The sequence below is a fragment of the Bordetella tumulicola genome (genome assembly GCF_054779135.1).
The window spans coordinates 1-230686 of sequence record NZ_BAAGYU010000007.1 but is presented as its reverse complement, the minus strand read 5'-3'; the positions used below and the strand labels follow the sequence as shown (position 1 = coordinate 230686).

211 protein-coding genes, 5 tRNA genes and 5 pseudogenes (1 of these 221 cut by a window edge) are annotated in these 230686 nt (G+C 59.1%); 112 read left to right on the top strand and 109 right to left on the bottom strand.

The genetic code is table 11. The features are described from left to right. Nucleotides 1-197 carry the start of an alpha/beta fold hydrolase gene (locus ACYVDM_RS09495; RefSeq protein WP_415786464.1) on the bottom strand. The gene continues 628 nt to the left of window position 1, outside the view, so the window shows 197 of its 825 coding nt (coding positions 1-197); it begins with the start codon at nt 195-197; its stop codon lies off the left edge, out of view. After that, entirely contained in the window at nt 194-1162 is a 969-nt protein-coding gene (locus tag ACYVDM_RS09490) for a Bug family tripartite tricarboxylate transporter substrate binding protein (protein WP_415786466.1), read from the bottom strand. The genes ACYVDM_RS09495 and ACYVDM_RS09490 overlap by 4 nt, the downstream gene beginning before the upstream one ends. Nucleotides 1163-1312: 150 nt before the next feature. Between ACYVDM_RS09490 and ACYVDM_RS09485 the strand changes: the two genes are divergently transcribed. Both ACYVDM_RS09485 and ACYVDM_RS09480 read left to right on the top strand, forming a co-directional pair. Further along, nucleotides 1313-2029, top strand: coding sequence for a GntR family transcriptional regulator (locus tag ACYVDM_RS09485; RefSeq protein ID WP_415786468.1), 717 nt, complete (start codon nt 1313-1315; stop codon nt 2027-2029). 73 nt (nt 2030-2102) lie between these two features. After that, nucleotides 2103-3338, top strand: coding sequence for a PrpF domain-containing protein (locus ACYVDM_RS09480; RefSeq protein WP_415786470.1), 1236 nt, complete (start codon nt 2103-2105; stop codon nt 3336-3338). 15 nt (nt 3339-3353) lie between these two features. On the opposite strand, the gene ypfH is transcribed toward ACYVDM_RS09480, so the two are convergent. Beyond that, nucleotides 3354-4058, bottom strand: a complete 705-nt coding sequence (gene ypfH, locus ACYVDM_RS09475; protein ID WP_415786472.1) for an esterase — start codon at nt 4056-4058, stop codon at nt 3354-3356. A gap of 100 nt (nt 4059-4158) precedes the next feature. Here ypfH and imuA point away from each other — a divergent pair, with 100 nt between their 5' ends. From imuA to ACYVDM_RS09460, 3 genes are read left to right on the top strand one after another with little or no spacing between them, the layout of a single operon-like run. Then, complete coding sequence (imuA, locus tag ACYVDM_RS09470; RefSeq protein ID WP_415786474.1) at nt 4159-4866, top strand: translesion DNA synthesis-associated protein ImuA; 708 nt, start codon at nt 4159-4161, stop codon at nt 4864-4866. Continuing rightward, complete coding sequence (locus tag ACYVDM_RS09465) at nt 4796-6280, top strand: Y-family DNA polymerase (RefSeq protein WP_415786476.1); 1485 nt, start codon at nt 4796-4798, stop codon at nt 6278-6280. The genes imuA and ACYVDM_RS09465 overlap by 71 nt, the downstream gene beginning before the upstream one ends. Next, nucleotides 6273-9464 carry an error-prone DNA polymerase gene (locus ACYVDM_RS09460; RefSeq protein ID WP_415786478.1) on the top strand — a complete coding sequence of 1064 codons (3192 nt, stop codon included), beginning with the start codon at nt 6273-6275 and terminating at the stop codon, nt 9462-9464. Before ACYVDM_RS09465 ends, ACYVDM_RS09460 begins: the two co-directional genes overlap by 8 nt. A 49-nt stretch (nt 9465-9513) precedes the next feature. On the opposite strand, the gene ACYVDM_RS09455 is transcribed toward ACYVDM_RS09460, so the two are convergent. The 3 genes from ACYVDM_RS09455 to hmpA form a co-directional block, all read right to left on the bottom strand. Then, nucleotides 9514-10761: a D-amino acid dehydrogenase gene (locus ACYVDM_RS09455; RefSeq protein ID WP_415786480.1), complete on the bottom strand. Its 1248-nt coding sequence runs from the start codon at nt 10759-10761 to the stop codon at nt 9514-9516. Nucleotides 10762-10896: 135 nt separating this feature from the next. After that, nucleotides 10897-11334: an Rrf2 family transcriptional regulator gene (locus ACYVDM_RS09450; RefSeq protein WP_460475377.1), complete on the bottom strand. Its 438-nt coding sequence runs from the start codon at nt 11332-11334 to the stop codon at nt 10897-10899. A 19-nt stretch (nt 11335-11353) separates the two neighbouring features. After that, complete coding sequence (gene hmpA / locus ACYVDM_RS09445; protein ID WP_415786484.1) at nt 11354-12574, bottom strand: NO-inducible flavohemoprotein; 1221 nt, start codon at nt 12572-12574, stop codon at nt 11354-11356. A gap of 542 nt (nt 12575-13116) precedes the next feature. Here hmpA and ACYVDM_RS09440 point away from each other — a divergent pair. Next, nucleotides 13117-13581, top strand: a complete 465-nt coding sequence (locus ACYVDM_RS09440; protein WP_415786486.1) for a GatB/YqeY domain-containing protein — start codon at nt 13117-13119, stop codon at nt 13579-13581. On the opposite strand, the gene dinB is transcribed toward ACYVDM_RS09440, so the two are convergent. Next, on the bottom strand, nt 13571-14671 hold the full coding sequence (gene dinB, locus ACYVDM_RS09435) for a DNA polymerase IV (protein WP_415786488.1): 1101 nt from the start codon (nt 14669-14671) through the stop codon (nt 13571-13573). The genes ACYVDM_RS09440 and dinB overlap by 11 nt on opposite strands. A 94-nt stretch (nt 14672-14765) precedes the next feature. Between dinB and ACYVDM_RS09430 the strand changes: the two genes are divergently transcribed. Further along, nucleotides 14766-15179: a PaaI family thioesterase gene (locus tag ACYVDM_RS09430; protein ID WP_415786490.1), complete on the top strand. Its 414-nt coding sequence runs from the start codon at nt 14766-14768 to the stop codon at nt 15177-15179. Between the two features lies 1 nt (nt 15180). On the opposite strand, the gene ACYVDM_RS09425 is transcribed toward ACYVDM_RS09430, so the two are convergent. After that, nucleotides 15181-15609, bottom strand: a complete 429-nt coding sequence (locus ACYVDM_RS09425; protein ID WP_415786492.1) for a BPTD_2524 family lipoprotein — start codon at nt 15607-15609, stop codon at nt 15181-15183. A 132-nt stretch (nt 15610-15741) separates the two neighbouring features. On the opposite strand from ACYVDM_RS09425, the gene ACYVDM_RS09420 reads away from it, so the two are divergent. From ACYVDM_RS09420 to ACYVDM_RS09405, 4 genes are all read left to right on the top strand, one after another. Then, the gene (locus ACYVDM_RS09420) at nt 15742-17658 is read left to right on the top strand and encodes an alpha/beta hydrolase family protein (RefSeq protein ID WP_415787069.1); all 1917 of its coding nucleotides are present in this window, start codon (nt 15742-15744) and stop codon (nt 17656-17658) included. Between the two features lie 159 nt (nt 17659-17817). Further along, on the top strand, nt 17818-20460 hold the full coding sequence (locus ACYVDM_RS09415) for a penicillin-binding protein 1A (RefSeq protein WP_415786494.1): 2643 nt from the start codon (nt 17818-17820) through the stop codon (nt 20458-20460). Nucleotides 20461-20524: 64 nt separating this feature from the next. After that, a complete protein-coding gene (locus tag ACYVDM_RS09410; protein ID WP_415786496.1) occupies nt 20525-21697 on the top strand; it encodes a PepSY-associated TM helix domain-containing protein in 1173 nt (390 codons plus the stop codon). Further along, on the top strand, nt 21694-21897 hold the full coding sequence (locus tag ACYVDM_RS09405) for a hypothetical protein (protein WP_415786498.1): 204 nt from the start codon (nt 21694-21696) through the stop codon (nt 21895-21897). The genes ACYVDM_RS09410 and ACYVDM_RS09405 overlap by 4 nt, the downstream gene beginning before the upstream one ends. A gap of 33 nt (nt 21898-21930) precedes the next feature. Here ACYVDM_RS09405 and ACYVDM_RS09400 read toward each other — a convergent pair whose 3' ends face one another. The 4 genes from ACYVDM_RS09400 to ACYVDM_RS09385 all read right to left on the bottom strand — a co-directional run bounded on the left by ACYVDM_RS09400 (nt 21931) and on the right by ACYVDM_RS09385 (nt 24331). Continuing rightward, nucleotides 21931-22146 (bottom strand): hypothetical protein, encoded by a 216-nt coding sequence (locus ACYVDM_RS09400; RefSeq protein WP_415786500.1) that lies wholly within the window; start codon nt 22144-22146, stop codon nt 21931-21933. Between the two features lie 215 nt (nt 22147-22361). Then, entirely contained in the window at nt 22362-23468 is a 1107-nt protein-coding gene (locus ACYVDM_RS09395) for an AGE family epimerase/isomerase (RefSeq protein WP_415786502.1), read from the bottom strand. Between the two features lie 140 nt (nt 23469-23608). Then, entirely contained in the window at nt 23609-23821 is a 213-nt protein-coding gene (locus ACYVDM_RS09390; RefSeq protein WP_415786504.1) for a hypothetical protein, read from the bottom strand. Nucleotides 23822-24106: 285 nt separating this feature from the next. After that, nucleotides 24107-24331, bottom strand: a complete 225-nt coding sequence (locus tag ACYVDM_RS09385; RefSeq protein ID WP_415786506.1) for a hypothetical protein — start codon at nt 24329-24331, stop codon at nt 24107-24109. Between the two features lie 757 nt (nt 24332-25088). Between ACYVDM_RS09385 and ACYVDM_RS09380 the strand changes: the two genes are divergently transcribed. The 15 genes from ACYVDM_RS09380 to ACYVDM_RS09310 all read left to right on the top strand — a co-directional run bounded on the left by ACYVDM_RS09380 (nt 25089) and on the right by ACYVDM_RS09310 (nt 40979). Then, nucleotides 25089-26057 (top strand): thiamine pyrophosphate-dependent dehydrogenase E1 component subunit alpha, encoded by a 969-nt coding sequence (locus tag ACYVDM_RS09380; protein WP_415786508.1) that lies wholly within the window; start codon nt 25089-25091, stop codon nt 26055-26057. Between the two features lie 10 nt (nt 26058-26067). Then, a complete protein-coding gene (locus ACYVDM_RS09375) occupies nt 26068-27039 on the top strand; it encodes an alpha-ketoacid dehydrogenase subunit beta (protein WP_415786510.1) in 972 nt (323 codons plus the stop codon). Nucleotides 27040-27054: 15 nt separating this feature from the next. Beyond that, nucleotides 27055-27843: an enoyl-CoA hydratase/isomerase family protein gene (locus ACYVDM_RS09370; protein WP_415786512.1), complete on the top strand. Its 789-nt coding sequence runs from the start codon at nt 27055-27057 to the stop codon at nt 27841-27843. A gap of 20 nt (nt 27844-27863) precedes the next feature. Next, nucleotides 27864-29153 carry a dihydrolipoamide acetyltransferase family protein gene (locus ACYVDM_RS09365; RefSeq protein WP_415786515.1) on the top strand — a complete coding sequence of 430 codons (1290 nt, stop codon included), beginning with the start codon at nt 27864-27866 and terminating at the stop codon, nt 29151-29153. A gap of 19 nt (nt 29154-29172) precedes the next feature. Continuing rightward, nucleotides 29173-30534 (top strand): MmgE/PrpD family protein, encoded by a 1362-nt coding sequence (locus tag ACYVDM_RS09360; protein WP_415786517.1) that lies wholly within the window; start codon nt 29173-29175, stop codon nt 30532-30534. After that, on the top strand, nt 30531-31922 hold the full coding sequence (gene lpdA, locus ACYVDM_RS09355; RefSeq protein WP_415786519.1) for a dihydrolipoyl dehydrogenase: 1392 nt from the start codon (nt 30531-30533) through the stop codon (nt 31920-31922). The genes ACYVDM_RS09360 and lpdA overlap by 4 nt, the downstream gene beginning before the upstream one ends. A gap of 34 nt (nt 31923-31956) precedes the next feature. Further along, nucleotides 31957-33129 (top strand): acyl-CoA dehydrogenase family protein, encoded by a 1173-nt coding sequence (locus ACYVDM_RS09350; protein ID WP_415786521.1) that lies wholly within the window; start codon nt 31957-31959, stop codon nt 33127-33129. Nucleotides 33130-33156: 27 nt separating this feature from the next. Beyond that, nucleotides 33157-34659 carry an AMP-binding protein gene (locus ACYVDM_RS09345; protein WP_415786523.1) on the top strand — a complete coding sequence of 501 codons (1503 nt, stop codon included), beginning with the start codon at nt 33157-33159 and terminating at the stop codon, nt 34657-34659. 56 nt (nt 34660-34715) lie between these two features. After that, nucleotides 34716-35990 carry an ABC transporter substrate-binding protein gene (locus tag ACYVDM_RS09340; protein ID WP_415786525.1) on the top strand — a complete coding sequence of 425 codons (1275 nt, stop codon included), beginning with the start codon at nt 34716-34718 and terminating at the stop codon, nt 35988-35990. Between the two features lie 87 nt (nt 35991-36077). Beyond that, on the top strand, nt 36078-36983 hold the full coding sequence (locus ACYVDM_RS09335) for a branched-chain amino acid ABC transporter permease (RefSeq protein WP_415786527.1): 906 nt from the start codon (nt 36078-36080) through the stop codon (nt 36981-36983). After that, entirely contained in the window at nt 36980-37951 is a 972-nt protein-coding gene (locus ACYVDM_RS09330; RefSeq protein ID WP_415786529.1) for a branched-chain amino acid ABC transporter permease, read from the top strand. Before ACYVDM_RS09335 ends, ACYVDM_RS09330 begins: the two co-directional genes overlap by 4 nt. Continuing rightward, on the top strand, nt 37948-38742 hold the full coding sequence (locus ACYVDM_RS09325; RefSeq protein ID WP_415786531.1) for an SDR family NAD(P)-dependent oxidoreductase: 795 nt from the start codon (nt 37948-37950) through the stop codon (nt 38740-38742). The genes ACYVDM_RS09330 and ACYVDM_RS09325 overlap by 4 nt, the downstream gene beginning before the upstream one ends. Further along, the gene (locus tag ACYVDM_RS09320) at nt 38742-39494 is read left to right on the top strand and encodes an ABC transporter ATP-binding protein (RefSeq protein ID WP_415786533.1); all 753 of its coding nucleotides are present in this window, start codon (nt 38742-38744) and stop codon (nt 39492-39494) included. The genes ACYVDM_RS09325 and ACYVDM_RS09320 overlap by 1 nt, the downstream gene beginning before the upstream one ends. Then, nucleotides 39491-40201 carry an ABC transporter ATP-binding protein gene (locus tag ACYVDM_RS09315; RefSeq protein WP_415786535.1) on the top strand — a complete coding sequence of 237 codons (711 nt, stop codon included), beginning with the start codon at nt 39491-39493 and terminating at the stop codon, nt 40199-40201. Before ACYVDM_RS09320 ends, ACYVDM_RS09315 begins: the two co-directional genes overlap by 4 nt. 16 nt (nt 40202-40217) lie before the next feature. Beyond that, the gene (locus tag ACYVDM_RS09310; RefSeq protein ID WP_415786537.1) at nt 40218-40979 is read left to right on the top strand and encodes an SDR family NAD(P)-dependent oxidoreductase; all 762 of its coding nucleotides are present in this window, start codon (nt 40218-40220) and stop codon (nt 40977-40979) included. A 71-nt stretch (nt 40980-41050) separates the two neighbouring features. On the opposite strand, the gene ACYVDM_RS09305 is transcribed toward ACYVDM_RS09310, so the two are convergent. The 5 genes from ACYVDM_RS09305 to ACYVDM_RS09285 form a co-directional block, all read right to left on the bottom strand. Beyond that, nucleotides 41051-41722: an EthD domain-containing protein gene (locus ACYVDM_RS09305; protein ID WP_415786539.1), complete on the bottom strand. Its 672-nt coding sequence runs from the start codon at nt 41720-41722 to the stop codon at nt 41051-41053. Between the two features lie 27 nt (nt 41723-41749). Further along, nucleotides 41750-42901, bottom strand: coding sequence for an NADH:flavin oxidoreductase/NADH oxidase (locus ACYVDM_RS09300; protein ID WP_415786541.1), 1152 nt, complete (start codon nt 42899-42901; stop codon nt 41750-41752). A gap of 49 nt (nt 42902-42950) precedes the next feature. Further along, nucleotides 42951-43622, bottom strand: coding sequence for a TetR/AcrR family transcriptional regulator (locus ACYVDM_RS09295; RefSeq protein ID WP_415786543.1), 672 nt, complete (start codon nt 43620-43622; stop codon nt 42951-42953). A 63-nt stretch (nt 43623-43685) separates the two neighbouring features. Beyond that, nucleotides 43686-44495 carry an IclR family transcriptional regulator gene (locus tag ACYVDM_RS09290; protein ID WP_415786545.1) on the bottom strand — a complete coding sequence of 270 codons (810 nt, stop codon included), beginning with the start codon at nt 44493-44495 and terminating at the stop codon, nt 43686-43688. Further along, nucleotides 44488-46617 (bottom strand): acetate--CoA ligase family protein, encoded by a 2130-nt coding sequence (locus ACYVDM_RS09285; RefSeq protein ID WP_415787071.1) that lies wholly within the window; start codon nt 46615-46617, stop codon nt 44488-44490. Before ACYVDM_RS09285 ends, ACYVDM_RS09290 begins: the two co-directional genes overlap by 8 nt. Nucleotides 46618-46832: 215 nt before the next feature. Here ACYVDM_RS09285 and ACYVDM_RS09280 point away from each other — a divergent pair, with 215 nt between their 5' ends. The 6 genes from ACYVDM_RS09280 (at nt 46833) to ACYVDM_RS09255 (ending at nt 51415) form a co-directional block, all read left to right on the top strand. After that, nucleotides 46833-47981, top strand: coding sequence for an acyl-CoA dehydrogenase family protein (locus ACYVDM_RS09280; RefSeq protein ID WP_415786547.1), 1149 nt, complete (start codon nt 46833-46835; stop codon nt 47979-47981). Next, nucleotides 47978-49129 carry a thiolase family protein gene (locus ACYVDM_RS09275; protein ID WP_415786549.1) on the top strand — a complete coding sequence of 384 codons (1152 nt, stop codon included), beginning with the start codon at nt 47978-47980 and terminating at the stop codon, nt 49127-49129. Before ACYVDM_RS09280 ends, ACYVDM_RS09275 begins: the two co-directional genes overlap by 4 nt. A 1-nt stretch (nt 49130) precedes the next feature. Continuing rightward, nucleotides 49131-49553: a Zn-ribbon domain-containing OB-fold protein gene (locus tag ACYVDM_RS09270; RefSeq protein ID WP_415786551.1), complete on the top strand. Its 423-nt coding sequence runs from the start codon at nt 49131-49133 to the stop codon at nt 49551-49553. After that, nucleotides 49550-49972 (top strand): hypothetical protein, encoded by a 423-nt coding sequence (locus tag ACYVDM_RS09265; protein WP_415786553.1) that lies wholly within the window; start codon nt 49550-49552, stop codon nt 49970-49972. The genes ACYVDM_RS09270 and ACYVDM_RS09265 overlap by 4 nt, the downstream gene beginning before the upstream one ends. After that, nucleotides 49972-50355: a MaoC family dehydratase gene (locus ACYVDM_RS09260; RefSeq protein ID WP_415786555.1), complete on the top strand. Its 384-nt coding sequence runs from the start codon at nt 49972-49974 to the stop codon at nt 50353-50355. Before ACYVDM_RS09265 ends, ACYVDM_RS09260 begins: the two co-directional genes overlap by 1 nt. A gap of 85 nt (nt 50356-50440) precedes the next feature. After that, complete coding sequence (locus tag ACYVDM_RS09255) at nt 50441-51415, top strand: Bug family tripartite tricarboxylate transporter substrate binding protein (RefSeq protein WP_415786557.1); 975 nt, start codon at nt 50441-50443, stop codon at nt 51413-51415. A gap of 104 nt (nt 51416-51519) precedes the next feature. Here the strand turns inward: ACYVDM_RS09255 and ACYVDM_RS09250 are convergent, their stop codons facing one another. After that, nucleotides 51520-52464: a LysR family transcriptional regulator gene (locus tag ACYVDM_RS09250; RefSeq protein ID WP_415786559.1), complete on the bottom strand. Its 945-nt coding sequence runs from the start codon at nt 52462-52464 to the stop codon at nt 51520-51522. A gap of 173 nt (nt 52465-52637) precedes the next feature. Between ACYVDM_RS09250 and pxpB the strand changes: the two genes are divergently transcribed. The 3 genes from pxpB to ACYVDM_RS09235 are packed head-to-tail and all read left to right on the top strand — an operon-like array spanning nt 52638 to nt 55130. Then, a complete protein-coding gene (gene pxpB / locus ACYVDM_RS09245; RefSeq protein WP_415786561.1) occupies nt 52638-53348 on the top strand; it encodes a 5-oxoprolinase subunit PxpB in 711 nt (236 codons plus the stop codon). Beyond that, nucleotides 53345-54349 carry a 5-oxoprolinase subunit C family protein gene (locus ACYVDM_RS09240; RefSeq protein ID WP_415786563.1) on the top strand — a complete coding sequence of 335 codons (1005 nt, stop codon included), beginning with the start codon at nt 53345-53347 and terminating at the stop codon, nt 54347-54349. The genes pxpB and ACYVDM_RS09240 overlap by 4 nt, the downstream gene beginning before the upstream one ends. 10 nt (nt 54350-54359) lie before the next feature. After that, nucleotides 54360-55130 (top strand): LamB/YcsF family protein, encoded by a 771-nt coding sequence (locus ACYVDM_RS09235; protein WP_415786565.1) that lies wholly within the window; start codon nt 54360-54362, stop codon nt 55128-55130. Between the two features lies 1 nt (nt 55131). Here the strand turns inward: ACYVDM_RS09235 and ACYVDM_RS09230 are convergent, their stop codons facing one another. The 4 genes from ACYVDM_RS09230 to ACYVDM_RS09215 all read right to left on the bottom strand — a co-directional run bounded on the left by ACYVDM_RS09230 (nt 55132) and on the right by ACYVDM_RS09215 (nt 59985). Continuing rightward, entirely contained in the window at nt 55132-56595 is a 1464-nt protein-coding gene (locus ACYVDM_RS09230; RefSeq protein WP_415786567.1) for an N-acyl-D-amino-acid deacylase family protein, read from the bottom strand. A gap of 73 nt (nt 56596-56668) precedes the next feature. Continuing rightward, nucleotides 56669-58282: an ABC transporter substrate-binding protein gene (locus ACYVDM_RS09225; RefSeq protein WP_415786569.1), complete on the bottom strand. Its 1614-nt coding sequence runs from the start codon at nt 58280-58282 to the stop codon at nt 56669-56671. A 142-nt stretch (nt 58283-58424) separates the two neighbouring features. Continuing rightward, on the bottom strand, nt 58425-59066 hold the full coding sequence (locus ACYVDM_RS09220; protein WP_415786571.1) for a TetR/AcrR family transcriptional regulator: 642 nt from the start codon (nt 59064-59066) through the stop codon (nt 58425-58427). Further along, a complete protein-coding gene (locus ACYVDM_RS09215) occupies nt 59053-59985 on the bottom strand; it encodes a DUF6963 family protein (RefSeq protein ID WP_415786573.1) in 933 nt (310 codons plus the stop codon). The genes ACYVDM_RS09220 and ACYVDM_RS09215 overlap by 14 nt, the downstream gene beginning before the upstream one ends. Before the next feature lie 305 nt (nt 59986-60290). On the opposite strand from ACYVDM_RS09215, the gene ACYVDM_RS09210 reads away from it, so the two are divergent. The 5 genes from ACYVDM_RS09210 (at nt 60291) to ACYVDM_RS09190 (ending at nt 65887) form a co-directional block, all read left to right on the top strand. Then, a complete protein-coding gene (locus tag ACYVDM_RS09210; protein ID WP_415786575.1) occupies nt 60291-60851 on the top strand; it encodes a tripartite tricarboxylate transporter TctB family protein in 561 nt (186 codons plus the stop codon). 2 nt (nt 60852-60853) lie between these two features. After that, nucleotides 60854-62365 carry a tripartite tricarboxylate transporter permease gene (locus tag ACYVDM_RS09205; RefSeq protein ID WP_415786577.1) on the top strand — a complete coding sequence of 504 codons (1512 nt, stop codon included), beginning with the start codon at nt 60854-60856 and terminating at the stop codon, nt 62363-62365. After that, on the top strand, nt 62362-63384 hold the full coding sequence (locus ACYVDM_RS09200) for a tripartite tricarboxylate transporter substrate binding protein (RefSeq protein WP_415786579.1): 1023 nt from the start codon (nt 62362-62364) through the stop codon (nt 63382-63384). The genes ACYVDM_RS09205 and ACYVDM_RS09200 overlap by 4 nt, the downstream gene beginning before the upstream one ends. 61 nt (nt 63385-63445) lie before the next feature. After that, the gene (locus ACYVDM_RS09195) at nt 63446-65434 is read left to right on the top strand and encodes an oxidoreductase (protein ID WP_415786581.1); all 1989 of its coding nucleotides are present in this window, start codon (nt 63446-63448) and stop codon (nt 65432-65434) included. A gap of 27 nt (nt 65435-65461) precedes the next feature. After that, a complete protein-coding gene (locus tag ACYVDM_RS09190) occupies nt 65462-65887 on the top strand; it encodes a GlcG/HbpS family heme-binding protein (protein ID WP_415786583.1) in 426 nt (141 codons plus the stop codon). On the opposite strand, the gene ACYVDM_RS09185 is transcribed toward ACYVDM_RS09190, so the two are convergent. From ACYVDM_RS09185 to ACYVDM_RS09080, 22 genes and pseudogenes are all read right to left on the bottom strand, one after another. Beyond that, nucleotides 65888-67333, bottom strand: coding sequence for a GAD-like domain-containing protein (locus ACYVDM_RS09185; RefSeq protein ID WP_415786585.1), 1446 nt, complete (start codon nt 67331-67333; stop codon nt 65888-65890). A gap of 200 nt (nt 67334-67533) precedes the next feature. Next, the gene (locus ACYVDM_RS09180) at nt 67534-67923 is read right to left on the bottom strand and encodes a hypothetical protein (protein ID WP_415786588.1); all 390 of its coding nucleotides are present in this window, start codon (nt 67921-67923) and stop codon (nt 67534-67536) included. A 381-nt stretch (nt 67924-68304) separates the two neighbouring features. Next, complete coding sequence (locus tag ACYVDM_RS09175) at nt 68305-68943, bottom strand: hypothetical protein (RefSeq protein WP_415786590.1); 639 nt, start codon at nt 68941-68943, stop codon at nt 68305-68307. Nucleotides 68944-68954: 11 nt separating this feature from the next. Further along, a complete protein-coding gene (locus tag ACYVDM_RS09170) occupies nt 68955-69443 on the bottom strand; it encodes a CesT family type III secretion system chaperone (RefSeq protein WP_415786592.1) in 489 nt (162 codons plus the stop codon). 333 nt (nt 69444-69776) lie between these two features. Further along, complete coding sequence (locus tag ACYVDM_RS09165; protein ID WP_415786594.1) at nt 69777-70232, bottom strand: GNAT family N-acetyltransferase; 456 nt, start codon at nt 70230-70232, stop codon at nt 69777-69779. Nucleotides 70233-70395: 163 nt separating this feature from the next. Next, nucleotides 70396-71070 (bottom strand): hypothetical protein, encoded by a 675-nt coding sequence (locus ACYVDM_RS09160; RefSeq protein WP_415786596.1) that lies wholly within the window; start codon nt 71068-71070, stop codon nt 70396-70398. A gap of 11 nt (nt 71071-71081) precedes the next feature. Beyond that, on the bottom strand, nt 71082-71573 hold the full coding sequence (locus ACYVDM_RS09155) for a type III secretion system chaperone (protein ID WP_415786598.1): 492 nt from the start codon (nt 71571-71573) through the stop codon (nt 71082-71084). Nucleotides 71574-71738: 165 nt separating this feature from the next. Beyond that, nucleotides 71739-72332 (bottom strand): DUF4202 domain-containing protein, encoded by a 594-nt coding sequence (locus ACYVDM_RS09150; protein ID WP_415786600.1) that lies wholly within the window; start codon nt 72330-72332, stop codon nt 71739-71741. Nucleotides 72333-72423: 91 nt separating this feature from the next. Further along, the gene (locus ACYVDM_RS09145) at nt 72424-72693 is read right to left on the bottom strand and encodes a hypothetical protein (RefSeq protein ID WP_415786602.1); all 270 of its coding nucleotides are present in this window, start codon (nt 72691-72693) and stop codon (nt 72424-72426) included. Between the two features lie 602 nt (nt 72694-73295). Further along, complete coding sequence (locus ACYVDM_RS09140; protein WP_415786604.1) at nt 73296-73715, bottom strand: MaoC family dehydratase; 420 nt, start codon at nt 73713-73715, stop codon at nt 73296-73298. A 15-nt stretch (nt 73716-73730) separates the two neighbouring features. Then, nucleotides 73731-74186: a MaoC family dehydratase N-terminal domain-containing protein gene (locus tag ACYVDM_RS09135; protein ID WP_415786606.1), complete on the bottom strand. Its 456-nt coding sequence runs from the start codon at nt 74184-74186 to the stop codon at nt 73731-73733. Between the two features lie 104 nt (nt 74187-74290). Next, nucleotides 74291-75250: a tripartite tricarboxylate transporter substrate binding protein gene (locus tag ACYVDM_RS09130; protein WP_415786608.1), complete on the bottom strand. Its 960-nt coding sequence runs from the start codon at nt 75248-75250 to the stop codon at nt 74291-74293. Nucleotides 75251-75276: 26 nt separating this feature from the next. Further along, nucleotides 75277-76974 (bottom strand): AMP-binding protein, encoded by a 1698-nt coding sequence (locus tag ACYVDM_RS09125; RefSeq protein ID WP_415786610.1) that lies wholly within the window; start codon nt 76972-76974, stop codon nt 75277-75279. A gap of 92 nt (nt 76975-77066) precedes the next feature. Continuing rightward, entirely contained in the window at nt 77067-77900 is an 834-nt protein-coding gene (locus ACYVDM_RS09120; RefSeq protein ID WP_415786612.1) for an SDR family NAD(P)-dependent oxidoreductase, read from the bottom strand. Nucleotides 77901-77945: 45 nt separating this feature from the next. Next, a complete protein-coding gene (locus ACYVDM_RS09115; protein WP_415786614.1) occupies nt 77946-79133 on the bottom strand; it encodes a lipid-transfer protein in 1188 nt (395 codons plus the stop codon). Nucleotides 79134-79493: 360 nt separating this feature from the next. Further along, nucleotides 79494-80057: an IclR family transcriptional regulator domain-containing protein gene (locus ACYVDM_RS09110; RefSeq protein WP_415787093.1), complete on the bottom strand. Its 564-nt coding sequence runs from the start codon at nt 80055-80057 to the stop codon at nt 79494-79496. A gap of 48 nt (nt 80058-80105) precedes the next feature. Beyond that, nucleotides 80106-80330, bottom strand: a pseudogene (locus ACYVDM_RS09105) (helix-turn-helix domain-containing protein); the annotation flags it as partial. 146 nt (nt 80331-80476) lie between these two features. Then, nucleotides 80477-81478, bottom strand: coding sequence for a tripartite tricarboxylate transporter substrate binding protein (locus ACYVDM_RS09100; protein ID WP_415786616.1), 1002 nt, complete (start codon nt 81476-81478; stop codon nt 80477-80479). A gap of 61 nt (nt 81479-81539) precedes the next feature. After that, nucleotides 81540-82775, bottom strand: a complete 1236-nt coding sequence (locus ACYVDM_RS09095) for a CaiB/BaiF CoA transferase family protein (protein ID WP_415786618.1) — start codon at nt 82773-82775, stop codon at nt 81540-81542. A 91-nt stretch (nt 82776-82866) separates the two neighbouring features. Further along, complete coding sequence (locus ACYVDM_RS09090; protein WP_415786620.1) at nt 82867-83646, bottom strand: enoyl-CoA hydratase/isomerase family protein; 780 nt, start codon at nt 83644-83646, stop codon at nt 82867-82869. Between the two features lie 21 nt (nt 83647-83667). Then, nucleotides 83668-84711 (bottom strand): acyl-CoA dehydrogenase family protein, encoded by a 1044-nt coding sequence (locus ACYVDM_RS09085; protein ID WP_415786622.1) that lies wholly within the window; start codon nt 84709-84711, stop codon nt 83668-83670. After that, nucleotides 84708-85856, bottom strand: coding sequence for an acyl-CoA dehydrogenase family protein (locus ACYVDM_RS09080; RefSeq protein ID WP_415786624.1), 1149 nt, complete (start codon nt 85854-85856; stop codon nt 84708-84710). The genes ACYVDM_RS09085 and ACYVDM_RS09080 overlap by 4 nt, the downstream gene beginning before the upstream one ends. Before the next feature lie 429 nt (nt 85857-86285). Between ACYVDM_RS09080 and ACYVDM_RS09075 the strand changes: the two genes are divergently transcribed. Further along, nucleotides 86286-87458, top strand: a complete 1173-nt coding sequence (locus ACYVDM_RS09075; RefSeq protein ID WP_415786626.1) for a CaiB/BaiF CoA transferase family protein — start codon at nt 86286-86288, stop codon at nt 87456-87458. 36 nt (nt 87459-87494) lie between these two features. On the opposite strand, the gene ACYVDM_RS09070 is transcribed toward ACYVDM_RS09075, so the two are convergent. Continuing rightward, complete coding sequence (locus tag ACYVDM_RS09070; RefSeq protein WP_415786628.1) at nt 87495-87947, bottom strand: bleomycin resistance protein; 453 nt, start codon at nt 87945-87947, stop codon at nt 87495-87497. Nucleotides 87948-88157: 210 nt separating this feature from the next. Beyond that, nucleotides 88158-88363, bottom strand: a pseudogene (locus ACYVDM_RS09065) (integrase core domain-containing protein); the annotation flags it as partial. Nucleotides 88364-88564: 201 nt separating this feature from the next. Here ACYVDM_RS09065 and ACYVDM_RS09060 point away from each other — a divergent pair. After that, on the top strand, nt 88565-88993 hold the full coding sequence (locus ACYVDM_RS09060; RefSeq protein WP_415786630.1) for an ester cyclase: 429 nt from the start codon (nt 88565-88567) through the stop codon (nt 88991-88993). A gap of 1391 nt (nt 88994-90384) precedes the next feature. On the opposite strand, the gene ACYVDM_RS09055 is transcribed toward ACYVDM_RS09060, so the two are convergent. The 10 genes from ACYVDM_RS09055 to ACYVDM_RS09010 all read right to left on the bottom strand — a co-directional run bounded on the left by ACYVDM_RS09055 (nt 90385) and on the right by ACYVDM_RS09010 (nt 99563). After that, nucleotides 90385-90461, bottom strand: a tRNA-Pro gene (locus tag ACYVDM_RS09055). A gap of 78 nt (nt 90462-90539) precedes the next feature. Next, nucleotides 90540-90983 (bottom strand): MerR family transcriptional regulator, encoded by a 444-nt coding sequence (locus tag ACYVDM_RS09050; RefSeq protein WP_415786632.1) that lies wholly within the window; start codon nt 90981-90983, stop codon nt 90540-90542. 57 nt (nt 90984-91040) lie between these two features. Then, nucleotides 91041-91382, bottom strand: a complete 342-nt coding sequence (locus ACYVDM_RS09045; RefSeq protein ID WP_415786634.1) for an integration host factor subunit alpha — start codon at nt 91380-91382, stop codon at nt 91041-91043. A gap of 3 nt (nt 91383-91385) precedes the next feature. Then, nucleotides 91386-93803: a phenylalanine--tRNA ligase subunit beta gene (gene pheT / locus ACYVDM_RS09040; RefSeq protein ID WP_415786636.1), complete on the bottom strand. Its 2418-nt coding sequence runs from the start codon at nt 93801-93803 to the stop codon at nt 91386-91388. Between the two features lie 13 nt (nt 93804-93816). Then, nucleotides 93817-94839: a phenylalanine--tRNA ligase subunit alpha gene (gene pheS / locus ACYVDM_RS09035; RefSeq protein WP_415786638.1), complete on the bottom strand. Its 1023-nt coding sequence runs from the start codon at nt 94837-94839 to the stop codon at nt 93817-93819. Between the two features lie 149 nt (nt 94840-94988). After that, complete coding sequence (gene rplT / locus ACYVDM_RS09030) at nt 94989-95348, bottom strand: 50S ribosomal protein L20 (RefSeq protein ID WP_415786640.1); 360 nt, start codon at nt 95346-95348, stop codon at nt 94989-94991. Nucleotides 95349-95363: 15 nt separating this feature from the next. Beyond that, entirely contained in the window at nt 95364-95561 is a 198-nt protein-coding gene (gene rpmI, locus ACYVDM_RS09025) for a 50S ribosomal protein L35 (RefSeq protein WP_415786642.1), read from the bottom strand. A gap of 177 nt (nt 95562-95738) precedes the next feature. Continuing rightward, nucleotides 95739-97256: a YifB family Mg chelatase-like AAA ATPase gene (locus tag ACYVDM_RS09020; RefSeq protein WP_415786644.1), complete on the bottom strand. Its 1518-nt coding sequence runs from the start codon at nt 97254-97256 to the stop codon at nt 95739-95741. A gap of 154 nt (nt 97257-97410) precedes the next feature. Next, the gene (locus ACYVDM_RS09015) at nt 97411-98598 is read right to left on the bottom strand and encodes an acyl-CoA dehydrogenase family protein (RefSeq protein WP_415786646.1); all 1188 of its coding nucleotides are present in this window, start codon (nt 98596-98598) and stop codon (nt 97411-97413) included. An 8-nt stretch (nt 98599-98606) separates the two neighbouring features. Further along, entirely contained in the window at nt 98607-99563 is a 957-nt protein-coding gene (locus tag ACYVDM_RS09010; protein ID WP_415786648.1) for a tripartite tricarboxylate transporter substrate binding protein, read from the bottom strand. Nucleotides 99564-99764: 201 nt separating this feature from the next. Here ACYVDM_RS09010 and ACYVDM_RS09005 point away from each other — a divergent pair, with 201 nt between their 5' ends. Genes ACYVDM_RS09005 through ACYVDM_RS08990 form a run of 4 tightly spaced genes read left to right on the top strand, consistent with a single transcriptional unit; the run spans nt 99765 to nt 103968 of the window. Then, nucleotides 99765-100481 (top strand): SDR family oxidoreductase, encoded by a 717-nt coding sequence (locus tag ACYVDM_RS09005; RefSeq protein ID WP_415786650.1) that lies wholly within the window; start codon nt 99765-99767, stop codon nt 100479-100481. Nucleotides 100482-100523: 42 nt separating this feature from the next. Then, nucleotides 100524-101567, top strand: coding sequence for a cyclase family protein (locus ACYVDM_RS09000; protein ID WP_415786652.1), 1044 nt, complete (start codon nt 100524-100526; stop codon nt 101565-101567). Between the two features lie 14 nt (nt 101568-101581). Then, nucleotides 101582-103183 (top strand): AMP-binding protein, encoded by a 1602-nt coding sequence (locus ACYVDM_RS08995; RefSeq protein ID WP_415786654.1) that lies wholly within the window; start codon nt 101582-101584, stop codon nt 103181-103183. An 11-nt stretch (nt 103184-103194) separates the two neighbouring features. Then, on the top strand, nt 103195-103968 hold the full coding sequence (locus tag ACYVDM_RS08990) for a GntR family transcriptional regulator (protein ID WP_415786656.1): 774 nt from the start codon (nt 103195-103197) through the stop codon (nt 103966-103968). 41 nt (nt 103969-104009) lie between these two features. Here ACYVDM_RS08990 and ACYVDM_RS08985 read toward each other — a convergent pair whose 3' ends face one another. Next, nucleotides 104010-104267 carry an accessory factor UbiK family protein gene (locus tag ACYVDM_RS08985; protein WP_415786658.1) on the bottom strand — a complete coding sequence of 86 codons (258 nt, stop codon included), beginning with the start codon at nt 104265-104267 and terminating at the stop codon, nt 104010-104012. Nucleotides 104268-105007: 740 nt separating this feature from the next. On the opposite strand from ACYVDM_RS08985, the gene glnK reads away from it, so the two are divergent. Further along, nucleotides 105008-105346 carry a P-II family nitrogen regulator gene (glnK, locus tag ACYVDM_RS08980; RefSeq protein WP_012249555.1) on the top strand — a complete coding sequence of 113 codons (339 nt, stop codon included), beginning with the start codon at nt 105008-105010 and terminating at the stop codon, nt 105344-105346. Nucleotides 105347-105383: 37 nt separating this feature from the next. Continuing rightward, entirely contained in the window at nt 105384-106622 is a 1239-nt protein-coding gene (gene amt / locus ACYVDM_RS08975) for an ammonium transporter (RefSeq protein WP_415786660.1), read from the top strand. Nucleotides 106623-106721: 99 nt separating this feature from the next. Here amt and ACYVDM_RS08970 read toward each other — a convergent pair whose 3' ends face one another. Continuing rightward, complete coding sequence (locus ACYVDM_RS08970) at nt 106722-107372, bottom strand: TetR/AcrR family transcriptional regulator (RefSeq protein WP_415786662.1); 651 nt, start codon at nt 107370-107372, stop codon at nt 106722-106724. Between the two features lie 93 nt (nt 107373-107465). On the opposite strand from ACYVDM_RS08970, the gene ACYVDM_RS08965 reads away from it, so the two are divergent. Then, the gene (locus tag ACYVDM_RS08965; protein WP_415786664.1) at nt 107466-108776 is read left to right on the top strand and encodes an MFS transporter; all 1311 of its coding nucleotides are present in this window, start codon (nt 107466-107468) and stop codon (nt 108774-108776) included. A gap of 99 nt (nt 108777-108875) precedes the next feature. On the opposite strand, the gene ACYVDM_RS08960 is transcribed toward ACYVDM_RS08965, so the two are convergent. Further along, nucleotides 108876-109586: a GntR family transcriptional regulator gene (locus ACYVDM_RS08960; RefSeq protein WP_415786666.1), complete on the bottom strand. Its 711-nt coding sequence runs from the start codon at nt 109584-109586 to the stop codon at nt 108876-108878. 130 nt (nt 109587-109716) lie between these two features. Between ACYVDM_RS08960 and ACYVDM_RS08955 the strand changes: the two genes are divergently transcribed. From ACYVDM_RS08955 to ACYVDM_RS08945, 3 genes are read left to right on the top strand one after another with little or no spacing between them, the layout of a single operon-like run. Next, nucleotides 109717-110712: a Bug family tripartite tricarboxylate transporter substrate binding protein gene (locus tag ACYVDM_RS08955; RefSeq protein ID WP_415786668.1), complete on the top strand. Its 996-nt coding sequence runs from the start codon at nt 109717-109719 to the stop codon at nt 110710-110712. Nucleotides 110713-110765: 53 nt separating this feature from the next. After that, complete coding sequence (locus ACYVDM_RS08950; protein ID WP_415786670.1) at nt 110766-111575, top strand: enoyl-CoA hydratase/isomerase family protein; 810 nt, start codon at nt 110766-110768, stop codon at nt 111573-111575. A 20-nt stretch (nt 111576-111595) separates the two neighbouring features. Further along, the gene (locus ACYVDM_RS08945; RefSeq protein WP_415786672.1) at nt 111596-112858 is read left to right on the top strand and encodes a CaiB/BaiF CoA transferase family protein; all 1263 of its coding nucleotides are present in this window, start codon (nt 111596-111598) and stop codon (nt 112856-112858) included. Nucleotides 112859-112918: 60 nt separating this feature from the next. Here ACYVDM_RS08945 and ACYVDM_RS08940 read toward each other — a convergent pair whose 3' ends face one another. From ACYVDM_RS08940 to clpS, 13 genes are all read right to left on the bottom strand, one after another. Continuing rightward, on the bottom strand, nt 112919-113644 hold the full coding sequence (locus tag ACYVDM_RS08940) for an ABC transporter ATP-binding protein (RefSeq protein ID WP_415786675.1): 726 nt from the start codon (nt 113642-113644) through the stop codon (nt 112919-112921). Then, on the bottom strand, nt 113641-114447 hold the full coding sequence (locus ACYVDM_RS08935) for an ABC transporter ATP-binding protein (protein ID WP_415786677.1): 807 nt from the start codon (nt 114445-114447) through the stop codon (nt 113641-113643). The genes ACYVDM_RS08940 and ACYVDM_RS08935 overlap by 4 nt, the downstream gene beginning before the upstream one ends. Further along, on the bottom strand, nt 114444-115526 hold the full coding sequence (locus tag ACYVDM_RS08930) for an ABC transporter permease subunit (protein WP_415786680.1): 1083 nt from the start codon (nt 115524-115526) through the stop codon (nt 114444-114446). Before ACYVDM_RS08930 ends, ACYVDM_RS08935 begins: the two co-directional genes overlap by 4 nt. Continuing rightward, complete coding sequence (locus tag ACYVDM_RS08925) at nt 115523-116374, bottom strand: branched-chain amino acid ABC transporter permease (protein ID WP_460475412.1); 852 nt, start codon at nt 116372-116374, stop codon at nt 115523-115525. Before ACYVDM_RS08925 ends, ACYVDM_RS08930 begins: the two co-directional genes overlap by 4 nt. 194 nt (nt 116375-116568) lie before the next feature. Continuing rightward, nucleotides 116569-117714, bottom strand: coding sequence for a branched-chain amino acid ABC transporter substrate-binding protein (locus ACYVDM_RS08920; RefSeq protein ID WP_415786684.1), 1146 nt, complete (start codon nt 117712-117714; stop codon nt 116569-116571). 206 nt (nt 117715-117920) lie between these two features. Continuing rightward, the gene (gene putA / locus ACYVDM_RS08915) at nt 117921-121742 is read right to left on the bottom strand and encodes a trifunctional transcriptional regulator/proline dehydrogenase/L-glutamate gamma-semialdehyde dehydrogenase (RefSeq protein ID WP_415786686.1); all 3822 of its coding nucleotides are present in this window, start codon (nt 121740-121742) and stop codon (nt 117921-117923) included. Nucleotides 121743-121886: 144 nt separating this feature from the next. After that, nucleotides 121887-122534 (bottom strand): PqiC family protein, encoded by a 648-nt coding sequence (locus ACYVDM_RS08910; protein WP_415787073.1) that lies wholly within the window; start codon nt 122532-122534, stop codon nt 121887-121889. A 12-nt stretch (nt 122535-122546) separates the two neighbouring features. Then, a complete protein-coding gene (locus ACYVDM_RS08905) occupies nt 122547-124199 on the bottom strand; it encodes a PqiB family protein (RefSeq protein WP_460475367.1) in 1653 nt (550 codons plus the stop codon). Nucleotides 124200-124225: 26 nt separating this feature from the next. Continuing rightward, entirely contained in the window at nt 124226-125653 is a 1428-nt protein-coding gene (locus ACYVDM_RS08900; protein WP_415786688.1) for a paraquat-inducible protein A, read from the bottom strand. Nucleotides 125654-125655: 2 nt separating this feature from the next. Then, nucleotides 125656-127965: an ATP-dependent Clp protease ATP-binding subunit ClpA gene (gene clpA, locus ACYVDM_RS08895; protein ID WP_415786690.1), complete on the bottom strand. Its 2310-nt coding sequence runs from the start codon at nt 127963-127965 to the stop codon at nt 125656-125658. Between the two features lie 56 nt (nt 127966-128021). Next, entirely contained in the window at nt 128022-130292 is a 2271-nt protein-coding gene (pbpC, locus tag ACYVDM_RS08890; protein ID WP_415786692.1) for a penicillin-binding protein 1C, read from the bottom strand. Further along, on the bottom strand, nt 130250-135463 hold the full coding sequence (locus tag ACYVDM_RS08885; protein WP_415786694.1) for an alpha-2-macroglobulin family protein: 5214 nt from the start codon (nt 135461-135463) through the stop codon (nt 130250-130252). The genes pbpC and ACYVDM_RS08885 overlap by 43 nt, the downstream gene beginning before the upstream one ends. Nucleotides 135464-135630: 167 nt before the next feature. Beyond that, a complete protein-coding gene (gene clpS / locus ACYVDM_RS08880; protein ID WP_415786696.1) occupies nt 135631-135945 on the bottom strand; it encodes an ATP-dependent Clp protease adapter ClpS in 315 nt (104 codons plus the stop codon). A gap of 221 nt (nt 135946-136166) precedes the next feature. On the opposite strand from clpS, the gene ACYVDM_RS08875 reads away from it, so the two are divergent. Together ACYVDM_RS08875 and ACYVDM_RS08870 are read left to right on the top strand one after the other, a co-directional pair. Next, on the top strand, nt 136167-136412 hold the full coding sequence (locus ACYVDM_RS08875; protein ID WP_006220277.1) for a cold-shock protein: 246 nt from the start codon (nt 136167-136169) through the stop codon (nt 136410-136412). A gap of 261 nt (nt 136413-136673) precedes the next feature. Beyond that, nucleotides 136674-137087, top strand: coding sequence for a DUF192 domain-containing protein (locus tag ACYVDM_RS08870; protein WP_415786699.1), 414 nt, complete (start codon nt 136674-136676; stop codon nt 137085-137087). 103 nt (nt 137088-137190) lie between these two features. Here the strand turns inward: ACYVDM_RS08870 and pcaF are convergent, their stop codons facing one another. From pcaF to xseA, 4 genes are all read right to left on the bottom strand, one after another. Then, on the bottom strand, nt 137191-138396 hold the full coding sequence (pcaF, locus tag ACYVDM_RS08865) for a 3-oxoadipyl-CoA thiolase (RefSeq protein ID WP_415786702.1): 1206 nt from the start codon (nt 138394-138396) through the stop codon (nt 137191-137193). Nucleotides 138397-138514: 118 nt separating this feature from the next. Beyond that, nucleotides 138515-139915, bottom strand: a complete 1401-nt coding sequence (locus ACYVDM_RS08860; RefSeq protein WP_415786704.1) for a chloride channel protein — start codon at nt 139913-139915, stop codon at nt 138515-138517. A gap of 104 nt (nt 139916-140019) precedes the next feature. After that, nucleotides 140020-140598: a superoxide dismutase [Fe] gene (gene sodB / locus ACYVDM_RS08855; protein WP_415786706.1), complete on the bottom strand. Its 579-nt coding sequence runs from the start codon at nt 140596-140598 to the stop codon at nt 140020-140022. Between the two features lie 132 nt (nt 140599-140730). Then, complete coding sequence (gene xseA / locus ACYVDM_RS08850) at nt 140731-142086, bottom strand: exodeoxyribonuclease VII large subunit (RefSeq protein WP_415786708.1); 1356 nt, start codon at nt 142084-142086, stop codon at nt 140731-140733. 357 nt (nt 142087-142443) lie between these two features. Here xseA and ACYVDM_RS08845 point away from each other — a divergent pair, with 357 nt between their 5' ends. The 10 genes from ACYVDM_RS08845 to rpsT all read left to right on the top strand — a co-directional run bounded on the left by ACYVDM_RS08845 (nt 142444) and on the right by rpsT (nt 150291). Beyond that, nucleotides 142444-143064, top strand: a complete 621-nt coding sequence (locus ACYVDM_RS08845) for a MotA/TolQ/ExbB proton channel family protein (protein ID WP_415786710.1) — start codon at nt 142444-142446, stop codon at nt 143062-143064. After that, a complete protein-coding gene (locus ACYVDM_RS08840; protein WP_415786712.1) occupies nt 143061-143474 on the top strand; it encodes an ExbD/TolR family protein in 414 nt (137 codons plus the stop codon). The genes ACYVDM_RS08845 and ACYVDM_RS08840 overlap by 4 nt, the downstream gene beginning before the upstream one ends. Nucleotides 143475-143566: 92 nt before the next feature. Further along, the gene (lpxK, locus tag ACYVDM_RS08835; protein ID WP_415787075.1) at nt 143567-144607 is read left to right on the top strand and encodes a tetraacyldisaccharide 4'-kinase; all 1041 of its coding nucleotides are present in this window, start codon (nt 143567-143569) and stop codon (nt 144605-144607) included. Between the two features lie 62 nt (nt 144608-144669). Next, entirely contained in the window at nt 144670-144861 is a 192-nt protein-coding gene (locus ACYVDM_RS08830; RefSeq protein ID WP_415786714.1) for a Trm112 family protein, read from the top strand. Continuing rightward, nucleotides 144858-145625 carry a 3-deoxy-manno-octulosonate cytidylyltransferase gene (gene kdsB, locus ACYVDM_RS08825; protein WP_415786716.1) on the top strand — a complete coding sequence of 256 codons (768 nt, stop codon included), beginning with the start codon at nt 144858-144860 and terminating at the stop codon, nt 145623-145625. The genes ACYVDM_RS08830 and kdsB overlap by 4 nt, the downstream gene beginning before the upstream one ends. Nucleotides 145626-145721: 96 nt before the next feature. Then, entirely contained in the window at nt 145722-146378 is a 657-nt protein-coding gene (gene adk / locus ACYVDM_RS08820; protein WP_415786718.1) for an adenylate kinase, read from the top strand. A gap of 73 nt (nt 146379-146451) precedes the next feature. Beyond that, nucleotides 146452-147210 (top strand): 3-hydroxyacyl-CoA dehydrogenase, encoded by a 759-nt coding sequence (locus ACYVDM_RS08815; RefSeq protein WP_415786720.1) that lies wholly within the window; start codon nt 146452-146454, stop codon nt 147208-147210. Between the two features lie 54 nt (nt 147211-147264). Further along, nucleotides 147265-148824: a murein biosynthesis integral membrane protein MurJ gene (gene murJ, locus ACYVDM_RS08810; protein ID WP_415786722.1), complete on the top strand. Its 1560-nt coding sequence runs from the start codon at nt 147265-147267 to the stop codon at nt 148822-148824. A 149-nt stretch (nt 148825-148973) separates the two neighbouring features. Then, on the top strand, nt 148974-149942 hold the full coding sequence (locus ACYVDM_RS08805; protein WP_415786724.1) for a FecR domain-containing protein: 969 nt from the start codon (nt 148974-148976) through the stop codon (nt 149940-149942). Between the two features lie 85 nt (nt 149943-150027). Then, entirely contained in the window at nt 150028-150291 is a 264-nt protein-coding gene (rpsT, locus tag ACYVDM_RS08800; RefSeq protein ID WP_415786726.1) for a 30S ribosomal protein S20, read from the top strand. Between the two features lie 193 nt (nt 150292-150484). Here the strand turns inward: rpsT and garL are convergent, their stop codons facing one another. The 4 genes from garL to ACYVDM_RS08780 all read right to left on the bottom strand — a co-directional run bounded on the left by garL (nt 150485) and on the right by ACYVDM_RS08780 (nt 154382). Beyond that, on the bottom strand, nt 150485-151252 hold the full coding sequence (gene garL, locus ACYVDM_RS08795) for a 2-dehydro-3-deoxyglucarate aldolase (protein WP_415786728.1): 768 nt from the start codon (nt 151250-151252) through the stop codon (nt 150485-150487). Between the two features lie 71 nt (nt 151253-151323). Then, on the bottom strand, nt 151324-152433 hold the full coding sequence (locus ACYVDM_RS08790; RefSeq protein ID WP_415786730.1) for an Ldh family oxidoreductase: 1110 nt from the start codon (nt 152431-152433) through the stop codon (nt 151324-151326). A gap of 33 nt (nt 152434-152466) precedes the next feature. Next, entirely contained in the window at nt 152467-153231 is a 765-nt protein-coding gene (locus ACYVDM_RS08785; protein ID WP_415786732.1) for a FadR/GntR family transcriptional regulator, read from the bottom strand. 113 nt (nt 153232-153344) lie between these two features. Next, a complete protein-coding gene (locus ACYVDM_RS08780) occupies nt 153345-154382 on the bottom strand; it encodes an SMP-30/gluconolactonase/LRE family protein (protein ID WP_415787077.1) in 1038 nt (345 codons plus the stop codon). Nucleotides 154383-154709: 327 nt separating this feature from the next. Here ACYVDM_RS08780 and ACYVDM_RS08775 point away from each other — a divergent pair, with 327 nt between their 5' ends. The 3 genes from ACYVDM_RS08775 (at nt 154710) to ACYVDM_RS08765 (ending at nt 157885) form a co-directional block, all read left to right on the top strand. Next, on the top strand, nt 154710-155711 hold the full coding sequence (locus ACYVDM_RS08775; protein ID WP_415786734.1) for a Bug family tripartite tricarboxylate transporter substrate binding protein: 1002 nt from the start codon (nt 154710-154712) through the stop codon (nt 155709-155711). Nucleotides 155712-155785: 74 nt separating this feature from the next. Further along, nucleotides 155786-156757: a Bug family tripartite tricarboxylate transporter substrate binding protein gene (locus tag ACYVDM_RS08770; protein WP_415786736.1), complete on the top strand. Its 972-nt coding sequence runs from the start codon at nt 155786-155788 to the stop codon at nt 156755-156757. A 171-nt stretch (nt 156758-156928) separates the two neighbouring features. Next, nucleotides 156929-157885, top strand: a complete 957-nt coding sequence (locus tag ACYVDM_RS08765) for a 2-hydroxyacid dehydrogenase (RefSeq protein WP_415786738.1) — start codon at nt 156929-156931, stop codon at nt 157883-157885. A gap of 101 nt (nt 157886-157986) precedes the next feature. Here ACYVDM_RS08765 and ACYVDM_RS08760 read toward each other — a convergent pair whose 3' ends face one another. Next, nucleotides 157987-158277 carry a DUF3579 domain-containing protein gene (locus ACYVDM_RS08760; RefSeq protein WP_415786740.1) on the bottom strand — a complete coding sequence of 97 codons (291 nt, stop codon included), beginning with the start codon at nt 158275-158277 and terminating at the stop codon, nt 157987-157989. Nucleotides 158278-158390: 113 nt separating this feature from the next. Here ACYVDM_RS08760 and argF point away from each other — a divergent pair, with 113 nt between their 5' ends. Both argF and argG read left to right on the top strand, forming a co-directional pair. After that, nucleotides 158391-159332: an ornithine carbamoyltransferase gene (gene argF / locus ACYVDM_RS08755; RefSeq protein ID WP_415787079.1), complete on the top strand. Its 942-nt coding sequence runs from the start codon at nt 158391-158393 to the stop codon at nt 159330-159332. A 223-nt stretch (nt 159333-159555) separates the two neighbouring features. Then, entirely contained in the window at nt 159556-160896 is a 1341-nt protein-coding gene (gene argG, locus ACYVDM_RS08750; RefSeq protein WP_415786742.1) for an argininosuccinate synthase, read from the top strand. 441 nt (nt 160897-161337) lie between these two features. Here argG and ACYVDM_RS08745 read toward each other — a convergent pair whose 3' ends face one another. The 7 genes from ACYVDM_RS08745 to ACYVDM_RS08715 all read right to left on the bottom strand — a co-directional run bounded on the left by ACYVDM_RS08745 (nt 161338) and on the right by ACYVDM_RS08715 (nt 168207). Next, the gene (locus ACYVDM_RS08745) at nt 161338-163239 is read right to left on the bottom strand and encodes a potassium transporter Kup (protein ID WP_415786744.1); all 1902 of its coding nucleotides are present in this window, start codon (nt 163237-163239) and stop codon (nt 161338-161340) included. Beyond that, nucleotides 163236-164360, bottom strand: a complete 1125-nt coding sequence (locus ACYVDM_RS08740; protein ID WP_415787081.1) for an ATP-binding protein — start codon at nt 164358-164360, stop codon at nt 163236-163238. Before ACYVDM_RS08740 ends, ACYVDM_RS08745 begins: the two co-directional genes overlap by 4 nt. Before the next feature lie 50 nt (nt 164361-164410). Then, a complete protein-coding gene (locus ACYVDM_RS08735; RefSeq protein WP_415786746.1) occupies nt 164411-165082 on the bottom strand; it encodes a response regulator in 672 nt (223 codons plus the stop codon). Nucleotides 165083-165121: 39 nt separating this feature from the next. Continuing rightward, the gene (locus ACYVDM_RS08730; RefSeq protein ID WP_415786748.1) at nt 165122-165721 is read right to left on the bottom strand and encodes an ExbD/TolR family protein; all 600 of its coding nucleotides are present in this window, start codon (nt 165719-165721) and stop codon (nt 165122-165124) included. Beyond that, on the bottom strand, nt 165721-166719 hold the full coding sequence (locus tag ACYVDM_RS08725; protein WP_415786750.1) for a MotA/TolQ/ExbB proton channel family protein: 999 nt from the start codon (nt 166717-166719) through the stop codon (nt 165721-165723). The genes ACYVDM_RS08730 and ACYVDM_RS08725 overlap by 1 nt, the downstream gene beginning before the upstream one ends. A 1-nt stretch (nt 166720) precedes the next feature. Then, nucleotides 166721-167554, bottom strand: a complete 834-nt coding sequence (locus tag ACYVDM_RS08720) for an energy transducer TonB (RefSeq protein ID WP_415786753.1) — start codon at nt 167552-167554, stop codon at nt 166721-166723. 254 nt (nt 167555-167808) lie between these two features. Beyond that, nucleotides 167809-168207, bottom strand: a complete 399-nt coding sequence (locus ACYVDM_RS08715; RefSeq protein ID WP_415786755.1) for an Rdx family protein — start codon at nt 168205-168207, stop codon at nt 167809-167811. A gap of 214 nt (nt 168208-168421) precedes the next feature. Between ACYVDM_RS08715 and ACYVDM_RS08710 the strand changes: the two genes are divergently transcribed. The 7 genes from ACYVDM_RS08710 (at nt 168422) to ACYVDM_RS08680 (ending at nt 174514) form a co-directional block, all read left to right on the top strand. Continuing rightward, complete coding sequence (locus tag ACYVDM_RS08710) at nt 168422-169648, top strand: ATP-binding protein (protein ID WP_415786757.1); 1227 nt, start codon at nt 168422-168424, stop codon at nt 169646-169648. After that, nucleotides 169645-170196, top strand: a complete 552-nt coding sequence (locus ACYVDM_RS08705; RefSeq protein ID WP_415786759.1) for a response regulator transcription factor — start codon at nt 169645-169647, stop codon at nt 170194-170196. The genes ACYVDM_RS08710 and ACYVDM_RS08705 overlap by 4 nt, the downstream gene beginning before the upstream one ends. A gap of 232 nt (nt 170197-170428) precedes the next feature. After that, the gene (gene cyoA / locus ACYVDM_RS08700; RefSeq protein WP_415786761.1) at nt 170429-171337 is read left to right on the top strand and encodes a ubiquinol oxidase subunit II; all 909 of its coding nucleotides are present in this window, start codon (nt 170429-170431) and stop codon (nt 171335-171337) included. Further along, complete coding sequence (gene cyoB / locus ACYVDM_RS08695) at nt 171337-173313, top strand: cytochrome o ubiquinol oxidase subunit I (protein WP_415786764.1); 1977 nt, start codon at nt 171337-171339, stop codon at nt 173311-173313. Before cyoA ends, cyoB begins: the two co-directional genes overlap by 1 nt. A gap of 3 nt (nt 173314-173316) precedes the next feature. Continuing rightward, nucleotides 173317-173943, top strand: a complete 627-nt coding sequence (gene cyoC / locus ACYVDM_RS08690; RefSeq protein WP_415786766.1) for a cytochrome o ubiquinol oxidase subunit III — start codon at nt 173317-173319, stop codon at nt 173941-173943. Next, nucleotides 173943-174317, top strand: a complete 375-nt coding sequence (gene cyoD / locus ACYVDM_RS08685) for a cytochrome o ubiquinol oxidase subunit IV (protein ID WP_415786768.1) — start codon at nt 173943-173945, stop codon at nt 174315-174317. Before cyoC ends, cyoD begins: the two co-directional genes overlap by 1 nt. 121 nt (nt 174318-174438) lie before the next feature. Next, nucleotides 174439-174514: transfer RNA gene (locus ACYVDM_RS08680), tRNA-Val, on the top strand. A gap of 122 nt (nt 174515-174636) precedes the next feature. Here the strand turns inward: ACYVDM_RS08680 and ACYVDM_RS08675 are convergent. The 4 genes from ACYVDM_RS08675 to rnr all read right to left on the bottom strand — a co-directional run bounded on the left by ACYVDM_RS08675 (nt 174637) and on the right by rnr (nt 179967). Then, nucleotides 174637-174909: an HU family DNA-binding protein gene (locus ACYVDM_RS08675; protein ID WP_003812968.1), complete on the bottom strand. Its 273-nt coding sequence runs from the start codon at nt 174907-174909 to the stop codon at nt 174637-174639. Between the two features lie 406 nt (nt 174910-175315). Next, on the bottom strand, nt 175316-176557 hold the full coding sequence (locus ACYVDM_RS08670; RefSeq protein ID WP_415786771.1) for a cystathionine gamma-synthase family protein: 1242 nt from the start codon (nt 176555-176557) through the stop codon (nt 175316-175318). Nucleotides 176558-176618: 61 nt separating this feature from the next. Beyond that, on the bottom strand, nt 176619-177356 hold the full coding sequence (gene rlmB / locus ACYVDM_RS08665; protein WP_415786773.1) for a 23S rRNA (guanosine(2251)-2'-O)-methyltransferase RlmB: 738 nt from the start codon (nt 177354-177356) through the stop codon (nt 176619-176621). A 133-nt stretch (nt 177357-177489) separates the two neighbouring features. Beyond that, nucleotides 177490-179967: a ribonuclease R gene (gene rnr, locus ACYVDM_RS08660; RefSeq protein ID WP_415786775.1), complete on the bottom strand. Its 2478-nt coding sequence runs from the start codon at nt 179965-179967 to the stop codon at nt 177490-177492. Between the two features lie 196 nt (nt 179968-180163). On the opposite strand from rnr, the gene ACYVDM_RS08655 reads away from it, so the two are divergent. Continuing rightward, nucleotides 180164-180248: transfer RNA gene (locus ACYVDM_RS08655), tRNA-Leu, on the top strand. A 178-nt stretch (nt 180249-180426) separates the two neighbouring features. Here ACYVDM_RS08655 and ACYVDM_RS08650 read toward each other — a convergent pair. Beyond that, nucleotides 180427-181149 carry a tRNA-uridine aminocarboxypropyltransferase gene (locus ACYVDM_RS08650; protein ID WP_415786777.1) on the bottom strand — a complete coding sequence of 241 codons (723 nt, stop codon included), beginning with the start codon at nt 181147-181149 and terminating at the stop codon, nt 180427-180429. Between the two features lie 116 nt (nt 181150-181265). Between ACYVDM_RS08650 and ACYVDM_RS08645 the strand changes: the two genes are divergently transcribed. From ACYVDM_RS08645 to egtB, 3 genes are all read left to right on the top strand, one after another. Further along, nucleotides 181266-181350: transfer RNA gene (locus ACYVDM_RS08645), tRNA-Leu, on the top strand. A 209-nt stretch (nt 181351-181559) separates the two neighbouring features. After that, nucleotides 181560-182537, top strand: coding sequence for an L-histidine N(alpha)-methyltransferase (gene egtD / locus ACYVDM_RS08640; protein WP_415786779.1), 978 nt, complete (start codon nt 181560-181562; stop codon nt 182535-182537). A gap of 38 nt (nt 182538-182575) precedes the next feature. Next, nucleotides 182576-183889 carry an ergothioneine biosynthesis protein EgtB gene (gene egtB / locus ACYVDM_RS08635; protein WP_415786781.1) on the top strand — a complete coding sequence of 438 codons (1314 nt, stop codon included), beginning with the start codon at nt 182576-182578 and terminating at the stop codon, nt 183887-183889. A gap of 5 nt (nt 183890-183894) precedes the next feature. Here the strand turns inward: egtB and ACYVDM_RS08630 are convergent, their stop codons facing one another. Next, nucleotides 183895-184338 carry a GNAT family N-acetyltransferase gene (locus ACYVDM_RS08630; RefSeq protein WP_415786783.1) on the bottom strand — a complete coding sequence of 148 codons (444 nt, stop codon included), beginning with the start codon at nt 184336-184338 and terminating at the stop codon, nt 183895-183897. A 192-nt stretch (nt 184339-184530) separates the two neighbouring features. Here ACYVDM_RS08630 and ACYVDM_RS08625 point away from each other — a divergent pair, with 192 nt between their 5' ends. Beyond that, nucleotides 184531-185469 (top strand): AEC family transporter, encoded by a 939-nt coding sequence (locus ACYVDM_RS08625; RefSeq protein WP_415786785.1) that lies wholly within the window; start codon nt 184531-184533, stop codon nt 185467-185469. Here ACYVDM_RS08625 and ACYVDM_RS08620 read toward each other — a convergent pair. The 4 genes from ACYVDM_RS08620 to ACYVDM_RS08605 all read right to left on the bottom strand — a co-directional run bounded on the left by ACYVDM_RS08620 (nt 185460) and on the right by ACYVDM_RS08605 (nt 190738). Next, on the bottom strand, nt 185460-186338 hold the full coding sequence (locus ACYVDM_RS08620; protein ID WP_415786787.1) for an ABC transporter permease: 879 nt from the start codon (nt 186336-186338) through the stop codon (nt 185460-185462). The two genes, ACYVDM_RS08625 and ACYVDM_RS08620, sit on opposite strands and share 10 nt — an antisense overlap. 24 nt (nt 186339-186362) lie before the next feature. Beyond that, nucleotides 186363-187313 (bottom strand): ABC transporter permease, encoded by a 951-nt coding sequence (locus tag ACYVDM_RS08615; protein WP_415786789.1) that lies wholly within the window; start codon nt 187311-187313, stop codon nt 186363-186365. A 109-nt stretch (nt 187314-187422) separates the two neighbouring features. Next, nucleotides 187423-189084 carry a peptide ABC transporter substrate-binding protein gene (locus ACYVDM_RS08610; protein WP_415786791.1) on the bottom strand — a complete coding sequence of 554 codons (1662 nt, stop codon included), beginning with the start codon at nt 189082-189084 and terminating at the stop codon, nt 187423-187425. Between the two features lie 58 nt (nt 189085-189142). Beyond that, nucleotides 189143-190738 carry an ABC transporter ATP-binding protein gene (locus ACYVDM_RS08605; protein ID WP_415787083.1) on the bottom strand — a complete coding sequence of 532 codons (1596 nt, stop codon included), beginning with the start codon at nt 190736-190738 and terminating at the stop codon, nt 189143-189145. Between the two features lie 165 nt (nt 190739-190903). On the opposite strand from ACYVDM_RS08605, the gene ACYVDM_RS08600 reads away from it, so the two are divergent. From ACYVDM_RS08600 to ACYVDM_RS08465, 28 genes and pseudogenes are all read left to right on the top strand, one after another. Next, nucleotides 190904-191536: a cupin domain-containing protein gene (locus ACYVDM_RS08600; protein ID WP_415786793.1), complete on the top strand. Its 633-nt coding sequence runs from the start codon at nt 190904-190906 to the stop codon at nt 191534-191536. A 28-nt stretch (nt 191537-191564) separates the two neighbouring features. Next, nucleotides 191565-192872: an NAD(P)/FAD-dependent oxidoreductase gene (locus tag ACYVDM_RS08595; protein WP_415786795.1), complete on the top strand. Its 1308-nt coding sequence runs from the start codon at nt 191565-191567 to the stop codon at nt 192870-192872. Nucleotides 192873-192932: 60 nt separating this feature from the next. Then, complete coding sequence (locus ACYVDM_RS08590; protein WP_415786797.1) at nt 192933-193859, top strand: 2-hydroxyacid dehydrogenase; 927 nt, start codon at nt 192933-192935, stop codon at nt 193857-193859. 26 nt (nt 193860-193885) lie between these two features. After that, the gene (locus tag ACYVDM_RS08585; RefSeq protein ID WP_415786799.1) at nt 193886-195166 is read left to right on the top strand and encodes an arsenic transporter; all 1281 of its coding nucleotides are present in this window, start codon (nt 193886-193888) and stop codon (nt 195164-195166) included. A gap of 76 nt (nt 195167-195242) precedes the next feature. After that, nucleotides 195243-196970 (top strand): FMN-binding glutamate synthase family protein, encoded by a 1728-nt coding sequence (locus ACYVDM_RS08580; RefSeq protein WP_415786801.1) that lies wholly within the window; start codon nt 195243-195245, stop codon nt 196968-196970. A 126-nt stretch (nt 196971-197096) separates the two neighbouring features. Beyond that, nucleotides 197097-197173: transfer RNA gene (locus ACYVDM_RS08575), tRNA-Met, on the top strand. A 189-nt stretch (nt 197174-197362) separates the two neighbouring features. Beyond that, entirely contained in the window at nt 197363-197893 is a 531-nt protein-coding gene (locus ACYVDM_RS08570) for an alpha/beta hydrolase (protein ID WP_415786803.1), read from the top strand. Nucleotides 197894-198391: 498 nt separating this feature from the next. Beyond that, nucleotides 198392-198769, top strand: coding sequence for a hypothetical protein (locus ACYVDM_RS08565; RefSeq protein ID WP_415786805.1), 378 nt, complete (start codon nt 198392-198394; stop codon nt 198767-198769). A gap of 153 nt (nt 198770-198922) precedes the next feature. Next, the gene (gabT, locus tag ACYVDM_RS08560; protein WP_415786807.1) at nt 198923-200269 is read left to right on the top strand and encodes a 4-aminobutyrate--2-oxoglutarate transaminase; all 1347 of its coding nucleotides are present in this window, start codon (nt 198923-198925) and stop codon (nt 200267-200269) included. A 7-nt stretch (nt 200270-200276) separates the two neighbouring features. Beyond that, nucleotides 200277-201251 (top strand): aminopeptidase, encoded by a 975-nt coding sequence (locus ACYVDM_RS08555; RefSeq protein WP_415786809.1) that lies wholly within the window; start codon nt 200277-200279, stop codon nt 201249-201251. A 2-nt stretch (nt 201252-201253) separates the two neighbouring features. After that, on the top strand, nt 201254-202024 hold the full coding sequence (locus ACYVDM_RS08550) for an enoyl-CoA hydratase/isomerase family protein (RefSeq protein ID WP_415786811.1): 771 nt from the start codon (nt 201254-201256) through the stop codon (nt 202022-202024). An 18-nt stretch (nt 202025-202042) separates the two neighbouring features. After that, on the top strand, nt 202043-203242 hold the full coding sequence (locus tag ACYVDM_RS08545) for a CaiB/BaiF CoA transferase family protein (protein WP_415786813.1): 1200 nt from the start codon (nt 202043-202045) through the stop codon (nt 203240-203242). Nucleotides 203243-203301: 59 nt separating this feature from the next. Then, a complete protein-coding gene (locus ACYVDM_RS08540) occupies nt 203302-204546 on the top strand; it encodes an ABC transporter substrate-binding protein (protein WP_415786815.1) in 1245 nt (414 codons plus the stop codon). A gap of 19 nt (nt 204547-204565) precedes the next feature. Then, nucleotides 204566-205441: a branched-chain amino acid ABC transporter permease gene (locus ACYVDM_RS08535; protein WP_415786817.1), complete on the top strand. Its 876-nt coding sequence runs from the start codon at nt 204566-204568 to the stop codon at nt 205439-205441. A gap of 2 nt (nt 205442-205443) precedes the next feature. Beyond that, nucleotides 205444-206331 carry a branched-chain amino acid ABC transporter permease gene (locus tag ACYVDM_RS08530; protein WP_415787085.1) on the top strand — a complete coding sequence of 296 codons (888 nt, stop codon included), beginning with the start codon at nt 205444-205446 and terminating at the stop codon, nt 206329-206331. Further along, complete coding sequence (locus ACYVDM_RS08525; RefSeq protein WP_415786819.1) at nt 206328-207092, top strand: ABC transporter ATP-binding protein; 765 nt, start codon at nt 206328-206330, stop codon at nt 207090-207092. Before ACYVDM_RS08530 ends, ACYVDM_RS08525 begins: the two co-directional genes overlap by 4 nt. After that, nucleotides 207089-207826 (top strand): ABC transporter ATP-binding protein, encoded by a 738-nt coding sequence (locus ACYVDM_RS08520; RefSeq protein ID WP_415786821.1) that lies wholly within the window; start codon nt 207089-207091, stop codon nt 207824-207826. The genes ACYVDM_RS08525 and ACYVDM_RS08520 overlap by 4 nt, the downstream gene beginning before the upstream one ends. Next, complete coding sequence (locus ACYVDM_RS08515; protein WP_415786823.1) at nt 207823-209166, top strand: amidase; 1344 nt, start codon at nt 207823-207825, stop codon at nt 209164-209166. The genes ACYVDM_RS08520 and ACYVDM_RS08515 overlap by 4 nt, the downstream gene beginning before the upstream one ends. Nucleotides 209167-209252: 86 nt before the next feature. Then, nucleotides 209253-209933, top strand: a complete 681-nt coding sequence (locus tag ACYVDM_RS08510) for a GntR family transcriptional regulator (RefSeq protein ID WP_415786825.1) — start codon at nt 209253-209255, stop codon at nt 209931-209933. A 48-nt stretch (nt 209934-209981) separates the two neighbouring features. Then, a complete protein-coding gene (locus ACYVDM_RS08505; RefSeq protein ID WP_415787087.1) occupies nt 209982-210371 on the top strand; it encodes a YkvA family protein in 390 nt (129 codons plus the stop codon). Between the two features lie 413 nt (nt 210372-210784). Continuing rightward, a pseudogene (locus tag ACYVDM_RS08500) lies at nt 210785-210895 on the top strand (MGMT family protein); the annotation flags it as partial. Beyond that, nucleotides 210892-211617 (top strand): 2OG-Fe(II) oxygenase, encoded by a 726-nt coding sequence (locus ACYVDM_RS08495; protein WP_415786827.1) that lies wholly within the window; start codon nt 210892-210894, stop codon nt 211615-211617. The pseudogene ACYVDM_RS08500 and the gene ACYVDM_RS08495, both read left to right, overlap by 4 nt. 49 nt (nt 211618-211666) lie before the next feature. Beyond that, nucleotides 211667-211768 (top strand): annotated as a pseudogene (locus ACYVDM_RS08490) (alpha-ketoglutarate-dependent dioxygenase AlkB); the annotation flags it as partial. A 62-nt stretch (nt 211769-211830) separates the two neighbouring features. Continuing rightward, the gene (locus ACYVDM_RS08485; RefSeq protein ID WP_415786829.1) at nt 211831-212541 is read left to right on the top strand and encodes a 2OG-Fe(II) oxygenase; all 711 of its coding nucleotides are present in this window, start codon (nt 211831-211833) and stop codon (nt 212539-212541) included. A 122-nt stretch (nt 212542-212663) separates the two neighbouring features. After that, nucleotides 212664-213320, top strand: a complete 657-nt coding sequence (locus ACYVDM_RS08480) for a GntR family transcriptional regulator (protein WP_415786831.1) — start codon at nt 212664-212666, stop codon at nt 213318-213320. Continuing rightward, on the top strand, nt 213317-213823 hold the full coding sequence (locus ACYVDM_RS08475; protein ID WP_415786833.1) for an ureidoglycolate lyase: 507 nt from the start codon (nt 213317-213319) through the stop codon (nt 213821-213823). Before ACYVDM_RS08480 ends, ACYVDM_RS08475 begins: the two co-directional genes overlap by 4 nt. A 21-nt stretch (nt 213824-213844) precedes the next feature. Then, nucleotides 213845-214765, top strand: a complete 921-nt coding sequence (locus tag ACYVDM_RS08470; protein WP_415786835.1) for an allantoinase PuuE — start codon at nt 213845-213847, stop codon at nt 214763-214765. Between the two features lie 26 nt (nt 214766-214791). After that, on the top strand, nt 214792-215778 hold the full coding sequence (locus tag ACYVDM_RS08465) for a Bug family tripartite tricarboxylate transporter substrate binding protein (protein ID WP_415786837.1): 987 nt from the start codon (nt 214792-214794) through the stop codon (nt 215776-215778). 125 nt (nt 215779-215903) lie between these two features. On the opposite strand, the pseudogene ACYVDM_RS08460 reads toward ACYVDM_RS08465, so the two are convergent. Beyond that, nucleotides 215904-217092 (bottom strand): annotated as a pseudogene (locus ACYVDM_RS08460) (IS3 family transposase). Nucleotides 217093-217159: 67 nt separating this feature from the next. Further along, on the bottom strand, nt 217160-217615 hold the full coding sequence (locus ACYVDM_RS08455; RefSeq protein ID WP_415786839.1) for a copper resistance protein NlpE: 456 nt from the start codon (nt 217613-217615) through the stop codon (nt 217160-217162). 399 nt (nt 217616-218014) lie between these two features. Here ACYVDM_RS08455 and ACYVDM_RS08450 point away from each other — a divergent pair, with 399 nt between their 5' ends. Then, complete coding sequence (locus ACYVDM_RS08450) at nt 218015-219502, top strand: Fic family protein (RefSeq protein WP_415786841.1); 1488 nt, start codon at nt 218015-218017, stop codon at nt 219500-219502. A 25-nt stretch (nt 219503-219527) separates the two neighbouring features. Here ACYVDM_RS08450 and ACYVDM_RS08445 read toward each other — a convergent pair whose 3' ends face one another. Together ACYVDM_RS08445 and ACYVDM_RS08440 are read right to left on the bottom strand one after the other, a co-directional pair. After that, nucleotides 219528-220571, bottom strand: a complete 1044-nt coding sequence (locus ACYVDM_RS08445; RefSeq protein WP_415786843.1) for a hypothetical protein — start codon at nt 220569-220571, stop codon at nt 219528-219530. Between the two features lie 166 nt (nt 220572-220737). Beyond that, entirely contained in the window at nt 220738-221163 is a 426-nt protein-coding gene (locus ACYVDM_RS08440) for a cupin domain-containing protein (protein WP_415787089.1), read from the bottom strand. A gap of 281 nt (nt 221164-221444) precedes the next feature. On the opposite strand from ACYVDM_RS08440, the gene ACYVDM_RS08435 reads away from it, so the two are divergent. Continuing rightward, nucleotides 221445-221660, top strand: a complete 216-nt coding sequence (locus tag ACYVDM_RS08435) for a hypothetical protein (protein ID WP_415786845.1) — start codon at nt 221445-221447, stop codon at nt 221658-221660. Between the two features lie 149 nt (nt 221661-221809). Here ACYVDM_RS08435 and ACYVDM_RS08430 read toward each other — a convergent pair whose 3' ends face one another. The 7 genes from ACYVDM_RS08430 to ACYVDM_RS08400 form a co-directional block, all read right to left on the bottom strand. After that, a complete protein-coding gene (locus ACYVDM_RS08430; RefSeq protein ID WP_415786847.1) occupies nt 221810-222229 on the bottom strand; it encodes a lysozyme inhibitor LprI family protein in 420 nt (139 codons plus the stop codon). Nucleotides 222230-222340: 111 nt separating this feature from the next. Further along, nucleotides 222341-223408 carry an isocitrate/isopropylmalate dehydrogenase family protein gene (locus ACYVDM_RS08425; protein ID WP_415786849.1) on the bottom strand — a complete coding sequence of 356 codons (1068 nt, stop codon included), beginning with the start codon at nt 223406-223408 and terminating at the stop codon, nt 222341-222343. A 437-nt stretch (nt 223409-223845) separates the two neighbouring features. Next, on the bottom strand, nt 223846-225279 hold the full coding sequence (locus tag ACYVDM_RS08420) for an amidase (RefSeq protein WP_415786851.1): 1434 nt from the start codon (nt 225277-225279) through the stop codon (nt 223846-223848). After that, nucleotides 225269-226909: an ABC transporter ATP-binding protein gene (locus ACYVDM_RS08415; RefSeq protein WP_415786853.1), complete on the bottom strand. Its 1641-nt coding sequence runs from the start codon at nt 226907-226909 to the stop codon at nt 225269-225271. The genes ACYVDM_RS08420 and ACYVDM_RS08415 overlap by 11 nt, the downstream gene beginning before the upstream one ends. Continuing rightward, nucleotides 226909-227748, bottom strand: a complete 840-nt coding sequence (locus tag ACYVDM_RS08410; RefSeq protein ID WP_415786855.1) for an ABC transporter permease — start codon at nt 227746-227748, stop codon at nt 226909-226911. The genes ACYVDM_RS08415 and ACYVDM_RS08410 overlap by 1 nt, the downstream gene beginning before the upstream one ends. Then, nucleotides 227745-228722, bottom strand: a complete 978-nt coding sequence (locus ACYVDM_RS08405) for an ABC transporter permease (RefSeq protein WP_415786857.1) — start codon at nt 228720-228722, stop codon at nt 227745-227747. The genes ACYVDM_RS08410 and ACYVDM_RS08405 overlap by 4 nt, the downstream gene beginning before the upstream one ends. Beyond that, nucleotides 228719-230326 (bottom strand): ABC transporter substrate-binding protein, encoded by a 1608-nt coding sequence (locus tag ACYVDM_RS08400; protein WP_415786859.1) that lies wholly within the window; start codon nt 230324-230326, stop codon nt 228719-228721. Before ACYVDM_RS08400 ends, ACYVDM_RS08405 begins: the two co-directional genes overlap by 4 nt. A 137-nt stretch (nt 230327-230463) precedes the next feature. On the opposite strand from ACYVDM_RS08400, the gene ACYVDM_RS08395 reads away from it, so the two are divergent. Next, nucleotides 230464-230686: helix-turn-helix domain-containing protein (locus ACYVDM_RS08395; protein WP_460475347.1), on the top strand; the 223-nt coding region annotated here is incomplete at its 3' end.

Genomic DNA, 230686 nt, shown 5'->3' with positions numbered 1-230686 from the left:
CAATCGATCGCATAAAGCGACGCATCCACGTTCAATTGCTGTGCAACACGACGCCACATTTCTCCGGTCATGGCAAGCGCGTGTATAAAAAGTATGGGAATCGTCGCACCACCGGTGCGCAGGGTATGTACGGCAATCCGACAACCGTCCTCCACAACGACCCGATCACACTCTCCGCCGACAATGGGGTGAATCATTCTGCGCGCGCCCCCGACTTCGTGACCTGCTCCTTCCAGAAGGCCAGGTCTTCGACCATCTTCTGTTCCAACTCGGTCGGTGTACTTGTCCGGACCAGGAAGCCTCCTTCCGCGAGTTGCTTCTTCAATTGCGGTGAAGCGAGTATCTGTTTGATGTCCGATGCGATCTTTGTACGAATCTCTAGAGGCGTGCCTTGCGGCGCCATCATGCCAAACCACGTGTCGACCTCATAGCCTTTGATCGTCTCGCCTACAGTTGAAACATCGGGCAGGATCTCAAGCCGTTCTTTCGATGTCACGGCAATAGGATGCACTCTGCCGCTGCGTATGAACGGCAGCGTCGCAGGAAGGCCAGTCGACACCAACTGTATTTGGCCACCCAATAGATCCGTCAACGCAGGGCTACCGCCGCGATACGGAATATGCGACAGTTGATTAGCCCCCTCTCGCCGCATCAACTCCGCCGCCAGATGGCCAGGTGTTCCGTTGCCGGCCGTGCCGTAGTTCAACGGTTGCGTCGACTTGACCACATCAGACATGGTTTTGATTGACGACTGGGAGTTACTCACCAATACCTGTGGTGTTGTGGCCACCAAGGCTACGCCAGCAATATCGCGAATCGCATCGAATGGGGGGTCAGAATAGAGCAAGGGATTGGTCAATACACCATCGCCCCAGAACAATAGCGTGTAGCCATCAGGTTTCGCCTTGATCACGGCCTGCGCCCCAAGGTTGCCGCCAGCACCCGAGCGATTGTCGATCACGACCGGCTGCTTCCAGACTTTCCCGAGCCCGACAGCGAGCTGACGCGCAATGACATCGAAGCTACCTCCGGGTGCAAAGGGGACGACTACCGTTACCGTCTTTTCCGGAAATCCGGACTGAGCATGCGCCGGGAGCGCCGTAAAGAATGAGGCGCAAGCCAATGTCCCGAGCATGGCCCGTCGTTTAACACAGTCAATCATTGTTATTCCTGTATGGGTAGTAATGGATAAATCGTCTCGCCAATTCAACTTCTATACAGGAGTATAGATATACACAAGTATTTAGGCATAGGTGTGTTACACTTTTTTGAGACACACCGACTGCAGCATGCTCTGCACTGAGAAAGGCCCATGATCGATCCTCGCCTGCCCCTGCATATCCAAATTCGTGACAAGCTGATGGGCCGTATCGCCGATCGCGTATGGAAATCAGGAGAAGCGCTACCCGGCGAAGACCGGCTCGCAGAGGAGTTTTCCGTTTCGGTCGGCACCATGCGCAAAGTCATTCAAGGATTGGTGCATGAGGGTGTGCTTGAACGAAAGCAAGGCAAAGGGACCTTCATCACCAGCGCCTATGAACGCAATTCAATGTTGCGCTTTGTTCGATTCACGAATCCAAGCCAGAGCCGAATACCCCGCGCCAAAATCCTGACGTTGACGGTGCAAGAGGCTGATGCGCAGATTGCCGAAAAACTTGATATCAAAACCGGAGCAAAGACTATTTATATGCACCGGATACGGCTGGATGAGGACGAGGTGATTCTGGCGGAACATATATGGCTTTCCCATAAGCTGTTTTCCAAGCTCATCGCCCACCTTCAGAAAGAGTCGCCTCCCCTGCTCTATCCCGTCTATGACGAAATCTGCGGCGTTCGCGCAGTCCGCGCACTAGATGAGCTCGCAATGGACCACATGCCCGACACTGACGCAGCGTTGTTCAATATTCCTGCCGGGTCGGCATGCATGCGCATTCAACGTGCCATGCGTGACCTCAACGGCGACGTGATTGAATGGCGCATCTCTTATGTGCCAAGTGACCGGTTTCACTATACGGTCGAGATCCGTTGACCCGTCCATACTCGAGAGCTTCTGCAAAACGTCTTCCGCTCGAGCAACGCCCCATTAGGTGCAGGCCATTCAAATGACAACTGACCCGATCCTGTTACTCGATAGACCTCGACTCCAGACTGCTACCGGCATCGTTGAATTTCCGGTACATCACATGCGAGGTGGAACCTCCACTGGCCTGGTCATTTGGAACGCCTTTGCGCCAAAAGATGAAGCGCTGCGCGAGGAACTGCTCAGGCATCTCATGGGGGTTCCCTTATCTGGGTCCCTATCCGCCAATCGGCAGATTACGGGCCTGGGACGAGGCCCCGCGACCAGCAACAAAGTCTTCTTCGTCAGCCTGGAGCAGTCCAACGGCCGTCAACGGCTAGTCAGCACATTGGCGCAGTTGGCAGCCACACATTCGCGGATCGACTGGAGCGTCAATTGCGGCAACATGAGTTCTGCACTGCCATTATGGCTGCTGGACAGTGGCCTTGTCGCGCTTGCCGATGTCGATGACGAACTGGAGATCCGCAATACGAATACCGGCGTGATCTCCACGGGGCGGCTCTTAAGAGATGAAAGTGGAGCACTCGTCCATACCGAAATTCCTGGGGTATATGGGCAATATCCGTCTGTTGACTTGTTCTTGCATGAGCCCGTCGGATCGAAAACAGGCAGACTATTGCCGACTGGCAGCCCTGTCAATGTCATAGATGGTATTCCAGTCTCGTGCGTCGATGTTGCGGTACCCATGGTCATCATCAAGGCAAGCGGCCTAGGAAAAACCGCACACGAATCCATTGACGAGTTGGAGAGCGATCCCACTTTCATGGCGCGATTGCGGCATGTCTGGATTCAAGCTGGCATGCTGATGCAGTTGCGTCGCCGCGACGGCACTCTGATGAGTGAGACAGACATCGCGGCTAGCGAAACCATTCCCAAAGTATGCATCGTCGGATCACCAGCGAATGGCGGCACCTTGTCGACGAGGTACTTCACTCCTCAGACGGGGCATGCTTCGATGGCCGTATCAGGAGGCTGTTGCTTGGCCGCAGCCTGCTTGATTAAAGGCAGCGTGGCCGCCGAAGTCGCAACAGGCTTACCAACGGTAGCGGATCAAACTTGCAATGCCGTGATCAGCATCGAAAATCCGGCTGGCACGCTCGATGCCACCGTTGTCGCACAACGTGATGGTAAAACGCTAAAAATCTCGAAAGTCGCATACAGAAGGTCAGCACAAGTCCTGCTTAAGGGCCATGTCCCCCTCTATCGGGCCACCGACGCATTGCGCGATGCGCTTCTTCAACTCGCATTAGACGCCTGACTCAAGCATGACGAATCAATGCAGCGTCTCGCCTTTTGACGGCGCCTGATTCAACCCCAGCGCGGCTTCCCAACTGCGCAGCGGGACACAGGTTTGCAGGCGTTCGATCGCACACTGCACCAAGGCCGGATGCAACTCGTGCCCGACGTGATTCGCTACGTCGATGGTGCAATCGCCATGCAGAGAGTCAAGCCAGGCCTGTGCGGTTTGCGCATACGTCACATTCATCACCGTATCATTCGCCCCGTGCAACAGGTGGATGGTGGTGTATTGCGGCGGTACTTTGGGTAACCGCGCATAGCGGCCCGAAAATGCCAGAACACGCCCGGCCAGACCATCATGCGCTTGTACCGCCTCGAGCGCCATGATCGCGCCCTGGGAAAAACCGGCTAATGCGGTGTCGGACTGTAATAGGCCAAACCTGGCCTGTGCCGCCCGCACGTAATCGACTAGCGGCGGCAATGCCTGGGCCACCCGCTCGGCGCGGTTGTCTTCGTCGACGCCGCGCACCGAGAACCATTGACGCCCATTTCCTCCGCCGTCATAGCGTTCAAAACCCGCCGGCGCCAGAATCGCGGAGGCCGGAAACGCTGTACGCAATGCCTGAATCAGCGACGCCAGCGTGTGCGGTGTGCCGCCCACGCCGTGCAGCAGGATAAAGAGTTGCTTGATCTCGGTGCCCTCGTCGGGCAGAAATTCAAGGGTGGCAAGGTCTGTCATCGGGGACTCCGGCATATCGGGGCGCAATCGTACCCCCAAATCGTCATTGTAAATCCCCATCCAAAATACTGTATATTTGTACAGTAAATAGAGATTAATCATGCTGTCCCCAGAACTCATCCACCCCGCCCTATGGCGTGCCACCCAATTGGCGCGCAGTGCCCGCCGTGGCATTCCTACAGGCTATGCGGCGCTGTCCGCCCAGTTACCGGATGGCGGTTGGCCCGCGGGCGCCTTGATTGAATTACTGATGCCACACGCCGGCATTGGGGAAATCCGCCTGCTGCAACCCGCGCTGGCCCAGCTCGACAGCCGTCACCCCATCGCCCTGGTGCAACCGCCCCACGTCCCGCACCTGGCCTGCTGGCAAGGCTGGCGCCTGAATCCAGGTCAATTGCTCTGGGTAGCGCCCGAACGTCCGCTTGATGCCTTGTGGGCCACCGAGCAAATCCTGAAACACGGTAGTTGCGGGGCGCTGCTGTGCTGGTTGCCTCACGTACGCCCGGAATCCCTGCGCCGCCTGCATCTGGCGGCCCAGATGGCCGACACGCTGTGCTTTGTGCTACGGCCCGCGACGGTCGCGCAGCAGGCGTCTCCGGCCCCACTGCGGCTGGCGCTCTCTCCCGCGTCCGGCGGCTTGTCTGTGCACATCCTGAAACGGCGTGGCCCGGCCTGTACGCAACCCTTATTTCTAGATTTCGAGCCCGCCCGTACGCGCGAGACTGTTTCTCCTGATCATGCCCCTCTGGATCGCCGCCTTCCTGCGCTGTCTGCCACTCGACGCCGCACGCCCGCATTGGTCTCGTGATGCGGCCTTTGCCGTCCTGGATCAGGCGCGTATTGCCGCGCTGACCCCAGCGGCGGCAAAGGCAGGCATCCAGGCGGGCATGCGTCGTGCCGGGGCCGCCGCGATCGCGCCCGACGTTCCTTTGCTCGCACGGGATCTCGTGGCCGAACAACATCTCCTGCACGAAACCGCGCTGGCCTTGCTGCAATACACGCCGGACATCGCGATCGCCGAGCCCGACACGCTGTTACTACAGGTCGGCGCCAGTCTGGCGTATTTTGGGGGGCCTCGTCAGTTGCATCGACGCATCACTGCCACGTTACAGGCCATGGGCCTGCATATTGGGTCAGGCATGGCGCCCACCGCTCAGGGAGCCTGGCTGCTCGCGCATCAATCTTGCGCTCGATCACGACGCCGTGTCTTGCAGATCGACACGATGACCACTGTGCTTGATGCAATACCTTGCGCCCTGCTGCCCAGCGCCCAGGCTCGCCTGGACTGGTTGCACGGCATTGGATGCCGCACCCTGAGCGACCTGCGCCATCTGCCGCGCGCAGGCCTGCAACGCCGCTGCGGCACCGAGCTCCCCCGCTCGCTCGACGCGGCCTATGGCATCGCGCCGGAATGTCATGCCTGGCTCCAGCCGCCGGCGCGTTTTCAGCAACGCCTGGAGTTGCCCGATTACATCGCGCATGCCGAAGCCATCCTGGCCTGGGCGCAACGCCTGCTCGAACCCCTATGCGGCTGGCTGACCGCCCGACGCCTGGCGGTTCAACATTTCACGCTGGTACTCGAGCACGAACGAGGCCGGCACGCGCGCGCACCGACCCGCCTGCCCATCCATCTGGCCCAACCAGCCTGGCAGCCCTCGCACCTCCTGAGTTTGCTGCGTGAAAAACTCGGCCGCCTGCCGCTCGAGGCCCCCGCGATTGCACTGGCCCTGCACGTCGACGACACCGTCGAACAGCCTGCGGCCAGCACCAGCCTGTTTCCCGAGCCAGGTGGCTCGCCCACCGAGCACGCCCGCTTGCTGGATCTGCTTAGCGCCCGCCTGGGGCGCGAACGCGTCTTGCAAGCCCAACCCATCGCCGATCACCGCCCCGAGGTAGCCAACCACTGGGGCGCTGCGCAGGACGTCCCGTCCCGGCCCCCCCGCGATCTCAGCCATCATGACCCGTTCACGCTGATGGATCGCCCCTTTTGGTTGCTGGATCCCCCCGTTCCGCTGCAAGTCCAGCAGCATCGTCCCGTCTATGCAGGCCAGCCCCTGCGCCTGATACGCGGCCCCGAACGCATCGAAAGCGGATGGTGGGATGCCGCGCTGACGGTGCGCGACTACTTTGTCGCCGAGGACGCGGCAGCCGCCCGCTACTGGATCTATCGCGAACGCGATACCGAACACGCCCGTTGGTTTTTGCACGGACGCTATGCCTGATATCCCGCTCACCGCCATGACACGGCCCGCATCCCTGCCTGGCTTGCCCGCCTATGCAGAGCTGCAATGCCTGTCGAATTTTTCGTTTCTACAAGGCGCCTCGCATCCCGAAGAGCTCGTCGTACAGGCCGCGCAACTCGGTTATGCGGCGATCGCCATCACCGATGAGTGTTCGCTGGCGGGCGTCGTGCGAGCACTCGCCGAAGCCGAAAAACAAAAGCTCCCGCTCATCGTCGGCAGCACGCTGTGTTTACACACAGCGCCATCCTCTGCCGATGCTCCGCCCCTGTCGCTCGTACTCCTGGCCCAAACCCGCGAAGGCTACGGCAATTTATCCGAGCTGATTACGCTAGGCCGCTCACGCGCCCCAAAGGGCGATTACCGGCTGTATCTCGATGACATCACCACTCCCGATCCGACTTATGCACATCTACGCAACCTGCCCGATTGCCTGGCAATCCTGGCTCCTCCTCATGGGATGTCCGCTACGACGCTCGCGGAACACGCTCATTGGCTGGCGCGGACTTTTCCGGGCCGCGCCTGGATCGGGCTGACCCTACTGCATCATGCTCGCGATGACCTGCACCGCACTGCCGTACAACAGGCGGCACAACTCACGGGACTGCCCGTCACCGCGCTGGGTCATGTGCAGATGCATCGACGTTCGCGCAAACCGCTGCACGATACGCTGACGGCCATCCGCAGCAAACGCGCCGTCTCGCAATGCGGCTACGACCTGCAGGTCAATGCCGAGCAACATCTGCGCAGTCGCTTGCGCCTTGCGTCGCTCTATCCCCCCGAGGCGCTGGCGCAAACCCTGGCCATCGCACAGCGCTGTTCTTTTTCACTACGCACTCTGCGCTACGAATACCCCGACGAAATCATCCCGGCCGGCGAAACCCCCACCACCTATCTGCGGCGCGAGGTTTATGCTGGCGCGGCGCATCGCTTTCGCGACGGTATTCCACCGGCGATTCATCAACAAATCGAAAAAGAACTCGCACTGATCGCCGAGCTGGAATACGAAGCTTATTTCCTGACCGTCTACGACATCGTGCAATATGCGCGCCGTGAAAACATCCTGTGTCAGGGACGCGGATCGGCCGCCAATTCCGTCGTGTGCTATTGCCTGGGCATTACCGCCGTCGACCCGCAACGCAGCCAGTCCTTGTTCGAGCGCTTTATCAGCAAAGAACGCAACGAGCCTCCGGACATTGATGTCGATTTCGAACATCAACGCCGTGAAGAAGTCATCCAGTACATCTACCGTAAATACGGACGCCGCCGCGCCGCCCTGACGGGCGTCGTCATCTCTTATCGACCCCGCAGCGTCCTGCGCGACACCGGCCGCGCATTGGGCATCGATCAAAGCATCATCGATGCCGTGGCCCGCGCGCATCAATGGTGGGATGGAAAAAAAACCATGTTGCGCACCTTGGGCGCCTGCGGCCTGGATCCCGAGTCAACCGTCGCACGGCACTGGGCCATCCTCGCCGAAACCTTGATCAACTTTCCTCGCCACCTTTCCCAACACCCTGGTGGCTTTGTGATTTCACGCGGCAATCTGGCTCGTCTGGTCCCCATCGAGAATGCCGCGATGCCAGATCGCAGTGTCGTGCAATGGGACAAGGACGATCTCGATACGCTGGGCCTTTTAAAAGTCGATGTATTGGCGCTTGGCATGCTATCCGTCTTGCGTCGTGCGCTGGATTTTGTCAGTCAGCGCCGAAGGCAGCCCTGGTCTTTGCTCGACATCCCTAAAGAAGACCCCGCCACTTATGACATGATTTGCGCGGCCGATACCATCGGCGTTTTTCAGATCGAATCGCGCGCACAAATGAGCATGTTGCCGCGACTCAGGCCACGCGAATACTATGATCTGGTGGTACAGGTCGCCATTGTGCGGCCCGGCCCGATTCAGGGTGGCATGGTGCATCCGTATCTCAGGCGGCGCCAAAAAAAAGAGGCTGAAACCTATCCCAGCGAGGCCGTGCGCGGGGTATTGAAGCGCACGAAGGGCGTACCTATTTTTCAGGAACAGGTCATGCAGATCGCGATGGTCGCGGCCGACTTTACCGCTGGCGAGGCCGATCAGTTGCGGCGCTCCATGGCCTCCTGGAAACGCAAGGGCGGTATCGACAAGTTCAATGAAAAACTCGTCACGGGTCTGCTGAAAAATGGCTACACCGAGGCATTCGCCACGGCCATCATTCGTCAGATCGAAGGTTTCGGAGAATATGGTTTTCCCGAAAGCCACGCCGCCAGTTTCGCGCTGCTTGCTTATGACAGCGCCTGGCTGAAATACCACGAGCCCGAGGCTTTTCTGGCGGCTTTGCTGAACTCCCAGCCTATGGGTTTTTATGCCCCTGCGCAGTTAATCCAGGATGCGCGCCGCCATGGGGTGCACGTGCTGCCCACTGATGTCACGGTCAGCCACTGGGAAGCCTCGCTCGAGACGCTACCGGCCTGTCCTCGCCCCGCTGTACGCCTGGGTCTGAACCAGATCCAGGGCCTATCAGAAGCCGCCGCACTACGTATCGAACAGGCTCGCGCGACACATCCTTTCACGCACACCCGGGACCTGGCCCGTCGCGCTGAACTCAATCGCCATGAACTCGACGCCCTGGCGGCCGCCGATGCGTTGCATCGCCTCGCGGGCCATCGCAGACTCGCCAGATGGGAGGCCAGCGCCAGCGTGGCCAGTCGGGATCTGCTGCGCCATGCGGATCCTGCTGATCCCGAATCACCCACTTTGTCCGCCCCTACCGAAGGCGAATCGATTATTGAGGATTACCGCAGCTTGCGCTTGACCTTGCGCAGCCATCCCGTTGCGTTATTGCGACCTCGTCTGCAAACGATGCGATTTCAGCCTGCGGAGGTGCTCAATCGTTATCCGGACCGACGCCTGGCACGTGCCTGCGGACTCGTCACCATGCGACAACGCCCGCAAACCGCCAAAGGCACCGTGTTCATCACGTTGGAAGACGAAACCGGGTCCGTTAATGTCGTCGTCCGCAGCGAGCTCATGGAACGTCAACGCCGGGAATTGCTCGGAGCGACCCTGCTAGGGGTATACGGCACTTGGCAAAACATCGAAGGAATACGCCACCTGATCGCGCAACGGTTGGTAGACCTCTCGCCCTTGTTGGGTGGGCTGGCCGCGCGCAGTCGGGATTTTCATTAAATCGGCGGCCCGAGTGCTTACTCCGCACCCGTCGCGCACCGATCACGCTTTAAGGCCGAAACGGCGTCGCATCGATAGGCAGTTCCAGGCCCGACATCTGGGCCGTCAGCAAGGCGGCGCTGCCGCAGGCCAGGGTAAAGCCCAAGGCACCCTGCCCCACGTTCAACCACAAGTTGTCCGCGACGCGGCTCTCGCCAATCAGAGGTTTGCCCGTCGGCGTCGCCGGGCGCAATCCGGCCCATGGCACGGCCTGCCCCAGATCCAGGCGTGGGAAAGCCTCGCGCACCTGCTGCTTGAGCAACGCGATGCGGGCGGGATCGATATCGGCGTTCGGGCTGCCGATATCCACCATGGCGGCGATACGCAGGATCCGTCCGATACGCGCATACACAATGCGTCGCTCGTAATCCGTCACGCTGATTGCGGGGGCCGTCTCATCACCATCGGCCAGGGGCACGCTCAGGCTGTAGCCTTTTAGCGGATACAGGGGCAGGTCTCGTCCCAGAGGCTTGATCAAATTGCGCGATGCCATCCCCGCAGCCAGTACGACCGCATCCACAGGGATATCGCCATTGGCCGTTTCTACGGCCACGATCTTGCGGCCCTCGCGTCGCAAGCGCCGCACGGGACTGGCCATCCGGCATTGCACACCCTCCGACTCCTGCAGTCGCCGGAACAGGCTTTCGGTGAACTGGCGACAATCGCCCGCCTCTTCACTGGGGGTATAGACAGCACCGGCCAGATTGCGACCCAGTCCCGCCAACGCGGGCTCCAGGGCAAGAGTTTCTGCGGCGTCCAGGACGCGTTGCTCTGCCCCCAGGGCAGCCTGATAGGCCACCAGACGTCGTGCTTTCTCAAGTAACTCAGGGCTGCGATACGCAATGAGTTTGCCATTGCGCACATGGCCAAAATCGATGTTTTCTTCTTCGAGCAGGCGATTCAATACGTCGCGGCTCAGGTACGACAAGGACTGCAACTGGGCAGTGGAGGCCTTGGCGACCGAGGCGCGGCATGCCAGCGCAAATTGCAGGCACCATTGCCATTGATGAGGATCCAGGCGAGGCTGAAAGCGCAGTGGCGAGTCGGCCCGCAACAGCCAGCCCGGCACGCTGGGCAAGACGCCCGGGCCGGCCAGCGGCGCGACGTAGCTATAGCTCAGTTGCCCGCCATTGGCGTAACTGGACACCGTTGCCGGACGCGCCCGGCTATCGATCAAGACGACCTCGTGTCCCTGCCGAGCCAGAAAATAGGCCGACGTCACACCGATCACGCCGGCGCCAATGACGCATACCTTCATGGTAAACCCTAAATATCAGAACCAGCCTTCATTCTGAAACGTGACGGTCGTCAGGGCAAATGCCAATCTGGCGGGTGGCCATAACCTAAGGTTTAGTGTGATCGTTTTGGGTGGTCGTTAGTGCCACATACCGCTCTACGCGATGCGCTGCAGCCGTATGATGGCCTGCCCAGTGGGAGCAAGCACCAGATCGGCCAACGTATGGCGATTGAGTTCGTCGTAAAACGACTGCAGGCTGTTGGCCAGTACGCCGGAGAGCAAGCAAAGCCCTTGCAGCGCGCAGACGGGTTCCCCGCAATTGACCAGGGTGTGCTGGTTTTCCAGCGCGTACACCAGATCCCCCAGACGATAGGCGGCTGGCGCGCGCGCCAGCCGCAGGCCCCCGCCTTTGCCGCGGGTGGTCGCAATCCAACCCTGCTGACTCAGAAAATGCACGACCTTGACCAGATGGTTGCGCGACACCTCAAACCGCTCGGCGATCTCGGGGACCGTCACGGGTGTCGAGCGACCATCGCTCTGCGTCAGGTACATCAAGACGCGCAGGCCAAAGTCTGTGTATTTAGTGAGTTGCATGGCGTTGCACTATAACGCCTTATGCACCGGGTCCGCCGGTGCCAAACAACTCGGCATGGATGCGTTCCGGGGCGACGCCCAATGCGGTCAATGCCTGACGCTGCGCACTCATGAAGGGCAAGGGACCGCACATGTAGTAATCGGCATCGGGCAAGACGGCAATGTCACGAATGGCTTGGAGATCCATCCGGCCGGCGTAGTCGTAGTCCTGGCCAGGTTGATCGTCAGAGGCGACCGTTTCGTAGTAGACGACTTTGCGGACGTTAGGACGCGATTGAACGATGTCGTTGACGTGCGATTTCATGGCATGCACGGAACGATCGCGGCATGCATGCACGAAGCGAATCTGGCGACCGTCGTCGCGGGCGACGAGGTGGTTCAGCATGGAGACCATGGGAGTCAGGCCAACGCCGCCACTGAGCAGGACGACCGGCGCAGTACCGTCTGCATTGAGGGTGAATTCGCCTTGCGGGGGAGCAAGGTCGAGGACGTCGCCTTCGTTTAAGTTGGCGTGCAGGACATTGGATACGCTGCCCGCGGGCGAGCCGTTAACGCCGCTTTCGCGTTTGACGGAGATGCGCAAGCGACCTTGGCCCGGGGCGTCGGACAGGCTGTATTGGCGCGGCTGCATGATGCCGAGTTGGGGGACGAAGACGCGTAGCGAAATGTATTGTCCCGGCAGGTAGTCGGGCACGGGGCCGCCGTCGGCGGGAACGAGGTAGAAGGACGTGATTTCTGCGCTTTCGGGGATTTTTTTGTCGACGCGGAATCCGCGCCAGCCGGTCCAGCCGCCTTCTTTGCGTACGGCCTGTGCGTAGAGTTTGGCTTCTTCGGCGATAAGCAGATCAGCGAGCTGGCCATAGGCGGCGGCCCAGGCGGCGATGAGTTCGTCGGTGGCGGCTTCTTCGCCGAGGACTTCGCGGATGGAGGCCAGCAGGTGCTTGCCGACGATCGCGTAGTGTTCGGGGCGAATGCCAAGGCTGACGTGTTTGTGGACGATGCGAGTGATGACGGGCATCAGTACGGAGGGGTCGTCGATGTGTTCGGCGTAGGCGGCGACGGCGGCGGCCAAGGCTTGCTGTTGTTGCCCCCCGTCTTGGTGTCCTTGATTAAAGACCTGTTTGAGTTCCGGATTGTGGCGGAACATACGGGCGTAAAAGTGACAGGTGAGTGTTTCACCATGCACCTTCAGTACGGGTGCTGTGGCTTTGACTAAATCGCGAACTTCCTGGCTCAGCATTTTGACGGTTCCTTCGGGTTGCTTTTTTACTTACGGGGATTCTTTAAGATGTATTTATTATACATATTTATGCGTTGTGGATGCCGCGGGGTCTTCGTAGGAAGGGCTTTCTCTGGATGTTTGGTTCGTGTCGCTGTGTGGTGATGCCGGCCAGATCGCGCCGACTCGGCCCGTGATCAGAGGCCTCGGTCTCGCTGCGCGAGACTGAATCGGCGCTCAACAGGCCGGCATCACCACACAGCGACACGAACCAAACACGCACATTGAGGAAACTGCCGTCGTTGAGGGCTGATGTCGTGGTCAAACTGGTGTTTTGATGGGCCTAATGTCATGGTGAAGCTGATGCTGTTGGTACGGCCGATGTCGTGGCGAAACTGCTGCTGTTGAAACTGTGGTCGTGTAAAGACTGTGGTCATTGTTGAAACTGTCACGGGTGGACTGCTTGGGTGTACTTGTGGGATTAAACTGGGGAATTGTTCTTGTTTGGTGTGCTTGGTGCTGGGTGTACCAGGTGCATTTTTCTTCTTTTAAGGGTGTCAGCTATGAGCAGTGCTTCGCTCAGGGGTCGGTTGTCCGACGCAGTTAAGGATGCTATGCGTGCGCGGGAAACGGAGCGGTTGTCGACGCTGCGGTTTTTGCTGGCGGCGGTTAAGCAGAAAGAGGTTGATGATCGCCGGGAGTTGAGTGATGAGGAAGTGACGGCGATCATTGAGAAGCAGGTTAAGCAGCGTCGCGAATCGATTGCGGCTTTTGAGCAGGCGGGTCGTCTGGAAACGGCGGCTCAGGAGACGGCTGAGTTGGATGTGTTGCGGGAGTTCTTGCCGCAGCCGGCGTCCCCCGAGGAGATAGATGCGGCGGTGAATGCTGCGTTGGCTGAGGTGGCCGCGCTGGGTCTGAGCGGTGGTGCTGCGATGGGCAAGGTGATGGCGATTTTGAAGCCGGCGCTGGCGGGCAAGGCGGATATGTCCGAGGTGTCGCGACAGGTGAAGCAACGTCTTAATGGTTAGTGTCGGGCTCGTCGTCGAATAGGCCCAGGTCGGGCTGGCGGGCTTGTGTGGCAGGGTCTTCGAAGTTGCTCATCCCGATGCCGGCCAGGCGGTATCGGGTGCTGGCGGGCAGGTCCACGCGTGCGCAGAGTTGCTGGGCAACGAGGGTAAGGTCCTGGGCACTGGCGGGTGCACGGGCCAGCGTCAGGGTGCGCGTGAGGATGCGAAAGCGGTCGGTTTTGAGTTTGAGGACGACGGTGCGGCCGATGGCGCCCTTTTTTATGCCCTGGTCCCAGATTTTGATGGCGAGGCGTCCGAGGATATCGTCCAGGGCTTGCAGGGGCTGGTCTACGGACAGAGTGGTTTCGGCGGATATTTGTTGCAGGGGCGCGTCGGGCTGGACTTCGCGGTTGTCGATGCCTTGTGACAGTTCGTGCAGCCGTATGCCGTAGCGGCCGAAGTGGTGTTCGAGTTCTGCGGCGCTATGGCGTGACAGGTCGCCGACGGTGTGGATACCGAGGGCATCGAGTTTGCCTTGCATGACTTTGCCTACGCCGGGGACTTTGCGCACAGGCAAGGGCTGCAGGAAGGCCAGGATTTGTGAGGGTTTGATGACGAACAGGCCGTTGGGCTTGTTCCAGTCGGAGGCGATTTTGGCCAGGAATTTGTTGGGTGCGACGCCAGCCGAGGCGGTGAGGCGAGTTTCCTCGAGGATTTCACTGCGTATGGCCTGCGCGACTGCGGTTGCCGAGGCAAGGCCGGTTTTGTTGAGGGTGACGTCCAGGTAGGCTTCGTCCAGCGATAGGGGCTCGATCAGGTCGGTGTGGCGCGCAAAGACGTGCCGGACTTGGCGCGAGACCTCGCGATAGCGGTTGAAATCGGGGGGCACGTAGATCGCGTCGGGGCAAAGGCGCTGCGCGCGCGCGACGGACATGGCGGAATAGACGCCGAAGCGCCGCGCCTCGTATGAGGCGGCGCAGACGACAGAGCGGGACCCTTCCCAAGCGACGACGACGGGCAGTCCGCGTAGCGAAGGATTGTCGCGCTGCTCGACGGATGCGTAAAACGCATCCATGTCGACATGTACGATCTTGCGCGAAAACGAGGACATGACAAGTACGATACGGGAAGCTGTGGGCAAAAAAGAATATTATGACGCGCTCTCGCGTTAAATTTTTCGACGCTTTTCAGATTAGCCTGATCTCATGACGACACCTGCCCAGACCGACTATTTTGGCCTGACCATCCCTTTGATGCACTTGATGGGCGTGATTCCCGAAAGCATTGGTCCGGGCCATGCACGCACGCGCTTGCCCTGGCGCGAGGATCTGACCAATAGCCGTGGCGATGTGCACGGTGGCACGCTGATGAGCGTGCTGGATTTCACGCTCAGTGCCGCCGCGCGCGGCAATGACCTCCAGACCGGCATGGCGACCATCGACATGACCACCAGCTTTATTTCCCCCGGAAACAGCGATTTGACGATCGAGGCCCGCTGCCTGCGCATGGGCGCATCGATTGCGTTCTGTGAGGGTGAAATCCGCAACGTCAAGGGCGAGCTAGTTGCCAAGGCTTCGGGTTCGTTCAAGATTTTCAAGCGCCGCCCCGGCGGCGATTGAGCTATTTTTTGGGTTTGGGAACCTCTGTGGGCATGTAGGTGGTGCACGACGGCACTTCGTAAATCACGGCCGCGCGCATGGCGCGAACGGCGTTTTCGTTCCAGATGCCGCGGCCCCACATCACGATGTCGACTTGCGACTGACGCTCACCCTGGCCCGTGATGGTCACGCGTGCTACGTCGTCCCCCGTAAACGGCGCCTCAACCCGCACGAGGGCGGTGCGCGCGGCATCGTCCACTGTGCCATGTACCTTGTACGCGCCCTCGCCACGCAGGCAACGCTCGGCCTGGGCCGTCGCCGCCTCGTAGGTGGCTCGATAACTGGACTGCACTGTCAAACTGGCTGTCGGCGTATTGCCACCTGAAGAAATCCCAGTCGAGCAGGCCGCCAGGCCTGCGACGGCCAATGCCGCTCCTACCGCTTTGATCATGTTGACTCCCATAACGTGGCTGCGATTATCCCGCAATCTTTGCCCTCGCCGCCAGTTGTCGCATTTCTGGTCGTGACGGGCGGCGATCTGTCCCCGGCGAGACGCGTTCGACTCGGCCCCCTCGCCTATGGCATGATCAATAGGTCAACCGTCGGCCTCACCCGACCCAGGAGATTTGCTTTGCCTCACCGTACCGCCGCCACGCACCTGCCGCAACAATACCCGTTAAAAGATTTCTTCCGTAATCCTGAGCGCGGCTATTTCCGCCTTGCCGACGACGGCAAGACGCTCGGATTCATGCAGCCTGCCGCGCTGGATGATCAGCCCGCCCGGATGAACATCTACGTGCAAGCGTTGCAAAACGCCCTGCCCGTGGGCGAGGCGCGCAGGCTGACGAACGAAACGGCACGCGATATCAGCAATTTTTTCTGGAAAGGCAACGATATTGTGCTGTACCAGAAAGATTTCGGTGGTGACGAAAATTTCCACGTCCTGGCCGTGAACGCCCATACCGGCGTGGCCCACGACTTGACGCCGTATGACAGCGTGCGCGCGGGTATCGAGGACGATCTGCCGGATGATCCCGATCACGTCCTGATCAGCCATAACCAGCGTGACCCCCAGGTCTTTGATGTCTATCGCGTCAATGTCCACACCGGCACGGCCGTGCTGGTCGCGCAAAACCCGGGCAATGTCGTGGGCTGGCAGACCGACCACGCGGGTCAGGTTCGCGCCGCGATTACCAGCGATGGGCTGGACACCACCCTGCTCTATCGCGACGACGAGGCCGCGCCGTTCCAGGCCTTGATCACCACCGACTACCGCACCACCGTCAGTCCGGCGTTTTTTACCTTTGATGATCGCAAGTTCTACGCGCTGAGCAATCGTGGCCGCGACAAGCTGGCGTTGGTCGTCATTGACCCCGCCTCGCCCGACCACGAAGAACTGGTATTTGCCACAGACGAAGTCGATCTTGACGCTGCCGGCTATTCCCGCAAACGTCGTGTCCTGACGGAGGCCGCCTACCAGACTGACAAGCCGCGCCGCCATTATTTTGATGCGCAGACCGAGGCGCTGTATCAGCAACTCGAGAACCTGCTTCCCGGTTACGACCTGGCCATTCAGGGCCTGAACCGCAACGAAGACACATTCATTGTGGCCGCCTACAACGACCGTACGCCCGGCTCCCGATACCTATTCCAGTCCGACTCCGGCACGCTGCACAAGCTGGCCGATATCAACCCGGCTATCCCAGAGACGGACATGTCGCCGGTGCAGCCCGTGTCTTACACCAGTCGTGATGGTCTCGAGATCCATGGCTATCTGACACTGCCCGCTGGCCGCGACCCACGCGGCTTGCCGTGCATCATTAATCCGCACGGTGGCCCGTGGGCGCGCGATGGCTGGGGCTATAACCCGGAAATCCAGTTCCTGGCCAACCGTGGCTTCTGCGTCCTGCAGATGAACTTCCGCGGATCCACCGGCTATGGCAGGGCGTTCTGGGAGGCCAGCTTCGGCCAATGGGGGCTGGCCATGCAGGACGATATCACCGATGGGGTACGCTGGCTCATCGAGCAAGGCATTGCCGACCCGGCCCGCATCGGGATCTACGGGGGCAGTTACGGGGGTTACGCCACACTCGCGGGCATTACCTTCACCCCGGATCTGTATGCCGCGGCGGTCGATTACGTGGGCGTATCGAATCTGTTCACCTTTATGAACACCATTCCGCCCTATTGGAAGCCCTTGCTGGCCAAAATGTACGACATGGTGGGTCATCCCGAGCACGACCACGATCGCCTCGCGGCGACCTCGCCTGCCCTGCACGTCGACCGCATCCGCACGCCCCTCTTGATTGCCCAGGGCGCACAAGACCCGCGCGTCAACAAAGCAGAAAGCGACCAAGTGGTGCAGGCGCTACAAGCGCGCGGCGTCGAGGTCCAATACTTGGTCAAAGACAACGAGGGGCACGGTTTTCACAACGATGAAAACAAGTTCGAGTTCTATGAAGCCATGGAAGCGTTTTTCGTCTCCCATTTAAAGCCCTGAGCCTGATGCGCCACGTCTCCCAAAATGGGGGACGATCCCCCGTCAAGACAGCCGACAGACCCGCCATTGGGATGATGGGACACCCTTTGCCATGTTTGGTTACGGAAACCTAATGGGCAAAGAGAGTGTCTATCTGGTTCTGGCCTAGAATCAGCAGCAATGAATACCCCTGAAAAATCGCGTTCCTCCGCCCTCCGCCCGAGCATCAAACAGTTTTTGCGCAAGCGCATTGTGGCCCAGTTGGCTATCGGCCTGGCCGGTCTGGCCGTGTGCGGCGCTGTGCTTATTGGCCTGGCCGTCGCACTGACCTGGCCCAACCTGCCTGCCCTGCACGCCATGACCGACTACCGGCCCAGTGTGCCGCTGCGCGTTTATACGGCAGATCGCGTGCTGATCGGCGAGTTCGGCCAGGAACACCGCAATGTGGTGCGCTTTGAAGACATTCCGCTCGTCATGAAACAGGCCATGCTGGCCGCCGAAGACGATGAATTTTATGAGCATGGCGGGATTGACTGGATGGGCGTGGCACGCGCCGCAGTGACCAACGTGATCAATCGCTCGAAATCTCAGGGCGCCAGCACGATCACCATGCAGCTCGCGCGCAATTTCTACCTGTCGTCCGATAAAACGTATTTACGCAAGTTCTACGAGCTGCTGCTGACCTTCAAGATCGAAGCCGAACTCACCAAGGACCAGATATTGGAGCTCTACATGAACCAGATTTATCTGGGTCATCGCAGCTATGGTTTCGAGGCCGCCGCGCGTACGTATCTGGGTAAGCCCCTGGCCGAGGTCACCGCCGCCGAGGCTGCGCTGTTGGCCGGCGTCCCCAAGGCTCCCTCGCGCTCGAACCCCATCACCAATCTGGATCGCGCCGTCGTCCGCCAGCACTATGTCTTGGGCCGTATGGAGGCGCTGGGATTTCTCACCCCCGAGCAAGCCCAGGCCGCGCGCGAACAACCGCTGCAGATTCGCGGCACCGAAGGCATGCAAAGCGACGGTTTTCCTGTACACGGCGAGTACCCCGCGGAACTGGCGCGCCAAATCCTGTACGGCCTGTTCCAGGATGACACCTACACGCGCGGCATCGACGTCTACACCACGATCAACTCGAAAGACCAGGAGGCCGCCTACCAGGCCGTGCGCAGTGGCGTGCTGGACTATACCCGCCGCACCGCCTATCTCGGGCCGGAAGACCTGATCAACCTGCCTCCCGACATCGAACAAGACACGCAGGCCTTCGAGGAAATCCTCGACACCGTCCAGGAGGAGACGCCCGACAGCAGCGACCTGTTGACAGGCATCGTGCTCTCGGCCAGCCCGACCGAAGTCAAAGTCGCGCGCAGCGCCAGCGAGATCGTCACCGTCTCCGACAAAAAAGCCCTCGCCATCGTGGCGCGAGCATTGAGTCCGAAAGCCAGTGACACCCTGCGTATCCAGCGTGGATCTGTCGTGCGCCTGCATAAAAACGGCGACTACTGGGAAATCCTGAATCTGCCGACCGTGCAGGCCGCGCTGGTCTCCCTGTCGCCCAAAGACGGCGCCATGCGTGCCGTCATCGGCGGCTTTGATTTTTACAGCGGCTCGTTCAACCGTGCCACGCAAGCCTGGCGCCAACCCGGCTCGACGATCAAGCCGTTCATCTACGCCTCCGCGCTGGAGCGCGGCATGACACCGGCCACGCAAATATCGGATCAGCCCTTTGTGCTGACGGTTGAGCAAACCGGATCTCGCCCTTGGACCCCGAAGAACGACAACAACAAGTACGAGACCATGCAGACGCTGCGACAAGGCCTGTACCGCTCTAAAAACATGGTGTCCATCCGCATCCTGCAAGCTGTCACACCGCAGTACGCCCAGGACTATCTGACACGCTTTGGTTTTCAGAAAGACCGCTGGCCCGCCGTGCTACCCATGGCCCTGGGTGCTGGTGGCGCGACGCCGCTGCAACTCGCCAGCGCATACACCGTCTTTGCCAATGGCGGCTACCGGGTGCCCCCCTATCTGATCGACCGCGTCACCGACCGCTCGGGTAACGTGCTGATGCAAGCTCAGCCGGTCATCGCGGGCGACGAGGCCGCCCGGGCCATCGACCCGCGCACCGCCTGGGTGACAGACGACATGCTGCTGGACGTCGCCAGCCGTGGCACGGGGGCCCGCGCCAAACGGGAGCTCAAGCGCGATGACATCCGGGGCAAAACCGGTACGACCAACGACGCCATCGATGTCTGGTTCGCGGGCTACACCCCGACATTGGCCACCACCGTCTGGATGGGTTTCGACCAACCCAAATCTCTCGGCAGCAACGCATTTGGCAGCGGCCTGGCGCTCTCCACCTGGCTGGACTACATGCGGCCCGTCCTGAAGGACATCCCCGAGCAGCCACAACGGCCGCATCCCGACGGGTTGCTCGTACACAACGGTGAATACTATTTCTCGGAATTTCCCCCCGGCCGTGCGATCGCCTCGCTGGATCTCCCCACGGGCGACGAGCTGACCGACTTCCTCGAAAACATGCGCCCCAGTGACGGTTCGCCCACGCAGGTGCGGCAGCCCAATGCCCCCAGCGGCGTTCTGCCGTCCAACGTTCGGCCCGCCTCGCCGATCGGCCAAGCGGATCAACCCGCCGCGGCGCCCATCACCGCCCCCTCTCCCGTAACGCCGGCCCCGTCGGCCAACCGCGTCGCGCCATCCGTCCCGGCCACCTCGCCTCACCCCGCCGGCAATGCCAACACAACGCTGGCGATTCCGATTCCGCTGGCGCCACCGTCCACAACTTCACGACAACAAGGCGGATACTGATAAGAATCAGTATTATTCATGATATCGTGTGGGACTCGACCCAACCTGCACGACGACATCCATCATGACTGCCGCCGCCACCATCAAAACCTGGTATCTCGTCCATAAATGGACCAGCCTGGTCTGCACCCTGTTCCTGCTGATCATCTGTCTGACCGGGTTGCCCCTGATTTTTCATCACGAAATCGAGCATCTGTTCGACGAAGGCAAACCGATCGCCGAACTGCCCGAAGGCACGCCCTCCGCTAGCCTGGACCAGATTGTCGCGGCCGGCAAAGCCCTATATCCCAACGAGTACGTGGACTACGTCTACCTGGACGACCACGAGCCCCAAGCCTATGTGGGCTTTGTGCCCGAATTCGGCACTGCCGTCGAAAAAGGCCATGCCGTACGCGTCGACATGCGTACCGCCGAAGTCCTGCACGATGCGCCACCCTATTCCGAAGACCGGTTCTCGTTCATGGGTATCATGCTCGCCCTGCACGTCGATCTGTTCGCCGGCCTGCCTGGCGAGCTCTTCCTGGGATTCATGGGGCTGTTGTTTGTCGTGGCCATCGTCTCGGGCGTCGTTCTGTATGGCCCGTTCATGAAAAAGCTGGACTTCGGCACCGTGCGCGCAACACGCTCGACCCGCCTGAAATGGCTGGATCTGCATAATCTCCTGGGTGTCGTCACCCTGGTCTGGGCCCTTGTGGTGGGCCTGACGGGCGTGATCAACGAACTGTCGACACCGATGTTCCGGCTCTGGCAGAGCACGGAGCTACCCCGCATTCTGGCCCCCTACCAAGGCCGCAGCGTGCCAACGGATCTGGCATCCCTCCAGGGCGCCGCGGATACGGCCATCAAGGCTCTGCCCGGACGCGAAGTATCGTTCATTGCCTACCCGGGTAACGCCTACGGCAGCCCGCACCACTATCTGGTGTGGCTCAAAGGCGATACGCCTTTGACCTCCAAGCTCAATACCCCCGTGCTCGTCGACGGCGTCACCGGCGAACTCAGCGCCGTGGCCCGTATGCCCTGGTACCTGACGGCCCTGGAAGTCTCTCGCCCCTTGCACTTTGGGGACTATGGTGGCCTGCCCCTGAAAATCCTGTGGACGTTGCTCGACCTGATCACCATCGTCGTACTAGGCAGTGGCCTCTATCTGTGGATCGCACGCCGCAAAGCCACAGATGCCCGCATCGCGGAGCTCATACGGCGACATCAACAAGCCACGCCGCAACAGAGCCCCGCATGAGTTCACGTCACCGTTTTTGGTTCGTCTGGGGTGCACCGATTGTGCTGGGCGTGCTCAGCGTTTTTGGATTGCTGGCAGCCCTGCTGGGCACCGGCCTATGGCACTGGGCATCCTGGATATCGCTGACCGTATTGCTGGTGGTCATCCTCAAATATTGGTGTTTTCCGGCGAAAACCGAGCCACCTACTTCACGCACTTGAAGCGATTGATTCGCGGCCTTAGGCGGCGCCAACTTACGGCGCCAGCTTGAATCCTAAATCCGTTCCCCATTTGTCCGTCTCGCGCAGCCACTTGGAGCCACATGCCAGGCAACGGAAATGATCTTCTCTGCAGCCCTCGCGACCGCGTTGATTGGGATGAATAAAGCCCTGATGCCCCAGCTCTGCATGCGGCTCAATTCCGGTCAAGCCCGGCATAATCGCCTGGCACGCTGGACACATGATGCTCATGGCAATCCTCTCGTCAACAATTAGCAAATTGTAATCTAGATAACTAATTGTTGGGACGAGGTTCAGCCGCACGTTCGGCCTTAAGGGTAAAAATGCCCCCACGCTGCGCCTTCGGCTTGCTGCCCCCCAAGGGGGCGCTTTTTACCTTGGGGCGGCCCGGCGGTAAAAATGCCCCCACGCTGCGCCGTCCGTAAGCAAATTTAGTCTGCGAAGCGTCACGTCGCCGGCAACGCGGCGTAACATGTTGCCAAGTGGTAAGGCGTCGTCGAAGGCATGTCCACACGCGCCAATTCCCCCTTGGCGTTCAGGCATTCGCGCCAGCCCCTCGGGTGCAGAAACCGATCATGAAACTGTCGCAACTGCTGCAACAGCGCCGACAAGTCGCCCGACGCCGCCAGGTAACGCGCGTATTCGGCCTGCGCCCAAATACGTTGCGTGGCGTCGCTCATCCGGCCATCCTCGTGCAAAGCCGCACAGACGCCCGCCGTCTCGCTGGCGACCCCGTGCTCGCGCGCCCAGGCACAACCGCGCGGCAGGGCCAGCGCCAACTCCAGATCCGAAAACACCGCTGGCGCACTATTGAGCAGGACAAACCATTCAAACTGATGCCCCGGTTCGATGACGAGATCAGTGCGGGCCACCGGTGCTTCGGTGATACACAGGGTCGGCGCATGCAAAAAGGTCTCGGCTACACCTTGCGCCATATTGCGCAGGATATGCGCAAACCAGGCCGGCTCCGCGACGCGGGACGCCGCTAGGTAGGCCTCGGTCAAATGCATGACGGGGTTCTGTGCCGGCCCTGCCGTCGCGTGCATCCAGTCGGGCGACATAGCCGCGTGATAGCGTCCGTCCGCACGCCGAAAATGCAACTCGATCTGCTGTGCCGTTTGCAGCATCGTCTGACGCGCCTCGGCTCGTCGAGAGCGCTCAAAATACGCCGCGCAAGCGAACACGACAAACGCATGCGTGTACAGATCCTGCGTGTCGTCCAACGGCAGGCCCTCGGCATCAATGCTATAGCGCCATCCGCCGTGCTGCGCATCACGAAAATGTCGGACCAGGGCATCAAACAAACGATCCGCATGGCTCGCATGTTCCGCCTTCGGCGCGGTGGCATAGACATACAACTGACGTGCGCACGCCATCGCGCGATAGCGTTGCACAGGCAACGGTAATCCGGTGTCTCCGGCCAACGCCTCATACGGCAAAGCCATGCGCTCGTTAAAACCTGGCCCTACCCACAAGGGTAAAACCACGTCGCTGAAATGCTGGCGCAAGGCCCGAATCGTGTGGGAAAGCTCGGAAGAAATAGAAGTGGCCATCGAAATATGGCGCACGGGTGGCGCGCGCCGCAAATGACGAAGTAGCGACGATAACCCGGATTTATCCTGCCTTCCGGACGGGCGTCGTGTCGAGGTCATGGGCGCGCGCGGCCTGCAAGAAACGTCCTCCTAGTGCGATGTCAGCGGAAGATGTTTTCTTCTACCCAATTCTGGGCGAAGATTTCTGCGCGGTCACGCGCTTCGTGCATTGAAGAACAACTACCCAAATAAGAAAAGGCGGCATCAACTTCGGTGCCTCCTTCGGCCGTTACCGTCAGCAGTACACCGTATCCGCCGGTATCCATGGCCGCTGTGGATACGTCGATCAGCACTTCCTGGTCATGATGCTGCATGGCTTCCTCCCAGTCGGTTATCCAAACGCGTGAATCCACGCGTGACAAACAGCGGGATCCCATGCATCTTCAAGTTGGACCCGTGTCAGTCACGCAAGTTCATCTTACCGACTAGTTGCCGGCCGCGATACTCCCACCATAAGCGAATCTCATGGGAGATTCCCTAGGTGAAGCAAGAACAATGCAAAGCATTGCAAAGTGCGATGCAAAATGTAGAAAGGATCTCGAAAGGACCCGTTTCGGACGCGGCGCGGGCCAGATGCCGGTTAACGACTCGCCACGAAACTAGCCGAGATGGAGTGCGCCGGGCGACTCCATCCGCAGGGCCAGGCGCCCCTTGTCGGTCAATATCAGCCTGCCCTCGTCGGTACGCTGCACGCATAGCAAAATCAACAGGCCCTCGACCACATGGGCCGGCATCTGATCTTGTGGCGCGCCCGCTTCTCCACCCTCAGAGACAAATTGTAACCAGTGCGCCAATTCGCCTTGTTGAACGTTGATACGCGGCATAGCGGGAGTCCGTAGAAAAATTTCAAAATCGACAGTTACGATAGCACGCCGCACGCGGGAAACTTTTGCCGGAGCACCACAGCCTCCACAGGTCGCGTAGCCCCAAGGGGGGGGAATTGCCCCCACGCTGCGCCTTTGGCTTGCTGCCCCCCAAGGGGGCGCTTTTTACCTTGGGGCGGCCCGGCGGTAAAAATGCCCCCACGCTGCGCCTTTGGCTTGCTGCCCCCCAAGGGGGCGCTTTTTACCTTGGGGCGGCCCGGCGGTAAAATGCCCCCACGCTGCGCCTTTGGCTTGCTGCCCCCCAAGGGGGCGCTTTTTACCTTGGGGCGGCCCGGCGGTAAAATGCCCCCACGCTGCGCCTTTGGCTTGCTGCCCCCCCCAAGGGGGCGCTTTTTACCTTGGGGCGGCCCGGCGGTAAAAATGCCCCCATGTTGAAACGATTTAGTGCTTGCAATGGCCAAAACGTAGCGCTACATTGAATTCACCAAGTGTTCTGACACCCAATGCGTGCGAAGCTTGGTAAGAGCGCCCCATCTCATCTCGAGTTGGGGCGCTCTTCGTTTGGGTTGCTCTGCTATTACGCTGCCCTCGCGCTTTTATTGAATTCGGCACGCCCTCCTCTCGACCATCCACTCGCCCGGCGCGATCTCCTCACCCAAGGGTTTTCCTTAATCCTCTGAACGTTGACAGCAGTAAACACGGATCCTAAGATGACTGACGATTCATCAATCAGAATCAATACAACGGAGACGAGGATATGCCGGCCAAAACCGACGCCACTAAGCTGGTGTCGCTGTATCGCGTGATCAAGACGATACGCACGGTGGAAAACAGCCTGACCCGGCTGTTTGCCGACAGCGAGGTGCCCGGCTTCATTCACCTGAGTGTGGGTCAGGAAGCTATCGCCGCCGGGGTGTGCGCAGCCCTCTCCTCGCAGGACACCCTGGCCACGACGCACCGGGGTCACGGCCATGTGCTGGCTCGCGGTTTGTCGCTGGAACATTTCTTCAAAGAAGTCATGGGCAAAGCCGGCGGTGTGTGTGGCGGCCGCGGCGGCTCCATGCACGTGGCCGATATGGATATCGGCATTCTGGGCGCCAATGGCATTGTTGGCGCAGGCATTCCCATCGCACTAGGTAGCGCCATTGCCCACCAGGTTCGTGAAACCGGTGGCATTGCCGTCGCCTTCTTTGGTGATGGCGCCATGGCCGAGGGCGTACTGCACGAAACGCTGAATATGGCGGCACTATGGAAGCTGCCCTTGCTACTGGTCTGCGAAAACAATGGCTGGTCGGAGTTTTCCCCCACCAGCAAGCAATTTGCCGCGGCACTGCAAGACCTGGCCGCCGCGTTCAAGATCCGCTATGCCAAGGTCGACGGCAATGACGTGCAGGCCGTAACCGAGGCGGCCGACGCCACCGTCGCCCTGCTACGCCAAGGCGACGGGCCAGCGGTACTCGAATGTATTACCCAACGCGTGCGGGGTCACTACGAAGGTGATCCCCAAAAATACCGGGCGGCAGATGAGATCGCATCGTTGAGCGCCGACGATCCGGTGACCCGCACAGAAGCTCTGTTGCGCAAGCACGGTGTCAAGGCCGACGAGATAGAACGCATTGGCGCCGAGATCGATACGCAAATCGAAGCGGCGATTTCCGCTGCGCGCGCAGACACCGAACCCACCTACGAAGCCGCACAGCGCGACGTCTACACCGTCGCCGCCTGAAGGACCCGCAATGACTGAGATGAAGTACGCCCAGGCCATCAACACGGCCCTGTCTGATGCGATGAGCGCCGACCCGAAGGTGATCTTGCTAGGAGAAGACATCGCCGAAGCCGGGGGTTCTTTCAAGGCCACCCGCGGCCTCTTGGACACATTCGGCCCCCTGCGCGTGCGCGATACGCCGATTTCCGAAGCGAGCTTAGCCTCGCTGGCGGTCGGCGCCGCAATGACGGGCGTCAAACCTGTGATCGAAATCATGTTCATGGATTTCATCACACTATCCATGGATGCCCTGGTCAACCAGGCCGCCAAGGCGCGCTTCATGTTCGGTGGCCGCTCCAGTGTCCCCATGGTGCTGCGCACACCGCATGGCGGTGGCCTGAACGCCGGCCCGCAGCATTCGCAGTGCCTGGAAGCGTGGCTGGCTCACGTCCCCGGCCTGAAAGTCGTTTGCCCCAGCAACCCCGGCGATGCCTATGGTTTGCTGCGCACGGCCATTGCGGATCCGGATCCGGTGATCTTCATCGAGCACAAGGCCATGTATGGCCGCAAAGGCGATGTAGACACCTCGGCGCAAATCCCGATCGGTCAGGCCCGCATCGCGCGCGCCGGGCGCGATGTCACGCTCGTCACCTATGGCGCAACGGTGCACACCTGCCTGCAGGCCGCCGAGCAACTCGCGACCACCGGTATCGAAACCGAAGTCATCGACTTGCGCAGCGTGCAACCCTGGGATCAGCAGACCGTGCTGGCCTCGTTGCAACGCACGCATCGCCTCGTCATTGCGCATGAAGCCGTACAAGCCTTCGGCGTCGGCGCCGAAATCGCCGCCTGGGCGGCGGACACCGCCTTTGACGAACTGGACGCGCCGATCGTACGCGTGGCGGCGCCCTTCATGCCGGTGCCGTTCGCACGCGCACTCGAAGCCCAGTATGCCGTCAGTGCCGAACGCGTATGCGACGCCGTACGCAAATCGATTTCCTGAATCCAAGGACACGCCATGAACTACGACACCGCAGTCCGCGTCGAACGCCAGGGGCCCGTCGGGCTATTGACGATCGATCGCCCAAAAACCCTGAACGCGCTTGATATTCCTACGCTGCTTTCGTTAGAAGCAGGCCTGGATCAGCTTGAGAAAGACGAGACGATTCGCGTCATCGTCGTCACCGGCAGCGGGGAAAAGGCCTTTGTGGCTGGCGGTGATATTGCCGATCTGGACAGTCGCCAAGGGCTTGCCCATTACCAGGAATTTGCCGACGTCATTCATCGCGTTTTTCGTCGTTTCGAAGACAGCGACAAGCCCACCATCGCGGCCGTCAATGGGTGGGCCCTGGGTGGCGGCACCGAACTCATTTTGACGTTAGACATTCGCCTGGTCTCGGAAAAGGCACGCCTCGGTCTTCCTGAAATCAATCTGGGCCTGTTTCCGGGCGCGGGTGGCTCGCAGCGCCTGATCCGCCAGGTTCCGCTCTGCCGCGCCAAAGAACTGATGTTCACGGGCAATCAGATCACCGCACAAGAGGCAGTCGACCTGGGTCTGTGCAATCGCACCGTGGCCCCCGAGTCCTTGCTGAGCGAGGCCATGGCGCTGGCCAATCAGATCGCGGGGAAATCACCGCTGGTCCTCAAGCTGCTCAAGCGCAACCTGCGCCAAGGCCAGGAAATGCCACTGGGGGCCGCGCTGGCCCACGAGCAGGCCATGATCGGTCTCGTCCTCGATACGCGCGACGCACACGAAGGCTGCCAGGCCTTTCTCGAAAAACGGCCTGCCGATTTCAAGGGGCAATAATCGTGCGGCATGAACTGCTAATGCCCAAACTCGGCCTGACCATGACAGAAGGCATGGTGGCTGACTGGATGGTGCAACCTGGCCAGACGATGAAGCCCGGCAGCGGCGTCTTTGTCGTCGAAACCGACAAGGTGGCCAACGAAATTCCGGCCGAACAGGACGGCACGCTGGTGGAAATCGTCGTGCCGACCGGCACAATGGTCCCCGTCGGCACGGTTATCGGTTACTGGGAAGATGGCAACGCGCCAGTCGCCACAGCGATTTCGACGAGTTCGGATCAGCAAGCCGGCAACGCGCCGGCGACACCCACCGCCGCGACAACAGCGTCGGATACCGAGTCATCCAGACCGTCGCACTCATTACCCACCACGGCATCCCGCCACGACAGCGTCGCCGCGTCTGGGCACGGAGGCTCGGTCGCGTCTCACGACCATGGCTCGACCGAACGTATTATCGCGACACCCTTGGCGCGCCGACTGGCAAAAGAGCGCGGGCTATCGCTCGCGCCCATCCAGGGCAGCGGACCCAAAGGCCGCATCGTTGCGCGAGACGTGCACGATCATGTTCCCGCGCCGCAAGCATCCTCCCCACCGGCCACCAACAATACCGCTACCGTGAACAGCGGCTATACCGTCATCGCGCCGACCACATTGCAGTCGACGATCGCACGTCGACTGACCAAAGGCAAACAAGACACGCCGCATTTCTATTTGGCACTGGACGCCGAGGTGTCGCGTCTCGTTGCCCTGCGCAAAGAGATCAACCAGGCTCAGCAATCCGTGCGCCTGACGCTGAATCACTTCATCGTGATGGCCGTCGTCCGTGCACTGCAACTCACCCCCGACGCCAATCGCGTCTGGAGCGACGAGGGCATTGTGGCGTTCAACCAGATCGACGTCGGCGTCGCGGTCAACACTGATCAAGGCTTGATGGCCCCCGCCGTGCGCGATGTAGGCAACGTATCTATCGGCGAACTGGCACGGCGACTGGATGCGGTTGCCGCATCCGCTCGCAACGCCACCTTGAGCAGCCAAGACATGGGCACGCCCGCTATCACCGTTTCAAACGCCGGCATGCACAACGTGACCTACATGAGCTCCATCATCAATCCGGGTCAGGCCATGATCCTCGGCGTGGGCAGCATCAAGGGAGTTTTTCGTCCGGACGATGATGGGCAACCCGTCCTGTGCCAGGAGATGGGGCTCGTGCTGTCGGCCGACCACCGCATCATGGATGGCGTCAGCGCCTTGAAGTTTCTGAACACCGTCGCGCAGTTACTCGCGCAGCCTAGCCAACTGCTTGTGAATTGATACGCCAGAGAGGAACATCATGACCGTTACCCAGACACTCGCCGCCTTTATCGTCGGACTCAAACAAACGGACCGCATTCCCGCTGAGGTCATGGAGAAGGCCCGCGTTTCTCTGCTGAACGGCTATGGCATCGGGCTGGCCAGCTTTGACACGCCCTATGGGCCGATTGCCGCGCGCGCCGCCCTGGCCATCGATGGCGAGCAAGCCCACGGCGCGACGCTGCTGGTCGATGGCCGCAAAACGTCGTTTCTGGGCGCGGCGCTGGCCAACTCCGCACTATTTCATGGGCGCGCCCAAGAAGACGCCAGTGGGGCCGCGCACCTCGGCGCGATTCTGATTCCCCTGCTGACCGCCGCTGCCGAGGCGGGCCACATGCCGCTGGATCGACTGCTGGTGTCGCTCATCGCCGGCTATGAGATTGGCGGTCTGTTCGAAAGCACCTATGCATCGCACACCACCCCGGTCGGGCTGCGTGCATCGCCGTTGTATGGTTCCCTCGCCGCCGCGGCCGCCGCCGCCTACGCACTGAATCTGGACGAGACGCAAACGGCCGCCGCCCTCGCCAATGCAGCCTCGTTCGCCGGCGGCATCTTGCAATCGTTCGCCGATGGCACCGACGAATGGCGTTATCAACTAGGCATTACAGGTCGCAACGGCTGGATCGCCGCCGAACTCGCCAAAGCCGGCTCCGTCTCGGCGCCCCACGCCATTGAGGGCAAGAGCGGTTTTGTGCGTGCCTATGCGCGCACCGATTGCGATGTCGATGCCCTGCTGAAACAGGTCGGCAAGACCTGGTACATCCACCGCGTCGTCTTCAAACCCTACCCCGTTTGCGCATTCAATCAGACGCCCGTCAATACGGCATTGAGACTGCGAGAACGCCTGGGCGGCAAACTGCCCGCGCAAATCCGCGTCCGCATGAATCCCTACGAAACCGGCTATGCGGGCATGGACAGCCGCGGTCCATTTCACTCGGTGTCCGGCACACTGATGAGCATTCCCTTTTGCATCGCCCAGACGCTGTTACATGGCGCCCCGACGCTACGCGACATGATGGTGTACGACAACCCCGAGGTTGCCACGTTAATCCAGCGCACGGAACTCATCAGCGATGCCGAGGTACCCAGTCTCAGTTGCGTCATCGAAGCCCATTTTGATGACAACACGCCGCCGCTGATCGAATCCCTGAAACTGACTGTGGACGATTACAACTATGACCGCGCCCAGCTACGCGAGTTGATTCTGCGTGTGTGCGCCGAAGTCGGTGTGGACACGGCCTCGTGCCAGGCCATGGAGCGCTTTGTCGACGACCCGCAGGCCGCAGGATTGCAAAGCGTGCTGGATCAGTTCGCCAGTCTGCGCGCCAAGGCCGCGGCATGAGCTCCGCCAACAGCCTGATCGTCATTGGAGGCGGCCCGGCCGGCTACGTCGCGGCCATACGCGCCAGCCAATTGGGAATCAAAACCCGTCTGGTCGAACGTGAAGACCTGGGCGGCATTTGCCTGAATTGGGGCTGCATTCCGACCAAAACGCTGCTACACGCGGGCGACGTTCTGGCACAACTGCGCACAGCCAACGACCTGGGCATCATCGTGCCAGAGGGGATACGCGCCGATCTGCCTCGCGTCGTGCAACGCTCGCGCGAGGTGGCCACACGCTTGAGACAAGGAGTGCAGCACCTGCTAAAGAAGCACGGCGTCGAGGTCATCAAGGGACAGGCCCGTTTACAGGGCGCCGGCACGCTTGAAGTCGAGGGCAAGAATGCCCAAACCCTGCAAGCCGACGCTATCCTGATCGCGACAGGCGCACGGCCTCGCGCCCTCGACAGCCTGCCCGTCGATGGAGACCGACTCTGGAACTATCGCCACGCCCTGACACCCCCTGCCCAACCCGACTCTTTGCTCGTCGTGGGTGCAGGCGCGATTGGCATGGAGTTCGCCAGTTTCTACGCCGAACTCGGCAGCCAAGTTACCGTGGTCGAGACACAAGCACGCGTCCTGCCTGTCGAGGACGAAGAAACCTCGCAATGGGTCGCCCGCGCCTTTGAAGCGCGCGGCATCGAGATACACACCCATACCTCGGCCCACCTGCAAACACTTGATGCTCAGGCTGCGCACATCACCCTGCGCACCGAAAACAAAAAAGAAGCCATCAGGGCCTTCGATCGAGTACTCGTCTGCGCCGGTGTCGTTGGCAACTCTGAAGACCTGGGGCTGGAGACCACCCGCGTCATCACGCGCCATGGCTGCATTCAGGTTCACGACTACGGGCAAACGGACGAGCCTGGCGTCTACGCCGCGGGCGACATCTGCGGGGCGCCCATGCTGGCGCACAAAGCCAGCCATGAGGCGATTCGCTGCGTTGAGCACTTAGCGGGACTGACGGTCCCGCAGCAGGCCGATCACATTCCCAGTTGCACTTACTGCCATCCGCAAGTCGCCAGCGTCGGCCTCACCGAGGCCCGGGCACGCGAACGCGGCCGCCCGATTTCGGTTGGCCGCTTTCCCTTTCATGGCAACGGCAAAGCCCTCGCCATCAATCGGCCCGAAGGTTTCGTCAAGACGATTTTCGATACCCAAAGCGGCGAACTCCTGGGTGCGCACTTGGTAGGCCCCGACGTGACAGAGCTGCTCCATGGCATTTCGCTGGCGCAGCGTCTGGAGGCGACCGAAGAAGATCTGATGAACCATATTTTTGCGCACCCGACCTTGTCGGAAGCCATCGGTGAATCGGTCCTGCAGGCCTACGGCCGAGCCATTCACATCTGACATCGACAACAAATATCACGAGACAACACACACTATGGACTTTGAGCTGACAGAAGAACAACGGATGATCGCCACCTCGGCACGCCAACTCGGCGAGCGCTTCGGGACGGAATACTGGCGCAAAATCGACGCGCAGAAGGCATTCCCCACCGAATGCTGGAAAGCCATCTGTGAAGCCGGCTTGTGTGGTGTCGCCCTGCCCTCGGAATACGGCGGCTCGGATCTGGGCGTGGTCGAAATGGCGCTCATTATCGAAAACCTGGCGGCGGCTGGGGCAGGAAGCACGGTCGGTCAATTGTTCATGATCAATCCGATCTTCGGCGGCGTCTCTATCAGCAAATTTGGCACGCCCGAAATGAAGCAAGAGCTGCTGCCCAAGCTGATCGCTGGCGAAATGAATTTCTGCATGGCACTGACCGAACCCGATGCCGGCACCAACACGCTTGAAATTCGCAGCTTTGCCGAGCAAGAGGGCGACGGCTGGAGACTGAACGGCCGCAAGATCTGGATTACCGCGGTCGACAGCGCGCAGAAAATGCTGGTCGTGGCGCGGACCAAGAAAATAGAGGATTCCAAATCGCGCAGCGATGGATTATCCATGTTCATGATCGACGTCGACCGGGCGGGCCTGACCCACAGCGCCATCGACAAGGTCGGCACCAACACGTTGGCGGCCAGCTCCATCTTTTTCGATGACGTCGAGATCTACCCACACGAACTCGTCGGCACACTGCACGGCGGTTGGCGCGAATTGCTGGACGTACTCAATACCGAGCGCATCATCACCACGGCCGGCCTGATCGGCACCAGTGAATTGGCCCTGAAGCTCGCTGTGGACTACGCGAATGACCGCAAGGTCTTTGGGGACCGATCGATCAGCAGCTATCAGGGGCTACAGTTCCCGCTGGCGCAGTGCTACGCTGAAAACGAAGCCGTGCGATTGCTCAATTACAAGGCCGCCGCCAACTTTGACCGGGGTCTGCCTTATGGCAGCGAAGCCAACGCAGCCAAACTACTGGCCGCGCAGGTCACCGCACGTGCCACGGAACGCGCGATGCAAACCATGGGCGGTATGGGGTACTCCAAGGAATACTACGTCGAGCGGCTCTGGCGTGACTGCCGCTTGTTCCGTTTTGCCCCCATCTCGGAAGAGATGATTCTGAACTACATCGCCATGCACGACTTGGGCATGCCCAAGTCGTACTGATCTTGATTAGCACGGGATGGCAATCAAATGATTAGTCTAAGTTCCTCTGTTCTGCACTGGGCCCAATCCGACCCCGACCGATTGGCCATCGTCTATGGCCAGCAGCGCATCGGCTACGCGGAACTGGCACAACGGACCCGTACCGTTGCCGGGATGCTGCGGGCACGCGGCATCGGCCCCGGCGATGTCGTCGCGCTCTTGATGAAAAACAGCGCCGCATTCATCGATCTCACGCTGGCGATCAGCCACCTGGGCGCCATTGTGTTGCCCATCAACTATCGGCTGGGCGCTGAAGAGGTCGATTACATCCTGCGGCACGGGCAGGCCAAGCTCGTCTGCGTCGATACAGAGCTGGCGGCCAATGTCGGCAATACCGACGCGCTCGAGATCACGGAATCCGCTCAGTACGACGTACGTCAATTGGATCCGCAGGCCACGCCGGTGGAGCTATCGCACCCTAGTGGGCCGGGCGACATGTTCCGTCTGATGTATACCTCCGGCACCACGGCCAGACCCAAGGGCGTCATCCATACCTACGAGAATTTTTACTGGAAGACGCTCGACCACATTTGTGAGCTCGGCCTGACTCGTGACGATAGGCTGCTGGTCGTCGGCCCGCTCTATCACGTGGGCGCATTTGATTTGCCTGGAATGGCCTTGTTGTTGGTCGGCGGATCGCTGACCATTTTGCGTGACTTCGATGCCGAACCGGTGCTGGCCGCCATTCAGTCGGAGAAACTGACGGGCGCCTGGCTGGCGCCCATCATGCTCAACCGCCTTTTAGCGCTGAAAAACCGCGACGACTATGACGTCAGCAGTCTGAAATGGGTCATCGGCGGCGGAGAACGTACCCCCGTCGAACGCATACAGAGTTTCAAGAGCCTGTTTACACAAGGGCGCTATATCGACGCCTATGGGCTGACTGAAACCTGCTCGGGCGACACCATGATGCAGGTTGGCCAGGAGATCGCCAAGATCGGCTCTGCGGGACGCGCGCTCGCCCACGTCGAAATTGATATCCGCGACCACGACGGCAAGCGCCTGCCCGCCGGTCAGGTCGGCGAGATCTGCCTGCGCGGGCCCAAGGTGACCGGCGGGTATTGGCGTGATGCGGAACGCACCGAAGCCAGTTTCTTTGGCGACCGGTTTCGATCCGGCGACATGGGATACCTGGATGAAGACGGTTTTCTCTTTCTGGTGGACCGCAAAAAAGACATGGTCATCAGTGGCGGAGAAAACATCGCCTCATCGGAGGTCGAACGCGTCATCTATCAGCTCGACATTGTCGAGGAAGCCGCCGTCATCGGCCTGCCTGACGAGCGCTGGGGCGAACGTGTCGTGGCCGTCGTCGTGCTGCGCGAAGGCGCGACCCTGACGCTGGAAACCCTGCAGGCCCATTGCCGCGGGAAGATCGGGGGATTCAAGATACCCAAGCAACTCATTCTGACTGATGCCCTTGCACGCAACCCGTCCGGCAAAGTGCTCAAACGGGTGCTACGAGACCAACTGACAGATTCAGCACAGCCGTAAAAAAGAGTGCCCGCGGCGTCCGGGGGTCGACGCCTCTTAGAAAATCGGAGACAAACATGAGCATTAAACGCAAAGAAGCACTCGCGCAACCTCAACGCCGAAAATTGATGCAAGGCGCCGCTGCCATGGCGGGGATGTCCGCCATCGGCCTGCCCGCCATGTCTTTCGCCCAAAACAAGCCCATTCGGGTCGGCATGCCCACCATTCTGTCGGGACGCGTCGCCCAGCTGGGCTTGTCCTCACGCAACGCGGTCGAACTCGAAGTCGCGAAATTCAATGCGGCGGGTGGCCTCGGCGGTCGGAAGATCGAAATGGTGATCCGCGACTCCAAGGGCCAGCCGCAAGAAGCTGCGCGCGTCGCCCGCGAACTCATCAATAGCGAGGGTTGCGAACTGCTGTTCGACGGCGAAGCCTCGTCGGGCGCTTTCGCGGTGCACGAAGTCGCTCGCGATCTGGGAGTATTCTGCATTCATACCAACTCAGAAACGTCAGCGCTGACGGCTGACCCGAAACTGCGTATTCCCAACGCTTTCCGTTGTGCCCGTCAAGGTATTCACGACGCCATCGTCGGCGGCGCCTATGCCGGCCAGGTCGCCAAAGAAAAAGGCCTGACACGTTGGATGAGTTGTTCGCCCGACTACGCCTATGGGCGCGACACCACGGCAGAGTTCTTTCAGTATGCCAAGCACTTCAACAAAGACATTGAAGTCACCGGCGACATTTGGGTCAAGCTGTTTCAGGCCGACTACAGCGAGGCCATTACACGCCTCATACAAGGCCGTCCGCAAGCGATGTACTCATGCCTATGGGGCGGCGATCTGAGCTCGTTTATCGAACAAGGCAATATTTATGCGTTGTTCAAAGAGCGTCAGTTCTTTGCCGTAAACATGGCCGACTACACCGTGCTGACTGTCGTCAAAAATGTGCCACCAGGCCTGCATTCCGGTAACCGTTATTTGCGCAGCGTACCCAAGACCGAAGCCAACAATGCATGGGCCGAGGCCTACCAGGCCAAGAACAAAGAACTGCCCACAAACTGGGCGTGGCAGAACGCCGCAGGCATCAACTTCATGACCGCCGCCATGAAGAAAGCCAATAGCGCTGACGGCGCCAAACTGGCTGACGCGTTACGCGGGCTGACCATTGACTCACCCTTTGGGGCCAAGGGCAAGATCACCATGCGCGCCGAAGATCAAACCATCATCGATTACGCGGTGGCTTGGGGCGTGCTCCAGAACAAAGAACCCTACATGCCCGATCCATTGATTGGCGAGTGGCAGCAAATCGTAGAACTCGAAACCGAGTGGAAAAAAAGCAAAGGCTGGGCGTAAAGCGCTAACGCGGCCTGGCGTGACGACGGGTGCCGTATCCGTGGCCACGCCAGGTCCTCGCCTCAAAAGCCTATCCAGGAGACAAGCTTGAACCCCAATGAACTCTTTGAGTGTGTGACGTCGCTCTCTTGCGTGGTCACGCAGACCAGTACTGGACTGATTGTCGGCGCCTTGCTCTTCCTGGTTGCCGCCGGTCTCACCCTCATCTTCGGCGTGCTGCGCATCATTAACTTTGCCCACGGCTCGCTATATATGCTGGGGGCCTATCTGGGCCTGACCGGCTACCGCATGACCGACAGCTTCGTGCTCGCGACCCTGATTGCGGGCGTCGGGGTAGGCATATTCGCGCTGCTTTTTGAGCGATTCTTCATGCGGCGCGTCTACAACGCTGACGTGCTCATGCAATTGCTCGTCTGCTATGCCTTTATTCTGATCATGGACGATATGGTCAAGGTTATCTGGGGCGCCGAATTTCAATCCATGGGGATGCCAGAGGCATTCCAGGCGCCTCCCCTATTTGTGGGGGGTGGCATCACACCGGTGTTCTATCTGGTACTGATGGCGGCGGCGGCCTTGATCGCCATCGTGTTGTGGTATGTCTTATCCAAAACACGCACCGGAAAGATCGTACGGGCGGCCGCGCACAATCCGACCATGACTTCCGCGCTGGGGCTCAATACCAATCTGATTTACGCCGGGGTCTTTGCCTGCGGCGGCATGCTGGCTGGTTTGGCGGGCGCGCTGGCGGCTCCCGTGCGCTCGATGTCTCCGGGCATGGGTTTTTCGATATTGATTGAATCGTTCATCGTCACGGTGATCGGAGGCATGGGCTCTGTCAGCGGCGCACTGGTTGGCGCGCTGTTGATCGGACTGGTGCGCTCGTTCGGTTCGATCGGATTTCCGTCATTTGTCGAAGGCATCATGTTCATCGCGATGGCGTTGATTCTCGTGCTGAAACCGAGTGGCCTGATGGGCCGGGAGCCGCGCGCATGAATACGAAAACGACATACGGCAAAGAGATCCTGTGGGCGCTGTTGGCCCTGGCTGTCCTGGCGGCGATTCCCTTTCTGACTCCTTCACGTGTCGTGCTGGATTTCGTCATCCGTCTGGCGGCGTTCGGCATCTTTGCGACATCACTGAACATTCTCATTGGATATGGCGGCCTGGTGTCTTTTGGACACGCCATGTTTTTTGGCGGAGGTGCCTATGCCTTCGGGTTGCTCATGCAAAAAGCGGGTACCTCGATTCCCGTTGCCATGCTGGGAGCGATTTTGTTCTGCGCGCTGCTGGGACTGGTCATCGGTGCGATTTGCGTGCGACTCAAGGAAATCTATTTCTCGTTTTTGACTCTGGCGTTTGCGATGCTGCTGCATAGTGTCATCTTGACCTGGATGTCGCTCACTGGCGGCGACCAGGGACTGATGGGCGGTATCCCTCGTCCCATTTTTCTAGGTATCGATCTCTCCAAACCCATTAGCCTGTACGGGTTTGCCTGCGTAGTCGGCATCGTGAGCCTGCTGTTGATGCGCGGCCTGATGCAGTCGCCCTTCGGCTATACCCTGAGAATGGTTCGCGACAATGCGGAACGCGCGCGGTTCCTGGGTATTGATGTCTGGCGCGTCAAGCTCTATGCCTTCATCATTGCCAGCAGTTTTGCGGGTATCGCGGGCTCGATCATGGCGTTGTTTGTCTCGGGCGCCTATCCCGAGTTCGCCTATTGGACCATGTCCGGAGAAGCCATATTCATGATCATGATGGGCGGGCTGCATGTGTTCATCGGTCCGGTGGTCGGCGCCGCCCTGCTACTGATCTTTAACGACCTGGTGACCCGCTTCACCGAGCTGCACGGATTGGCGCTCGGCATCATCGTCCTTGTCTTCGCGCTGGGCTTCAAACGCGGCATCAGCGATTTCGTCGTTCAGTTTCTGCGCACCCTGAAAAACAAGCGAGCCACGCCATGACACATCGCCCAATCAGCATCGTTACCGGAGGCGCCAGCGGCATTGGCCTGGCGTGCGTACACAACCTGCTCGCGCGCGGCGATCAAGTCATCGTGCTGGATCTACCTAACATCTGGAACACTGAGACGGCGCCCAACGCCTTGTTTTACGAGTGCGACGTCACTGACGAGGCCGCCTTGCGAGCGCTTGCCGAACGCATTGAGCAGCAACATGGCCCGGTCTGCACACTGGTCAACAGCGCGGGCATCATCCAGCCCAAATTACCCCCCGAACGCCTCGACATGTCTCTCTGGGACAAGGTGATCGCCGTCGACCAACGCGGCACCTATCTATGCTGCGCCCTCTTTGGCGCGCGCATGGCAGCGCACGGGTCCGGCGCCATCGTGAATATCGCGTCCATCACCGGATCACGATCCGTGCCGCTGCACGCCTACGCGCCCGCCAAGGCCGCCGTCATTTCCATCACGCAATGCCTGGCCGTCGAATGGGGCCGATCCGGCGTCCGGGTCAACTCGGTATCGCCCGGCTACACCTTGACACCCGCGCTGCAGGCCGCCATTGATCGTGGCGATCGCAACGTCGATGAACTGGCCAATCCCACCGCGCTAGGCCGACTCATCGATCCCAAAGAAGTGGCCGACGCGGTCGCCTTTTTGACCTCGCCCCAGGCAACGGCCATTACCGGTATCGATCTGCCTGTCGACGCGGGCTGGCTGGTCGGCGCGCCCTGGCAGACGTACGGCGGCGTTCCGTCCGCCAGACCACAAGCCGCCCATTCGGGAGACCGCTGATGTTGAAAATCGAACATCTGAAGAAATCGTTCGGCGGCGTCGTCGCCACGTCGGACGTCTCGGCCCATTTTCCACAGGACTCGCTCACCGCGGTGATCGGCCCCAACGGCGCGGGGAAAACCACATTCTTCAACCTCATTTCCGGCGCCATCCCCCCCGACTCGGGGCGTATTCTGCTCGAAGGCCAGGACATCAGTGGCCTGCCCAGCCGGGAAATCGTCCGTCGCGGTATAGGACGGGCTTTTCAGGTATCCAAACTCTTTAAAACCCTGACCGTCGAGGAATCCTTGCGTGGCGCGCTGATGTCGCCGCTCGGAAAATCCGCGCAATTGACGGGCCGGTTTCCCTTGGCCGAAACACGCGATCGGGCCTACGAAGTCATGGAGCAACTCGGCCTGGAAAAAAAGGCCGGCGTCATCAGCGGCAATTTGTCGCACGGCGACCAGAAGCTATTGGATATGGCGCTGGCGCTAATCCTCAAGCCCAAAGTGCTGCTGCTCGACGAGCCCGTCGCAGGCATGGGACCCGAAGAGCGCGAGCAAATGATCGAGACCGTCTACGCCTTGTGGAAAAAGGGTGGACTGACCGTCGTGTTGATCGAACACGATATGGAGATTGTGTTCCGCATTTCACAGAACATTTATGTCCTGTCGTATGGAAAAGTGCTTGCCGAAGGTAATGCGGAACAAATTCGCAACAACCCCGCCGTCATTGAAGCCTATCTCGGAACGCCACAGGAGACGCACGCATGAGTACCGTGCTAGAGGTTCAAGGCATTGACGCCTGCTATGGCAGCAGCCAAGTCCTGTTCAAGATGTCGTTGGGCGTGCGCAAAGGCGAGACCCTGGCACTACTAGGGCGTAACGGTGCGGGTAAAAGCACCACCATGAAATCCATTGCCGGGATCGTCACGGCCCGGCAAGGCAGCATTCGCCTGCTGGGCAACGAGGTACGTGGCCGCAGCCCCCACACCATCGCCCGCGCGGGGATCGGGTTCGTTCCCGAAGACCGACAAATATTCCCCGACCTGACCGTCGAAGACAACCTGACCATCGCCGTCAAACGCGGCGTCGATGGGCAATCCGACTGGACCCTCGAGCGCGTCTACGACATGTTGCCGTTGCTCGCCCCGCTGAAAACGCGGCTCGGCGGCCAGCTATCGGGCGGCGAACAGCAGATGCTAACCGTGGGCCGCGCCCTGATGGGCAACCCCAGCGTCCTGCTGCTCGATGAACCCAGCGAGGGCCTTGCGCCCATCATGGTTCAAAAAATCGGCGAACTGATCAATACGCTACGCAAACTGGGCACGACCATTGTGCTGGCAGAGCAAAATCTGCAATTCTGCCTCGGTCTGGCTGATCTGGCGGTCGTCATCGACAAAGGCAGGGACGTCTTCTGTGGCACGATTGCCGAGCTCAACCAGAATGACGACATCAAACATCGTTATCTATCTGTTTAACCGGAGTTGATTAACCATGCCCGCGTCGTCCCCAGACCAACCTCACGCCACGCCGTTCAATCTTGAACAAACGCGTATTCTCATCACGGGCGCCGCCGGCGGTATTGGTGCGGCCACAGCGAGACTGTGCGGGCAATTAGGCGCCCGCATGGTGTTGAGCGACTGGGTAGAGACAGCTCAGCTGGAATCGCTCGCTCACGAGATCCCTGGCGTGGACGCGGTGCATCGCTGCGACGTGAGCCAGCGCGCGGATGTCCAAGCCATGACAAACCGGCTGGGGCCCTTTTCGGCGTTGGCCGATGCCGCGGGGATTTGTCCCTATGACGAGGACTGGATGGCGCCGGATTGGAACGAAGTCGAGTTCCTTCGCGTGATCCGGATCAACATGCTCGGGCCCATCAATCTGGTACGGGCCGTCATGCCCGGCATGATCGAGCGCCAGTATGGACGCATCGCGCTATGCGGATCCATTGCGGGGTGGACAGGAGGACTGCGAGCAGGCCCTCATTACGCGGCGTCAAAGGGCGGTGTACACGCCTTGGTGCGGTGGTTTTCCCAACGTGCCGTGCCGCATGGCGTCACCGTCAACGGCGTAGCGCCCGGCCCCGTTATATCGGGCATGACCGAAGGACATGGTTATCAGCCCGACGCCTATCCCATGAAGCGCATGGGGCAACCCGAAGAGATCGCTAGCGTGCTGGCGTTTCTGTGCTCTCCCGCCGCATCGTATGTGACCGGTACGATTATCGATGCGAACGGAGGCACATATCTTCGCTAATCCGTCATCACACGTACCCGCCATCAACGCCGGGCAGGCAGCACATCCGTACCGCTGCCCGTTATCTCCTGTCAGCCCACGATCACGTGCTCGCGCGTCACGATAAATGGCAAATGCCCATCCGGCAGAAAATTCGCCTCGTCGGCGCGCGTACGGGCATAGACGTCGGTGGTCGCCCCCTGCTTCATATCGGCAGTGGAGTCGAACCAGGTGATGGCCAGGCCATCGTAGCGCGGCGCTTGGGCAGCCGAGTACTCGTCCAGGCAAAGATGGTTCTGCTCGTAGCGGCGTATCACGTCGATGCCCGCCGCCAAGGGGCCGTGCTTGTCTTGCCAGTATCGACGAAACGCATGTAGTCCCATGCCTGGGCGACAGTTCACAAACTCGATATTCTTGACCCCGCCGTCAGGAATCAGACCGTCGACAATGACGTGCACGTCGACAGGCATCACTACCGACTTTGCTTCATCGACGAACCCGGACAGATCGCGGGTGATGCTCCGCGCGGACTCGGACTCCTGTGCGGCCTGATAGCCGGCTTGCGAGTCGAACCACATTTCGCTGATACCGTCATAGATCAGTTCGCCCTTGGCGTAGCCTTGCGCGAGCGCATGCGACTGCACATAGCGCCTCAGCCCGGGCATCAGAGACGCCATCGACGCGTGCGAGTCTTGCCAGTGCCGTTGAAAATCTTCGACGCTCATATCCGAACGCCGCTTGAGTAACGTAATGACTTTATACATGGTTCTCCGCCCTCTCCTCGCGACGCGTTAACTGCGTGGCGCCAACTGACGTGCGCGTCGCTCAAGCCACCAGCGAAACTGCTCGGGCCACCACTTCCAGCCCGGGGTACCTTGCAGCTCGAGTGCGGCCTGCGCCGCCCAGTTGGGGTTGAACAGCATCTCGCGTCCCAGCGCAATCAAATCCGCTTGACCGTTCTGCAAAATGTCTTCGGCTTGCCGCGCCGACAAAATCATGCCGACCGCAATGCTGGGGACCTTCGCCTGTTTGCGCACTTGTTCCGCAAAAGGCACCTGAAAACCGGGCGCTCTCGACACTAACACTTGATCTTTCTTGAGTTTGACGCCGCCGCTCGAACACGCAATCGCGTCCACCCCAAGACTGGCTAGCGCCCGACTGAATACGACGGAGTCGTCGATCGACCAGCCGACGTTGACGCCGTCCACCGCCGACAGGCGGACAAAGATCGGACGCTCATCGGGAAACTCCTGACGTACGACTTCAAAGATCCGCAAAGGCAAACGCATACGGTTTTCAAGACTGCCGCCATAGGCATCGCTGCGATGATTAAGCAAGGGGGACAAGAACGAATGCAGCAAATAGCCATGGGCACAATGCAATTCGATCACGTCAAAGCCGGCATCCCGCGCGCGCCGGGCCGCCGACCGATAATCATCGACCAAGGCTTCGATCTCGGCTTCGCTCAACATATGTGGCGTGGGCCAGTGCTCGTCCACGGGCACGGCAGACGACGAGACCGTGTCCCATGGCATCTCGCGGCGGGCGGCGGCGTCATCCACCGTTAACGTACCAGCACCATGCCACGGACGCTGTGTCGAGCCTTTCGGCCCGGCATGTCCCAGTTGGATGCCCGCCATGCACTGCTGCGCATGCAGAAAATCGACGATCCGACGCAGCGGCGGGACGTGGGCGTCAAGCCACAAGCCATTGCAACCATCAGTGCCTCTGCCCTGACGCGTCGTTGCCGTGGCCTCCATCATCACCAGTCCGGCCCCACCGAGGGCAAAGCGCCCGAGGTGCACGAGATGAAAATCGTCAACAAAACCTTCGTTCGAACTATAGAGCGACATCGGCGAGACCATCACCCGATTTTTCAGCGTGATGCCTCGCAGCGGCCAGGGCTCAAATAGTTTCACGGGCTCGGTACTGACGTCTTCCATGCGCGGCTTCCTTTGAGTTGTTCAACGACGATGATGAGTGTGGCCAAGGCTAGGCCCCGGACAATCCGTGTGTGACCAGTTTCCGGTAAGCCTCGACCACCCAATCCGGCACATCGTCTCCTGCGCTATCGTCCTGGTTGGCGTAACGCCCCAAATACAGGCGGGCCCCCATCAGCACAAACGCCACGACCTCGAGCTCTTTCTCGGAATAGCCGGGGATCTCGCCCCGTTCCCGCCCTTTCTTGAAAAAGCGCATATAGCCTTCCATGACCATATCCAGATGCGCCTGGTAGGCCTTGGGGGCAAAGCTGGGGGCTTCGTTCAGGATGCGAAAAAAATGGGGGTGAGCCTTGAGAAATGAAAAGAACCCGCGAAACCCCAGTTCTTCTCGCTCGAGCAAGGTTTTGCCCTGCTTGGTGCATTCGCCCACGTGCTCCAGCATGCTCTTGCCCAAGGTAGGCAATAGCTTGTCCAGAATGTCCTGGCGGGAATCGAAATGGTTGTAAAACGTGCCCTGCGCAACCCCCGCGCGTTGCGTAATCAGGGTAATGGACGCATCCTGATAGCCGCGCTCCCCGACGATCTCGCCCGCAGCATTGAACAAGGCCTCGCGGATCAGCCGGCCCCGCTCATTGCGTGAGCTGCCTTCGCGCCAGTCCTGAGTCGCGGGCGGCGGTGCCGGGGGATTGATTTTTTTTGAGGGGCGGCCTCGAGTAGCCATGGCAATTAATGAACAGTGATTCACACATCACCAATAATGAGCTACCTGAGGCGTCTGGTCAACCTACGACGGGCTTTTTCTCCACACCGCGCCACCCGACTTGCCGCCGGAGATGGACAAACTGGCTTCGTGGCAACGCTCCCGCAGGTCTTCGCCCAGAGATTGAATGGCCGACGGCGAAAACCGTGCGGCGATACCCACGGCGCTGATGGCCATCAATGGAATTTGATGTTCGTCCAGAATGGGCGACGACACGGTGGTAATACCTTTTACGAAATGCCCCTCGTCCGTCGCGTAGCCGATCTCGCGCACGTTTTCGACGTCGCGCATGTAGGCCTCGAAACTCGGACCGTCTTCCCAGCGCAACCCACTGATATTTGTTCGCAGCTCGGCCGGCGATAGCGTCGAATAGGCGGCCATGCAGCGGCCCAGCGCCGCAATGTACATAGGCAGGCGCTGGCCAATGCTCAGATGTACCCGCATGGTGGCCCCGCTTTCTGCCAGATCGACCAAGACCACGCGGTCATTCGTCGTGCGTTGCCACAGCGTGATCGTCACGCGATGGCGGCTGGCGAGCTCCTGCAAATGCGGGCGCAGCAGGCGCACATACGAGGCTTGCTCCAGAGAGCCTTTGGCGAGTTCGACCAAACCCAGCCCCATGCGATAGGTCTTGGTATCCTCATCAAAATTCACCAGACGCTCTTGCACGAGGGTCTTTAGCAAGTTAAAGCAGGTGCTGGAGTTCAGGTCCAGATCCCGAGCGATCCGCGTCACCCCCAGCGGCGTCGTCGCGCTCGCCAAATGGCGCAGAATGCTGATACCGGCGCTCAGCGCACCGACTTTTTTTTCGGGCGATGCGGGTGCCTCAGCCATGAGGCGTCACCAATGCATCCAGCGCCCAGGCTTGATCACCCCGCACGGCCAAAGGGTTGATTTCCAGTTCTGTCAACGGCTGCTGTACAAACCACGCGCACAGTTGCGCAACGCGCGCGGCCAGTGCCGGGACATCGGCAGCGGGCCGGCTGCGGAAACCCTCAAGCAGTCGACCGATCCGCAATCCACGCAGCATGACTTCGACATCATGGGCCGACAGCGGCAAGAGCCGACTCACCACATCAGGCCACAACTCTGCCTCGACACCGCCTCGGGCCAGTGTCAGCGTCGCGCCAAATCGTTCGTCCATTCGCAGCCCCAGCAATAACTCGTGATCAAACGGGATCATTTCCTCGACCAGCACCCCTTGACTATCGATATTCAGTTGCTGACCAATGGCTTGCAATCGGCTGATCGCCGCACGCAGCGCATCCGCATCCCGTATCGGCAAAATCACGGCGCCCGCGTCACTTTTATGCAGTAAATCGGACGATTGTAGTTTGGCCACGAGTGGATACGAAAGCCCGTTGATTGTGCCGTCAGGCGAAACACGGATCTCCTCGTCGCTGGCGATCAATTGCCCACACGGTAACGCAATCACCGGACAATGGCGCAACCGTTGTTTCCCGTCCCATTCCGAGATGGGCCGGCCCGCGGCGCGCTGTGGCGCGTCGTTGGGCGGTGGCAGCTTCACCGCCATAGCGGCTCGCTGCCTGTCGCGTACTTGCAAAGACTGCGCGATGGCGCGCATCGCCTGGGGGATATCGAGAAAAACGGGGATGCCTTTATCTTCCAGCGCACGAATGCTGGATTCCAGCGCGCCAATCCACACGACAATGATGGGGCACGCAATCTCGCGGCGAGCCTCGGAGAGTTCGCGCACAAAGACATCCGCGATGCTGTGCATCATGCCGATGAACAAGACAATGCCGTCAATGCCGGGATCCGCCCCCAGCGCGCGAAAGGACGCGCCGATCATTGCCGTGTCTTGCAGCACGTTGCCAGTGATATCGAGCGGATTGGCCGGATGCACAAAGGCAGGCAGCACGGGCGTGAGCGCATCGACCGTGCTCGCCGACAAAGCCGGTAGCGCCAAGCCCAACGATTCGCACGCATCGGCGATCAGCACCCCGGCCCCGCCCGACACGCTCATCACGGCCAGCTTGGGTCCGAGCGGCGTCGCCCCGCGCAGGAAAATGCGGGCGGCGTCCATCATCTCCGTCAAGCTGTCGACCCGCAGCGCCCCGTATTGCTGCAGGCAAGCGTCATATAACGCATCGTCACCGGCCAACGCACCGGTATGAGACGCCGCCGCGGCCGCCCCCGCCTGAGAGCGTCCCGATTTGATGGCGATCACCGGTTTGCCCGCGCGCGCCGCGCGCTGCAAGGCATGGCGAAACGCATCCGGACGCCGAATGTCTTCGATGTAAAGTCCGATCACCTCAGTCCCGGGATCTGAGGCCAGAAAGTCGATTGCTTCGGCCGCATCGACATCGCACTCGTTGCCCGTCGTGATCCACTGACCGGCGCCTATCCCGGAACGCAGCACGATATCGAGCCAATACGCACCTAACGCGCCGCTTTGGCTCACGAACGAAAAACGTCCCGCATGCAGCTTGCTGCTTTCCACCGCCGTCGTGAACGACGCAATCAAACCCGTATGGCTATTCGCCACGCCGAGACAGTTCGGGCCCACAATCGTCACGCCGTGCTCGCGCGCCAGCGCGCCGAGGCGCTCTTGCATGCGGCGGCCCTCTTCGCTCAGCTCGGCGAATCCGGATGAGAACACCACAAACGCCTTGACCCCCGCGGCGACGCCCTCGAGCACAATGCCTTCGACATGTGCACTGGCCGTCCCGATGATGACCAGATCAACGGGCTGGCCTATCGCGGACAGTGAGGGATAACACGGCAATCCCTGAACCTCGGTGCGCGACGGGTTAACAGGAAACAGCTTTCCCTGATAGCCGCTCGCCAGCATGTAAGCCAGTGGCCTGCCGGATATCTTCGAACCATCGGCGCTCGCCCCGACGATCGCGACACTTTGCGCGTTAAGCACACTGGCCAGGCGATGAACGGAGGGTGCAGCCGATGCAGGCGTAGCAGGCTGTTCCGGCTTGATCGAGGCAGCAGATGACACGTGAGGCGTCCTTATCAGAGGTGGCGAAATCTCGATGATGATCGCCTAGTCGTAGAATTTTATTCTATATAAAGAATTTCACTTACCCAAGTCGAATTTTTCATCGCTTTATTTATACGTATAAACCCTATATCTAAACAGTTCTTTCGAATGATAAATTCTCTATATAGAATTTTATTCTTGAAACGAGATATTCGATGAGCCTTGATTTTTCCTTTTCGCCTGAGCATGAAGCCGTGCGCGATACGGTCCGCCGCTTGTGCCGCGAGGAGCTTGCACCCCTCGTCGCCCCCGCCGAGGAAACCGAGACCTTCCCCAAACAGGTATTCAAGCGCTGGGGAGAGCTGGGCTTGTTTGGTGTGCGTTATCCGGAAGCCGACGGCGGCAGCGGCCTGGACAAGGTCAGCGACTGCATCGTACGTGAGGAGCTGAGCTACCTGAGCCAGGCCTTTGCCACGAGTTGGTCGGCTCACTCGCATCTGGGCATCTGGCCCATCTGGAAAATTGGCACCCCCACGCAAAAACAACGGTACTTCGAGCCGGCGTTGTCGGGAGAAAAAATCTCGGGCTTTGGTCTGAGCGAACCGGATGGCGGCTCGAATATCCGCGCGATGAAAACACGGGCGGACAAGGTGCCGGGCGGCTGGAAGCTCAACGGCAGCAAGCTCTATATCACCAACGCGCCGTTCGCGGATTTTCTGTTGGTGGCCGCGCGCACCAGTGCCGAACTCAAGCCCGAGGCCATTAGCCTGTTCATTGTCGACCTGCCCAATCCCGGATTCGATATCCACAAACTGCGCAAAGAAGGCATTCGGTCCTCTGAGACCGGGCTGATCCATATCGAGGATGCTTTCGTCCCGGATGACTGCCTGCTGGGTGAAGTCACAGGGACCTATCCCGTCATCCTGGAATGCCTGAGCGAAAACCGCGTCGGCGTTGCCGCCAACGCATTAGGCATGGCCCGCGCCGCCCTGGACGCCGCGCAATCGTATGCCAATGATCGCATCGTCGCCAACAAACGTATTGGCGACTACCAGGCCGTAGCGCACAAACTGGCGGACATGGCCGCGCAAGTCGAGTCCGCCAAATGGATGGTGTACTACGGCGCCTGGCGCGTGGATCAGGGCAATCTGGACACGGCCACCGCCGCCAAAGTCAAGCTCATCGCCACGGAGACTGCCGTGCAGGTCAGCGAGCAGGCCATTCGCATTCTGGGTGGTGCGGGCATCATGTCCGAGTACCCCGTGAGCCGCATCCACCGGGATGCGCTGGTCTATGTCATCGGCGAAGGCACCAGCGACATTCAGCGCAACATCATCGCGCGCCAGATGGGTTTTAAACCATGACGATGAACGCCTTTATCACCGGCGTGTACGACACGGCCGTGGGCGAGCTGCCCGGCAGCAGCTGCATGTCTTTACACGCGCAGGCCGCCATGGGCGCCATTGACGATGCCGGCCTGCGCCTGAGCGACATCGACGGCGTTCTGTGCGCGTACTCCTTTACCGAACCGCATCTGATGTTGGGCTCGGTATTCTGCGAATATCTGGGCATTCATCCCGGCACGTGTTTCGCCATTCAGGCGGGTGGCGCCAGCGCCTGCATCATGATCATGCAGGCCGCGGCCCTTGTCGCCAGTGGCCAGTGCAATCACGTGCTGGTGGTCACGGGCGACAACCGGCTGACCGGCCTGTCGCGCGACGGTGCCGTCGCCGCGTTGTCCGAAGTCGGGCACCCCCAGTTTGAACGGCCCTTCGGCATCAGCGTACCGGCGTCCTACGCGCTCGTCGCCCAGCGCTACATGCACGAGTACGGGACGACCTCCGAGCAATTGGCCTCTATCGCGGTGGAGCATCGCCGCCACGCCGCTCGACACCCCAAAGCGCATCTTCGCACCCCCTTGTCGGTCGCGGATGTCCTGGCCTCCAAGAAAATCGCCGATCCGCTGCACATGCTGGACTGCTGCCTGATTTCCGACGGTGGTGCCGCGTTGGTGGTCAGCAGTGCCGCCGCCCATCGCGACAGCCCGAGCAAAGCCGTAGAGATACTGGGCGCGGGACAGGGCCACACCCACGAACACATCATCAATGCCCCCAGCCTGGTGGACTTTGGCTGCAAGGCCTCATCGGCCGCGGCCTTCGCCCGCGCGGGCGTACAGGCCAAGGACATCGATGTCGCGCAGATTTATGACTCGTTCACGATCACACTCGCCGTGGAGCTGGAGTCCATTGGCTTTTTCCAACGCGGCGAGGCCGGTGTTGCAGCCGCGACCGGCCAACTGGGGCTGGGCGGCGCCCTGCCCTGCAATACACATGGCGGCCTGCTCTCGTATGGCCACTCCGGTGCCGCGGGCGGCATGTTCCATGCGGTCGAGGCCGTCCACCAGCTGCGTGGCCACGCCCAGGAACGCCAAGTCGCCGATGCACATCTGGCATTCGTTCATGGCGATGGCGGCATTTTGTCGGCCCATTGCTCTCTGGTTTTAGGAGCCTGATATGACAGCGACGCTGGCTCGTCCCCTGCCTCGGCCCGATGCACAGACGCGTCCTTACTGGGACGCTTGCGCGCAGGGACAACTTACGTATCAGTCCTGCACGCGGTGCGGGCGCGTGCAATTTACTCCGCGTGCCTTGTGCGAACAGTGCCAATGCACGGATTTGGGCTGGCATCTGTCCGAACGCATCGGCACCGTCCTCACGTTTACCACTGTGCATCGCGCACCGTTGCCGGTATTCAAGGCCATGACGCCCTACGTGATTGCGCTCATCGACATGAAGGAAGGCTTTCGTCTCATGGCCAACGCGACGGCAGACGTAAGCCAGAAAATAGCCATTGGCAGCACAGTGCAGATTGGTTTCACTGAGGTAAATGGCATGACGTTACCCATCGTTCAATCCCTTATCGAGATGCCACGATGACTATTCCCCACTCGCCTCGAAAAGTTTTTCTGTTCGATGATTTTGTCCCGGGTACCGTGCTGGGAGAAGGCACCGAAACCTATGACGCTGATCAAGTAAAGCGCTGGCAGTCGCTCTTTGGCAATACCGACGCCGACGGTGCATCGGGCCCGGCCGAACAAGCCAGCCTGGCCACTGTGATGATGATGCGGGCGTACCTGAACATCGTCGCCCCCCGACCGCCGGGCAACATCCATGCAGGCCAAAATCTGAATCTTCGTGGGCTGCCACGGCCGAGAGAAACGGTACGGCTGGCGGTGCGCTGCATCGATAAGGCACTGCGCCGAGAACGCCGTTTTGTTGAACTCGGCGTCACCTGCAACGGCGACGATGATCGAGACATCTTCTCGGGAAAACTAACCCTGATATGGGCAGCGTGATGACCGAACCCACCCCTCCCACAAGTTTTAAGACGGCTACGCTGCTCATCACCGAGCAGGCCATTCGCACCTATGCGGAATTGACGAACGACTTCAATCCGCTGCATCTGGACAGCGACTTTGCGGCACAAACCCCCATGGGTCGGGTGATCGCGCACGGCACGCTGTCTTTATGCCTGCTGTGGCAAGCCGTCTATCGAAACTTTCGAGCCGCCGACATCGCGTCGCTAGAACTTGATGTCCGGTTTATCAAACCGGTCTTTATCGGCGACTCGATCACTGCGGGGATTACCCCCAATGCGGATACGCCAGGCGGCTGGCGGGTATGGGTCCGCAACCAGGATGGACAAGATTGCGTCGCAGGAGAAATGCGCTTTTGCTAACGCGACCATGCCGGCAGAAAACCGTTTATTCACCGCAGAAAACTTACAGAAGACCCAAAAAAACACTAAAACTCGGAGACAACTGATGCCCTTTATTTACCGCTCACTGCTGCTATCCATCGCAGGTCTTGCCGCCTGCATCCTCCCCGTACACGCCCAGACCATTCCTGAGGGCAAGCAGGTGCGCATTATTGTTCCCTACTCCGCCGGTGGCACGTCCGATATCCTGGGCCGCAAGCTGGCCGAGCAACTCAGCAAACGACTGGGCCGTGTCGTCATCGTAGAAAACAAGGCTGGCGCAGGCGGAAGCATCGGCACCGAAGCCACCGTCCGTGCCGCCCCCGATGGCACCACGATCTTGCTGCATAGCGGCGCCATTGCGACCGAGCCTGCCATCAAGGCCTCTCTGCCGTATGACGTGACCAAAGATCTGGCCGCCGTCACGACCGCAGTGCGCGGACCATTTGCCTTGCTGGTCAACAACAACGTGCCAGTCTCGAGCGTCGCCGAACTGGTGCAATATGCCCGGGCGAATCCCGACAAAGTGAATTACGGCACACCCGGTGTCGGCACATCTGTGCACTTTGCCAGCGAGTACTTCAAGTCCGCCTCCCAGGCCCCGTTGACGCATGTCCCCTACAAGGGTGCGAGCGCCGCGCTGACGGGCCTGATGGGCGGCGAAGTCCAGGTCGTGATCGATCCCTTGGCTACCGCAAAGAAGTACGCCGAAGCCAGTAAAGTCAAAGCCTTGGCCGTCACCACCAAAGACCGCACGGATCTATGGCCTGAAATGCCGACAGTCGCCGAGTCCGGCGTTCCCGGCTTCGACTCCGCCGTCTGGTACGGACTATATGTGCCCGCCAAAACGCCAGCCGCCACGGTTAATCTGTTAAACGAAAATTTCGTCGCCATTTTAAAGTCACCCGAGATGCAAGAATGGCTGACCGGCCAAGGCCTGGAAGCCGTCGGTAACTCTCCTAAGGAATCTGGCGAGCAACTGGTGACGGAAATCCAGAGTTGGAAAGATCTGGCCAAGACCGCCGGCATTCAGACGCAATAACATCGTTCCTATACAGGCGTCGTACAACCCCGTATGTACAACGTTACAGGAAGCCTCCTGGGACCGGGCTCTGCCCGGTTCTTTGCCTCGTTTTCAGGGCGACCCTAAGCCGGATCGTGCGCCAATATCCACTCCTGCCCGGCGCGCTGATTCACGCTCTGCGCAGCCACATGGCACGAACGCCGGGCATGCTGAAACACCTCATGCACCGCCTTGGTCGCGCTGCGCCGCGCAAACAGCGACATGCTGATAGGCAGGGGCGTCGGCCAGTCCTGCAGCACCAAACTGCCTTCCTGAAGCTCTTTCAATATAAAAGCAGGGGGGATAGCAGCTACGCCATAACTGTTTTGCAATAGCTGCAAAATGGACTCTACCGATGGGAAGTTCTCGATTTTGACCTCTTCCAACCCACGGTCGGCAAGAAACGTCTGCAAATTGGCGTGCGGCAACGAAAACCGCGAAAAGGTCAATACACGCAGATCTGCCAGGCTGGACAAGTCGAAACTCGGCTTGCCTTGTGCAAGGGCTGGCGAGGACACCCATGCCAAGGGATAGTCGCAAACCCCGCACACCATGTAGTCCGTCGAACCAATAGCCGGCAAGAACGGCATATCCTGAATCATCAGATCGATTTTTTTCTGCGTAAAGAGATCTTGCAAATTCCGCGAGGTGTCGACCGTGACAGCCAGCGATATCAATGGAAACTCGGCCGTAATGTCCTGGATCAATTGGCTCAACCACGTCTTCACGACCGTTTCCACCACCCCCACGTGCACCGGACCCGCGCTGGGCTGGTCATTACGCGCCAGCATGCGGATGGATTTCTCGAGATGGAGAATCTTTCGAGCCTGCTCCACGACCTGCTCACCATGGACGGTCAGCTTCAGCTGCCGCGAACTGCGGTCCAGCAAATGCAGATCGAGATCGTCTTCCAAATTGGCGATGCGCTGCGACACCGCCGTCTGGGTGACGTGCAGCGCCTCGGCCGTTTCACGAAAACTGCCGACACGAGCCAGCACAATGAGGGTTTCCAGAAAGCGGGTATTCACGTAGCTATCCCATTAGGTGCATCCCGATCAAACAGACACAGCAGACTTGGCAAAGCCCGCCTCAAGAAAATGTTTTCTTGCAACTCCAAAAAAACTCGTTTGCCAAGGCTGGTGTACTGACAGGATTATCATTATCCCACCATCGCCCACGCATCGACGCCACGACCTCCCGCATGACAGAAATCCTAAGTGAAGAAGCCCCTATCACCGTGCCCGCTGCGTGCACCCCTCGCATGCACGCAGCGGGCGCGGGCGGTGTTTATATGGATTGCGGCGGGGCCGCTATCGACATGGACGTACAGGAACGCATCTGGGCAATCGCCGAACACCTGCGCGGTTCGGCGGCACTACCCGGCATTCGTGAAATCGTCCCGGGGGTCAACAATCTCCTCGTCCTGTTCGACCCGTTACAACTCAACCCCGAGATGGCGCGGGAACACATACTGGCGCTCTGGCAACACACCACACCCGCCAGCCTATCGCACAAAACGCTGAATATCCCCGTGATCTACGGCGGAGAAGATGGAATCGATTTACCGCAAATGGCCGAACAAGCCGGCCTGAGCATCACCGATTATGTCGCTCTACACAGCAGTGCCCACTATCGCGTGGTGTGCATAGGCTCCACGCCCGGCTTTACGTATCTGTCGGGCTTGCCCGAACGCCTGCATGCGCCACGCCGGTCCAGTCCGCGCCTGCGCATCCCCAAAGGCTCGGTCATCATTGGCGGCGTACAGGCCGGCATCATGCCGGGCGATGCCCCGTCCGGTTGGCACATTCTTGGCCGCACGATACTAGAGACCTTTGATGCGCAGCGCGAGCCTGCCTGCCTGCTGGCCCCCGGCGATGTCGTGCGCTTCATTGCGCAGGAGATCAACCTATGATCCAGATCATGACCTCTGGCGCCGTCAATCTGATTCAGGACGAGGGACGGCACGGCTACATGCATTTGGGCGTTTGTACCGGTGGCGCGATGGACAGCTTGTCGCTGCGCTATGCCAACGCGTTAGTCGGCAATGCACCGGACGCCGCGGGGATCGAGATTGTGCTTTTTCCATTCAAAGTAAAATTTGAACGTGACACCGTCTTTGCATGCACGGGGGGCGACGGCCGCATCGAACTCGACGATCAAGTGCTCGCCCCGTGGTGGCGCGGCCACGCCAAGGCCGGCCAGATACTCACCCTGCATCGCCCCAATCGGGGCCTGCGGCAATACTTGGCCGTGTCAGGCGGCATTGACATCGCCCCCGTACTGGGCGCCCGAGCCACCGATCTGAAATCCGGTTTCGGCGGGCTCAATGGCCGCGGCCTGAAACGCCTGGATCGATTGCCGCTAGGGCAACCCCACGGCGATACCATCGCAACAGGGTCGCTGGGTTGCATCCCCAAAGCGTTGCCCGGCCTATTGCGCCAGTTGCATCGAGGGTGTGTCACCGTGCGTGTGATTCCCGCGGCCGAGTTCAGCGAATTCACACCGGACTCCATCAAACAGCTATTCACGTCGCCTTGGCAGGTCACCGCCGATGCCAATCGCCAAGGCTATCGTCTGCAAGGAGAACACTCCTTGAGCATGACAGAACGACGCGAGCTCTTGTCCCACGGCATCGTTCCGGGCACGGTCCAGGTTCCGCCCGCCGGGCAACCCATTATCCAGCTAGCCGAGGCCAACACATGCGGCGGCTATCCCAAAATCGCAACTGTCATCGAGGCCGATCTCTGGCGCCTGGGCCAAGTCCCCAGTGGTTGCGCGTTGAGATTCGAACATGTGGATATCACTACCGCCGTCACCGCGCTACGCGAACAAACCAACGACCTGCAGGCGTTAAACGACAACCTTCCTCTTATGGCCAACCGACGCCGACACGCCGGGCGGCCGATTTCCTAAGGAGCAACGAATGGCAATCAAAGGCACTTCCGTAGACCTGAATTCCGATATGGGCGAAGGCTTTGGCGCCTATCGCATGGGGGACGATCCGGCCATCCTGAAGATCGTGACCTCCGCCAATATCGCCTGCGGCTTTCACGGCGGCGATCCGGAAATCATGGCAAGTACATTTACCCAGGCCAAGGCATTGGGCGTAACGCCGGGCGCGCATCCAGGCTACCCGGACCTATGGGGTTTTGGCCGTCGCGACATGGTTTTTTCCCCCGAGGAAATCGAACGTCTGATCGCCTATCAAGTCGGCGCGGCGCTAGGGGTCTCCACCTACGCCGGCCACCCCATCAAGTACGTAAAAACCCATGGCGCCCTGGGCCATCAAACCTACCATAGCGTGGAAGTTGCCACGGCAGTCTGCCGCGCCGTCAAAGCGGTAGACCCCAGTTTGATTCTGCTTTCTATCGCCAATGGACAACAGGACAAGATCGCCCGTGAGATGGGTATCCCATCCAAGGCGGAAATCTATGCGGATCGAGGCTACGACGAGGCGGGCTTTTTGATCTCTCGCAAGCTGCCTGGTGCACTGTTAAAAGACGCCGACCAGGCCGCGCAGCGCATTTTGCGCATGCTGGAAATGGGGGGTGTGGAAACCGCCAGTGGCAAATACCTGACGACCCCCATCGATTCGATCTGTGTGCATAGCGATACACCGGGCGCGATCGACATGGCCAGCCGAGTACGCGCCCGACTCGAGGACGCGGGCGTCACTGTCAAAGCTTTTGCCTGACTTAACGTGGTATTTCGCCGCCCCGACGCAGCACCTGCCCGGGGCGCGCGCCACTTGCTCGCCCGTCCTGCCACACCACGGCACCATTGACCAACACCGTATCGATACCGATGGATGGGGCGATGGGCTTGGCAAACGTCGCGGCCTCATCCACCGTCTCTGCGTTGAACAACGTAATGTCGGCATAGGCGCCTTCGCGCAACACACCACGATCGACCAAGCCAAAGCGATCGGCCGTCAAGCCGGTCATTTTATGCACGGCCTTTTCGAGGGTAAACAACCCCAGGCCACGCCCGTAGTGACCCAGCACGCGCGGAAAAGTCCCCCATAGTCGCGGATGGGGCTGCTCGTCATGCGGCAGTCCATCCGAACCAATCATCGTGTCGTCGAATTGCAGGATGCGCTGCACATCGGCATCGTCCATCCGAAAATAAATCGCCCCGGCCGGCAAGAGCCGTTCGACTGTCTGCTCTACCGAACATCCCAGTTCCCGCGCGAGCTCATCCAGATCACGGCCAGCGTACTGTGGCAGGCTTTTAGACCAGGTCACCAGCGTGCGCGACGCGCTGAGGGCATGCTTGTACGTCAAGATAGTGGACGACGCCGAATAGGGATAACAATCCAGGCAGACGGGCTGCTGCTTCATGGCCTCGCTGATGCGTTGCAGCGTCTGCACCGAACGGCCATAATTGCTCGCGCCCGCCAGCTTGTGATGCGAGATCACGACCGGCACAGACAACTCGCGGCCGATGCGAAATGTTTCCTCGAGCGACGCCATGATCTCGTCGCTCTCGTCCCGCATATGCGTGCAGTACAGCGCGCCGTACGTAGTCAACGGCCGACAGACCTCGATGATTTCTTCGGCAGTGGCGGCAAAGGCCGGCGCATACGCCAGTCCGGTCGACACGCCGATGGCGCCGGACGCGAGAGCCTCTTCGACATGGCCGCGCATGGCGGCGATCTCCGCATCATTGGCGGGACGCGAAAGATCATCCATCGTGATCACGCGCAAGGTCGAATGGCCGACCAGCATGGCGCAGTTGGTCGCCGCGGGCTGATCACGCAGCGCTTGCAGATAGTCGCCGTAGCGCGCATAGCGATACCACTCGCCCGTGTTGTCCAACAGATCCAGTGGCGGCGTGATCGTCGCCGGCGCGGGTTGCGGCATGGGCGCCAAAGAAATCCCGCAGTTGCCGCCTATGACGGTGGTCACGCCCTGGCTGACCTTGGGCACCATCTCGCCCGCGGACAACATGACACGGTCGTCGTGTGTATGCGCGTCGATAAACCCGGGGGCCGCCACCAGCCCCCGACCATCGATGTCCTGGCGGCCGGCAGCGCCGCCGAGATCGCCCAGACGCGCGATCCGATCGCCATTAATACCAATATCGCCATCGAAACGGGCCGCGCCCGTCCCGTCGACGATTTCCACGTGACGGATCACGACGTCATAAGTAGGTTGCATAATCAGCACCTTATATAGAAACAAGGTAGAAACAGCACTGCGTCATGGCGTTGCCATGACGTATCGACGTTCCTTATTTATCTGCTTTTTCGATATTCCAGAACACCGTCACGGGCGACTCCATCACGCCGCTCAGCTTGGTACTGTACGCTGCGGGAATCGAGAACTGCCCCAGCGGCATGACCACGCCTTCGTCGATCGCCAGCTTCTGGATCTGTGCCGCGATCTCCTTGCGCTCGGCCGGATCGACCGACTTGGCATACTTCAGCCGCAGGGCTTCGATCTCCGGCACGTCGGGCCATCCGGCCCACGATTTGCGGCCCGACGCGGCCAGCGTGGTGTTGCCAAACGGATCGCCACTGGTCGCCAGGATGCTGTAGGTGGAAAAGATATTCCAGCCACCTTCCGACGGTGCCTTCTGATTGCTTTGCTGGGTCACCACCGTCTGCCAATCCATCGGCTTCATATCGACCTTGAAACCCGCCTTACGCAGCGCCGCTCCGATCACGACCGGCTGGGCCGAGAGCATAGCGATATCGGTTGGCTGCAGCAGTACGACGGGCGTCCCGTCGTACTTGGCCTCTTTCAGCAAGGCCTGGGCCTTCTCGATCTTCGCCGGCACGATCCAGTCGGCGCCATAATTATTGGCGTTCGGGTTACCGCAGCCCATGACCGCCGGGCACGTCTTGTAGTAATCCGGATTTCCGACCAGCGCCTTGAGCACATCCTCTTGCGCGACGGCCGCCATGGCCGCCTGACGCACAAGCTTGTTATCGAACGGCGGGTACAGGTGATTAAAGCGGAAGTACGTCCAAGCCCCCAGCTTATCCAACACCGACACCTTGATATCGTCGCGACCCTCCACTAGCGGCAACAGATCAAACGGCACCTGCTGAATGAAATCGACCTCGCCATTCTGCAAGGCATTCAGAGCGGTCATCTGATCGGGCATGCCGATCCACTCCACACGATCGACCTTGACCGTCTTGCCCCCCGACGTCCAGCTCGATTTCTCGCTACGCGGGACATAGTCGGTATTTTTCTCGTAGACGACCTTCAGCCCCGGCTTGAACTCCGAGGTCACAAACTTGAAAGGCCCCGAGCCGATGTACTCCGTAATCGGCGTAGCGGATGACGTCTGGGCAATGCGTTTAGGCATCATAAAGGCCGGCCGCGAGCTGAGCTTGGACAAACCCTCGAGCAACAGCGTGGTGGGCTCTTTCAGCTTGACCTCAAACTGCTTGTCGTCGATCACCGCGATGTCGGCGACCATGGGCATCAACACCTGGCCCGTGGAATCCACGCTGGCCCAGCGCTTGATCGACGCCACGCAATCCTCGGCCTTGACGGGTGCGCCGTCATGCCACTTCAGGCCTTCACGCAGCGTGAAGGTATAGGTCTTGTTATCGTCCGAGACCGTCCAGCTCGCCATTTGCGGATGAATCTTGAAATCGGCATCCACACCCAACAGCGTGTCATAGATCATGTAGCCATGATCACGCGTCAGGAATGCGGTGGTCAGGATGGGATCCATCACACGCAGGCCCGATTGCATCACCACGGTGACCGTCGAGGCCTGCGCGTTCACGCCGGCCAGCAGCGTGCTGGCCAACAAGGCCGCGGAGGCGATGCCGCGCCACGATTGCGGGAGCGATCCCTGCAGCAAATGCGTCTTGAATATTGTCATGTTTACCCCTGATTCAGTGATTAATACGATCTTCGTCAGCGCTGTCGTATGACAGGTGTGGATCTGTTCGGACTTTCAAGGTAGAGCGTGCCCACAGTTCATCGATATTGCAGCAGCCGGGATGTGCTTGAACATCCCGGTGTCATGTAGCGGGCCGGCTGACCGCTTCTAATGCGTTAAGCGACTCAGTTTTCAAATTTTCGGGCAGACTTTGGATCAGTGTCTCCAGCGCCCCATCCAGACGGTCCCAGCCCTCATTCGTGCGCAGCGGCACGCCAAGAAAATGACTCTCTGTCTTGGATCGCAGCATCAGATACAGCACACCCGCCAGCATGATGCTGACGGTCGCCGGCACATCGGCCTCTGTCGTCAAACCGTCCACGCGATCAATAAACCCGCGCGCCGCCCGTTCACGGCGCTGCGCCAATTCCGTCGTGATCGCATTACGCTCAATCAACTCCCAACGGCGCACCTCGCGTAGCGATTCGTTGTTCGCCAGTGCGTCTATCTGCGCACGCAACATTTCCAATATCAGCGCCGCCGGCGTGCGCTGGCTCGACTCGTCGTCTTTCAGCAGCTCCGATCGCCCCGTCCAAAAATCCTGCTCTTTCATCCAGGCCAGCATCAGGCCCGGCATGCCGTCGAAATAGCGATAAATCAGTTCTTTACTGACACCGGCACGCTTGGCGATGGCATTAATGCCGACACCGCCCATGCCGGCCTCACGGATTTGATCGTCGAGGGCTTGCAGAATCTGGCGCTCGGTTCCTTCACGTCGCGACATCGTCCGTCCTCATCAGTAGCGTGTGTTGCGCCAGCTCGGTCAGAGGCGCGGCGATGCCATCGCCCAAATCCGCATAGAGCTCGGTCGCTACATGGCCCAACAGCTCGCCATCACGGCGCACTTCTGCGCCCAGATACACCACTGTGGCTCGCCGATTCAGCGACGGCACATGCGGATCCGCCGACTCCAGCCGCACGATGTCGCCGTTCTCGTCAACGTGCACGCAATCCCGCGCGGCCGCGAGAATAGGTACGCCGCGCGTCAGCCTGAGAAATTGCCACGCCTCGGCACGCTCGTGCAGATGACTCCAGGCTAACTCGGCCAACCTTTCCGACAGATCCGCTGACTGTTCAGCAAAAATGGAATTGTGCAGCAGCGCCAAACGGCCTGTCGCATCGATGCGCTGCGCGGCCCCTTGATCGGGGCGACGGCCCACACGCGCGCTATTGCCCCATCCCAATGCACCATTGGCCGTCACAGCGATCAGTCCGGCATCGACCTCCGCATGGGCGGCCAGCACCTCGTTAATCGCGTCCTGTGGTCCCTGGCCCGCCGCCAGGCGATCCAGCACTGCCTGGTTCAAAGGGGCACCGTCCTGCCCTGCCCGGTTCGGCAGGCGATGTCCGGTGACCAGACCCAGTTGTGACGCACCCGGCAGAAACTGCACCAGCGGCTCGGGTCGGTCAGGCCCACTGGAGATCATCGCCGCAACGCGCGCATCCAGCCATGCTGACGGGATGCCCAGTTGACCTACTCCCCCCTTTTGCGTCACGCGATGATGCAGCTCACCCTGCGCATCCAGGATGGCCATCACGGCAAAGCCCCCAATGGCGCCCCGCCCCAATAACTCTGCGCCCAACACCGCGGCACGCACGGCCGCCCCGGCCCGTGGGCCACTGGCGGCGACTCCAATGGTCATCCCTGAATTCCCCTGGTTGAGCGTGATGCATAGCTCATCGTTTTAGCGATGTGACCAACTGGTCACATCACGAGAATCCTACACCCGGGTGATATGGAGAAACAAGAATTCAGGAGTAGGTAATAACCCGATAAGGCACGTCTCAGAAACGTCCCACCAACGTTTCATCAACGTTCCATGCAACAAAGAAAAGGATAGAGAAAAAAACAAACCCTTTCTAATTCAAGTGCTTATAAAACAGAAGACAGATGGCATAGAACTTGCTTTCACGGCTAGATACAACATAACTATCCCAGAGAGACAAAATGGCAGCACATTCCTCGCCGGCACTTCCGGAGGACAACAAGCTAGCAAGCGACGATCTCCACGCCCCCGGTTGGGTCGACACCGCTGGACGGCGCATCTCAATATCGAGACTTGAGCCCTGGATCGATATCACCTGGATCGTCATCGGCTTGATCCTGTGCCTGTACGCGCAACGTTTGGGAGTGTGGGGAATGTCAGGGCCGGACTCTGGATTTTTCCCAATGCTCGCTGGCGTCATTGTTTTAGCTGGCGGCATTGCCCAGTTGTTGACAACAACGCGGCGACGGCACAGTGCGGAGGATTTGCCGTTCTGGGACAACGCCGGCGCGCCGAGACGTGTACTCACACTGCTAACAGGCATCGTCGCGCTGATATTACTGACACGGTATGCCGGTTTCATCGTGGCTTCGCTGACCATGCTGCCGTTTCTGCTTCGTCAAGTCGAGAAACGCAGTTGGCTATACGCCATCACGGTCGCTGTTATTGCCACCATCGCGGTGCATGTGTTGTTTGTCAAACTGCTCGGTATGCAGATGCCGCGCGGTCCGTTGGGGTTCTAAGCATGGAAGCCTTCGACGGATTACTGACGGGCCTGGGCGTTATCCTGTCGCCCGAGAATCTTTATTACTGCGTGATCGGCAGCATCATCGGCACGCTGATCGGGGTATTGCCGGGTATCGGGCCGTTAGCGGCACTATCCCTGCTCATGCCGGTGACATTCACGCTTACGCCCGTGGCCTCCATTGCCATGCTGGCAGCCATGTTCTACGGCGCAATGTATGGTGGCTCGACAACCTCCATCCTGGTGAACATTCCAGGAGAAGCGGCATCCGTCGTCACCTGTCTGGACGGCTACCAGATGGCCCGTAAAGGCAGAGCCGGCGCCGCACTCGGCATGGCCGCCATCGGCTCGTTCGTGGCCGGCACGCTCAGCCTCGTGGCGCTCACGTTCTTCTCGCCCATGCTGGCAGACGTCGCATTGCGTTTCGGCCCACCCGAGTACTGCGCCCTGATGGTGCTGGGCCTCATCTGCACCATCCTGATGATCCAGGGATCGGCCGTAAAAGGCATCATCATGATCGCCCTTGGTTTTGCGTTCGGCGCTGTCGGACTAGACACGGTCAATGGCACCGAACGGCTGACCTTCGGTCTGCCAGAACTCGCGGGCGGGATTGATCTTGTCGCCGTGGTCATCGGCCTCTACGGTATTTCCGAAATTCTCTTCAATGTCGAACAGTTGGCAAAGAATGAAATAGTGCAGGGCCGCATTCGTGACCTGCTGCCCAATCGCCAGGATTGGGCGGCGTCATGGAAGCCCATCATTCGAGGCTCGGGCCTGGGTTTCTTGCTGGGAGTCGTCCCGGGCGGCGGGCCGGTGACTGCGTCCTTCATGTCGTACGCCTTGGAACGGCGCATCGCCCGAGACCCGTCGCGTTTTGGGAAAGGCGCCATTGAAGGCGTTGCCGGCCCGGAGTCGGCCAACAACTCGGCCGTCTCCAGCGGCATGATTCCGCTGCTTACCCTTGGGCTTCCGGGCAATGCGGTGACCGCCTTGCTGATGGGCGCCTTGATCATCCAGGGCGTACAACCCGGCCCCACGATGATCAGCCAACACGCCGACGTGTTCTGGGGAGTCGTAGCCAGCATGTACGTCGGCAATGTGGTCCTGCTGATTTTGAATTTGCCCATGATCGGCCTCTGGGTCCAATTGCTACGCGTGCCCTACGCCATCCTCTTCCCGGTGATCCTGCTATTGGCCGTCGTCGGCACCTACTCCACCAATAAAAACTTCTTCGATCTCTGGGTGATGTTCGGCTTCGGGGTGTTCGGCTACGTATTGCGCAAGTTCCGCTACGAGATGTCGCCGTTCGTGCTGGCGCTCGTTCTTGCCCCGTTGCTTGAGCAATCACTACGCCAATCACTCGTGATGTCGCCCGAAGGCGCCGCGATTTTCATCAACAGGCCACTCACAGCCACATTGTTGATGCTGTCGTTATTACTCGTGCTGATCATCGTCGTCGGCAGAGTTGGCAAAGTGTTTTTCAAAAGAGCAAACCTAGGAGACAAACCATGAAAAAACTGATTACCGCGTTCGCGACTGTCGGCGCCCTGTGCGGCGCCCTGCCCTTTTCTGTTAGTGCCGCCGACGATGCGCGTACACACATTCAAAGCATCAAGCCAGCGGATTTCCCCTCTGATCCTATCGAGGTCAATGTGGTCTACCCGGCTGGCGGCGGCATGGATATCAACGCTCGCCTGGCAGCAAAGTATTTCGAAAAATGGACCGGTGCGCAGGCCATCGTCAATAACCGTACCGGAGGCGCTGGTCTGGTTGGTCACACGTATTTAGCCAATCAGGCCTCCAACGACGGCTATACCGTCGCCGTCATCGCCAATCTGATCTTTGCCGATTCCATGCTGCGCGCAAAAGGTCGGTGGGACTACAACAAGCTCGAGCCCATCGCATTTCTCAACTACGAAGGTATCAACCTGGTGGTGTCGGCCGATGGCCCCTATCGCGACAAAAGCCTCAAGGAGCTGGTGCAACTGGCCAAGGACAAGCCGGGGACCGTGCGCATCAGTATGCTGCCTGGCACCATGTTCGAGTACATGGTCGAGCAGATAGAACAAGTCTCCGGCGCAAAATTCTTGAAAGTGCCGTTCCAGGGCGGTGCCCCCTCCATCACCGCCGCGTTGGGCGGCAACGTCGACATCGCGCTGGGCTTTTACGGGGAGATTCGCAGCTTCCTGGCCGCAGACAAACTCAAACCCGTCGGCGTATCGAGCGCCGAGCGCTCGCCCTTCCTGAAAGATACGCCTACCGTCAACGAGTCATTGGGCCGCAAGGATATCGTATGGGGAGCTACACGCTGGGTAGCCGTACCCACCGGTGTCGCGCCCGAGCGCAAAGCCTATCTGGCCGCGGGTTTCAGTGCCGCGGCGCAGGACCCCGAGCTTCAGGAAGAGTTTCGCAAGCTAGGCACGATCGTCGATCTATCTCTGGACTCGCCAGAGAAGATCAAGACGCATCTGGACGAACTGGCCACGATGGAACGCGAGTTTTATAAAAAGACCGGCCGACTCGAGCAGTAATGTTGTCAAGCGCGACGCGCTTGACCTGCGCGCCGCGCATTGTCTCGATTACGGAACAGACATGCAGACCCAAACAGATTCCGCCCTGCTCACGCCCCTGAACTTGTCAGGGCAGCGCCTGCGTAACCGCGTCGTGCACACCTCGATGAGCACCTACATGGCTAAGGAGGGCCGCAGCACCAAACGCCTCATCCGCTATTACGCCAATCGGGCACAAGGTGGGGCGTCGATGATCGTGACCGAGCCGTTATCAATGGCTCAGCACCAGGTAGCCTGGAGCCGACCTCGTGTCTACGACGACACACAGTGGGATGATTTCAAGCGTTGGGCCGAGGCGGTTGAGATCCATGACAGCCGGCTGATTGGCCAGATCCAGGATGGCGGCCGCGCACGCCATGAGGCAGGACGCACGTTCAGCGCCATCGGACCCTCACCATTGCCCGACGACTTGAGCTGGTCCATGCCCTATGTGCTGAGCGCCGATGAGATTCGTGGACTGATTGAAGAATTTGCGCAATCGTCACGGCGGCTTCAGCAATGCGGATTCAGCGGTGTAGAGCTGTCCTCAGCGCACGGCCACCTGTTTCACCAGTTTTTATCCCCTTGGGCAAATATCCGCGATGACGAATACGGCGGGAGCTGGGAGGGCCGTACCCGCTTCGTTGCCGAATTGGTCAGCGCCATCCGGGCAGAATGCGGCGACGCCTTCATTATCGGCCTGAAATTGCCCGGCGATGATGGCGTAAACGGAAGCATCGGCCCAGAAGAGGCAGCCACCATCGCCGATCTGCTGACCCGCACGCAACAAGCCAGCTACGTATGCTTTGCACAAGGCGCGCACGCAAAATCGCTGGAAATGCACGTACCCGACCGCCACGGTCCCCCCATGCCCTACATGGACTTGATACGCCGTCTCAAATCCTCGACTAACGGTATTCCCGTGATGGCATTAGGCCGCATCACTGATCCTGCCGAAGCAGAAGGAATCCTCGAGCGTGGCGAGTCAGAGCTGATCGGACTAGGCCGTGCCCTGCTGGCCGATCCCGCCTGGCTACCCAAGGCGCTAGCAGGCAAAACTAACGACATCCGCTATTGCGTATCCTGCAACACCTGTTGGGATACCATCATCACGCACAATCAGCCGTTGGCCTGCATCAACAACCCTCGTGTCGCGGATGAAGCCGAAGTGAACTGGTGGCCCAAACCAGAGGCAATGACCCGACGCATTGTGGTCGTTGGCGCTGGCGTAGCCGGCCTGGAGACAGCTTGGGTGGCGGCCGCTCGTGGTCACGAGGTCATCGTCCTGGGTCGTTCAGCCGAAATCGGCGGCAAAGCCCGGCTGCGCGCACAGCTACCCGGCGGAGAAACCATCACCAGCGTCTACGATTACCAATTCGTCGCTGCGCAGCGTGCCGGCGTCCATTTCGAACTGGGGGTGGAGGCCGATCTACAAACAATTCTCGCCCACCGCCCCGACATTGTGGTGCTGGCAACCGGGGCATCCATGTTCGTCCCTCAATGGATTCCACGCGACATCGCCGAAGACGGCTTGATACCGGATTTCCACGATGCTCTTTGGGAACTAGTACGCCATACGCAGAAACAGCCGGGAACCGCGGTCATCTATGACATGGACCACACGGAAGGCACCTACGCTGGCATCGAGCTATTAGGCAGACTCTTCGACCGCACCGTCGTCGTAACACCACGCGAGAGCATTACACGTGAGGTGTCCGTCGTCGCACGTCAAGGAATTCTACGGCGCTACGCACACTTACCTATCGAGGGAATCACGTTGTCCGAGCCCGTCTGGAGCGACGCCTTTGAGTCGGGCGCGCTGGAAATCCGCAACATCTACACCGATGCGCGCCAGACGATAGATGACGTCGCATTCCTGTCCTATTCCACCCCCCGCGTGCCCAACAAGCAACTAACCGACGCCCTGCGCGCAGCAGGTCTCGACGTCCATCTAGTGGGAGACGCACGTGCCGCACGCAACATTCTCGCCGCCACCGGTGATGGTCACCGACTCGGCAACTCACTCGTATAGCCTTTTGTAGACCTTGGAGAAAAACGCATGTCCAGCACCAGCATTACGACCATTGACGACACCACCGCCCTCATCGCCACCCAGGCCGCCGCCGAAAAGGCCCGCTCGCTCGGGCTAGCCATGAGCATTGCCGTCACCGACACAGCGGGTCATCTCAAGAGCTTCTTGCGCATGGATGGCGCATCGCTCATTTCGCTGCAGATCGCCCAGGACAAAGCCTACACCTCGTCCGCCACGGGCTTGCCCACGCACATGTGGCACGAGTACATCAAAGAGGATGCGCCGCTTTTGCACGGCATTGTGCACACACCGAGATTCATCGTCTTTGGCGGAGGATTTCCGATCAAAGAGAATGGCAACGTCATCGGCGCCATCGGCCTGAGCGGAGGTCATTATTCTCAGGACATGGAATGCGCCCGCGCCGCGTTGGCTGCGATATCTGCTGAGGAATAATCACGCGTCCGGCGAACGCGTCGTCAACACGTCGCCGACGGCCGGGCCATGCTTAATGGCGCCGTCTTCCCCACGCTGGTACTTGATGCCTACTTGGCAGGCATGCGGCGCCATCTTCCAAATCCAGCCAATAAGTTCCCGCCCGGTCTCGTTGGGCGAATACAGCGGCATATTGAAGCGCAAGCCGTCGTCCTCCCCGAGATCAAGCGTGCACATGACCGTCCCTTCGCCCTCCTCTTCATCATCGAGGTTCGGTTCGGCGACGTGCATGATCGTCGGACGTAGCGGCTCGGCGGGGATCAGCGCCTGCAGCACGCGAGGCAAGTCTGCCAATGGCGGCGCCACACGACCGTCATAGGGTTCGTCAACAAAGGCATCCTCAAAGCTCACGCGCCGAAAATAATATTCACTATCGCCCATCACGTCGCGGCCGCCTATCGCGGTTGCCATATTTCCCAGCGCATCCTCTCGCAGCAACAATGTAGTCTCGCCGGAATGCATTACCACCAGGCGCTCATCATTCGCATCGCTGCCCGAAGAATCCGCATGCAGAACAATATCGAGCGCAACCGTTTCGTCACCTTCGGCATTGCGCGAGACCCGGTAAGCGCCACGATAACCCCGCACATCTATGCGCTCGAATGTCTGATAGTGGATGCGCCAGAACAGCAAGCGATACTGACCATCCGGTTGCAGCGCCAACAATCGGTGCCAGTCGCTATGTGACGCCAAATACAGACCGGAGAGTCCCGGCGTCGTAGCAACGTCTGCAAACAGAGAACGATGTGTACCGGGAAGCGAATCGGCGACCGTTGTCGGTGCCTCCTCGACGGGCTTAGGAGCATCCACGGCATCACGCAGGCGACGGTGCGCGTCGAGAGCATCGACCTTCACGATCTGCAGCATCTGCATGGAAAACAGTATTTGATTCACTTCATAGATTTCGCCCGGTGCGAGCGGGCCGCACTCTTTTCGAGCAGACCGCACCAGCGACGGATTCACGATCTCCGCCAGAAGATCCTGCTGGCAAAGGTTTTTGTTGAAAAAATCGTCCAGACTCCACGCCAAAACACTCGTTTCTTTCGACACGGGATCGATGCAGACCACATCCTCATCGGTGGGCGTAACGTTGCGGTAGTACAGCAGCGTGCCGAAAGGAGTCAAGGCGATAGGAATGCGCCGTACCGCGTCGGGTGGCGACACTATCCATCGATCCAACACCGGCTGCCAGACGCGGGGATCGATCAAGGTCAGCGGCAAAGCACCATAAAGCCCGAGGCCCTTTCGGCGCCAGAGTTCGAGTAGGCTCGCAGGGAGCAACTCCTCATACGCGGCGACGAGCTCGCCGGGAGCGGGTGAAACCTGTCTCGACGGAGGATGCTTCTGGACAAAGCGTTCAAGGGCGATTCGTCGAAAAGAATCAAACACTCGGCCAAGCAAGCGCATGCGCGGATCTCCAGATATGGCGGGCTTACCATCTACTCTGGACATCATCGTACTCGACAGCACGAGACGTTATCCTGAGGCACATAGGTAGCGGACTCAAAAGGGTCACGGCACTACCCTATCCTGCATGACACCACGACAACCCGGCCGGTAAACGAGGCCATCCATTCGGACTTGCCTCGTCTACACGGCACAATCGGTTAGGTCCCCGAAGTACTGGGCGTCATCAGCTTGCCGGCGCATATATCGGCAGCGCCATCCACAGGGGCCTTTGCATCGGCAAAGGTCACCCATCCGCCCTCTTCGATCATCGAGTCGCGCTTCCACGAGTCGGCACTTTGCAGCGCCGCCAGCGCCGTTTGCGCGTCCGGAGCCGCCATAAAGCGGTGCACGCAAATACTTGCCGCAAGTTGCGCCACGGCGGCACTAGTAGAGGCTTCGGCCTGCTCAGTGGCTGTTTTCCCGGTCACCCAGCCTCCTGCACTGAATCCCACGACCATCGTGACCACGGCAGCACCCACGCAGGACCATAGCCAGACGGCCTTACTCGGTTTGTAATCGCCCCAGGCCTTCATGATGCTATTGGACATATATCTGTCTCCTAGTTGTTTCACATGTGAACAGTCTTTTCACTGCGTAAATCACTGTAGTGCAGATTGAGGAGCATGTTAGGCGGGGATTACCCTTGTCAGATGTAACACGCGCGTCGTCATACACCGTAACTACCTAGAAACAATGGTGTACCCGTGATTATGGGGGCCAGTGGGGCCTGAAGTTCGTCCGCGCCGCGGACATCTATGCGTTGGAACTGATGGGGCTCAGCATCTAAACCACGTCGAATCCGAGTATTGGCTAGTACACGAAGCAAATTGCGCCCGATTGTCTGGCGACACCGCCGCATAGCAAAAAAGCATTCCGTCGCCGCACACGATGTGACCGGCCGACTCCGACGCCTTGCGATGGCCGACGCATTAGCCCTGCGGGCTCGGCAGGAGGGGCATTGCATTGTGCAGAACGACAGGCACCGCATCCTCCAGAACGAGAGGAGCCAGAGAATGGCGGAACACGGCAGCCGCCACCGCATCGGCACAGCCCGCAACAAACTCAATCGCAGGATTGTCACCCAAACTCACGATGGCCGACAACTTTGCAGCCGATATCGTAGCCCTCAGAAAATCGCCTTGTTGAATATCTGAGGCAAGCTTTGCACATGTCATCAAGCCACTGGTCACGGCACCATACTTTCCAAACCCAAAGGCCACACCGTCCAGAGTAATGGCCATCGTACGATCGAAACCAGATAGCAGGTTTAATCCGCTGGTCAACGCTAGAAATCCATCCGTGGTCTTCCAGTCATCGCTCAGTGCCAATTCGAGAGAATGTCGAAAAATATGCCAATCCATCCCGCGAGCAACGGCATTCGTACAACCGTAGAAAATAGCAGTCCCTTGTTCCGCAGTCACCCCAGTAACACCTGCGGAAATAGTCGTGTCAATAGCACGATTAACATGCCCGATCCACCTGTACTCGGTGCTCGCCCAATAGATTTTGGAGGGCGCCACCGGCATAAGTGCACTCAATGTAGAAGTAACACTATTGATGCTAAGCATTTTATTTTCCTTTAAACCAAATCTGAGAAATCTTCGGCCTCGATGGCGGCGGGATCCGACGAGGATGAGAAGGTCACGAACTGCTCGATCTCTCCGCTCGCAATGAGTGAGGCGAGTGCATCTACGTGTTCGGCAAACGCGGCCAATGCAGCCGCGAACAGTTGCTCTGTCCAGTTCACCTCGACGGGCATCCACGTCAATCGCAATGCGATCTCCCGGGTGTCAGGCACCAGGCCCACACTCCCTGTGCCAGTCAAGCTGGGAGTCATATTCACCGCCAACAGGGCGCGCAGCGTATTGCCACGCATCGCGTCATCGGCAACGCCCAACACTCCCGTGAATATCAACGCCTCTTCAGGCGCGGGCGTTATACCAAACACACGGCCAGCTTTGGTCTTCAATACCAGTGTCCCGCGCTCGTCAACGACCAGAGGAATATTCAGCGCTTGTTCGAGACAAGTACCCCAATCGCGCAATCGCTGTACCACATCGATAGTCATGTCTGCATCCAATCTGAATTGAGAATGCAGACTGAGTAACGGGCAATGGTGTGCGGTTCCTATTCAATTGATGATCTGGCTGCGTACCGGACGGCAGCGTGGGTATACCATCGTCGTAGAACCCACTCGAATCCGTGTATGACAGCGGGCTATTCCTCACATAGGCATAGCGTTCGTACTTCTGGCAATCGTTAAAGATGGGACGATTACCCTGGTACGTATGCGTCGTGGCGAGGCTGACCGTGAGATTGCTCTCAGCAGATCCATGAGGCGCCGCAAGCTGGCATAGCTACGGGAAGTGGCCGTACAACAACAAATCGATGCCGAATAGATTCACAGGCGCAGTGTCATGAAGACACTATTGGGATCCTCGGCGTACTCGCCAAAAGGCCCGCAATACGTAAAGCCGACGCTCTGGTAGAGCCTTTGGGCAGGCTGAAATGCTTGCATCGTGCCCGTTTCAAGGCTCAAACGCTCGTAGCCTCTCGATCGGGCAGCCTCGATGATATGCGCAAGGATGGCTCGGCCGGCACCTTGGCGACGCAGTGCCTTGGGCGTACGCATGGACTTGATCTCGCCATGCTTGCTGTCGAGTTCTTTGAGGGCGCCACAGCCAAGCAATTGTGTATCTTTCCAAGCAGTCCAGAATGTGATCCCTGGCTTGCGAAGCTTCTCAAGGTCCAGTGCGTGGACGCTCTCCGGTGGCGAGAGTTCGTACATGCTCTGCAAATGTTCATTAAGCAGTGAATGAACCTCATCGCGAGAAAGATCGTCGAGTTCAATTTTCAATTGCTACCCCCATACATAGGTAAATAACGCCATATCCTAGCCGTTTATGAGCGCGGTTGCCGTCAGCAGCGTATTGATGGCTTCGTCCCCATTGATTCACTCTGCTCGCGTAATTTGTAGTGGTCTGATTTGGCTTGGCTATTGGACCGCTATCGGAACGAATTTACACCTGCCTGTGGGGATGCTCCGGCTGAGGCGAAACTTTTTGGGGGTTCGCCGCAGCAGCATTCGCCAGAAGGAGATGCGTCGTCAGAAGAGGGGGCGGAGGGGGCGGCGTCGGATACCAAGAGCGGTAGATGTGGCACGTCAAAGCAGCAACGTCCGAGGCTAAATCAATCACAGGATTATTACCCAGGCTCACGATGGCCGACAATTTTGCGGCGGAAATCGTTGCGCCCGAAAGGTCGCCACATTCAATCGCCGAGGCAAGCCTTGCACACGTCACCAGTCCATTAGTCGCGGCGCCATACCCGCCGATCCCAAAATTCGTACCGAACACACCCGCGAAACCACGATCAAAATTAGATAGCCAATTCAACCCGCTGGTCAACGCCAGCAACCCATTGGTATTCATCACACCACCACGATCAAAACACACCTTGAAAGCATCGAGCATCACGGTAAAATTTTGGAAAGCAGAATAACTAATGATCTCAAAGTAGCAAACCGCCGTCGATTCATCCTTGCTCATCGGACTAAAACCGTTGTTCTCTATATGAGACATAGCAGATCTTAAGTTCTCGAGCCATTTGTATTCGGTGCCAGCGTAATGGGTGTCGTATGGCGCTATCCGACTAACTGCGTCCAATGCAGAAGTAACACTATCGGTACTAAACATTTTATTTTCCTTTAAACCAAATCTGAAAAATCCTCGGCCTCGATGGCGGCGGGATCCGACGATGATGAGAAGGCCACGAGCTGCTCGAGCTCTCCGCTCGCAATGAGTGAGGCAAGGGCATCCACGTGTTCGGCAAACGCGGCCAATGCGGCCGCGAACACCTGTTCTGTCCAGTTCACCTCGGCGGGCATCCACGTCAATCGCAATGCGATCTCCCGGGTTTCGGGCACCAGACCCACACTCCCCGTGCCAGTCAGGCTGGGAGTCATATTCACCGCCAACAAGGCGCGCAGCGTATTGCCACGCATCGCGTCATCGGCGACGCCCAATACTCCCGTGAATATCAACGCCTCTTGGTCAGGCGCGGGCGTTATACCAAACACGTGGCCAGCCTTGGTTTTCAATACCAGTGTCCCGCGCTCGTCAACGACCAGAGGAATATTCAGCGCTTGTTCGAGACCAGTACCCCAATCGCGCAATCGTTGAACCGCATCGATAGTCATGTCTGCTTCCAATCTGAATTGAGAATGCAGACTGAGTAACAGGCAATTGCAGGCGGTTCCTATTCAATTGTTGATCTGGCGATCATCCGATTGAACCGAACTTGGTCATGGACCTGAAAGACACGACGCCTGACGTTTACTTCGCTTCTGCCAGCGCCATTGTGATTACTGCGCAGGCAGTGTCGCCAACGCGTCCTTGATATACGCCAGCCCCTGCTCCGAGTACGGTAACGAGAGCGCCGCCTGGTGCCCCGCCGCATCCATTTTCAGCAAGGATTTCCGCAGGATATTGACGATTTTTTCGGCATTGGATTTGTGAAAATTTTCGTACTGGTATTGGAGAAATACCAGACACAGCGCATTTTCCATCACCTGGACATCAGGATCTTGTTTGATGCCGCTTTTCAGTTGTATGGCGCGCACACGTTCGATAACGTCTGCGCCGTATCCTGTTTGTCGCAGGATTTCGTCGGATTTCCGAGCATGATGGCGCATCAGATCCTTGCGCCACGTAAGATAGCCGATGCGGCCGTCCGGATAGCTTTTGCGCGGGATTTCCCAGCGGCCGATATGCTGACTGCGCGACGCCAGAATCAGCGGTTCGCTGGCATGGGGACAGAGCTTCAATACCCATTCATGCAGTTTCTGCGCGAGAAAGTATTCCTGAGGATAAGTCGCGCCGTCCCATTCGAAAAGATTGGGATCTGCCTTGTTGTAAGCGTCGAAGGCTTGCAGTGCCTGATCTAGTTGGGTATTCATGGTCTCAGAACGGCTGGTCGGGAGGGCGCCCTGGCTGCGAACAAGATGGGGGATGACAGACCGATGTATCCACCCCCCGCCTCGCGAGAACTCAACCCAACTGCTGTCCGAGTCGTGCCTCAATCGCGCGCTTCAACCTATCCAGCGTCTCAGTGGAGTGGGGATCGTCAACGTCGACCAACACGTCGGTCCAGTTCTCTACCGGCCTCGCACCGAGTTGTTCGAAGTACGGGGATTTGGAATCTACCGTCCAAACCGGGACGCTGTGGCCGTCGTCGACTCGGTCTTTGATCGCCCCGACGTACTTTACTTGACGAAAATCACCAGTCGGAATCTGGTTTTCCGTAATTATTCGCTGCATAACAGGCTCCGTCAGGATTAAGTAGATCATGATACCCCACAAGGGGCCACGCATTCGGGTCGCGAAGAAGCGTCGCGTGGGAGGAAGAAAACGCCCATGCTTGAGCACCCTAGCCTCTTTAGCACTCACGCCTGAGGGTAAAGAAGCGGGTGTGCAAACACGTCGTGAGACAACCCACGGCAAACAATAATCTAGAAAAAAAGGGATTAGGCATGAAGAAATTCAAGCTGTGCACTCTGGTCGCAGCCTTGCTCATGGCAGGCACGCTTGTCGGTTGTGGTTCAAGCAGCGACGATGACAACACCAAATCACCCTCCACTGAACCGGAATCATCTCCCGGAACTTCTCCCGAGTCTCCTCCCGAAGAGCCCGCCCCCAAGCCCGAACTTGGGTCTGGCGGACTCCAATGCCTTGCGCGGACAGAACCTGAACTTGACCCTGAACTACGACGGCCTGTCGACCACGCGTGATAGCCGTATCCCTGCCCAAACCCCGTAACACGGCCATCAAAGACGAGTATCCGCCCTTAATGGATATATCCAGGGATCGTGCATGAAAGTCGATGGACGAGGTCTGGTCGATCCGTAACGGTGCCCAGAGGCTCACACTGCCGCTACCACTGCGTGACCCGTAATTTTCACCTCACCCTTTTGATTCAGACATTGCACCTCCACACGCAATCGTTGTTCGCCATTCACCTCGAAACGCTCGACTATCTTGCCGATACAAGTCGGCTCATCGTGTACGTGCGTTACACCGGTAAAACGAATCGTTAGTTCACGCATGCGGTCTTGCCCTGCCCAGTCAGTAATCAGACGGCCGACATAGGCGGCCGAAAGCATGCCATGAGCAAACACATCATCAAGACCAGCACTCCGAGCAAAATCAATGTCGATATGCATCGGGTTGTGATCACCGGATGCACCGGCATATAGCGCCAGCATCGTCCGTGAAATGGGGGGAAGTCGCAACGACGTAATACTGTCACCTACATTCAATTGATCGATACTCGAAGTATGCATACAGCCCAATCCTATTTATGCAGAAATATGAAGTTGACGCTGAACCAGACACTTGCGGGTATCAGCTACATGTACCCCGTCCTGATTGGTAATTCTCGATTCGGAAACAACAAACTCTAGTGCGCCATTCTTCTTATCGTAGATGTCCGCTAACTTGGTCTCGTAAGTCAGCGTGTCCCCTACATAGGCCGGCGCGTGATATACGAAAGTCTGTTCAGCATGCAAGATGCGGCGGACGTCGAACTGCACGATCTGCCTAACAGCTGCACCCAATCCGAGCCTGCTTTCTAAGCAGAAAAAGAAAGCCGGAGGCACTCGCACTGCGGGTAAGCCCGCTTTGCGGGCTTCGTGCGGATCGCGGTAGATCGGATTCGATTCACCAATAGCTTTGGCATAATCCTGCAACGAGCAGAGCTCCACGGTAATGCTACGACAACCAAAATCATGGCCTATAAGCGCTTTGTCAAACATGCTTTTCCTTAAATCAACGGCTGCAGTTGGAGATAGCAACGCAAATTAAATAGAAATCACGTTCACGGAACTCAGTCGCAATAGAAACTGGAAACCCTCCAGAATCATTTGTATTCCAGCAACGGAAGAATTTCTTTGTACCGCTGTGCCTCGCTTTCGTAAAACTTAACCGCCTTTTCCCCAGTTAGAGCGATTAATTGACTAGTAGGATTATTCTTTGCTGCGAACGAACGAAAATCCTCGGAAACCAAAATAGTCCTGATTACTTTTTCTAACTTGTCGACAATAGGTTCAGGCGTTTGGCTGCGAACTACCACACCGACCCAGATCGTAAAGTGGTAATCCGAATTGATGCTTTCACCCACCGTAGGTACGTTAGGCAGGGCGGGCAAAGGCTTGGCTGTCGTCGTTGCTAACGCTCTGATTTTTCCATCCCTCACCATGGGCAACGCCGCACCGACATCCACCAAGCCGACATCGGTCGTCTCCCCAATCACATCGTTAATTAACTGCGGGAATGCTTTATAAGGAATCAAACGAAATTTGATACCTCCGCTTTGTCCCATCATGAGCGCACCCAAGCGATAAGTGCTGCTATATAGTCCCAAGGTCACGGACTCTGGTTTTTCACGGCTGGCTTGAACGACCTCGGATATGGTGTTGAAGCGTGACTTCGGTCCCACTGCCAGGAGCAAAGGCCCTTGACTGATTATCGCGATCGAGCGGAAATCCTTCAAAGGATCGTATTTGGCTGCTTTATTCGTCGCCGGTGCGTTTACCGTGGTCAAGCTGCTAAACCCCAGCGTGTATCCGTCCGCCGGTGCGTTCAGAACGCTTTGTGTCGCGACCAACGCGTCTGCGCCTGGCTTGCTTTCTACTATCACGGGTTGGCCGAGCGCGGCGGACATCCGCTCAGCCAGCGCGCGAAAGATGGCGTCTCCGCTACTGCCAGGGCCGATCGGCACCACCATGCGCAAGGGGCGGGCAGGATAATCTTGAGCCCAGGCGGGCTGAATGAGTATGACTGCGAAGAACAACACTGAAGAAAAATATTTAAGAAACATGGCCGTATCTCCTGAAATTTCGTTTTTTATTCTGGACTCATCATGCGGTCCAACCTATCTTGATGAGCCTGCAACACCTTCCACTGAATCTTGCCCGTGGAACTTTTTGGCAAGGCGTTTACGAACTCGATCATGCGAGGCACTTTGTAGGCCGCCATGCTGGCTCGGCACCATTGCTCAAGTTCCGCTGGAGTCAAATTGCTTCCAAGAACCGGTTGCAATACCACCAAAGCTTTCACGGTTTCCCCACGCCGTGTATCCCGTGCTGAAATAACACAAGCATCTTGAACTAATGGATGTTCATGCAATACATATTCAATCTCTCCCGGCCAGACTTTGAGGCCAGAAGCGTTGATCATGCGTTTCAGACGATCGGTGATATAGAAGTAGCCTTCGTCATCGTAGTAGCCGATGTCGCCGGTACGAACAAAAGGCTTACCATCTATTTCGATCATGGCGGCCCGGGTGTCCTGCGGCAGGTTCCAGTAACCCAGAAACAGAGTCACTGTATTCGACACCAATTCACCTTCCTGATTGGGGCCTAACTCTGCCCCAGTTTCAAGATCTAGCACGCGAGAATCCACGTTAATTTGTGGAATACCCGCACAATGACGGCGTGTCGCATGGGGCGGATTGAGATGCGTCGGACCACAGGTCTCGGTCATTCCATAGCTTTCCAACAGTGGTACGTGAAAGTAATGCTCAATGGCATTCGCGAGGGACTCAGGAATATGGGTCCCTCCTGCCATCACCCCTCTAACCGACGACATGTCACGCCACGGACTCGCTTTCAACAGCTCCACCATCTCCGCCATCATGGTAGCCACGCCGCCCACAATTGCGACGCTCCTTCGCTCTATCAACTCCAATGCGGCAACGGCGTCCCAACGTGTCAGCCAAATCATGCAGCGACCCGACGCCAGCGCGGTATTCATCTGACCCATGCCAGCCAAATGGTTGGCTGGCAACGCGGCCAGACTGGTTGGTACATCGCTCAGGCCGAGCCACAACATTCGCTGCTCAACTGAATGTACTAGTGCTCGATGACTGAGCATGGCGCCTTTGGGCTTTCCTGTAGTGCCTGACGTGTATGCAATCACAGCCAGATCACTACCTTTAGCACTTGAACTCGAAGGCGTTAGGCCTGCCGCCAACGCTCCGGGGAACGCGTGCAGACCACGTTGCGGCGACACTGAAAATGGAGCGCTGACAACTTGGGGAATCCGTATGTACGGTACGTGCTCAGCGTCTCCGGCATACTCCGAATATGCCCCGACCACACAGCTTGCCAAGATGCCGTTGCTCAACAAGGGCAACGCCGCCGGCAGCAAATCCTGCGTCGCAATCAGGACCGTCGCACCGCAGTCCGTGGCGTAGTGTTCGATTTCGTCGGTGGCACTCATCGGGCTGAGCGCCACCACCACCGCATCACAACGTAAAATAGCGTAATACGCGATGGCGAATTGTGGACAGTTCTGCATCAGCAGCAGCACTCGGTCGCCCCGGTGAATGTTTAACCGCTTTTGCAAATATCCGGCTAGTCGCGTGGCACCTTGGTACAACTCCTGGTAATTGATCAATCGCCCGTAATACTCGATGGCTGGCTTGCACGGCTGACTGATTGCGTATTGAGCCAGATGATCAAATAGATTTCTATCTGGCACAGCCAGCGTGTGTGGAACACCTGTCGGCCAATGGGCAAGGTGTCTAGTCAATTGCGGCATCGAAGTGTCTCCTTGATGTGCGGTTGAAAAGCCCGTACCAATCCGCAATGTGGGCTGTGCAACCTACGCGACGCAGTCATTTTGCTGTTCGCTCAGAAGCCGCCGCGCCCGCCTCCGCAAATTATGGTTTGACCGGTAACGTAATCTGACTCAGGGATGCAGAACATGTAGATCGCGCCCGCAGCCTCTTCCACAGTTCCCATACGACCAAACGGAATCGTGGCCGACAGAGGTTGTGCACTTGGGTTGACAGGAATACCCACCTTTACCTCGTGTCCATCCACCATAATGGTCTTTTTTTCCGGGACTCGCTCCGTCAGACGTGTGGCGATTGCTCCGTAGGCTACGCAGTTGACGTTAACCCTGAGGCGTCCCCACTCCTTAGCCAGCGTCTTTGTCAAACCCATGACACCTGACTTAGCCGATGCGTAGTTGATTTGCCCGGCGTTGCCCTGTGTACCGGAGATCGATGAAATATTGACCACCTTACGGAACACTTCCTTGCTCTGGTCGGCCTCCGCTTTGCTCATATCACGGAAGTAAGGTTGCACAGCGCGCAGCAGCCGGAACGGCGCCTTCAGATGGCAGTCGATGATCGCTTCGAACTGTTCGTCAGTCATCTTCTGTATAACGTTGTCCCACGTGTAGCCAGCGTTATTGACAATGATGTCGATAGCACCAAGGCGATCCAGCGTAGCCTGCACCAAACGCGTACCGAAATCAGGCTTTGTCACACTATATGGAAACGCCATCCCTTTTCTTCCCATTGCTTCGATTTCGGCCACCACTTCATTGCACGAATCCTCATCAAGATCGTTGACGACCACATTGGCACCTTCCCGTGCGAACTTGAGCGCAGTGGCCTTCCCGATACCTCGACCAGCGCCAGTAACGATGCCAACTTTGCCCTCCAACGGTTTACTCATAATGATGTTCCCTCCTCTGATCCGGTTTAAAAGCTGCAATAAGTCTTAATTCTTGCCATACAGGGTCACCACACAAGCGCCGCCCAAGCCGATGTTGTGCTGCAGGGCAAGTTTCACCCCGGTGACCTGTCGTTTGTCGGCCGTACCACGTAGCTGATTCGTCAATTCATAGCATTGCGCCAAACCCGTGGCGCCGAGCGGGTGCCCTTTGGACAACAATCCACCTGATGGATTGGTCACCACTTTTCCGCCGAACGTGTTGTCACCATCCATGACGAACTTCTCGCCCTCTCCGACGGGACAAAGGCCCAGAGCTTCGTAAGTCAACAGTTCATTGTGTGCAAAGCAATCATGCAGCTCACACACCTTGATGTCTTCCGGGCCTACGCCGGCTGCTTCGTAGACGTGCATGGCAGCCGCCTGGGTCATGTGCGAACCGACAAAACTGATCATCGAAGGCGGGTCGTAAGCATCCTCGGAGTCTGTGGTCAGAGCTTGAGCTAGTATTTGCACATCACTACGCAGACCATGTTTTTTGGCGAAACGCTCCGAAACAATGAGTGCGGCGGCCGCACCACAAGTGGGCGGACACGCCATAAGGCGCGTCATGACACCGGGCCACATAACCTTATCGCTCATCACTTCTTCTGTAGTGAGGATTTTCTTGAAGATTGCCAATGGATTATTGGCAGCATGGCGGCTAGCCTTAGCACGGATAGCAGCAAACGTATCCATCTTGGTGCCATATCGCTGCATGTGTTCGCGCCCTGCACCACCAAAGTTACGAAGCGCTAGTGGCAAATCTGGTACATCGCTTGTGAGCTCATTCACGATCGACATAAAACGCGCTCGCGTCCGAGGACGGTCATCCCAATGTGATTTAAGTGCGCCCGGTTGCATTTGTTCGAAGCCCAGTGCCAGTACGCAGTCTGCTCCTCCCAGTTCCACCATCTGACGCGCCAAGTACAGCGCGGTCGAGCCGGTTGCGCAATTGTTGTTGACATTCACAATCGGAATTCCGCTCATGCCTATTTCATACAGCGCTGACTGGCCACATGTGGAATCGCCGTAGACGTAGCCAACATAAGCTTGTTGTACCTTGTCGTAGCTTAGCCCGGCGTCGTTAAGGGCGAGGCGCACGGCTTCGGCTGCCATCTCCACGTAACTCGGGCTGGCGCCAGGCTTGGAAAATTGAATCATGCCCACACCGCCAACAATTACTTTTTCAAGCATTTCTTAACTCCTACCATGAATAAACTCCGTGAATCAGAAAGGCAGTGGTGCAGCATCTTCACGGCAGAGCCACCACTGGGTTCTGTGATGACCAACGCCGGAATGATTTCATCAGCCTAATCCTTCAATCAGCCGTCTCATGCTTTCGAGTGGGCGTTGAAGAGAATTCCAATACCTAGGCTATCCGGTGACCTTATTTTCATAAGCGTACGGTCTGCCGTCTCGTTGAGTTGCGAGTATTCCTGTACTTGTGCCAGATTTCCATCCATCTGTTCCAAGAAGCGGAATATCAGCCTGCTGCTCGGCCGCAAACTTGGGCCTCGCGAGATGATGCGCGAATACGCGCCACGACACCTTGACTCAGTTTCGTGCGCCCGACTGTTCGTACTCGCTCCAGACAGCCTGAATATCCGCCACGAGCTTATGCAGAACCGGGACAAAATGCGAAACCATTTTTCCTCCGTCCAGGTCTCCAGTGGAAACACTTAAGCTAACGGCATACGTAATACCGTCGGGACCAACTAGCGTGCAAGCAATACCCTCAAGGCCCAGTGAAGTGGAATGGCAATAGCCGTAGCGAGCCAACATGGTCAGTGACTTCTTGATAGCCGCCTGGTGCTCTGGCCATTTTTGACCGCTGGCCTTCGCCAGCCGTGCCAACAGATCCCTTTGTGGCGGGCCTCGCAGAGATCCGATGTAGGAGTGGCCCGCCGAACTCGTGGCCATGGAAAGCCGTTTGCCGGCCGCAATCTCACGTCGCAACGGTCCTCGTGATTCACGAAAGGTATCAAGGTAAATCATCGAAAGATCATCCGCGATCGACAGCGCCACATTCACCCGCAACCCTGTGGCAACCTGGCGCATTAACGGCAACGCTAGATTCAGTTCGGAACGACCCACATGAAAGGTACGCGCAAGTGCCAAAACTACCGGTCCAAGGCGATACCCCTCTGAACCACGTTCGTACTCCAGAAATCCTGACATGACCAGAGAGTGGGTCAAACGACTTACGGTTGAACGGGGTAGATTCGTGCGCTCCGCTAGCTGTGCATTCGTCAATATCGGCGCGCCTGCGGCGAATGCACGCAAAAGACCCAAGCCGCGCTCCAATGATTGCGCTCTACCGGAAGTACGAGTGAATGCGCCGCTTTCGCGTGTCAGGCGGCGCGTCGAAAAGGGCGTATTTTCCTTGTCCATCTGAGCCTAGGGATTAAGATAAAAATACCTTGAACTGGGGGAGTTGATTCTGAAGCGTGGAGCTTCTGATCCTATGACGATACCAGCCAGCGTTAACTCCTCTAGCCTATGGTCCGGGTTTTTAAAAGTCCCTCCAAAGATCATTCCTAGAGCTCGATGGATTTGATTATTTTTCTGTACTTGCTAATTTCATTCCGATAATAGTCATCGGAATACTTTCCGGTATTTCCAACATTGTCAGACTCAGGCCTGTTTTTTCGAAAGTAATCTTTATATTCGCCCATACTGAATACTTCCGCCAAGCCGGATTTAAGTTTTTTGATCACATCTGCCGGCGTACCCTTCTTTACGCCAAACCCCGTCCAGACAAATAACTCGTAGTCCTTTTTCAAAATCTCCCGGACCGTTGGGACTTCCGGCAAAGAACCCAGTCTCTGATCCCCCGCTATCGCAAGGGCTCGCAGCCTGCCCGACCGTATCAAAGGTAGCGCAGCGCCACCGTCAACCAACGCAGCATCTATCGTCTGTCCCATCAAATCATTAATGACCTGTCCGAATGCTTTGTAGTTGATGAGAGTAAATTTTGAATCGGAAATTTTTTCAAAATACTTGACACCAATACGATAGCTATTCGCGTACGCAGCAAAATTAATAGAATTTGAGTTCTCTTTCGACTCGCCAAGAAGTTCGTCCAGCGATTTAAATCTTGAATTCTCCGATGTAACGATCATCGCTGGCGTTCGGCTAGTCATTCCGATCGGAATGATATCTTCCATCGGATCATACTTTGCCGCCTCGTTTGTAAAAGGAACCGTAACGAGCGACAAGCTAGTCAGAATTATGCTGTAGCCATCTGCCGGCGCTTGCAGAACGCTTTGTGTGGCAATCCATGAATCAGCCCCTGGCTTATTTTCCACGATAACCGGAACTTTCAACTTTTCTTGCAACAGATCGGCCACATATCGGACCGTCGTATCTCCTCCGCTTCCGGCCCCAACCGAAACAACAATTCGTATTGTCCTTGTCGGAAAGGAATCCGCGTTTGCGATCAACGGAAATGCCATAAGCCTGGCCCCAAGCAAGGATAGAATCAACGAGCTTGAGAACTTACGACGACCAGCACGGTATGAATGTTCAGATGAACTCATGTGCGTCTCCAGTTTTTGCTTGATTAAATTAGGAAAATTCGCAATACCGACAATCGGCAGTTCATTTACCGATCTCACTCTTCTGCGGCATGGATTCGTAGGCAGCGCCGCAAGAAAGGAGAGCCTCAATTTCCCCCTCATCGAGTCCCGCCTCTTTGAGCACTTGCCGCGTATCTTGCCCCAGACGGCTAACAGAATGGAGCACCGGCAATTGGCCGTTGAAACGCACACCCGGCGTACTCAGCCGGGCGGAGCCCTTGTTGTCCGCTTCGGGTAGATCTTGGAAAAAACCGACAGCGTTCAAATGCGGGTCATCGAGCACTCGATCCAAATCGGTGATAGGGCCAGAAGGAATATCCAAACGTTGGCAAGTATCAAGCCAGTCCTGTGACGTGCGTGTTGTCGCGGCGTCGCCAACAATTGCGTACAGGGCTTCAATGTGTTGAGTTCGGCTCGCCATGGACTGAAACCGTGAATCAACAGCCAACTCCTTCTTTCCGATCTCAGTAAAGAAGCGTTCCCATTGAGCGGTGGTATAGGGCATCAAGCACACATATCCATCTAGCGTGCGATAAGGACGACGCCAGCGTGCCAAGACACGCGCATAGCCGATGCCACTTTCGGGTGGTACGAAGGCATTGCCTCCCCTATGCTCAAGCAGCGTGAAGTCGACCATGCTTTCGAACATCGGTACTTCGACGGCCTGGCCTTCACCTGTTCGCTCACGCGCCCAGAGTGCGGTCAGAATCGCTAGGCCACCCACCAAGCCAGAGATCTTGTCGGCTGCCACGGTTGGCAGATATTGCATTTCGTCCGTTTGTCGACGCATCAGGTCAGCCAAACCGCACATACCCTGGATGATGTCATCGTAGGCCGGTCGGCCACTATAAGGTCCTACCTCGGAAAATCCGGTCAGGCTGACGCAAATGAGACGCGGAAAGCGCGTTCGGATCGTTTCGGAATCAAGCCCTAACGCCCGAATTTTCTGCGGCCTGATGTTGTGCATAAACACGTCGGCACCGTCGAGCAGCTTGAACAAAGCGTCACGCCCCGCGGCCTGCTTAAGATTCAAAACAACGCTGCGCTTGTTTCGATTAATGGTTATATAGCTACCGGCCAGGCCTCGCTCTCGCGCGACTCCGGTCGTGCGTGTCGAATCGCCTTCGGGAGACTCTACCTTGATAACGTCGGCACCGTAGTCAGCCAGCCAACGGCTGGCAAACGGGCCAAACATTACAGTACTGAGATCAACGACCCGCAAGCCTTTCAGGGGCGGGCGGCCGGGAATACAGCTCATATTGGTCAACTTTTAAAAAAGCTAGAAGGCTTATTCAGATAAACAACGCGTCTACTCGCGCAGCGTGCTTATCCCATCCAGAAGGCAAAGTTCACTGGCCACGAAAATTCGGCATGACACGCTGCAACATGGCGGCCGAACCCTCCTTGAAATCGTCCATCAAAAACTGCCAGGATTGTTCGGTAAGTTCGCGCTCTGTTGCGCGCTCTACTTCCTCCGCCAGACCACGCCGCAACGTTTCCCGCACTGACATCACAGATTTCGGCGCCGACGCCGCAATTTCCTTCGCCAACTGCCAAGCTGCATGTCCTACTTCCGACTGCTGCACCAGCACGTCAGCCAAACCTATGCGTACAGCCTCAGCGCCACTAATACGGCGACCTGTATAGATCAACAACGCCGTCTGCTGATGGCCGATCGCACGTGGCAGCGTCGCTGTCAGCCCGAAGCCCGGGTGAGTCCCAAGGCGAGTAAAGTTGGCGCTAAAACGTGCCTGATCACAGGTGACTCGAAAGTCAGCCATCATGGCCAGACCCAGGCCTCCTCCAATCGCCGCACCATGCACCGCCGCAATAATCGGCTTGCGCGTGCGAAACAGGCGCGCCGCCTGCTTGTAGATGTTGCCTCCCGAGCGCACGATAGTTCCGCCCTCACGCGGCTTGGAGAAGTCGGCTCCGGCACAGAAAGACTTGCCTTCAGCAGCCACCACGATCGTTCGGCATTTTGAGTCTTCATCTAGTTTCTCGAACGCGTCCGCCAACTGAGCAACCAGTTGCGCGTCAAGGTGGTTATGCGGCGAACGGAGAATCGTGACAGTGGCGACAAACTGGTCGCATTGCACAGACAAATCGTTGTTTTTGATATCGTTCACGAGTAAATCTCCCTGCGCGTTTCAGTGATAGATCGTCAGGTCGGCCCACAGAGCCTTGCCGCCTCGAGCGATCGCCTCGCGCCCCAATTTTTCCGCCCATTCAGAATCGCCGCCAAACTCAGCACGCCAGGACCACAAACGACGAGTGGCAAAGTGCAGTGTGTGCTCGTAAGTGAATCCGATCGCGCCATGCACTTGGTGCGCAATACCTGCTACTACGCTGGCGGCTTGACCGCACACGACCTTGGCGATCATCGCCTGGCGCTCCCAATTGGGACTCTCCATCGCGTCACAGGCCGTAGCAACGGCCATGCGTGCAGCCACCACATGATTGGCCATCAAACTCAGCTGTTGCTGAATCGCCTGAAATTTCCCGATAGGCTTTCCAAACTGCACCCGGTCACTCGCATACTGCACGCTTTGATTCAAAATGCGCTCTAGCACGCCTGATATCTGAATGGACGTCAACAAAGCACCAAGCAGCTTTGGATCGCCCCCATATCCTCTGCACTGTGCGACAACTGGAGTCCCCTCGAACACCAGTGTGTCGCGAGGTTCTGCGGCGGCGTTCGTCGCCTGTTCGACCTGTACGCCTTCGGAGGGCAACAGCAGCCATACTGGGGAATCGTCGCTCTCATTGCGCACAGCAACCAGCACGTGTTTGATACAACGTCCCCATGGGGCCGAGACTTTGCCCGTAAAGTACCCTGCTCCATGTGACGCGAATTCCACTTCGCCTTTTGGCAAGGCAAGACACATGGCCCCACGCGGCACAGCAATACCCAGTTGACTCAGGATCCAGCCCGCAAGGACCGTTTCAACAAAAGCCACGGGCGTTAAGTTCTTGCTTGCTGCCAGCAATACGGGTAATGCTTCGCTCCATGAAGCAGACGCGCCTTCGTCGCTCTCGGTAACCAACACACGCGTGAGTCCACTATCTTCAAGCTGAGCCCAGAGTTCCGTCGACCATTGACCGGACTCCATGAGCTCGATTTGAGCGACAGTCACTTCGTTTGCAAAAATTCGACCGGCACTTTCTGCCAGCATGATTTCCAGCTCACTCATTTCAGTCCCAACCCTTTTGCGACGATTCCTCGCAGAATTTCACGCGTTCCTCCGCGGATCGAATAGCAAACGGAATATTGCGTCCAGAACGTCTGCGCGCGCTGGAACGAATCGCCGGCTTGCCGCAGTTCTTCGCCAAACAGCTTGTGTGCCAACTGTGGAATGCTCTGCTCGTGCACACCGCCCAGGTCTTTCACTATCGACGTGGCCAGACGCGGGTCTTCTCCACACGTGAGCATTTGACCAATGCCGCGCGACATAGCACGCAGATTGCTTAGTTCCGCCAGGGCTAAGCCCAATTCCACGGCTTGCAACCGATCGTTTTCATCGGCGCGGTCCAGCATCTCCGACAACAGAGGAAGGCTGCTTAGATAGCGATCGGGGCCGCTGCGCTCGAAGACCAGTTCAGTAGTGACCTGCTTCCACCCCTCACCTTCTTGACCGATCAGATGGGTATCCGGTACGAAGACATCGTCAAAAATTACCTCGGCAAAGCCATCGCCTCCCACCATGTTCCGAATCGGGCGGACGGTAATATTGGGTGATTTCATATCCACCACGAACTGAGACAAGCCAGCGTGTTTACTCGGCAAGCCTTGTGCGGTGCGTACCAGTGCGCTCATATAGTGAGTCTTATGCGCATGAGACGTCCAAACTTTGCTTCCATTGATGACCCACCCCCCAGACACGCGCTCAGCACGCGTACGGATAGAAGCCAGATCGGAGCCCGAATCAGGCTCGCTCAGGCCAATGCAGAAATAGATCTCGCCTTTAGCTATGCGCGGCACAATAGCGTCGCACAGCTCAGGTGTTCCATAGCGCATGAGCAACGGACCACACTGTCGTTCGGCCACCCAATGTGCGGACAGAGGAGCGCCTACGGCTAGTAGCTCCTCTAACACCACGAAGCGCTCCAACATCGGGCGATCACGCCCACCATACTGCTTGGGCCAAGTCATTCCCAACCAACCCGCTTCCCCTAATTTTCGGGTGAACTCAGGACAGAACTCATTCCAATACCAAGCCGAACGCGAATCTCTTGGTCCTAGGTTTTCGGCCAGAAATTGCCGTATTTCACGTCGGACTTGTTCTTGTGCCGGCGTACTGCTGGCGGGTTTGATGGCAATCTGTGGTGCTATATCCATAGAGCTTCTTTTATGTGAAAAATGCGGCCGATTCGGCTCATCGACCATTTCAGTATTCTCTAGGCTCCACTTTGCCGCCACCCCCTTATTCCGCAACATGGAATATCGGTCAGCATCGAACCGAAGTGAGGATGCATATCAACGCCGGCCACCCGATCCACCGCACCCGAACATATTGCTCAGGCGTTTTGTCAACATGCTGACACCGAAAGCTCTGAGCTTGCACTGTCATGTATTGCACAGTTCGGAATACAGAAATTGTGATTGGCCGATATAGCGTTAATACTTTGTCTCTTACGCCATCAACGGTGAGAAACCAAGAATAGTTTTCTCTCGTGGAAGATATCGCACACCGCGGGCAACCGGGTATCGCCGCCGACATCGGCACCGAATGAGTCGCCACGTCACCAGAAGAGGACAATGACTGCCATGGGGCCACTCGCTAACCTGAAAATCATAGAGCTTGCCGGCATTGGCCCGACGCCAATGGCCGGCACGGTGCTGGCCGGCATGGGCGCAACCGTCCTGCGCGTCGACCGCACAGTCGTGGCCGATCTGGGCACGCCCAAAGGCGACATCCAGTATCAGCTACTTCGACGCAGTCGCGACAACATCCAGCTCGATCTGAAAAACCCAAAAGCAGTCGAACTGGTACTACGCTTGGTAAAAAGCGCCGACGTCTTGATCGAGGGCTTTCGGCCTGGGGTAACCGAGCGACTGGGATTGGGGCCAGACGTATGTCTGCAACGCAACCCTCGCCTGGTGTATGGGCGCATGACCGGCTGGGGCCAGGACGGCCCGCTCGCCCAGTCCGCCGGTCATGACATCAACTACATCTCCATTGGTGGCGTGCTCGATGCCATCGGACGAGCGGGACAGCCGCCGACAGTGCCACTCGCCCTGATGGGTGACATGGCTGGCGGTGCGATGTTCATGGTTGCCGGTGTGCTGGCCGCAGTGCACGAATCGTACAGCTCAGGCCTGGGCCAGGTGGTAGACGCGTGCATCGTTGAAGGTGCCATCAACCTCTCAACGTCCTTTTATGGAGCAATAGCCAGTGGCAGATGGTCGTTAGAACGCGGCACTAACATTCTGGATTCGGGCGCACCGTTCTACGACGTCTACCAGTGCCAAGACGACAAATGGATATCCATCGGGCCGATCGAGAAACGCTTCCATAACGAACTACTGCAACGCCTGGGCTTCGAGCCCCAAGAGTTCGGCCATCACATGGATCGAAGTAACTGGCCCCGTCTGCGCGAGGTTTTCGCGGCGACGTTCAAGACTCAACCCCGAGACGCATGGTGCGCGCTACTAGAAGGCACCGATGCCTGCTTCGCGCCGGTACTAAACATGTGCGAGGCACCGCAACACCCTCAACTAAAAGCCCGCGGCTCCTTCATTGAAATCGATGGCATAGTACAGCCGACGCCCGCCCCTCGCTTTTCACGTACTCCCAACCCGATCCCGCGCGTACCGGAAGTAGCAACACCGGACAACTTCGTCAGTGCGTTGGCGAAATGGCTACCTGAAGCCGAGATCAAAGATTGGCTCGCCGCCCTACTGAACAGTGATAGCGATCACCCCGAGCATCCCCTTTAACGCTGAAACTGGGCCGTATCGAAAATTAAATGAGACTCAAGGATGAGCGGGAATATGTTTGGCAGGTCGTTCGCCATGTCGTGATGAGAACCGCAATAGATACCCATCCGGGTCTTGAACAATAAATTGGCGAACACCCAGTTCCGTTGAATCCGCGCGATACCACTTAACCTCGGGTTCAAGAAAAAGTGCCCAGTCTGCACGCCGGAGATCGTCGACGATCGGATCAATGTCGCTCACGGTTATTTGAAGATTGACACCCCTGCCAAACGGTCGTTCCATCGGACCCGTGACCCAGTTTCTTATGATTCCTTGTTCCTCTAGCATCACCTGCGCGCCCGCTCGATCTAGATAAGTAAACCCCTCGTCCAATCTGCTATAGGCAACTGAAAAACCACACAGGCCCACCCAAAACCGAAGGCTCTGCGACAGGTTGGTAACGAGTAATTCGGGGACGACGGTTGCCCAACGCGGTTCCATGGTTTTCATTATTTGCATGTTGATTAGGGGGAGTGCGTTTCGGATCATACCCACCTGCAGTTGCGAACAAGACGAGACTGCAAAAGTAGAATAAAGTTGGTCACAGCGGCCAATTCGTGGGCAGCCTTATCTCACTCGATCATCACAGAACTGCGACGCGCAGTGGGACAAAAGTCACCAGAAATGAAAAGTGACCTGCCCCCGGACTTAGTACGGTTTCTAGATAGAGTCCAGGGTTAATAATTTTCGTTGTGTGTGGGCCTGAGCAAACTGCTCGGGTGTTAAATATCCAAGTGCGCTATGTGGCCTGTCGGTGTTGTACTCGACGCGCCAGTCCTCGATCAAGGATTGGCTTGGCGCAACGACATGAACCAGTGCTCGTTCAAGCATTCATCACGGAATTTCCCGTTGAAACTTTCAATGTACCTGCATCGGCCTCTTTGAGCACGCCAAGAATTTGTTCTTCCGTAAATCGCTTCTTCATTGCCGTTCTTTAAGAACGGACTCTACATCGATTTCGTACTAATCATGGGGAGCAGGTCAGGCAGACTCAGGCGGGGCGTGAAAGCCTCTTCGTTGACGCAAAGCAGGTACAAGTCGCGGTGCTATAGTGAAGATCAATCTAAATGTCCCGCCTCACCTTCAGAGCGCACTTAAAGGAAGCTACTGTGAGCAGCGAAAATCTCTCCAAAATATATAGAGACTACATCGCATGCCTGAATGAGCAAGCGTGGCCAGAGCTAGAACAATTTGTCCATGAAGACCTGCATTACAACAATCAACCCATTGGACTCTCAGGCTACAAAGCTCTGTTGGAAAATGACTACGTCCAAATCCCCGATCTCCATTTCAATGTTCAGCTACTGGTTGCGGACTCAGGCACTGTTGCCGCACGTTTAAATTTCGATTGCTCGCCAAAAGGTACATTTCTTGAACTGCCCATCAACGGGAAGAAGGTTCAATTCTCTGAGAATGTCTTTTATGAGTTTCTAGACGGGAAGATTCGAAACGTATGGTCGGTGTTAGACAAAGTAGCCATCGAGGCGCAGCTGTAAAAGGAACATGCCTGCTTCCGAAAACACAGGCAGTCAAGTTCCCAAAGGAAGAAGAGGCAGCTCGAGCGCCCAGAAAAAACCCCGCACATGGCGAGGCTCATAAATTCGGCTGACAACTCGACAGTCTGCGGGATTTATTATGATTCGGGCTAGACGCTTTGGCAACGAGTCTAGACTAAATAGTTGCTGCGCTTGCCATGTGCCGCTCTGGCATTGGCAAATACCCCATCTGAAACGATAGCTGCTTAGTCGCAAACTCCAGCCGGAAGCGATCTGCGACAAATAAGACGGAGAGATAGCGAGCGACTTCGCAAGTGATGCGGCGGTCCCGCGCGGGCTTTTCGTTAGGTAAGTTTTCAGATCCATGACCCAGTTCCGTTTTTACCAAACCGTATGGTCAAGTGTTTACTAATTTAGTGTCTTATAAACTTTGCCCATGAACATCCAAGATATTCGAAAGGCCAACCTCCGTGCGTGGACACAAATCCATGGCGTCCCAGCAAAGGAGAAAAGTTATTTTTCTCAAATTCTGTCGGGGACTGCGGCTATTGGGGAACGCGCGGCTCGACGCCTTGAACTTGGCTATCGAATGGGTTTTCCGCCTGCGGATACCACCTTGAAGAATTTGAGGTCCGTAGTCTCTACTTTTCTGAGGAGGCGGGCTTTTCAGACAATATTCTCGGCGATCACGCCCCGTTTGCGCTACTGTCGGCTAGAAATGCAAAGTACTTCGTCGAACTCGTTGGAACTATCGAGAAGTCCGCACGATTCGAGTTATTTAAGTTCCTCAACGTATCGTTATCCCAACTGGGAGAACAGAAGAGGACCAACGATTCAGCACATAGATCTAGAACCATAGACCGCCTCCGGGCGGTTTTCTTTTGCCTACCGAGTTGATGTGCCGCCAACTCCAACATCGACCGTGCCGTACATCTCCACGCTCCCCTCCGTCTGTCCTGCCTCATTCTTATGTGCGCATCCTGTCAAGCCCACAATCAGCAGTGCGACGGCAACAAAGCGGGGAAGGTTCTCAGAAATCATGCGGGCCCCCTCAAGCTGTTTTGAACCCCCATTCTATGCCACCCGCCCCACTCTAGAGTACGGCCAACGTCAGCCAGGCGCGTCACCCAGCGCAAGGGCCGGCGCCTCCTAGCGGTTTTCTTTTGGGCTATTGGGAGGGCTAATTTGTTAGCGCCGGTGTAATACCGAAGCGTGACGTCGCACTATTCTGCGGCCGAGATCGGCAAGTGGATCGAGTATGCAGACAAGATTGCAGCGACCACAACGCATACACCCGCATTGACGATGCTGAAGCGGCGGATTGCGTAGATGAAGTCACGCAAAAGGAAAAGGGAGTTAGTGACTAATATCACTAACTCCCTCGGTATTGCTGGTCGGGACGGCGGGATTCGAACTCGCGACCCCTTGCACCCCATGCAAGTGCGCTACCAGGCTGCGCTACGCCCCGAAAGAAAAAGAGTATATCAGAACTAAAAAAGGCCTGCATCGAAATGCAGGCCTTTTTGAAAGGGGAACGCGAAATTTTTTACGATGCGTTGCCGCCTGATTGTGCAGCCGTATTGCCCTGCCCCGCGCTGCCCGACGACTGCGTGTTCAGCGCCTCGGCGAGCATCGCGGAGATGTTGCTCAACTCGTTGCGCAAGGACTGAATCTCCGCGCCGCTCAGGCGTACGGCGGCGTCTTGATCATGCACGGTATCGCGTGAGTCGCCGAGACGATTGCGCGCGCCGCTGATCGTGAAGCCTTGCTCGTAGAGCAAGGAACGAATACGGCGGATCAGCAGGACTTCGTGGTGCTGATAGTAGCGACGATTACCACGGCGCTTGACCGGGCTCAGCTGCGTGAATTCCTGTTCCCAATAGCGAAGCACGTGTGGCTTGACGAGACAAAGATCGCTGACCTCACCAATGGTGAAGTAACGTTTGGCGGGAATGGGCGGCAGCGCAACGGAGGGTTCGGGACGAGTCATAGGGGGATTTTATGCCGTGATAGACGATAAGCCGATAACAATTGCCGACAAAGCGTATCACTCCGCGTGAGGATTCGCAGTCGCCGGCTCTACTTGTTCGACCACACTTTTCAATTTTTGGCTGGCATGAAACGTGACGACACGCCGTGCCGCGATGGGTATGGTCTCGCCTGTCTTGGGGTTGCGCCCGGGACGGGGGGGCTTGTTGCGCACCTGAAAATTGCCAAAGCCCGAGAGCTTGACAGCGTCGCCGCGCGCCAGGGCATCGCGGATTTCTTCGAAGAAAGTATCGACGATGTCTTTGGCTTCGCGTTTATTCAGCCCCACTCGCTCGAACAATAACTCAGCGAGTTCGGCTTTCGTCAGCGTACGTGCCTCGGCAAGCATAGCGGTCCTCATGGTTCAAGTACGTTGGCGTGCGCCGTGGGCGCTGACCAGGGCCTGAGTGATTCGGGCCAAACAATCGGCAACGCGGGCTTCGTCCAGCGTGACTTCAGTGTCCTGCAGCCAGAAACGGAACGCGAGGCTTTTTTCGGTGACGGGCCGGCCATGCTGAGGCTTGTCCCGCCATACGTCGAATAACTGCGCGTCCTTTATTACAGCCAATGTAGCATCTGCAGCGATTGTTGCGGTCACTGTATCCAATATGGCCTGCGCGTTGACCGGCAAATCGACCCACAGCGCCAGGTCGCGAACCACGACGGGTTGACGCGACAGCTCGCGTACCTGGGGCAGTTGACCCTGTGACAGGGCGTCGACCTCGAGCTCGAAAACCACGGGCGCGTGCGGCAGATCGGCTTGTTGCGCCCAACGCGGGTGCAGTTCACCGATCCAGCCGACCGGCTGGCCATCGAGGTCAATACGCGCGCTGCGGCCCGGATGCATCGCGGGATGTTCTGCCGCCTCGAAACGCAGTCCACTGGCACGGGCGCCGAACAACGCCAGTACATCCATTTTGACGTCGTAAAAGTCAACCTGGCGTATCGGCGTGCCCCACTGCTCTTCGACGGAGGGCCCCCAGGCAGCACCGGCCAAACGCAATGGCTGGCGGACACCGGCGACCGCGAGCGGGCCGTCTTGCTGGGCCGCATCGCGCAGGAACACGCGACCCAGTTCGAAGACGCGGACGCGCGATTGCTTGCGGTTGGCGTTGTAGTGGATGTTGGCCACCAAGCCGGCGATCAAGCTCGAACGCATGACCGACAGATGGCTCGCGATCGGGTTGAGCAGGCGCACGGGATTGTCATTACCAGCGTAATCACGTTCCCAGTCGGCCTCGACAAAGCTGTAGTTGACGACCTCTTGGTAGTCTTGGGCTGCGGCGAGACGGCGCAAGGTATGCGGGCCACGGCGATCTTCGGGTTGCGAGAACATCTCGGCGCGCGCCATGGGCGGCACACTGGGCAGACGCTCGAAACCGTAGATACGGGCGACTTCTTCGATCAGGTCTTCTTCGATCTCGATATCGAAACGATAGGAAGGCGGCTCGACCGTGAAGTCATCGCCCTCGACCTGGAACGACAGACCCAGGCTCGAGAAGATCTGTGCGACCTCGGTTTGCGTCACGTCGACACCCAGCACACGGTGGCAACGCGACAGGCGCATGCGCACGGGTTCGCGACGCGGCAGATTGACGATCTGGTCATCGACGGGGCCGGCTTGGCCGCCGCAGATATCGATGATCAGGCGCGAGATGAATTCCAGGTGCTCGGGAATGCTGGCGTAGTCGACGCCGCGCTCGAAGCGATGGCTGGCTTCGGAGCTGAATTTGTAGCGACGTGCGCGACCGGCGATGGCCTCGGGCCACCAGAACGCCGCCTCGACATAAATATTGGTGGTGTCTAGCGTCACGGAGGTGGCTTCGCCCCCCATGATGCCGGCCAGGCTTTCGACTTGATCGCCCGCGACCACCACGCCGACCTTGGGGCTCAGCTCTACGGTCTGGCCGTTGAGCAGCGTCAGGCTTTCGCCGTCGCGTGCCCAGCGTACATCGACGTCGCCGCCAATCTTGTCCAGATCGAACACGTGGGACGGGCGTCCCAATTCGAGCATGACGTAGTTGGAGATATCAACGAGCGCCGATACCGACCGCTGGCCTGCCCGTTCGAGGCGGTTTTTCATCCAAGCGGGCGTGGCGGCGCGTGCGTTGACGCCACGGATCACACGACCCGCGAAACGGCCGCACAGGTCGGGTGCGGAGACATTGACCGGCAGGCGATCCTGCAGCGACACGGGTACGGCAACGGCGGTGGGCACCGACAAGGGCGCGCCCGTCAGGGCTGCGACCTCGCGCGCCACGCCAAGAATCGACAGGCAATCGGCGCGGTTAGGCGTGAGCTTGAGGGTAAACAGCGTGTCGTCCAGATCGAGCGCTTCGCGCAACGACTGACCCGGGGCCAGGCTGCCGGGCAGCTCGAGCAGACCGGCGTGATCTTGGGACAGGCCCAATTCGCGCGCGGAACACAGCATGCCCGCCGAAGGCACGCCACGCATTTTAGCGACGCCAATTTGCATGCCACCGGGCAGTTCGGCACCAACACGGGCCAACGGTACAGTCAAGCCCTGCGCCGCATTGGGAGCACCGCAAACGATTTGCAGCAGTTCACCGGAACCATCATCAACCTGGCAAACACGCAGTTTGTCGGCATCGGGATGCGGCTCGATCGACACAATATGGGCCACGACCACGCCCGTGAAGGGCGGCGCGGCCGGCGCGGTTTCTTCGACTTCCAGGCCAGCCATCGTGAGGCGATGAGCCAGTTCGTCGGTTGTGATCTCGGGATTAACCAGGGCACGTAGCCAAGACTCAGGAAATTGCATGATCAGCCGTCGGTTATTCGTTGAACTGGCGCAAAAAGCGCAGGTCGCCTTCGTAGAACTGGCGCAAGTCGTTGACGCCGTAGCGCAACATCGTCAGGCGCTCGAGGCCGGAGCCGAACGCAAAGCCAATGTAACGCTCGGGGTCCAACCCGAAGTTGCGCACGACTTGCGGGTGCACTTGGCCCGAACCAGAGATCTCGAGCCAGCGTCCGCGATTGGGACCCGACGTGAACATCATGTCGATCTCGGCGGAGGGCTCGGTGAATGGGAAAAACGAGGGGCGGAATCGCACGACCAGATCGTCGCTTTCGAAGAAGCGGCGCAGGAAATCGGTATAGACGCCTTTCAGGTCGGCAAAGGAGATGTCCTCGGCGATCCAGAGCCCCTCGACCTGATGAAACATCGGTGAATGGGTGGCATCGCTATCCACGCGATAGGTGCGTCCCGGGGCAATGACTTTGATAGGCGGCTTGTGCATGCGGGCATAGCGCACCTGCATGGGGCTGGTGTGCGTGCGCAGCAGCAGCGGCAAGCCATCGCCGTCTTGCATGTCGACGTAGAACGTGTCCTGCATGGACCGCGCCGGATGATCCAGGGGATTGTTCAGCGCGGTGAAATTGGTCCAGTCGTTTTCGATTTCGGGACCGTCGGCCACGTCAAAACCGATAGAGCGGAAGATTTCCTCGACGCGTTCCCAACTGCGAGCCACGGGGTGAATGCCGCCCATGCCACGACCACGGCCCGGCAAGGTGACATCGATGGTTTCGGCAGCCAGGCGAGCATTGAGCTCTGCCTGCACCAGCTCGGCGCGGCGCTGGTTCAGCAGCGCTTCGATCTGCTGTTTGGCCTGGTTGATGCGCGCGCCCATGACGCGTTTCTGTTCGGGTTCGAGCTTGCCCAATCCCTTGAGCAGCATGGTCAGTGCGCCCTCTTTGCCTAGAAAGCGCGCTTTGGCATTTTCCAGGGCGGCAGCATCCGTTGCCGCAGCGAATCGTTCTCGGGCCTGGGAAACCAGGTCGTCAGCCAATAGAGTCATGGAACATAACCTAAAAAAAACCCCACACTGTGCCTGGCGGCTTGCTGCCCCCTTTGGGGGGTGTTTTGTCGAGGGCGATCATCCCCGACAAAATACAAACGGGGCCGATAAGCCCCGTTTGCAGCGATGCACGATACGATCAGCGCACGTTAGGCAGACAATGCTGCCCTGGCCTGCTGCACAATGGCGGCAAAACCAGCCTTGTCGCGCACGGCCAGATCGGCCAGGACCTTGCGGTCGAGTTCGATCGAAGCCTTTTTCAGACCAGCGATGAACACGCTGTAGCTCATACCCTGTTCACGCACAGCGGCGTTGATACGGGTGATCCACAGGGCACGGAACGTGCGCTTCTTGTTGCGACGGTCGCGATAGGCATATTGGCCTGCACGCATGACCGCCTGCTTGGCGATACGGAAAACATTACCGCGGCGGCCACGGTAACCCTTGGCGGCGGCAATGACTTTTTTGTGACGAGCACGGGCTGTAACACCACGTTTAACGCGAGGCATAGTGGATCTCCTTTATCAAGCGAAAGGCATCATGGCCTTGACGGAGGCCACATTGGTTTCATGGACCGCAGTCGAACCGCGCAGTTGACGCTTGTTCTTCGTGGTTTTCTTGGTCAGGATGTGGCGCTTGAAAGCATGGCCACGCTTGATGGATCCGCTGCCGCGAACCTGAAAGCGCTTTGCGGCGCTTTTCTTGGTTTTCATCTTGGGCATGATGATTCCTACGTTTGTTAATTTATATGGATACACAGGTGCCTGACGCACTGGCTGGCATTCCGCCCCGCCGGCACAACAAGACTTGCCGAACCTGGCACCACTTCTGTTTTCTCCCTGGCGAACCGGGGAAAGCCCTTGATTATATGGTGGTTTTGGGGCGATTGTCCAATTCAATTATCGTAGCCGACAACGATACTGCAGCGCCTCGGCCACATGACGGACCAGGACGCGGGGTTGTTCGTCCAGGTCCGCCACCGTGCGGGCCACTCTCAGGACCCGATGCGTGGAACGCGCCGAGCCATGCAGGCGATGCATGGCCTGGTGCAGCAGATGCTGGCCTTCGGTGTCGAGTTCGCAACAGGCATCGATATCCGACCCTTGTAGTTCCGCATTCGCGCACCCCTGGCGCTGCTGTTGCCGCTCTCGGCAGCGGGCTACGCGCTCTCGCACGGGCGCGGAAGGCTCGCCGGGCGGCTCGGTAAGGCAATCGGTGCCGGTGGCGGGCAGCTCGATCAAGAGATCGAGCCGGTCCAGCAACGGACCGGACAATTTCCCCACATAACGGGTGACCTGATCGGGCGTACAGCGACACGGCCGGCCCGGATGCCCTCGCCAACCACATGGACAGGGATTCATGGCGGCGATCAGTTGAAAACGGGCCGGGTATTGCACCGTATGCCTGGCCCTCGCGATCGCTACCCTGCCCGTCTCCAGCGGTTCGCGCAGCGATTCCAATGACCGGCGGTCAAACTCGGGCAATTCGTCCAGAAACAAGACACCGTGGTGTGCCAGGCTGATTTCGCCGGGACGCGGGTAGGCGCCGCCACCGATCAGCGCCGCGGCGGTTGCACCGTGATGCGGCGCTCGAAAAGCGGGCTGCCCCTGCAATACGGTTTGGCTGCCCGTCAACCCCGCCAGGGCCGCGGCCTCGAGCGCCTGCAGACGCGATAGAGGTGGCAATAGCCCCGGCAGCCGTTGCGCCAGCATGCTTTTGCCTGCCCCGGGCGGGCCTATCATTAATAGGCTATGCCGGCCTGCCGCCGTCACCTCGAGTGCGCGCCGGGCCATCGGCTGGCCCCGCACATCGGACAAACAGGGCGGCATGGCGGCCTCTGCCCAGGCCTTCGGCTGCGCGGCGGGCAACGCCGCACTGCCTGCCAGATGCGCGGCCACGTCCGCCAGGGTATCGGCCGCGAGCACCAACAAACCGGGTACCCACGCCGCCACCGCCGCGCTGACGGTCGGCAACACCATGGTGGCCCCCGGCTGATCGCGTGCGACGGCCAGCGCCAAGGCCAACGGCGCGCCAGCGGACACCAACGCGCCGGTCAGCGATAGCTCTCCCGCAAACACCATGTCCTGCAGGCCTTGCGGCGCGACGTCGCCACGCGCACCGGGCACGGCAATCTGGCCCGAGGCCAGCAGCACACCCAGCGCAATAGGCAGATCAAAACGCGCCGATGCCTTGGGCAGATCGGCGGGCGACAAATTGACGGTGATGCGGCCATTTGGAAATTCAAAACCGCTATTGAGAATCGCGGCGCGCACCCGCTCGCGGCTTTCCCGGACCTCGGTGTCGGGCAAGCCCACAACCGTAAAGGCCGGCAGCCCCGCCCCCAGATGGGTTTCCACGCGCACCGCCGACGCATCAGCGCCGGACAGAGCACGGCTGGCGAGTATGGCGAGAGTCATGGTGGCCCCAAATATCAAAGAGCCGCCAGTATGCGTAAGCCGGTGCCGCTTGGGCGGCGCTAGCAGGACAGCAATGTCACCTTTTCAGCCACAAAATAGCCATTGATGCCGACGCACGCTCATTTTGATCGCATGGCCGCCCCAAAAACGGCCTCTACCCCTTTTTCTCTTTCAGGAGTTCTCTGCTGATAATGAGCTTTTGTACTTCTGTCGCCCCCTCATAGATACGCAGCGCGCGGATATCACGATACAAACGTTCGAGCGGATGATTGCGTTTCACGCCCAGGCCGCCAAACATCTGCTGCATGCGGTCGATCACCCCTTGTGCGCTTTCGGTGGCGCTCATTTTTGCCATGGCCGTCTCGGCCGTTGGCGGTCTTTTTTGTACGTCGCGCACCCAGGCAGCCCGATAGGTCAACAGCGCGCTCTGGTCGATCTCGGTCGCGGCATCGCCAAAGGCGGCCTGGGTAAGCTGCAGATCGGCCAGGGCGCCGCCGAAAATCTGCCTACCCTTCGCGTGTACGAGCCCCTCGCTCAGCGCCTTTCTGGCAAAGCCCACTGCGGCAGCGGCGACGGACGTGCGAAACACATCCAGGGTCTGCATCGCCAATTTGAACCCTTGGTTTACCTGCCCCAACAATTGAGATTGCGGAACACGGCACTGGTCAAAGCGCAGTAAAGCCAGCGGGTGGGGCGAGATGACGTCAATCATCTCCTCGATCACCAGGCCCGGCGTATTGGCGTCGACAATAAACGCGGAAATGCCTCGTGAGCCGGCCTCCGGCTCGGTGCGTGCAAACACACAATAAAAGTCTGCAATGCCCCCGTTGGAGATCCAGGTCTTGTGACCATCCAGAATGTAATCATCACCGTCGAGTCGGGCAGCGCAACTCAGCGCCGCCACATCCGAGCCGGCATTGGGCTCCGAGAGCGCGAACGCGGCGATTTTCTCGCCGCGCGCGACTGCGGGCAGATAGGCCCGCTTTTGCGCGTCGGTTCCCGCCAGGCTGATCGCCCCACTGCCCAACCCTTGCATCGCGAACGCAAAGTCGGCCAAGGCGTGATGACCCGCCAGGGTTTCACGAACGATACACAGGCTCCTGGAGTCCAGTTCGGGCAACGCGCCGCCATAGGCGCCGTCCGGACCAGACGGCACGCAATACCGCAGCCAACCCGCCGCACCCAGATCAGCCACCAATTGGCGGCACGCCTGATCCACGGATGATTCGTCGATGTCACCCAGACTTTGCATGCACCAGGCATTCAGTGCTTTCGCCAATGCACGGTGCGACTCATCCAGAAAGGGCCATTCCAGCCAGGTATCGCTATACGCCTGCGTCATTGTTGTGATTACCCTTTGGTTGCGTACTGTTCGAGCAAAGGACGCCAGGTGGTCAAGGTGTCCTTGAGATAAGCGCCAAAGTCCTGGGCGCCGCGAAAGTCGACCTTGAGTCCGAACTGATCGGCGCAGTTGGCGAACTCGGGCGTTTTCGTGGCGCCTTGGAAGGCATTTTGCAGCTTTTCAACGATAGCAGGATCCATCTTTTTCGGGCCAGCGATACCTAGCAGGCTTGGCGCCACGAGGTCATACCCGAGTTCTTTGAGCGTGGGCGCGTCAAAGCCCTTCATCCGTTCATCGGTATAGACCGCCAACAGACGCAGTCGGCCATCTCGAACGTAGGGTACCCATTCTGCCGTTTGCGCCATGAAATCGACATCGCCGCGCATCAGCGCCGTGATGGCCTCAGGGCCGCTCTTGTAGGGCACGTGGGTCCATTTCGTGCCGGTTTGTTCCGCCAGCCGCTCGGACGTCAGGTGCTGCGGCGTGCCGATGCCCGCCGTGCTGTAGTTGAGTTCCCCTTTCGCTTTGGAGGCGGCGATCAGGTCTTTGACCGACTTATAAGGGGAATCCGCACGCACTAGCATCCCCACCTGATACTGCGCGACCATCGCAATCGGGGTCAGGTCGGTGGTGATGTCGTATTTGGTGCTGGGTGTCAGCACTTGGTTCAATAATCCGCCTGTCGAGAGCGAAGCGATGTGATAGCCATCCGCGGGCTGGCGAATGATGTAGCTCACCGACAGCGAGGAGCCCGCGCCAGGCTTGTTTTCGACAACGAGCGTCTGCCCGATATGCTTGGCCACATCCAGGGCCAGCGCCCGATTGCACACGTCGGTCCCGCCCCCCGCGCCATAGCCCACGACCAGCGAAATCGGATTTTCAGGGTAGTCGGCGGCCAATGCAACGTTCGCCAAGACCGGGGCGCATATCACGGCCAACCAGCGACATAGAGCTTTCAGTTTCATAGGGTGTCTCCTGTTTTTATCGCCATGAAAGGACCGGATCTATGCCGTGCCCATGGCCTGCCCGCTTATCGGACGTCGCCAATTTTGCATATTTAAAAGATCATATATATAGATGTTTGTACTAATATACTTAGCGGCGCGATCCCAATACGCTCTGCGCCATAACCTTGTTAAGCGCCCAACGGCCAAAAGGAGACTACAGTGAAGACAAAGCGAGTGCTGGTGACGGGCGCCAGCAAAGGAATCGGCCGCGCGATCTGCGAGCGATTGATTGAAGACGGCTACTCGGTGGTCGGCGTGGCCCGGACCCGCCCCGCCGATCTACCCGCCAATATCGAATTCCATGCGGTGGATCTCGCCGACTCGACGGCCCTGGATCAATTCCTGGCGACCGTCGGCACGCAACCCTTCTATGGTTTGGTCAATAACGTGGGGTTGGTGCCGATCGCGCACCTGGAAGACGTCCGCCTCGAGGACCTGCATCGCGCGGTTCAGCTCAATATCGAGACGGCCATCCGTTGCACGCAGCAATTGGCGCCCGCCATGAAAGCGGCGCAGCAAGGCCGCGTGATCAATATTGCCTCGCGTGCCGCGTTGGGCAAAGTGGGTCGCACGGTCTACAGCATGACCAAGGCCGGGCTGATCGGCATGACCCGGACATGGGCGTTGGAACTGGCCTCATCTGGGGTCACGGTCAATGCCATCGCACCCGGTCCCATTGCGACCGAGTTCTTTGCCAACGTCAATGATCCGAATGATGCCCCTACCCAATCGCTATTGGCCAGCATCCCCGTCGGTCGCGTGGGCCGTCCCGAAGAAGTCGCCCACGCGGCCTCCTATTTCCTGGACGAACGCTGCGGCTTCGTGACGGGACAAACCCACTTTGTATGCGGCGGCCTCTCCATCGGCGCGGCCTAGCACGAGATCAAACGGCTTAACCATATTTAAGGAGCGAAACAAATGACGCGTTGGACGAAACGGCCAGAAGGGTCGACTTGGGGTGATTTTGGCGAGAGCGACCAATTGGGTCGCGTCAATTTGCTCGGCCCGGAGCAGATTCTCAAGGGCGTACGCGAGGTGCGCGATGGACAGGCCTTTTGCCTGTCATTACCGCTGGATCTGCCGGGTGGCATGGTCTTGAATCCACGTCGCAAGCCCCCGCGCCTATCCGGCACGGAGCGCGATGGCGTGCCCTATATGAATTTCGCGATGGAAACCCTGGATGCATCGGCCATCGATGTGCTCAGCGACGATCAGGTCTTGATGTCCTTGCAGTATTCCACCCAATGGGATTCCCTGGCGCACGTGGGCGCCCAGTTTGATGCCGATGACAACGGCACGCCGCGCAAGGTGTACTACAACGGCTACGCGGCGGGCACCGATGTCCTCGACGCGCCGCACGCTGACGATCACGCAGACTGCTGCGGCAGCGGCGGCCACGCCATGGGCGCACTCAAGCTCGGCATTGAAAATTTTGCGGTCAAGGGCATGCAGGGCCGTGGCGTCCTGGTCGATTTCACGCGGCACTATGGCCGCGAGCGCAAGCTGATCGGCTATAACGAACTGGCCGCCATCCTCAAGTCTGACGGCATTACCGTCGAGCGCGGCGACATGCTCGTACTCCGAACGGGCTTTGCCGAGCTGATCACCGAGATGGCCGGACAGCCGGACCCGGATGTGCTGCACAACGCGTGTAGCGTCCTGGACGGCACGGACGAAAAGCTCTTGCAGTGGATCACCGACAGCGGTATCGCCGCGATTTGCGCGGATAACTATGCGGTCGAGGCCTACCCCGCGCGCGACAGACCGGGCAAGAAATCACTGCTGCCGCTGCACCATCACTGCCTCTTTAAATTGGGCCTGCCGCTGGCTGAGCTTTGGTATCTGAAGGATCTGGCACAGGCCTTGCACGCGAGTGGACGCAATCGATTCCTGTTGACCGCCCCTCCGCTGCGCCTGCCGGGAGCTGTGGGTTCGCCCGTCACGCCGATCGCGACGATCTAAGAGGAAAAAAACACGTGGATTTCTACGCCCTGCTGTCGCAGCATGCCCAGACGGCACCGGATCGGATCGCGATCGATGACAACGCGCGTCAGCTGCACTATGCCGGCCTGTTGGCCGAAGTGGATCGGGTGGCGGCACTCCTGGCGCAGCGGGGTGCGCGCCGGGGCGATCGCCTCGCGCTATGGATGCCCAACTGCGTCGAATGGCTCGTGACCTTCCTGGCCAGTGCTCGACTGGGGATGACCGTCGTCGCCGTCAATACGCGTTTCAAAGAACAAGAGGTGGGCCAGCTCCTCAAACGTGGCCGATGCAAATGGCTGGCTTTCTGGCCGGCATTTAAGGGCCTGCCGTTTATCGAAACGCTCCAACGCGTCGATCCCACTGTCGTCGGGCAGTTGCAAGGCATCCTGACCATCGGAGACGAGTCCGCAGCCCACCCCCTACGCGACCACTGGCCGGCGCTCGACCTGATTCCCTATCCTGGCGTCGCCACCAGTCACTCCCTGAACGACCCCGGCCAGGCGGAAGATGGCGCGCTGGTTTACACCACCTCGGGCACCACTTCCGCACCCAAGCTCGTCTTGCATCGTCAACAAGGCTTGATCCGCCACGGCGGTATGGCGGCCACCGCCTACGGCGTGACGGCGCAAAGCGCGGTGCTCATTGCCGCCCCCCTATGCGGCGCATTTGGGTTCTCCACGATGCTCAGCGGCCTTGTGCCGGGAGCCACCCTGATTTCGTTGGCCGTCTTCAACGCCAAGACGACAGTGCAACAGATTCGTGAACACGCCATCACGCACACGTTTGCAAACAACGAGCTTATTGATCTGCTATTGAAAGAAACCGCGGGCGAGGCGCAACCCTTTCCATCGCTGCAGTACATGGGCTACGCCAGTTTTGCTCCGTCGATGGACGATCTGCCCGAGCGCGCGCAACAAGCCGGCATCCCGATTGCCGGACTATACGGATCCAGTGAACTGCAGGCGCTCGTCGCCGGTCACCGGCTGGACGCGGACTGGCAATATCGGCGCGCCGCCGGCGGTACCCTGGCCTCGCCCGACGGCCGCGTTCGTGCCATCGATCCCGAGAACGGCCACGTACTGCCTCACGGCGCCATCGGACAAATTGAGATCAAGGCGCCAAGCCTGATGTCGGAATACCTCGACAATCCCGACGCCACGAAAATCGCCATTCACCCCGATGGATTCTTCTGCACGGGGGATCTGGGCTTCACCGTGGACGAACGCACTTTTATCTTCCAGGGCAGAGACGGCGAACACCTACGCCTGGCGGGCTTTCTGGTCAACCCAATGGAAATCGAGGCCTTTATCCGCGGCCTCGATGGCGTCCAGGCCGCGCAGGTCGTCGGTGCGGAGCTCAACGGAAAAACGGTGCCCGTGGCGTTCGTCATCGCCTCGACAGAAGCCGACGTGGATGAGGAACGTATCATCAACGCCTGCCAGACGTCCATGGCGAAATTCAAGGTTCCCGCGCGGGTCGCATTTGTCGAGCAGTTTCCGATGGTCCAAAGCGCGAACTCCAATAAAGTGCAAAAGCACGAACTCAAGCGGATTGCGCAAACGCTGCTTGAGGAAAACCCTCACGCTACCCGCTAGAAGGGTCTTCTATGTCGCTACGCCCGACGCTCAAATCCCCGCCCAACGCCCACGCTTCCGAGGTGCTCTCTCGCAGCAAGCAACCGATCTATCTGCAGTTGGTTGCCGAGTTTCGAAGCAATATTGCGCAGGGGGTATGGGCGCCGGGCGCGCAAATCCCTTCGTTAGAAGAGCTCATGGCCAAGTACCGTGTCGCGCGGATGACTATCCGAAACGCGATCGGCATTCTCGAGCAAGAGGGGTACATCCGCCGCGGGCGTGGCATCGGGACCTTTGTCCAGGCCAAAATTCCGACCGTGGCCGAGCTGCAGATCCCGTCCAACTGGGAAGAAACGGTGGCCCTGAGCGACGTGCTCGGCACGGAAAGTCTCTTTGATCGCGAGGATGCCATCGCCGGTCTGCCCGACTTGGGTATGCAATTCAACGGAAACTATGCCCAGGCGTATCGCTACCTATGCCGCCTGCATGTTAAAGACGGTGTGCCCTACTGCTTTAGCGAAGTCTACGTAGCGGACGATCTCTTCAAGGCCCATCGCGCGGCCTTTCTGAAGTCGGCCGCCGCGTCGGTGATCGCCCGCATTCCCGGACTGGCCCTGCACGCCGCCCGTCAAAAGATCACGATTGCGGGCGCGGGGATTCAGTCTGCCAACGCTCTCAACTTGAACGTCGGCGATAGCGTGGCCGAGGTGCGTCGTTACGCCTGTGACGACGCACGCCTGATCTATTTCGCGAGGCTGGAATTTCCGACCAAATTCGTCAAGCTGGAGTTTGATTTATTGCGGTGAGCAGCTTGCACGCATCGGGCGATCCATAACGACTGACGCGCTCAGGCTTGTTTGCTTTCCAGCGCGGTGACGCGCGCCTCGAGTTGCTCGACCTGAGCCGCCAACTGGTCGACGCGCTCACGGGCGCGCGCCAGCAGTTCGGCCTGCACGTCGAACTCTTCTCGAGTGATCAAATCCATTTTCGTAAAAGCCTGCCCCATCACGGCCTTTACATTGCGCTCTAGATCGGCCGCCGGGCTGCGGGCGATCAGGTCAGACAGATTTTTCTGGAAATCTTCGATCCATTGGGTGCGGTTCATGACGTCCTCGCATTCGCTTTTCTCAATGCGACAGTGTAGACCCGAAAGGCTGCCCCAAAAAAACCGCGCCACGTCTTTGGCTTGCTCCGCCCACGTGAACGGATATCCAAAGGTCGGACTCATATCCAATCTTTGGGTCAGTTAAAAAAGGATTTTTTCTTGGGATGGCCGTGCGAAAAAAAATGGGCGGGCCGTACACGGCACCGCCTCAAAGCACAGGAGAAAATCGAATTGCACCAGAAGACTTTGCATTTGGTACGACCCCATTCTTGCTGACCTTGCGCCCCGCAACAAGCCACTTGGTGTAATCCCGCGTTTCAGCGCACTCGATACATTGCTGCGAAAAACGCGGTGAATCTCGCCATTTTTTTCAATGCAAGAATGGCCGAAAATTCGTCGTTTACCCGTATGGGTAGTGTCACAACACCGTCGTCGACCCAAGAACCGTCAACAAACCGGCGTTGCGACACACGTAAGGACCGTCGAAACACGGGCAGCAATTTGATACAACCATCCCGGAAAATTCATATTCTGTTTCAGGCATCCCTGTGTCGGTGCGAGGCACCACAAAAGGGATTAATCGCGGGCATAACAGCACCATTTTGGTGCAATGACAGGCAGGTCACGCACTAACTTAGGACGCGCGCCCACTCAAAACTCAACAATCACGGCCTCAGACAAAGATGGCACGCATATTGCTTATTTCCCCATGCGTGAATGCAACCATCAGAGGAACTGCCATGAAACTCATCATCGCCATCATCAAGCCGTTCAAACTCGACGAAGTACGAGTCGCGCTGTCCGGGATCGGCGTTCAGGGCCTGACCGTCACCGAAGTCAAGGGCTTTGGTCGTCAAAAGGGACACACAGAGCTATATCGAGGTGCGGAATACGCCGTCGACTTCCTCCCCAAACTCCGTGTCGAGGCCGCTGTCCCCGACCATTTGGTCGATCAGGTCATTGACGTCATCGAACAGGCTGCCCGCACCGGCAAGATCGGCGACGGGAAGATTTTTACCGCCCCGCTGGAACAGGTCATTCGTATCCGGACGGGTGAGTCCGGCGAAGCCGCACTGTAAGCACAACGACATAGCAAGATGTATTGGAGCCTGAAAAATGGATAAAGCGGATATTTCCTGGGTGCTCGTCTCAACCCTGCTCGTGTTGATGATGGCTGTTCCTGGACTGGCGTTGTTCTACGGCGGCCTGGTGCGCAGCAAGAACGTACTGTCGGTCTTGTTGCAAGTACTCTGCACGTTCGCGTTAGGCGTCGTGCTGTGGTTTGTGTACGGCTACTCGCTGGCCTTCACAGAAGGCAACGCTTTCTTTGGCGGCCTGTCGCGCACGTTCTTCTCTGGCATGTTCACGCCCGCCGATGGTTCGTATTCGATGTCGGGTTCGCTGCCCGAAATCCTGTTCGCCTCGTTCCAGGCGACGTTTGCCGGCATCACCTGCGCCCTGATCGTAGGCAGCTTCGCCGAACGCGCGCGCTTTTCCGCCGTGCTGGTCTTCACCGTCATCTGGTTTACCTTTGCCTATGTGCCCATCGCACATATGGTGTGGTACGCCTCGGATGCGACCTCGGGCCTGTTGAATGCACGCGGCGCACTGGACTTTGCCGGCGGCACGGTGGTGCACATCAACGCCGGCGTAGCCGGCCTGGTGGGCGCGTATGTGGTTGGCAAGCGCGTGGGCTACGGCCGCGAAGCCATGCAGCCCCACAATCTGCCCATGACCTTCATCGGCGCAGCCCTGCTGTGGGTAGGCTGGTTTGGTTTCAACGCCGGCTCCGCTTTGGCAGCGAGCGACGGCGCCACGCTGGCCTTCTTTAATACGATGATCGCCACCGCGGGCGCCGTGCTGGCATGGTTGTTCACGGAATGGGCCATCAAGGGCAAGCCCTCGATGCTGGGCGCAGCGTCGGGTGCCATCGCAGGTCTGGTGGGGATTACGCCGGCGGCCGGTCTCGTGGGCCCTGGCGGCGCACTGATCATCGGTATCGTCGCCGGTATCGTGTGCGTCTGGGGTGTCAACGGTCTGAAGCGCATGCTGCGCGCCGATGATGCGCTGGACGTATTCGGTATCCACGGCGTGGGCGGCATCGTGGGCGCCCTGCTGACGGGTGTGTTCAACGCGCAGGCCCTCGGTGGCCCGGGTCTGGAAAGCTCGGGCGAAATCCTGGGCCAAGTCTGGATTCAACTGGAAGGTGTCCTGCTGACCATCGTGTGGTCGGGCGTGGTGGCATGGATTGCCTACAAGATCGCCAACATGCTGTGCGGCGTACGCGTGCCGGAAGACCAGGAACGCGAAGGCCTGGATGTCACCAGCCACGGCGAATCCGCGTACCACAGCTAATCAAAGAAAAGGGGATTGACGCCGCAGTCAGATCGCGCGGCAAGCAAACTTCCCAAGGGGAAAACCACCGATGTGAAAGCATCGGTGGTTTTTTTTGCGTTACGCCGGCGTAACGATGCTGGCGTCGATCAGTTGGTTGGCCACGGCGGGAAGATAACGCGCGGGCCCGCCTTGGCCGAACACTTGGCAGGATACAAACGCCCCTTCGAGTAACAGCATCAATCCGTCAGCGAGCATGATCGGGTCCGTGGCGCCCATCTCCGTCGCCAGCACCACCATGCGTGTGCGGAGTTCGGCCTTGTGGGCAACGGCAACCTGATGAGCGGGATGCGTAGAATCGGGGTACTCGACAACGGCGTTGGTGAGCCCACAGCCGCGATAGCGGGTGCCTGAGTCCGATGACGCGGCCTCGCCGGCCGACCGTTGCGCCACCCCCTCGAAATACATCAACAGTATCGCTCGTGGGTCGCCAGGATGGGTGTCTTCACCGGCGTTGAACTTGGCCCAGAATTCCGACTCGTAATCGCGCAGGTACGACGCTGCCAGTTCGTCCTTGGACGAAAAAGTGCGATATAGGCTGGGTTTGGTGACCCCCGCCTCAGCCACTAGCGCGTCTACGCCGACCGCACGAATGCCATCCTTATAGAACATCCGGCGCGCGGTCTGACGAATGCGCTCTGCCGCCAGCTTTGGAGGGGTCGTCTTGGACGATGGCTTAATCGCGGTGGGTAAAGCAGTCTTGCGGGCCATAGTGGTGCTCCTGACATCGACTCAACATTTTACTTGACGATGTTACTGACCGGTACGTAGCATACGAAGTTCCGTAACGTACTGGTCAGTAACATGAGTATATCTCACCTCCCTCGCCCCTTTCGGCATTATGGTCAGCGCTACGCGTTTGTCGTTGTCGCGGTGATTTTTCTTTCGCTGTTGGTGTCGGCGGGCCTGCGTTCCACCCCGAGTGTGCTGCTCCTGCCATTAGAGGAGAACTTTGGCTGGAGTCGCGCCACGACGTCGTTGTCGGCCGCGATAGGGATTTTTCTGTATGGATTGGTCGGCCCGTTTGCCGCCGCCGCGATGGAACGCTTCGGCGTGCGCCGGGTGTTGATCGCCGCGCTGGCATTGATGTCCGTATCGACCGGCGTCAGCAGCTTCATGACGGAACCCTGGCATCTGCTATTGACTTGGGGAGTATTTTCGGGGATAGGCTCTGGCGCAGTCGCCGTGGTGCTGGGCGCGACGATCGTTAACCGGTGGTTCTCATCGCGCCGTGGATTGATGATGGGTTTGCTGACGGCCAGCACGGCCACGGGAACGTTACTGTTTTTGCCCGGCTTGGCCGCCCTCGCTTCATCGGGTGACTGGCGTCGCGCGGTATGGGCCGTCGCGGCGGCGACTGCGGCACTGGTGCCGCTGGCTTGGTGGTTGGTACCCGATCGCCCCGCCAGCGTGGGCCTGACACCGTACGGGTCGCCGCCTGATACCCCCCCGACAGCACCCGCGCCACGTACCGGCTTGTTAGCCGCGACCTTTGGGGCGCTCAATCGTGCGATCCGCATACGTGCGTTCTGGTATTTGTTCGCGACGTTCTTTGTCTGCGGCTTTACGACGAATGGCCTGGTCGGTACCCATTTGATCGCGCTGTGTGGCGACCACGGGATTCCCGAGGTGCGTGCAGCGGGGCTGCTTGCCGTGATGGGGATTTTTGATTTGATTGGCACGACAGCGTCGGGGTGGCTGACCGACCGCTACGATCCGCGCAAGCTGCTGTTCGTCTACTACGGGCTGCGAGGGCTCGCATTGATGTACCTGCCCTACTCCGATTTCTCGTTTTATAGCTTGTCGATCTTCGCAATCTTCTTTGGCCTGGATTGGATCGCGACCGTACCGCCGACCTTGCGACTGGCAACCGAGGCTTTCGGTGATCGCGATACGCCCATTGTCTTTGGCTGGATCGTAGCGGGTCACCAGGTGGGTGCGGCGACGGCGGCCTGGATGGCGGGCTATATCCGCGACACACAAGGCAGCTATTTGATGGCATTTGTGTTTGCGGGCGCCACCGGCATCATCGCCGCCATCCTGGCGTTGATGATCCGACGTTCGACAGGATCCTCGGCGGATACGCCGGAGCCAAATACGCTCGCGACGAGCTAATACGAAATACGGTCCGCCCCTCGAGTGCGGCGGGCTGGAATTTCCTTGTTGTGGGAATTCTGCTTCGGCTCACTACGGTTTACGGGGCGGATTGCCCGCTCACGGCGCCACCGCGGGCGTCGCCCGTACCGCTCTCATCTGATACGATTGGCGGCCTTTCAGGTGGTCTCGGATCAACGATTCCGCCTGTTCCCCGTCGCGGCGCAGCAAGGCGCTGACAAACGCTTCGTGATCGTTCATCGCCTTGGTCCATTCGTCCAGGTCGAAATTTGAGCGATAGCGCAATGCCTGTACTTGCAGATTGAATCGGTCGTAGGCATGCGTCAACGCGGGGTTGTGCGCAGCGCGATTGATCGCGATATGCGTGCCCATGCTGGTCGCATAGTAGGCGCGGATATCCCGGTTGTTGTAGTGATCCCAGGTTTGCGCGTGCAACTGCGCAATATGCGCCAGTTCCTCATCGCTGGCGCGCTCGACCGCGCTGCGTGCGGCGAGCCCCTCCAGCACCGCCAGCACATCAAAAATATTCTCGATATCGGCGGCCGACAATTCCACCACCATCGCGCCACGCTTGGGCTGTAAGGTCAGAAGCCCATCGGAAGCCAACATCCGGTAGGCCTCGCGCAACGGCGTGCGCGAAATTTTGAGGCGATCGCATAGATCGCGCTCGTTTAGCCACGTGCCCGGCTTTAACGTGCCGTCGATGATCAACTGGCGCAGCCGCTCTGCCACGACAGCCGGCAAGGTGGGGTGGTGAATGGCCAGATCCAGGGAGGACTGGTCAGAAACCGAAACGTCAAGGTTAGCCATAGGTTGTTCGCATTTTCTAAATCGACTATCGTTGTATCTGGTATACCAAACACCAAAGGTATACCAAGCCTGTACCCATCATAGAGCAAGCAATGCCAACACAGGTTCACTAACTGAGGAGACATACACTATGCATATCCCTACTCGTGCCTGGGCCAGCGCCCTGGTGACCGCCGTGCTGGTTTCCGCCACCGGCCCCACTCTAGCCCAGGATGCGTCGAAATGGCCGGAACGTCCCATCCGGTTAGTCGTCGGTTTTGTACCTGGCGGCGGTACGGACGTATCCGCGCGAATTCTGTCTGCGAAGCTCTCTGGCATCCTGGGTCAGCAGGTCGTCGTGGAAAACAAACCCGGTGCATCGGGCCTGATCGCGTCCGATTATGTGGCCAAGGCGGATCCCGATGGCTATACCCTGCTGCTTGCCAACATGCAGTCTACGGTAGCCGCGCCCTATGTCGTGCAGTCGACGATCGATCCTATCAGGGACTTCACCGCGGTCCGCTACATCGGCTCGGTACCCAACGTGCTGGTGATCAATCCCACCAAACATAACTACACCAGCGTGCAGAATCTTATCGACGATGCCCGAGCTCACCCCAAACAATTGCTGTACGCGTCATCCGGTCAGGGCAGTCCGCAGCACCTGAGCGCCGCCAGGTTCTCGCAGATTACCGATGTGGAAATGGAACACGTCCCATACAAGGGTAGCGGCCAGGCCATGACCGACCTGTTGGGCGGCAATGTCGACATGAATTTCGACACACTGCCTGGTGCGATTGGCCAGATCCAGGCTGAAAAACTACGCCCACTGGCCGTGACCAGCGCACAGCGCAGCAAGCGGTTGCCCGATGTGCCCACCCTGGCCGAAGCCGGGATCAAAGGGATGGACATCGTGCAATGGTATGCCATTTTGGCGCCCGCCCAATTACCCAAGCCGATTCTGGAGAAGCTCGATAAGGCCTTGTCGCAAACACTGGCGGACCCCGACACTCGCAACAAGCTGACCGAACAAGGTATGAACGTGGGTGATGGTCCGACCACGCCGGCAGCCTTCGCCAGCTATATCCAGGACGAATGGGCCAAGTACGGAAAGATCACCAGCAGCCTGGGCTTGACCAAGCCGTGAACCGCCCCCTACCCGAGGACACGTCGTCCCCGATTAAACGCGGAAGGAATCCTATGAATGCGCCCTCTCCCACCAACGCGGCTGGCGAGTCGCTGGTTCAGGTGCAACGCGATGGCGGCATCGTAACCGTCATCCTGAATCGCCCGGAAAAGCTCAATGCCTTCACCATCGATGGCTGGCGACTGCTGGGCGACACTTTTCTGGAACTGAACGAAGATGACGACGTGCGCTGCATCGTGTTGCGTGGGGCGGGCGAGAAATCCTTCTCCCCAGGCAACGACATCAGCGAATTCGAAACCTCGCGCAGCAATAAACAACAGGCGGTGGCATACGGGGCGCTCATGCGTCGCACGATTGAGTCTCTGGCCAATTGCCGTCACCCGATTGTGGCGCAAATTCATGGGATTTGCGTCGGCGGCGGGCTGGAAATCGCCAGCTTGGCCGACATACGCATTTGCGGTGAAAGCTCGCGCTTTGGCGTGCCGATCAAGAATCTCGGCCTGGTCATGTCGTATTCAGAGTTATCGCCTCTGGTACGCTTGGTAGGACCCACCGTGGCGTTGCAGGTGCTGCTGGAAGGTACGGTTTTTGACGCGGCCGAGGCGCTGCGCTTAGGCGTGGTCACGCGCGTCGCCGCCGATGATCAGGTCGCCGCCGAGGCCCAGACAACCGCGCGCCGCATCGCCGATGGTGCGCCACTGGTGGCGCGCTGGCACAAAAAATTCGTTCGAAATCTGGTTGCAGGAAAGTCATTGACCGATGCTGATCGCGACGAGGCCTTCGATTGCTTTGATACTGAAGACTTCCGCACTGGTTATCGTGCCTTCTTGTCCAAAGAAAAACCACAGTTCAGCGGACGCTGAGTACTGATTCAGGAGCACCTATGCAAAACGATCCATCCGCGACACCTACCCCCCCTGCCGGCGCGGCCAAGGGTGCACTGGCAGGCATGCGCGTGATTGAGCTTTCCCAGATCATGGCGGGGCCGACCTGCGGCATGATGTTGGCCGACATGGGCGCCGACGTGATCAAAGTCGAAAAGATCAACGGCGGCGACGATTCACGGCAATATCGCGACCCACAGATCAATGGTATTTCGGCGCCTTATTTGATGCTGAACCGGAACAAGCGCGCCATCGCGCTGGACTTGAAGCACCCAGAAGGCAAGAAAGTCCTGCTGCGCATGATCCGGGATGCCGATGTGGTCACCGAAAATTTCCGTAAAGGCACGATGGAGAAACTGGGTCTGGGCTACGAGACCCTGCGCCAAGAGAACCCTGGCCTGATTTACTGCGCGGTATCCGGATATGGCTTGTCGGGCCCTTATGCGGACAAAGGCGGTTTTGATTTGGTCGCGCAAGGCTTCTCGGGCCTGATGGCCATTACCGGAGAACCTGGCGGCCCGCCGCTGCGTACCGGAAACTCGGTCGCGGATATCAATGCGGGCCTGCTGGCGGCGTTCGGCGTGTTGGCCGCGTATCAGCACAAGCAGCGCACGGGTGAAGGCCAGATTGTCGAAACCTCGTTGCTGGAAGCCAGCTTGCAGCAACTGTATTGGCACGCAGCCATTTACTTTGGTAGCGGCGTATCGCCCGGGCCGACCGGATCGGCTCATGTCTTGAGCGCGCCATATCAAGCGTTTCCCACCAGTACCGACTGGATCATCATCGGTGGTGCGAATGAAAAGAATTGGCAGCGCATCACGACGGCCATGGGCAAGCCCGAATGGGCGGACGACCCACGCTTTGCGCGTAATCGCGATCGAATGAACAACCGCGATGAGCTCGTTGAATTGATGTCCACGATCCTGAAAACGCGCAGCGCGCAGGAATGGCTGGATGTCTTCGATGAGGCCGGTGTGCCCGCCGGTCCTGTGCATTCGATCGCGCAGGCACTGTCGCATCCACAGACGTTGGCACGCGGCATGGTAGTGGAACAGGAGCATCCCGTCGCGGGCACGGTGCGCACCGTCGGTATGCCCGTCAAGCTATCGGCCACACCGGCGCAATACCATCGCCCGGCACCGCAACTGGGTGAAGACACGATCGCTATCCTCGGCGAATTCGGCTACAGCGCGCAAGAGATCGATACCTTGATCAATACGGGCGTCGTATCCGCAATCAATCGCGAATCCCCCGCTGCCTAAATGATGCGGTGCAGACGAGGGGCCGGGGCATGATGAACGGCCCCGCCCTGCCGCCTGCCGTCAAAGCTCGCCCAGATACGCCTCGCGGACTTTTGGGTTGGTCAGCACGTCACGCGCGGGACCAGACAGCGCCAATTCGCCAGACTCCATCACATAGCCGCGATGGCTGTGCTCCAACGCCAGCTTGGCATTTTGCTCGATGAGCAAAATAGTGACACCCTCGTTGGCAATGGTGCGCACGACTTCGAAGACTTTTTCCACCATGAGGGGAGCCAATCCCATCGAGGGTTCGTCCAGCAACAGCAATTTGGGGCGGGCAATCATCGCTCGGCCCATGGCGACCATTTGTTGTTCGCCGCCCGACAGCGTACCGGCCGCTTGTTTGCGACGCTCGGCCAACCGGGGAAACAAGGTGAACACGCGCTCGGTATCCTGTCGTATCTGCACCGCATCGCGCCGCGTGTACCCGCCCATGGCCAGGTTTTCTTCGATCGTCAGTTGACCGAAAATACCTCGCCCCTCGGGGACCATCACCAAACCGCGACGCACGAGCTCAAACGATTTGCGACCATTGATGGATTGACCATCGTATTGCACATCGCCGCCAGCCAAAGGCACCAGGCCACATATGGCTCGCAGCGTCGTGCTCTTGCCCGCGCCATTCGCGCCGATCAGGCAAACCAATTCGCCGGCATCGACGTGAAGGTCAATACCGCGCACGGCACGAATACCGCCATAGGCGACCTCTAGATTACGCAACGCTAATAAGGGTTGAGATGCGCTCATGGTACGGTGTGCTCCGAATGCGGCGCCTGAATGTCCTGGGCGGCGCCAGCACCTAGATAAGCTTCAATGACTTTCGGATCGCGTTGTACCTGTGCAGGCTTGCCCATGGCCAAGACCTTGCCGTATTCCAGGACGAGCACGCGATCGCATAATCCCATCACGAGTTTCATATCGTGTTCAATGAGGAGCACGGTGATTCCATCGTTACGGATCTTTTCGATCAGCTGGCGCAAGACCACAGTTTCTGATGCATTCATGCCCGCCGCAGGCTCGTCCAGTGCCAGCAGCTTGGGCTCGGTGGCAAGCGCCCGTGCGATTTCCAGGCGCCGTTGGTCGCCGTAAGACAACGAGCGAGCGACATCGTTGGCACGTGGGCCGATGCCGACATAGTCGAGTAACTCGTGGGCACGTCGTTCGATGGCAGCCTCTTCGGCTCGGGTCGCAGACGTACGCAGTACCGCACCCAACACCCCGGCGCGGGTGCGCACGTGTCGCCCGATCATGACGTTTTCGATGGCACTCAGGTTGGCGAACAAACGAATGTTTTGAAAGGTGCGCGCCAGGCCGACTTGGGCAACCTCGTGCGGTTTGCGTCCGGTGAGTGGCTTGCCGTTGAACGTGCAGCTCCCCTCTTCCGGGATATATAGGCTCGTCAATACGTTGAATAGCGTCGTTTTACCCGCGCCGTTTGGGCCGATCAGGCCGTAGATTTCACCGGCTTGAATATCAAAGCTCACGCCGGACAAGGCTTGTAAGCCACCAAAACGCTTGCCCAGACCTTCTGCTTGCAAAATGATGCTCATGCTCGACCTCCGGTCGTGCCTGCCAGCTCGCGCTTGCGCACGGCAGAGGGCCACAGTCCGGCGGGCCGGAACAACATCACGCAAACCATCGCCAGGCCAAACAGCAGCATGCGGATGCCTTCGGGGTCGAGCACGACTTCGCCGAATATCAGCCGCTGCACGGGCTCGACCACGGCACGCAGAAACTCGGGTAAGGCGGCCAACAGCACGGCGCCCAGAATCACGCCGGGGATATTACCCATGCCGCCGAGCACCACCATACACAGAACGGAAATAGATTCGGTCAGGCTAAAACTCTCGGGGCTGACGAAACCCTGCATGGACGCAAACAACGCGCCCGCAACGCCCCCAAAAGATGCCCCCATCGCAAATGCCAGGAGCTTGACGTTACGCGTATTGATCCCCATGGCCTTGGCGGCGATTTCGTCTTCACGTATGGCCTCCCAAGCTCGGCCGATACGTGAATTTTGCAAGCGCATGCACACCAGCACGATCAGCAAGGTAATGCCCAACAGCAAGTAATAGTACTTTTCGGGACCGGTAAAGCGTATGCCAAGCAGCGTTTCTGTACGGCCGAACATGAACTCGCCGACCTTGAAGCCATCTATACGGTTAATGCCCTGCGGCCCGTTGGTGATGTTGATCGGCGCATTCAGATTATTAAGGAAAATGCGGATGATTTCGCCAAAACCCAAAGTCACGATGGCGAGATAATCACCGCGTAATTTGAGCGTAGGTGCTCCCAGCAGTACGCCAAATACGCACGCCACGCCGAGGCTGATCGGCAAGATCGCCCAGAACGGCAAGTGCAAGCCAAAGTGCGGTGACGCCAGCAATGCCCAGGCATAAGCGCCTACCGCGTAAAACGCGATATAACCCAGATCGAGCAAGCCGGCAAAGCCCACCACAATGTTCAGGCCCAGGGCCAGCATCACGTACAGCAAGGCAAAATTGACGATGCGCACCCAGCTTTGCCCGGCCATGCCCAGCACGAACGGCAGCACGGCCAATGCAACACCTATCAGGACAATACCCAGCAGGTTGCGACTCGACACGCCGCGAGACTTAGTCGTCGTCATGCGCGATCTCCTACACGCTCACCGAGCAAGCCCGACGGACGGAAAATCAACACCAGCACGAGCACCACAAAGGCAAAGACGTCTTGATAATGACTGCCCAAGAAGCCGCCGGTGATGTCACCGATGTAGCCTGCACCCAGCGATTCGATGACGCCCAGCAACAGTCCGCCCGCCATCGCTCCGACCATATTGCCGATACCGCCCAACACCGCAGCAGTAAAAGCCTTGAGGCCCAGCATGAAGCCCATGGTGTACTGAGCGACACCGTAATAAGTGGTGACCATCATGCCGGCAATAGCGGCCAACGCTGAGCCAATCAAAAAGGCAGCCGAGATCACCGTGTTGATATTGACCCCCATCAAACCAGCGACTTCGCGGTTTTGCGCGGTCGCACGCATGGCGGTACCCAGGCGGGTCTTGTGCACGACGGCAAACAATGCGCCCATGATCAATGCAGCGATCAGCACAATGGCCATTTGCAACGAGGTTATGCGCGCACCCGCCAGTTCGAAGACCTGGGGCTGCAAGACTTGCGGAAAGCTCAGGTAGTTGCGCCCCCACACCATCATGGCCAGGTTTTGCAAAATGATCGATACACCGATGGCGGTGATCAATGCGGCCAGGCGCGGCGCACGGCGCAGCGGCCGATAGGCCACGCGCTCGGCGGTCCAGCCAACAGCCATGCACAAGGGCACGGCCACAAGCAGGCCCACGCCCAACACAACAACGGCCGATACCGTGGGGTCGCCTCCCACCAGGGAGGTCGCAATCATGGTGGCCGCCATGGCCCCTATCATGACCACATCGCCATGCGCGAAATTGATGAGCCCGATGATGCCGTACACCATCGTATAGCCCAAGGCGACGAGCGCGTACACGCTACCCAGCGTCAGGCCATTGATAAGCTGCTGAATGAAGATATCCATAGGGATGCTGAGCCTTTGAAGTGCTCGTAGAGAAAACGACCGCGCCGCGCGGACCCGATGCCGCGTGACAAGTATGCGGCGGTGCGGGCACCCTGTGCCCGCACGCGATGCCTGGCTTAGTTGGCTTGACTAACCATGGTTTCGACCATTTCCCATTTACCGTTCTTGACTTGGTAAATAGTGACCGAGATTTCTTTCAGATCACCCTTGTCGTCGTAGGCGATGTGTTCGCTGGTCGCGCCTTTGCGCTCGATCGCTGCCAGCTTGGGCAGGTAGTCTTCGGGCTGGGCGGAACCCGCCTGCTCAATGGCCGTGATCATGGTCCAGGCGCCATCGTAGGCATAAGGGGCATAAACACCGGGTGACTTTTTAAAGCGCGCCTCGTAGCGTTGCGCGAAGTCTTTGCCCGCTGCCATCTTGTCCAGCGGTACGCCCGCCAACGACGCATACGTGCCCTCGGCGGCATCACCAGCGAGCTTCAGGAAAGTATCACTGCGGGTCATTTCACCTGACACCAGCGGCGCCTGGATTCCCAGCCTGACCAATTGACGCTTCATCGGACCGGATTGCGCATCCAGACCACCGTAGAAAATCGCATCAGGCGCGGCAGCCTTGATGTTGGTCAGAATGGCGGTAAAGTCATTGGCCTTGTCGGTGGTGTATTCGCGACGCACGATCTCGCCGCCAGCCTTTTTAACGGCCTTTTCGACCTCGTCAGCCAAGCCCTGTCCGTAAGCCGTACGGTCGTCGATGATGGCGACTTTCTTGCCCTTGAGGTTGTCGACGATGAACTTGCCCACGGCAGCACCTTGCTGCGTGTCGCTGGTCATCATGCGAAAGGTCGTGTCGTAGCTCTGGTTGGTGTACTCGGGCGAGGTGGCCATGGCGATTTGCGGCAACCCGGCTTCGTTGTACACGCGCGAGGCGGGAATGGTCGTCCCCGAATTGAAGTGACCCAGGATACCCTCGACCTCTTCGTCAACGAGTTGTTGCGCCACCTGCACCGCCGTGCGGGGATCGGCCTGATCGTCGCGCGACACCAGGATGAATTTGGCCGTTTCGCCATCAACCTTGATGCCTTTTTTGTTGGCCTCTTCGAGCGCCAGCGTCAGACCGTTTTGCATGTCTTCGCCGTAGTGCGATTGCGGACCGGTCAGTGGTGCGGCAAAGCCGAACTTGATGTCTTCGGCATGGGCCATACTGACGAAGCTGGCGGCAGCCAGCGCGGCGACCAGTGCCGGTGGGGAAAATACAAATTTCATGTCAACCCTCCTTTGTGAATGGGGTACTCGGTAGGCATACTGCGGCTTTTGGCACAGGTGCCTTTTCTCATGTAGAAAAAAGGAATGTCGAGCCCTTGCGAGGTCTTTCGAAAAAGCTCAACTTTCCCGTCATTTGCCGATAAAGTTGCACCGGATTTTTGACCAGGTGCAACCTGCTCGGCTATTAGCGATAACCCGTGCGTCACTCAACCAATAGACATCAGGCTGGCGTTTCCGCCAGCCGCGGTGGTGTTCACACTAATGGAACGCTCAGCCACGAGTTGCTCCAACGTATAGGCGGCGCCGGCCGCCAAGGCGTCCGGCGTCAGCCCTTGAACAATCAGGATGGGACCGTTGCGCGACGCAATGCGCTCGTTCCAGGCACGCAAGTTATCTCCGTCGCCCTCGAACAATACGCCCTGAAATACCGCCTCATCAACTTTGTCATCCGCAAGCAGCGTGACGCTGGCTTGCGATCCGGAACCCGCACGCCAAGCCTGTACGGCCGGGGTATCGAGGAACAGCGCCTTGTTGCCGGACGCCTGGGCAGCCGCGTACTGGGCCTGTGCGCCCGCCTCGGTAGCCGCCACGCACAACACAGTGCCACGCGGGTGCAGATGATAGGTATTTTGCTCGCCCGTGGGGCCCGGCAACGTTTGCATGCAGGGTGAGGACAAAGACACGTCCTTCTCGACGCCAGGGGGCAGTCCAGCGGGCCGCAGTGCCAGCAAACGGTACAGATACAGCGGACCTCCCGCCTTCGGGCCGGTACCGGACAATCCCTCGCCGCCAAAGGGCTGCACGCCCACGACTGCGCCTACGATATTCCGATTGACGTACATGTTTCCGGCATGCGCCCGCTGTGTCACATGCCCAATGGTTTCGTCGATACGGCTATGCACGCCAAAGGTCAATCCGTAACCCGTCGCGTTGATCTGATCCAGTACCTGATCCAGGGCGTTACGCTCATAGCGCAATACATGCAACACCGGACCGAAGACCTCGCGGGTGAGCGCGTCCACACTACCGATCTCGATCAACGTGGGAGGTACGAACATGCCGTAGCGGCACTGGCTATCGAGCTCGACCTGATCGATTCGATGGCCGGCGGTACGCATTGTCTCGATGTGACGCAGGATATTGTCGCGGGCATCCGCGTCGATCACCGGACCCACATTGACCGCTAATTGATCGGGATTACCCACGCGCAATTCGCGCATGGCGCCCCGCAGCATGTGCAAGATGTGATCCGCGCTGTCTTCCTGGAGGCACAGCACGCGCAATGCGGAACAACGCTGGCCTGCCGAATCGTAGGCGGAGTTCAACACGTCGAACACGACCTGCTCTGCCAGTGCGGACGAATCCACAATCATGGCATTTTGACCGCCCGTTTCCGCAATGAGCGGAATGGTATGGCCATGATCATCCAGGCGACGCGCCAAGGTGCGCGCAATCAGACGCGCCACATCGGTAGACCCCGTGAACATGACGCCATCGATGGCGGAACTGTCTACCAGTTGTGCGCCGACGGTTTCGCCACGCCCTGGCAACAACTGTACGGCGCCCGCGGGCACGCCGGCCGACCGCAGGATCTGCACGGCCTGCGCGGCGATCAGGCAGGTTTGCTCTGCCGGCTTGGCGATGACGGAGTTACCTGTTACCAGCGCGGCCGCGACCTGCCCGGTGAAAATGGCCAGTGGGAAATTCCAGGGGCTGATACATAGCACCGTTCCCAACGGACGATGGGTATCGTTACCGAACTCGCGCTCGGCCTGATCCGCGTAATAGCGCAGAAAATCGACAGCCTCGCGGACTTCGGCAATGGCGTTGGACAAGGACTTCCCTGCCTCTCGAACGATCAAGCCCAACAGCGGCTGCATGCCTTCTTCGAGAAGTTGCGCGGCGCGACGCAGGCACTGCGCGCGCTCGGCCACCGGCGTGGATTGCCAGATCGGCGCCGTGCTTTCCGCCAGGCGCAAAGCCGCGTCAACCTCGGCGGGCAGTGCCTCGATGACATGACCCACGAGATCGCGTTGATCCGCGGGGTTGCGCACCTCGATCACCCGCGCGGTATCCCAGGCGATACTGGCCTCGCCCAGCATAGGCAGCGCCTGCCACGGGGTGGCGGCACTGGCCAACAACGCGGCCGCGAGCGACCCCAGTCGATGCTCGTTAGTGAGATCCAGGCCCGCGGAATTCAGGCGTGCGCCACTGCTGGCCGGGCCATAGAGTTCACGCGGTAGCGGAATTTGCTCGTGCGGTGCGCCCAGCGGCGAAATGCACGCGGCCACATCGACCGGGTCCGCCACCAACTGATCGATCGAAATGCTTTCATCGCCGATCAGATTCACGAACGAGGTATTGGCGCCGTTTTCGAGCAGACGACGCACCAGATAGGCCAACAAGGTCTCGTGCGTGCCCACGGGTGCATAGATGCGGCACGGCCGGTTCAGCTTGCCCTGTGCGAGCGGCCCGACGACCTGGTCATACAGAGGCTCGCCCATGCCGTGCAAGCACTGGAATTCGTACTGCCCGGGATAGTAATTTTGGCCCGCCAACTGGTACACCGCCGACAGGGTATAAGCGTTGTGCGTCGCGAATTGTGGATACACGGCTTCGGGTGCGCTCAAGAGCTTGCGTGCACAAGCCAGGTACGCTACATCGGTATAGACCTTGCGGGTATACACCGGATAGCCTTCCAGGCCATCAACCTGCGCTCGCTTGATTTCCGTATCCCAATAGGCGCCCTTGACCAGGCGCACCATGATGCGATGCCGGCTGCGGCGCGCCAGATCGATCACATAATCGATCACGAAAGGCGCACGTTTTTGGTAGGCCTGGATCACGAACCCAATGCCATTCCACCCCTCCAGCTCGGGCGCCAGGCAGAGCGCTTCGAGCAGATCCAGGGAAATCTCCAGCCGATCGGCTTCTTCGGCATCGATATTCAACCCGACGTCGTACTGGCGCGCCAGCAGCGTCAACGCCTTGACGCGGGGCAGCAACTCGACCATGACGCGCTCGCGCTGCGCACGCGAATACGTGGGGTGCAATGCCGAGAGCTTGATGGAAATGCCCGGCCCCTCGTAGATGCCGCGACCCGCGGCGGCCTTGCCTATGGCATGAATCGCCTGTTCATACGAGGCGTAATAGCGATCCGCGTCTTCGCTAGTGGTCGCGGCCTCGCCGAGCATGTCGTACGAATACCGAAAGCCTTTGGCCTCGTGTTTGCGGTTGTTGGCCAGCGCCTCGGAAATCGTCTGGCCTGATACGAATTGCTCGCCCATCATGCGCATGGCCATGTTGACGCCCTTGCGCACCAGCGGCTCGCCGCCTTTGCCGATCATGCGCGTGAGCGCTTTTGACAGCGATTGCTCGCTATTGACCGCGACGAGCTTGCCCGTGAGCATCAGCCCCCAGGTGGCGGCATTGACGAACAGCGATTGCGAGCCGCCCATATGGGCGCGCCAGTCGCCGCGCGAGATTTTGTCGCGAATCAGGGCATCGCGCGTGGCTCGATCGGGGATACGCAATAACGCCTCGGCCAGACACATCAATGCCACGCCTTCCTGGCTGGACAGGGAGAACTCCTGAATCAGCCCCTCGACACCGCCACCGCCGCCTTTATCGCGCAACGCCTTCACCAGGCGCGTGGCCATGGCGTGGATTTTCTCGGGATTGGGCATACGCGCCTGGCCCAGCAGCAGCGGCACGCACTCGGGCTCGGGGCGACGATAGGCCGCGGTGATCGCCGCGCGCAGCACCGACTGCGGCTGGACGTCCTGGCCAAATTCAAAGAATGGTGGTGTGGGGGTCTGCGCACCGGCATCGGTATCGCCAATGTCGGCTTTGCCCTGGGAAAGATGCAGGATCTCCGCGGGTAGCTGGCCGCGTTCGATTTTGTCCAGGTATGCCAACAATGCCTGCTTGTGTAGCCAGTGCGGGGTGCAATCCAGTTTCCGCGCGGCGGCCTTCAAGCGGTCACGCAAGGTGTCGTCCACCTTGACGCCCAATGTGGTGCTGCTCATGATGCGTGCAGTTCCTCAGTTATGGCAAGCCACTCGCGGGCGCAAGGCACCACGATACAGGGTTACCCATTCAGTGATACCCGAATACTAAGGAAGATATAACCAATTTTGAATTATGGTTAACCTTTAAGGGTTAACCCTATTTTATTGGGCGCAACCCAGCAGCTGTACTTGTCCGGAGGCCGGTGTCGCACGCGCGCCCCCGGACTGAATCGCCGAGGCAATAGTGTCGGCCAGCAACACAACCGCCTGCTGCTGCGCATGCACCAGCGACCCTACCACATTGATCTGATCGGCAGGCACCTGCACCACCGAGCCGCAAATCAGGGCGCGGCCATTCTTTACATTGATGGGACGCACACGCCACGTGGCATCCAATCGCGCCGGTCCACCCTCGACCATGTCAAAGCGCTGCACATCGACCTGGATGCGCCACACAGGGATGTCCTTGGCGGGCGACAGCGTCTGCACGTTCAGCGCCCCCAGCGTGCGTGTCAGGGTGTCCGTCAGCGCCGAACCGATCTCGTTGCCCAGCGATGCGCTCCAGCGATCCGAATAAAGCGGTGTCAGGGCACCATTGTTCTGCCCTTCTCGCAGCATGATCTGCGGTTGATCGGCCTGCTGCGGCACCGTCACAGGCGCCAGCTCGATTTGATAATCCACGCGCGGCACGTTCGCGGGGGCCGCTTGCGGTGCCGGTTGCAATGTGTAGAAACGTACGGGAGGCGAACTGCCGCAACCGGCCAGGGCGGCTGACAGCGCCAGCAGGGACAAAAACGAAATGCGTCGCATGGCAGACATGGCTTAGTTCCTGACTTGGCCCGGGATGGGATCATCGCCACGGCCGCGAATCAAGGCTTCGGGGTGGACTTGCAGATAGTCGGCCAGGCCGCGCAACGAACGAGCGGCACGACCCAATTCCTTCATGGCCTGCTCGGCGTTGGTCGGCAGGGATCCGTCTTGCGCCAACAACTCATTGATGGCATCGAGCGACTTGCGGGCGGCCTGGACGGTGTTGCGCAACTCGGGAGCCAGGTTCTTGTCCAGCGTAGTCAACAATCTCGACGCGCTCGACAAGGTCGAGCGCAGATCCGTGCCGATCTGATCGAACGGGATCTTGTCGATCTTGTCGACGATGTTGGTGATCTGCTGCTGCAGTTGTTCCAGATTGCCCGGGATCGTGGGTATCTGAATCGGATCCGTGATCTTGAATTCGACGGGCTCGACCTTCGGGAAATTTTCGAGCACGATATACAACTGACCGGTCAAGAGGTTAGACGTACGCAACTGCGCCCGCAAACCGTATTTCACCATGACCGCCAGCAAGCGTCCGCCGGTCTTGTCGCCATCGGCCTCGGCACGCGCATGCATCCTGTCATACACGGGTCCTAGACGCTCGGGATACAGAACGGCATCAACCACGGCGAAGAAGCGTTTTTTGTCGTTGTCGAAATCGATGCTGATCTTGGTGACATGACCCAGAGCAATACCCTGGAAATCGACCATCGCGCCGACAGCCAAGCCCCGAATAGTCTGATCAAAACGCATACGGATCGGGAATGGTTCACCATCCGGGTTCGCCTTGGCCTCGTCCTCCGTGTCATAGAGTTCGTAGCTGGCGCCGGGTTCGGCGAGCTTCGTATCATTGACATTGACGGACTCAAAAGCCACTCCCCCCAACGCCAGGGACATCAAGGACTGGGTATGCAGCTTCAGCCCGCTCGCGTCTACCTGCAGATCGATCCCGCTGGCATTCCAGAAACGCGTACCGGTCGTGACGAACTTGTCGTTGGGCGCATCGACGAAGACTTCGACATTGACTGCTTCTCCGCTGTCATCAAGCTTGTATCCAATAACGCGCCCCACGTTGATGCGACGGAAATACACCGGCGAGCCGATATCCAGCGATCCTAAATCTTGCGCTTTTAGGATAAAACGCTTGCCAGCACGATCGTTGGTCACGGCCGGCGGCGTCTCCAGGCCCACAAAGTCGAATTTGGTCGCGGAGGTTTCGGCCCCTGCCCCGTCCCGGGCGTCCACATCAATATAGGCGCCAGACAGCAGGGTCCCCAGGCCCGACACCCCATTGAGGCCCAGGCGTGGACGTACCACCCAAAAATTCGTTCCCTCTGCGGCCAGCCCCGCGGCGTTTTTGGATAATTGAGCTGTCACAATGACTTTGGAGCGGTCTTCGTTGAACTTAATCCGTTGCACCATGCCCACCACCACGTCCTTATAGCGGATTTGGGTTTTGCCAACATCGAGACCTTCGGCGGTTTCAAACACAATGGAAATCTCGGGCCCCTCTTGCATCCAGGTGCGCAGCACAAGCGATAAGGCAATCAGCGCCGCAACCACCGGCACCAACCACACCCAGTTGATGCGTCGTTGTTTTTTGCGTACCACCTCTGGCGCGGCAATACCGTCATCAGGGGGCGGGGATTTTTGATCGACCATGATTTGAATGCGATGCCTGAATTTGTCTATGCCGTATCGTGCCGAGAAGCCACGGGGCCGGTCCCGGTGTGAGTCATACTCGGCGCCTCGTGATCACTCGGGTCTTGTGCCCTGCGTGAAGCGATTGCCGTATTGCTTGCTTCGTTCGTTTCGTCTGATTCGTGTGTCTCAAGATCCCACGCCAGGCGCGGATCAAAGCTCATGGCGGCCAGCATGGTCAAAATGACTACCAGGCCAAACGCCCCGGCCGCCGGCCCCGCTGAAATCTCCATCAGCCCCTGAAAATGCGCCAGCGACGCGAGCAGTATCACGACAAAAACGTCCAGCATCGACCACTGCCCGATGAACTCGACCATTTCATACAGGCGAGTGCGTTGGCGCAGATTAAACTGACTTTCCCGTTGTACGCTACCGGCAAGTATTGCCAGAGCCAACATTTTGGTCAGCGGCACGACAATACTGGCGATAAACACGATCAGTGCGATATCCCACGAACCGGTCTGCCATAACTCGACCACCCCACCCAGAATCGTATGGCCGCTGTCGCCCAAAAACAGGGATTGGATGTTCATGATGGGCAGCACATTCGCCGGCACATAAAGCGCCGCCGCCGCGACTAACAATGCCCAGGTACGGGTCAGGCTTTGAGGCTTGCGTGCATGCACGATCGCGTTGCAACGGACGCAGTGATGTGAGTCGCCCTCGTGCTGATGATCGATAGCATGTACGTGATAGGGCTCATGCGACGATGATGAGCCGTCAGGCACAGGCACGGCCTGTACCTGCCCGCAGACATGGCAACCCGTCAGTGTCTGCCCGGGTGCGGGCCGCGGCACATGGACAGGTGTGACGCCTGCCTTCTCGACATAACGCCATAATGCATGCGGCGACAAGCGCTCAAGCGTTGCCAGCAGCACGACCAGGGCGCCAAAGGCGTATAAGCCCGGCGCCGGGCTGACTGACGCCATGCCCGCCAATTTGACCACCGATACCAATACCCCCAGCAAGAACACCGGCACCATGCACCAGGGACGCAATATGCCCAAGAGGCGTACGGCGGGTCGCAAACCCGCTGGCTCGCGGCCGAGCGCCAGCGGCCATAACACCCACACCAAGATAATCAGATGCAAGAAAGGCAAGGCAAAGCCCGCCAGCCCGGTCATCATGGCTGTCCATACGTAACCCTGATCCCAGGTCATGATCACCGCGGTGAGTAACGACGCCTCACGTGTCATGCCCTGCACTGACATGCTGATGACCGGGTACGCATTGGCAATCGCAAAAACGATCAGGGCGGCCAAGCTCAACGCTAGCCACCCCGATACACTGATCCCACTATACCGCCACAGAATGGTACCGCAGCGCGCGCACGTGGCCGTTTCGCCGTGCTGCAGCTCGTGCCGCCGGAAAATACTGCCACAGTGCTCGCAGGAAATCAGCGGTTTGGGGGACAAGGTCAATCAACCAACTCGACTTCCTGACGGTCCGGCGGCGTCTTGGAGTCTGCCGACTTGCCTGATCCATCAAAGTTAAGTTGCACCTTGCCATCGGCATCCAGATCGACGGTCACCGTGCCACCATCGACCAGCTTGCCAAACAACAGCTCGTCGGCCAACGCGCGCCGTATGGTGTCCTGGATCAGGCGTTGCATCGGCCGTGCACCCATGAGCGGGTCGAAACCCTCTTTGGCCAGATGTGCACGCAAGGCCTCGGTAAAGACCGCCTCGACACGACGTTCGTGCAATTGGTCCTCAAGCTGCATCAGGAATTTGTCGACCACGCGCAAAATGATATCGCGCGACAAACTGTCAAACGGGATGATGGCATCGAGGCGATTGCGGAACTCGGGCGTAAACATGCGGCGGATCTCGGCCATTTCGTCGCCGGTGACACGGCTGTTCGAAAAACCGATGGACGGCCGATTCAACGTTTCGGCACCCGCGTTGGTCGTCATGATGATGATGACATTACGGAAGTCCGCCTTGCGCCCGTTGTTGTCGGTCAGGGTGCCATGATCCATGACCTGCAGCAGAATGTTGAACACATCCGGATGGGCCTTTTCGATCTCGTCGAGCAGCAGGACGCAGTGCGGTTGCTTGGTGATGGCTTCGGTCAACAGACCGCCCTGATCAAACCCGACGTATCCGGGAGGCGCCCCGATCAGGCGAGACACGGCATGGCGCTCCATGTACTCGGACATGTCAAAGCGCAACAACTCGACCCCCAAGGTGAACGCCAATTGGCGTGCGACTTCGGTTTTACCCACACCGGTCGGGCCCGAGAACAAGAACGAACCAATCGGACGGTCTGGCTTGCCCAATCCGGAACGCGCCATCTTGATGGAGGCCGACAGCGCCTCGATCGCGTTGTCCTGGCCAAACACCACGGTTTTCAGGTCGCGATCCAGCGTCGCGAGCTTGCTTCGATCATCGTTGGACACGGATTGCGGCGGAATGCGCGCAATTTTGGAAACGATGTTTTCGATGTCGATCTTGCCGATGAGTTTCTTTTGGCGCGAGCGCGGCAGCAGCCGCTGGGCGGCGCCGGCCTCGTCAATGACGTCGATGGCCTTATCGGGCAAATGACGATCATTGATATAACGCGCGGACAATTCGGCCGCGGCCGTGAGCGCCGCCGCGGAATACCGCACGCTGTGGTGCTCTTCGAAGCGACTCTTGAGGCCGCGCAAAATCTGCACGGTTTGCTCGACACTGGGTTCGGGCACGTCAATCTTCTGGAAACGACGCGACAAGGCGTGGTCTTTTTCGAAAACGCCGCGGAATTCGGTATAGGTCGTCGCGCCGATGCACTTGAGCTGACCCGACGACAAGGCGGGCTTGAGCAGGTTGGACGCATCCAGCGTGCCACCGGACGCCGAACCGGCGCCAATCAGCGTGTGGATCTCGTCGATGAACAGAACGGAGTCAGGATTACCGCGAATCTGCTTGAGCACGCCTTTGAGGCGTTGCTCGAAATCGCCGCGATATTTGGTACCGGCCAGCAGCGCGCCCATATCCAGCGCATAGACATGCGCGGCCTGCAGAATCTCGGGGACCTCGCCGCGCGTGATGCGCCAGGCCAATCCCTCGGCGATGGCAGTCTTGCCCACGCCGGCTTCGCCCACCAGGAGGGGGTTGTTTTTACGACGGCGGCACAGCACCTGAATCACGCGCTCGACCTCGTGCTCGCGGCCAATCAGTGGATCGATACGACCCGCCAGCGCCGCCGCGTTCAGGTCGGTCGCATATTGATCCAGCGGCGACTGACGCGCCTCGGTGTTTTCTTCGACACCGGGTTGTTCTTTCGGGGCGGCGGCTTCTTCTTGAGGTTGCTTGGTGATGCCGTGTGACAAGAAGTTGACCACATCCAGGCGTGTGACGCCCTGCTGTTGCAGGTAGTACACAGCGTGCGAGTCTTTTTCGCCAAAAATAGCCACCAGCACATTGGCGCCTGTGACCGGTTTCTTACCCGTCCCGCCTGCCGACACGTGCATGATCGCGCGTTGAATGACGCGTTGAAATCCTAGCGTAGGCTGCGTGTCGACCTCCGCGCCGGTGGGAATGACCGGCGTATTTTCAGACACGAACTGACGCAAGTTGCCGCGCAAATCATCCAGATTCGCGGTGCAAGCACGCAGGACCTCGATGGCCGAGGCATTATCGAGCAGCGACAGCAGCAGATGCTCGACGGTAATAAATTCATGCCGGGCCGAACGGGCCTCGACGAAAGCCATATGCAGGCTGACTTCAAGTTCTTGAGAAATCACGCTTCCTCCATAACGCATTGAAGCGATCGAAAAATACGACTCATATTCTAAGCTGATCAGGGCGTAACGCCAGTGATTTCAAAAACCACACGGTCATGTCGGCCTTGCTCATCCATCACAGTCAGGGTATAGCGACCATTTTGCACCATAGACAGATTTATCGGGGCAGTAGCCACACTGCGCTGCTGGACTAAGCCATCCAGCATCCACCAGACCTGCCCCCGCGCGCCGTCCACGCGCACCTCTATTGATACGGCGTCACGGCCCGGCACAGGGCGCAACACCGATCCATTGGCCACCCCCTGCAAGCGCAGTGGCCCACTTGCAATATCAGCATAACCGGCAAACGTCGGCGGCACCGTATCGTCCAGTGACCAGGCGGTGCGCGGCTGGGTACATGCCCCCGCCTGCGGACTGCCCTGGCGCCATCCCAACGGCCAGCAGGTCACGACGGGCTGTACGGTCGCCGGTCGTTGCCGCGCGATCGGCGGCCCTGCCGGCAACGCGGCGACCAGATCAGTCAGCAAGGGTGCTGCCACATTGGCTCCAAAGAAACCCGGGTTGGGGGTGCCATCGGGCCGCCCCACCCAGACGCCAAGCGTCCAGTGATCGGTCACCCCGACGGCCCAGGCGTCGCGAAATCCGAAACTGGTACCGGTTTTCCAGGCCAAACGACGACCTGTTTGCTCCAGCGGACGATCGGGATGCCCCCCTCCCTCGAGAATATCGCGCACGATCCACGCGGCGCCCGCGCTCATCATTCGCGATTCGACCCGAGGCTCATCCGGGGACAAACGAGGCCGTCCGGCCAGACCGCCCCGTGCCAAGGCACGGTACGCGCCGACCAGTTCCTCTAAGGTGGTGCCACCCCCGCCTAAAATCAAGCTCAAATTGGGTTCGGCTCCCGCCGGCATACGTAACTGTACGCCGCCCGCCAACATCATGGATGCAAAACGATGAGGCCCCACCCGGTCCAGCAAATCCACCGCAGGCACGTTCAGCGAGCGCTGCAAGGCCCGGGACACGCTGACCGGCCCGGAGAATGACGCCTGAAAGTTACCGGGTGCATAGCCGCCAAAGGACAGCGGCGCATCCATGAGCATACTTTCCGAATGCACGATGCCGTCGTCCAGCGCCTGGGCGTAGAGAAAGGGCTTCAACGTGGACCCTGGCGAACGCACGCCGCGCACCATGTCCACGTGCGAATAGCGACTGTCATCGGCAAAGTCCGCCGAACCGGCGTACGCCTTGACCTCCAGGGTATTGTTGTCCATGATCAATACGGCCATCGACACTTTGGGCGGCAAGGCATCGATGCGATCCAGCAACATGTGCTCGGCCGTGGCCTGGATATTCGCATCCAGAGTAGAGGTGACGATCTCGGCGCGCTCACCCGTGCGGCGTTGCTCGATCTGCAAGCGTTGAGCGGCCAGCGGCGCCAGCCAACGTGCCCGCAGCGGCGGCGCCAGCACGTTTTCTATTTTAGCGTCCGCGACGGCCTCGGCGCTCCATTGGCCGTTTGCCGCCATGCGGTCCAGCACTTTATCGCGCGCGATTTGCGCGGCCAGCGGATGACGATCGGGCCGCAGGCGCGATGGCGCTTGTGGCAATGCCGTCAGCAATGCGGCTTCGGCCGGGCTGATATCCATCGAGGACTTGCCCAGCCACAGACGCGAGGCCATCTCCACCCCCTCGACGATGCCGCCCATGGGCGCATGCGTCAGATAAAGGCCCAGGATTTCATCTTTGCTGTAGTGCAACTCCAATTGCAGCGCACGCGCCATTTGGCGCAGTTTGGCCGACAAGACGCGCGAGGGCTGGCCCGCCAGCTCGGGATCCAGCAGCCGTGCGACCTGCATGGTGATCGTGGAGCCGCCCGACACAATGCGCCCATGCGTGAACCATTGCCACGCCGCGCGTGCCAGCGCGACGGGATTGACGCCGGGATGCCAGTAAAACCAGCGATCTTCGTAACCCAGCAAGGTTTCCAGGTAGTACGGGGATACCTGCTGTGGCGTCACAGGATAACGCCACATGCCGTCACGGCTGGGATAGGTGCGCAGTGGCGTACCATCGGCGGCGACCACTACTGAAGCCCCTCCGCCTCCCACCGACGGCAGGGGAAACAGCCGATCCAGGATCAGCACCACGGCAGCCGCGATGACGATCGCCAGCGCCAGCGCTCCCCCACCCCGCCGAAGGACTTTACCGATACTCGGGCGTCGCGTGCGATTGCGCCCGGGCTGAGGAGGTGGTCCCTTTTGGGTCGGCTCCTCAGCTCCGGTTAGCGAACCGGCATGCGATCGCGAACCTCGATCGGGCTCCATCGTTCGCCTACGCCTCGCAGTTCGGGTCGGTACATGTCCTCGGCCACCGTGGACGGCACGGCGTAACGTCCCGGGGTGACCGCACGCACCATATAAAACACCTCGGTCGCGCGACGGTCCAGCGACACCGCCGCGACATAACGGTCATCGCGAAACTCACGATGTTTGATCGCCGGATTGGCCATCGCATCTGCCACCTGTATGCCGCCGATTTGCCAATCTTGCATCTCGGGGCTTTGCGACAGGTTCAGGTTTTCGATTTCCAGGCCCGCCGGCACGCGATCGACAATCAATGCATCCGGAATCGATTGATTCGCAGAGGCACTGAGCCTGACGACCAACATGTCGCCCGTGCGCAACACCCCGCCGTCCCATGCCCGGCCGTCGGGCGTATACCAGCGCCGCTGCAACGAAATCACGCTGCTCTGCGGCGCGGGGGCTTCCTGGCGCGTGCCCTGTAAATCGAACTCTACAAACAAAGGCTGTGATCCGGTGTTGGTCAACTGCAGCGATGGCAGATCGGCAAACTTGAGTGAAACCGTTTGATCCTGGGCGCTGGCCAGATCCTGTTTCCCCGACTCCGTTGTCAGCGCCGCTGCCCATGGCTTTTCCGCGTCGCCGCCCGCGGCACGGGCCGCCAGCACCAAAGCCATCTGCTCTTGCGTCGACAGATACGAACGATCGCGCATGTAGCCATCGAGTTGCGACATCAGGGACTCGCGGCCTTGCGGCGCCAGCTTATAGGTCGTCGCCAGCGCATAGCCGAGGGCGTAATCCCGCACTGCACTACCGTAATCGCCCAGCCATGCCGTCACGTAGAACTTGCCCCGAACCGGATAGCCATAAGGCCGCGCCAGAGCCAGCGCCATGGCCTTTTCCATACGAGCGGTGTCGCCCATCAACTGGAAGGCGACGGCAAACTGGATCAGGGGCAAGGGCGATAACGAGCGTTCTTGATAACGATCAAACAACTGGCGCAGTGTAGCCAGCGACGCCTGGCGATCACGTGCCAAGACCAGCGCCGCCGTCGCATAGCCCGCGAAAAGACGATGATCGCCGCGCATCATGGCGTGATAACTGCTATTGACATCGCCTTTTTCGAACGATTGACGCAAGGCTTCGGGCCACGTTCCGAAAGCGCCCAAGCTTTGCTGCAATTGCGCTTGCAACCATTGCCGCGAACGATCCAGGGACTGCTCGGGCACGCTAAAGCCCTGATCGCGCGCATCCTGCAGGAAGCCCACCGCATAGGCGGTCAACCAGATATCGCGTGCGGAACCCGGGTCGCCCCACAGCGAATAGCTACCCATGGCGTTGCGCATGCCGGCCAATCGTCCCACAGCGTAGGCGACCTTTTCCGCGCGCTGCTCTTTCGTCTGAATGGGCAGGTCGAAACGCTTGCCATCGGCCTCGTCCATGAGTACCCACGGATACGCCGAACTGATCGTTTGCTCCGTGCAGCCATAGGGGTACCGCAGCAAATCCTTGACCAGACGAGAGACGTTGATGGGCGGGCGGTTCGACATGCTGATATTGGCCGAAACGGAATCGACGTAATAACCCGTGACCGCGCCCGGAGCAAAGCTTTCGCTCGGGGCCAAGCGCACGCGCTGAATCAGATTTTCCGCGGCATGCGACGGCTGCACTTGCAGCACGGATTCTCGTTCGATATGGATGGGTTTCTCACCACCCTTGCCATCGATCGTCAAACGCACCAATCCCAAGCCGTACGATCCTGTCGGAGTTGCCGTAAAACGCACTGTCGTGCGTTGACGATCCTTGAGGGTCAGGGTGCGCGTGCCCCCATCGGCGATGGACAAGGGATCCAACGCCTGCAAATTCACCGTGATCTGCTGCGCGGCACCGCTCAGGTTGGTGACATCGACTGCCACGGTCGCCCGGTCGCCGGGCGTAATAAAGCGCGGCATATTCAACTCGGCCACGATCGGTGCGGCCACCACCATTTCCTGATCGGTATGGCCATATTGCGCATCGCTGAACGCGACGGCCATCAAACGCAGCGTGCCATTGAAGTCCGGCAAGTCCAGCGGGATGTCGGCTTCGCCTTGCTCGTTCAGCGTCACGGGCCCCGAGAACAGATCCACCAGCTTGACCTTTTTGGGCAGGCTTTGGCTATCACCGCGCATGGCGGCGTCGCCCCCCCATTTCAGGCGGCCCTTGGTGCCATCCATCTTCTCGATCAGCTTGCCGTACATGTCGCGCAATTCGGCGTCATAACGGTGCTTGCCAAAGTAGAAGTCCATCGGATCGGGCGTGGCGTACTGATTGATGTTCAAAATACCCACGTCCACGGCGGACAACGTGACATGGACCCCCTTGTCCTGCGCACCATCGACCTTGACGCGCACGGTGGTGCGCTTTTCGGGTTCGACTTTGGCGGGCGCCGTCAGCGCGACATTGAGCTTGCGCTCGTCGCTGGCAATAGGCAGGAAGCTCAACCCCACGGCGCGCGCGGGCGTGACACGATCCCCCTCGCTGCCGGGCCGAAATACCACGGCGGCGACGTAAAGATCGTGACGTTTCCATGAGGCATCCAGAGGGATGTCAACGGTCGTTCCCGCGACTTTGACCGGCACCCATTTCGACCACAGCATGCGGTCGCCTTCGACCGTGATGAGAGCTTCGCCGTCATGGGGCGGCGTCACGGTCAGTTTGACGTTATCGCCGGGGCGTGCAGGCACGCCTTCGAGTTTCATCTGGACACGATCGGGACGGTTGCCCATCGCGTCCGAGTCTTGCGCATCCCACCCGGCATAGAAGCGGTAACGCATGACTTGGCCAGTTTCCGGGTCGGTAATTTCGAGACGATAGCGTCCCCACTTGACCGGCAAGGTCAACGACGTACGATCAGGTAACGCGATCGTGCGCGAGTCCTCGAGGTCCTCGGTCTCGGTATAGCCACTGTTCCAGCCACGCTGATCGTCGTAGCGCCAGTAATAGTTACGCTGTTCCCGGAAAAAACGGACTTGCGCCTCGGCCAGCGGCACCACCTCACCGGATGCATTCAGGCGCACGACTTCAAAACCCGCGGGCGCGCCCTCGCGGGTAACATCGTTGTCAAACAAGGGCCGCACCGCGATCAGTTTGTCGGCCGGCCAGACACTGCGCTCGATCGAACGCACCACCGGGCGTCCGCCCGACTCGAGCAAGCTGGCGGACATACGCACGCTGAGCGGGGATTTCGCCTCGCCGACAGATTTGAGGTCGATCGCCAACTCGACCGCGCCCCCGTCATTCAAGGTTGTTTCCGGTAGCTCTTCGTAGTGGCGCAGCTTGTCATCGGCGACATCGCCAAAAATGAAGCCCGGCCATTTTTGATTCAGCGCATAGCGGTCACGCTTTACCTGAAAACTGGACAACAGGCGGTTACCCGCAGCTGGAGCGCCGTAGAGATAGTCGCCCTGTACATCGATCTTCCAGGTTTCTCCCGGGGACAGCACGGCCTGATCGGAATCCAGATGCAGTTTCATGCGCTCGGGCAGGAATTCCTCGACCTGGAACCACCAGGCGGCATCAGGCGATTTGGCTGCCGGATCGACGCGCAGTTCAAGCAGCCATTTGCCGGTTTGCGCATCGACCGGCAGGTCAATGGCGTGCTCGATATAGTTGGCGATTTTTTCGCTGGGTTGCCAGAGCTCGCTGCGCACCGTACGGCCATCGGGCCGCTTCAGGACGGCGGTCAGCGGCGCGGATTTCAGCGGCCGGCCGTCCAGGTCGCGCGGCAATACCGACACCTGAAAGGTCTCGCCAGGTCGATACAAGTTGCGGCCGGAATAGACGAATAGATTATTTGGACGAGAAGGTTGGCCGCCGATGTCGTACTCGGACAGATCCAGCGCGGGCTCGGCCAGCGACAGCATCGTTAACTCATCGCCACGCGCAGCGCGTATCAAGCGCGCACGGGACGAATCGCCATCAATGCGCACATGCCCCCCCTCGTCAGAGGTTGCTTTAGCCAGGACTTTGCCTGCAGCATCCACCAACTCGACCTGGGCGTCCTTGACGGGCTTGCCTGTTTTCAGCGACACGGTATAGGCCTCGATACGGTCGGAATAACGACGCATATGCAGGCCCATATCGCTGATATAGAAATAGGTCACCTGGTATTCGTAGCGAAAACGACCAGGCTCGCTCATGATGGCCACGTAAATGCCGGGCTGCTTCAGCTCGTTGATGTTTTCGACGGGCAAGAAGGTCACGTGGCGTCGGTTGGGCTTGTCATCGGTGACAAAGCGCCCCTGATACACACTCTTTGTCAGGGTATGCAGACGATCGAGATCCCAGTTGCTGACCGAACCCTTCAGGCTGCGATTATCGGAATACCGCCATTCGTCGTCCTCGTTGGACGTGTCGCTCAAACCCAATACTTCATCGAAAAATTCGGGCATATGCTCCGGCGATACGCGCAAGAATTCCACGTCGACTTCGGGCGTATTGACGGTGGCCACGGGCAAACCGCCGTTTTGTCCGGCGGGCAGCACGACGCCACGGCTTGCAAAGTAAAACGACGGCGGCATGGCCTCGGTTTGAACCGTGCAGTTGCCCTCGACCCCTAGGGTCGAGTTTTTTTCAGCACCTGGGAAACCTGCATCGACCCGGATCGCATAAGCACGCTGCGGCTGGACATAGGGGAAATACACGATGCGCGGGTTGTCGCCCACCGACCAGGCACCCTCCACGACTTTGCCTTGCTTGGCAGCGTCGTTCTGCTTGTCGGCGTCGTTCTGTTTGGTGGCGTCGTCCGTACTGTCGGTTTGCCCGGACGGCTGAGTGTCGTCGGACGTCGTTGCCTCGCCGGTATCGACCACCCGGATAAACCGTGTCAGATCGTCCTTGCGGTCAACGGGCTGTGTAAAGGTGATGGCCAGTGCCATCGAGTCGCGAAACTCGCGCGGTTTGCAATCCAGCAACGCAAAGGGATCGGCCTGGCCAATCACGGTCGAGGCGTTGGCCGGCTCTTGAGCGGTCGTCGATGCAGCAGCATCAGTTGTCGGTGACGCTGCTTTGGTAGCGACGGTCGCAGGCGTGGCACTCGACGCTGGCGAGTCCGCGCTCGTGGGCGCATCACCACGCCCTGCCCACCATCCCAACCCCACCGCGATGGCCACCACCAACGCCCCAATCCCAATCACGCCACTTTTTTTACTCACGGGCTTGCCTCTGATCAATATTGTTGTTAGGGCGTGCGGCCACGCTGCAGGGCCAAGACTCGCCTTGTGGGTCTCGCAAAAACTACGCCAGAACCGTTTGCCTGGCTACTGCACGCCTGGCGCTGCGCGGCTCCCCGCATGGGATTCCGCGGTCATGGTGCTGGGCATTACACGGGTTCCATGACGCACTGCAACGGATGCTGGCGCTCGCGCGCGTACTGCGCGACTTGGGCAATGCGCGTGGACGCCACATCTCGCGGATAAACACCACAGACACCGCGCCCTTCATGGTGCACTTGCAGCATGATCCGGGTCGCGTCTTCCTGGTTTTTACCGAAGAACTTCTGCAGGACCTTCACCACGAATTCCATCGGCGTGTAGTCGTCGTTCAGCAACAGAACCTGGTACATGGGCGGCGGCGCAGTGCGCGCCGTCTCTTTTTCCACGGCCACGTCGTGTTGTGTATCTAGGGTCGAACTCATAGAGCGGAATTGTATTGAAACAATGGGCAAACTCGTCGCTGATTACTTAAAATTACACGTACAGATGCGTAATTTCCACACTTGACGTTATGAAGAAAAGCAGAGCATTATCCACGCAATCGGGGGCAGCCTTGTGAAAACAAACGCCGCCGGAAGCCGGAAGGCACCGGCCCGGGCCGAATGCTTTCTGTCAAACATACGATTCAAATGAGGCAGTCCGCATGTCTGATACGACCGCAACCGCCGTCCAAGGGGACAATCCCAAATCGACGGGCACCGTCAAATGGTTCAACGATGCAAAGGGTTTTGGCTTCATTACACCCGACGATGGTGGTGAAGATTTATTCGCGCATTTTTCGTCGATCCAGATGAACGGGTTCAAAACCCTGAAAGAAGGCCAAAAAGTGGCATTCGAGATAATTCAGGGACCTAAAGGCAAACAGGCTTTGAATATAACGGCGGCCTGACGCCCACTATCTATATCACGCTACCCGATAGACCGGCCCGGTTTTCAGTCGTGCGGTTTCGAAGGTAGCGTTATTACCCGGGCGGGGCAAAATGCCCCGCCCTGTTATTTTCTGTTGTTTACCCGCCCCATGTCGATTCGTAGTTGTACGCGGCTTGCCCGCGCCTTATCCCGCCTTGTCGCGGGACATTTCCACCCACCTGTTCTCAATCAAAGGCGCGTTCAAGCGTCGCTTGCGATAGCCGCCCTTGTAGGCAGCCTGATGCTCGTCGTCCCGGCGGCACAGGCGCAAGTTGCGCAAGGCAGTCCGCAAACAGGCTTACCTGTGGTGGCGCTGACAGCGGGGATTCACGTGATTCGCGCGGAAATCGCCAGTACCGAGGACACACGCCGTCTCGGCCTGATGCACCGTCAAAGCCTGCCTGACAACAACGGCATGCTGTTCATTTTCGAACAGCCCGAGGTACAGTGCTTTTGGATGCGCAATACGCCCCTGCCCTTATCGATCGCGTTCATTGCGGACGACGGCGCCATCGTCAATATGGCGGATATGGCGCCCCAGACCGATACGCCCCACTGCTCGGCCCAGCCGGTGCGCTATGCGCTGGAGATGGCCCAGGGTTGGTTTGAGTCGCATGGCATTGCGGCCGGCCTGCGCCTGGGCGGCTTGCCCTGATCTCCGAGCCGCCTTCACAGCAAAAAAGCCGGTCTCCCGGCTTTTTTGCTGTACCTGAGCGCCCCGCTCAGGCATCCACGGTACGAACGCTCGCAGCAATGAGTTAGACGCGCTCAAGCACCACGGCGATACCCTGGCCGACGCCGATGCACATGGTGCACAGCGCATAACGGCCACCGCTGCGATGCAGTTGATTCACCGCCGTCGTCGCCAGACGCGCACCGCTGGCCCCCAGCGGATGACCCAAGGCAATCGCACCTCCATTCGGGTTGACGCGCGCATCATCGTCGGCAATACCCAAATCGCGCAACACAGCCAGGCCTTGGGCGGCAAAGGCTTCGTTCAACTCGATAACGTCCATCTGGTCCAGCGTCAGGCCGGTGAGCGCGAGCACCTTGCGCGTCGCCGGCGCCGGGCCCATGCCCATGACACGGGGAGCGACCCCTGCCGTCGCCATCGCGACGACGCGTGCACGTGGCGTCAGACCGTGACGAGCCGCAGCACGTTCGTCTGCCAGCAACAGCGCTGCTGCACCATCGTTGACCCCGGAAGCATTGCCCGCCGTTACCGTACCGCCCTCGCGTACTACGCCCTTCAGGCGGGCCAGGGACTCGAGGCTGGTTTCGCGCGGATGTTCGTCTTTGCTCACCACGACCGGGTCGCCCTTGCGTTGGGCGATGGACACCGGTGTGATTTCGGCGTCAAACACGCCGGTTTGCTGCGCACGGGCCGTCTTGGCCTGGCTGGCCAATGCGAATTTGTCTTGGTCTTCGCGGCTGATGTTGAAGTCGTCGGCCACGTTTTCCGCCGTTTCCGGCATCGAATCGACGCCGTACTGGGCTTTCATCAGCTTATTGACGAAGCGCCAGCCGATCGTGGTGTCGTAAATCGCCGCACTGCGCGAAAACGCGCTTTCAGCCTTGCCCATGACAAAGGGTGCACGGCTCATGCTTTCAACGCCACCGGCCAACATCAGGCCTGCCTCGCCCGCGCGGATCGCACGAGCGGCCGTGCCAATCGCATCCAGACCCGAGCCGCACAGGCGGTTGATCGTGCCGCCCGGCACATCGATCGGCAAGCCGGCCAACAAAGCGGCCATACGGGCCACGTTGCGGTTGTCTTCGCCGGCCTGGTTGGCACAACCCAACAGGACGTCAGCCAGTTCTTCCCATTGAACGCCCTGATTGCGCGCCATCAGGGCCTTGATCGGCACAGCGGCCAAGTCATCGGCGCGCACGGGCGCCAAAGAACCGCCGTAACGGCCAAAAGGGGTACGAATGGCATCACAAATGTAAGCGTGCACGGTCATAGATCGAAGCTCGTAAAAAAAGTGAATATGACAAAGAAAAATGATGAAGATGATCTTACGCTAGCCTGGCATGCGCCATACTCGCCCATGGCCATCCTGTCCATGCGACGGACACTGTCTAGCTGCCGGACGTTTTATCATTCGTCGCACGGCCCGCCTCTACCTGGGCCTGCCGGCGAAAACGCCCGGCGGCAAAATGGTAGAACGGCCTCGGACAAAACTGCCGTGCCACGAGCGACGCCGACAAGGCCCCCAACAACAGCCAGAACAGCATCGGCTGGCTACCGGTCATTTCCATCACGATTACGCTGGCAGTCAAAGGAGCTTGTGTCGCCGCCGCTAAAAAGGCTGCCATACATATCAATACCAGGACGCGACGGTCGACGTCGCCCCCGACGAGCTCCCAGATATGCTGACCGATGCCCGCACCGGTCGTCAGCGCAGGCGTAAAAATACCGCCGGGAATGCCCGCCCAATACGATGCCACCGTGGCGCCCAGCTTGGCCAAGCCAAACCCTGTGGGCGCCTCACCATTGCCCGACAACAGTTCACCAGCCACTGCGTAGCCGGTGCCATAAACCGTATAGCCGCTCAACGTCCCCAGGCATGCCAGCACCAACCCCATGGCGGCGGCCGTGTAAAGCGGATGCCGCCGGATCCACGCACGCCAGGCCACCGGTGCGCTGCCCGACACTCCTTTGCTTAACAATCGACTGAAAATACCGCCCAGTGCCCCATTGATCAGACCGCACAGCACCACCCACAGCAACATGTTCCGCGGCAAGGTTTCCCCGGTAAAGGTGCCGAAATAAGGATTGTTGCCGTCCACGGCCACTACCAAAAAGCCAGCGGCCAAGACGCCGATCAGCACGAGACGCTGCCAACGCAGCGCCGTACTGCGCCCCAACTCTTCAATCGCAAAGATCACGCCGGCCAGTGGTGCGTTAAAGGCCGCCGCCAACCCGCCGGCCGCGCCGGCGGCGATCAGCTCGTTGGCACGGAAACCGCGCAAGGGAACACCTCGACGCAACCAAAAATTGCCCCAGGCCAACATGAGCGCGGCACCCACCTGTACCGATGGCCCCTCGCGCCCCGCCGAAGCGCCCGCAGCCAGGCCCAGGAAAGTCAGCGGAATCTTCCATAGGGTTTGGCGCATGGACACCAGACTGGTCTGTGCTGCGCCGGACGGCATCGACAGCGCCCCGATGACCTGCGGAATACCGCTGCCCGCGGCATTGGGCGCGTAACGCATGGTCAACCAGCGTAGCAACGCAAAAGCGAGCGGAATCACAATAAATGCCGCCCATCCGAAACGCGTCGTCCAGGCATGGTTCCACTCGAGCGCCAAATCAGCCAGCCAGGTGAAACCCAGAGACACCAAGGCCACTAGAGCGGCTCCGCCCAACAGCAAGAACAAGTGCAGGCTTTTGCGCGACAAACGACTTAGCTGCCGAGTCTTGCGACGCGCAATCAACTTGAGACCAGTCAAACCATGGCGCGTGGGAGACATATCGGGCATCGCGGTATTTTGCCAGAGCGACCCGCCCGTGAGGGGAATTCATGTTTAAAAAACGAAAACGCCCGGCCGAAACCGGGCGTTGCGCACTATAGCAAAGTGGCTGCTTAGGCGAAATTCTTGGCCGCGAAGTCCCAGTTCACCAGTGCCCAGAAGTTTTCCAGGTACTTGGGACGAGCGTTGCGATAGTCGATGTAATAGGCGTGTTCCCACACATCACAGGTCAGCAGCGGCTTGTCAGTGGTGGTCAGCGGGGTCGCGGCGTTGCTCGTATTGACGATGTCCACCGAGCCGTCTTCTTTCTTGACGAGCCAGGTCCAACCCGAACCGAAATTTCCAGCCGCCGACTTGTTAAAGGCATCTTTGAAATTATCGAAGCTGCCCCATTTGGCGTTGATAGCATCGGCCAGTGCGCCACTGGGCGCGCCACCAGCCTTGGGAGCCAGGCTGTTCCAGTAGAACGTGTGGTTCCAGATTTGGGCAGCGTTGTTGAACACGCCGCCGGAGGAGTTCTTGACGATGTCTTCGAGCGACGAGTTTTCGAACTCGGTACCAGGAATCAGGTTGTTCAGATTGGTAACGTACGTTTGGTGATGCTTGCCGTAGTGAAACTCGAGGGTTTCTTTGGAAATGTGCGGCGCCAGAGCATCAAGCTCGTAAGGCAAAGGGGGAAGAGTATGTGCCATGAGGATTCCTTCGTAGTTGATTGCACGATCAAGCCATAAGATTGTATCGACTCTTGCGCGGCAAACCCGTGTTAACCCATTACAGCGCGGGGTTACGCGAAAGGAGAATCAATCCATAAATTCACACGCCCCTCAGGACGAGTGCGTGTCCAGGACTTCGACTTGTGCTCCACCCTGCGCAAACGTCAGGCTCAATGCCTGGCCGCGCGCTAAGGGCGCGGCATCACGCAAAATGTGGCCGTCGGCGTCGCGCACAATCGCGTAGCCGCGCGCCAGGGTGTGCTGAGGATCCAGCGCGCGCAGATGGGCGCTGATCGCCTCGGTACGAGCCACGCGCGTCGCCAATTGGCGTTCCTGAGCCTGATGCAAGCGACGCGCCAGGGCCGCCAGGCGCTCACGCGCGCGTCCCGTATCGGGCGTGGCATGCGACAGGCGCTGCACTGACATGCCCAGCCGCGCGACGCGGCGACCTTGAGGGCCCTGCCAGGCCGAGACCAGACGATGACGCAGCGTATTCAGGCACTCGGCCTGGTGCGCGAGACGGCGACGGGGCGACACTAGTTGGGCCGCGGCGCGATCCAGTCGCTGTGCTGCCTGATCCAGCCGGCGTTGCTGGCCTCGCAGCAAGCGCTGCGCGGCGTGATCAATCCGCGCCAACAGATCCGCGCGCGGCACGCAGGCCAGTTCGGCCGCAGCCGTCGGCGTCGGCGCGCGCAGATCGGCCACAAAATCCACAATCGTGAAGTCCGTTTCGTGCCCTACCCCACTAATAATAGGGATAGCGCTCGCTGCCACCGCCCGCGCCAGGGCCTCGTCATTAAAACTCCACAGGTCTTCGATGCTGCCCCCGCCACGCACCAGCAACAGCGTGTCGACCTCCTGGCGCTCGTTAGCCTGCTGGACCTGAGCCACCAATCGCGGCGCGGCATCGGCGCCCTGCACCGGCGCGGGGTACACAACCACGGGCACCTGAGGCGCACGCCGGGCCAAAGCGGACAACACATCGCGCAACGCGGCCGCATGCAGCGAGGTGATCACACCGATAGCGCGGGGCAACGCGACAGGCGCACGTTTGGCGGTTTCGTCAAACAAGCCCTCCGAGGCCAACTGGGTCTTCAAGCGCAGAAAGGCCTCGTACAAATTTCCCAGGCCCGCCCGCCGCATCGCGTCGGCCTGTAATTGATAATCGCCGCGTGGCTCGTACAACGAGACGCGCGCGCGGACTTCGACCTGATCGCCCGCCCGCGGCACAAATCCGACCGCGGAGGCACGACTGCGAAACATCACTGTCCGTACGGCGGCGCGACTGTCTTTCAGCGTAAAGTACCAATGTCCCGATGCCGCTTGGGTGAAGTTGGAAATTTCACCGCGCACCCATAAGAGCGGAATATTGCGCTCCAGCAATTGGCCCACTGACTGATTCAGCTGGGCAACTGTCAGGATATCCCGCGTAAATACGTCATTTGTGACTGGAAACTCAACTGTCATAAGGCTTTCCAGAGAGATAGCTGTCCACAGGGTGGGCCGAACGGGCCGCGATGATACCGCAAGCCGATAAATCTTGCAGCGCCGGCCGGAACGCTAGCAAAATAGATATAACCCACTGTTTTATATAAAAAAATATATTCATCACCGATGATCGAAAATCGCTCAATCCAGCGCAAAGCCAGCATTTATCCGCGTCTAGGGTAAGTTTTGCACAGAATTATCCACAAAATCTGTGGATAGATTCTGGGCCGGCCGGCCAGTTCCAGCGGCCTTGCCACAAAGCCTGTCCGACCGGTACAGTGCGCCCTTAAAATCGGGTGTCGCCACGCAGGCGCTGCCGAACTTCGGAGTCACTCCTTGCTGTCCATTATCCGCGAAGCGGGCTGGCCGATCTGGCCCCTGCTGATTACCTCTGTCCTTTGTGTGGGCCTCATCGTCGAGCGCCTGCTGTCCCTTCGGCACAAGCTGATCGTGCCGCACGGGTTGCCTGATCAAGTCATGGAAATGCAGCGCAACGGCCAGGACGGTCCCGAGGCACTGACCCGGCTGGAACAGCATTCGCCCCTGGGGCGCATCCTGGCCGAAGTCCTGCGCCAACGTCACGAGCCGCGCCACGTACAACGCGCCGCCGTCGAAGACGTGGGTCGCGCGGTCGCGCACGACCTGAACCGATACATTCCCGCGCTGGGCACCATCGCCGTCATCGCCCCGCTGCTGGGGCTGTTTGGCACGGTGATCGGCATGATCGAAATTTTCGCGTCCTACACACCCGCGGGCGGCGACCCGGCGCAACTGGCGCGCGGCATATCCATCGCCCTGTACAACACGGCATTCGGCATCCTGATCGCCATACCCGCCATGATTGCTCACCGTTATCTACGCACCCGCGTTGATAATTTGCTCAACGCCCTGGAGCAGGCGGCGGCGCGCCTCGCCCGCGCGACCAACACATTGGCCACCGGCCGGGTCCAACCATGAATTTCCGTGGCCAGCGCGGCGATCGCGACGAACTCGACATCAACCTGATTCCGTTGATCGACGTTTTGTTGGTGATCCTGATCTTTCTGGCGGCCACCACGTCGTTCGCCCGCTATACGCAGTTGGAGATCGCCCTGCCTGAAGCCGCCATCGAGCAAGACACCCCGCCCGCGCTTGAGATCGCCGTCAGCCGTGATGGGCGTTATGCCGTTAACGGCACGGTGATCGACGCCGCCACGCCCGCCGATATCGCCCATCGCCTGGCCCTGGCGGCGGCAGGCAAGGACGAGACGCTTCTGCTGATCAATGCCGATGCCCAGGCCTCGCATCAATCGGTCGTCAACGTCATGGAAGCCGCCCGCATGGCAGGCATAAGCCGCGTCAATTTCGCTGCCCAAAACGCTCGGTGACACATCCCTTGCCGCCCGACACACCCGCCTCGCCTTCGTCCCGCGCCGGCTTTGTGCAACGCCACTGGCAACATGACGGTTGGCTCGCGGCCATGCTGCGGCCTCTGGCCGCGCTCACGGGCTGGCACGTGGCGCGACGACGCGCGCAGTTTTTACGAGGCGAACGGCCGATACACCGCCCTCCCGTCCCCGTCGTCGTCATCGGCAATATCTATGTCGGCGGCACCGGCAAGACGCCGGTGGTCATCGCCACCGTACAAGAATTGCGCGAACGAGGCTGGACTCCCGGTGTCGTCAGCCGAGGCTACGGCGCCAAAATTGGCCCCCAACCCCGTGTCGGCCACGGCGAGTTGAATCCCGCCGACGTTGGCGACGAGCCCGCACTGATCGCCCACGCGACGGGCGCTCCCGTGGCCGTGCACCCCCGCCGCGCCCTCGCGGCCCAAGTCTTGCTGGAGCAGTATCCGCAGACCGACGTGATCGTTTCCGACGATGGTCTGCAGCATCTCGCCCTGGCCCGCGATGTGGAGTTCGTCGTGCAGGACGAGCGCGGCGTCGGCAATGGCCGCCTGCTGCCCGCCGGCCCGCTGCGAGAGCCGGCAAGCCGATTGCAGTCCGTCGACGTCATCATCACCAACTGCTCGACGCATGATGCGACGCCACCCGGGCCGGCTGTGCCACCGCCGACGCCTGGCGACTCGTCCGCGCAGCGCGCCCCAGCCGGGCACACTGGCCCGCGACAAGCCGATATGCACTTGCAACCGGATGGCGCCCGCCACTTACAGACCGGCGAGCATCGGCCCCTGAGCGATTTCGCCCGTCCCACCGTCTTCGAAAACGTCGCGGCGGCGGCGGGCATCGGCAACCCCGGTCGTTTTTTTGCGACTCTGCGGGCCGCAGGCGTGCAACCGATGGCGTGCATGCCCCTGCCCGATCATTACGACTACCAACGCTCGCCGTTCGACGCGCTGCCTGCCGAGGCGATTCTGATCACCTCGAAGGATGCCATCAAATGCCGCGGCTTCGCTGACGCACGCCTCTGGGAAGTCCCCGTCCAGGCACAGTTTTCCGACCCGACCCTATTCGATTGGCTGGACAAATATCTGCGCCAAGCCGCCATCGCCCTGCGCTGAAACGCCGTATGCGGGACGTTACGGCGTCCGTTTCTCCCCTAAACTGCTTTAGAATTGTGCTCATGGAACCCCGCCTTCTCGACACGCTCGTGTGCCCGCTATGCAAGGGCCGCCTTAACTACGACCGCACGCAGGCCGAACTGATCTGCCGTGCAGACCGCTTGGCTTATCCTGTGCGTGATGGCATTGCCGTGATGCTCGAATCCGAAGCCCGCTCTCTGGATACGTCTCGTTCAGACACGGCCACATCGTGAGTTTTGTCGCCCTGATCCCCGCCCGCATGGCGTCTACACGCTTGCCCGACAAGCCGCTAGCCGATATTGCCGGCAAGCCCATGGTCGTGCGTGTGGCCGAACGCGCCGTGCGTTCGCAGGCAGGGCAGGTATATATCGCCACTGACGATACGCGCGTCAAGGCCGCCGCCGTCGAGCACGGCTATACCGCGGTGTTGACCCGTAACGATCACCCCACGGGCACCGACCGCCTGGCCGAGGCGGTCGAGCAGTTGGGCCTGGCTGACGATACGATTGTGGTCAACGTACAGGGTGACGAACCCCTGATCGACCCCGAGCTGATCGACGCCGTTGCCACGCTACTGCACGACCGTCCCGATGCCGATATCGCGACCTGCGCATGCCCGCTGGCCGACGCCGAGGCACTCTTTAATCCCAACGTCGTCAAGGTCGTGTGTGGCACTGACGGGCGCGCCCTGTATTTTTCGCGCGCACCGATTCCCTGGGCACGCGACGCCCTGGCTACCGGAGAGCGCATGCTGGCCACCGGACTGCCGGCCCTGCATCACATTGGCTTATATGCGTACCGAGTCGGATTTTTGCGACGCTTTCCCGTACTGCCCCAAGGCACGCTCGAGCGCTACGAAGCCCTCGAGCAACTGCGCGCCCTCGAACACGGCCACACTATCGTCGTATACCGTACACCCGAACCCCCTATGGCCGGTGTCGACACACCCGCCGACCTGGAACGCGTTCGCGCCTGGTATACCCATCACTCGCAATAGCGGGTTTTCCCTGACCTAGGTAACCACACTGTAGACAGTGTTGCGGCATAATCGTCCCCGACCTTAAAAAACATCCCATCATTCAGGAGCTCTTCCATGCGTCTCATTCTGCTTGGTCCGCCCGGTGCCGGCAAAGGCACTCAGGCTGCTTTCGTCACCCAGCAGTTCGCCATTCCGCAAATTTCCACCGGCGACATGTTGCGCGCGGCTGTCAAAGCCGGCACGCCGCTCGGCCTGGAAGCCAAAAAGGTAATGGACGCAGGCGGCCTGGTATCTGACGACATCATCATTGGCCTCGTACAAGACCGCCTGAAACAGCCGGATTGCGCCAATGGTTACCTGTTTGACGGTTTTCCGCGCACCATTCCTCAAGCCGACGCACTCAAGAGCGCCAGTGTCGCGCTCGATTACGTCGTCGAAATCGCCGTACCCGAAGAAGAAATCATCGAGCGCATCAGCGGTCGACGTGTCCACCCCGCCAGCGGTCGTAGCTACCATGTGCACTTCAATCCACCCAAGGTCGAGGGCGTGGACGACGTCACGGGCGAGCCCCTGGTCCAACGCGACGACGACAGCGAAGAAACCGTGCGTAGCCGCCTGACCGTTTACCAGAACCAGACTCGCCCCCTCGTGGACTACTACTCGTCCTGGGCCGACTCCGGCGATAGCCGGGCGCCGAAATATCGCAAGATTGCCGGTGTCGGTGCAGTCGAAGAGATCAAGGCCCGCCTGTTTGAGGCCCTGGCCAGCTAAGTCCGCGGACGCGCCGTTTAGGCGCCGCGGCCTGCCACGGCGCTTTACTAAACTCTTATCTTAAAGATTCAAAATGGAAATCGCGAACAAGGTATTCATTGTGACGGGCGGAGCGTCCGGCCTGGGGGCTGGCACCGTGCGTATGCTGACCAGCAACGGCGCCAAAGTCGTCATCGCCGACGTCCAAGATGAGGTCGGCGAAGCCCTGGCCAAAGAACTCAACCAGCGCTACGTGCACTGCGACGTTACTCAGGAAGCCGACGGCAAGAACGCGGTCGCTGCCGCCCTGGAGCTAGGCTCCCTGTTTGGCTTGGTCAATTGCGCGGGTGTCGCGCCGGCCGCCAAGATCGTCGGCAAAAACGGCGCTCACCCCCTGGAACTATTCCAGAAAGTCGTCTCGATCAATCTGATCGGCAGCTTCAACATGATGCGTTTGGCCGCCGAGGCCATGAGCGCCAACGCGCCCGAGTCCACGGGCGAACGCGGCATTCTGATCAACACCGCCTCGGTCGCCGCGTTCGACGGCCAGATCGGTCAGGCCGCTTACGCCGCCTCCAAGGCGGGCGTTGCCGGCATGACGTTGCCCATCGCGCGCGACCTGTCCAAGGCCGGCATCCGCTGCATGACCATCGCCCCGGGGATATTCGGCACGCCGATGGTCTTTGGCATGCCTCAAGAGGTGCAAGACTCGCTGGCGGCCAGCATCCCGTTCCCCGCTCGCCTGGGCCGTCCGGACGACTACGCCAAACTCGTGCATGCCATCGTCACGAACGATATGCTCAACGGTGAAACGATCCGCCTCGACGGCGCGATTCGTATGCCGCCCAAGTAACCCGGCCACCTCAACACCGCCCCCGCCCACACGGGGGCCATTTTTTTAGATTCCATGAGTTTGTTCCGCTCGGCGGCTACCGTCAGCACCTTTACTCTGCTGTCGCGTATCACCGGCCTGGTCCGTGACATTCTGATAGCCCGCGCGTTTGGCGCCGGGCCGCTCACTGACGCCTTCTGGGTGGCGTTTCGTATTCCGAACTTACTGCGGCGCCTGTTCGCCGAAGGGGCATTCGCTCAAGCCTTCGTGCCCATTCTGGGGGCCGCCCGCAACGAACGCAGCGACGCCGAGGTCCGCACCTTGCTCGACCGCGTTGCCATGCTGCTAACGATCTCGCTGATGACCATCACCCTCATCGGCATCGTGGCGGCCCCCTGGGTCGTTACCGCCATGGCCACCGGCCTGCGCGGCGAAGCTCGGGGTACCGAATTCGGCGCAGCGGTCTGGATGACCCGGGTGATGTTCCCGTACATCCTGTGCATGTCGCTGATCGCCTTTGCGTCGGGCGTTCTGAATACCTGGCGGCGCTTTGCCGTGCCGGCCTTTACCCCCGTACTGCTCAACCTGTCCATGATCGCGGCCTGCCTGTGGCTGGCCCCTCGGCTGGACATCCCCATTTACGCTTTGTCCATCGGCGTCATGGCAGGCGGGGTCGCCCAGTTGGTAGTGCAGTGGATCGCATTGGCCCGATTGGGCATGACGCCCCGACTCGGCACCAATCTGCGACAAGCCTGGGGCGATGCCACAGTCAAGCGCATTCTCAAGCAAATGGCCCCGGCCACACTGGGCGTCTCCGTCGCCCAGATTTCATTGCTGATCAACACCAACATCGCCACCTGGCTAACGCCGGGCAGCGTCACATGGCTGTCGTTTGCCGACCGTCTGATGGAGTTCCCCACCGCCCTGCTGGGTGTGGCGTTAGGCACGGTACTGCTACCCAGTCTGTCGGCCGCTCATGCCAAACAGGACGTAGCGGGCTATTCCGCTTTGCTGGACTGGGGCTTGCGTCTGGTCATCATGCTGGGGCTGCCGGCTGCCCTGGGCCTGGCGCTCCTGTCTGACGGTCTGGTGGCGACACTGTTTCATTACGGCGCGTTCCAGGCGCAAGACGTGGCACAGACGCGCGTGGCGGTGATGGCCTATTCCGTGGGTCTGATCGGCATTCTCAGCGTCAAGATTCTGGCGCCCGGCTTCTATGCCCAGCAGGATATCCGCACCCCGGTCAAAATTGCCATCGTGGTGCTGATTGCTACCCAACTCATGAATCTGGCACTGGTCCCCATGCTGGCTCATGCGGGTCTGGCGCTCGCCATTGGTCTGGGCGCGACGCTCAACGCCGCAGCCTTGCTCGTCGGCCTGCTGCGTCGCGGCACTTATCGCCCCGCTCCTGGCTGGCTGCGATTTGCCTTGCGTTTGTTACCGGCCTTGGCAGCTCTGGCCACCATCCTGTGCTATGCCGATCGCCATCTGGACTGGGTGGCATTACAGGCCCAGCCCCTGCACCGCGCGCTTTGGCTGGCGGCCGTTGTCATCGCCAGCGGCGTCGCATACTTTGCCGCGCTGTTCCTCTGCGGCTTTCGCCTGCGAGACTTTGGCCGTCGGCGCGCCAGCTAACTCCCGCCCCAACGTCCCAACGTCCCAACGTCCGCACCCAGGGCAGGCATACCTTCCCAAACCTTTAAAAAAGTTCCAAAACTAATGTAAACTAACGTAAAAGTTGCATTACCATTTATCCATTGCCTGGCTGCTATTCGGATTCGCTTATGGGAACTACCCATCCCTTCAGCTCCCCATCTCCCCTGGCAAACCAAGCCATCAATTGGCTTTTATTGCTGCGTTCAGGCCGTGCCACTCAGCACGACTATGCCGCCTTTCGCGCCTGGCGCGACACGACTCCCCAGCATCACGAGGCCTGGGAGCACCTGACGAACACCCTGGATGGCGCCGCTGCCGACGAAGCGCTCGCCGCACTGAACGAGCCTCCCTTAGCACCCTCGGTATCACGCACCCGCCGTCGCTTTCTGGCGGGGGCCGCCCTGCTGGCCGTCGGAGGCACCTCGGCCGCCTATGTCGGTAACCTTTACTATCCTCTGCAACGCCTGACCTCCGACGCTGTTACCGGGACCTCCGAACGACGCCGTTACACCCTGTCCGATGGCAGCAAGCTCTTGCTGGATGCCCGCAGCAGTGTAGATCTGGCCTATACACCTCATACGCGCACACTCAACCTCCAAAATGGCGCGGTGGCCGTGACGGCCGCAGCCCACGAATCCCGTACGTTCACCGTCAAGACCAGCGAAGGCCTGATCCGGTCGTCCGGCGCACGTTACATGGTGCGTCAGCAGCCGCATCGTACCTTGGTGGTGGCGCACGACGAGCCCCTCGAGATCGAGACCCTGGCCGGTGCCCGTACGTACCTCGACCCGGGCATGGGGATCCGCTTTGATATGTTGCGCCTGGGGCAACCCAGTTACGAAATGGCCGCACAGGCAGCATGGGAACACGGGCGTATTGATGCGCGCGGCGTTACCCTTAGCGAAATCGTTGCAGCGCTGCGCCCATATTATTCGGGAGCACTACGCGTTTCTATGGCAGCAGGCGGCCTACCCGTATCCGGCCATTACTCGCTGGATGACGTCGACGCAACGCTCCTCCACCTCGAGCAAAATCTGCCCATCGTGGTTCAACGCTTCACCCCCTGGCTTACGACCATCTCCGTGGCGGCAGCCTAAGACGCCTAATACACGAACCCCTTGCAATCCCCGGTAAACTTGCTAAAATACTGGACTTTGCCGAATTCACTGAAAATATCACAACATGGCCAATACCGCCCAAGCCCGCAAGCGCGCTCGTCAATCGGTCGAGCGCAACAAGCACAACTCCAGCCTGCGCTCGATGCTGCGCACCGCCATCAAGCGCGTACGCCAATCGATCGACGCCGGTGACAAGGCGGCGGCTAACGAAGTGTTCCAGAAAGCCACGAGCGTGATTGACCGCGTGGCCGACAAGAACATCATTCACAAGAACAAGGCCGCTCGCCACAAGAGCCGCCTGGCCTCTGCCATCAAGGCGCTGGCTTAAGCCATTCTGCTGTCCCGCTCTTCATGGCGGGGCTGCATGAATACGGCAAAACAAAAGGATGCCCCGTGAGGCATCCTTTTGTTTTGCCTGGCATTTGGTTTGGCGCTTTTTTGTGGCGCCTGGCTTGGCGTGTTGTCTAAAAGCCTGGCAAATACGAGACAATCGGCCGAATCATCGGCCGGCCTCCCCTTGTTTAGCCCGCAAAGGTCTCTCGCAACGCGAACGTGGCCTGCTTGAACACGCCCAGATCCGTCCCCACGGCGACAAAGTGCATGCCCATATCCAAATAACGACGAGCATCTGCCTGCACAGGCGCCAATGTCCCTACGGCCTTGCCATGCGCCGTAATTCGCTCATACAAATGGCGAATGGCTTCCTGTACTTCCGGGTGACCCGGATTGCCCAAATGCCCCAGGCCAGCCGCCAAATCCGACGGGCCAATAAAGACGCCGTCCACGCCATCCACCGCGGCAATCTCATCAACGGCCTCGACACCCGCGCGGCTTTCGATCTGCAACAACACGCAGAGGTTGTCGTTGATCGTCGTCAGATAATCCGATGCCGTGCCGTAGCGATTGCTGCGCTGCATACCCGCCACTCCGCGGATGCCTTGCGGCGGATAACGCGTCGCCGCCACGGCCCGACGCGCCTCGTCGGCCGACTCGATAAACGGAATCAACAGGTTGTAAAACCCAATATCCAGCATGCGTTTGATCTCGACCGGATCATTCCATGACGGCCGACCAATCGCCGCACTGCTGCTGCCCTGCAACGCCTGCAACTGCTGCAGCATCAGGGATATCTCATTCGGTGAATGCTCGCCATCGATCAGCAACCAGTCATAGCCAGCCAGTCCGGCCAGCTCGGCAGTAATGTGGTTGGACATGCACATCCAAAAACCAATCAGCCGCTCGCGGGCCAGAATTTTCTGGCGAAAACGGTTAGGCAACGGTGAACTCATGGTGACTTCCTTGGCTAATTAAGAGGTAGGTTTTAATCAAGCGTGATGCCGGACGCTTTGGTCGGCCTCATTCAGTCGGCCAGCATGTAACTCACGCCACTGCGCTCGCATATCGCGCGCAAACGCTGTTCCAGCGCTGCGGAAATGGGAATCCCGTCGCGCAGACGACGCTCGCGCTCGGCGGCCTCCGGCTCGCCCGCCACCTGCACGGGCACCGCAGGATCGACAGGAGGTGTTTCGTGGAGCGTATCGATGACCTCGTCCAACTCGTCCTCAAACGAGCCCGACTCACGAAAGGCATCCGGATTCAGGGCCAAAAAGAAATGACCCACATCGTCCGGGTCGCCGGGTTGACGCGTCACCGCTTTACGGGCCGCCATCGCGCTACCACTCAACGTGCCCCCGAGAATCTGCGCCATCATCGCCAGGCCATAGCCCTTATGACTGCTCATCTCCGGGGTTCCTCCCAACGGGCTCAAGCCGCCCTCGGCGTGATCAAAAATGTAGCGCATGGCCTCGGCGGAGTCCGTGACGCTACGGCCCTGGCCATCCATTGCCCACCCTGCGGGCAAAGGTTTTCCATAAAAGTCATATACCTTGACCTTGTTGGCCGCCACCGTCGTGGTCGCCATATCCAGCACGAATGATTCGTTCTGCGCCGCCGGGGCCGCAAACGCAATAGGATTGGTCCCCAGCACCGGTATCGCGCCATGGGTGGGCACCATGATCAACGTGGTCGCACTGCTGGTCACCAGGCCCACCGTGCCGCGCCGTACCGCGATACGCGCATACACGCCCGCCGCGCCGAAATGATGCGAGTTCCGCACCGACACCGCCCCCACGCCATGCGCCAGCGCCTTGTCTACCGCCAGATTCATGGCCTGGGCTGCCACGGGATATCCCAATCCCCCCATACCATCGAGCAGCGCAGTCGCCACCGAATCGCGCACTAGCCGAGGACGCGCGCCAATATGCAAGGTCCCCGCGCGCAATTTGGCCTCATACGAAGGCAGCATGGAAATACCGTGCGAATCGATCCCCAACAAATCCGTCTCGGCCATCAGGTCGGCCGTCGTGGTCGCCAAATCTTCGGGCATTCCCCACGCCACCAGCACCTGCTGAATCTGCTGGCGCACCCGCGCTGCCGGCACCTCTATCACGTGACTGCTACCACCCTGCACTGCTGTTCTCCTTCGGGCTCATTGCCCTTACTTTTAATCTCGTTCCCGATCGACCAGACGATGACGCGCCTGGCCCAGGTGAAACTGCATCGTCACCCTGGCCCGTTCACCATCCTGCTCGCGTATCGCCGACAAAATGGCCGCGTGCTCGTCCGCCACGCGCTGCGCGCGTTGACGTGACCCCGTACGCGTCAAACTGAGCGTCAGGCGCATAAAACCGCTGATCGACTCATGAATGGACTCCAGCACACCCAGGTAGTAGTCATTGCCTGTCGCTTGCGCAATGCTGGCATGAAAAGCCAGATCGGCCTCTTGCGACACATGGCCGCGTTCCAGTTCGTCCACAAAGGCCGCATGCGCCTCGGTGATGTGGCGCAGTTCCTCATCGGTACGACGCATCGCGGCCAGCCGGGCGGCATCGCCCTCGAGTGCAACCCGTACCTCTTGCGCACGTAAATACGCACTGACGTTTTTCACATCACTGAAGGTCTTTAATCGTGGCGCCGGCTGGTGACTGACAAAAGTGCCCAACCCTTGATGCGCCGTGACCAGGCCATCGGCGCGCAAGCGCAACAGCGCCTCGCGCACCACCGGCCGCGACACGCCAAAGCGATCACAAATCTCATGCTCGGACGGTAGCTTGTCGCCGACATTCAGGCCGCCCTCAACGATTTGCTCAAAAATCTGGCCATACAACTGATCCGCCAGACGCACGCGCTGGCCGCGCTCTAGCACCAGCTCGACGCCCTCTGCTGCCGGCGCGGCCTTCTGCAATTTTGCTGCCTGCTTGCGACTCATGCCGCGCTCCCATCTACACCACGAGACGCGCGCATGCACGACTCAAACGTTTGCAGGATCCGATGCGCCACGCACATCCGACCCTGCGACGATCAATCCTTATCCGCGATTGATCACGAACCGGCGCCCGCCTCTTGTGTATTCACATACAAGGCATAGACCGAATGCGACGACGTCATGAACAGGCGATTGCGCTGAGCGCCGCCAAAGCACAGATTCGCGCAACGCTCGGGCAAATGAATATGCCCCAGGCGCTTGCCCTCGCGCGACACCATCATCACGCCGTCCTTGCCCTCGCCCATGCCCCAACCCAACCACAGGTTGCCGTCGGCATCGCAGGCCATGCCATCGATCGTGCCACCTTGCGCGTCGAGAAATACCTTGCCCGCGGACAGCTTTTTCCCACCTTCTGTCACATCATAGACATGAATCAGGCGATTGGGCGTTGCCCGCCCTTCGACCACGTACAACAGCGACTCATCCGGGGAAAAACACAAGCCATTCGCCCCCTTCAGGTCGGTGATCATGGCCTCACCCTTGCCCGTCTCGGCGTCGATCCGATAAACCGTATGCGGCAGCTCGGGCGTCGCCTTGCGACCCTCGTAATTGCCGCCGATACCGAAGGGCGGGTCGGTAAACCATATCGAGCCATCCGAATGGCAGACCACGTCATTGGGCGAATTCAGCGGCTTGCCGTCATAACTGTCCATCAACACGGTGATTGAGCCATCGTATTCCGTACGGGTCACTCGGCGCGTCAAGTGCTCGCACGTGATCAAGCGTCCCTGGCGATCGCGCGTATTGCCATTGGAAAAATTAGAGGGCTTGCGAAACACGCTGACCGCGCCGGTTTCTTCTTCCCACTTCATCATGCGGTCGTTAGGAATATCGCTCCACAACAAATAGCGACCATCCCCAAACCACACCGGGCCTTCGCTCCACACCATGCCGGTAGCAATGCGCTCGATACTGGCATTGAACAAGCGGTATTTCTCAAACGCAGGATCCAGCACCTGTATCGCGGGGTCAGGATACGCCTGCGCGGGTTCCCATCCCCGGGCCATAGCCGGCAACGTGATCGCCGCGGCGCCCGCGCCTGCCAATAAAGCACGTCGCCCCTGGTTCACCGAGTCGCCATGAGCTTGACACATTTGGCCAGACGGGCCTTCGGTCGCCGTCCGCTGCGTGAAGGTATCGCGCATACATTGTCTCCGGATCGTGATTATTGTTTGTCGTGTAAGGGACCCACACCATAGGGTATTCACTGCCCTAAATGCCGTCTTTATCTGCGTGCAATATAGGCTCGAAAAAGTATACTTGGTTGACAAGCAAACCCTCAATACCTATATTTGTTTTACAAGAAAATCCCCTGGTCATTACCCCATACAGAGGATGAGTTTCATCGAGAAAGTTCATAGCGAAACATTCGCAGAGACAAACACAAGATGCGCGCACTGCGCACTCCAGGAGACACCTGTATGCCTGTTCAATTTTCTCGTCGCACCTTATTGGCGGGGCTGTGCGCAGGTGCGGCTCTGGCAGCCATGCCCGTCGTCCACGCAGCCGACGCCTATCCGACACGCCAAATTACCATCCTGGTGCCGTTCCCAGCTGGCGGCACGACAGACATTGCGGCCCGCGTCGTCGCCAGCGAGCTCGGCAAAGCCTGGAATCAACCCATCGTGGTCGAGAACCGAGCGGGCGCCGGAGGCAATGTAGGCACCGCCGAGGCTGCGCGCGCCAAACCCGACGGCTACACCTTGTTGATGGGCACCGTCAGCACGCACGCGATCAATCAATCACTGTACGCCGAGCTGCCCTACGACACCGTGCGTGACTTTACCCCTGTCACTCTCGTCATTCCGGTGCCCAACATTCTGGAATTGAACAACGCCTTCGCCGAGAAACATAAGATCAGCAACGTCAAAGACCTGATCGCCTACCTGAAAGCCAACCCCGGCAAGGTCAACATGGCGTCCAGCGGCAACGGCACCTCCATTCACATGGCGGGCGAGCTGTTCCAGTCGATGACCGGCACGAAAATGACCCATGTGCCCTACAAAGGCAGCAGTCCGGCTTTGGCGGACGTGATGGGCGGCTCCGCCGATTTGATTTTCGACAACCTGCCGTCATCCATGGGTTTCATCAAGGCCGGCAAGTTACGCCCTCTGGCGGTGACCACCACAGAGCGCTCCCCTGCGCTGCCTGATGTACCTACGATGGCCGAAGCCGGCGTGCCCGGCTACGACGCCGCGAGCTGGTTCGGTCTGTTTGCGCCAGCAGGTACCCCGACAGAGATCGTTGACAAGATCCAGGTCGAAGTCGCGAAGATCCTGAAAATGCCCGCCGTACGTCAACGCTTTGAATCGTTAGGCGCCACGCCGTCGGGTATGACCTCGGCCGAATTCAAGAAATTCATGGCCGCCGAAGGCGTCAAATGGGCCGAAGTCGTCAAGCAATCCGGCGCGCGGATCGACTAATCCCCCTCTATTTCCCCAGCTGCCGGATCGCGTGGGCCGGCGGCAATCTCACAACACGCGCACCAGGAGACATTGTGAAAAAACTGATCAGCGCTATTGCAACCGCCAGCCTGACCGTGCTGGGCGGCACCGCCGCCCACGCGGCGAACTACCCTGAAAAACCCGTCACTGTCATCGTACCGTTCGTACCAGGCGGCTCCTCCGATATCACGGCTCGCTCGGTGATGCCGGGCATGCAAAAACTCTTGGGTCAGACCTTTGTGGCCGAAAACAAGCCCGGCGCCAACAGTGCGATCGGCGCCCAGGCCCTGGCACGCTCGACCCCCGATGGCTACACCATGATGGTGGGCTCGATCGGTACATTCGCCATCAACGAAGCCCTGTACAAAGAGCTGTCGTACAACCCCAGCAAGGATTTCATCTATCTGACCCAGGCCGTGCGCAACCCCAACATTCTGGTCGCGCCACCTTCGTTCCCGCCAAACACGGTGGCCGAACTGGTGGAATACGCCAAGAAAAACCCGGACCAAATCTCATACGCCTCATCGGGCACGGGTTCGTCTGATCACCTGTCGGCCATTCTGTTTCGCCAACGCACCGGCACGACCGGCGTCGACGTCCCGTATCGCGGCGGCGCCGCAGCCATTGCCGACTTGCTGGGGGCACAGGTCAACGTGTCATTCCAGAACTTGGGCGCCGTGCAAAAACACGTCCAGGCCGGCAAACTCAAGGCCCTGGCGATCACGGGTAGCGAACGCTCGCCCGATCTGCCCGACGTGCCCACGCTGGGCGAAGCCGGCGTAAAAGACATGGTCGTCTACTCCTGGCAAGGCTTTGCCGTGCCCAAAGGCACGCCGGCCCCCATCGTCAAGACCCTGTCCGAATCGCTGCGCACCTCCCTGCGCGACCCCGGCGTGACCAAGACGCTCAATGGCCTGGGCTTCGAGGTCGTCGCCAACACACCCGAAGAGTTCGCCAAATTCCAGCAAGAGGAAGTCGCACGCTGGAAAAAAGTGATCAAAGACGGCGGCATCGAGTTGCAGTAATACCTTGCTCCACGCGCACACGCTGCGCGATGAGGGCGCAAGATCCCGGTATCGGCAAGATCCGGGGCTTACGCCCTCATACCGACCGCGGTTACACCTGACCCACTGGTCTTTAGACAAACGACTTAATCAAGTAGCATCACTCTTTCTCCCACCCCATTACGCAACGATATGACCACCAAGCCCCGCGTTCTTCAGGTCGGCTCCTTCTCCGGCTCCCCTTCCGCCAACCAACGTCTTGCAAAAGACTACGATGTGTTCGAGCTGTGGAAACACGCCGATCGCAAAGTCGCCCTGGCCGAATACGGCAAAGGCATCACGGCCATGGTGACCTCGGCCAACATGGGTGCGAACGCCGAGCTCATCAATGCGCTGCCCGACCTCAAGGCCATCTGCAGTTGGGGAGTGGGCTACGAAACCATCGACGTCCAGGCCGCCCGCGAGCGCGGTGTTCTGGTCAGCAACACCCCCGACGTCCTCACCGATTGCGTGGCCGATCTGGCCTGGGGTTTGCTGATCTCCGGTGCACGCCGCATGAGTCAGGGCGATCGCTTTGTGCGCGCCGGCCGCTGGGGCCAGGTCCACGGCGGCATCCCGCTCGGCACCCGTGTCAGCGGTAAAAAACTCGGCATCATCGGCCTGGGCCGCATTGGCCAAGCCATCGCCCGGCGCGGCGATGGCTTTGACATGGAAGTCCGCTACCACAACCGCCGCGCCCGCAACGACGTTCCGTATGGCTACGAAGCCTCGCTCGTCGATCTGGCGAAATGGGCGGATTTCCTGGTAGTCGCCACCGTCGGCGGCCCGGAAACCCGTCATCTGGTCAATAAAGAGGTCATCGAGGCACTCGGCCCCAAGGGCGTCATCATCAATATTGCACGCGGCCCCGTCATCGACGAGCAAGCCATGACTGCCGCGATCGAGAACGGCAAACTGGGATGCGCCGCCCTGGACGTATTTGAGTACGAACCCAAGGTACCCGAGGCCCTCATCGACAGCGACAACACCGTCCTGTTGCCGCACATCGGCAGCGCCAGCTACGAGACCCGCCTGGCCATGGAAGACCTGATGCTGGAAAACCTCCAGTCCTACTTCCAAGATGGAAAACTGGTCACCCCGGTCGAATAAGCCACCCGCACAGCCGCCACGCGGCGGCGCCGCAAATCACACAGGCCCGATGGAGGACGTCTCCATCGGGCCTGTGTATCTTTTTCCGCCGGACGATCGCTTCAGCGCTCGCGCTCTTCGGTTTTGAGGTTATTGTCCCGGGCGAAATCCACCACGAACTTGTACGCCAATGGCTCGAGCTCTCGCAAGCGTTGATCGACCACCACCCCCCTGACCCCCTCAATCATGACGGGTAACACATAAGGCGAATAGGTCAGGTGACTGCCGACCGTGCCGGGCGGGCGGAACTGGGCCATCACGCCGGCCAAGCGTTCGGCCCAGTCGCTGGGGCGAAATCGGGCGCCACTCTCGGTGACACCGTGAATAACGAATTGTTTAACGTGATCTACCATGAATTTTTCACCGCGAGCGACGTGCGGTCTGTCCGGATCAGACAAACGACAAAGATGCGACCCGCGCCGCGAATTGTATATGATTGATGTTTTATGGCTTCGCCCTCTTCATCATGACACCTCCTGCGCAACAGACCGGCCCCTTGCGGCACTTCCTGCAGTTTCGGGATTTTTCCTCTAGCGAAATCGCCTATGTCCTCGACCGCGCCCGCTTGATCAAAGACAAGTTCAAGCGCTACGAGCCCCATATGCCATTGCATGACCGCACCCTGGCCATGGTGTTCGAAAAAGCCAGCACCCGTACCCGCGTCTCGTTCGAGGCGGGCATGTACCAAATGGGCGGCTCCGTCATCAACCTGACCTCCAACGACTCCCAATTGGGCCGTTCCGAGCCCATCGAAGACACCGCCCGGGTGATTTCGCGCATGGTCGACATCGTGATGATCCGTACGTTCGAGCAAACCCGCATCGAGCGTTTTGCCTCGCATTCGCGCGTGCCCGTCATCAACGGACTGACCAACGAATACCACCCTTGCCAGATTCTCGCCGATATTTTTACGTATATCGAACATCGCGGCCCCATCGCCGGTAAAACCGTTGCCTGGATCGGTGACGCCAACAACATGTCCTACACCTGGCTACAGGCGGCCGAGATGCTGGACTTTACGCTGCACGTCTCCACGCCTGCAGGCTACGAACTCGATCCTGCCCGCATTGGCGCGCCGCCCGAGGGCGTGCTGCGCCAGTTTACCGATCCCATCGAAGCCTGCCGCGGGGCCCACCTCGTCACGACGGACGTCTGGACCAGCATGGGCTACGAAGCCGAAAACGACGCGCGCCGCGCCGCTTTCGCCGACTGGTGCGTCGATGCGGAAATGATGGCAGCCGCCGACCCCCAAGCGGTGTTCATGCACTGCCTGCCCGCCCACCGCGGTGAAGAAGTCACCGGCGACGTCATCGATGGCCCGCAAAGCGTCGTCTGGGACGAGGCCGAGAACCGCCTGCACCTCCAGAAAGCGCTGATGGAATTCCTGCTGCTGGGCAAAATCGACTGAGTCACCCGCCGGGCCACGGGCCCGGCTTTGGCCACCCAATTCGGTCGGCACCCGGCATCATTCAAACACCACACGCAAACGCGTTAAAATGGCGGATTGCGCATACCCGCAGCCAGATGCACGAGGGCCACCTGGCCTCGCCTAAGCACGCTGCCGCCATGACGCAATCCTTTTTCTCCGTTTCGTCCGTCCCGTCCGTCGCGTAGGCGCTTTAGATCACACCATGACCACTATTCTTCCCAATCTGCCCATCGGCCAGAAAGTCGGCATCGCCTTTTCGGGCGGCCTGGATACCAGCGCGGCCCTGCTGTGGATGCGCAATAACGGCGTTATTCCCTACGCCTACACGGCCAACCTCGGCCAACCCGACGAATCCGACTACGACGAAATTCCGCGCAAGGCGCTCGCCTACGGCGCCGAAAATGCCCGCCTGATCGACTGCCGCCCCCAACTGGTTGCCGAAGGCATCGCCGCCCTACAAGCCGGCGCCTTTCACATCTCGACCGGCGGCATCACCTACTTCAACACCACGCCCATCGGCCGCGCCGTCACCGGCACCATGCTCGTGGCTGCCATGAAAGAAGACAACGTCAACATCTGGGGCGACGGCAGCACCTTCAAGGGCAACGACATTGAGCGTTTTTATCGCTATGGCCTGCTGACCAATCCGGATCTCAAGATCTACAAGCCCTGGCTCGACCAGCGCTTCATCGACGAGTTGGGTGGCCGCTCGGAGATGTCCGAGTACATGCGCCAAGCCGGCTTCGACTACAAAATGTCCTCCGAAAAGGCCTATTCGACCGACTCCAACCTGCTGGGCGCCACGCACGAAGCCAAAGACCTCGAAAACCTGAATTCCGGCATCCGCATCGTCCAACCCATCATGGGTGTGGCGTTCTGGCGCGATGACGTCGCCGTCAAGGCCGAAGAAGTCACTGTGCGCTTCGACGAAGGCCAACCGGTCGCGCTCAACGGCGTCGAGTACGCTGACCCGGTCGAGCTGATGCTCGAGGCCAACCGTATTGGCGGCCGCCATGGCCTGGGCATGAGCGACCAGATCGAAAACCGCATCATCGAAGCCAAGAGCCGCGGCATCTACGAAGCCCCGGGCATGGCGCTCTTGTTCATCGCCTACGAGCGTCTGGTCACGAGCATTCATAACGAAGACACTATCGAGCAGTACCGCGAAAGCGGCCGCAAGCTCGGCCGTCTGCTGTATCAGGGCCGCTGGTTCGACCCCCAAGCGATCATGCTGCGCGAAGCCGCCCAACGCTGGGTCGCCCGCGCCGTCACGGGCGAAGTCACGCTGGAACTGCGTCGTGGCAATGACTACTCGCTGCTGAACACTGAATCACCCAACCTGACTTACGCACCCGAGCGCCTGTCGATGGAAAAGGTGGAAAACGCCCCGTTCTCGCCGGCAGATCGCATTGGCCAACTGACCATGCGCAACCTGGACATCACCGACACGCGCGACAAGCTCTTCACCTACGTGCAGGCCGGCTTGCTGGCCGCGTCGGGCACAGCGCTGCCTCAATTGAAAGACGACGGCAAGAAGAAGTAATCCTGCTGCGTAGGCTGTCTTGACTGGGATACGGCTGCACTTCGGTGTGGCCGTGTTTTTTTGCTTGCCGGGGGTTGGGTTCTTTTGGCGCAGGGGTCAGGCTTGCGTGGGTGGCGCCGGCCCCTCACCTCGGCTCGGACGCATCCAGGCGTCCTCGGACCCGCTGCGCGGGTCTGCCCTCGGATCGAAGGGCCGGCGTCACCCACGCAAGCCTGACCCCTGCTCGCAATGTCTCCAATTTCCGGATGCTGTGCATCGTTGCGCTCACCGGTGCATAACAGCGAGCGTGGCATCCTATTGACGTCAGTTCCTGGCGCGTGCCTGGGGGCCGAGCCGAAGCGAAGGGCCGGCGCGGCGCCCAGCCACGCGCCAGGAACGCCTCAATAGAACCACTCACCGCCAGCAAACACCCACAACGCAACTCAAGAACCCCACGGGGATCTACAACTCGACCTGCATTCCCATTTCCACGACGCGATTCGGCGGGATCTTGAAGAATTTGGTACTGCGCGTTGCATTGCGCGCCATAAAGGCAAACAGTGCCCGACGCCCTCTCCACATCGCTGGCTTGCGTGCCGCGACGACCGTTTGACGTGACAGGTAATACGACGTGCGCATCGGCTCGAGATCAATTTCGGGGTAAGCCTCTGCAATATGCTTCAGTACATCGGGCACATTGGGGTCTTCTTTGAAACCGTAGTGCACGACGATTTGCCAGCATGATGCAGTGACTTGTTCGACGGTAAAGCGCTCTTGGAGCGCCACATGCGGTACGTCGGCGACCTGTATGGTCAGAAACAGCACGTGATCATGAAGCACCTTGTTGTGCTTCAAGTTATGTAGCAACGAGGCGGGAACGATACCTGGATTCATGGTCATGAAAATGGCGGTGCCCGGTACCCGCGCAGGAGGAAACGCCTCCAGTTGCGTCATGAATTCCTTTAGTGGCTGATGATCGGCCTGCTGTCTTTGTGCCAGCAGATAGCGGCCACGACGCCATGTCATCATCAAGCTGAATACCGTCACGCCCACCAGCAGGGGCAGCCAGCCGCCTTCGTGGATTTTGAAAATATTGGCGCCGAACAACAGGATATCCACCACTAGCAGGACGCTCAATATGCCCAGCCAAACGACGCGCCTGCCGCCCGTTGTGCCACGAGGCAGTACGGCAAACGCCAATATCGTTGTCGTCAACATCGTGCCGGTCACAGCAAAGCCGTAAGCGGCGGCCAGGTTTTCGGAGCTTTGGAATGCCACCACGAGTATCAGGACCGACACCAGCAACCATGCATTGATCTGGGGCAGATAAATCTGCCCTTTCTCGGCGGCTGAAGTATGCAGAATCTGCATCCGCGGCCAAAAACCTAATTGCACAGCCTGACGTGTTACCGAATACGCGCCCGAGATGACGGCCTGCGCCGCGACGACGGTCGCGATGGTGGCCAATACGACCAGTGGGACCAGTCCCCAGTCAGGGGCCATCAAGAAAAAGGGATTACGAATCGCCTCGGGATCACGCAAGAGCAAGGCGCCTTGGCCAAAATAGCATAGCGTCAAGGCCGGCAGCACCATCGAAAACCAGGCACGCCGGATCGCCGGGCGACCGAAATGCCCCATATCGGCGTACAGCGCCTCTGCGCCCGTCAACGCCAATACCACGGCCCCCAGCAACAGAAAGCTGCCCGTCGGAAAATCCACAACAAAGCGCAGCCCCCATATGGGGTTCAGGGCTTGCAATATCTGCGGAGTCTGCCAGATCTGCCACCCGCCCAATATTGCCAGAGTGGTAAACCACACCGCCATCACCGGTCCGAACAGTTTGCCCACCACACTGGTGCCTTGGGACTGGATCAGGAACAACAACACGAGCACGACAATCGATATCGGCACGATCCAGTCGTCAAAAGTATGGGACACCACGCCAATACCTTCCAGTGCTGATAACACCGAAATGGCAGGCGTAATCATGCTATCGCCGTAGAACAGCGAAGCTCCGAAAATGCCCAGCACGATCAATAGCCAGCGCGATTTCCCGGCTCGTCCACGAATGGCCAACTCAAGCAGTGCCAGCGTCCCCCCCTCGCCCCGGTTGTCGGCACGCAGTATCAACAACACATACTTGAACGACACCACCAGCATCAACAGCCAGAACAAGATCGACAGCACGCCCAGGATATGAGCAGGATCCATATCCGCAAATCCGACCAGACAGGCGCGCAGCGTATACAAGGGGCTGGTCCCGATATCCCCGTAGACGACGCCCAATGCGCCCAACATCAGTGCGGCTTTCGGTGACGAGGCGTGCTCGTTGACTTGCACGCCATTCTGGGCAGAGGATGTCATAGAGTCCGATCTTGACGCGTCAGTTGCGCGCCTTTGCGAGGGCCGGGAAAAACGACCGATAAACGTGTTCCGGGATATTCGGGCCGGCTGGTAAGTTTCCACCAGGCGCCATGGGCATGCGCGATTTCACGAACGATGGCCAAGCCCAGGCCGGAGCCACCTGCGCTGGTGCCCGGGGCACGATAGAAGGCCTCGAATACGCGTTCACGCTCTTCCTCTTCGCCCGAGATACCGGGGCCGTCATCTTCGATGATCAAGGACGGCGGGTTTTCGCCGATAGTCAGCGTAATCCGTCCGCTGTCGTTGCCGTAGCGCACGGCATTATCGATCAAATTGCCCAGTAGCTCATCAAGCAGCAGCGGGTCGCCATCAATCCAGACGGGGTGATCGGGCGCCACCAGGTCGATTTCAAATTGCTCGGCGTGAGCATGGGGAATCCACTCGGCGCCACTGACTCGCACCCATTCGCATAAATCGATACGCACAAAACTATCTTGTGGACGTGCGTTGGGATCCGAGCGCGCCAGCACGAGTAGCTGTTGTCCCAGGCGGATCATTCGATCGCTAACGGCCTTGATGCGCTCGGCACGGGCCCGCACATCATCAGGCAAGGGGCGCGCCAGCATGAGTTCGGATTCCATGCGCAAGCCGCTTAGGGGGGTCCGCAGTTGGTGCGCCGCATGGCCGATAAAACGCCGTTGCGCGGCGAGCGAGGCGTTCAGGCGCAGCAGGAGATCGTTCGTGTGCGTCACCAGGGGTTCGATTTCGGCGGGGACGCCGGCGACCTCCAGAGGCTGCATGTCGTCGATGGAGCGCTGGCGAATCTCATCAGACAGATGATTGACGGAGCGCAAACCCGATTGCACGCCTTGGACGATCACCACGGCAAACACGCCGATCAACACGGCTTGCCCCAGGACCATGAGCCAGAAGAAATCTTCCAGCATCCAACCCGCCATATCCAGCTTGTGGCTGATAACCCAGGTCGCCAACAAATCCAGCACCACCAACACCAGAATGGGGGGCAGCAACCGTTTAATCAGGTAGCGTGCTAGCGAGCCACGCGGAAAAGACCAACGCGACGGCGGCGTGTCAGAGGAAAAGGAGGTGGCGTCCCACATGGTCGAAGGCGCCGGCCCGGCATCAATGCGCGAGGACCGGCGATGCGTATTCACGCCGGCTGCGTTTCCAGCATGTAACCAAAACCTCGAACGGTTTGAATGCTTGCGCCGGTGCCTTCCAGGCGCTTGCGCAGACGATACACATAGACCTCGACGGCATTCTCGCTAAAATCGGCATCCCAAGCTGACAGGGAGTTGACAATCTGTCGCTTGGTCACGACGCGACCCACGCGCGCCATCAACATTTCCAGCACGGAAAGTTCGCGTACCGACAGGGACAAGCGCTGCCCATTGGCGCGTACTTCGCGACCCACGGTATCAAACGTGAGTGCGCCGGCTTCGATCAGCGGCTGCGCCTGACCCGTGCGCCGGCGTCCAAATACCCGGACACGAGCAGCCAGCTCGGGCAAATCAAAGGGTTTGGTGACGTAATCGTCAGCGCCGGCATCCAGGCCGGCGACGCGGTCTTCCAAGCCATCTCGCGCAGTGACGATCAAGACCGGAACCTGATTGCCGTCTTGGCGCAGTTGTCGCAGCACATCCAATCCGCCGCGACCGGGCAGGTTCAGATCCAGCAGGAGCAGATCGTACGTCTGCCCTGCCAGTGCGCCCAGCACCCTGTCGCCATCAGTCAGCCAGTCGACGGCATAACCCTGATCGGCTAAAAATTCCTGGAGCGCGTGGCCCAAGGTCGTATCGTCTTCGATTACAAGTACTCGCATGGGTGGATTCTAGCGCGAACGTAATCGTGACGAAACTGACTATTGTGCGGAAGCGGGTGCAGCCCGCGCCGGCGCCGCAGCTGCGGCAGGTGCGCTGGAAGTCGTTGCACTGGAAGTGGCCGCCCCAGGAGTGGATGCCCCGATAGCGGGTGAGCCAGTCGCGGACGCCTCGTTAGCCGGCGTGCCACCGGCCGCTGCGGCCGGCGCGGTTGCCGCATCGTTCGGGGCGGGCGTCGTGATGAAACCGATACGCGACAGACCCGAGCGACGCGCAGCGGCCATGACTTTTGCCAGGGTTTCATAGCGCGTATTCAAATCGGCACGAATACGCAGCTCGGGCTGCGGCTTGGCCTGCGCCATCGTGAAGAAACGATTGGGCAAATCATCTATCGCCACGGGTTTGTCGTCCCAGAACAGCGCTCCGGCGGCATCAATCGCCAAATCGACTGTCTTGGGTTCTTGATCGATGGGTTCGGAGCTCACCTGCGGCATATTGATGCGTACCGAATGCGCCATCAAGGGTGCCGTGATGATGAAAATCACCAACAGCACCAGCATCACGTCGATCAGCGGCACCATATTGATTTCCGACACCGCGTGGCTGCCCGAACTTTTGTTGTCGAAGCTGCCAAAGGCCATTATTGTGCTCCTCGTCCATTCCCGGCCGCGTTATGACGACGCAATGCGCGCACTTTGCCGTCAGACAATTCGACCTGCTGGCCGGTGCTCAGGAACGCAAACAAATCATGCGCAAAGGCATCCAGGCGCGACAGGAATACGCGGTTGTTACGCACAAAGGTGTTGTACGCCAGCACCGCCGGAATCGCCACAGCCAAGCCCAGGCCCGTCATGATCAGCGCTTCGCCCACCGGGCCGGCAATTCGATTGATGGTCACGCCATCCGCCAGGCCGATACCAACCAGCGCGTGGTACACACCCCAGACCGTACCGAACAAGCCGACAAACGGCGCGGTAGAGCCTACCGATGCCAACACCGTCAAGCCATTCTCGAGTTTGGCGGTTTCTTCGTCAATGACCTTGCGCATGGTGCGTGTCACAAACTCACCGTTCGCGCCGGACTCTTCGAGCTTGGTCACGCCGAACTTACTGTGATGCGATTGCGCGTGCATGGCGTGGCTGGCCAAGTGCGAGAACGGGTCCCGCGCGCCGTGGGTCACGATCTCGTTTTCGACCTGCTCCAGCGAGCTGGAATTCCAGAACTTGTTCAAGAAATCCGCCGACCGACGACGCATGGTCAGATTGCTAAAGCACTTCACCACGATCAGATACCACGTCACCAGCGACATGATGATCAGGATGGCGAACAAGGTCTTGCCGACGAAATCACTCTGCGCCACAAAGTGCAGGAACCCCATGTCGGGCACCGGCAGAGGTGCCGGCGGTACGGCGGCAACCGCCTGTTGGGCCGTATCTGCAGCCTGCGACAAGGCAGGCGCTGCCTGTTGGATCGTATCGGCGGCCTGCGACAAAGCGGGCGCTACCGATTGAGCCGTATCGGCGGCTTGTTGCGCGACGGGCGCTACCCCACTGGCCGCGGACGCAGCGTCGGCGCCCGGCACGGTCGGCGTGGTGCTCGCCTGCGCCACTAGCGTGACGTTATGCATAGCGTTGGACATCTCAGTTCCTCATTACGAAATCGAATGGTAATTTGGCCTTGGCGGGGTACGCCACGCCGTTGCGAGTCAGGGGTTTAAAGCGCGCCTTACGGGCCGCCGTCAGCGCGGACTCATCCAACCGGGGAAAGCCCGAACTCTTGTCAACAGTTGCCTTCTCAACCACCCCAATTTTGTTGATTTCGACCAGGATAACGACCCGGCCTTCCTCACGGAAACGCTTGGACATCGTCGGGTAGGTGGGCAATGGCCGGCGCCCCACATACTCCACGCTGGACACCATGATGGGTTGATCCGGCGGCGGACCCTGTACAGGCGCCTGCGTCGTCTTCTCCCCTTCGAGGGCACCGGTCGGCGTAGCCGCGGGCGGTGGCGTAGGCTTGGGCCGCTCGACGGGCTTCTCAACCTTGGGTTTGGGCTTTGGTTTAGGTTTCGGCTTGGGTTTCGGCTTGGGTTTTGGTTTTGGCTCTGGCGGCTTCTCGATCACCGGCTCCGGCTCAGGCTCGGGGATGGGTTCAATAATCGGCTCCGGTTCCGGCTCAACAACCGGTTCCGGCTCAGGTTCAGGCTCGACCACTGGCTCTGGCTCTGGCTCAGGCGGAGGTTCCGGTTGCGGCTCAACCTCAGGCTCTGCCTTGGCAATCTGGGGAACAGGTGCTTCGATAACACTCACCATCACTGCTTCGGGCTCCAGCAATTGCGGTGGGGTTTCATTGGGCATCCAGTAAATCGCGCCAATCACCGCCAAGTGAGCTGCCAGCACCGTAAGACCGGCACCCACGCGCAAAGCAAGTAAAGGTTGCGAACTCGAAGACGAACCGTGTTGAAGACGAGGCATGAATCAGCCGAAAACTTCCAAGTGTCGACCGACCACGCAACCGGCACCACGCCGGAAACGCCGGGGCCGGCCCATTCCAAGCCCGACATCTTATCTTAAATGCGAATGATTCGCACAATCTTCTCGATCATGAACCACGAAATACTGTGCGTATTGATGTAAGAAAAAATTTCACCACAACCAGGAAAAGCCGCGTAAATCGTCCTATCTTCCGCACGTGTTCATGTTGTCCCGCCTCCGGCTACATCGTCCCCTCACTGGATGTCCTTACTCGATGCCCCCTCACTCGATGTCCCTGACCCGACGTCCCCCTGGGACGATGCTTGCGCGCCCGCTGTGTCCGCTGTGCCCGCCGCCCGATCGATATGCCCCAGATTTCGCTGCGGATCCAGTCGGTCGCGCACTCGCTGCTTCAATATCTTGGCGTCAGGGAACCCACCGTCCACCATCCGGTCCCATATCAGGTTGTCGTCGTAATGAATCCGGAAAACGCCCCCGGTCCCCGGCACCAGTGTCACCGCTCCCAGATCGGTACTAAAGGTCGACAGCAGTTCTTGTGCCATCCACGCGGTCCGCAGCAACCACTGGCACTGCGTGCAATACGTAAACGTTATGCAAGGACGATTTGATTCAGAATTCGAAGCCACACTCATGACAGACTCCAGGCTAGGCTTTTCAGCCCCTCTTTTCGAGGCAGTAACCGCCAGTATGCTTGTGCCCGCCGCCGCCCGGCAACCGCATTTCGCTGCGGTGCAGCAGTTGAAATGGAATCGCAATACAATAGCCTCATCTTGCCCGCTCCTGGGCGTCTCTCCCGCGCTATTGCGCCCGGCCCCCCGGCCATCATCGCCGGCCCGGATATTTGTTATGCCTGGTAGTTCCGCTAATTCGTTCCTGCGCTCTCTATGTATGCTTCGTTGGCTGGCCATCGCTGGCCAGGCCGCAACGGTGCTCGTCGCCAGTGAGCTCCTGGATCTCGACCTTCCGCTAGGACCGCTCTGGAGCGGCATAGGCGTACTGGTCACCTTTAATTTATATGCCAGTGTGCAGGTGCATCGCCGTCGCAGCGAGGCCTCCAACGGTACCGCCTTTGCGCACTTGCTGGTCGACATCGTCGTGCTGACATGGATGCTCGGCTGGAGTGGTGGCATCCACAATCCCTTCGGCCTGATGTTCCTGATTCTGATCGCGCTGGCTGCCCTGGCGCTACCGCGTGGCTGGGCACTCGCCGCCGCGATGGCCTGCCTGATCGGGTATCTACTCTCCGGCCTGATCGGCCGTCCGCTCGAAGGGCATCACAACCCTTACGCGCTCATTGTGTCGGGTATTGCCGCCAGCTTCCTGATTTCGGCCATGGTCGTCCTGTATTTTTCCACCCGCCTGGCCGCCGATCTGCGCAGCCGTGAGCGCGAGCTGGCTGCCCTGCGTGAGCGCTTTACCCGTAACGAAGGAATCGTCGCCCTGGCCACCCACGCTGCGGCGATGGCGCACGAACTCAATACCCCGCTCGCCACCATGACGCTACTGGCCGACGAAATCGCGGCCGAGGTCAAGACCGACGACCTGCGCGCCGACGTGGCCTTGCTGGGCCAGTTGCTGGCCTTGTGCCGGGAACGCATCCGTAATCTGGCCGTCCCGACCGAGGTAGACCTGGTACGCGAGGTCAGCCAGTGGCGCCTGGTGCGCCCCACGATTGATTTGCATCGCACAGGCGAACTACCCACGGCATTGCGGGTCGAGCCCGCCATCTCGCACCTGATCCAGGCCCTGCTCAATAATGCAGCCGATGCCGGCGAAGCCGCGGGCCATCCGCGTGTCGACCTGCACCTGGAATATTGCGACGGCGCGCTCGATGGCGAAGTCCGTGATCATGGCGGCGGTTTCGATCCCGATCATTCCCTGTTGCCCACGACCAGCCTGTTCAATAGCGACAAACCCAGCGGGCTCGGTGTCGGGCTCGCGCTATCCCATGCCACCGTCGAACAACTCGGTGGCAAGATGACGATGGCCCCCGCCGATGGCGGCGGCACTCGCATCCGCTTTCACCTGCCCTTGGCGTATCTTGCGACACGCGGCACCGGAACTACCCTATGAATGCCTCTGATGTCGGCCTCTTGATCGACGACGACGAACTTTATCTGCGCACTTTGCAGCGCAGCCTGACTCGCCACCACCTGGAAACGCGCACGGCCGCCAGTATCGCCGAAGCCTTGCGCGTAGCCGAAGAGACTCAACCCGCTTTTGCCCTGGTCGATTTGAAACTGGGCGAAGACTCCGGACTCACGTTGATTCGGCCACTGCGCGCGTTGCGGCCCGACATGCGCATCTTGCTGGTCACCGGCTACGCCAGCGTGGCCACCGCCGTCGAGGCTATCAAACGCGGCGCGGACGATTACCTGCCCAAGCCCGCTACTGCGCCGATGATTCTGCGCGCCCTGGGGTTGGTCAAGGCCGAATCGACCGCCATCGAGTCCACCATGACGCCGTTGCACCGTCTGGAATGGGAACACATTCAGCAAGCCCTGCACGAATGCGGCGGCAACGTCTCCGCGGCGGCCCGGCTGCTGGGCATGCACCGACGCTCCCTGCAACGCAAACTGGCCAAAAAGCCCGGTCCCGAGCGCGACCTCACGCTGGAATAGTTCCACACAGTAACGCGACATATTGTCGCACCCTATTGCTCTGCACAAAGACCACGTACCGACGGTGCAACAAGTAATTACGGGGCTCGCGCGCCTTCCGCGATGCGACTTTTCGTCGCAGGGTTGCGGCGCAACAAAGCGCTAGCATTGCGGCTTCACCGCAGCGGTGCGTCCAAACAAGACGCATCGCGTAATTCTTGCCTGCTTAGGCAGTTAACCCTCAAGGTTGTACGTGAAACACCCCCACTTTGCCACCTTCGGGCGTACGCTCGGTATTGGTGCGCTCATGCTGCTCAGCGGCTGCACAATGGAAGTGCTCTCTCCCAAGGGAGATATCGGCGCCCAGGAAAAAACCCTGATTCTCACTGCGCTGGGGCTCATGCTCCTGATCGTAGTGCCCGTCATTGTCATGATCCTGTATTTCGCCTGGAAATACCGGGCGAGCAATACGAAAGCGGTGTACATGCCGCGCTGGGCGCACTCCACGCGCATCGAAGTGGTGGTCTGGACCATCCCTTGCATCATCGTGGCCATCCTGGCCGTAATGACCTACAAATCATCCCACGCGCTGGACCCCTACAAACCCATCGAGTCCTCGGTTAAACCGGTGAACATCGACGTGGTGTCGCTGGACTGGAAGTGGCTGTTCATTTACCCGGACTACGACATCGCTACCGTGAACCAGATCGCATTCCCGGTGGACGCGCCCATCCAATTCCGCATCACCTCGTCGGCGATGATGAACTCGTTCTTCATTCCGCAGTTGGGTAGCCAGATTTACTCCATGGCGGGCATGGAAACCAAGTTGCACCTGATCGCCCGCGAGGCCGGCACCTATGCCGGTATTTCGGCCAACTACAGCGGCGCCGGTTTCTCGGGCATGCGTTTCGATGCCATCGCAACGACCCAACAAGGGTTCGAAGACTGGATCAGCAAGGCCAAGGCGTCCAGCGACGCACTGACCCCGCAGGCCTACCAAGCCCTGCTGACCCCCAGCGAGCATGACCCGGTCAAGCTGTACTCCAGCGTCCCCACGGGCATGTTCGACAACATCATGCATAACACGATGAGCAAGATTGCCGGCCTCGATCCGGCAAGCTGCACGCCCACGTCGCAGAATTTGATCGCAGGAACTAACTGATGTTCGGCAAACTCACTCTAGAGGCCATTCCGTATCACGAGCCCATCGTCATGGTGACGATGGGCGCCGTGATCCTCGGTTGCGTTGCGCTGTTGGGCGCGATTACCTATTTAGGCAAATGGAAGTACCTGTGGACCGAATGGTTCACCAGCGTCGACCACAAGCGCATCGGTGTCATGTACATCGTCGTTGCACTGGTCATGCTGCTGCGCGGCTTCGCCGACGCCATCATGATGCGCGGCCAACAAGCCGTTGCCGCCGCTGACGCAGTGGGTTATCTCCCACCCCATCACTACGACCAGATTTTCACCGCCCACGGCGTCATCATGATTTTCTTCATGGCGATGCCTTTCATTACGGGCCTGATGAACGTCATCGTGCCGCTGCAAATCGGTGCGCGCGACGTGGCCTATCCGTTCCTGAACTCGCTGAGCTTCTGGCTGTTCTGCGTCGGTGTCGTACTGATGATGCTGTCGCTGTTCGTCGGCGAATTTGCCGCCACCGGCTGGCTCGCTTACCCGCCCCTCTCGGGACTGGAGGGCAGCCCAGGCGTCGGGGTCGACTACTACATCTGGGCGCTGCAGATATCAGGGATAGGTACGACCCTGAGCGGGATCAACTTCGTCGTCACCATCCTGCGCATGCGCACGCCTGGTATGAACTTGATGAAGATGCCAGTGTTCACCTGGACCGCCCTGGTGACCAACGTCCTCATCATTGCCGCCTTCCCCGTATTGGCCGGCACGCTGGCCCTGCTGACCGCGGACCGCTATCTGGACATGCACTTCTTCACGAATGATCTTGGCGGCAACGTCATGATGTACGTGAACCTGATCTGGATCTGGGGTCACCCCGAGGTCTACATCCTGATTCTGCCCTGCTTTGGTGCATTTTCGGAAATCATCGCCACCTACTCGAAGAAGCCCCTGTTCGGCTACAACTCGATGGTCTACGCCACGGCGGCGATCGGCGTATTGTCGTTCTTTGTATGGCTGCACCACTTCTTCACCATGGGTGCTGGCGCGAACGTCAATGCGTTCTTCGGCATCGCCACGATGATCATCTCGATTCCGACCGGGGCAAAGATCTTCAACTGGCTGTTCACCATGTATCGTGGCCGTGTCGAAATGAGCACCCCGGTACTGTGGACGATCGGCTTCATGGTCACCTTCGTGATCGGTGGCATGACCGGCGTGCTGATGGCCATCCCGGGCGTATCGTTCGTGCTGCACAACAGCTTGTTCCTGATCGCCCACTTCCATAACGTCATTATTGGCGGCGTGGTGTTCGGTTGTATTGCCGCGATGACGTACTGGTTCCCCAAGGCATTCGGCTTCAAGTTGAACGAGCGCCTGGGCAAGTACTCATTCTGGTGCTGGCTCATCGGCTTCTATCTGGCCTTTATGCCCCTGTACATCCTGGGCTTCAAGGGCATGACACGCCGTATTAACCACTACGACGACCCCACCTGGCAGCCTTACCTGATCGTGGCCTTCATCGGCGCGTGCTTCGTGGCCGCTGGCATTGGCTTTATCTTGCTGCAGATCTTTGTCAGCATCCGCGACCGCAAGAAAAACATGGATCTCACCGGCGATCCCTGGGGTGGCCGCACATTGGAATGGTCGATCGCATCGCCCGCCCCGTTCTACAACTTCGCCCACCTCCCCAAAGTCGACCACCTGGATCAACACTGGGAAAACAAGGAAAACGGCACGGCCTATGCCCGCCCGACCCACTACGAAGACATCCACATGCCTCGCAACACCGGCGCGGGTGTCATCATCGGCGCCTTTGGCCTGGTCATGACCTTCGCGCTGGTCTGGCACATCTGGTGGCTGGCGATCGTCGGCTTCGTAGGCATGATTGGCTCGTTCATCGTGCGCGCCTATGACCGCGACGTCGACTACTACGTGCCCGCAAAAGAAGTCGAGCGCATCGAATCCGCCCACCTTGCCAATGTTCAAAAGGCCGTCTGAGCCATGAGTCACACTGCAACTACCCTTGCCCACGGGTCCGGCGCACACGCCGGCCACCATGACGAGCATCACGACGATGGATCCAAAACCGTAGTCGGGTTCTGGATTTACCTGATGAGCGATTTGCTCATTTTCGCTGTGCTGTTCGCCACCTTCGCCGTGCTGTCCAACGCCACCGCCGGCGGCCCGACCGGTAAAGAGCTGTTCGAACTGCCGTTCGTGCTGGTCGAGACCATGCTGCTGCTCGTCAGTAGCTTCACTTTCGGCATGGCCATGCTGAACTTGCATGCCAACAACAAGGGCCGGGTCATCGGCTGGTTGCTGGTCACCTTCCTGTTCGGCGCCGGCTTTATCGGGATGGAAATCTATGAGTTTCACCACCTGATCACACACGGCGCCGGCCCGGATCGCAGCGCCTTCCTGTCCTCGTTCTTTACATTGATCGGTACGCACGGCCTGCACGTCACGTTTGGCCTGATCTGGATCATCGTCATGATTGACATGGTGCGTCGCCACGGCCTGGACTCGATCAACAAACGACGCCTGGCATGCCTCAGCTTGTTCTGGCACTTCCTGGACATCGTCTGGATCTGCGTCTTTACCTTCATCTATCTCATGGGAGCGATCTAATGTCGCACCACACTACCTCTGCCGCAAACCACGGCCACGGTGATCACGACCACGATAGCAACAGCCACGGCTCGCTGAAGTCCTACATCGTAGGCTTCATCCTGTCCGTCATCCTGACATTGGGCTCGTTCGGCCTGCTCATGGTCGAAGGCGTACCTCGCGGCGTGATCCTGCCAGGCATCATCGTACTTTGTGTGGCGCAGTTGCTGGTGCAATTGGTGTTCTTCCTGCACATGGGTACCTCGAAATCCCAGCGCGACAATCTATCGGCTTTCGTTTTCGCCGTGTTCGTCATCGCGATCATCGTGGTGGGCTCCCTCTGGGTGATGCACAACATGAACGCCAACATGATGCACCCGATGCCGGGCATGTAATACCGCGTATGACGGTCATGTATCGCGATCAACTTTTCACGCCATTTGCCGAAGTCGTTTTGCTCCGGTATACTGCCGACCTCGTTGATCGTGATGCACGCCATCACGCAGTAGCACTCGGGGGTGCTTAGCTCAGTTGGTAGAGCGGCGCCCTTACAAGGCGTAGGTCACAGGTTCGACCCCTGTAGCACCCACCACCCCCCGAATTCGATGCCCTTGACCAACGACGGGTCACAGGCAACAAAAAAGGCACACGGAAATAACCCGGTGCCTTTTTTATTGCGCGGCACATTGTGTGCCGCAGGATCAAAACCGTCGATTAATTGACGGCGTCCTTCAGGGCCTTGCCCGGGCGGAACTTCGGCACTTTGGCCTTTTTGATCTTGATCGTCTCGCCAGTACGAGGATTGCGGCCCGTACGCGCAGCGCGCGCGGACACAGCAAACGTACCAAAGCCCACCAGCGTCACCGTACCGCCCTTTTTGAGCGTAGTTTTAACGGCACCGATCAGAGCATCCAGCGAACGGCCGGCGGCGGCTTTAGAGATATCGGCCTTGCTGGCGATATGATCGATGAGTTCGGTTTTGTTCATTCAGATTTACCCCTCAAGGTATTGGTTCTGTCGGATGCGCGCCAGCACCACAGCTACCCTGGTACCAGCAAACGGAAGAGAACATGCTTCTTTTTTTGGGCACCGCAAAACACCTCGGTGCCTTGCCATGCACAACGGCAAAATTGCTACGTCGCGGATGCCTCACTACTGATGAGAGCAGTGGGATATCAGCGACGCAGGGACATATTAGGCCCCGCTTTATCGTCGCGTCAAGAGGCAGACCTTAGCGGCAAGCCGCATAAATACTGGCCTTGGGGACATTTTGCAATAAGCATAAAATCTGAAACTATTTGCATAATAGCCCGCCCAGCCTCCATGCCCCTGCAAGACTTTCCCCGCAATCATCATAGGGAAGTTTCCTGACCTGCCTCTGACAAACTTCCGATCAGCCCAGGCAGGCCTGCAACGCCTGATCAAAATCATGCAACAAATCCGTCTGATCTTCGATACCAACCGACACGCGTATCAGACTATCAGCGATACCCATTTGGGCACGGCGCTCGGCGCCCATTTCGTAGTAAATGGTGTGGGCAGCCGGCAAGGCCAAGCTACGCGTATCGCCCAGGTGAGTTGCCATAAGCACAATCTGCAAGCGATTCAGAAAGTCGAAGCAATCAATACCCTCGGCCAACTCGATCCCCAACAAGCCACCAAATCGCCCACCAAACAACGCGGCGGCGCGCTCATGCTGCGGATGACCGGGCAGGCCCGGGTAATGCACCTTGGTCACGCCCGAATGCGCCTCGAGCATCTGCGCCAGGGCCAATGCATTGCTGCAGTGTGCGGCCATACGCAGCGCCAGGGTCTCGGCGCCGATCGCAATGCGATGCGCAGAGTCAGCGGACAGGGTACCGCCCATGTCACGCAGGCCTTTTTTCTTGATCTGCAGCAATCCCCAACCTGTAGGCGGCCCCTTGCGATAGCTATCGTAAATGTTCGCGTAGTTCGACCAGTCGTACAAACCCGTATCGGTGATCGCTCCCCCCAACGCATCGCCGTGGCCGCTGATGTACTTGGACAAGGAATTCATCACCAGCGAAGCGCCCACCGAGCGCCCCTGCATCAGCCAGGGTGAGGTCAGCGTATTGTCGACCACATAGACCAGACCATGCTCACGGCACAAATCACCCATGCCGGCCAGATCCGCTAATTGCGTGCCCGGATTGGCAATGGTTTCGGTAAACACCATGCGCGTGTTGGGCCGCAGCGCCGCCCGCACCTGCTCAAGGTCGGTAGGATCGACATAACTGACCTCGATCCCCAGCTCGGCCAGCGTGCCGAGCAAGCTGTTGGTATTGCCAAAGACGTACTGGCTGGACAACAGATGGTCCCCCTTGCGCAGCAAGGTCGTAAACACTGCCGTCAGCGATGCCATCCCTGTGGCAAAGGACACCGTGCCTGTGCCGCCTTCCATCAGGCTGATCTTGGACTCTAGCGCCGTCGTGGTGGGTGTCCCCTGACGACCATACGTAAAGCCCGCCTTGCCCTGAAACACCGCCGCCAGTTCGTGCGCATCGGCGTAGGCGAACTCGGACGAAGTATGGATAGGCTTATGCACGGCGCCATGCTCGACGGACTGGCGACGATCAGAATGAAGTATCGAAGTAGTAAAGCCGTTCTGGTGCATGATGAATAACTGGAAAAAGTGATGACCCCCAACGGGTCAGAAAAAGATCCGCCAGAGGAACTTACGCCTGTCGCTGACGCACGGATTCGTACAGGCACACGGCGCTGGCCACGCTGACATTCAGGCTTTCGACGGAACCCAGCATCGGAATCGTGACGAGTTGGTCGCAGGTCTCGCGCGTCAGGCGACGCATGCCTTCGCCCTCGGCGCCCATGACCCAGGCCATAGGCTGACGCGCGTCAACCGCATGTATGCCATCGCTTGCCTGGTCATCAGTGCCGACCACCCATACCTCGCGCTCTTTCAGGGCGCGCAGTGTGCGGGCCAGGTTGGTCACCATAATGTAGGGAACCGTATCGGCCGCGCCACACGCGACGCGTTGCACCGTGCTGTTAAGCCCCACCGCGCGGTCGCGCGGTGCGATCACAGCGTGTACACCCGCCGCATCGGCGGTACGCAGGCAAGCGCCCAGATTATGGGGGTCCGTCACGCCGTCGAGCACCAATAACAATGCCGGTCCCTCGATGGTATCGAGCACTTCGTCGACATCCACGGCCAGGGAACGCTCTTCGGCCAAGGCCACCACGCCCTGATGCCGTGTGCCGCGAGACAGACCATCGAGGCGCTCCGTGGACACCGGGTGCACGCGCCGCCCAGTACGTTCGGCCTGTTCGATAAACGTCTGCATGCGCTTGTCGCGCCGCGACGCCTCGACATAGATTTCCTTGATGGACTCGGGTGCGTGCCGCAACCGCGCCACCACCGCGTGGAACCCGGCCAGTACTTGGGCTGACGCCATGAAAATTCACCTTATTGTGCGTAAAGAAAAGCCGGCGTCCATGCGCCCGCTCGCCGGGCTGTGCTAACGCACAAACCCGGCATTACCCGTCATGTTACCGCCTGGCCCGCCGATGCGCGAGACGGCTTGCGGACTAGCGCCGCCCGCGTGCGGGCGCTTTCTTGGCCGCGGCACGCTTATTGGGCGATGGCGCGGGCTTGGCCGCCTGTTTGGCTTGCTCGCGGCGTTGCTTGGCCGTCTGCCCTTTCAGCGCGGCCGGCTTGGGCGCCGCCGCTTTTTTGACCCGACGGGGCTCGTCGGGATTGCGCGCGGCCGCCTTGCGCAAGGCGTCAAAACTTGTGCCTTGCACCAAGCGAAACTCAATCCGACGAGCTTCGAGATCGACGCGTGATACCTGCACCTGCACCTTGTCGGTCAGGCGGTATCGTTTGCCCGTGCGTTCGCCGCGTAGCTCATGCAGGGCGTCGTTGAACTGGAAGTACTCGCCGCCGAGCTCCGACACATGCACCAAACCTTCTACGTGCAAGGTATCGAGCGTGACAAACACCCCAAAACTGGCCACACCCGTGACGGTACCGCTGAAATCCTCGCCCACGCGCTCTTTGACGAACCAGCACTTGAGCCAAGCCTCGACATCACGCGATGCCTCATCGGCGCGACGCTCACTGGCCGACAACAGCAAGCCCAGTTTTTCCCAGGTCGCGTGCTCGTGCTCGCGCTGCGTACGGCCAATGACCAAGGGTTGACTTTCCAACCCCGGGACATAGCGATCGCCCGCCAACAAAGCCTTGATGACGCGATGCGTCAACAAATCGGGGTAACGTCGAATAGGCGACGTAAAGTGACTGTAGCCGGGGTATGCCAGGCCAAAATGGCCGACGTTATCCGGGCTATAGATGGCTTGCTGCATAGAGCGCAGACACATCGTCTGCAGCAACTGGAAATCCGGCCGGGCACGGACGCTGTCGAGGAACTCGCCATAGTCTTTGGCGGTCGGTTCGTCGCCGCCCCCCATCGACAACCCCATCGTGCGCAAGAACTCGCGCAGCGACGTCAAGCGCTCGGGCGTCGGGCCCTCGTGAACGCGATACAGACCCGGATGCTTGCTACGGGTCATGAAGTCCGCCGCGCAGGTGTTCGCCGCCAGCATGGATTCTTCGATGAGCTTGTGTGCATCATTGCGCACCACACCCACGATCTGCTCGATCTTGCCCAGCTCGTTGCAGACGATCTTGGTCTCGACCGTATCGAAATCAATCGCGCCACGTTTCTTGCGTTGCTGCACGAGCAATAAATACAGCTCGTGCAAATGACGCACATGCGGCATCACGACGCTCAGGTTGTTGGCCGCCGGCCCGCCGGGCTGCTGCAGCGCTTCCCAGATTTGCGTATAGGTGGTGCGCGCATGCGAATGCATCACCGCGTTGTAAAACTGATAGGCCCTGATCGTACCGGCCTTGGCGCCCGTCGCGGGAATCACCATGTCGCACACCAACACCAGCCGGTCGACATTCGGATTCAACGAACACAAGCCGTTCGACAAGGACTCGGGCAACATGGGGATCACTCGACGCGGGAAATACACGCTAGTGCCCCGCTCGATCGCGTCGTCATCCAGTGCGTCGTTGGGCAGTACGTAGTGGCTCACATCGGCGATCGCCACCAGTAAACGCCAGCCCGGCCGCTTGCGCTGGCCCGTGCCCAGTTCAACGGGCTCACAGTACACCGCATCATCGAAGTCGCGCGCGTCTTCGCCGTCAATCGTGAACAGCGGCACATCGCGCAGATCGACACGCCCTTTGAGATCGGCCTTGCGCACCACATCTGGCAGACGCGCCGCCTGCTTGGCGGCCGCCTCTGAAAAATCGACCGGTACGTCGAACTTGCGAACGGCGATTTCGATTTCCATGCCGGGGTCATCGATCTCGCCCAGCACCTCGTAGACCCGACCCAGCGGTTGTGTATGACGGGTGGGCTGTTCCATGATCTGTACCGACACCACCTGCCCGTGTTGCGCACCATTGGTATCGCCGGGCGGAATCAAGATGTCGTGCTTGATGCGCTGATCTTCGGGCACCACGATAGACAACCCGTGCTCGTGCAAAAAGCGCCCCACCAATTTGTTGGTACGGCGTTCGATCACCTCGACAATCGTGCCCTCGGGCTTGCCCCGGTATTCGCCGGCCGGCTTGACCAGCACCCGATCACCGTGCAAGACCTTGAGCATCTCGCGCGGTGACAAAAACAAGTCCTGCCCGCCATCGTCGCGCAGCAGAAAACCAAAACCGTCGCGATGCCCTTGGACCTTGCCCGCCACAAAATCAAGTTTGGTGGCCAGCAACAACACGCCTTTGCGATTGGGCATCAGTTGGCCGTCGCGCTCCATCGCGTTCAGGCGGCGGTCGAATCCGACCAACGTCGCCGGCCGCTCGACCCCCATGCGCTCGGCCAGCTCGGCCGGCGACAGCGGCGCCCTGGCGGAGCGCAGCGCCTTGAGGATCTCCTCGCGGCTAGGCACATCGGGATCAAAATCGGGGGGTGTTTCGGGCAAGACGGATCCTGATCTGCCGTTGTTATTGTTATTGGAATCTCTGTTCGATCGTTTTGCCAAAGTTAAAAATCCTGTATATAATCTTTTGCTTCTGTGGTCTGCCCGAGGCTGATCACTGTAGCAAAACCAGGCGGCAACTTAAAGTACTAATTGCACTTTTAAAGTGCGCTTTAAAAACCTGACTGGTCTGGGTAGAAAGCGATGCGTCTCTATTTGTTTAAAGCGTATCACACAAACCCGTAAAACTTTGCACAGTGCCCAGGTGGCGGAATTGGTAGACGCGCATGGTTCAGGTCCATGTGCCGCAAGGTGTGGAGGTTCGAGTCCTCTCCTGGGCACCACGGAATTCAGACGATGATTCGTCGACAATCCCCGGCAACCATTTGGTTGCCGGGGATTTGTTTTTGGGTCGCCCAAAATTCCCCGAATATCGGCATTTTCCTTTCCCTGAATACCCGTGTTTCCCGGACAGCGACGCGACACAAGCCACCATCGCATACACGGTACTTACCTACTGACTTACCTCTCGCCTTCATCCTTGCGTTTTGCCGCGCGATTGCCCTCGCGCAGGACATGATGACGTCGATAGCAATCCGGGCCCATCGCCGCGATCTGCCCGGCGATCAAGGCCTCGAATGGTGCCAATAATGCGTCGAACGACCGGGGCGCCTCCAGGGCATTAAGTGCTGCCGCAATCGCCTCGACCGTCGACAACGCGCCCGCGTCGCCGGCATAACGCACCCGATAGCGCGTCGTCACCCCCGCCGGCAAGGTCACCCGCGGCAATGCGGCCAGCTCAGGATGCATCGCCAGCAATTGACGTGCCTGCCGCCAAGTGCCATCCGGTACCACCAACAAGACAGGTATCGCCGGCTGACTATCGGCCTTGCCTGTTGTTTCCCGGGCAGGTCGCGGGTTATCGACCGTGCCTATTGCCTCTGGGGGGATCAAAACCTGCGCGCCCTGCCCGGGAAACAACAGGCACGGCCGATAACCCGCGACCTGCCATAGCGCGGCGTCAAACTGCCGCTCGACATGCAACTCGGCATTGCGCAACCCCAAGACCGCCAACCTCGCGGTATTCAGCGCATGACCCGACTCGTCGGGATGCTGCAACACCAGCACACGCGTACGGCCTTCCAACGACGGGATCCGGGCACACAAACAATGCGTCAGCGGCCGATGGCAACGCCCACATCTGGGGCGCTTGTTCGCCGCGCACTCCAACTTTTCCTCATTCATTTCTCGTGGCCCATTTCACTGATCACCCGCCCTATTTGCGTACGGTAAAGAATACGTGCATAATCCGCGTCCTCTGATATTCAAACGCACTGGCAACAGCGCGCCAGAATAGCAGCGCCCAGGTGGCGGAATTGGTAGACGCGCATGGTTCAGGTCCATGTGCCGCAAGGTGTGGAGGTTCGAGTCCTCTCCTGGGCACCAATTATTACACTGCGAGTTACCTTCGCGGTGCGCCGAAAACCCCGATCGCTTCATTGCTGTCGGGGTTTTTTATTTTTCAGATCATGTCAAAAAGTCGAAAAATGCACACAACAGTCGTGCAGGCAAAACTTGACAATCCAAAGGGGTAGCAGACCACAATAGGCTTGGCACGACGTAAACTCTGTGCAAACTCCGCAAGGAACCACCCTATGGTCCTGTCCCGCAGCATGCTCGCCGCGGCGCCATCCAATGTTCTGGTGCCCTCATCTCACGGCCAATTGCACGCCATCGACGAATTGCAAACGGGGCTGCTCACTCACCCCGCATACATTGATCCAAAGTACCTGTACGACACACTGGGATCCAGTCTGTTTACCGCGATCACTCAGTTGCCCGAGTATTATCCGACCCGATGCGAAGCCGAGATATTGGACGAATATGCCGTCGACATCGCCGAGCACGTGGGAAACGTCAGCGCATTAGTTGACTTGGGCGCGGGTGACTGCGCCAAGGCGGAAAAATTGCTTCCGTCTCTGCTGCCTGAACGCTATATCCCCATCGATATCTCAGTTGAATATCTGCACAATGCAGTACAGCGCATTCAGCACGCTTACAAAGATCTGAAGGTTCTTCCATTGGGTCAGGATTTTCATCACGCGCTGACCCTGCCGGATAGCATCCCATTACCCGGGCGGCTATTTTTCTATCCCGGTTCCAGCATCGGCAACCTGACCCCTGAGCGAGCCCTTGCACTGCTGACACAGATTCGAGACTCCTGCCCGGAAGGCGGCTTACTGATCGGGGTCGATCGCATCAAATCACGCCACACGCTAGAGCAAGCCTACGACGATGCGCTGCATCTGACCGCCGCATTCAATCTGAATTTGCTGCGCCATGTGAATCAGCGACTGGGCAGTGATTTTGAGGTCAGCGACTGGCAACACGTCGCCCACTATGACGAACCCCATGCGCGAGTACAAATGCACTTGCAAGCACAATCCGATATACAAATTCATTGGCCCGGCGCACATAGAGATTTTCGCGAAGGAGAACGTATCCATACCGAGAACTCGTATAAATACACACCGGATGGTTTCCGCAGCCTATTAACCCGCGCGGGCTTTTCGCGCATCGAGCACTGGTCGGATACACGCGGCTGGTTTTCCGTATTCAGTGCACGCGCCTGAGCACCGGCCGTCGCTTGCAACGAGACAGAACCCCCATTATGGATCCCGCCTGCTTGCTCACCCACCCAATGACCCATCCGGACACGACACACACGCTGGCGGCTCGCTATGAACAATTACGCCAGCAGACACGTGCACTGGCCGAGCCCCTCAGTGCAGAGGACTGCCAGATACAGTCGATGCCCGACTGCAGTCCCGTAAAGTGGCACTTGGCGCACACCACCTGGTTTTTCGAAACCTTTATTCTGAGTCGTTTTCAGCCTGATCGCGCGCCCTTTCATCCCGATTACCGGATGCTGTTCAATTCGTACTACAACGCCATCGGCGCCCGGCATCCGCGTCCGCAACGCGGCATGCTGTCCCGCCCGCCGCTGGACGATATCTGGCGTTACCGCGACGCCACCGATGACGCGATGCGCGCGCTGTTCGATCGCATGGCGGGCGTTGACGCTGCCTTTGATCAACTTGTGGAGTTGGGGTTGAATCATGAGCAACAGCATCAAGAATTGATCCTGACGGATATCAAACATGCCCTGTCACTGAATCCGCTACGGCCCGCGTACGCACCGCTGGCACAAGGATCCTCTTCTACCGTTACCCCGCCGGGCTGGATTCAGTACGAGGGTGGCCGGGTACGTATCGGCCATGAACAAACGGGCTTTTCGTTCGACAACGAAAGCCCGGCCCATGACATGCTGTTGCGTCCGTTCCATCTGGCTGACCGCCTGGTCACCCAGGGCGAGTATCTAGCGTTTATCCTTGATGGCGGATACCAACGCGCTGATTTGTGGCTGTCATTAGGTTGGGACCGTGTCTGTGCCGAGCAGTGGCAAGCGCCGTTGTATTGGGAAGAACAGGGAAACGACTGGCAGATCTATACCTTGCGCGGCATGCAGGCTCTGGATCCGCAGGCGCCCGTTGCGCACGTCAGTTATTACGAGGCCGACGCGTACGCGCGCTGGGCGCGCGCGCGACTGCCTCGCGAGGCGGAATGGGAGCATGCGGCACGACAAATGCGTACAGGCAGCGGGCTAACGACGGCCAATCTGCTCGAAAACGGTCAGCTGCATCCCGTCGCCGCCGTCTCTCGGCCCGCTCCTGTCACCGATCCCGCGCAGATGTTTGGCGACACCTGGGAATGGACCTGCAGCGCGTATGACGCCTATCCGGGCTATGCGCCACCCGCCGGCGCCGTCGGGGAATACAACGGCAAATTCATGTGCAACCAGTATGTGCTGCGCGGCGGGTCTTGCGTCACCCCGGCCAGCCATATTCGGGCGACCTACCGCAACTTCTTTCCACCCGAAGCACGGTGGCAGTTTTCGGGGATACGCCTGGCGCGCGACGCGTAGCACACTCAGCGCACCAGCTCCCGAATCATCGCTACGTGGGCGATGCCGGCCTCTATGAATTCTTCGCCTTGTGCCAGGAAGCCGTGCGCTTCATAGAACTGGCGTGCATGGGTCTGTGCATGCAACAGCAGCATCCGATGCCCGTCGCCGTGTCCCTGTTCAATCAAGGCATCCAGCACCTGCCCGCCTATGCCCGTCCCCCGGGCGGGTTTACGCACGGCCATACGTCCGATATGTCCATCGGGCAACAGGCGTCCCGTCGCAATGGGCATGCCATCAGGCCCATAGGCCACCGCGTGCACCGACAGCGCATCATCGTCGTCCAGCTCGATCTCGGGTGGCACGGCTTGCTCCACCACAAACACCTCATGCCGGACCTGATAGGCGTCGTCACGCAGACGGTCCCACGTTCCCAGAACAATACGAACAGGAAGGTTTTTGTTAGGCATGACGTGTCTCCGGCATCAAACAATATGCAAACTGGGTGGCGATGACGGTCATCGCCTTTTTGGTTCCAGGCTCTATCGTACCGCCAGGCGTCGACGCACTTTCGCGAGCATCGCCCTCCCAACAGAAGCCCTGCCCCGGCAGTCGCCATCCGCGCACAGTAAAATGCGCACTCCTTCGTTCTGCTGTACACCATGGATGCCGTCGTCACTGCCGCCCTGCCGGTATTTGCTCTTATCCTGACCGGCTGGCTCGCGGCGCGCTTCAGGGTGCTTGGCCCCGCCGCCACCGACGCCCTTAACCGCTATGTGGCTTATCTGTCTCTGCCGGCCCTGCTGTTTCGGGCCATGGCGCAGGCGGATCTGGCGCAGATGTCCTGGCGATTCATCCTCTCCTTCCTGGGCGGTATCGCAGTTACCTTTGTCGTGACCTGCCTCATATCGCGCGGCCGCGGTGTCCGGCTGACCGATCTCAGCATCCACGGCCTGGCCGCCTCGTATGCGAATGCGGGCTATATGGGCATCCCGCTCTGCTTGGCTCTCTTGGGTCCCGCCAGTCTGGCGCCGGCCATCATCTGCATCCTGATGACTGCATGCGTCCTGTTTGGCGGGGCCATTGCGTTGATCGAACTCGACCAGCATCGCGATCGCGGCCTGGGCTCCACCCTGCTCAAAGTTGCCCGGGCCCTGATACGCAATCCCCTGCTGATCGCTCCGCTGCTGGGCCTCGTCGTGGCGCTATCCGGGCTGACCTTGCCGCTGGGCCTGGATCGCTATGTGGAACTGTTGGGTGCATCCGCCAGCCCTTGCGCACTGGTCACCATCGGTCTGTTCCTGGCGCTGGCCGAGCCGGGCGGCAATCAGGCTGCCGTAGGCAAACTGGTCGCCGGCAAACTGTTGGTGCAACCCACTGTAACGGCTGCACTGGTATTTTGGGTCTTTCCCGCGCCGCCCCTGTGGGCCTGGACCGCCGTGCTCATGGCCGCGCTGCCGATCGGTACCGGTCCTTTCATGCTGGCGCAGCTCTATCGGCGCGATGCGCGCGCCGTATCGCGCGCGATTTTGATTTCCACCGTGCTGTCGGTCATCACGATCTCATTACTGGTGGCTTGGATCAGCCGAGTTCACATGTGATCGTTGCGCACGTCCAGCGCATCGCGCAGCCCGTCTCCGATGAAGTTAAAGCTGGTGACCGCCATCGTAATCATGATGCCCGGCACGATGGCCAGCCATGGCGCGCTGGCCAGATATTGCTGCGCACCGTTGAGCATATTGCCCCAACTTGGCAGCGGTGGCTGAATCCCGTAGCCGAGAAAGCTGACATACGCCTCAAGCAAGATGGCGCGTGCCACGGTGAGCGTCGCCGCCACGATGATGGGCCCCATAACATTGGGCAGAATCTCGCGGAACATGATGTGACCGCCGCTGAGTCCCAGCATCCGCCCCGCCTGCACGAATTCCCGCTCACGCAGAGAACGCACCTCGGCCTCGACGATACGCGCAACTTCCATCCAACTGGTCACGGCGATGATCACCGTAATCATCGTCGGGCTGGGTTTCAATAGCGCAGCGAGCGCCAGCATGAGGAAAATCGAGGGAAACGCCAAAAAGGCATCGACCATCCGCATCAGCGCGGCCCCAAGCCGACCCCCACGATAACCCGCGATCACGCCCACCGCCGTGCCGATAATCGTCGAGAGAACCATCGCCGCAAACCCGACCAGCAGCGAGATTCGTCCGGCCTCCAGCAAGCGCGCGGTCTGATCGCGGCCCAGCGGATCGGTGCCTAGATAATGGTGCCCGGTAAAGGGCGGCGCGAAACGCGCGCGCAGATCAACATAGAGCGAGTCATAAGGCAAAAGCCACGGTCCCACGATGCAGGCCAGTACCAACATCGTGATCATGAAGATGCCCACCAGCGCCAGGCGATGGCGAACGAATCGGCGCACGGTCCGGCTCTGCCACCAGCGACTGCGGTCGGAAGGTGCTGCGATAGTAGTCATGACGGTTTCCTGATCGGGTGGAGGTCAGCCAAGGCGGATACGTGGATCGACCGTCGCCACGATAATGTCGGCAATGAGGTTTCCAAGCAGCGTCAAGATGGCGGAAAGCATCAGGAGCCCCAGGATCACCGGGTAGTCGCTATAACCGAGGCTGTCGAGAAACAACCGCCCCATGCCGGGCCAGGTAAAGACGGTCTCGGTGACCAGCGCTCCCCCGAGAATAGTAGGCAGTTGCATACCTGCCAGTGTGATCATCGGGAGCAAGGCATTACCCACCACATGCTTCATCAGGACACGCCGCTCTGGCACTCCCTTGGCCCGGGCGGTCTTGATGAAATCCTGATTGATCACGTCCAGCGTGGCCGATCGCATGTAGCGGCTCCAGGTCGCGACGTGCACCAGTGACAGCACAAGACTCGGCAAAATCAAGTGATGCAGGTAATTCAGTATCGACTGATCGCCGATCGTGTACATATTGCCTGCGGGCACCCACCCCAGCTTCAACGAAAAGACGTAAATCCCGACCAGACCGAACCAGAACGTCGGAATCGAAAGCGCCACCATGGCACCAATGGTGGCGCCGTAGTCAAAACCCGAGTAGCGGTGCGTCGCGCCGCGGATACCGATCCAGGTACCAATGGCAATGGAAATGGCAGTCGACGTTCCCATCAGCAGCAGCGTCGCAGGCAGATGCCGACCGATGACCTGCAGAACCGGCGTGCCATCGCGATAGGACCGTCCCCAGTCACCCTGCAGCATCTGCCAGGCCCAGTCGAGATATCGCAGGGGCAAGGGTTGGTCCAGGCCCATCTGACGAGTCAGACGTTCTATATCTGCCTGCGTCATACTGGCATCCAGTGCAAATTGCGATAGCGGACCGCCGGGGATCATATTCAATATCGCAAAGCCGATGATCGATACGATCAGCAGCAAAATGATGCTTTGCCACAAACGATTTAGCAGAAATCCGGCCATTCAGCCCCCACGATACATAAGAAATTCCCCCCACGCCGCGCCTGCGGCTTCGCTGCCAAAAAGGGGCAGCGATGCCCTGCCTGAACGCTGTCGAGCTCGGGTAATACCATCACGCTTCGCGGAACCAACCCGCCGCATGCCAGGATTCGGTACGCGTATTGCTATTGCTAGCCGTGCCCTTGATGTCCGACTTCCAGCCACGGACGACGTTCTCCGAAAAGAGCGGCAGAAAGGGCAGATCGGCACGCACCTGCGCCTGGATTTCCTTATAGATTTCGATTCGACGCCTTTGATCGAAAGTGCGCGCCCCCTCTTCCAGCAATTTGTCCACCTGCGGATTGCTGTATTGCGAGGTGTTCGAGCCACGTCCGCCCTTGGCGCGAATCGCGCCGGTATGGAATCGATTGAACACATCGGGATCGGAGCCCACCAAATAATTGATTCCCACCACCACCGAGTCATATTTCGACAGGGTCCAGAAATCGCCCCAGATAACGGCCGCGGGCAAATTCGAGATGGTCATCTCGATGCCAATCTCTTTTAGCGTCTGCTGGACGAACTGCTGCAGTTGCTCGCGCAGATGATTGCCCGCAGTGGTCGAGTTGGTGAATGCAAGCCGCACACCATTCTTGGCGCGGATCCCATCCGAGCCTTTTACCCAGCCCGCATCATCGAGTAGTTTGCGCGCTTTATCGAGACTGAACTCATGCTTGGGCAGATCATGGTTGTAGTAGACCGAGCCGCGCGGCATATAGGATTCGACCGGCTCGGGTAGCCCGTAGTAGAGCGCGTCGATGATTGCTTGCTTGTCAATGGCGGCATAGATGGCCTCGCGTACCGCCAACTCCTTGAATACCGGCCGCTCCAGATTGAGATAGATCTGTTCGACGGTCGGTGCCGGCTGCAGCTCAACCACCCGGTTCTTCAGCGTCTTCGCCTCGGCATAGTTGTCGGGAGTAATGTATTGGCGCCCCACCAGGTCGATGTCACCGCTCTTGAACTGGGTATACAGCACGGTCAGGTCGGGGATGTACTTGAATATCAACTGCTCGATATAAGGGCCTTCGCCATGGTAGTTGGTATTGGCGACCAGCTCGATGTGATCGCCCGCGACGCGGCGGCCCCATTTGAACGCACCGGTACCGATGGGCGCCTGATTAAAGGCAGCGGTGTTCTTGTCAGCCTCGGGCTCCAGAATATGCTTGGGAACGATGAAAGTCTCTGTCAGGAAGGACATGTACGGCGCAAAGGGCTCTTTCATCTTCCAGGTCAGCTCGGTCGGCGAGACGACGGTAATGTCGTGCACGAGATTGTGTCCCGCGGTGCGCCAACTGCGAAACTTCGGATCGACGATGAGCTCAAGCGTGAACTTCACATCCTCGGCCGTCATCGGCTTGCCATCATGCCATTTCACGTCGTCACGCAGCTTCACACGCCATTCCAGGCCATCGGCGGACAGCCCGCCATTTTCCTGGCTGGGAACTTCCGTGGCGAGATTGGGCACGACCGAGCCATCCGGCATCGTTCGAAACAGTGCGTCAAAAACCGAGAAATGCAGACCGTCATCGACTTCGATTTTCAGCATCAACGGGTTGAACACGGTCGGCTCCTGCGACAGGCCGACAATGACCCGCCCCGCGGGCGCGGCTGGCGGCGTCTGGGCAAAAGCAGGTTTACCCAGCAGATGAAAACCGAACATGCCCGTCGCACCAGCAAGACCCATCAGCTTCAATGCGGAACGGCGGCTTTTCGAGGTGATTGTGTCAGTCATTGGATGATCTCCGTGATACGACATTGTTAGAACTGCGGTCTCCAGGGCCCGGGCTCTGCTAGCCTGGTTCCTGGCCCGGAATGGCGGCAACCAACTCGCGGGTATAGGCGGACTGCGGATCGAGGAAGATCTGCGACGGTGGCCCCACCTCGACGACTCTGCCCTTTTGCATCACGACGATCTCGTCGCAAATCTGGCTGGCGACCCGTAGATCGTGGGTAATGAAGACCATCGATACACCCGTCTCGCGCTGCACTTGGTCCAGCAGCATCAGTATTTGCGCCTGAATCGACACATCGAGCGCCGAGACGGACTCATCAGCGACCAATAGCTTGGGCTTGAACATCAGCGCGCGAGCGATACCAATACGTTGACGCTGCCCGCCCGAGAACTCATGCGGATAACGTCCGAAAGCCCCGGCATCGAGGCCCACGTGCGACAGGAGCGCCTTCGCTTGTTCGCGTGCCTGAGAGGCAGGTATGCCATGCGCAATCGGACCAACGGTCAAGATATGCGCGATTGTCGAACGCGGATTGAGCGAAGCAAACGGATCCTGGAAGATCATCTGGATCTTTGGACGCAGGGCTCGGAACGCGTTCTCTTTCATCGTGGCGATATCCGTGCCCTCAAAGAGGATGCGGCCGCTGTCGCTGTCCATCAACTTGATCAGCAGTCGCCCGAGCGAGGACTTTCCCGAACCGCTCTCCCCCACGACGCCAAGCGTACGGCCAGGTTTCAGTTCAAAGGAAACATCATCGACCGCCTTGACGGTTCGCGCACTACGCAACAGACGGCTGCCGCTGCGATAAGTCTTGACCAGATTCTCGACCTGCAGGATCGGTGTCGCAGACGTCTCGGGCAGAACGCGGTTGGTGCTGGTCAGACGAGGTACGGCCGCGATCAGGCGCTTGGTATAGGGGTGTGCCGGGGTCGTCAGCACCCTGCCGGCGGGTCCCTGCTCGACGATCTTGCCCTTTTCCATCACCACCACACTGTCGGCGATCTCCGCGACCACGCCAAAGTCATGGGTGATGAACATAACGCTCATCCCCTTGCGACGTTGGATATCGCGAATCAGATTGAGGATCTGTGCCTGCGTCGTTACGTCGAGCGCCGTCGTCGGCTCGTCCGCGATCAGGATAGTGGGCTCCAATGCCAGCGCAATCGCGATCATCACCCGTTGTCGTTGGCCCCCCGACAGGCGAAACGGATATTGGTGATACAGCAGCGCAGGATCCGGTAGACCGACCTCGGTCAAAAGCTGGAGGGCGCGGTCTTTACGGCTATCCGCCGTGCCGACATTGTGGGCCAGCAACGCTTCGGTGATTTGGTCTCCCACCGTCATCAAGGGATTCAGGGCCGAAAGCGGATCCTGAAAGATCATGGAAACCACCCGGCCACGCAAATCGCGCAGCTGTTCGGGTCCGGCGCCGATGATCTCAGTATCGTCCAGCCGGATCGAGCCTTCCGTGACACGGATCACTTTGGGCAGCAGACCCATGATCGCATTGGCCGTCACCGATTTTCCGGAGCCCGACTCCCCGATGATGCAGAGAATCTGCCCCTTCAACAAATCGAATGAAATTCCGTTGACGGCATGGGCGCGCTCCATGCCAACCGGCAGACTGACTGTCAGATTGCGCACCGAGAGCATCGCCGCGGCGGCTACCGTATTGCTTGCCGGTATAGAAGCCACAAATCCCCCTGCCGTGTAGTAATAGTGATGGCGTTCGACTGAAAATTTAGTATATATTGAAAATTATTGAAGATATCTTCACTATTTTGCTTGATACGCTTTTCCTGTCAATAGGGGATTTCGATGCCAGCACACGGGGAAAATAAGGATCGGCGTGTCGCCGACTCTCCCTCGGAAACCGCCGAATTTCACGTGGGCGCCACGCTTCGGACGTTGCGCAAGCAAAAGGGACTGTCACTCGAGAGGCTTGCGCAAGCCTCGGGCGTTTCAATGGGAATGATCAGTCAGGTAGAACGCGGTATCGCTAATCCCTCAATGCGGCTTCTGACCTCGCTGCGGCGAGCGCTGAACATCTCGATGCAGGAATTATTCGGTGAAGCCAGAGGCGAGATACCCGAGACCGGCGAGCCCTCTTTTGTACGCCGTCGTGCGCAGCGCCCGGTCATCGACCTAGGGATGCTGCACAAAGAGCTTCTAACACCGCCGGACCGGCACCAGCACCTGCAGATCATGATCCTGAGATTGGAGCCCGGCGGCACATCCGGCGGCCACGCCCTCAGTTATCCGGCAGAGAAAGGCGGGCTCGTCCTGTCCGGCAAGGTGACTCTGAGTGTCGATGATGAGGCCTCCGAACTGGAGACCGGCGACAGCTTCGTTTTTGACAGTAACCGACCGCATTCCCTGCGCAATATCGGCGACGTCCCGACCGAGATCCTGTGGATCATTGGCGCGGTGCAGTTCGACCGCTACCTCTAGCCCCTATCCCCACATAAGGAGATTCTCCATGCAACAGCCCCCCATTGCCGAAAAGAGTACCCCCTACTGGTGGGAAGCCGCGCCGGTGCGACCACTGCCGACACAGCCGCTCGCGAAACAAGCGGATGTCGTCATCGTCGGCGCGGGCTACGCCGGACTGACGGCCGGGTTGACCCTTGCGCGAGCGGGCCGTGCCGTTGTGGTGCTGGATAAGATGAATCCTGGCGAGGGCGCTTCGTCGCGTAATGGCGGCATCACCAGCGGCAATATCCGGCTGGGCTATGCCGAGTTAGTACGAAAGTACGGCGAAGCACGTGCCGTCGCTATTGAAGCCGAAGGCAAGGCGGCACGCGAATTCATTTATGACTTTATCCGTACCGAAGGCCTGGACTGCGATTTCAACCTGACCGGCCGCTTCTATGGCGCCATCGGCAAAGCGCAATACGAGACAATGGCCCGCGGCGCCGAAAAACTGCAAAAAACACTTGGAATCGAGTCCTATGCAGTCCCACATGCCGAACAACGCCAGCACGTCGGCACCGACTACTATCGCGGTGGCTCGGTCCGCATGGATATCGGTGGATTGCATCCTGGGAAATACCATGCCGAGATCCTGCGCATTACGCTGGCCGCAGGCGTCACCGTGCATTCCGATACGGCGGTCAAGTCCATCACCAACGAAGGCGAGGGCTTTCGAGTCGAGACCTCGGCAGGCACGATCATGGGCCGTCAAGTGCTGATCTGCACCAATGGCTATACCGATGGCGCCAATCCTTGGCTGCGCCGCCGACTGGTGCCGATACGCAGCCGCATCATCGCAACCGAGGAATTGCCCTCCGAACTGATGGCCAAGCTGATGCCGCGCAGGATGATGTGCGGCGAAGGCAAGGTTCTCGGCTATTATTACCGCCCTTCACCGGACGGCAAGCGTATCCTGCTGGGCGGGCGCGACGCCTCGCAAAGCGGTGATCCGGCGGCGCCGACTGTCATGCTCCGGGACGGACTGATCAACCTTTTTCCTGAACTCGCGGACGTGAAAATCAGCCATAGTTGGTTCGGCAATGTGGCCATGCATCGCGACATGCTGCCTCGAATCTTCGAGCACAATGGCCTGACCTACGCGACGGGTTTTTGCGGCTCGGGCGTCGTCTGGGCGCCCTGGATTGGCAGTCGTGCAGCGCACAAGCTACTAGGCGACGACCAGCGCAAGTCAGCGTTCGATTTCCGTCCGATGCCCTTCATCCCGCTCTATGCAGGTAAGCCGTACTTTATGCCCGCGCTCATCCAGCTCTATCGCCTGCAGGACCGCATCGCGCTCGCCCGCGCCAACCGCTGACCCCTTTCTGTCCCCCGGGCCTCGCACACGTTCGGCGGCGTCGTTTTTACAAGGTGTTCGATGACTTTTCTCATGCTGTCCTACCCCGAACGCGTCGAGGTCTTTCGCCGCGCTTTTGCCCATGATCTGCCCGACGTCCCCTTCGCCAGCGATGCGACGCAGGTCGACCCACAGTCGGTCCGCTATCTGATGACCTGGGCCTTCCCTGACAATCTGGCTGAGCGCTACCCGAACCTCGAAATTATTTTTTCAGTCGGGGCGGGCATCGATCAGGTCGATCGAACGTCGATCCCGCCGCAGGCAAAACTAGTCCGCATGATCGAAAGCGGCCTGACCAGCCTGATGCGGGACTATGTCGTGATGAGCGTCCTGGCGCTACATCGGCGCCTGCCGGCCTATCTCGAACTGCAGCGGCGCCACGAATGGGTCAATCTTGAATTCACGTGGGCAGATCAACGCCGTGTCTCGGTTCTGGGTCTGGGTGAACTCGGGCGGGCCTCGCTCGACGCGCTCAAACCTTTCGGCTTCCAGTTGGCGGGCTGGAGCCGTAGCCCAAAAAATGTCGAGGGCATCCGTTCATACCACGGTCCCGAAGGACTGAGAACGATGCTCGCCGAGACCGATATCCTGATCTGCTTGCTGCCGCTGACCCAGGAAACTCGCCACATCCTGAATGCCGAGCTCTTTTCGCAATTGCCGCGAGGCGCCTCACTCGTCCAGGTCGGCCGCGGAGGACACATGGATCAGGAGGCACTACTGGCCGCACTGGATACGGGGCATTTGGAAGCTGCCTTCGTCGACGTCACCGATCCCGAGCCGCTACCCGCCGATCACCCGCTCTGGTCGCATCCGAAAGTCATCCTGACGCCGCATGTGGCCGCCCACACTCGCCCCGACACCGCAGCCGAAGCAACCATCGCCAACATGCGTCTCATCCTTGCAGGCAAGGAACCGAACGGGCTCGTCGATCCTCAACGCGGGTACTGAGCTGCTAACCGCCTAACACCTGCATCATGTTGCTGCCCGCCGCCATTTTCATCGCCACACTGATCCTGGTCATTTGGCAACCTCGAGGCCTGAACATCGGCTGGAGTGCGTTGGCTGGCGCTATCGTGGCGCTGCTAACAGGTGTCGTCCAACTCAACGACGTCGTCGCAGTCTGGCACATCGTATGGAACGCCACCGCCACCTTTATCGCCATCATCATCACCAGCATCATTCTCGACGCCGCGGGCTTCTTTAAATGGGCCGCCCTGCACGTGGCTCGCTGGGGCGGCGGACGCGGCCACTGGCTCTTTGCGCTGATTGTGTTGCTGGGTGCCGCGGTGTCCGCCCTGTTTGCCAACGACGGCGCCGCGCTGATTCTGACACCTATCGTGATGGAAATGCTGTTGGCGCTGGGCTTTGGCCTGAGCGCCACCCTCGCCTTTGTCATGGCCGCCGGCTTTATTGCTGACACCGCTAGCACACCGCTCATCGTTTCCAATCTGGTCAACATCGTATCGGCCGATTTTTTTGACATCGGCTTTGGCCGCTACGCGTCGGTGATGATGCCTGTCAATATTGTCGCCGTCGTCGCATCGCTGGGGGTGCTGCTGGCGGTCTTTCATAAGCAGATCCCCTCGCGTTACAACGTCGCACAACTACAGCCCCCACGCTCGGCGATACGGGACCACACCACCTTCCAGGTCGGCATGGCGATATTGATACTGCTGCTGGCGGGATTTTTCATTCTGGAACCCCTGGGCATACCGATCAGCGCCATTGCGGCGACGGGTGCATTGGTATTACTGCTCGTCGCGGGCCAACAGCACATCGTCGGCACGCGCCGCATTATGCGCGAGGCTCCCTGGCACATCGTCGTATTTTCGCTCGGCATGTACCTCGTCGTGTACGGTCTGCGCAATGCCGGCCTGACGGCTTATCTGACCCGGCTGCTGGACTACTTTGGCGACCAGGGCCTCTGGACCGCTACGCTTGGCACCGGTGTGGTGACGGCCTTCTTGGCGTCCGTACTGAATAACCTGCCCGCCGTGCTCGTCGGCGCACTCGCCATCGCCGATACCAGCACCACCGGTGTCATCCGGGACGCCATGATCTATGCCAACGTCATCGGGACCGACCTGGGACCCAAGATCACTCCCATCGGCAGCCTGGCTACCTTATTGTGGCTGCACGTGCTGGCCCGCAAGGGGCTGCGTATCACCTGGGGCTATTATTTCAAGATAGGCATCGTGCTGACCTTGCCGGTGCTGCTGGTCACATTAGCGGCACTGGCGATACGTTTGCAGTAATAACCAAGATAACAACTAGCGTATCTGACATCATCCCTGCTATGGTTGCCTACATTTGATAGCCCGGGAGCCCGAAATGTACTGGTTAGTAGGCCGATACTCCACATTACTGCTGGTGTTGCTCGGCGCTGTTGTCACCCTGACGCTGGCCTTGTCCAGCTCTATTGGCTGGTATTGGGCGGCCGTGCCGCTGACCTTGCTGACGCTGCTGGGGATCTATGACCTGATTCAGCCGCGCCACGCCATCCGGCGCAACTATCCCGTCCTGGGTAATTTGCGCTTTCTGTTTGAATTCATCCGTCCAGAAATTCGCCAGTACTTTCTCGAGGACGACACGCATGCGGCGCCATTCTCCCGCGCACAGCGATCCATCGTGTATCAGCGCGCCAAACAGGACATCGACAAACGCCCCTTTGGCACTCAGGAGGATGTTTACGGTGACCGCTACGAGTGGATCAACCACTCCATGGCGCCCAGCCAGATTGCCGAGCCCAACTTTCGCGTCAGCGTGGGCGGCCCGGACTGCCTGCAACCCTATGCGATGTCGGCCTTCAATATCTCGGCCATGAGCTTTGGCGCACTCTCGGCCAATGCCATCCTCGCGCTGAACGAAGGTGCGCGCCAGGGTAATTTTGCTCACGACACTGGCGAAGGCGGCATCAGCCGCTATCACCGGCAACCCGGTGGCGCACTCGTATGGAATATCGGCTCGGGCTATTTCGGATGTCGTGACGAAAGCGGCGCCTTTTCCGAAGAAGCCTTTGTCCGTAACGCCTGTACTCCACAGGTGAAAATGATCGAAATCAAGTTGTCGCAAGGCGCCAAGCCCGGTCATGGCGGAATCTTGCCCGGCGCGAAAGTCACGCACGAGATCGCCGAGGCGCGCGGGGTTGCCGCCTGGCAAGACTGCAACTCACCCTCCAGTCACAGCGCCTTTGACTCGCCTATCGGCCTCATGCATTTCGTAGCGCGACTGCGCAGGCTATCCGAAGGCAAGCCCGTCGGGTTCAAGCTGTGCGTGGGACACCCCTGGGAATGGTTTGCCATCGTCAAAGCCATGCTAGAGACCGGCATCACGCCCGATTTCGTCGTGGTCGATGGCGCCGAAGGCGGCACCGGCGCCGCGCCTATCGAATTCGTCGACCACGTCGGCACCCCGCTGCGCGAAGCCCTGCGCCTCGTGCATAACACCCTGGTCGGCGTGAACCTGCGCGATCGCATCCGCATCGGTGCCTCGGGGAAAATCATCACGGCCTTTGATATGGCCCGAGTGATGGCCATGGGAGCCGACTGGTGCAACGCCGCTCGCGGCTTCATGTTTGCCGTCGGCTGCATCCAGGCGCAAGCCTGCCACACGGGCAAATGCCCCACAGGCGTCACCACCCAGGATCCCGTACGACAGCGTGCCCTCGTCGTCCCGGACAAAGCCCAGCGCGTCGCAAACTTTCATCGCAACAGCCTGCACGCTCTGGCCGAACTGCTGCAAGCAGCCGGGTTGACCCACCCCAACCAATTGCGGCCGCATCACATCGCACGCCGCGTCTCGTCCAGCGAAGTCCGGCTGCTCTCCGCCCTCTTTCCCGAGCTCGAGCCCGGCGAGCTGTTGCGCGGCGAATTCCGGCACACCCTGTTCCGGGTAGGCTGGCCCATGGCGCGTGCGGACTCGTTCCAGCCGGTACAGGACCTCACGACGGCGCTGGCCGCCGTTCACCTGGCCCAGACACACGCGACGACCGCACCGACGCCAGCCGAGGAATTAGCGGGCAACACAAACGGCGCTACCGCACCCGTGCCCGGCCAATAAACCGCACCTATAGGTGTTTGCATCCAAATAAAAGATCATGCTAGAATTTCGTTCTTGCCCGGGCACGCCTAGGCATACCGCCAAAAAGGCGATTTCGTAGGAATACGTAGTCATCATTTTGTGCGAGGCGCATTAGCTCAGCCGGTTAGAGCGACGGAATCATAATCCGCAGGTCCCCTGTTCGAATCAGGGATGCGCCACCAGAGAATTCAAGGGCCTCCACGTAAGTGGGGGCTTTTTTCATTGGGGCGTTTTAGACGTTTTATTAGACAGTGTCTAATATCCAGTAGGCCATACAGTACTCAAAGACTTATCAATCAATAAGGGCCATGGCCCCGATTTCCGGTCCGTATATACTGTTTATTCATACAGTTAATTGAACCACTCCTCGCATGACCGGATACCAGTTTGACCTCCTCGCCCGCCTGCTGGGCGTCCCCTCGCCCGCCCGCGCAGCCGCCCGCGCCGTACTGATCGACGGCATGGAAGCAGCCGCCGCCACTCAGTTGCAAGGCTGCGCGACCAGTGAGCTTGACCAGGCTATGGCTGAAATACTGGCCGCTGAGGTCGAAATCCGCAGTGCCTTTGTGCTGCATGGCCCCAACGAGTTCCGCGTCACCGTCGGGCATCACGACACCCACCGGATGCCCGGTGCAATGTCTTTGGCCATGGATCAGGTCGTGCGCTTAGTCGCCCACTCGACCGAACGATGGATTCCCGTTCAAATCATGACGGTGCCAGACCAGGTGGGAGGCTACTACGAGGGCATCATCGTCGAACAGCTCGTGAAGGCCAGTCGTTTCCAGGTGGGTGACCGCGTGCGTTTCGGCGAAGACCAGGTACTTACGACGGACACAGAGAATCGGCCTGGCATTCCTGGACGGCCTCACCGACGTTTTCAGGGACGCCGCACGGCCCGATAGCGAGGTGGTGAGACATGCCAAATTGCACCGCCTGCCGGACTCACCGTTATGGCCGCCCGCTCGAAATCTCGGAATGGAGGTACGTCGCGCCACCGGAATGCCCAGACGTCGTGCCGCCTCATGACTGCCTACCGACCCCGCGAGCCTGACCGCTTCAGCCTTGAATTTCTCTGTGTACTACCTCTTGGGCACACTACTGTCTTTCATTTCGATTCTCCGTACTTTCAAAGTTAACAACTTTTTGATGTACGTGAAATCTAGGCAGGGTCACGTTGATTGGAGGTTGGGGATAAGCGGCGCGATTAAGCGTTGCCTACTTGGTGACTCGATCTTCAGCTGAACGGCCAGAGTAAACGCAGATCGCCGAATCAAATCCGTTGAATGCGACTGCGTATCTGAAGTCACAAAATAAAGCCGGATTCTTCGTCCCTATGGTGTCGCCCTTTTGACACTGAGTTCCCAGGCTTTCGACTAGTGTGTCCTGATTCTTCCCAAGGCATGCCTTACCCGTCTGAATATCTGAGTCTGAAGACTCGCAGCCTGCCAAAGCCAAAGGGACTAACGCGAGAGCAATCAGTTTACTCAACATCAATTCACCTGAAATCGAAAACCGACATTCTAACCAGCAAAGACTATCTGGCTGGCCCGCATGATTTGAGCACGCTGAGCAACGTCCAGAGTGACCTGCTGCCGCGTGCGTTTGAAGCGTTGGATGCAAGCTGGCGTTCCTATTCCTTACCGCCAAATGGAACTGCATTTGAGAATAGTGCTGCCCGATTACGTAGTGCCGCGGCACTACGCGACAGCAGCATCGCAGAAAGCGTCTGCATCGCGCGGCAAAACATCAGGACAAACCCTGATATTTCCGATCATTGAAAAATAGAAAAAAGGCTAAGAGCCGCATAAACTCTGTCCATAATTGTACACAATCAATATTTCAATCTAACGTGCTATTAACAATACAACCATTGACACAACGAAAAATGACGCTTAACGTGCATCACATCGCGATCTATGTGGAGTCCTCAAATGTCTGAACAGATACTTGCTGTCCCCGGCCCCTTGTGCCGAGATTTGAAGCAACGCCGCGATGCGGTTGTCGCGCGCGGCGTGGCTAATGGCGCACCGATATTTGCGGCGCACGCCAGCGGCTGCGAGGTGGTGGATGTCGACGGCAATCGATTCATCGATTTTGCTGGGGGCATCGGCACCTTGAATGTAGGGCATGCCCATCCTGAAGTCGTGCAGGCCGTTAAACAGCAGGCTGATCGCTTTCTGCACACGTGCTTCAACATCGTTATGTATCCCGAATACATCGAGCTGTGCGAACGCCTGGTCGACATCGTTCCTGGTGCTTGGCCCAAAAAAGCAATGCTGCAAAGCACGGGCTCCGAAGCCGTGGAAAATGCAATCAAGATTGCGCGTAAAGCGACCGGTCGACCTGCCGTCGTGGCGTTCGAGCATGCGTTTCATGGCCGCACCTTGATGGCGCTCTCACTCACGGCCAAAGGGCCGGCATACAAAGCCGGTTTCGGCCCGTTTGCACCCGAGGTCTATCGGGTCCCTTTCCCGACGACCTACCGCAGCCCCTTTGCCAGTGAGGCCGAGTGCGTGGAGGCTGCTTTCGCCGCTTTCAAACATACCTTGGATACCGAAGTCACGCCTGGTCAAGTCGCTGCCGTGATCATTGAACCAGTGCAAGGCGAGGGAGGCTTCAACGTAGTACCGAAGGTGTTCTTTGCCCGCTTGCGCGACTATTGCACACAGCACGGCATCGTCCTCATCGCCGACGAAATCCAATCAGGCTTTTGCCGCACTGGAAAATGGTTTGCGACAGAGCACTATGGCATCGAGGCTGATATCTACACCCTGGCAAAATCCATGGGTGGCGGTATGCCGATCGCCGCAGTGGTGGGGCGTGCCGACTTGATCGACGCCCCGATTGTTGGCGGACTAGGCGGCACCTATGGTGGGAACCCGTTGGCATGCGCTGCGGCGTTGGCCACCATCAATATCATGCAGCGTGAAGATTACGCGACGCGCGGTGCACGCATCGGCGATCAGGTCCGTCAGCGGTTCCTGCAGTGGCAATCGCGCTTTGACATAGTGGGCGACGTGCGTGGCCTGGGCGCTATGGTGGCGATGGATATCGTCAGTGATCGCGACTCCAAGGCTGCTGACGGTGCAACGACAGCAAAAATCGTGGACGCAGCGTATCGCCGCGGGCTTCTGCTCGTCAAAGCCGGATACAGCGGCAACATCATCCGCTTCCTCGGGCCGTTGTCCTCGGGTGCCGATGACATTGATCGCGGTCTAGACATTCTGGGCGACGCTATCGCCGAGGTGGTCGGCCACCCTGAACATCTCACCGCCTGAGCCCACGATGCACACCTTATTGAAACTCCCGAACGCGCGCAAAGTCGTCACGCAACTCGGCCAAGTCAAGCCCGGCATGGAAGTGCTGGTGCTATATGACTACTACACGACGCACAACGTCGAGCCCCTTGCGATCGCTTTGCAGGAGGCGGGCGCGCGGGCGCATCTGCTTCAGATCGCCGGCAGCACGCATCACGGCACACAGTTCTCCGAGACCGTGGCCCAGGCCATGCGCGCATCGAATCTCGTCATTGCACTGACCCGAGCCAATGCCGCACACACCGAGGCGCGCCAGCAGGCAACGCGCAACGGAGTGGGCGTGATTGTGTTGCCCGAGTCCGACGCGGCCGATTTCTTCGTCGCAGCAGGCTGGAACGCGGATTTCGACGCTTTGCGTATCGAAATCGAAGGTCTGGCCGATGCCTTCACTCAAGCCAGCCAGGCACGAGTGACGTCTGCCGCTGGCACTGATGTCACCATGAGCGTGCTCGGGCGACGTGGTCGCGCACTGCATGGCTTTGCCAACACCATCGATATTTCGGCAGGCTATTGCCTGGAGTCCAGCTTGGCCCCGGTGGAGGGAACGGCCAACGGCATCATCGTAGTCAATGCCAGTATTCCAGGCGTGGGGGTCGTGCGCGACGAGCCTGTACGCATCGAAATGAAAGACGGCATGGCGGTGTCTATCACCGGCGGCGATTTGGCCGAAAAATTCAGTCGCCTCCTGGCGAGCTTTAACGATCCCAACGTCTACAACCTCGGCGAACTAGGCGTGGGCATGAACCCATGCTGCAGCATTGATGGCACGATGCTCTCAGACGAAAGCGTCTACGGCGCGATTCAGCTCGCTTTGGGAACAAGCGTCTACATCGGCGGTACCGTCAAAGCAGCCGCGCACTACGACACCATAGTGACCGACGCCACGCTCGAGCTCGACGGACGGGCTGTGCTGGTGGGCACCAAGCTCACGCTGGGAGATTGAGCATGAGTATCCGCGTCACCCACGAAAACGGCGTGCATACCGTCATCATGGATCGGCCTGCCAAGCGCAACGCCTTCACCATGGAGATGTACCGCAACTTCGGTGCTGCCGTGGCATTGCTGGACGCCGACGATGACGTTCGTTGCATCGTAGTGCGAGGGGAAGGCGGTGCATTCTGCGCGGGGAGCGACATAGGGGGCTTCGATACCAGTCGCTCGAATATCGAGCAGGCCCGCGAGTACGCGCGTTTCACATTAGATATGACCAACACCCTGAAAAACACGCGGCATCCCACTGTGGCTTGCATTGAGGGTCCATGCGTGGGTGGAGGACTGGAAATTGCATTGAATTGCGACGTGCGCATTGCCGCTCGAAGTGCGCGATTCGGCCTGCCCATCAATCGAATCGGTTTGTGTGTCGATCACGAGGAGCTGGCCGACTTGATTGGCGTGGTCGGTCACACCGTCGCGCTGGAAGCACTCTTGCAGGGTCATATCTTTGGTGCGGACGAGGCACTGCAAAAGGGATTTGTCACGCGCCTGGCCGACGATGCCCGTGTCCTTGATGACGCCTACGAGGTGGCCACGCGCATCGCAGAAGGTGCGCCGCTGGTCAATCGCTGGCACAAAAAGTTCGTGCGGCGTCTGCGCTCCGGTCTGCCTCTTACATCAGCCGAGCGTGATGAAGCCTACGCGTGCTTTGACACTCAGGACTATCGCAACGGCACTCTGGCGTTCGCCAACAAACAACGTCCCGTTTTCGAAGGCCGCTAGGCTCATAAGGATAAAAGCATGGACACCCAAAAAACACCTCTACATGGTTTGAAAATTCTGGATGTCTCGCAAATCATGGCGGGGCCGTACTGCACCATGGTGCTTGCCGACCTGGGCGCCGACGTCATCAAGGTCGAGAAAGCAGGCACCGGAGACGACTCGCGCGAGATGGGGCCTTACATCAATGGTGAGTCGACCTGCTTTGCGCAGATCAACCGCAACAAGCGGGGCATCGCGCTCAATCTGAAAGATCCGGAGGCACGCGAGGTGTTCTACGAGCTGGCCAAATGGGCAGACGTGTTCGTCGAGAACTACCGCGTTGGCGTGACCAAGTCACTGGGTATCGATTACGAGACCCTCAGTGCTTTGAATCCCCGTCTGGTGTATTGCTCTATATCCGGCTTCGGACAGACCGGGCCTTACTACAAGAAAGGTGGCTTCGATCTGGTGGCGCAAGGCATGAGCGGCATTATGTCGATGACAGGCGAGAAAGACGGGCGGCCGCTAAAGTCGGGCATTGCGATCTACGATGTGGGCGCTGGCCTGACGGCGACCTACGCCATTCTCGCCGCCTGCATGCATCAGCAACGTACTGGCGAGGGCCAGTTCCTGGATATTTCCCTGGCCGAATGCGGGCTGCCTTGGTTCGTGTGGGAAGCGGCGGCGTATTTCGCAGACGGTACGGTGGCTCAAGCTACGGGCAGTCGCCATCGCGTTTCAGCCCCCTACCAGGCGGTCAACACCGCAGATGGCTACATCATGATTGGCGCAGCCAATCAGCGCACGTGGGAGAAGCTCTGCGTCACCGTGCTTGATCGCCCCGATCTGATCACCGACCCACGTTTCGTGACCAACTCCGATCGGCTCACGAACGTCGACGCGCTCGAAGCGATTCTGGAGGCAGCTTTTTCATCGGCCAATGCCACAACGTGGATCGATCGCTGCGAGGCTGCCGGTGTGCCCTGCGGCCCGGTCAACGATTTCGGGCAGGCAATGAAAGACCCGCATTACCTCGCGCGAGACATGATCGTTTCGGTCGACCATCCTACGATCGGCCCCATGAATACGATTGGTATTCCGACGAAATTCTCGGCCACCCCGGGGCAGATTCGCAAGGCGGCACCCACTTTTGGGCAAGACACCGACGCCGTGCTGCAGGCGTTCGGGGTAGATTCGGAACGGATTGCAGCGATGCGCGCTCGAGGTGTCGTGCAGTAAATCTGAACGACCTGGGCGATATCAACGACGTCACATGACGAAAACAAGGGGAAGTCACCATGAGCCAGATCATTAATACCGGACGCAGGCAATTCACATTGGCCAGTGTCGCCGCAGGTGCTGCAAGCGTGTTGCCCTTTTGGGCCCGCGCGCAGGCTGGTACGCCCAAGGGCGAACCCATCAGAATCGGCGCCTTAACGTCCATGACGGGCACCGGGGGGGTGTATGGCCCGGGAATGCTTCAGGCAATGCGCCTAGCCGTGGACGAAGTGAACGCTGCCGGCGGCGCAGGCGGGCGCCCACTGCAACTATTCAACGAAGACGATCAGACGCGTCCCGATGCTGCCGTACTAGCGGCTCGTAAACTCGTCGACATCTCAAAAGTTGATCTGATTGCGGGCGTTTGGTCCTCATCGGTGGCGCTCGCGATTCTGCCGATTACCAATGGCGCTGGCATCATGATGCTCAACACCTGCGGATCGCCCGATCTGAAAACCGAAGACAAGCTTGATCTGGTATGGCAGTACCAGGCGGCCAATGATGTGTTCGGCAAGGCGTTTGCCCAGATTGCCCGGCAGCGCGGGTTCAAGAACCCGGCTGTGATGGCGTTTAACAACTCGACCTTCGTGGGACAGGCCAATTATTTTCGCAAGTCCTGGGAAGAAGGCGGCGGCAAAGTGGTGGCCCACGTCGTCTACGAGCCTAACCAAACCACGTACCGGACGGAGCTTGGCCGGGTCCTCGCGTCCAAACCTGACGTCATCGCACTGAGCTCGTATACGCCAGACGCCACCATCATCCTCAAGGAGTGGTATCAGAACGGCCAGCCCTGCAAATTCATCATGCCAGGGTGGTCTGCCAACGAGAATCTGATCAAGGCGCTTGGCGCCGAGGCGACCGAAGGAATCATTGCTGTGTCCAACGTGGCTGCCACTAATCACCCAACGTTCCAGCACTTTGATGCCGCATTCCGGAAATTGACCGGACGCGAGTCCGACGTGTTTGCTGCCGAGTGTTACGACATGATCATCAGCTATGCGCTAGCAGTCGAAGCAGCGGGCCCCAACGCTGATCTGAAAAAAATCAACACCAAGATGCGCACGGTCAGCAATGCGCCGGGGACGAAGGTCACCAGCTTCTCGCAAGGGCGTGACCTGCTACGCAAGGGCGAGAAGGTCGATTATGACGGCGCGTCGTCAACGCTGGAGTTTGGTCCCGCGGGAGATGCAGTGCCCGACTTTGGTGTGTTCGAGATTCTGGGCGGCAAGCTGGTCGCCAAGGAAGTCATTTCCGGCACGATCTGAGCCGAATCAGGAGACCGCCATGGATTGGCTTTCGATAGTAAATGCGGGAATCAACGGCACCGTGCTCGGCCTGCTGTTGGCCCTGCCGGCACTGGCGGTGACGCTGGTGTTCGGCATAGCTCGATTCCCGAACGTGGCAACCGGCGACTATATGACGTTGGGTGCCTACGCCGCAGTGGCAGCACAGACCTTTGGCGGTCTGTCGCTGGCGGCCAGCGGCGTGTTCGCGTCGCTAACCGTCGGCGTCGTGTCGTTGTTCTTTTATTTCTGGGTGTTTCGTGTTTTGGCCAAGCGACCACTCGTCAGTCGATTGATTGCGTCGATTGGGGTGGCGTTTGCCGTGCGCAGCACCATCACATTCTTTGCGGGACATTATCAGTACAACATCGAGGCGCCACTGGTCCGGGCATGGAACTTCAACGGCATCCGCATCCTGCCTACCGATGCCTATATCGCAGTGACTGCAATCGCGGCGCTAGCGCTGGTGTTCATGCTGATGCGCTTCACGCCCATGGGTCGTCGCATGCGTGCCGTCGCAGACAATCCCGAGCTGGCAAGTGCAAGCGGCATCAACGCGAGGCGGGTGATGGTGCTGCTGTGGGCCATCGTCGGCATTTTTTGCGGGTTGGGCGGGTTTTTGCTGGGCGTCAAGGCGGTAGTAATCCCTGAGCTCGGTTTCGAACTGCTGTTGACGATCTTCGCTGCGGTCATTCTGGGGGGTATCGGCACGCCCGTCGGTGCGGTGGTCGGCATCCTCGTGTTCGGTATTTCTCAGGAAATCGGATCACTGTATGTCGGGCCCGCCTACAAAATCGTGATGGCGTTTCTAGTTCTGCTGTGCGTGCTGTTGCTGCGTCCTCAGGGCATCTTTGGTCGAATTCAGGCTGCGAGGTAAGCATCATGGAAGGCTATATCGTCACGATTTCAATCACCATCCTGATCTATATGCTGCTGGCGGGCGGGTTATCGCTACAGTATGGGTTTACGGGTCTGATCAACTTTGGACACGTCGGGTTTTTCGCTATCGGCGCTTATACGTCGGCGTTGCTGGCCATGCAAGGTGTGCCGATTCTGATCTGCATGGTGGCGGCTACTGCTTTCGCAGCGGTGTTCGCGTTTCCACTGGGAATGATCGCACTGCGGCTTCGGGGAGACTATCTGGCAATCGTTACGTTGGGGTTCTCTGAATCCGTTCGAATGATGCTACAGAAGGAGGAATGGCTCACGCATGGCGTGCATGGCATACCAGGCATTCCGCGTTTGTTCGGTAATGGCCCGTCGGCAGACCTCTGGATTCTGGCGACGTTGGTCATCGTCAACATCATCGTGTTCGCAGGCATCAAGGGCATCATCAAAAGCCCCTTTGGCCGGGTGATCGGCGCCATACGCGATAACGAGGTAGCCGTGCGCGCACTGGGCAAAGATCCCGCGCGATTCAAGACCCGATCACTTGCGATTGGCGCGGCACTGGCGGGGCTTGCGGGTGCGTTCCAGGCGCACTACCTAACCTTCATCAGTCCCGAGCAGTTCGTACCACTGATTACGTTCTATGTCTGGATGGCCATCATCATGGGAGGCGTAAACCGCCTGAGCGGTGTCGTCGTGGGGACGGTCATGCTGGTCGGCTTTCTGGAAGGCTCGCGCTTTCTGCGAGAAATCTTTCCAGGCGTCTCAGAAGTGCAACTGTCTAGCGTTCGCTTCTGGATCATTGGCATGGCGTTGATCTGCACCATGCTGTATCGCCCCGAAGGGCTGTTCGGCGAACGTAAAACGGTGAAGAAATGACAGCGCTACTTTCTGTGTCGAATATCGGAGCAGGCTTTGGCAATTTCAAAGTGCTTGAAGGCGTATCGTTGACCTTGCCGCAGGGCGGACTGGTGGGCTTGATCGGCACGAATGGTGCAGGAAAAAGCACGCTGTTCTCGACTATCTCAGGCTATATCGCCCCCCTGAAAGGCAGCGTCACCTTCGCGGGTGAAGACATTACCCAGCTGGCGGTGGAGAAGCGCGTGCAACGTGGCCTGGCCCGTACATTCCAAGTGCCGCGCGAATTCTCTCAACTAACTGTCTTTGACAACTTGATGGCGGCCGCACCTGCACAAGCGGGCGAAAAGCTCAGCGCGCTGGTATTCGCACGTGGCCGCGTAGCACGTCAAGAGAAAGAGACAGGTGAGAAGGCGCGTCAGTTGCTCTCCTTTCTGAATCTGGAGCGTGTGGCCGACGAGCGTGCCGGGCGCCTGTCGGGTGGACAGAAAAAGCTGTTGGAATTGGGGCGGCTTTTGATGCTTGATCCTAAGGCCATCATGCTCGACGAGCCCTTCGCAGGTGTCAACCCTGTACTGATCGGCGAGTTATCTGAACGCATCGTCGCCCTAAATGCACGTGGTATGTCGATTCTGATTATCGAACACAACCTGGACGAACTCTCGCGTATCGTGCCCAAGATGTATGCGATGGATCGTGGTCGAGTGATTGCAGAAGGCACACCCAACGAAGTCTTGGCTAACGCCGGGGTACGTGAAGCTTACATGGGAGGCGTGGTATGACAGTGCTGACGTTGCAGGGCGTCTCAGGCGGATACGGCGAAGTCGACATCGTGACGGAAATCGATATGCACGTGCAGACGCGCGAGATCGTCACCATCGCCGGGACCAATGGCGCAGGCAAGTCGACCTTGATAAAGGCGATCATGGGTTTGTTGCCTCGCGTGTCGGGAAAAATCCTGTTCGAGGGTCAGGATCTGCTGCGATTGCCCATCGAGGCGCGGGTCAAACATGGCGTAGCGTATGTGCCGCAGGTGCATAACGTATTTGGTGCGTTGACCGTTCTGGAAAATCTCCAGGTGGTCGAGCATGTCAAAAAGCCCGCTCAGCGCATCCGCGATATGTTCGAGATCTTTCCTGCGCTCGCAGAGCGCCGCCGTACGGCGGCTGAGAACCTGTCGGGCGGAGAACGGCAACAGCTTGCTTTCGCGCGAGCGTTGATGGGATCGCCACGTTTGATGCTGCTTGACGAGCCATCGGCAGCGCTGTCGCCGGCGCTGACCGACCAGGTGTTTGCCGCCACACGTCGCCTGCCCGAGCTGGGCGTGGCGGTACTGATGGTCGAACAGCGGGCACGCCAGGCGCTCGCGTTCAGCGATCGAGGTTACATCCTGGACACCGGGCGAATCATGCTGACCGATACCGGTGCAAATCTTTTAGCCAACGAGAAAATGGCCGACCTTTATCTCGGGCGTGCCAAGCACGATGCCCGCAACGACACCGGAGCACCGCAATGATTGCAATCACACAACCGCCGGCCGCCGTGAGGCGCCCCGCGCCAGATGCCATTGCTCGGCTGACGATGGCGCAGGGCCTGCGCAAACTAGACTCTGGCGAGCTGTCTGCGCTCGCCTGGACCGAGGCTTGCCTGGCACGCATCGATGCGCGCAACGATGCCGTTCACGCATGGGTTCACGTCGCAGCAAACCAGGCGCTGGCTCGCGCGAGAAACGTGGACCGTGAGGGGCGGCGCAATATGTTCGATGGCGTACCGCTTGGCATCAAAGACACAATCGATACCGCTGATATGCCGACAGAGTGGGGAGAGCCTGAAATTTTTCATGGTCACAAACCTGAGCTCGATGCACCCGTCGTGACCATGGCCCGTGCATTGGGCTTTAACCTGCTAGGCAAAAACACCGTGTCGCGCCACGCGATCATGCTGCCGGGGCCATGCCGCAACCCGCATGACCTGACGCGCTCGCCGGCGGCATCATCTGCCGGTTCAGCGGCTGCCGTCGCCGACTTCATGACGCCGATCTCGATTGGTACCCAGACCGCGGGATCCATTTTGCGGCCATCGACGTTTTGCGGCGCCGTAGGTTTCAAACCGACGCTGGATGCCATTCCTTATCACGGCATACGGCGATATTCGCGCCCGTTGGACGTGATCGGACCGATTTGCCGCTCGGTCGAGGACGCAACGATGTTCATGCGTGGATTTATGTCCGATCCGCGATTCGATTCGGATGCGCCACTGCGTCGGGATTTCACTGTCGGCGTATGGCGCACCCGTCATTGGGACGAGGCACAACCTTGCGTGCAGACATTGTTCGATTCGAATCTGAGCGCGCTCGGACAGGCCGGTGCACGCATCGTCGAGTTGAATCCGCCAGCGCTATTCGAAACCATGGGTGACGCGCAGGACGTCATCATGGCCTACGACCTGGCACGTGAGTACGCAGCCATCAAACGCGATTACGCCGCGCTTTGCGACCCGGAATTGTTGGCCTATCTGGCATTGGGGGAAACCTATTGCGCTCAGGACTATGCCGCAGCCCTGGACGCAGCAGACACGTGTCGCCTTGCCTTCCACGATCTGATGCGAGGTGTAGACGTGCTCGCTATGCCCGCAACGCTGGACGAAGCGCCGGATGCGAGCTCGACCGGCAGTTCGGCATTCATCCGCATCTGGTCGCTCCTTCACAATCCTGCGGTGACGTTGCCCGTCGCTCGTGGACCGAATGGCTTGCCCTTGGGATTGCAATTGGTAGGCAACCTGAAGGAAGACGCACGGCTGCTTTATTTCGCGCGCTGCGTGGAAGACATTCTGGGCAACCAGGCGCACAGCGACTGATTTCAGACGCAGGCTTGATGACATGCAGTATTGCATACAATACAGTGTGCAATACTGCTTCATCTGATTCAAAAAGATCTTAATTCATGACCGCTAAATCCGCCAAAAAAACGACGTCGGCTAAGAAGTTAACTACCGCAGATATCGTTGCAGAGTTACGCCAAAAGATCGCCACCCAGATCTTGCTACCGGGAGCGCACATCCCGGAAGAAGAAATCGCGCTGACCTATGACATCCCGCGCGCCAAAGCCCGAGAAGCCCTGGCCACGCTAGAAGATCGGGGTTTGATTGTGCGCATTCCCAACAAGGGTGCGGTGATTGCGGCAGTCGATATGGCGTCCACCTATCATTTGTACGAGATTCGCGAAGTGCTCGATGGGTTGGCCGTTCGACTGGCTACACAAAACACGACGGCCGATCAATGGCGCGACATCGAGGCCCAGTTTGGCGAACCTTTCGAGGCCAGCCTGAAGAATGGCGACATCGACAGTCACATCGCGACGATCGAAGCATTTCGACGCCGCATCAAGGAGGCGGCCAATAATCCGGTATTAAGCGACATGATCGATCGCCTGCACGACCGAACGGCGGTGACCATCCGGCGCGTCGCGCTTTTGCCTGGGCGTGCCCAGGAAGGCGTCAAGCAATACCGGGCCATCGTGTCGGCCATTGTGCAGGGTGACGCAGACAAAGCCGAAGCATGCGCACGGATACTCAATCGCAGTGCGCGTGAATACATCGAACGCTACAAGAATTTTGTGTTTTAAAAGCGCAGCATGCGCTTTGCCGGATTCGAAAAAGCATTGATGAAAATCATGAAAGCTGGGGCCACGCTGAAAGCCTGGGCCAAGCGCATCAAGCGAGATGGGGTGACGCTATGGTTCGCAGTAAAGAGCCCGCGAACACCTTGGTACGCGAAAGCGCTTGGGCTGTTCGTGGTGGGCTACGCCCTTAGCCCCATTGATCTCATTCCCGATTTCATCCCGGTTTTAGGCTATGTTGATGACGTGCTCTTACTGCCTGTCCTAATCTGGCTAGCGATCTGGCTATTACCCTCAGATGTCCTTGCGGAATCTAGAAAATTGGCAGACCGGTGGATACACGACAAGGGTTCCAAGCCGCGTAGCATAGTAGGCGGCGCAGTGATCATCGCACTATGGCTGGCCATCGGTGCCGCACTATGGTTCTGGCTTGGAGAAAATTGACGGTGTGCGCTCCTCCGGGATGAGCGATGAAGAGGCATTGATCTGCCCATCGCGGCTTTGACGGCGTGGTATGTGCTTTGACGTGACGATTGACGTTGTAGGTGTCAATCCCGGCTGCGTACAACGAACGTATCGGCGAACACTATTCAGAGGAAACGGCCCAGTGAAGGGCTAAGTTTCGGGCAATGACGTCCGAACGCCAAATGATGATTGCGATCATCATCCGGCTCTACCAGATAGGCAGGTTTGACCGGAATTCAAGCGCAAAGATCGGAGTTTCAATAAGCCGTGGGATACCTACACTGGCCAAATCCTCCGATTTCGTTGAGTGATGCGCCATGAACACGTCCATTTCTGCATTCAAGTACAACTTTCGCGCCTCTGGAAGCAAAGTTCAAAGGCCCATTCGTTACGCCATCGCCATCCCCAGCCACCGTGTGGTGCTAAGCGGCAGCACACTATGGGGCTATCGCTGGGGTGCGGAGCGCAAGAGAGCCTTGCTGGCTGAGGAATCCGAACAATGAAAGCACAGGCAAAGCGTACGGAGCCTTCGCTGCCCGATTCCTTTGACTGGAGCGCCATCGAGCAATCACTCGATGGCCACGGCAACGCGGTGCTGCCCGGTCTGCTGTCGGTGACGCAATGCAAGGAGTTTACGGCCCTTTACTCCCGGGAAGAAGGCTACCGCAGCCGCATCGTGATGGCTCGTCATGGATTTGGCCGTGGTGAATACAAGTATTTCGCCTACCCGTTGCCGCCGCTGCTCGATCAACTGCGTCATGCGTTGTTTTCACGATTGGCGCCGATTGCGAATCGCTGGAACCGCCAACTGGACATCAGCGTGCACTATCCGGATACGCTAGACGCGTTCCTGGGGCGATGCCACGCAGCAGGCCAGATACGCCCAACGCCGCTCATTCTTCAGTACGGTCCAGGCGACTACAACTGCCTTCACCAGGATTTGTACGGAGAACATGTATTCCCATTGCAGGTCGCTATCCTGCTCTCGGAGCCCGGCAAGGACTTCACCGGTGGCGAATTCGTCATGACAGAGACCGCAACAAAAAGCCAGCGTGCTTATGTCGTGGCGCTGCGGCAAGGCGATGCGGTGGTTTTCACGGTTAATCATCGGCCCGCCGCCGGAAAGCGCGCAGGCATGCGCAAAGTCTCCATACGCCATGGCGTCAGCCGCTTGCACAGTGGCAAGCGACACACAGTGGGATTGATATTCCACGACGCGCGCTAGGGAACAGAAAGACATGAATCCTGATCTTTTCTTCGATGCCCGTTCAGATCCATTTCGCCACATGGTGACCCCGGGCGGCTTCACCGTGCCCGTAGCCCTGACCAATTGCGGCGCATTGGGCGGGACAACCGAGCGGCACGGCTCCCGCTGGGGCGTGAATCGCAAGCATGGATTGCTCCGGCGTGAGATCCAGGCTTGAACAGGTCCTAACTCATGACTTCCTCACCCCAATTAATTAACCACCTGAACTGGACAGACACCGCCAGGCAACTCGATATCGTAGGCTACGCCTTGCTGCCAGGGATACTGCCTGGCGAGCAGGCGAAATTGCTGGCCAGGCAAGTTAGCGCGGATGTAGACGCAATACGTCGCGTATCGCTCGCTTCGAGCGATCTGGGGCGCGGCGATCTATTCTATTTGGGTGATCAACTGCCGGCACCGCTGCAGGGCTGGCGTACCGATTTCTATCGCCACCTGGCGCCCATCGCGAATCGTTGGAACGAAATGCTGGATGTCGTGTACCGCTATCCGACTGAGCTCGACACCTTTCTTCAACGTAATCGCGAGGCAGGTCAAGCTCGGATGCTCTCGCACCTGAATCGACTGGGCGTAGCGGACTATTTGGCCTTGCATCAACGCAGCGAAGGCGAATACGTCTTCCCACTACAGATCGTGGCCCTGCTGACCGAGCCGGGACAAGATTTCGAGGGCGGTGAGTTCGTCATGATCGAGCAACGCCCACGTATGCAGTCGCGCCCCATGGTGCTCCCGCTCAAGCGGGGAGATGCCGCCATCATCAGCACTGCACAACGTCCTTTCAAGGGTAGCAAAGGCTATTACCGAGTCAATCTGAAGCACGCCGTCAGTCGCGTGCACCGTGGCCAACGTGTTGGACTGGAATTGTCCTTCCACAATGCACCGTGACGACGCCAGAAGACAAACCGATGACTGAATTCAGAACCTAGGCCAGCATCACGTCAGGCGGAAACACCAGGATTTTGACGCCATATTGGTGTACGATTGGGATCCCAATGGGATACAACAGTATGGATTCAGTGGAACTCACATCTGACAGCGCTCACGAGCGCAGTTACAAGCACCTACTCGCCAAGATCGTTTCGCGGGAAATCGGCCCGGGCGAAGTGCTCGAAGAACGGCGGCTAGCGGCAGACCTGGGCGTGTCGCGCACGCCGCTGCGCGCAGCGTTCAATCGCTTGCTGGGCGAAGGCATCGTGGCTCGCCTGTCGAATGGATCGATCATCGTGAAGGCCTTCGGCACCGCCGAACTGCTGGAACTGCTGCACGTGCGCCTCGTGCTGGAATCCGAGGCGGCGGCATTGGCGGCCGGCCGCATCCCGTCCTCAAAGCTGGTGGCGCTGCGCCAGGAACTCGAAACCATTCTGCATAGCGCGGCGGTTACGCGGCAGCAGGATTGGTCAGCAGACAACATGTTGCACGAACTGATTGCCGAACACTGCGGCAACCGGACGATGGCGGCGCTTATTTCCGACGCCAGGCTGCGCGTGCGCCTGTGCAACGTTGAACGCCTAGAACAACGCCAGATCAAGGCGCGCGAAGAACACATGACCATACTCGATGCGCTGGAAGCGGGCAACGCAGAGGCCGCGCGCGCGGCAATGCACGCGCACCTGACCAATGTCCGCCAGGCTTATCTGGGCTCACTAGGCTATCTGCATCAATGAACTCACCCGCACACACTGGCGCCCGGTCTATTCCCGCGCGCCCATTAACGTCAGAGAGCTTTGCCCCCTATGGAGAAGTCATCGAGCACGCCGGTTCGGAACGCCGCCATTTTGTGGCATCGGCATTCGATCATTCCCGCCAGGTCAGTGCGAACAGATTCTGGGTCTCGCAAGTTGATGCACAGGGGCAGTCCCCTCTGCTGATCAGCGCGCTGGAGCGCCATCCCTATTCCGCGCAGACGTTTATTCCGCTGACCCATACCTCTTATCTAGTGGTGGTCGCACCCTCCCTGGTTGACGGCCAACCGGATGCGCACGCGTTGGAAGCATTTATCGCTTCGCCAGCACAAGGTGTGTGCTATGGGCGCGGCGTGTGGCACCACGGGCTGACCGTGCTGCAGGCACCCGCGCAGTTTGCCGTGTTCATGGGCATGGCCGAACACGGTAACGACCAATTCCTGGATTTGCCGGCATCCAGCCGGGTGCTAGTCCACTATGCATAGAAACCGAGAAGGGGCGCTCTCATGATCGATCAGCATCCTCGTGATTTTGTGGGCTATGGCCCCATGTTGCCCAACCCACACTGGCCAGGTGGAGCTCGCCTGGCGTTGAACTTTTGCATCAACTACGAAGAAGGATCGGAGCCTTCGATTCTGGATGGCGACCCGGCATCGGAGACAGGCTTGACCGAAGGCGGCGCCGGCGAGTTTACCGGCCGCGATCTGGCGGCGGAATCGATGTTCGAATACGGTAGCCGCATTGGCTTCTGGCGTATCGCCCGCCTGTTGGAAGAGCATGGGTTTACCGCCACGCTGTTCGCTTGCGGCTTGGCCCTGGAGCGTAACCCCGCGGTATGCGAAGCCGTAAAGAATAAAGATTGGGATGTGTGCGCACACGGCTGGCGGTGGGAACGCCACCAGAACCTCAGCGAAGAAGAAGAGCGCCAACGCATCGGCCTCGCGTTCGAGTCCATATCACGCACCACTGGCAAACGCCCCGCCGGCTGGTATTGCCGCTACGGCCCCAGCCTGAACACGCGCAGGTTGGTCGCCGAACATGGCGGTTTCCTGTACGACTCGGACGCCTACAACGATGAGCTGCCCTATTACGTCCAGGTCAATGGCGCCTCTCGCTTGGTCATTCCGTACGGGCTTGTGAATAACGACGCGAAGTTCATCCGGGGCGGCATGGCCACGGGTGACGACTTTTTCAATTATCTGCGTGACGCGTTCGACATGTTGTACGCCGAAGGCGAAACGCAGCCTCGGATGATGTCCGTGGGCCTGCATCTCAGGCTAGCGGGACATCCGGGCCGCGCAGCCGGCCTCAAGCGCTTCCTGGCGCACGTCGCGAAGCATTCGCAAGTTTGGGTATGCAGACGCGAAGACATCGCCCGGCACTGGCTCGCCACGCATCCCTCAACTAACGACAGGCCTGCTAAATAACCACCACTAGAAAAGAGAAAGACACCATGATCAAAAATCTGAAGCGCGCTGGCGGACTCATCGCGTCCGCCATCCTCGCGTCCGCGGCATTGGCCGCGCCCGGCTCTGCCCAATCCAACTTTCCGAGCCAGCCGATTCGCCTGGTAGTCCCATTCGCACCGGGAGGCGCGGCCGACACACTGGCCCGGGCGCTTGCCAATACGCTGGGCGAACAAACGGCGCAGACCGTCGTCGTCGAAAACCGCGCCGGCGCCGGCGGTACGATCGGCACGGCAAGCGTGGCGCGGTCGGCTCCCGATGGCTATACGCTGTTGCTCGGCAATGTCTCGACGCTGGCTACCGCCCCCAGCCTATACACGAAGCTGACATATGATCCGCTCAAAGACTTCACACCATTGACGCTGGTAGGCCGCAGCCCATTGGTGTTCGCGGCATCGCCCAAGCTTGAAGCCAACACGTTGCGCGATCTGGTCAACAACACCAAGAACCTGAAAGACTTGAACTACGGCTCGTCGGGCGCGGGCAGCATCACGCACTTGACGGGCGAACTGCTAAACAAGCAGGTCGACAACGCCATTGTGCACGTGCCGTACAAGGGCAGCGCCCCGGTTCTGGTCGCTGTCATGGCTGACGAACTGCAGCTGGGCGTAACCCAAGTTTCCGAAATTCTGCAGCAGTTGCGCGCCGGACAGGTAAAGGCGTTGGGCATTACGGGCAGCCAGCGGCTCGAGGTAATTCCGGACGTCTCGACCGCTGCCGAACAGGGCATCCCTGGCCTTGAGGCCACGACGTGGTATGCCGTAGTGGGCCCCAAGGGCATCCCGGACGACGTGACCAAGAAGCTGCACACCATGCTGGCAAAGGCCCTGGACGACCCCAATTTCAAGAAACGCTATGCCGAAGAAGGCTTGTTGATTCAGTCGTCCACGCCACAAGAACTGAGCGATCTCATGGCCCAGGAAATTCCGGCTTGGCGCGAGGTAGTTGAACGCGCGAATGTGAAGCTGGATTAAGCTGGCCTTGCCCCGTTTCTTCGGGCACCTTAGATGGCAACATGAATCGCTGGTAAATTTTTCTGAAAAAATGCTATTTCATCCAAACTTGTCGGTGACCCTGCCTCGTTTCCACGTACAGCAAGTCATACAGCTCGGTTGGCGATCTCCCATGCCACCTGGGCGAGGAAGTCGTTGGCCGAATGCAGGCGCTGGCGGTTGTACCAGCCCTCGATCCAGTTAACGATGTCCAACCTAGCCTGAGCCCGCGTATCGTAGCGAACTTGGTTGACGCGCTCGACTTTCAGCGTTTTGAAGAAGCTCTCCATCGCCGCGTTGTCCCAAGCGTTGGCCCTTCTGCTCATGGACATCGTGATCCCCATGTTGGCCGCCAACGCCCGGTACTGCCCACTGGCGTACTGGACACCGCGATCGGTGTGGACCAACAAGCCCGTGGCAGGCCTGCGCTGCCCCCATGCCGATCGCAGAGCAGAACACACCAAGTTGGCGTCAATGCTGTCGGACATCGACCATCCCACGACACGTCGGCCAGCAAGATCCATGACCGCCGCCAAGTATAGCCAGCCTTCACCGGTGGACACGTAGGTTATGTCAGCCACCCAAGCTTGATCGGCTTGCCAACCATCGAAACGCCTATTGAGTAGATTGGGCGCCACCGGCAGATGATGGGCAGAGTCTGTGGTCACCACGAACGGCCTGCGATATACCGGGCGCAGGCCCTGACGCCGCAGACTTTTACGTACCCGTTCAGCGCTGACCGTCTCACCCTGATGGCGCAGCGTCTGTACGATGCGAGCACGACCGTAACTGCGCCGACTCGCGCTGTGAATGGTAGCCACCCTGGCGTCCAGGGCCTGGTTGGCCAGATCCCGAGCACTTGGCGTACGCACCCGCCATTGACAATAGCCGCTGCGAGATACGCTCAGCACGCGGCACAATCGGCTGACGGTGTATTGATCGCGATGCGCGTCGATCCAGGCGTACCTCATCGCGACCCTCTGGCGAAGTACGCCGTCGCTTTTTTTAGGATTTCTACATCCTGCTTCGCTTCGGCTAGTTCCCTGCGCAGGCGGCTGTTCTCAGCTTCCAACTCACTCACCGGGCGCCGCGTAGCAACCTCCGGCACAATGGCTGCGGGCAACCCGCTGCCACTCTCGCTTACGGCCCGATGACGACGCACCCAATTGCCCACGGTCGCCACCGGAAGCCCAGACGTCGTGCCGCCTCATGACTGCCTACCGAGCCCGCGAGCCTGACCGCTTCAGCCTTGAATTCCTCTGTGTACTGCCTCTTAGGCAAACTGCTGTCTTTCATTTCGATTTTCCGTACTTTCAAAGTTGACAACTTTTTGATGTACGTGGAAACGAGGCAGGGTCACCCGTTATTTTTGCTCGCTCACCTGCTTCAGCTCGTAGTGCTGCGCCAACGGCCCGGTGGGTCGCGTGCCATCCTGGTACAGCATGATCAGCCGTCCCTCGGACACAAAGTAGCGCTGCTCGTCACCCGACATGTCAAGCAGAATAGTGCTTCCATCAGGCTGCCACGTGAAGGTGCCGCTCACTGCGGTTGGGTGCGACTGACGATCTAGGTAGCGGGTCTGCAGTTCATATGTTCCATCCTGCATCAGCACAAGGCGGGTATGAATGCCTGAGCAATCGGCACAAGGAAGCGTGCCCTCGTAGGTGCCGGCCCAGTCCAGCGCGTTGCGTGCATTATGCCCGTCGGTCTGGTCACTATGCTGGGCGGAGCTCGGCTGGAGTGGCGCAGAATCTCTCGGCCCAGCGCAGGCCGTCAGCACGACGGCAACGAGAAGGCAAAGTGGCACGGTCGATTTCATATGAGCTCCTTGAGACGTTGCGGCTTCCCTAACGATAGCCTGCTGGAGTGCCCTTTGCACCCACAGCGCTCTATTTCAACCGCGCCTGACAATACTCAAGCTGCGCCGTCACCTCCCTGATTCCAGCTCGGAGGGCGAAATAACCCGATCGAGCAGTTCGATCAAGCTCGGGGCGGGCTCCATTCAAGCACGGGTACGGCATACGCACGCACTTCACCACGCGCAGCTATAGAAGCTGATTTACGACTATATGGTCTATTTTAAAGTTTAAAAACGACAATTGGGTCCAATCAAAGCCTATCGTTAGCTAGAAAACGACATTGCTTCATTTAATGAAAATTAGCTGAAAAACGACAAAATGCATACAATAAAAGCTATAAAACGTCATTTTGGATAAATATGCTACCTGCAAAAGCGAAAAAACGACCACTCGAAGAAGTCACGTTCGCAACCGGAGATGCCGTCACAGACCGTCAACTTCAACGACGCGCGAAAAGCGGAGAGTTGCTTCGCATCGCTGCCGGAGTCTACGTTGAGGCGGGCTCTGAAGAAGAAATCATCGGTCGGGTCCGACGCAACTGGCAAAAGTTGGCCGCTCATGCTGTGCCCGGCGCTGTTGTTTCGCACCTTAGCGCGTTTGTAAGCGGAATTACGCCGTCCAACGAGGTTGTCATCTCTCACCCCACTCGCTTTAATCGACGCATCAAGTACCCGGGTTTGGTGCTGGTTCTCACAAAAGGCCCCTCACCACTTGCGGGCGATTTTCGCCTGGGCGCCCTGGACCTATATTGGTCCTCACCTGAGCGAGCATTGCTCGAAAACATGAGCCGAGGCTCCAAAGCTACACGAGCGTCTGCACAAGCAGTGGAAGAACGACTCATCGCGATGCTCAACGTGAACAAGGAAGCGGGACTTAACCGAATTCGAGACCGAATACGCGAACTTGCGATACCGCTAGACGCAAAAAAAAGCTTTGAGTCTCTTAATGGCATGATTGGCGCACTGCTAAAAACCCATTCCAAAGGTGCACTCAAGACGAAAGCTGGGCTCAACATTGCCCGAGGCACGCCCATCGACACCGAGCGTCTGGCGCTGTTCGACGTGCTTGCCACCGCACTACGAGTGACCGTGCTTCCTGATATTCCCGAAATTGCTGCTCCGGGCGATGCGCGTATCCATTTCGCGTTTCTGGAGTCCTATTTTTCGAACTACGTAGAAGGCACCAAGTTTTCTCTTGAGGAAGCAGAAGATATTGTTTTGCGTAACAAGATTGTGGCGCAACGTCCCAAGGACTCTCACGATATTCTGGGTGTATTTGAGCTAGCGAACCGTACCGAAACCCGCGGGTCAGTACCACCAGTGGGTGAGGACTTCGTCGAAGTACTACGAGCATGGCACGCGCAGATGCTCGCCCGACGCCCCGAGGTTAATCCAGGGCAACTGAAACTTGAGACGAATTACGCGGGAACGACAGAATTTGTGAGACCCTCGCACGTATGCGGCACCTTGATAGAAGGCTCACGACTGGCACCAAGCGTGCCCGAGGGCCTGGCGCGAGCCATCTACTACCTCTTCCTGATTGCAGAGGTGCACCCGTTTGAGGATGGTAATGGCCGGATATCACGACTAGTCATGAATGCAGAGCTGTCACGAGTCGGCCGCTCCCGGGTCATCATACCGACACTCTTTCATCCCCAATTCGTCGATTGTCTTCGCGCCCTCACTCGAGGAAAAGAAACAGAACCGATCATTCAGGCTATATCCAAGACGGCGACTTGGTGCGCTCAGTTTGATTACGTCCACCTGGACAAGCTTCTTGCTCAGTTACGAAAGACAAATGCCTTCGAAGAATCTCCGGCGCAATTTCGATTGCTAAATCTAGACTAAGTTTGCAAGGATACGTACCGACCCACTATTGAGCGGACGGTACGACAGCCTCCCAATAATCGCCCACATAGACACGCGGATACTGCCGCCCCAAAACGCCGTCCGGCCGATATTCATAGCCCGTCGCGTGTTTGTCCTGGAAACTCACGATGATCTCCTCATGCATCGTATCAAGGCCTAAGCGGGACAAGGCTTGCGTCTTGGCCTGCTCCAGCCGCTCCGGGCGATGCGGCGGCGCCATATAGCGGTGCAGATTCAGGTCGCGCAAAGCGGAATAAACTCCCGCATCGCCCTCGACCGTCACCCGAATGTCATAGAGCGTAAAACCGGTCAACACTAAAGGCTCTCCGTTGTACGAGAGATCATGATATCGATCGTCGACCAAGCTGATCCGCCCTGGTGACGAGACAGCAATCACCGGCTTTACGAATCGAAGCACATACCCGTGCACATTGGCCACGATCTGCTCGAACCGCTCCCGCGCGTAAGCATCGACATCGAACGTCTCCCCCTCCGGCACGACGACCGTGGGCAGGGTGAGACTGAAATAATACGGATAGTCGCAGTCTCCCGGCTTTGGCGAACTCACGTCCCGGAACAGGACGTTGCGGCTTTGCAAACGCTCCAGCGCCGGCAGGAACACGTCGCAACCGGCCTGCAACCGGCGTTCGCGCACCAAGCGCCCGGCCTGCCGCAGGCCAGACGGCACTTGAATCTGCGTCGCACTGGGTACAGAACGGCCCGCCACCTGCCTGCCATTGCGAAACAACAGCACGTAGTAATCCCCCCTGCCCTCGCCCGGCAGGAATTCCACGATGCTCGACTTGATGTCGACGGCGCCGCGATACTTCGCAATCACGTCTCTGTCATCGATCAGCGTGGCAAGCCGGCTTTCTGACTGCGCCGGATGGGTCTCAGTGCTGACTTCAGTCTCGGTTCCATCCTGGATGACCAGTATGTACTCGCCATCGGACAGGTCCAGACCGGCCAGCAGGTGCGAGCCTTTCTGTTCCTTTTCATTATCCAGCCATACGCCGGCGCCCATCATGCCAAGAACAAGCACTAGCATCAACGCACCGATTCTGCTCGAGAGGCTATTGGGCAACATCTTCATCCAGCAACCCGATCGGCAGACTGGAAAAATGGGAGAACGTTTGGGCCGTACGGGGACCGTGTTTGTTGTCGCGTTCGCATTCCTTTTTTTATCCCTTTTTACGTATGCGTCAGTGGACGCCTTAAATCCACTGATCGTTCTCGACAGTACGCTCGTCCGTCGGACCGTCACCCGTGTTCGCCACGCCTCGCGGCTCGATCAACAGCATCTTCACTTCTGCATTTGCACAGGGCTTATGCTCGACGCCCTTTGGCACCACCGCCATCTGACCGGCGCGCAGCACGATCGAACCGTCACCCAATGGGCCCGCGCGAAAATCGATGCGCAACTCGCCTTCGAGCACAATGAACGTCTCGTCAGTATCGGCATGCCGGTGCCACTGGAACTCGCCTTCGACCTTGACGACTTTAAACTGATAGTCGTTCATTTCGGCGACGACGCGCGGTTGCCAGTAACCGTCGATCAGCGCGATCTTGCCGACTAGGTCGATGGCCTGGCACTGGCCGCGCTCAGCCGGCGCGGCTGTGTGGTTCGAGGGGTGGGACATCATTATCTCCGTTCAAAGGTCAATGCACCGAGGATACGCATGCGCCTTGCGGCCATATTGCGCTATCGTGCGGGTTTTTCAGCCGCGCTGGACAACGCCCACGATTTGGCCTTTTATTTTGCTCCGCAATTCTGGTGTTGTCCCACAAATTGATTGCGCGGCCCGTACGGGCCCTTATACTGGCTTGATCCGAAACGGTCGAAAAGCGTGTGCACTGAGTCAAGTTCAGTCACGCCAGAACCAAGATCATGAATGCTGTCCCACGCACGCGGAGGCGAGGAATGGATCACACTGATGGCAACTCACAAAAACTGGGCCTAAGCGCCGATGAACTCTCGGCTTTTGCTGATGCGGCGGGGCTCGACGATGTAGACCATGCATCGCTGCTTACTTTCGCCCTATCCATAGCCGAGGAATGCGCCGAAATCGGAGATCGCTACTCGGTAGGCGATCGCAACTGCGGGAACGAAATCCGCGCTCGATTCGGACTGGGATAAATAGCGACGCGGTCCCGTTTTTGGGCATCCTGGATAAAATGTATATCCGTACGGTGCGCACAGTAGCGCGGCCATCGCACCGACGCACTGGCTGTTCGTAGAGGCTTAGCGGCAACGCGATCTCGAGACGGACTGCGCTTAACTGTTTCCTAGTTCTTGGGTGGAACAGGACAACTCAAGTCGCCTTCTTCGCAAGACAAATAGGTTTTGAAGTCCTTGATGCGAGTTTGGGTAAGCCCATCGCGACACATGCGGATTAGCATTGGATAGGCACTCCCGTCTTGCGAGCGAACGCTAGAGAAATCGCACTCGGCATCACGGAAAACAATCCAGGCCTTTTGCGCTGCGACGAGCTTTTTCACTGCATCGGGTTGATCGCTCAGACGGCCCCGGATCTCTTTATAGAGTTTGTTCAATTCGGCATCCGATTTCGCGTAGTCCTTACTAGCACACTCATTCAGTGTTGATTGATCACTCGCTGTGGCACAGTCCGCAGCGTGCGCGTTGGAGAGGGGCTCCACAGTGCCGAGTCCGAAAAATACCAGCGCGATGAACACGAGAGTACGCATTAAGTGCTCCTTTTAAGCTTTGCGCGAGTCAACATTAACGCCGCTCATGGGTGAGTCTCAAAATACTTGGACGGCAGCGCTTCGATTCGCCAAGCCAATCAAACAGATTTTTTAACGGGTGGCCGCCCGCAATTGATCAAGCACCGCCTTGCCTGCCGCACGCGTACCTAATTGCCCCCCCACGTCGGCCGTGCACTGGCCCGATGCAATGCTGGCGGCAACAGCGGCTTCGATCGCTTTGCTGGCATCCAGGAATTTTTGTTTCTCTTGACGCTGGCCATACCAATTCAACAGCATGGCCGCCGACAATAATTGTGATGCAGGATTGGCCAGATCCTTGCCCGCAATATCCGGGGCCGAACCGTGAGCCGCTTGCCCCATGGCATAGTTCTGGCCCGCATTCAACGCCCCTCCCAACCCTAGACTACCGGAAAGCTCTGCCGTCAGGTCAGACAAGATATCCCCAAACATATTGGTCGTCACTATCACGTCATAACGATCGGGTGCGCGCACCACATGAGCCATCATCGCGTCGACAATGACATCGTCCACGCGCACCTCGGGAAACGCCTTAGCCACCTCGTGACACGTATCGATGAACATGCCGTCACCGATCTTCAGCACATTCGCCTTATGCACGATCGTGACGTGTTTTTTGCGTGTCATGGCCAACTCAAAAGCAGAGCGTGCAATGCGCTCGCAGCACTGACGGGTGATACGGCGCAAGGACACGACGACATCCGGCGTGATCAGCATCTCGCTGCCGCCCGACTCGATATTGCGATCCGCGTAAAAACCTTCCGTGTTCTCACGAACGACAACCAGATCGAATTCGCCTAACCGCGCCGGCATACCCTCATAAGTACGGGCCGGACGAATATTGGCGTACAGATCTAAATTTTTGCGGAAGAATTTCGAAGGATTGATTTCCCCCTTTGATTCGTCTTTGAAATCGTAGGTGGCCATGGGACCCAGCATCAGACCGTCAGCAGCCTGGACTTTGTCCAACAACGCCGGCGTCACCGTCGCACCATGACGCTTGAGGCTATCGTGGCCCGCCACGTCATGATCCAACTGCAAACCGAGGTCGAACCGTTGCGACACCGCCTCTAGCGCATCCACCGCAACCGCCATGGTTTCAGGCCCGATACCGTCGCCAGGCAATACCACTATCTTCATGAAAACACCTCACACGTTTCACAGACTATCCAGGACAACGCGAGAAAGAATTACTCGTTGATCGCATTCTGTGCGTCCCTGATGAACCATGGGAGATTTAACCTTTCCCCCTCGCCGGATTGGATGGTCAGGCGAGGCTTTGGCGCATTGGCGTTGGTAGTCGGGCCCGACGTCGTATAGTCCGGTGGAGGCTGAACTTCGGGCTCGGGAGGTTGGGATGGCCCATGGGCGCAGGAAGCGAGCAACGCGCACATTGCCGCGGGCAAGAGGCGCGGTGATACCAAGCGATGGATCTGCATGATGCTGAGACTCCAGGTAACTATGCCATCAAGCATACCAAACGCGGTGGATCGCTGGATTCGCTGTCGAATCAAGGGCGCGTCACAGCCCTCCATGACCGGGCTGCGACACACATACCTCGCAAAATCAAGACAACATTAAAATGCCGGCTTGCGATGTTTCCAGGGGTCCGCCCGTTCGAGTTGGGCCGACACCCGCAATATCACGTCTTCGCGCCCGAAACGCCCCACTAATTGCGTGGCGACCGGTACGCCTTCTGGCGTGGCAAACAACGGCAAGCTGGCGGCGGGCTGGCCTGACGCATTGAATGCCGCCATGAAGGTCGCGTATCGCGACACCCTTTTACGCAGATCAAGAAACTCGCCGCGCTGCGTGGACAGCTCACCGAGCTTTACCGGCAACTCGGTCAATGCCGGGGTAAGGATCAGATCGAAATCCTCCATGTAGGCTTCCATCGCACGACCGATGGCGTGCAGGCGGTTCACGCTGGCGATGTATTCTTTCGCCGTGATGCGCTTGCCCAGTTCGTAGCCCGACAGCATGATGGGTTCCAGGTCGTCGCTTTGCAACGCCTTGCCGGTCGAGCCCAGACGCGTGTCCACCGCAAGAACAATATTGCTGGCCAAGATGCATGCATGCGCCTGCACGAAGGCGTCATAGTCGATGACCGGCGGCGCCGAATCCATGACCGTGTGGCCCAGGCTGTGCAGTAAGTCGACGCTGTGCTGCACAGCCTGCAACGGCTCCGGCGAAATGGCGATATCGTTCCAGGCCGAGCGCCATACGGCGATCCGCAATGGCTTGACCGCCGATTCCACGACCTCATCCAAATAGGCCCCTGTCTTGGGCGGGGCCGCGTACGGCGCGCCACGTTCGTAACCTGAGATGGCGTCCATAGCCGCGGCGGTATCTCGTACCGTCACACTCAACACCCCGTCGGTCGCCATGCCTCCCCATCCCTCACCCCGAAACGGCCCCATCGGTACGCGGCCACGCGAAGCTTTCAAGCCATACACGCCGCAACATGCGGCGGGGATGCGGATCGACCCGCCACCATCGCTGCCATGCGCCACCGGGACGACGCGTGCCGCCACCGCTGCCGCCGCACCGCCACTGGAGCCCCCGGTCGAACGGCTTCGGTCCCAGGGATTGAGGGTGGGGCCCCCATTAACCTGTGCCTCGGTCGTTGCCACCATGCAGAATTCCGGCACAGTGGAGCGGGCGAACGCGATCAGGCCTGCCTGTTCGAAACGATCTGTCAGCGTGCCATTGCAATCATAAGTCGTATCGTTAAGCAGGCGCGAACCCACGCTGGACGGAAAGCGCGTAGACGGCAGGCCCGAATCCTTCAACAAGAAAGGAATACCGCCGAACGCGCCTCGCTGTTGCCAGGACTTCGCCAGTTCGACGGATGTCTCATACTGTTCGTAGCGCAACGCATTCAGTGCCGTTGCCCGGCTGCACGCCAACTCAACCGCGCAGCGCATCAATGCCTCGGGGGACGTGTCTCCCGACTTGAGCCGGGCAGCCATATCCAGGCCGTCCAACGATTCATACTCTTCATGTTGCATGTGCAATGGTTTCCTCTGAAGGATCGGCTCGGGAGAAGTCCGGTTTGGACCACTGTCGGCCAGGAATGGAATCGATCAATCGACGCGTGTATTCGTGCTGCGGGCGATAGAAAATATCGGTGGCTCGCCCCAGTTCGACCAGCTCGCCTTGCCGCATCACCGCGATACGATCACAGATTTCGGCGGCAACGCGAAGGTCGTGGGTAATGAACAAGACCGACAGATCGAATTGCCCACTGACCGTCTTCAGCAGCTCCAGCACCTGAGCCTGGATAGACACATCCAGCGCCGATACGGCCTCATCGGCCACAAGCAGTCGAGGGCGCAGCGCCAGCGCGCGGGCAATCCCCACCCGTTGCCGCTGTCCGCCTGAGAACTGGTGCGGATAGCGGTCGCCGGCATCACCACCCAAACCCACGAGTTCGAGCAATTCGCGCGCATCCGCCAACGCTTTGCGACGCGGCTCGCCGAACGCGATGGGACCCTGTGCCACAGCGTCGACGATGCGATGGCGCGGGTTCAACGATGCATACGGATCCTGAAATACCATCTGAATCTGGCGTCGATGCTCGCGCCATTCACGGGTGGACAGGCCAACGAGCTCTCGTCCATCGATTCTCACGCTGCCACTGTCGGGAAGAATCAGGCCCGTAAGGGTACGGCCCAACGTGGATTTTCCCGACCCGGATTCACCTACCAATCCGACCGTCTCGCCCTGCTGAATCGTCAGCGAGATATCGTCGAGCGCCAGTACCTGACGTCCCTTGTCCGACCGAAACGTCTTGCGTAGCCTGTCGATCACCATCAGTGGTGGCGTCGTGGCCGCCTCCACCTTTCCCTGCGGTTTATGCGGCACGGCGGCGATCAACTGGCGGGTATAGGCCGCCTGTGGCCGATTCAGAATGTCGGCGGCGGCGCCCTGCTCTACTACCTGACCGTGGCGCATCACCACGATACGGTCGGCAATCTCCGCGACCACACCAAAATCATGGGTAATGAAAATGACGCCTATGCCCATCCGTGCCTGAATGTCTTTGATCATGGCCAGGATCTGGGCCTGCGTGGTGACATCCAGCGCCGTGGTGGGCTCATCGGCGATGAGAATATCCGGCTCCATCGCCAGGGCCATGGCGATCACCGCGCGTTGACGCTGGCCGCCCGACAACTGGAATGGGTAGGCATTCATCAACTTCTCGGGATCGGGCAGCATCACGTCATGGAACAACTGCAGTACCTTGGCGCGACGCGCCTCGGCCGGCAATTCAGTATGGCGCTCGAGCACTTCGTCAACTTGACGGCCAATGCGCATGATGGGGTTCAGTGCAGTCATGGGCTCCTGAAAAACCATACCAAACGACTTTCCCCGCAAGCCATACCAGTCTTTCGGCGTCAACCCGACTAGTTCGCGTCCGCGATAAAGAATGCTGCCTGCGCTGACCTGCAACTCGCCCTCGGGCAAGAGCCCCATCAGCGCGTGCGCGGTCACCGATTTTCCCGAGCCCGATTCACCGACCACGCATAGGATTTCGTTTCGATTAACGGTATAGGACACGCCGTTGACAACGGGCGTCGAAGGCCCGTCTTGCACGACAGAAACGCACAGGTCGCGGATTTCCAGTAGCGCCGTCATCAGTTTGTCCTTTTGCGGGCCAGTTTGGGATTGAGTGCGTCGTTGAGCGCCTCGCCCACCAAGTTAAAGGCCAAGACCGTCATCAGGATGGCAATGCCCGGAAACACACTCATCCACCACGCATCGCGCAACACGCTGCGCGATGCGCCGATGATGTATCCCCATGTCATGGTGTTGGGATCGCCCAGCCCCAGGAAACTCAACGCCGACTCCAACAAGATCGCGCTAGCCACCATCAGTGACCCCGACACGATGACCGGCGACAAGCTGTTGGGCAGTATCTGAGTCAGAATAATGCGCATATTGGACTGACCGCTCAGGATCGCGGCCTCGACAAATTCCCGATGCTTCATGCTCATGAATTCGGCGCGCACCAGACGTGCCAGCGGCGGCCAGGATACGAGCGCAATCGCGAAGATCACAGTGCTGATACTGGGAGTAAGAATAGCCACCAGCACGACAGCCAGGAAAAACCCGGGAATCGTCTGGAACAGTTCGATGAACCCGACGATGACTTGATCGACCTTGCCGCCGTAAAAGCCCGCGATCGCTCCGACCGTAATGCCCACCAGAACTGACACCGCCGTCGAGATCAGCGCCAGCACCAGCGTGACCCGGCCGCCATAGGCGATACCACTTGCGATATCGCGGCCCAGGGTATCGGTGCCCAGCAAGGCGTCCTCGGACAAGGGCGGCATATACGGCGCGTTCACCATGTCCCAGGGGCTATCGGGAAATATCCAACTGGCAAAAACCGCCAACAAACTGACCAGCGCAAGAACAGTCAAGCCCACCAGGCCGCCCTTGTTGTGGCAAAACGCGCGAAAGAAGTTCTTCATTTGAGTTCTATCCTGGGATCGGCGATCGTGTAAAGAATGTCGGTCAGCAGATTGACAATCACGACGACAATGGACGCCACGAAGAACACGCCGAGCAACACGCTGTAGTCGCGCTGTACCAGAGCGTCGAACGCCAGCCGGCCTATGCCCGGCCAGGCGAACACCGTTTCAACCAGCAAAGATCCCCCTATCAGGTGTCCCGCCTGGATACCCGCATAGGTGATGATTGGCAGCAAAGCGTTGCGCAGCACATGGCGCATGATTACGGTGCGTTCCGATAAACCCTTGGCGCGCGCCGTCTTCACAAAATCGAGCTGGCGGATCTCCAGCATCGACGCGCGGGTCAATCGTGCATAGACCGCCATATAGAACATGCCCAGCGTGACCGTGGGCAAGATCAAGTGACGCGCGATATCAGCAAAACGCGCGAACCCTGTCAGGTTGGCGCCGACGCTTTCGTAGCCAAAGGAAGGCAACCACTGCAACTGCACCGAAAACACCAACACCAGCATCAGTCCTACCCAAAATATCGGTGTGGCGTAGGCCAGCATGGCAAGCGTCGTGATGACCGTATCGCCCCATTTACCCACGCGCAATGCCGCCTGGATACCCAGCCCCACCCCTGCGAATAACGCAAAGGCAAATGACGTCAACGCCAGTATCAGCGTCGCGGGCAAGTGCGCCAAGATCAGCGTCGACACGGGAGACTGCTGGCGATAGGAATAACCCAAGTCGAACGTAGCCACGTCTTTAAGATAAGACGCAAGCTGTACGGTCAAGGGCTTGTCCAGTCCAAAATCCTGGCGCAGCTTTTCGATGTATTCGGCATCGGCCGCCCCCGACTGCCCCGCCAGAATTTCCGCGGGGTCGCCGGGTGCGGCACGGACCAGAAAGAAATTGAATATGGCGATCATGAAGAGCACCAGGATGCTCTTGACCACGCGCCTGCCCAGGAATCCGGCGATCTTGCTCATTCCTTCGACAGCCACGCATCACTGTAGGTATCCACCACGCCCAGGCCCGTCGTGATGGCGTCGTGCACGCGCTTGTTCAAGATGGTGCCGTAATTGGTGTCCACCAACCACACCAGCGGCACATCCTCGACCAGGATTTTTTGTGCCTCGGAGTAGTATCTCTGCCGTTGTTCATCGTCACTGGCCTTTGCGGCCAGATTGAACAGCTCGTCGACTTTCGGATTGTTGTACTGGGACGTGTTGCTGAACATCACACCTTTGCGAATGTTGCTGCCCACATAGGTGCGGGCCACGCCAATGGCGGGATCGGCATACTGAAACACCCCATTGCCCGCCATGTCGTAATCCCAGTTACCGACACGCGACACCCATCCCCCCACGTCGGTGCTCTCGAGGTTCACTGCGATACCGACTTTGGACAGATTCTGCTTGATGTACTCGGCGACACGACGCGGCATCTCACCGTAAGGCAATGGGATCATGCCGATGGTGACGCGCACGCCATCGCCATTGGGCTTGAGCCCCATTTCCTCAAGCAGGGCAATAGCTTTCTCGGGATCGTAGTCGTACTTCTTGACGTTGGAATCATAAAAGCGCGTGTTGTGGTGAATCGGTCCGGTAGCGGGCACCCCCTGGCCGACCATGATCTTTTCCGCGATGAATTTGCGGTTGATCGCATACATCAACGCCTGGCGAAAGCGCTTGTCGTTAAACGGCTCGCGCGCGTTGTTCAGCTCGATCCACTGCATAGTCGACCAGTATTCGAAGCCCTTGTTGGTATGCGTCATGTTGGGCAGCTTCGCCACGCGCGGCACGTCCATCGGCTCCAGATCCTGCAGCCAGGCCTGCATCACCGTGCCCTGTTCGATCGCTAGCCGACGCGACGCGGCGTCGGGAATCACGCGATAGGTAATACCGTCCAGGTACGGACGGCCTTCCTTCCAGTAGTTCTCGTTCTTCACCAGTTCCACATACGAGCCACGTTCCCATTTCTTGAACTTGAAGGGGCCGGTGCCAATCGGATGCGCGTTATTCGGGTTCTGGCCAATGGGAGTATCCACGTCGTATAGATGCTTGGGCACGATTGCGCCACCGCCAATGTCGAGCCCGTACAGGAACGCGGCATACGGTTCCTTCAGCTTGAACACCACGGTGTTCGCGTCCGGCGCCGTGACTGATTCGACGTTTTGCATCATGCCGCGGGTACGCGGCGTCTTGGACAGCACCTTCTCGTACGAAAACACGACATCGGCCGATGAGAACGGCTTGCCATCGTGCCAGGTCACGCCTTGCTGAAGATGGAAGGTATACGTCAGCTTGTCGTCGGAAACCTCCCAGGACTTGGCAAGGCTGGGCAACGGCTTAAGATCAAACGAATAGGTCAACAGGCTTTCGAAGATCTTGCCGCCAATCATCTGCGTGCCAGCGACCTGCTGGAGCGCCAGAATGAGGCTGGGCGGCTCCGGATGCAGAATGGCCGTAAGCACGCCTCCATATTGCGGCGTTTCGGCGGCGTGCACAGGCAGGTTCGCCATCGTGGCGGCAGCCGCCAATGCAAACCCACATTTGACAATGGCCCGGCGGGCCTGACTGACCAGTTTCATCACTTGCTCCGAGAAACCTCGGCATTCCTGCCGGGGAGGAAAGGGACGCAGCCGTCAGGCTGCAGGATCGGTCTGATATGAGTCGATAGCCGGGTAAATACCCCGTTATTAGGTTTGACGTCGATAGCATCTCGGGCATGCAAACCAAACGTGCCTACCGATTCCGGTTTTATCCCACGCCCGAGCAAGCGATCACGCTGGCTCGCACGTTTGGTTGTGTGCGCGTGGTCTATAACCACATGCTTAATCTTCGTTCGACGGCTTGGGCCCAGCGGCAAGAGCGCCTGGGGTATCACGCGACCTCGGCTGCGCTGACGGCGCTGAAAAAGACGGCGGACCACACCTGGTTGAACGAGGTTA

Excerpts from the sequence above, each read along its gene's own strand:
- ACYVDM_RS09490 (WP_415786466.1), bottom strand. The coding sequence starts at position 1,162 with ATGATTGACTGTGTTAAACGACGGGCCATGCTCGGGACATTGGCTTGC.
- ACYVDM_RS09485 (WP_415786468.1), top strand. The coding sequence starts at position 1,313 with ATGATCGATCCTCGCCTGCCCCTGCATATCCAAATTCGTGACAAGCTG.
- ACYVDM_RS09480 (WP_415786470.1), top strand. The coding sequence starts at position 2,103 with ATGACAACTGACCCGATCCTGTTACTCGATAGACCTCGACTCCAGACT.
- ypfH (WP_415786472.1), bottom strand. The coding sequence starts at position 4,058 with ATGACAGACCTTGCCACCCTTGAATTTCTGCCCGACGAGGGCACCGAG.
- imuA (WP_415786474.1), top strand. The coding sequence starts at position 4,159 with ATGCTGTCCCCAGAACTCATCCACCCCGCCCTATGGCGTGCCACCCAA.
- ACYVDM_RS09465 (WP_415786476.1), top strand. The coding sequence starts at position 4,796 with ATGCCCCTCTGGATCGCCGCCTTCCTGCGCTGTCTGCCACTCGACGCC.
- ACYVDM_RS09460 (WP_415786478.1), top strand. The coding sequence starts at position 6,273 with ATGCCTGATATCCCGCTCACCGCCATGACACGGCCCGCATCCCTGCCT.
- ACYVDM_RS09455 (WP_415786480.1), bottom strand. The coding sequence starts at position 10,761 with ATGAAGGTATGCGTCATTGGCGCCGGCGTGATCGGTGTGACGTCGGCC.
- ACYVDM_RS09450 (WP_460475377.1), bottom strand. The coding sequence starts at position 11,334 with ATGCAACTCACTAAATACACAGACTTTGGCCTGCGCGTCTTGATGTAC.
- hmpA (WP_415786484.1), bottom strand. The coding sequence starts at position 12,574 with ATGCTGAGCCAGGAAGTTCGCGATTTAGTCAAAGCCACAGCACCCGTA.
- ACYVDM_RS09440 (WP_415786486.1), top strand. The coding sequence starts at position 13,117 with ATGAGCAGTGCTTCGCTCAGGGGTCGGTTGTCCGACGCAGTTAAGGAT.
- dinB (WP_415786488.1), bottom strand. The coding sequence starts at position 14,671 with ATGTCCTCGTTTTCGCGCAAGATCGTACATGTCGACATGGATGCGTTT.
- ACYVDM_RS09430 (WP_415786490.1), top strand. The coding sequence starts at position 14,766 with ATGACGACACCTGCCCAGACCGACTATTTTGGCCTGACCATCCCTTTG.
- ACYVDM_RS09425 (WP_415786492.1), bottom strand. The coding sequence starts at position 15,609 with ATGATCAAAGCGGTAGGAGCGGCATTGGCCGTCGCAGGCCTGGCGGCC.
- ACYVDM_RS09420 (WP_415787069.1), top strand. The coding sequence starts at position 15,742 with ATGATCAATAGGTCAACCGTCGGCCTCACCCGACCCAGGAGATTTGCT.
- ACYVDM_RS09415 (WP_415786494.1), top strand. The coding sequence starts at position 17,818 with ATGAATACCCCTGAAAAATCGCGTTCCTCCGCCCTCCGCCCGAGCATC.
- ACYVDM_RS09410 (WP_415786496.1), top strand. The coding sequence starts at position 20,525 with ATGACTGCCGCCGCCACCATCAAAACCTGGTATCTCGTCCATAAATGG.
- ACYVDM_RS09405 (WP_415786498.1), top strand. The coding sequence starts at position 21,694 with ATGAGTTCACGTCACCGTTTTTGGTTCGTCTGGGGTGCACCGATTGTG.
- ACYVDM_RS09400 (WP_415786500.1), bottom strand. The coding sequence starts at position 22,146 with ATGAGCATCATGTGTCCAGCGTGCCAGGCGATTATGCCGGGCTTGACC.
- ACYVDM_RS09395 (WP_415786502.1), bottom strand. The coding sequence starts at position 23,468 with ATGGCCACTTCTATTTCTTCCGAGCTTTCCCACACGATTCGGGCCTTG.
- ACYVDM_RS09390 (WP_415786504.1), bottom strand. The coding sequence starts at position 23,821 with ATGCAGCATCATGACCAGGAAGTGCTGATCGACGTATCCACAGCGGCC.
- ACYVDM_RS09385 (WP_415786506.1), bottom strand. The coding sequence starts at position 24,331 with ATGCCGCGTATCAACGTTCAACAAGGCGAATTGGCGCACTGGTTACAA.
- ACYVDM_RS09380 (WP_415786508.1), top strand. The coding sequence starts at position 25,089 with ATGCCGGCCAAAACCGACGCCACTAAGCTGGTGTCGCTGTATCGCGTG.
- ACYVDM_RS09375 (WP_415786510.1), top strand. The coding sequence starts at position 26,068 with ATGACTGAGATGAAGTACGCCCAGGCCATCAACACGGCCCTGTCTGAT.
- ACYVDM_RS09370 (WP_415786512.1), top strand. The coding sequence starts at position 27,055 with ATGAACTACGACACCGCAGTCCGCGTCGAACGCCAGGGGCCCGTCGGG.
- ACYVDM_RS09365 (WP_415786515.1), top strand. The coding sequence starts at position 27,864 with ATGCCCAAACTCGGCCTGACCATGACAGAAGGCATGGTGGCTGACTGG.
- ACYVDM_RS09360 (WP_415786517.1), top strand. The coding sequence starts at position 29,173 with ATGACCGTTACCCAGACACTCGCCGCCTTTATCGTCGGACTCAAACAA.
- lpdA (WP_415786519.1), top strand. The coding sequence starts at position 30,531 with ATGAGCTCCGCCAACAGCCTGATCGTCATTGGAGGCGGCCCGGCCGGC.
- ACYVDM_RS09350 (WP_415786521.1), top strand. The coding sequence starts at position 31,957 with ATGGACTTTGAGCTGACAGAAGAACAACGGATGATCGCCACCTCGGCA.
- ACYVDM_RS09345 (WP_415786523.1), top strand. The coding sequence starts at position 33,157 with ATGATTAGTCTAAGTTCCTCTGTTCTGCACTGGGCCCAATCCGACCCC.
- ACYVDM_RS09340 (WP_415786525.1), top strand. The coding sequence starts at position 34,716 with ATGAGCATTAAACGCAAAGAAGCACTCGCGCAACCTCAACGCCGAAAA.
- ACYVDM_RS09330 (WP_415786529.1), top strand. The coding sequence starts at position 36,980 with ATGAATACGAAAACGACATACGGCAAAGAGATCCTGTGGGCGCTGTTG.
- ACYVDM_RS09325 (WP_415786531.1), top strand. The coding sequence starts at position 37,948 with ATGACACATCGCCCAATCAGCATCGTTACCGGAGGCGCCAGCGGCATT.
- ACYVDM_RS09320 (WP_415786533.1), top strand. The coding sequence starts at position 38,742 with ATGTTGAAAATCGAACATCTGAAGAAATCGTTCGGCGGCGTCGTCGCC.
- ACYVDM_RS09315 (WP_415786535.1), top strand. The coding sequence starts at position 39,491 with ATGAGTACCGTGCTAGAGGTTCAAGGCATTGACGCCTGCTATGGCAGC.
- ACYVDM_RS09310 (WP_415786537.1), top strand. The coding sequence starts at position 40,218 with ATGCCCGCGTCGTCCCCAGACCAACCTCACGCCACGCCGTTCAATCTT.
- ACYVDM_RS09305 (WP_415786539.1), bottom strand. The coding sequence starts at position 41,722 with ATGTATAAAGTCATTACGTTACTCAAGCGGCGTTCGGATATGAGCGTC.
- ACYVDM_RS09300 (WP_415786541.1), bottom strand. The coding sequence starts at position 42,901 with ATGGAAGACGTCAGTACCGAGCCCGTGAAACTATTTGAGCCCTGGCCG.
- ACYVDM_RS09295 (WP_415786543.1), bottom strand. The coding sequence starts at position 43,622 with ATGGCTACTCGAGGCCGCCCCTCAAAAAAAATCAATCCCCCGGCACCG.
- ACYVDM_RS09290 (WP_415786545.1), bottom strand. The coding sequence starts at position 44,495 with ATGGCTGAGGCACCCGCATCGCCCGAAAAAAAAGTCGGTGCGCTGAGC.
- ACYVDM_RS09280 (WP_415786547.1), top strand. The coding sequence starts at position 46,833 with ATGAGCCTTGATTTTTCCTTTTCGCCTGAGCATGAAGCCGTGCGCGAT.
- ACYVDM_RS09275 (WP_415786549.1), top strand. The coding sequence starts at position 47,978 with ATGACGATGAACGCCTTTATCACCGGCGTGTACGACACGGCCGTGGGC.
- ACYVDM_RS09270 (WP_415786551.1), top strand. The coding sequence starts at position 49,131 with ATGACAGCGACGCTGGCTCGTCCCCTGCCTCGGCCCGATGCACAGACG.
- ACYVDM_RS09265 (WP_415786553.1), top strand. The coding sequence starts at position 49,550 with ATGACTATTCCCCACTCGCCTCGAAAAGTTTTTCTGTTCGATGATTTT.
- ACYVDM_RS09260 (WP_415786555.1), top strand. The coding sequence starts at position 49,972 with ATGACCGAACCCACCCCTCCCACAAGTTTTAAGACGGCTACGCTGCTC.
- ACYVDM_RS09255 (WP_415786557.1), top strand. The coding sequence starts at position 50,441 with ATGCCCTTTATTTACCGCTCACTGCTGCTATCCATCGCAGGTCTTGCC.
- pxpB (WP_415786561.1), top strand. The coding sequence starts at position 52,638 with ATGACAGAAATCCTAAGTGAAGAAGCCCCTATCACCGTGCCCGCTGCG.
- ACYVDM_RS09240 (WP_415786563.1), top strand. The coding sequence starts at position 53,345 with ATGATCCAGATCATGACCTCTGGCGCCGTCAATCTGATTCAGGACGAG.
- ACYVDM_RS09235 (WP_415786565.1), top strand. The coding sequence starts at position 54,360 with ATGGCAATCAAAGGCACTTCCGTAGACCTGAATTCCGATATGGGCGAA.
- ACYVDM_RS09230 (WP_415786567.1), bottom strand. The coding sequence starts at position 56,595 with ATGCAACCTACTTATGACGTCGTGATCCGTCACGTGGAAATCGTCGAC.
- ACYVDM_RS09225 (WP_415786569.1), bottom strand. The coding sequence starts at position 58,282 with ATGACAATATTCAAGACGCATTTGCTGCAGGGATCGCTCCCGCAATCG.
- ACYVDM_RS09220 (WP_415786571.1), bottom strand. The coding sequence starts at position 59,066 with ATGTCGCGACGTGAAGGAACCGAGCGCCAGATTCTGCAAGCCCTCGAC.
- ACYVDM_RS09215 (WP_415786573.1), bottom strand. The coding sequence starts at position 59,985 with ATGACCATTGGAGTCGCCGCCAGTGGCCCACGGGCCGGGGCGGCCGTG.
- ACYVDM_RS09210 (WP_415786575.1), top strand. The coding sequence starts at position 60,291 with ATGGCAGCACATTCCTCGCCGGCACTTCCGGAGGACAACAAGCTAGCA.
- ACYVDM_RS09205 (WP_415786577.1), top strand. The coding sequence starts at position 60,854 with ATGGAAGCCTTCGACGGATTACTGACGGGCCTGGGCGTTATCCTGTCG.
- ACYVDM_RS09200 (WP_415786579.1), top strand. The coding sequence starts at position 62,362 with ATGAAAAAACTGATTACCGCGTTCGCGACTGTCGGCGCCCTGTGCGGC.
- ACYVDM_RS09195 (WP_415786581.1), top strand. The coding sequence starts at position 63,446 with ATGCAGACCCAAACAGATTCCGCCCTGCTCACGCCCCTGAACTTGTCA.
- ACYVDM_RS09190 (WP_415786583.1), top strand. The coding sequence starts at position 65,462 with ATGTCCAGCACCAGCATTACGACCATTGACGACACCACCGCCCTCATC.
- ACYVDM_RS09185 (WP_415786585.1), bottom strand. The coding sequence starts at position 67,333 with ATGCGCTTGCTTGGCCGAGTGTTTGATTCTTTTCGACGAATCGCCCTT.
- ACYVDM_RS09180 (WP_415786588.1), bottom strand. The coding sequence starts at position 67,923 with ATGTCCAATAGCATCATGAAGGCCTGGGGCGATTACAAACCGAGTAAG.
- ACYVDM_RS09175 (WP_415786590.1), bottom strand. The coding sequence starts at position 68,943 with ATGCTTAGCATCAATAGTGTTACTTCTACATTGAGTGCACTTATGCCG.
- ACYVDM_RS09170 (WP_415786592.1), bottom strand. The coding sequence starts at position 69,443 with ATGACTATCGATGTGGTACAGCGATTGCGCGATTGGGGTACTTGTCTC.
- ACYVDM_RS09160 (WP_415786596.1), bottom strand. The coding sequence starts at position 71,070 with ATGTTTAGTACCGATAGTGTTACTTCTGCATTGGACGCAGTTAGTCGG.
- ACYVDM_RS09155 (WP_415786598.1), bottom strand. The coding sequence starts at position 71,573 with ATGACTATCGATGCGGTTCAACGATTGCGCGATTGGGGTACTGGTCTC.
- ACYVDM_RS09150 (WP_415786600.1), bottom strand. The coding sequence starts at position 72,332 with ATGAATACCCAACTAGATCAGGCACTGCAAGCCTTCGACGCTTACAAC.
- ACYVDM_RS09145 (WP_415786602.1), bottom strand. The coding sequence starts at position 72,693 with ATGCAGCGAATAATTACGGAAAACCAGATTCCGACTGGTGATTTTCGT.
- ACYVDM_RS09140 (WP_415786604.1), bottom strand. The coding sequence starts at position 73,715 with ATGCATACTTCGAGTATCGATCAATTGAATGTAGGTGACAGTATTACG.
- ACYVDM_RS09135 (WP_415786606.1), bottom strand. The coding sequence starts at position 74,186 with ATGTTTGACAAAGCGCTTATAGGCCATGATTTTGGTTGTCGTAGCATT.
- ACYVDM_RS09130 (WP_415786608.1), bottom strand. The coding sequence starts at position 75,250 with ATGTTTCTTAAATATTTTTCTTCAGTGTTGTTCTTCGCAGTCATACTC.
- ACYVDM_RS09125 (WP_415786610.1), bottom strand. The coding sequence starts at position 76,974 with ATGCCGCAATTGACTAGACACCTTGCCCATTGGCCGACAGGTGTTCCA.
- ACYVDM_RS09120 (WP_415786612.1), bottom strand. The coding sequence starts at position 77,900 with ATGAGTAAACCGTTGGAGGGCAAAGTTGGCATCGTTACTGGCGCTGGT.
- ACYVDM_RS09115 (WP_415786614.1), bottom strand. The coding sequence starts at position 79,133 with ATGCTTGAAAAAGTAATTGTTGGCGGTGTGGGCATGATTCAATTTTCC.
- ACYVDM_RS09100 (WP_415786616.1), bottom strand. The coding sequence starts at position 81,478 with ATGAGTTCATCTGAACATTCATACCGTGCTGGTCGTCGTAAGTTCTCA.
- ACYVDM_RS09095 (WP_415786618.1), bottom strand. The coding sequence starts at position 82,775 with ATGAGCTGTATTCCCGGCCGCCCGCCCCTGAAAGGCTTGCGGGTCGTT.
- ACYVDM_RS09085 (WP_415786622.1), bottom strand. The coding sequence starts at position 84,711 with ATGAGTGAGCTGGAAATCATGCTGGCAGAAAGTGCCGGTCGAATTTTT.
- ACYVDM_RS09080 (WP_415786624.1), bottom strand. The coding sequence starts at position 85,856 with ATGGATATAGCACCACAGATTGCCATCAAACCCGCCAGCAGTACGCCG.
- ACYVDM_RS09075 (WP_415786626.1), top strand. The coding sequence starts at position 86,286 with ATGGGGCCACTCGCTAACCTGAAAATCATAGAGCTTGCCGGCATTGGC.
- ACYVDM_RS09070 (WP_415786628.1), bottom strand. The coding sequence starts at position 87,947 with ATGAAAACCATGGAACCGCGTTGGGCAACCGTCGTCCCCGAATTACTC.
- ACYVDM_RS09060 (WP_415786630.1), top strand. The coding sequence starts at position 88,565 with ATGTCCCGCCTCACCTTCAGAGCGCACTTAAAGGAAGCTACTGTGAGC.
- ACYVDM_RS09050 (WP_415786632.1), bottom strand. The coding sequence starts at position 90,983 with ATGACTCGTCCCGAACCCTCCGTTGCGCTGCCGCCCATTCCCGCCAAA.
- ACYVDM_RS09045 (WP_415786634.1), bottom strand. The coding sequence starts at position 91,382 with ATGAGGACCGCTATGCTTGCCGAGGCACGTACGCTGACGAAAGCCGAA.
- pheT (WP_415786636.1), bottom strand. The coding sequence starts at position 93,803 with ATGCAATTTCCTGAGTCTTGGCTACGTGCCCTGGTTAATCCCGAGATC.
- pheS (WP_415786638.1), bottom strand. The coding sequence starts at position 94,839 with ATGACTCTATTGGCTGACGACCTGGTTTCCCAGGCCCGAGAACGATTC.
- rplT (WP_415786640.1), bottom strand. The coding sequence starts at position 95,348 with ATGCCTCGCGTTAAACGTGGTGTTACAGCCCGTGCTCGTCACAAAAAA.
- rpmI (WP_415786642.1), bottom strand. The coding sequence starts at position 95,561 with ATGCCCAAGATGAAAACCAAGAAAAGCGCCGCAAAGCGCTTTCAGGTT.
- ACYVDM_RS09020 (WP_415786644.1), bottom strand. The coding sequence starts at position 97,256 with ATGACTCTCGCCATACTCGCCAGCCGTGCTCTGTCCGGCGCTGATGCG.
- ACYVDM_RS09015 (WP_415786646.1), bottom strand. The coding sequence starts at position 98,598 with ATGACGCAGGCGTATAGCGATACCTGGCTGGAATGGCCCTTTCTGGAT.
- ACYVDM_RS09010 (WP_415786648.1), bottom strand. The coding sequence starts at position 99,563 with ATGAAACTGAAAGCTCTATGTCGCTGGTTGGCCGTGATATGCGCCCCG.
- ACYVDM_RS09000 (WP_415786652.1), top strand. The coding sequence starts at position 100,524 with ATGACGCGTTGGACGAAACGGCCAGAAGGGTCGACTTGGGGTGATTTT.
- ACYVDM_RS08990 (WP_415786656.1), top strand. The coding sequence starts at position 103,195 with ATGTCGCTACGCCCGACGCTCAAATCCCCGCCCAACGCCCACGCTTCC.
- ACYVDM_RS08985 (WP_415786658.1), bottom strand. The coding sequence starts at position 104,267 with ATGAACCGCACCCAATGGATCGAAGATTTCCAGAAAAATCTGTCTGAC.
- glnK (WP_012249555.1), top strand. The coding sequence starts at position 105,008 with ATGAAACTCATCATCGCCATCATCAAGCCGTTCAAACTCGACGAAGTA.
- amt (WP_415786660.1), top strand. The coding sequence starts at position 105,384 with ATGGATAAAGCGGATATTTCCTGGGTGCTCGTCTCAACCCTGCTCGTG.
- ACYVDM_RS08970 (WP_415786662.1), bottom strand. The coding sequence starts at position 107,372 with ATGGCCCGCAAGACTGCTTTACCCACCGCGATTAAGCCATCGTCCAAG.
- ACYVDM_RS08965 (WP_415786664.1), top strand. The coding sequence starts at position 107,466 with ATGAGTATATCTCACCTCCCTCGCCCCTTTCGGCATTATGGTCAGCGC.
- ACYVDM_RS08960 (WP_415786666.1), bottom strand. The coding sequence starts at position 109,586 with ATGGCTAACCTTGACGTTTCGGTTTCTGACCAGTCCTCCCTGGATCTG.
- ACYVDM_RS08955 (WP_415786668.1), top strand. The coding sequence starts at position 109,717 with ATGCATATCCCTACTCGTGCCTGGGCCAGCGCCCTGGTGACCGCCGTG.
- ACYVDM_RS08950 (WP_415786670.1), top strand. The coding sequence starts at position 110,766 with ATGAATGCGCCCTCTCCCACCAACGCGGCTGGCGAGTCGCTGGTTCAG.
- ACYVDM_RS08945 (WP_415786672.1), top strand. The coding sequence starts at position 111,596 with ATGCAAAACGATCCATCCGCGACACCTACCCCCCCTGCCGGCGCGGCC.
- ACYVDM_RS08940 (WP_415786675.1), bottom strand. The coding sequence starts at position 113,644 with ATGAGCGCATCTCAACCCTTATTAGCGTTGCGTAATCTAGAGGTCGCC.
- ACYVDM_RS08935 (WP_415786677.1), bottom strand. The coding sequence starts at position 114,447 with ATGAGCATCATTTTGCAAGCAGAAGGTCTGGGCAAGCGTTTTGGTGGC.
- ACYVDM_RS08930 (WP_415786680.1), bottom strand. The coding sequence starts at position 115,526 with ATGACGACGACTAAGTCTCGCGGCGTGTCGAGTCGCAACCTGCTGGGT.
- ACYVDM_RS08925 (WP_460475412.1), bottom strand. The coding sequence starts at position 116,374 with ATGGTGTACGGCATCATCGGGCTCATCAATTTCGCGCATGGCGATGTG.
- ACYVDM_RS08920 (WP_415786684.1), bottom strand. The coding sequence starts at position 117,714 with ATGAAATTTGTATTTTCCCCACCGGCACTGGTCGCCGCGCTGGCTGCC.
- putA (WP_415786686.1), bottom strand. The coding sequence starts at position 121,742 with ATGAGCAGCACCACATTGGGCGTCAAGGTGGACGACACCTTGCGTGAC.
- ACYVDM_RS08910 (WP_415787073.1), bottom strand. The coding sequence starts at position 122,534 with ATGCGACGCATTTCGTTTTTGTCCCTGCTGGCGCTGTCAGCCGCCCTG.
- ACYVDM_RS08905 (WP_460475367.1), bottom strand. The coding sequence starts at position 124,199 with ATGGTCGATCAAAAATCCCCGCCCCCTGATGACGGTATTGCCGCGCCA.
- pbpC (WP_415786692.1), bottom strand. The coding sequence starts at position 130,292 with ATGGAGCCCGATCGAGGTTCGCGATCGCATGCCGGTTCGCTAACCGGA.
- clpS (WP_415786696.1), bottom strand. The coding sequence starts at position 135,945 with ATGAGTTCGACCCTAGATACACAACACGACGTGGCCGTGGAAAAAGAG.
- ACYVDM_RS08875 (WP_006220277.1), top strand. The coding sequence starts at position 136,167 with ATGTCTGATACGACCGCAACCGCCGTCCAAGGGGACAATCCCAAATCG.
- ACYVDM_RS08870 (WP_415786699.1), top strand. The coding sequence starts at position 136,674 with ATGCTCGTCGTCCCGGCGGCACAGGCGCAAGTTGCGCAAGGCAGTCCG.
- pcaF (WP_415786702.1), bottom strand. The coding sequence starts at position 138,396 with ATGACCGTGCACGCTTACATTTGTGATGCCATTCGTACCCCTTTTGGC.
- ACYVDM_RS08860 (WP_415786704.1), bottom strand. The coding sequence starts at position 139,915 with ATGCCCGATATGTCTCCCACGCGCCATGGTTTGACTGGTCTCAAGTTG.
- sodB (WP_415786706.1), bottom strand. The coding sequence starts at position 140,598 with ATGGCACATACTCTTCCCCCTTTGCCTTACGAGCTTGATGCTCTGGCG.
- xseA (WP_415786708.1), bottom strand. The coding sequence starts at position 142,086 with ATGACAGTTGAGTTTCCAGTCACAAATGACGTATTTACGCGGGATATC.
- ACYVDM_RS08840 (WP_415786712.1), top strand. The coding sequence starts at position 143,061 with ATGAATTTCCGTGGCCAGCGCGGCGATCGCGACGAACTCGACATCAAC.
- lpxK (WP_415787075.1), top strand. The coding sequence starts at position 143,567 with ATGCTGCGGCCTCTGGCCGCGCTCACGGGCTGGCACGTGGCGCGACGA.
- ACYVDM_RS08830 (WP_415786714.1), top strand. The coding sequence starts at position 144,670 with ATGGAACCCCGCCTTCTCGACACGCTCGTGTGCCCGCTATGCAAGGGC.
- adk (WP_415786718.1), top strand. The coding sequence starts at position 145,722 with ATGCGTCTCATTCTGCTTGGTCCGCCCGGTGCCGGCAAAGGCACTCAG.
- ACYVDM_RS08815 (WP_415786720.1), top strand. The coding sequence starts at position 146,452 with ATGGAAATCGCGAACAAGGTATTCATTGTGACGGGCGGAGCGTCCGGC.
- murJ (WP_415786722.1), top strand. The coding sequence starts at position 147,265 with ATGAGTTTGTTCCGCTCGGCGGCTACCGTCAGCACCTTTACTCTGCTG.
- ACYVDM_RS08805 (WP_415786724.1), top strand. The coding sequence starts at position 148,974 with ATGGGAACTACCCATCCCTTCAGCTCCCCATCTCCCCTGGCAAACCAA.
- rpsT (WP_415786726.1), top strand. The coding sequence starts at position 150,028 with ATGGCCAATACCGCCCAAGCCCGCAAGCGCGCTCGTCAATCGGTCGAG.
- garL (WP_415786728.1), bottom strand. The coding sequence starts at position 151,252 with ATGAGTTCACCGTTGCCTAACCGTTTTCGCCAGAAAATTCTGGCCCGC.
- ACYVDM_RS08785 (WP_415786732.1), bottom strand. The coding sequence starts at position 153,231 with ATGAGTCGCAAGCAGGCAGCAAAATTGCAGAAGGCCGCGCCGGCAGCA.
- ACYVDM_RS08780 (WP_415787077.1), bottom strand. The coding sequence starts at position 154,382 with ATGTGTCAAGCTCATGGCGACTCGGTGAACCAGGGGCGACGTGCTTTA.
- ACYVDM_RS08775 (WP_415786734.1), top strand. The coding sequence starts at position 154,710 with ATGCCTGTTCAATTTTCTCGTCGCACCTTATTGGCGGGGCTGTGCGCA.
- ACYVDM_RS08765 (WP_415786738.1), top strand. The coding sequence starts at position 156,929 with ATGACCACCAAGCCCCGCGTTCTTCAGGTCGGCTCCTTCTCCGGCTCC.
- ACYVDM_RS08760 (WP_415786740.1), bottom strand. The coding sequence starts at position 158,277 with ATGGTAGATCACGTTAAACAATTCGTTATTCACGGTGTCACCGAGAGT.
- argF (WP_415787079.1), top strand. The coding sequence starts at position 158,391 with ATGACACCTCCTGCGCAACAGACCGGCCCCTTGCGGCACTTCCTGCAG.
- argG (WP_415786742.1), top strand. The coding sequence starts at position 159,556 with ATGACCACTATTCTTCCCAATCTGCCCATCGGCCAGAAAGTCGGCATC.
- ACYVDM_RS08745 (WP_415786744.1), bottom strand. The coding sequence starts at position 163,239 with ATGACATCCTCTGCCCAGAATGGCGTGCAAGTCAACGAGCACGCCTCG.
- ACYVDM_RS08740 (WP_415787081.1), bottom strand. The coding sequence starts at position 164,360 with ATGTGGGACGCCACCTCCTTTTCCTCTGACACGCCGCCGTCGCGTTGG.
- ACYVDM_RS08735 (WP_415786746.1), bottom strand. The coding sequence starts at position 165,082 with ATGCGAGTACTTGTAATCGAAGACGATACGACCTTGGGCCACGCGCTC.
- ACYVDM_RS08730 (WP_415786748.1), bottom strand. The coding sequence starts at position 165,721 with ATGGCCTTTGGCAGCTTCGACAACAAAAGTTCGGGCAGCCACGCGGTG.
- ACYVDM_RS08725 (WP_415786750.1), bottom strand. The coding sequence starts at position 166,719 with ATGTCCAACGCTATGCATAACGTCACGCTAGTGGCGCAGGCGAGCACC.
- ACYVDM_RS08720 (WP_415786753.1), bottom strand. The coding sequence starts at position 167,554 with ATGCCTCGTCTTCAACACGGTTCGTCTTCGAGTTCGCAACCTTTACTT.
- ACYVDM_RS08715 (WP_415786755.1), bottom strand. The coding sequence starts at position 168,207 with ATGAGTGTGGCTTCGAATTCTGAATCAAATCGTCCTTGCATAACGTTT.
- ACYVDM_RS08710 (WP_415786757.1), top strand. The coding sequence starts at position 168,422 with ATGCCTGGTAGTTCCGCTAATTCGTTCCTGCGCTCTCTATGTATGCTT.
- ACYVDM_RS08705 (WP_415786759.1), top strand. The coding sequence starts at position 169,645 with ATGAATGCCTCTGATGTCGGCCTCTTGATCGACGACGACGAACTTTAT.
- cyoB (WP_415786764.1), top strand. The coding sequence starts at position 171,337 with ATGTTCGGCAAACTCACTCTAGAGGCCATTCCGTATCACGAGCCCATC.
- cyoC (WP_415786766.1), top strand. The coding sequence starts at position 173,317 with ATGAGTCACACTGCAACTACCCTTGCCCACGGGTCCGGCGCACACGCC.
- cyoD (WP_415786768.1), top strand. The coding sequence starts at position 173,943 with ATGTCGCACCACACTACCTCTGCCGCAAACCACGGCCACGGTGATCAC.
- ACYVDM_RS08675 (WP_003812968.1), bottom strand. The coding sequence starts at position 174,909 with ATGAACAAAACCGAACTCATCGATCATATCGCCAGCAAGGCCGATATC.
- ACYVDM_RS08670 (WP_415786771.1), bottom strand. The coding sequence starts at position 176,557 with ATGCACCAGAACGGCTTTACTACTTCGATACTTCATTCTGATCGTCGC.
- rlmB (WP_415786773.1), bottom strand. The coding sequence starts at position 177,356 with ATGGCGTCAGCCCAAGTACTGGCCGGGTTCCACGCGGTGGTGGCGCGG.
- ACYVDM_RS08650 (WP_415786777.1), bottom strand. The coding sequence starts at position 181,149 with ATGAATGAGGAAAAGTTGGAGTGCGCGGCGAACAAGCGCCCCAGATGT.
- egtD (WP_415786779.1), top strand. The coding sequence starts at position 181,560 with ATGGTCCTGTCCCGCAGCATGCTCGCCGCGGCGCCATCCAATGTTCTG.
- egtB (WP_415786781.1), top strand. The coding sequence starts at position 182,576 with ATGGATCCCGCCTGCTTGCTCACCCACCCAATGACCCATCCGGACACG.
- ACYVDM_RS08630 (WP_415786783.1), bottom strand. The coding sequence starts at position 184,338 with ATGCCTAACAAAAACCTTCCTGTTCGTATTGTTCTGGGAACGTGGGAC.
- ACYVDM_RS08625 (WP_415786785.1), top strand. The coding sequence starts at position 184,531 with ATGGATGCCGTCGTCACTGCCGCCCTGCCGGTATTTGCTCTTATCCTG.
- ACYVDM_RS08620 (WP_415786787.1), bottom strand. The coding sequence starts at position 186,338 with ATGACTACTATCGCAGCACCTTCCGACCGCAGTCGCTGGTGGCAGAGC.
- ACYVDM_RS08615 (WP_415786789.1), bottom strand. The coding sequence starts at position 187,313 with ATGGCCGGATTTCTGCTAAATCGTTTGTGGCAAAGCATCATTTTGCTG.
- ACYVDM_RS08610 (WP_415786791.1), bottom strand. The coding sequence starts at position 189,084 with ATGACTGACACAATCACCTCGAAAAGCCGCCGTTCCGCATTGAAGCTG.
- ACYVDM_RS08605 (WP_415787083.1), bottom strand. The coding sequence starts at position 190,738 with ATGCTCTCGGTGCGCAATCTGACAGTCAGTCTGCCGGTTGGCATGGAG.
- ACYVDM_RS08600 (WP_415786793.1), top strand. The coding sequence starts at position 190,904 with ATGCCAGCACACGGGGAAAATAAGGATCGGCGTGTCGCCGACTCTCCC.
- ACYVDM_RS08595 (WP_415786795.1), top strand. The coding sequence starts at position 191,565 with ATGCAACAGCCCCCCATTGCCGAAAAGAGTACCCCCTACTGGTGGGAA.
- ACYVDM_RS08590 (WP_415786797.1), top strand. The coding sequence starts at position 192,933 with ATGACTTTTCTCATGCTGTCCTACCCCGAACGCGTCGAGGTCTTTCGC.
- ACYVDM_RS08585 (WP_415786799.1), top strand. The coding sequence starts at position 193,886 with ATGTTGCTGCCCGCCGCCATTTTCATCGCCACACTGATCCTGGTCATT.
- ACYVDM_RS08580 (WP_415786801.1), top strand. The coding sequence starts at position 195,243 with ATGTACTGGTTAGTAGGCCGATACTCCACATTACTGCTGGTGTTGCTC.
- ACYVDM_RS08570 (WP_415786803.1), top strand. The coding sequence starts at position 197,363 with ATGACCGGATACCAGTTTGACCTCCTCGCCCGCCTGCTGGGCGTCCCC.
- ACYVDM_RS08565 (WP_415786805.1), top strand. The coding sequence starts at position 198,392 with ATGCCTTACCCGTCTGAATATCTGAGTCTGAAGACTCGCAGCCTGCCA.
- gabT (WP_415786807.1), top strand. The coding sequence starts at position 198,923 with ATGTCTGAACAGATACTTGCTGTCCCCGGCCCCTTGTGCCGAGATTTG.
- ACYVDM_RS08555 (WP_415786809.1), top strand. The coding sequence starts at position 200,277 with ATGCACACCTTATTGAAACTCCCGAACGCGCGCAAAGTCGTCACGCAA.
- ACYVDM_RS08550 (WP_415786811.1), top strand. The coding sequence starts at position 201,254 with ATGAGTATCCGCGTCACCCACGAAAACGGCGTGCATACCGTCATCATG.
- ACYVDM_RS08545 (WP_415786813.1), top strand. The coding sequence starts at position 202,043 with ATGGACACCCAAAAAACACCTCTACATGGTTTGAAAATTCTGGATGTC.
- ACYVDM_RS08540 (WP_415786815.1), top strand. The coding sequence starts at position 203,302 with ATGAGCCAGATCATTAATACCGGACGCAGGCAATTCACATTGGCCAGT.
- ACYVDM_RS08535 (WP_415786817.1), top strand. The coding sequence starts at position 204,566 with ATGGATTGGCTTTCGATAGTAAATGCGGGAATCAACGGCACCGTGCTC.
- ACYVDM_RS08525 (WP_415786819.1), top strand. The coding sequence starts at position 206,328 with ATGACAGCGCTACTTTCTGTGTCGAATATCGGAGCAGGCTTTGGCAAT.
- ACYVDM_RS08520 (WP_415786821.1), top strand. The coding sequence starts at position 207,089 with ATGACAGTGCTGACGTTGCAGGGCGTCTCAGGCGGATACGGCGAAGTC.
- ACYVDM_RS08515 (WP_415786823.1), top strand. The coding sequence starts at position 207,823 with ATGATTGCAATCACACAACCGCCGGCCGCCGTGAGGCGCCCCGCGCCA.
- ACYVDM_RS08510 (WP_415786825.1), top strand. The coding sequence starts at position 209,253 with ATGACCGCTAAATCCGCCAAAAAAACGACGTCGGCTAAGAAGTTAACT.
- ACYVDM_RS08505 (WP_415787087.1), top strand. The coding sequence starts at position 209,982 with ATGAAAGCTGGGGCCACGCTGAAAGCCTGGGCCAAGCGCATCAAGCGA.
- ACYVDM_RS08495 (WP_415786827.1), top strand. The coding sequence starts at position 210,892 with ATGAAAGCACAGGCAAAGCGTACGGAGCCTTCGCTGCCCGATTCCTTT.
- ACYVDM_RS08485 (WP_415786829.1), top strand. The coding sequence starts at position 211,831 with ATGACTTCCTCACCCCAATTAATTAACCACCTGAACTGGACAGACACC.
- ACYVDM_RS08480 (WP_415786831.1), top strand. The coding sequence starts at position 212,664 with ATGGATTCAGTGGAACTCACATCTGACAGCGCTCACGAGCGCAGTTAC.
- ACYVDM_RS08475 (WP_415786833.1), top strand. The coding sequence starts at position 213,317 with ATGAACTCACCCGCACACACTGGCGCCCGGTCTATTCCCGCGCGCCCA.
- ACYVDM_RS08470 (WP_415786835.1), top strand. The coding sequence starts at position 213,845 with ATGATCGATCAGCATCCTCGTGATTTTGTGGGCTATGGCCCCATGTTG.
- ACYVDM_RS08465 (WP_415786837.1), top strand. The coding sequence starts at position 214,792 with ATGATCAAAAATCTGAAGCGCGCTGGCGGACTCATCGCGTCCGCCATC.
- ACYVDM_RS08455 (WP_415786839.1), bottom strand. The coding sequence starts at position 217,615 with ATGAAATCGACCGTGCCACTTTGCCTTCTCGTTGCCGTCGTGCTGACG.
- ACYVDM_RS08450 (WP_415786841.1), top strand. The coding sequence starts at position 218,015 with ATGCTACCTGCAAAAGCGAAAAAACGACCACTCGAAGAAGTCACGTTC.
- ACYVDM_RS08445 (WP_415786843.1), bottom strand. The coding sequence starts at position 220,571 with ATGCTAGTGCTTGTTCTTGGCATGATGGGCGCCGGCGTATGGCTGGAT.
- ACYVDM_RS08440 (WP_415787089.1), bottom strand. The coding sequence starts at position 221,163 with ATGTCCCACCCCTCGAACCACACAGCCGCGCCGGCTGAGCGCGGCCAG.
- ACYVDM_RS08435 (WP_415786845.1), top strand. The coding sequence starts at position 221,445 with ATGGATCACACTGATGGCAACTCACAAAAACTGGGCCTAAGCGCCGAT.
- ACYVDM_RS08430 (WP_415786847.1), bottom strand. The coding sequence starts at position 222,229 with ATGCGTACTCTCGTGTTCATCGCGCTGGTATTTTTCGGACTCGGCACT.
- ACYVDM_RS08425 (WP_415786849.1), bottom strand. The coding sequence starts at position 223,408 with ATGAAGATAGTGGTATTGCCTGGCGACGGTATCGGGCCTGAAACCATG.
- ACYVDM_RS08420 (WP_415786851.1), bottom strand. The coding sequence starts at position 225,279 with ATGCAACATGAAGAGTATGAATCGTTGGACGGCCTGGATATGGCTGCC.
- ACYVDM_RS08415 (WP_415786853.1), bottom strand. The coding sequence starts at position 226,909 with ATGACGGCGCTACTGGAAATCCGCGACCTGTGCGTTTCTGTCGTGCAA.
- ACYVDM_RS08410 (WP_415786855.1), bottom strand. The coding sequence starts at position 227,748 with ATGAAGAACTTCTTTCGCGCGTTTTGCCACAACAAGGGCGGCCTGGTG.
- ACYVDM_RS08405 (WP_415786857.1), bottom strand. The coding sequence starts at position 228,722 with ATGAGCAAGATCGCCGGATTCCTGGGCAGGCGCGTGGTCAAGAGCATC.
- ACYVDM_RS08400 (WP_415786859.1), bottom strand. The coding sequence starts at position 230,326 with ATGAAACTGGTCAGTCAGGCCCGCCGGGCCATTGTCAAATGTGGGTTT.